The organism is Peteryoungia aggregata LMG 23059 (genome assembly GCF_030814435.1).
Lineage (GTDB): Bacteria > Pseudomonadota > Alphaproteobacteria > Rhizobiales > Rhizobiaceae > Allorhizobium > Allorhizobium aggregatum.
In genome coordinates this window covers 1-227,709 of record NZ_JAUSUW010000005.1, presented here as the reverse complement: position 1 = coordinate 227,709, position 227,709 = coordinate 1, and the positions used below count along the sequence as shown (strand labels likewise).

The window sequence follows — 227,709 nt, the reverse complement described above, 5'->3', positions numbered from 1 at the left end:
AGAGGCAAAACGAACATCCGCCTCTGTGACGCGGGCCGCAGCGCCATGCAGCTCTCCTCCGATGTCCTTCGCAATGCGGCGGCCAAGGGAAGCGGCTGATGCACTCAGAATGACGACGGCGGGTGTGGCCGGGGAGGCAAAGACAGGCGTCATGCGGCTCCGCTTCCAAGTTTCTTGGCGAGAGCCGGATGCCAGCGCTCGTCACCCTTGTAGATCAGGATCATCGAGAAATAGGGGGCGGTGTCCTCTGCCACATCGGCAAGCGGTGTCAGCTTCTGTTCGGCAAGGCTGACGCGCTCCGCGTATCCGGCCTGCGCTGTCAGCCCGAGGCTTTCGATCAGGGCGCGGATGCGGGCGAAGTGTCGACCGAGCTTGATGATGGCGACAGCACCCGACGCCTCAATTCGGGCTGCAAGCTCCTGATCCGAAAGAGGTCCGGGCAGCACCGTCAGCACGTCGTTGCGGGCGGCAAGTGGACGACCGAGACCGGCAGCGGCCGCCATCATCGAGGAGACGCCCGGCACGATTTCGGTCGGATAACGATCGGCGAGCCGCTCAAAGAGATACATGAAGGAGCCGTAGAAGAAGGGGTCCCCCTCGCACAGCACGGCGACATCCGATCCGGCATCGAGATGATGCGACAGCGTCTCGGCGGCCTTGGTGTAAATGTCCTGCGCCGGAAAGCGCTCGACACGCATCGGCACGATGATCGGCACCTCCAGCTGAGCGGCGGTCAGATAGGGAGCCGCGATCTGGCGGGCAAAGCTCGGTCCGGTATCGGGCGCCGGATAGGCAACCACAGGGCAGCTGGTCAGGATGCGATGTGCCTTCAGCGTCAGCAGCTCCGGATCGCCGGGGCCGAGGCCAAGGCCATAGAGTTTTCCGGTCATGTATGCTGCTCCTGGAATGCTAATTGCCCCTCATCCGTCCTTCGGGCACCTTCTCCCCGCAAGCGGGGAGAAGGCCGGTGCGGCCAGCGTTCTGGCGCCTTCTCCCCGTTCACGGGGAGAAGGTCCCGGCAGGGGGATGAGGGGCAAAAATGCACTCTCATGCCCCCTCTCCCTTCACAACCGTCCACATCGTCACCGGCATCAGCGACTTCCAGCCACAATAGCGCCCGACCGGGGCCGCGCGCGCCACCTGAATTCGGCTCAGCTCTCCGCCGTGGCGGCTGCGAAGATCGACGAGTTTGGCCTCGCCTTCGATCGTCACCGCATTGGCGACCAGCCGTCCGCCGGGGGGAAGCGCTGCCCAGCAGGCCTCGAACAGCCCCTCACCGCTGATGCCGCCGCCGATGAAGATCACGTCCGGGGTCTTCAAGCCCGCCAAAACCGCGGGCGCCTCACCTTCGACCACGTCGAGATCTGGCACGCCGAGGATTTCGGCATTGTCGCGGATCATCGCCAGCCGCTCGGGCTTCGCCTCGATCGCGATCGCCCTGGTGCCCATGCCTGCGCGCATCCATTCGATGGCGATCGAGCCGCAGCCGGCGCCGACATCCCAGAGACGGGCATTCGGAAAGGGCGCGAGCTGGGCGAGCGTTGCTGCACGGATCTCGCGCTTGGTCAGCTGCCCGTCATGGCGGAATGCCTCATCGGGCAGGCCCGGTACGGGCGCCAGCAGCGGTCCGTCCCAGGCGCAATCGATGGCCAGCGTGTTGAAATCCGATATGTGAGGGCAGGTCTCGGCCATTTCCAGCGCCGTCATGCGGAGGATACGCTCCTGTGTGCCGCCCATATGTTCGAGCACCTGCAGCACGGAAGCGCCGAAGCCGCGTTCGGCGAGCAGCACGGCAGCGGCCTGCACTGTGGAGGCATCAGAAGTCAGCGCCAGAATGCGGGCGCGCGGCATGACGTGTCGATTGAGGAAAGCGAGCGGGCGGCCATGCAGCGAGATCTGCGTCACCGATTGCAGCGGCCAGCCAAGACGGGCGGCAGCAAGCGAAAAGGCCGACGGGCTCGGAAGGACAAACATCTCGTCCGCCCCTACATAGCGTCTGAGCGTAGCCCCAATGCCGAAATGCATGGGGTCACCGGTGGCGAGCACCGTGACCGGCGTGCCCCGCAGTTTGAGGATTTCGGCCAGCGTCTCGCGAAAACCGGCGCCCCAGGTGAGGATCCGCTTCAACTCGGGGAGGCTCGACCCATCGATCACCGCATCCAGCCGCTCGCCGATAACAAGCGTTTCCGCCTGCCAGACGATGGCCTGGGCCTCAGGCGTCAGGCTTTCGAGCCCGTTGTCTCCGATGCCGATGATGGTCAGCCAGGGGCCCTGTACGCGATCAGACATTGGTGCCGAGCCCTCCCGCCAGGGCGTTGACAGCAGCCGATGCCATGGCCGAGCCGCCACGGCGACCGCGCACGGCGATATAGGGGATGCCTCTGGAATGGGCGATCAGTTCATCCTTGCTTTCAGCGGCACCAACAAAGCCGACGGGAAATCCGAGAATGATCGCTGGCTTCGGCGCGCCGGCATCGATGCGCTCCAGCAGGCGGAAGAGCGCCGTCGGTGCATTGCCGATCGCGACGACTGCGCCTGCGAGATGTTCGTCCCAGAGATCCACCTGGGCGGCCGAGCGGGTGTTGCCGATTTCGTCCGCCTTCGGCCGTACGCGCTCGTCGTTCAGGAGGCAGAGGATCTGGTTTTCGACCGGCAGCAGGCGGCGAATGATGCCGTGGCGGACCATCTCGACATCGACAAGAACAGGCGCCCCTTTTTCAAGCGCTGCGGCACCCGCTTCGAAGGCGCCTTCGGACCACCTGATATCATCGGCGAGATCGACCATGCCACAGGCATGGATGAGGCGGATGACCAGCGGCTGGAGGACCGTGGGGAAACGGTCAAGAGCGGCTTCCTCGCGGATGGTGGCGAAGGACTGGCGATAGATTTCGGCGGGGTCGCGGATGTAGTCGAGCGGTGCATTCATCGGGAATACCCCCCTCTGTCGCTGCGCGACATCTCCCCCACACGGGGGGGAGAGTGGGGTTTGCCGTGCGGCCGCGTCAGTGACAGCCGTTACAGCGCTAGATTGAGCCTGAGACATATTACTTTTGCCAAGAGTGTCAACGGAGGTCTCGGCGGCCACCGCAGTCCGTTCTCCCCCCTTGTGGGGGAGATGGCCGGCAGGCCAGAGGGGGGTGTCTTCGCCCACGACCTCCAGCTCCCGATGCCCGATCCCGAGCACCCAGCCCTCTTCCGCAATAGAGGTTGACACCTCTTCATCGGACAGCACCGCCGGACGATCCAGCAGTATCGCAAGTCGCCCATCCGCATCAAACCGGGCGAAAGCCTCGGCAACGGTCCTGACCTGCGCCTGATCCTTCACCTCGTCCTGAGCGGCCAGCGTAAAGAGCGAGGGATAGATCTCAGCGAAAACGACGGGCTTGTCGAAAACCTTGGCGAAATCTGTCTCGAACGGCCAGACGGCGACGTGTTCAGCGTGGCCGCTCTCGTCAAGAAAACGCGACAGCCTGTTGATGCCGAGCAGGGTCTGGCTGCCGACGGAACCATTGTAGCTCAATTGCCAGACGGATTTCGCCCCCTTGGCGAACTGCTCCGAGCGGCGGAAGGCGAACGGGGCCCCTGTCGGTGCCGGCGGCTTCCTGTCGGAGAGATCGGCATAGACATGCTGATGCGGCCGTCCCCAGAAGCGCGGTTCGCCGGCGAAATGGGTGGCGTTCCAGCGCGAGGCGAGATCGAAGCGGTTGTTGCGGTTGTCAGGCGCATCCTCGATTTCATTGGCGATCTTGCGCCAGAGGGCCCGCCAGTTTGGCTCACCCGTCAGCCGCTCGGCGGTACCCGCCGGATAGCCAAAGGCGAAGTCGAAGCCGCAGAGGAGGCGTTGGCCTTCAGCAATGGCAGTGCCGACCACCGCATCAAGCTTCTGCATAAAGGCATGACGGGTCGAGAAATTCTCGTTCCATTCGATCTCACAGCGATCGCCCTCGCGCCGGGCGAGGCACGCCCAGAGCGAGTTCTTGCCGGTGACCGGTTGCCCGGCCCCCGACCAGTCGACGATCAGGATGCGATCGAAGAGCGGCATTACTTTTTCTTCTGCATCGACTTCGGCCCCAAGGGATGATCGGCATGGGGATAAGGCGCATGGTGGTGATCGTGACCATGCGAATGGCCATGATCGTGTTCGTGATTATGGCCATGATGATGGTGGCCGTGATCATGGTCATCATGGTGGTGATGGTGCCCATGGTCGTGCGCATGGGCATGGTTGTGGTCGTGCCCATGATCATGCTCGTGATGGCCGCAGCCACAGTTCGGTCCATGCTCGTGATGGGCCGCCTTGCCCGAGGACGGTGCATCCATCACGGCCTGCAGATCGGCATCCGGCGTCTTGTCCTTGAGGACTGCATATTTGCCGCCCAAAGTGAAGGACGGCGCGTAGTCGAAGGCCGGCTCGATGGGCACCGGCTTCAGCGGCGCCGGCTCGGCATGGCTGTGCACCGGCGTCCAGGGCAGACCATGCTGGCGACAGAAATCCGGATCGCGGCAGGAGGCATCGCAATCGCCCTTGCAGGGACAGTTCTCCAACCCGCCGCCGATACCCTCGACATGATGGTGGTGGCTTTCTTGGCGCTGGCCGACGTCGGCCTCGAAGCCGAGAACCTGTTCACGGTACTTGCACATCTGGCAGTTCATCACCGCCGCACCTTCGAGGATCTCCTTGACGCGATCCTGGAAGGCATCAAGCACCAGCGGGTGGTCGTTCAAATAGCTCGCCTTGACGAACTGGATCTCCGGATGCCGCGCCGCGACCTCATCCGTGTAGCTGTAGATGCGCTTCACCAGGACGCCGGTGAAAAGGAAATAGGGGAAGACGACGATGCGCTTGTAGCCGAGCTTGGCGGCGTGCGTCAGGCCCGGCTCGACCAGCGGGAAGGTCACGCCAGAATAGCAGGTCTCGCCCCAGCCGAAGCCCATGCCTTCCCAGAGCATGCGCATGACCTTGGTGGCGTTCGAGTTGGCGTCCGGATCGGAGGAGCCGCGACCGACCACCATCAACAGCGTCTCGTGCTTGTCGACGAAACCGAGTGTCTCGTTGGCCTCGTCGACTGCCGTCTGGATGCGGTCGCCGGCGGCACGGATCATCTTCAGGTCGATGCCGAGTTCACGGCCGTAATTGATGACAAAATCCTTGTGCTGCGCCTGGTAGGTGTTGAGCACCGAGGGGATGTCGTTCTTCGCGTGACCGGCGGCAAACAGCATGCCGGGGACCGCCAGCACGCGGGTCACACCCTGTTCGCGCAGGCTGTCCAGACCGGCCGAAATCACCGGATTGCAGAATTCGAGATAGCCGTATTCCACCGGCATGTCGGGGTTGCGGGCGCGCAGCGCTTCCGCGATCACGGCGAATTCCTTCGCCGCGTTCTGATTGCGGCTGCCGTGGCCGCAGACCATGATTCCGAGTTTTTCCGCCATGATACAAGGCCTCCCTGCTTCGTTTTTCTTTCTGTACGAAGCGCCGGACTTATCGCGCCTTTCGGCACGGTCCATGGCCTTTGGGACAGCTCCGGAATTGGCCCCCTGATTGGGTCGGCCGCACCGGACTATTTCCAGCCTGTCGAACAGGCGCCGTCGCACATTACCACGAGCTTTATCGAAGGCTTATCGAACGGTCAAACCGGATTGCGGCGCTTTGTGTGACGGAAGCGCCAGTCCACAGAATGTCCCTTATGCGACCCGCGCGACACGGCGTGCAAGGTTGCGAAGCGGCGACGATTGGTCCACAACAACGCACCTTCCCTGCCCGCGTGCAAAACCTCACTTGAGTCTCTCCGTGGTCGATCTCGCATTTCAAGCCTTGCTGCTGCTGTTCATTGCCGCCTTCATCGCCGCTTTCATCGATTCGATTGCAGGTGGCGGCGGGCTGATCACCATTCCCGCCATGCTGATTGCGGGCATTCCGCCGCTGGAGACGCTCGGGACCAACAAGTTGCAGTCGATGTTTGGCGCGGGGTCCGCCACCATCGCCTATGCGCGGAAGGGCCATGTGGACCTGAAGAAGCAGCTGCCGATGGCAGCCATGGCGGTGATCGGCGGTGCGCTTGGCGCCGTGGTCGCGAGCTTCGTGCCGGCTGCCGTGCTGCGCGCCTTCATGCCCTTCCTGCTGGTCGCGATCGCGCTTTATTTCGCGCTCAAGCCGAACCTCTCTGATATCGACAGCCACCAGCGCATGACACCCTTCATGTTCGGCCTGACTTTCGTGCCAATGATCGGCTTTTATGACGGCGTCTTCGGCCCAGGCACTGGCTCCTTCTACATGCTGGCTTTCGTCTCGCTCGCCGGCTTCGGCATGCTGAAGGCAACCGCGCACACGAAGCTTCTGAACTTCGGCTCGAATGTCGGCGCCTTCCTCGTCTTCGTCGCCGGCGGCGTCGTGCTCTGGAAGATCGGTTTCCTGATGGGCATCGGCCAGTTCCTCGGCGCCCAGACCGGCTCGAGGCTCGCGATGAAAAACGGCGCGCGGCTGATCAAGCCGCTGCTGGTGATCACCTGCGTGGCACTGGCGATCAGACTGCTCGCCGATCCGACCAACCCGATCCGGGTTTGGATCGGGGTCTGATGCATTCTAGCTTTACACCAAAGACCGCGCAGAGTTACATTTTTTGAGTTACACACTACCAAATTGAGACGCTGAGGCTTTTCGGTACTCAAGCTTGCGCATCCATGTCGAGCAGTCGGGCAATTTAAGGAGATGCTATTGGGCCTCGCATTTCTGAAGACTTTCATTCAACAAAACATCTTCGCCGCAGCTGTTATCTTGACGATCTGTGCAATGCTTGGCTTTTTAACAAGTCGCACCGCGGGGATTAACTCGCAGCGGAGGCTCTTTCGCTATTCCGCATTAGTCACCGGATTGATCTTAGTCGCTATGGTGCACTTCGCACTCAACATAACCCCTCTTGGCGAGGGGTCGTCCCGAGGAGCTTTGAACGGCATACTTCTCGCCATTTCGTTTTATGCCACTTTTTTAGGTGGCCTATTCGTCCTTCCAATAAGCTCCTTTTTGTTATTCATGTCATTGTTCTCTTGGTTTTTTTCGACATTCGTACCTCAGCGCGAACCGCCCTCGCCTTCATTTCAGGTAAAGCCAGCAAAACTGGTTGCCCGTCCCGGGAAGAATCAACGCTTTGGAAAGCGACAAGAATAGTAGTTATAATTTGGCCATCATATTCCGCACAATGAAATTTCTCTAGAAATCACATGCTTGCTTGTCCAGTATATCCGACTGGGCAGTATGATGTAGGGGAAATTAAGGTTCAGGTCAGAGCATCTAGTATTCTACCCCAATCTGCGCCTTGATACCCGAGCGGAACGGGTGCTTCACCAGTTCCATTTCCGTCACGAGATCGGCAAGCTCGATCAACTCGTCCTTGGCATTGCGGCCGGTGAGCACGACATGGGTCATCGGTGGCTTTTCGGTCGCCAGGAATTCCAGCACTTCGGCGAGATCGATATAGTCGTAGCGGATGGCGATATTGACCTCGTCGAGCAAGACCATGGAGTTGGCCGGATCGCGGATCAGTTCCTTGGCCTTCTCCCAGGCCGCTTTCGCCATCGCGATGTCGCGCGCCTTGTCCTGGGTCTCCCAGGTGAAGCCCTCACCCATGGTGTGAAATTCGCAGAGATCGGAGAAATGCCTCAGGATCAGATCGCGTTCACCCGTCGACATCGCCCCCTTGATGAACTGCACCACCGCGCATTTCTTGCCATGGGCAATGTGGCGGAAGATCATGCCGAAGGCAGCCGAGGACTTGCCCTTGCCCTTGCCGGTATGAACGATGATCAGGCCCTTCTCGCCCGTCTTGGTGGCCATGATCTTGTCGCGGGCGGCCTTCTTCTTGGCCATCTTTTCCGCGTGGCGGGCAAGATCGCTCTCGGCGGTTTCGATGTTCGGGTCGTCGCTCATATCCGCACTTCCTTCAAATCCCTGGAGCCGACAGCGGCCAGCTCCTCAAGTGTAAATTTTGCCGAATTGCTCTTCGGCGTCCACAGGCCGCGCTCGATCGCCTCGACCAGGCGGTCCGCGAGCTCCCTTTGCGCCGGGGCATTCTTCTCGGCCATGAAGTCGCGCACGCGCTCATCGAGGATGAAAGCCTGGTATGCGGCTTCGAAATGGTGGTCGCGGACCGCACCCGTCGTCGCGGCGAAGGCGAACATATAGTCGACCGTTGCGGTGATCTCGAAGGCACCCTTGTAGCCGTGGCGCATGACGCCTTCGATCCATTTCGGATTGACCACGCGGGCGCGCACGACGCGGCCGATCTCTTCCTCGAGGCTGCGGATGACCGGCTTTTCCGGCCGCGAGTGGTCGTTGTGATAGACCTTCGGCCTGATACCCGCCACATGTTCGATCGCCGCCGTCATGCCGCCCTCGAACTGGTAGTAGTCGTCGCTGTCGAGCAGATCGTGTTCGCGATTGTCCTGGTTCTGCACCACGGCCTGGACCGAGCGCAGGCGCTCCTCGAACAGGCTGCGCGCCGCCTTGCCCTCCTCGCCCGCACCATAGGCGTAGCCACCCCAGACGAGATAACTCTCGGCGAGATCGGCGCGGTCGCTCCAGCCCTTTTCGTCGATCAGGGCCTGCAGGCCTGCGCCATAGGCACCAGGCTTCGAGCCGAAGACACGGTAGCCGGCGCGGCGGGCGGCTTGTTTTTCGTCCAGCCCCTCGGCCTTGAGCTTAATGGTTTCCGTCCGCACACGCGCCGCGATCGGATTATCTCCCTCGTCCTCGTCGAGATGAGCCACCGCCCGCACCGCTTTGTCGAAGAGTGCAATCTGTTCGGGGAAGGCATCGCGGAAAAAGCCGGAGATGCGCAGCGTGACATCGACGCGCGGACGTCCGAGGACCGCCATCGGGATCACCTCGAAGCCGGTGACGCGGCGCGAGGCCATGTCCCAGAGCGGCTTGACGCCGATCAGCGCCAGGGCCTGGGCGATATCATCGCCGCCGGTGCGCATGTTTGACGTGCCCCAGGCGGTGATGCCGAAGGAGGTAGGCCATTCGCCATGATCCTGCACATAACGCTGGATCAGGAGCTCGGCAGATTTCTTGCCGAGTTCATAAGCCGCCGGCGTCGGCACGGCGCGGCTGTCGACGGAGTAGAAGTTTCGGCCCGTCGGCAGAACGTCCGGCCTCCCGCGCGTCGGCGCGCCGGAGGGACCGGGGGGCACGAAATGACCGGCTAAGCCTTTGAGGAGGCCCTCGATTTCGGCGGAGCCGGATCTGACGACGGCCGGTTTCAGGCGGGCTTCGATCTCGGCAAGCACGGCGCGGGTTCGCGGCCAATTCTCCGGGCAGGCGATGTCGCCGGCGACGAGCTTTGCGGCAAGCAGTTCGATGCGCTCGACGGTGTCGCCCGCCGTGCGCCATGGGGCGTCGGTGATGTCCGAGAGGATCTCGAGTTTCTGACCGGTCCACGGGGAGGACATGATGCAGTAGAGGGGGTCGAATGATTTTGGCGGCGTGCCTGGGATACCCCCCTCTGCCCTGCCGGGCATCTCCCCCTCAAGGGGGGAGATCGGGGAGGTTGGCGCTCTGCCATCCTCCACCTTTGCGGATGCGGATGCGGAGATCATCGGCAGCTGAGGCGTTTTTGCCAAGGGTGCGAAATCCGCCGACATTGGCGTTCTGCCGATCTCCCCCCTTGAGGGGGAGATGGCCGGCAGGCCAGAGGGGGGTAACTCATCCCTCAGCACTTGCGGTTTACCCCCCTCTGTCGGCTTCGCCGACATCTCCCCCACAAGGGGGGAGAGCAGGTGGAGATCCCCCGCGATTGCCCGCTGCAGGCTGGCATCCCCGCCCTTGCCCTGGCCGCGTGGCACACGGGCCAGCGCGACAACCAGATCGGTCAGCAGCCGCCCCTCCGGCGCGAGGCCGAAAATGTGCAAGCCGTCGCGGATCTGCATTTCCTTGAGGTCGCAGAGATAGGCGTCGAGCTTTTCGAGCGCCTGATCTTCCGCCTCACCCTTGGCGATGCCGGCATCCTGGTCGAGGCCGATGTCGGCGATAAGCTCCAGGATCTGCTTTTTCAGCAAACTCAAACGGCGCGGATCGCCACCAGAGGCCTCGTAGTACTCGTCGACCAGCGCTTCGAGATCCTTGAGCGGCCCATAACTCTCAGCCCGTGTCAGCGGCGGCGTCAGGTGGTCGATGATGACAGCGGAGCTGCGGCGCTTGGCCTGCGTGCCCTCGCCGGGATCGTTGACGATGAAGGGATAGAGATGCGGGAGCGGGCCGAAGACGGCCTCGGGGAGGCAGGTTTCCGACAGCGCCAGCGCCTTGCCGGGCAGCCATTCGAGATTGCCGTGTTTGCCCATGTGGATGACGGCTTGAGCGCCAAATTCCCGCCTCAGGAAGGCGTAGAAGGCAAGATAGCCATGCGGCGGCACGAGATCAGGGGAATGATAGGTTTCCTTGGGATCGATGTTGTAGCCACGGGCCGGCTGGATGCCGATCATGAGCTTGCCGAAACGCATCAGCGGCAGCGCGAAGGCACCGTCGAGATGGAAGGGATCGGCGTCCGGCGCCCCCCAGCGCGCGGTGACGCGCTCCTGAACTTCTTTGGGAAGATCCTCGAAGAACTTTATGTAATCGCTAACGGAAAGATGTTCACGAATGACCCGTCCATCATTCGCCGCATTGGTCGGGCCTGCCATCAGGGCCTGCATCAGCGCGTCGCCATCGGCGGGCAAATCGGCGACGTCGTAACCGGCGTCGCGCATGGCGCGCATCACTTCGATTGTGCCGGCTGGCGTGTCCAGTCCGACCCCATTGCCGAGACGTCCGTCGCGGTTCGGGTAATTGGCCATAACAAGCGCCACATGGCGGTCGGCGGGTTCGGTTGCGCGCAGCTTCGCCCAATTGGCGGCGAGTTCAGCGACGAAGCGCATGCGACCGGCATCCGGCTCGTGGCTGACGAGATTTGCCTCTACCCGCTCGTCGAAGCGCGCCTTCGACTTGAACGAGATGGCGCGGGTCAGCACCCGGCCATCAACCTCCGGCAGGGCGACGCTCATCGCGAGATCCCGGGCACTCAAGCCCTGGCTCGAACTCTCCCAGGTGGCGCGCGGGGAGGAAGAGAAGATCGCCTGCAGGACCACGGCGCCGGTCTCGTCGAGCACCGTCGACGGCTTTTCTGCGCCCGGTGTGGAGACGGCGAAACCGGTCGTGTTGATGACCACGGATGGCGGGTAGCGGTTGAAGACGGCGCGGAGCGTATCGACCGAGACCTGGTCCTTAAGGCTGGAGACGAAGACCGGCAGAGGGATCAGGCCCTCAGCCTTCAAAGCTTCGACAATGGCTTCGACAGGTGCGGTTTCGCCGCTCTGGACGAGGGCGCGGTAGAAGCAGAGGGGGGCGATATTCCCTCTCCCCGCAGCCAAGGAGAGGGTCAGGGTGAGGGGCTGGTCTTGTTCGGTGCTTTGCCCCTCATCCCCGGCGCAACTTGTTGCGCCTGACCTTCGGGCATCTTCTCCCCGCAGGCGGGGAGAAGGAAGCACGCCGCCGGCCGCAACGCCACTCTCCCCCCGTGCGGGGGAGATGGCCGGCAGGCCAGAGGGAGGTACCGCGACCGCCAGCCGCTCCCACTCCTCAACCCCGATCACGCCCCTGCCCGGCCACCAGATTCCGGCTTTCAGCAGCGGACGTGCAGGCTCCGGTCGGTCGGTGTCATCGAGCAAGGCCTCGGCATAGGCGACGAAAGCCGAGGCATTCCCCGCCCCGCCTTCGGTCAGATAGGTCCAGAGTGCCTGGCGGTCGTCATCCGTGCAGGCCTGGAACGGTGCGAGCCCTTCATCCGGCTTGTCGTCACCGGGCAGCACGACGATGGCCGCGCCGTTGCGGCGGGCTGAGGCATGCAGGGCCTCCAGCGCATAGTGGAAGTAACTCGCGCCACCCAGCGCCCTGACCACGATCAGCCGCGCGTGGCGCGCCGTGCGCTCGATATAGGTATCGACCGACATCGGATGCTTGAGCGTCATCAGGCTGGCCAGCCGCCAGCGCAGCGCCTCTCCGCCCCGCGCCTGCACGGCTGCGGCAATCGCTGCCAGCTCCGTGTCGGCCGCCGAGAGGAACAGCACGTCTCCCGGCGTCTGGCCAAGATCGATGGCCTCGTCGCCGTCGCTGATCGATCCCTTCTGGGCTAGGAGGAGATGCATGACGGCTCCCGGTGGTCGATCTGGAATTTGTCCGATGTCAGAGTTTGGAGTACCCCCCTCTGCCCTGCCGGGCATCTCCCCCACACGGGGGGAGAACGGAAGGCGGAAGCGTCGCGCCCCTCTGGAAAGCCTTCAGCTGCTGCAGCCCTGGATGTCTGGCCGCCACGAGTCGATAACGTGAGCAAAAACCTCGGCAGCCGGGTGCCACCTTGCCCGCGAACCACAAGGCGCGCGGCCTTCCGATCTCCCCCCTTGAGGGGGAGATGGCCGGCAGGCCAGAGGGGGGTAACACCGAGCGCCATCATCAGGCCGTTTCTGAACCCGCCGCCTGCACGTCTTCGACGACAGACGCGAAATCCCACTCATGCAGGCCGATCACCACAAGCCGCGTCTCGCGCTTTTCGGCGCTCGTCCAGGGTCGGTCGAAATAGGTGTCGATGCGGGTGCCGACGGCCTGGATGACGAGGCGCATCGGCTTTCCGGGCACGTCGATGAAGCCCTTCAGGCGCAGGATGTCGTGCTTCTCGATGACAGGCTTCAGGCGGTCGATGAAATCGGAAGCGTCCTTGATGGCGCCGAGCTTCAGCACGAAGCTCTCGAACTCGTCGTGATCGTGGTGATGGCCGTGGTCTTCGCCCGAGGCATGCAGGGCCTCATGCTCCAGTTCGTGATGCGACTTGCGATTGTCGATGTCGTCTTCCGTGCTAGCGCCAATGCCGAGCAGCACCAGCGAAGGCACTTCGCCGTTCTTCGCCTCGATCATCGAGGGCTTGCGGCTGGTGCGGCCGGTCACTTCTGCGCGCACGGCGGCGATGCCGGCGGCGTCAAGCAGGTCGGTCTTGTTGAGGACGATGAGATCGGCGCAGGTCAGCTGGTCCTCGAACAGTTCCTCGATCGGGCTCTCGTGGTCGAGATTGTCGTCCTCGGCGCGCTCGGCGGCAACCGCGTCATGGTCGTCGGCAAAACGACCGGCGGCGACGGCGGCGCTGTCGACGACGGTGACGACACCATCAACGGTCACGCGGGTGCGAATGTCAGGCCAGTTGAAGGCGGCGACCAGCGGCTGCGGCAGGGCCAGGCCAGAGGTTTCGATGACGATATGGTCAGGCTTCACGTCGCGCTCGAGCAGCTTGAGCATGGTCGGCACGAAGTCGTCTGCGACCGTGCAGCAGATGCAGCCATTGGTGAGTTCGATGATGTCGTCTTCGGTGCAGTTGTCGGCGCCGCAGCCCTTCAACACGTCGCCATCGACGCCGAGATCGCCGAATTCATTGATGATCAGCGCAATCTTCTTGCCGCCGGCATTCATCAGCATGTTGCGGATGATGGTGGTCTTGCCGGCCCCCAGGAAGCCGGTGATGACGGTGGCGGGGATCTTCTGCTGCAACATGGTTCAACCCTTCATTTTCAGCGGCAATCCGGCCGCCACGAAATAGACTTCATCCGCCTCTGCGGCGATGGCTTGGTGGAGACGGCCGGCATGGTCGCGGAAGGCGCGGGCCATCTTGTTCTCGGGCACGATGCCGAGGCCGACTTCATTGGAGACCAAGATGACGGTGGCCTGGAGGTCGCTGAGCGCGCCTGAGAGGGATTCGCCTTCGGCATCGACGTCGCAGCCCTCCTCCATCATCAGGTTGGTGACCCAGAGCGTCAGGCAATCCACGAGGATGACCCGTCCTGGCTGGTCGAGTGTCTTCAGAGCGCCGATCAGATCCAGCGGTTCTTCATGGGTGATCCAGCCGTCATCGGCACGGTCCGCCTTGTGGGTGGCAATGCGCGCACGCATCTCGTCGTCCCAGGCGCGGCCGGTGGCCAGGTAGACACGCTCAAGACCGGTCTCGCGTGCCATTGTCTCGGCAAAACGCGACTTGCCGGACCGGGCACCACCGAGAACCAGCACGGATCGGGAGTTGGGTGTGGTCATGGAGTGCCGAGGCCTCCATACCGACGGTCATGTCTGCGACCACGCATGTGCGCGGCGCGGACCAAGTGTTTATAGGGGTCAGGCACGCACGCCATCGTCCCGCTGCGAGACCCCAGGGGTCCGCATCTTTCACGCGTCGCCAAGACAACCTCCGTGTTGGCAACGGGGATTGCTCCCCAATTGGGCTTGATGCCCGTCACGGACGGCAGGTCTCCTGGCTCGCAGGTCGTGGCACGGGTGCCAGCGGGTCTTCCTCACCTTCCCAGGGCGTTTGCGACATGAATGAGCGGACGATTCGTAGACATAGAGGCGTCCTGCCCCGGCTTTTCATGGCGCCACCCCAGTGGCTTTTCCCGCCTCGCAAAACTCCGGCCGATCACACCATGCGATCCGTCGCCCTCGCTTTCACCATGCGGGATGGAAGACCCTCGCTGCAATACAGTCGCGGGGTCGGCTGCGTTCGGCCTGCCTGATAGAGGTCCAAGCCTTCGCATTCCCTTTTGCTCTCCAGGCGGCCTGTCTGCCGTCCGGAAACCATCCGCCACGAGGATTAGGCCGAGGCCGGGCGCAAGTCAATCATGGCTGCGGCGCCGGCATGCGTCATTGCGTCGGCGGACGATCACGGTGTTGCGGGGCAATCCGGCGTCACAGCCGGGTCGCAGTCGGGACGCAAGCGGATCGTCCCGCTCGCGCCGTTCTCGACAGGCGTGCCGGAGCGGACATCCGCTGCCCGACGGGCCGGCTGCGCAGGCGCAGTGGAGCTCGGGGGCTGAGCGACTTCGGCAACAGGGGGCGCAGCCATTTCCGTCGGCGGCGGCGTAACCGAGACAACCGGTGTGGTCGCCGCAGGCGAATTCTGTGGCATGGTCGGCGCCTGCGGCGCAACTGCAGCCGCGCGCGGGGCGGCCGGCGGCGCATCCGGCACGATGACCGGCGGAGGGTCTGTCGTCAGACGGGTCGACATCATACGCGGCGGCTGCGCCTTGCGGATGCGCGGCGTGGCAAGCGAGAAGGCGAAGCGAATACGAGCCGCAATCTCCTCGACCAGCGCTTGCCGTGCCCATTTCGGATCGTCGGTTGGGCTGCTGACCGTGAATGATCCTTGCGCCACGGGCTCGCCCGTCTCGACAGAGGTCGCCGTCACGGTGAACTTCGCCTGGGCGAGGCGACGGCGGGCACCTTCCCCAAAGCCCAGTCGGTCGATCTTGACGAGCAGGACGACGCGCTCCGCCCCCTGCGGCGCACGGGTAGACGCGATGGCCGCCGACACTCGCCGATCGACACCTTCAATCAGGTCGAGCGGGATGCGGGCATCGGCCATGACCGTGACGTTGCGGACGAAATAGACCAGCGGGCGATCGATGTTGCGCCCCTGGAGAAGCGAGCAGGAAGCCAGAAGCATGACCAGACCGAGTGCAGCGGCGATGCGGAGACTGCGAACGGACATGACGACCCCGGGCTGGTGATTCTGGACCAGCCCGAGAATTCGCCACTTATGGTTAGTGGACCGTTAATTTGCGGAATGAAGGGCCGCGAACAGCGATGCCGCCGAGGCGCATTCAGCATAACGGGCCTCGCGACGCGCTTCCGCCTCGGTATCGGTACCCCAATGTTCCAACGTCCAGTCTTCATCGAGATGGGCGAACGACCAGATCTCGTCGAGTTCAAAAGCGCCTTCGGCGAAAGCGAGCGCCAGGACCGCCGAACCGGTCAGCGTCGTCACCACATTGAGGCAGGAGATTCGAAAAGGATCGCGATAGCGCTCAAGTGCCCGGGCAAAGGCAGAAACTGCCTCGCCTGGCTGTTCCTGGTGCATCACACCTTCAACGAGAATGAAACGTGCCGCGTGGGCCGTCGCAGCCCAGGCGAGGACAGGATCCCAGCGGGTCGCCTGGCGATCGGTGAGTTCCTTCGGCCCATCCGCACGGTAGCAGAGAAGATCGGTTCCGGCGAAACGCACGATCTCGTCGAACACGTCCGCAAGGCTGTTCGAGACGGCATCAATCGCGGTGTTGGCAAGCTTTGTGATCGGCATGGTGGCGGGATCGATAAACTCGCCCTGCCCCGCCCATTCCGCCACAACCAGCTCGGCGGCCTCGCGCGTCGGAAGTGTCAGCAGTTTCTTGGCCGGTGTCTTCACCGGCTTGCCGTCGAGGGTGATCGAGAAGCCGTCCTCACGCTCCTCCATGCCGACGTTCTCGTAGAAGCGCTTCGGCAGCGGCCGCTTCATCTGGATTTGCGCCCGGCGCACCGGGTCCTCATGGCTCGGTTCCGGAATGAAGGTCCCGAAAATGTCCTGGCTGAGTTCGTCGCGCATCAAGGGCTCCTAGTGGATATAGGCCAGAAGGTCGGCGGGGCGTTCGACCACGGCATCGGCTCCGGCCTTCCAGAGTTCGTCCGGATTGGCATAACCCCAGGCCACGCCGATCGCGGTCGCGCCCGCAGCCTTCGCCATCTGCATGTCGTAGATCGCGTCGCCGATGACGATCGTTTCACGCGGCGCCATGCCTGCCTCGTCGCAGCATTCCGTCACCATGGCCGGGTGCGGCTTGGAGGGGCATTCGTCGGCCGTGCGGCAAAACAGGAAATGGGGCTTCAACCCATGGCCTTCAAGGATCAATTCCAGCCCGCGGCGCGACTTGCCGGTCACGGCGCCGAGCCAGATATCGTCGCGCGCGATCAAGGCATCCAGAACCTCACGGATGCCGTCGAACATGGTCTCGCCAAAGCCGGAGTCCCGGCGGACATCGGCAAAGATCTTCTTGTAGTGGGCCGCCATGGCGACCGCCTCATCGTCGGCATGCGGCTTGCCGTCCATACGGGCGATCGCGATGTCGAGCGTCAGACCGATGATCGACTTGGTCGTCTCCAAAGCCGGCTCCGGCTTGCCGAAGGCGATGAAGGTGTGGCGCATGACCTCATGGATCAGGCCGGCGCTGTCGACCAGCGTGCCGTCGCAATCGAAAAGAACAAGCTTCATTCGCCGTCCCTGTCACCATCGCGCTGATCGAGGCCGAGCAGGTTCCAGGTCTGGACCATGTGCGGCGGCAGCGGTGCCGTGACCTTCAGGCGCCCCCCATTGGGATGCGGCAGGTCAATATAGCGTGCATGCAGATGCAGGCGCTTCTGGACGCCACCGGGGAAATCCCAGTTGTGGTCGTCGATGAAGTATTTGGGGTCACCGATGATCGGATGGCCGATATGGAGCGCGTGAACGCGCAGCTGGTGGGTACGGCCAGTATAGGGTTCCATTTCCAGCCAGGCGAGGTTCTGGGCTGCCGTATCGATCACACGGTAATAGGTGATGGCGTGGTCCGCCCCGTCCTCGCCGTGTTTGCAGACCCGCATGCGGTCGCCCTCGTCGGTCTGGTCCTTGGTGAGCCAGGTCGAGATCTTGTCCTCGTGCTTGCGCGGCACACCCTTCACCAGCGACCAGTAGATCTTCTTCGTGTCACGCTCGCGGAAGGCAGCCGTCAGCTTCTGGGCAGCGCCACGGGTACGGGCGACAACGAGCACGCCGGAGGTGTCGCGGTCGAGGCGATGGACGAGGCGCGGCTTCTCGCCCTTCCTGCTCGTCCAGGCTTCCAGCATCTTGTCGATGTGGCGGTTGAGACCCGAGCCGCCCTGCACGGCAAGGCCGGCGGGCTTGTTGAGCACGAAGACCTTTTCGTCTTCATGCAGCAGCATGCGCGACAGGAGTTCATGGTCGTCGCCATGCTTCAGGTCGTGGCTTGCGATCGGGCCGGACTTCTTGGCGTCGACATCCATGGGCGGCACACGCACGACCTGGCCGGGCTGGACGCGGGCATCGGTCTTGACGCGACCGCCGTCGACACGGACCTGGCCCGAGCGCAGCAGCTTCTGAAGCGCGCCGAAGCCGAGACCCGGATAGTGGATCTTGAACCAACGGTCGAGCCGCATGCCCGCCTCGTCGGCTTCCACGGTGATGTGTTCGATGCCTGCCATCAGGAATTCTTTCTTGCTCGGGTTCTCCACCCTCTTGTCCCGTGCCTTTAGTAGATTTCGGCCGGAAAGGGAAAGCGGAAATGCAGGCGATGGGCTCAGAACAGGCTGCGACCGAGTGCAAGGCCACCGAAGGCGGCCGCGAGCGAGAGCAGGACGCTTGCGCCGACATAGACGAAAGCCATGAGCCCCTCTCCCTTCTCGAACAGGGACAGTGTGTCCAGCGAAAACGAAGAGAAAGTGGTGAAACCACCGAGGAACCCGACAACCAGCAGCAGCCGCAGCTCCACCGGTGCCGAAAGCTTGCGCGCCACGAGCTCGGCGAGGAGACCGATCGCAAAGGAACCAACGATATTGACGGTGATGGTGCCCCAGGGAAAGGCAGGCCCAAGCAGCCGCGTCATCGCGATCCCGGTCAGATAGCGGGCAACGGATCCGGTGGCGCCGCCGACCGCCACCAGAAGAATATGGAACATGGGGGCCTCCGGCTCAAACTGCGGTGATCAAACCCGTTCAAGCCGGTCCAGACCGTCGCGTCAACCCTTGGCCGACGTCAGGAAGGCGCCGACAAAGTCAGCAAGCGCCTGCCAGTCGGTGAATTCATGGTCACGGCTGACATCGGTTGGTGCCTTCTCGTATTCGGCCATGCGGCGAATGATCCAGCGTTTGAAGAAATCATATTCGGTGTAGCGCAAGGCGCCGGCCGCATGGTGCACATGGCGCGGCTTCCAGCCGGTTTCATCGAAGAGCCCCTGGGGGAAATGTCTGGCTTCGTCACGCTCCTCATCGAACTCACTGCGGATCAGCAGCGAAACCGAGACGAATGCGGTCGGAACACCACGCAGCCAGGGCGCCTCCTGGCGCACAAAGTTGACGAAAGCGGCAGGATAGCGGGCCGCGTGGACCGGAGCGCAGAGAATGACAGCTTCGGGATGGCCGATCGCATATTCACCGCCGGACGAGATGTCGAAAAGAAGCGCCCGGTCGCCAGCCGCCTCGATCGATGCGGCCACTGCTTCGGCAATCTTCCGCGTCTGTCCCTCGATCGTCGCATAACCGACAAGAATAATCATGTCTTCGCTCCTCTCCTTGTGATGCGTCGATATTCATCCGAGCCTCGGACAGCGCCTTGATCTGGCGCAAAACGGGCAGCCGCGACGTCGATTTGGCGCAACACACAACCCATAGAATTTTATTCAATTATCATCATTCGACTTAAAGATGCATAGATAACCGTAGTTTATGCTAATGTCGTTATGTAATATCTGGAAAACGCCCATGACACAGGTTGTCACAGTCTCTGCCCATACTGCGGCCTATGCGATGGAACCGGTGAAGCCGCCTCAACGTGTTTCCCGTGCATCCTACGTAGAAGAGCATACGCGTGTGCTGGCGCAGCAAGCGGCGCAGAGCGAAGACCTGCGGCTCAGAGCGCTGGTCAACGTCGTGCAGCCTCCGGCACTGGCGCTCTACTTCCTCACCTCGACGCAGCAGCAGTTCGAGCAGGCGACGCTGAAGGAAACGATCGAGGCCTACAAGAATTCGGTCGCCTGACACCACTCCCAAGACAGACGAAAAAAGCCGCGACCGATGAACGGTCGCGGCTTTTGTCTGTTTGCAGCTCAGGGGATCAGTTGCCTCTGGCCGGACCGACCGGGAGAACCACATCCACGGCACCGGCCTTTTCAAAGGTCAGCGTCACGTTGACCGTTGCGCCCTCCTTGAAGGGTTCGGCGACCTTGTAGAACATCAGGTGCAGGCCGCCCGGCTTCAACTCGACCGTCTCGCCGGCAGGGATCACGATGCCTTCGGTCAACTGGCGCATCTTCATGACGTCACCTTCCATCGCCATCTCGTGAAGCTGGACCTCACCGGCCTGGGCCGACGTTGCCGACACGAGCTTATCTGCCTCGCCGCCCTTGTTGGTGATGGTGATGAAGCCGCCGCCAACCGGCTGACCGGGGAGCATGGCCTTGGTGAAGCCTGCGGTCAGTTCGAGGTTACCGGCGGTGACATCGTCGAAACCACCGGGATTGGCGGCCGCCATGTGGTCACCATGGCCCGAATGATCGCCATGGGCCCCGTGGCCGCCGGCAGCGGCCTGACCGGCGGGCGCGGCAGCGCCGGCATGCGCACCGTGTGCGCCATGACCGGCATGCGGATCCTGCTCGGCAGCGACCAGTTTCAGAACCGGTGCGGGACCCTCGAGATCATGCGGGTCCTGGCCGGGTGCAGCAATCTGATCCCAGGCCACCTTGCCATCCGTTCCGCAGAGCTGAACGGTCGGGAAGGCAAGGCCCGTTGCAGGGTCGCCGGCGGCAATCTTTCCGTAGACGGTGAAGGTGTCGTAGAAATTGTCGGGCAGCTCGCCATTCTTGAACCGGATCTCGACCGGACCGGACTTCACTTCCTTGCCATGGTTGTCATAGCTCGTCTGATAGTCACCGGTGATCACTTCGACTTCCCAGCCAGGCTTCGGCATCGGCTTGGCGGAGATGAAGCCTTCCGGTAGCTTGATCTGGACTTCGTTGGTCGCCTTGCCGTCGCAGCCATGCGGCACCTGCAAGGTGGCGGCCACGTAAGAACCGATCTTGGCCGGCTGGTTGGCGAAGGTGGCGTGGGCGAACACGGCAGTGGTCGACGCGAGCGTGGCGATCGTGGTCGCAAGAACAAGTTTGGTCTTCATGGGTGTCTCTCCTGGCCGCGGTCCATGCTGGCCGTCGGCATTCGTCTGTCTTCGTCTACGGATGAAAGCGATCAGACGGAGAGCGGCGGGCCACGCAAGCGCGGGCGATCGAGGAGATGGCGGAGGCGATCCGGTGATTGGGGCGGCGCGATCGGATCCAGGCTCGCAAACTGGCTGATGAGCCAAGAGTGATCCGGGGGCGTCGGCAGAAGCACCGAACTGGCAAGACGGCAGGCTTCACAATCCGAGATCGGCGTGGCGTGCTTCTGGCCCTGATCGGCAACACAGAGATCGGCAAAGGTGCCATCCGGCAGCGCATAGGCAACCGACTGTGTGTCGGCTGCAAATGCGGCCGGCATGCGATGACCAAAGCCGATCGACAGGAAGACCATGGCGCAGAAAATGCGCAGGCACATCGTCGCTCTGTTGGCCTTCGGCTTCATCATCGTCCCCGTTCCGATCACTGCTTTAACGCGATGTTCGCCCCAAGCCAAGCGACGAGATGCCGCGCCGGCGAACAAGCGCTCCCCGTTCGCGCCGACGAAAACCCGACGCTCCAGCGACAATTATTTGTTCGAGAGCGACGCAGCCTCTTGCCAAGCTGCCCTGCCGCCGGATAATGCCTGCATGACCTTGTTGGGAGATACCGGTTCAATCCGGAGCCGAAGGAGCAACCGCCCCGGAAACTCTCAGGCAAAAGGACCACAAGGCGTCGACTGCACTCTGGAGAGAGGCCCGTTTCCAAAGCGGGCCGCGCCGAAGGGATAACAATCTCAGGCACAAGGACAGAGGGGGCTCATGAACCGGCACAACCGTGCCCTGACTTGAGCAAGCGCGCGAGCGCGAACCCGGAGGCGACGTCTTGGACGATCAGACCCAACTGAAACGCACCCCCCTTTATGATTTCCATGTGTCGCTTGGCGCCAAGATGGTGCCCTTTGCCGGTTACGACATGCCGGTGCAATATCCGGCCGGCGTGCTGAAGGAACACCTGCACACCCGCGCCGCCGCCGGTCTCTTCGACGTTTCGCATATGGGACAGGTTGAGCTCGTCGCCCCCTCCGGTACTTACGAGGACGCGGCCAAGGCACTGGAAACGCTCGTTCCCGTCGATATCATCGGCTTGAAGGACGGACGCCAGCGCTACGGCTTCTTCACGGATGACAACGGCGGCATCCTCGACGACCTGATGATTTCGCGCCTCGACGAACGCCTGCTGGTGGTGGTCAATGCCGGCTGCAAGGATGCCGACATCGCGCATCTCAGGGCAAAGCTGCCTGATGGCGTTCAGGTTCTCGTGCATGACGACCGGGCGCTTCTCGCCCTCCAGGGACCGAAGGCGGAAGCCGTACTTGCGGCGCTCAATTCCGACGTCGTAACCATGAAATTCATGGATGTGCGTGAACTGTCTCTGAGCGACATCCCTGCCCTTGTCTCGCGCACCGGCTATTCCGGCGAAGACGGTTTCGAGATCTCGGTGCCGGCTGACCGCGCCACCGATCTCGCCAAGGCTTTGCTCGACCAGCCGGACTGTCAGGCAATCGGTCTCGGCGCGCGTGATTCGCTCCGCCTCGAAGCCGGGCTCTGCCTCTATGGCAACGACATCGACACGACGACCTCGCCGGTCGAGGCCTCGATCGAATGGGGCATCCAGAAGGTCCGCCGCACAGGCGGCGCCCGCGAAGGCGGCTTTCCAGGGGCAGCCCGCATCCTCGCCGAACTCAACGATGGCGTCTCCCGCCGCCGCGTCGGGTTGCGGCCCGAGGGCAAGGCGCCGGTGCGCCCGCCGGCAAAGCTGTTTGCCGATGCCGAGGGCAAGACCGAGATCGGTCATGTGTCGTCCGGTGGCTTTGGCCCAAGCGCAGAGAGCCCGGTCGCCATGGGCTATGTGCCCACCGTCATGGCCGAACCCGGCAACCAGGTTTTTGCTGATGTGCGTGGCAAGTATCTGCCCCTCACCGTCACCGCGCTGCCCTTTGTGACGCCAACATACAAACGCTGACATGACCTTGATTGCCCCTCATCCGGCTGCCGCCACCTTCTCCCCGTGAACGGGGAGAAGGTCCCGGCAGGGGGATGAGGGGCACCACCAACGAACAAGCACACGAGAGGAACAAACCATGCTGAAATTCACCCCCGAACACGAATGGCTGAAGATCGAAGGCGATATCGCGACCGTCGGCATAACCACCCATGCCGCCGGCCAGCTCGGCGATCTCGTCTTCGTCGAACTGCCGGAGGAAGGCTCAAGCTTCAAGAAGGATGCGGGTGCAGCGACCGTCGAAAGCGTCAAGGCAGCCTCCGACGTCTACTGCCCGCTCGATGGCGAAATCGTCGAGATCAACCAGGCGATCGTCGATGATCCCTCGCTGGTCAATTCCGATCCGGAAGGTTCCGCCTGGTTCTTCAAGCTCAAGCTCGCCAATCCCGCTGACGCCGACGCCCTGCTCGACGAAGCCGCCTATAAGGAGCTGATTGCGTAATGACAACGGAATTCCAGTTCACGGATTACGATCCCTACGACTTCGCCAATCGGCGCCATATCGGCCCCTCGCCGTCCGAAATGACAGATATGCTGAAGGTAATCGGCTATCACTCGCTCGACGAGATGATCGATGCCACCGTACCCGGCTCGATCCGCCAGAAGGCGCCGCTCACCTGGGGTGCGGCGATGACCGAGCGCGAGGCGCTCGACAAGCTGCGCGAGACGGCGAACAAGAACAAGGTCCTGACCTCGCTCCTCGGTCAGGGCTACTATGGCACCATCACGCCGCCGGTGATCCAGCGCAACATCCTGGAAAACCCTGCCTGGTACACGGCCTACACGCCCTACCAGCCGGAAATCAGCCAGGGGCGCCTTGAGGCACTGCTCAACTACCAGACCATGGTGACGGATCTCACCGGCCTCGACGTCGCGAATGCGTCGCTGCTGGACGAGGCAACCGCTGCCGCCGAAGCCATGGCGCTCTGCCAGCGCAGCGCCAAGACAAAGGCGACCGGCTTCTTCGTCGACAAGAACTGCCACCCGCAGACCATCGCCGTCATCCAGACGCGCGCCGAGCCGCTCGGCTGGACCGTCACCGTCGGCGATCCCTTCACCGACCTCGACCCGACCGAAGTCTTCGGCGCGATCTTCCAGTATCCCGGCACGCATGGGCATATCAGTGACTTCTCCGGCCTGATCGCCCGTCTGCACCAGACCGGCGCGCTTGCCGCCGTCGCAGCCGACATTCTCGCCCTGCTTCTCCTGAAATCACCAGGTGAAATGGGTGCCGATATCGCGATCGGCTCCACCCAACGCTTCGGCGTGCCCATGGGTTATGGCGGCCCGCATGCCGCCTATATGGCGGTCAAGGATGCGATCAAGCGCTCCATGCCCGGCCGTCTCGTCGGCGTCTCCGTCGATGCGCGCGGCAATCGCGCCTATCGCCTGTCGCTCCAGACCCGCGAACAGCATATCCGCCGCGAAAAGGCGACGTCGAACATCTGCACCGCACAGGTGCTGCTCGCCGTCATGGCCTCGATGTATGCCGTCTTCCATGGTCCGAAGGGCCTGAAGGCGATTGCCCAGCAGGTGCATCAGAAGACGGTCATCCTGGCCAAGGGCCTGGAAAAGCTCGGCTACAAGGTTGAGCCTGAAAGCTTCTTCGACACGATCACTGTCGAGGTTGGCCATATGCAGGGGCTGGTGATGCGGGCAGCCGTCGCCGAAGGTGTGAACCTGCGCAAGGTCGGCGAGACCAAGGTCGGCATCGCGCTCGACGAGCGCACCCGCCCCGCCGTGCTAGAAGCCGTCTGGCGCGCTTTTGGCGGCAATTTCAAGGTTGCCGATTTCGAGGCCGACTATCGCCTGCCCAAGGATCTGCTGCGTACCAGCGATTACCTGACGCATCCGATCTTCCACATGAACCGTGCGGAAAGCGAGATGACCCGCTACATCCGCCGGCTCTCCGACCGCGACCTCGCGCTCGACCGGGCGATGATCCCGCTCGGCTCCTGCACGATGAAGCTGAACGCCACGGCCGAAATGCTGCCGATCACCTGGCCGGAATTCTCAGATATCCACCCCTTCGTTCCGGCCGACCAAGCGCTGGGCTACAAGGAAATGATCGACGACCTCTCGGAAAAGCTCTGCGCGGTCACCGGTTATGATGCGATCTCGATGCAGCCGAATTCGGGTGCGCAAGGGGAATATGCCGGGTTGCTGACGATCCGTGCCTATCACCTGTCGCGGGGCGATACGCATCGCACCGTCTGCCTGATCCCGACGTCTGCGCATGGCACCAATCCGGCCTCCGCCCAGATGGTCGGCATGACGGTCGTGCCGGTGAAATCGAAGGACAATGGCGACGTCGATCTCGACGACTTCCGCGCCAAGGCGGAAGAGCATGCAGCAAACCTCTCCTGCTGCATGATCACCTATCCCTCGACGCATGGCGTGTTCGAGGAGACGGTGCGCGAGATCTGCGAGATCACCCATCAGCATGGTGGCCAGGTCTATCTCGACGGTGCCAACATGAACGCCATGGTCGGTGTCTCCCGTCCCGGTGACATCGGCTCTGACGTGTCCCACCTCAACCTGCACAAGACCTTCTGCATCCCGCATGGTGGTGGTGGTCCGGGCATGGGTCCGATCGGCGTCAAGGCGCATCTGGCACCTTTCCTGCCCGGCCATGTCGTCACCGACGGTCGTCCGGGTGCGGTCTCGGCCGGTCCTTATGGCTCGCCGTCGATCCTGCCGATCAGCTGGTCCTACTGCCTGATGATGGGTGGCGAAGGTCTGACGCAGGCGACGAAGGTGGCGATCCTCAACGCCAACTACATCGCGGCACGGCTGAAGGGCGCCTATGACGTGCTTTACACGTCTGCCTCGGGTCGTGTGGCGCATGAATGCATCATCGACACCCGTCCGCTGCAGGCGTCAGCCGGCGTCACCGTCGATGATGTCGCCAAGCGCCTGATCGACTGCGGCTTCCATGCACCGACCATGAGCTGGCCGGTGGCTGGCACGCTGATGATCGAGCCGACGGAATCGGAGACCAAGGCTGAGATCGACCGCTTCTGCGAAGCGATGCTGGCGATCCGCGAGGAAGCCCGCGCCATCGAGGAAGGCCGCATGGACAAGGCCAACAATCCGCTGAAGAACGCGCCGCATACGGTGGAAGACCTGGTCGGTGAGTGGACCCGTCCCTATAGCCGCGAACAGGCCTGCTACCCGCCGGGTGCCTTCCGGGTGGACAAGTACTGGTCCTCGGTCAACCGCGTCGACAATGTCTATGGCGACCGCAACCTGGTCTGCACCTGCCCGCCGATGGAAGCATACGCGGAGGCTGCTGAATAAGCGGTCACGCTTTCTGCCAGCTGGAACGCCGTCCGAGAGGACGGCGTTTCTGTTTTCAACCGACCACCCAATCCGTTTCAATTTGGCACAGGCGTGCAGGCACCTTCAGGACTCCGTCCACCCTCGCTCTTCACCTCGCGCTAATCTTCGACCGCTATTGTCTGGTCTCCAGCGTTTGGGAGACGATCATGAGCATTGCGGCCATCACGGGCATTGCGCTTTCCGGTATGCAGGCGCAGCAGACACGCGTGGCCGCGACCGCCAGCAACATCGCGAACGCGATGACGCCTTCCTATGATCGACGGGAAACCACATTCACCAGCGCTCCATCCGGCGGCGTATCGGCCACGGTCCGCCCGTCCGGCGACGCAGGGCTCGGTGACGGTTCGAATGTGGACCTTGCTGCCGAGATGCTCTCCCTTATCCAAGGTGAAATCGGCTTCAAGGCGAACGCCGCAGCCTGGGAAACCGGTGCCGAACTGTGGGACGTGCTCAAGACGATCGTCAAGGATTGATTCGCAGCTGGCATCCCGCCTGCGACCCTGATGCCACATGCCCCCTGTGACTGGCGACCTCCAACGGGTCACACCGGGCGCCGCAAAACACCGATTTTCGATATAAAATCGCCTTGTATCCGACGGATTATCGGCGCGCGCGCGAAATCATCGCATTCTTCGGTTGCATCGCCTCGAAGGCTCTGGCTACATGTTTCGGTTGCAAGCGGTTGCATCCGGGGGTCTCATGCACAACGAAGCACTCAATCAGTTGCGGATCAAGGTCTCGTCCATGGCCATGGACCAGTCTTCCTGTTTGAAGGCCACGGTGGACGAACTCATCGACAAGGCCATCTATGGCATCAACGGCAACGACTATGTCGAAGACTGTCTGATCCAGATCGATGAAGCGGTGGCACGGCTAAATAGCGAGCCGGAGAATGCGCAGCAGATCAGAGAGTATCTGCTGGGCGCCATCGAGGCTCTCCGCGACGAGCTTCGGCTATGCGATATTGAAACACACGATCAACCGAAAGCCGTCGGCTTCTGACAATCGATGCTAGCGATTGCTGGCCCGCCGCGTGGGTTCCGCCCCCTGGGCGGCGGCGGCAAGCGAGACCATCTGCAGCAAGTGATCGAGAAACAGTGTTTCGTCGCTCAACGGCGCCTTCTGCGACACCCCCTTGATGATCTCCCGCAGGCTACTGACCTGCTCCTGCACGATCGAGCGCACATAGATATCGGAGGATGGGAATTGGCCATCCGTCATGTCATTCTCCTGCAATTCTGGCATAATTGACTGAGCCATGCAGCTCATCGGCAAAGGGAAGCCGGACCAATGGTGCCGGTCCAAACGGATTGCACGGTGCCCGTTCGAGATCGAGCACGCTACCGTTGATGCCGTAAAGCTCATGATGTCTGAGAAGGCCCGCCCGCGAGGGCCTGGCTGTGATGGGCACGATGAGGGAACCGTCCAGCACGCTCGGCGCCGCCAGTGGCATCACCTCCCAGCCTGTGCTGACGAGAAGGTTCACCAGCTTCGGATGGGTCTCGACAACAAGCGTCTCGATCCCGGCTACGAGGCAGTATTCCATCACACCCGTCATCAGGATGTTGGAGATCGGAACAGAGGAAATCCTGCGTTCCGACACCTCAGAAATGCAGCGGGTCCATTCGAAAATTCTTGCGCCACGCGGCCAGTCGGCCCCATCCATGAGATGCGGATAGACATCCGACAAGAGATGCGGACGCGTGGTCGGCAGGAGGCGGCTATAGCCGACGACGGCTCCGTCGACGATCAAAGGCAGATGTATCGCCTCGTCACCATCGAACTGATCGATCTCGCGATCGTCGCTACGTCGGCACGCCTCCCATCCGAGTCTTTCGACAAACTGGTGATGACGGAAGCGCCACACCTGTTCCATGATCAACGCATGGTCGTGCGCATCCGCGCCCAGGATTGTCGCCAGCATGTCTACCCCCAAAAAACCTTAGGCGACAGTGCGACATGCGCGCGAATTTCAATATAGGCCGTTCAGCCTATTTATCTGATTATTCCTAGCCTAATCGATTCGGCAATCAGTTGTGCACGGTTCACGGAGTTCAATTTGCGGCTGGCGGAGGCAATCTCGTGTTGGACAGTTTTCTCAGAAATTCCAAGAATTTGGCCGATCTCCCAATTGGTCTTGCCGGCAGAACACCAGAGGATCACCTCTCGTTCGCGCGGACTGACCTTGACGGCAGCAGCAGCCCTCCTGTCGGTTGCCTCGGCCAAAAATGTGCGCAACCGATTGTGCGCATAGATTGAAATGATGTGAAGCGCCCCGCGCTGCTCGTCCGACAGGTCAACCTTGCGGGCACCGAAGGTGACGATTGCCTGGAAGCCACCGACGGAATGCAACGGAACGCTGTAGCCGTCCATCATGCCGAATTCGGTTGCCTCGTTCATGACCCGCTTCGCCGCTCGGCTCAAAGGCTTGCCGGACAGAGCCTCCGACCAGACAAAGGCCTCGTCCGACATCTTCGTGCGGTGTATCACCGGGTCGACATGGACGTAGTTTTCGCGCACATAGCGCTCGAACCAGCCCTCGGGCCAGGCGTTCAGCATGAAATAGGGGTCTATGCGCTCGTTCGGCAAGGGAATGCCGGAAATGGCGTAACAGTCCATGCCGAAGACCATGGCGGCCTTGCCCAAACTCGCGAGAACCTCTTCATTGTCTCGCGCATGCGACGACTCGGTGATGAAATCGAACATCGCATTGGCCGTGGCTCGCCTATCTGACATTGTCACCCCCGAGACAAACACCCGCCTTCGCGGTTCTCATGTCTAACACAGGCGACACCCGTCCGGCGGAGTAAACATTAGATTTCCAAGGGATTTGTTAGCTTTCCCGCCGCCGCCACAGAGGCGGACATCCCTGGCGCAGCCTCTGCGCGTCAACCACGCAGGAATGCGAGCAAGGCGAGCAGAAGTGCGCCAAGCCCGAAGGCAATCAGGATGCCTGCCGAAACCAACCCGACGAAAGCCGTGAAACGCGCCGGCAGTCTGTCGCGCATCAGGGCGACGACACCGCTCAGAAAGAACCACCAGCCCAGCGAGCCGAGGAAGACGCCCGCCACGAGGAGAGCGGCACTGGCACCACTTTGCCCTGCAGCCAGTCCCAACCCCGCAAAGATCGCCGCGAACGAGAGGATCGTCGCCGGGTTGGCAATCGTCAGAAGGAAAGTTGCAACCGTCGTGGCGATCAGACCGCGGGCCGCGACCGAGGCCGCAGAAGCGGGCGGGCGTGGCTTCAGCCCGTTGATACCGAGATAGATCAGAAAGAGGCCGCCCAACAGTTGCAGAGGCAGCTCAATCCATCCGAGGAGGGATCCGACAGCCGTGAAGCCTGCGGCCGCAAACATGGCATAGACGCCATCGGCCAGTGCCGTGCCGAGACCACCAGCCACGCCGGCCCAAAAACCGCGCTCCAGCGTCCGGTTGATGCAAAGGGCGCCGATCGGCCCGAGCGGCGCGGCAATGGCAACGCCGAGCACCAATCCCTTGCCGAAGAGCAGCGCGTCCACGTCACTCTCCGCCGATGACGTAGCTTCGCTCGCTGGCCGTCGATAGGGCGATCATCGTTTCACTGCGTGCGATCAGGCGTTCGCCCTTGAGATCTGCCAGAAACGTCTCGATGCCGGTGAGGTCGGCGGTGCGGATCTTGAGCATGTAAGACCAGCCTCCCGTTACGTGATGACACTCCAGCACGGAAGGGTGAGCCTCAGCATAGGCTCGAAATGCCGCCTGCTCCGTATCCTGTGGCAAGGTCACCAGCATGAAGGCGGTGATCGGCAGGCCAATCGCCACCGGATCGACTTCCAGAGTGAAACGGCGAATGGCGCCGGCGGCGACAAGCCGCCGGATGCGTTCATTGACGGCAGAGGGAGAAAGCCCTACGACATCCCCGATGCTGGCGAGCGACCGGCGGGCGTCTTCCGCCAGCAGATCGATGATTTTGCGGTCACTGGTATCCATAACTGCAGTTTATGGACCTGGCGGCGGTTTTCGCAAGATATTTTTTTGAATCTCAGCAAAAAACACACGAACCATCTCCTTGATGGTTCGCAGACGTCATTCGAAGATGATGTTTTCACGTGGAGGGCGGCTGAGCCCTTCAGGCAGGGGTCACCTGGCGCTGCCGCGCGAGTTCGGTCAAATCCGCAGCCTTCAGTTCCACCGATTCGCCACAGCCGCAGGCCGAGGTCTGGTTCGGGTTGTGGAAGGTGAAACCGGAGCGAAGCGTCGTCGTTTCGAAGCCCATCTCGGTGCCGAGCAGGTAGAGGACTGCTGCCGGATCTATCCAGACGGTCGCGCCGTCCTTCTCGATGCGGTCATCCTTGGGATTGGGCTCCGTCACCAGATCGATGGTGTATTCCATCCCGGCGCAGCCGCCCTTCTTGATCCCGACCCGGACGCCCTTGGCATCTGGAGCCGAGTTTCCCACGATCGCCTTGACGCGTGCGGCAGCCGCATCGCTCAGCGTCATCACTTGAAAGCCCATCGGCACAGTCTCCACGACAACCGGGTTCAAGGTCCGGCGTTTCTGAACTGCAATGTAAGGGACACGCCTCACACGTTCAATAGCTTAGGCACTGCCGGCGGTGCCCGAAATCGAACGGTTCCAATCGCGTCAACTGACGATGATCAATCCATGGGCAATGCCGGAACATTCTAAAACTTGCCTTTTATCAGGAGGTTGGGTGGTCAACAGCGGCCGAGCCTCCCTTGATCGCGATCAAAAATGACGCAACGCACCGTGGTTGCCGATTTAAACACGGGCAAAAGGTGCGGATTCCCGACGAAATTTTGACCATTCGGTAAATTATTTTCCACCCCTAACCATATCACTATGTTTTTATTTATTTTTTTAGACTGGCACACTGCTTGCTTCATTCTCTGCGAAACGAAACGGTGCTAAGCGCGCCTCCAGAAGCGGAGAACAAATATGGAAATCGGCGTCTTCATTCCGATCGGCAACAATGGCTGGCTCTTGTCGGAGAATGCCCCCCAGTACAAGCCGAGCTTCGAACTGAACAAGGCGATCACGCTGAAGGCCGAAGAATACGGCTTCGATTTCGCGCTTTCGATGATCAAGCTGCGCGGATTCGGCGGCAAGACGGAATTCTGGGACTATAACCTGGAAAGCTTCACGCTGATGGCGGGCCTTGCCGCCGTCACCTCGAAGATCAAGCTCTTCGGCACCGCTGCCACCCTCATCATGCCGCCGGCCATCATTGCGCGCATGGCCACCACGATCGATTCCATCTCCGGCGGCCGTTTTGGCGTCAACCTGATTACCGGCTGGCAGCGCCCGGAATACAGCCAGATGGGCCTGTGGCCCGGCGACGACTATTTCTCCGACCGCTACGAATATCTGACCGAATACACGACGGTCCTGAAAGACCTGCTCACGACAGGCCAGTCCGACCTCAAGGGCAAGCATTTCCAGATGGATGATTGCCGGATGAAACCGATCCCGGAAGGCGAGGTAAAGCTGATCTGCGCCGGCTCGTCGAATGCCGGCATGGATTTCTCGGCCAAGTTCGCCGATTACAGCTTCTGCTTCGGCGTCGGCGTCAATACGCCCAAGGCTTTTGCCCCGACCAACGAACGCCTGCTCGCCGCGACCGCAAAGACAGGTCGCGAGGTGCGTTCCTTCGTGCTCACCATGGTGATCGCCGAAGAGACGGCGGAAGAAGCCTTTGCCAAATGGGAGCACTACAAGGCGGGTGCCGACGAGGAAGCGATCAAGTGGCTCGGCCTGCAAAGTGCCGTCGACACGAAATCCGGTTCCGATACCAATGTCCGCCACATGGCGAACCCGGTTTCCGCCGTCAACATCAACATGGGCACGCTGATCGGCTCCTATGCGGAGGTCGCCGCCATGCTCGACGAGATGAGCGAAGTCCCCGGCACCGGCGGCGTGATGCTGACCTTCGACGACTTCCTCGAAGGCATTGAGAAGTTCGGCAAATACGTGCAGCCGCTGATGAAGAGCCGCGCCCACGTCACCCAGATGCTGGAGGCCGCCGAATGAGCGAGGCCGTTGTTGCGGGCTATCAGCCGCGCCCGGAATTGACCAAGAGCGTCACGCTTCCGGCACGCCCCGAGCCGATCACGCTGAAGCCGTCGGAAACGGCGGTCGTCGTCGTCGACATGCAGAACGCCTATTCGACCGAAGGCGGTTATGTCGATCTCGCCGGCTTTGACATTTCAGGCGCCAAGGGCACGATCTCCAACATCAAGAAGACGCTGGATGCGGCGCGCGAAGCGGGCGTTCTGGTCGTCTATTTCCAGAACGGCTGGGATCCTGACTATGTCGAGGCCGGCGGCCCCGGCTCGCCCAACTGGCACAAGTCGAATGCGCTGAAAACCATGCGCAAACGGCCGGAACTGCAGGGTCAGCTGCTCGCCAAGGGCACCTGGGATTACGCCATCGTCGACGAACTCCAGCCGAAGCCCGGTGACATCCTGGTGCCGAAGAGCCGCTATTCAGGCTTCTTCAACACCAACATGGACAGCGTGCTCAGAGCCCGCGGCATCCGCAACCTCGTCTTCGTCGGCATTGCCACCAATGTCTGCGTCGAAAGCTCGCTGCGCGATGCCTTCCACCTCGAATATTTCGGCGTAATGCTCGAGGACGCGACCCATCACCTCGGCCCCGACTTCATCCAGCAGGCGACTGTCTACAATGTCGAAAAGTTCTTTGGCTGGGTCGCCACCGTCAACGACTTCTGCGGTGCGATCGGACAGGCAGCGCCTGCCGACGCCGCTTGATACCATCACCATTCAATAAACGGAGAGAGTGAGAATGCCCAAAACCATCGTCGTTCCGGAAGGCACCCAGAAGCCGATCGCCCCCTATTCGCCCGGCGCCCTTGCCGATGGCGTGCTCTATGTCTCGGGGACCCTTCCCTTCGACAAGAACAACGACGTCGTGCATGTCGGCGACGCAGCCGCCCAGACGCGCCATGTGCTCGAAACCATCAAGTCCGTGATCGAGACGGCGGGTGGCACGATGGAAGACGTCACCATGAACCACATCTTCGTGACCGACTGGGCCAACTATCAGGCCGTCAACAAGGTCTATGCCGAATACTTTCCGGGCGACAAGCCGGCGCGCTACTGCGTGCAATGCGGGCTGGTGAAGCCGGACGCGCTGGTGGAAATCGCGACCGTCGCGCATATCGGGAAGAAGTGATCAGCGGTTAGGTTGGAGGGCGGGTTACCCCCCTCTGGCCTGCCGGCCATCTCCCCCTCAAGGGGGGAGATCGGCAAGACGCTGATCTCGGCACTCCTCTCAGGACTCGGTGCTCATCGCCTCCCCATCGAGATCTCCAATAATGGCAGGACGCTACCGCTCGTCGATCTCCCCCCTTGAGGGGGAGATGTCCGGCAGGACAGAGGGGGGTACCAACGGCAAAACGCGGAAAGCAAACACGCATGCATTACGACATTCATGGCCTCACCTCCCCCGATGCGCCGACCATCCTGCTCTCGTCCGGCCTTGGCGGCTCGGGCGGCTATTGGGCACCGCAGATCCCTGCCCTGTCACAACGCTTCCGCGTCATCACCTATGACCATCGCGGTTGCGGCAAGACCGGTGGCACGGTGCCGAAAGACGGCGGCATTTCCGCCATGGCCGATGATGTGCTCGAAATCGTGGACACACTGAAGCTCGAGAGATTCCATTTCATGGGCCATGCGCTGGGAGGTCTGATCGGGCTCGATCTGGCGCTCCGCCGGCCGGAGCTGATCGAAAGCCTCGTGCTGATCAATGCCTGGAGCAAGGCCGATCCGCATTCCGGGCGCTGCTTCGACGTGCGCATCGCGCTTCTCGAAAACGCCGGTGTCGAGGCCTTCGTCAAGGCACAGCCGCTCTTCCTCTATCCGGCCATCTACATGGCGGACAATGCGGAGAAGATGGCGGCAGAAGAGGCCCATGCGCTCGCGCATTTCCAGGGTCGCGACAATATCCTGCGCCGGATTGCGGCGCTGCGCGCCCTTGATGTCGACAACCGTCTCGGCGAAATCCAGACGCCGACGCTTGTCATTGCCACCCGCGACGACCTGCTTGTCCCCTATTCCCGTTCCCTGCGCCTCGCCGAAGGGCTGCCGAACGCAAATCTTGTGCTCACCGTCGCCGGCGGACATGCCGTCAACGTCACCTATCCGCAAACATTCAACAGCGCGGTCCTCGACTTCCTGTCGACCCTCGAACACGCCTGAAGGAATTGCCCATGCTGGCCACCAAGACCATCGCACCTGTCGCATCTGCACCGGAAGCCACCTCGCCGGAAAAGAGTGCGACCTATCGCAACGGCATGGCTCGGCTTGCCGCCGCCGTCACCATCGTCACAACCGATGGCCCCGCCGGACGCGCCGGCTTTGCGGCAACCGCCGTCACCAGCGTGTCGGACAATCCGCCGACGCTTTTGGTCTGCCTCAACAAGGGATCGTCCGCCTATCCTGCCGTCAGCACCAACGGGTTTGTCACGGTCAACGCGCTCTCGGCAGAACACGAGCCTGTCAGCCGGCTCTTCGGCGGCAAGACGCCGGTCGATGAACGCTTCGCTGCCGCCACCTGGGAGACGACGGCATCCGGCACGCCGCGCCTCCTTGATGCGCTGGTCTCGTTCGAATGCCGGGTCACGGAAGTGCATGACGGCAGCACCCATGACGTGTTGTTCTGCGAGGTTCTCGACGTCACCACCCGCGAGGGCGGCCAGGCGCTCGTCTATTTCGACCGGGCCTATCGTACCGTCTAAACATCTGTACCGAAACGCAAAACGGCCCGCGAATGGCGGGCCGTTTCGTTGGTTGCCTAATTCTCTCAATACCAGCCGACAGCGACCTGCGCCTCTTCGGACATGCGGTCCGGCGTCCACGGCGGGTCAAAGCTCATTTCAACTTCGACGCCCGACACACCTTCGACCGAACCGACGGCATTTTCGACCCAGCCCGGCATTTCGCCGGCAACCGGGCAACCTGGTGCCGTCAGGGTCATGACGATCTTCACCGTGCGGTCGTCTTCGATGTCGATCTTGTAGATCAGGCCGAGTTCGAAGATGTCGGAAGGAATCTCCGGATCATAGACCGTCTTCAGCGCGGCGATGATATCGTCCGACAGGCGGGCGACTTCGTCCGCCGGGATCGCGGTGTGGATGATGCCGTCGCGGACATCGGGCTTGGTTTCGGTGTCACTCATCGTGTTCATTCCTCAGGCGAAGAAGCTGCGGGCGTAATCCAGCGCGTCCGCCAGCGCATCGACTTCTTCCCTTGTGTTATAGAGACCGAACGACGCCCGGCAAGTGGAAGTCACGCCGAAACGGGCGAGCAGCGGCTGGGCGCAATGGGTTCCGGCGCGAACGGCAACGCCGCGACGGTCGATCATGGTGGAGACATCATGGGCGTGGATGCCGGCGAGTTCAAAGGAGAAGATCGCTCCCTTGCCCGGTGCATTGCCGATGATCCGAAGCGAATTGATCGCCGAGAGGCGCTCATGCGCATAGGCGCGCAGGCTCTCCTCATGGGCGGCAATGTTCTGACGGCCAAGGCTCTCCATATAGTCCAGCGCATAGCCCAGCCCGATCGCCTGGACGATCGGCGGCGTGCCGGCCTCGAAGCGATGCGGCGGCTCGTTATAGGTCACGCGATCTTCGGCCACCTCGATGATCATCTCACCGCCGCCCATGAAGGGGTCCATGTCGCGCAGGCGGTCCATCTTGCCCCAGAGCACGCCGATGCCCGAGGGACCATAGAGCTTGTGGCCGGTCACGGCATACCAGTCGCAACCGAGATCCTGAACGTCGACGGGCATGTGGACGGCGCCTTGGCTGCCATCGACCATGACCGCAATGCCACGCTCATGCGCGATGCGGCAGATCTCCTTGATCGGCACAACGGTGCCGAGCGCGTTGGACATATGGGTGATGGCGATCAGCTTGGTGCGCTCGGTCAGGCAGCCGACAAAGGCCTCCATGTCGAAGGCGCCTTCATCGGTGACCGGTGCCCAGACGAGCTTGGCGCCCTTGCGCTCCCGCAGAAAATGCCAGGGCACGATGTTGGAGTGGTGCTCCATGATCGAGAGCACGATCTCGTCGCCCTCGCCGATATGCTTCATGCCCCAGCCATAGGCGACCGTGTTGATCGCCTCGGTCGAGGACTTGGTGAAGATCACCTCGTCAATCGAGGGGGCATTGAGAAAACGGCGTACCTTTTCGCGCGCCGCTTCATAGGCGTCCGTCGCGGCATTGGACAGGAAATGCAAGCCACGATGCACATTCGCATATTCGTTAGAGTATGCGTGGCTGATCGCGTCAATAACCTGCTTCGGCTTCTGGGCCGAGGCGGCATTGTCGAGATAGACCAGCGGTTTGCCATAGACCTCGCGCGACAGGATCGGGAAATCCCGTCTGACGGCGTCAACGTCGTAACCTGCCCGTGCCCCGATCGTGTCAGCCATGATGCTCCAGCCAGTCGGTGATGATCTCTTCCAGGGCCTCGACGAGCGGCTCGTTTTCAAGCTCCTCGACGATTTCGGCGACGAAGCCGTTGATCAGCAGCGCGCGGGCCTTCTTCTCCGGAATGCCACGCGACATCAGGTAGTAGAGATGGCTCTTGTGGATGTCGGCAACCGTCGCACCATGGGCGCACTGAACGTCGTCGGCGAAGATTTCGAGCTCCGGCTTGACCGAGAATTCACAATCATCCGACATCAGCAGCGTATTGCAGGCCATGCGCGCATCGGTCTTCTGGGCGTCCGGGGCAACCCGGATCATGCCCTGGAAGACGCCCTTGGCGCGATCGAAGACGACGTTGCGGATCACTTCCGTCGAGGTGGTGTTAGGCACGTCATGACCGAGCGTCATGGTGACGTCGGTATGGGTGTCACCGCCGAGCAGGTTGACGGCGCGGAGCGTAAAGTCGGAGCCTTCGCCAGCCGTCTTCACATGCACTTCCTGACGGACCAGCTTGCCACCGGCATTGACCACGAAGAGGCGGAACTTGGCGTCCGTGCCGAGCTCGGCGCGGATCTGCCCAAGATGGGTATCGGCATCGCCTTCACCCTGGAGGATGATCCAGGTGATCTCTGCACCTTCACCAAGCTTCAGGTCGGCGACGACGGAGGCAAGCGCTGCCGAACCGCTCTGGCCGACATGGCGCTCGATGACGGTCGCCTTCGAACCCTTGCCGAAGGTTGCCGGGAAGCGCAAGTGAAGCTGGCCGGCGGCATGCACCGACTGCAGCTCGATCGGCGCTTCGATTTCGGCGTCTGCGGCGACGTCCAGCGTGAAGCCGTCCCGCACGAAAGCGCCGTTCAGGCGGCCGATCGTGTCGTCACCGTTGAAGGCGGTCAGGCCTTCGGCTGCGTCACCTTTCGTCAGCGCATCGCGATAGAGCGAAACGGCAAGGCCTTCCGGCAGCGATGCCGGTACCTCAGCCACGCCCTGCAGCACGTTGAGCACGGTTGAGCTAGACACCAGCGGATTGACCGCCTTGGCCACAGCCTGGGGCTCTTCGGCAGGAAGGGCACGCAGCAGTGCCTTCAGGTCGGTGTAGTGGAAGGTTTCGACGCGGCGCGTCGGCAGGCCCTGGCGCTTCAGCGCGTCGAACAGGCCGTCACGCTTCAAAAGCACGGCGCCATCGCCCGGAAGGCTGCCGATCTGGTTGGTATAGGCGTCGATGAGCTGGGTCTCGGCTGCGGTGAGCCGGTTGGCCGCTTGCAATGTCATCGTTGCAACTCCTTTAAAACTTGAAACGCTTAGGCTGCCTGACCGGTGATATCGGCATAACCGTTGGCTTCGAGTTCAAGCGCCAGGCTCTTGTCGCCCGACTTGATGATCTGGCCCTTGTAGAGGACGTGCACGCTATCCGGCACGATGTAGTCGAGCAGGCGCTGGTAGTGGGTGATCACGACGGTTGCACGATCCGGACGCTTCAGCGCGTTCACGCCGTCGGCAACGATCTTCAGCGCATCGATGTCGAGGCCGGAATCGGTTTCGTCGAGAATGCAGAGCTTCGGCTCAAGCAGCGCCATCTGCAGGATCTCGGCGCGCTTCTTTTCGCCGCCGGAGAAGCCGACATTGAGCGGACGCTTCAGCATATCAGGGTTGATCTTCAGTTCAGCCGAGGCTTCCTTGACGCGGCGGATAAAGTCCGGCGTCGTCAGTTCGGCTTCGCCACGCGCCTTGCGCTGCGAGTTCATCGCGACCTTGAGGAACTGCATGGTGGCCACGCCCGGAATTTCGACCGGGTACTGGAAGGCGAGGAAGATGCCCTTTGCCGCGCGCTCGGCCGGGTCGAGTTCGAGAATGCTCTCGCCGTTATAGAGGATATCGCCTTCGGTGACTTCATAGTCTTCGCGGCCCGACAGGATGTAGGACAGCGTCGACTTGCCGGAGCCGTTCGGGCCCATGATGGCGGCGACTTCGCCGGCCTTCACGGTCAGATTCAGGCCCTTGATGATTTCGGTGCCGTCTTCGGCGATGCGGGCATGGAGATTGCGAATTTCAAGCATGTCTGTGTTCCTGTCCATCGGGCGGTTCAAGGGCCGCCTGTCGTTTCCTGTTGCGCCGCGCGGGCGCCTTCTCATTCCGTCATCCTCGGGCTTGCCCCGAGGATATATGGGCCACCAGCCTTGCGACAGCGCGCACTGGCCTCGTCAGCCCTCGTTCAACTCAAGCCGTTTTTCGATCCGGTCGATACGCAGCTTCAATTCCGCGATCTCGCCGTCCTGCCTCGTCTCGTCGGTCATGAACCCGGCCATGTACTGCTTCACGGCCCGCATCTCTGCACGCATACCGACCATTTCTTCCTTCAAAGAAGAGAGATCGGTGCGCATGATGCGCAGGTGCTCCAGGATGAGATTCTCGACCTTGTCGTTCATCACCCCACGCTACCCTCAAGCGATATGTTGATCAGCTTCTGCGCTTCAACCGCAAATTCCATCGGCAGCTGCTGGATGACGTCGCGGACGAAGCCGTTGACGATCAGGGCGATCGCCTCTTCTTCCGGGATGCCGCGCTGCATGGCATAGAACTTCTGGTCCTCGGAGATCTTCGAGGTCGTCGCCTCGTGCTCTACCTTGGCCGTCGAGTTCTTCACCTCGATGTAAGGCACCGTATGCGCGCCGCAGGTGTCACCGATCAGGAGCGAATCGCAATTGGTGAAGTTGCGGGCGTTTTCCGCCTTGCGATGCATCGAGACCTGACCGCGATAGGTGTTCTGCGACACGCCGGCCGAGATGCCCTTGGAGATGATGCGGCTCTTGGTGTTCTTGCCGAGATGGATCATCTTGGTGCCGCTATCGACCTGCTGGTGGCCGTTCGACACGGCGATCGAGTAGAACTCGCCCTGGCTGTCATCGCCGCGCAGGATGCAGGACGGATATTTCCAGGTGATCGCCGAGCCGGTCTCGACCTGCGTCCAGGAGATCTTGGAACGGTCGCCGCGGCAATCGCCACGCTTGGTGACGAAGTTGTAGATGCCGCCCTTGCCGTCCTTGTCGCCGGGATACCAGTTCTGGACGGTCGAATACTTGATTTCGGCGTCGTCCATGGCAACGAGTTCGACCACGGCTGCATGCAGCTGGTTTTCGTCGCGCTGGGGTGCCGTGCAACCTTCGAGATAGGAGACGTAGGCGCCTTCCTCGGCGATGATCAGCGTGCGCTCGAACTGGCCGGTGTTCTTCTCGTTGATGCGGAAATAGGTCGACAGCTCCATCGGGCAGCGAACGCCCTTCGGAATGTAGACGAAGGAACCGTCGGTGAAGACCGCGCAGTTCAGCGTCGCATAATAATTGTCGGTGACGGGCACGACCGAGCCGAGATACTTCTTCACCAGGTCAGGATATTCGCGGATCGCTTCCGAGATCGACATGAAGATCACGCCGGCCTTCATAAGCTCTTCCTTGAAGGTCGTGACGACCGAAACCGAATCGAAGACGGCGTCAACGGCGATCTTCGAAGTCTGGACGCCGGCCAGCATTTCCTGCTCTTTCAGCGGGATGCCGAGCTTCTCATAGACCTTCAGGAGTTCGGGATCGACTTCGTCTAGCGACTTCGGGCCGGCAGCCGTCTTTGGCGCCGCATAATAGTAGATGTCGTTGAAGTCGATCTTCGGATAGTCGACGCGTGCCCAGGTGGGCTCGACCATCGTCAGCCAGCGACGATAGGCGTCGAGGCGCCATTCAAGCATCCATTCGGGCTCGTTCTTCTTGGCCGAAATGAAGCGGACGATGTCTTCCGACAGGCCCTTCGGGGCCTTGTCGACTTCGATGGTAGTTTCAAAACCATACTTGTACTGATCCACATCGATCTGGCGGACCTGATCGATCGTTTCCTGCACAGCAGCCATGGTCGTTCTCCAATCTTGCCGGGCCAAATTCCGGCAGCTTGTTAACGTTGGGCGGTGACCCGCCATACTTAAGGTTCCCGAGCCATCATTTCACCCCTCTTGGCAAGGGAAAAACGATGTTTGGCCCGGTTTTTCGCCGCCTTAGGCGGCCTGCCCCGCCGGTTTGCGGCGGGCAGCAATCTTCACAAAGGCGTCCAGAAAGCGATCGATGTCGCTCTCCGTCGTATCAGGGCCAATCGACAAGCGAAGCGCCCCGGTCGCGGCATCCTCGCCCATGGCGGTCAGCACATGGCTCGCGCCGACCTTGCCAGACGAGCAGGCGGCTCCGGCCGACAGCGCGATGCCTTCCAGATCGAATGCGATCTGACCGGTTTCCGCCTTCAGCCCCGGCAGATGGAAGAAACTCGTATTGCCGACCCGCGTCTCACTGCGACCGTAGATCACGGTCTCCGGTGCTGCCGAGACGATGCCTGCCTCCGCCCGGTCGCGCAGTGCGGCAATCCCGGCATTCCGGCTCACCAGATCCGCCGACATCCGCTCTGCGGCTGCCCCAAAGCCCGCGATCGCCGCGAGATTCTCGGTACCGGCCCGATGCCCTTTTTCCTGGCCGCCACCGCGCACCAGCGGCTCCGGCATGAAAGTCTCACCCTGCGACACCAGCGCACCCACGCCCTTCGGACCGCCGAGCTTATGGGCCGACAGGATCAGGAAGTCGGCGCCGAGATCTGCGATCGACAGCGGGATGCGGCCAGCAGCCTGCACGGCATCAACCACCAGCAATCCGCCAAACTTCTTTACGATGGTGGAGACCTCGCGGATTGGCTGGATGATCCCCGTTTCATTGTTGACCAGCATCACGGCAACCAGCGGCAGCCCCTCGGACGCGTCATGGCCTGCCAGTGTGCTGGCAAGCGCATCAAGATCGATCAGTCCCGCAGGCGTCACGGCAAGTTCCGTCACGCGCTCTTTGGGGAATCGCCCGCCGGCCCGCACGGCCGGATGCTCGATTGCCGAGACATAGAGGCGTCCAAGGCCGACACGCGACTTGCCCATGCGGTAGACCGGCGACAGAACCTGATTGGCAGCTTCCGTCGCGCTTGCGGTAAAGGTCACATGCGCGGCTTCCGCACCAACAAGCGTTGCGACGGCGCGACGCGCCTTTTCGATTACGGCCCTTGCTGCACGCCCTTCGGCATGCACCGAAGACGGGTTACCGGGCATGGCGAGCGCGTCGAGCATGGCGTCGCGCGCCGCAGCCCTCAGGGGCGCGGTGGCGTTCCAGTCGAGATAGATGCGCTCAATAGCCATCCTCAGTTCGGACTCCCATGCATCATGCGGTGCATTTTCCTTGAAATTTCCGCCGGGCTTGCCTTATGACACCTTCACCCCGGATGCGACGCCATCCAGTTTCGAACGGTTCTAAACTTCGTTCTAGAAAAGCTGACTGACGCCGTCAAGTCAGCTTTCTAATTTGGTGTTGACGAACCGCAAAAATGTCAGGGACCGGAACCTAATGCCCGAAGTGATTTTCAACGGCCCCGCGGGTCGTCTCGAAGGCCGTTATCAACCCTCCAAGGAAAAGAGCGCACCGATCGCGATCATCCTTCATCCGCATCCGCAATTCGGCGGGACGATGAACAACCAGATCGTCTACCAGCTGTTCTACATGTTCCAGAAGCGCGGCTTCACCACGCTTCGCTTCAACTTCCGCGGCATCGGCCGCAGCCAGGGCGAATTCGACCATGGCGCCGGCGAGTTGTCGGATGCAGCATCTGCCCTCGACTGGGTGCAGAGCCTCCATCCGGATTCGAAGAGCTGCTGGGTTGCCGGCTACTCCTTCGGCTCGTGGATCGGCATGCAGCTCCTGATGCGTCGCCCTGAGATCGAAGGCTTCATGTCGATCGCGCCGCAGCCGAACATCTACGACTTCTCCTTCCTCGCCCCCTGTCCGTCATCCGGCCTGATCATCAACGGCGACAGCGACAAGGTGGCTCCCGAGAAGGACGTCATCGGCCTCGTCGACAAGCTGAAGACCCAGAAGGGCATCCTGATCACCCACAAGACGGTGCCAGGCGCCAACCACTTCTTCAACGGCCAGGTGGAAACGCTGATGGCCGAGTGCGAAGACTATCTCGACCGTCGCCTCGAAGGCGAACTGGTTCCGGAACCCGCCGCCAAGCGGATCCGGTAAGATGATCCGGATCGTGGCCGATACAAATGTGCTGGTCAGCGCTTGTATCGGCCAGGGTCCTGCTTCGAAGGTGATCGAGGCTTGCCTGACCGGCAGGCTTGCACCGATGCTGAGTTTGGCGCTTTATCTCGAATACGAAGACGTCGTGAACCGCACGACACACTTTCAGCGTGCGCGTTTCGACCTCCACGACCGCAATGATCTGCTGGATGCATTTTTCTCACGCTGTACACTTGTCGACATTCACTACCGTTGGCGTCCGAATCTCCGTGACGAGGGCGACAATCACCTGATCGAACTGGCGATTGCGGCGAATGCGCGCTATCTTGTGACCAGCAACACCAGGGATTTTTCTGGTGGCGATTTGAGATTTGATCGTGTCGAGGTCATCGAGCCGACACGACTGTTCAGGGAGCTCTCGCTGTGAAATCAATCACTATCACGCTGCCCGAGCCACTGGATGCGCAAATCGAAAGTGTTGCCCAGGAGAATGGCCTGACACTCAACGATTTCTTCGTCGAGGTGACCAAAGACATCATCGAACAGAATGAGGTGCGAAAGCGTTTCACGCAGCGCGCAGAAATCGGCAAAGACAAAGTCGATGCGGTTCTAGCGATGCTTCGACGAGAATAGCTTGCGCAATGTTTTCAACTCGTGATTTTCAATGACCTCACCCATCACATTTGACGCCGTCGGCCTCGCAGGCGGTGGCAACCGATGCTACTGGCAAAGCGGCTTCCTGAAAGCCTACAGCGAACATCAGACGCTCAATCCGCGCTTCTATGTCGCCGTTTCGGCCAGCGCCTATCACGGCGCGATGCATCTTGCCGGTGTCGGCGACCGTGTCAGGGCTTCCGCCTTCGCCTTTGCCGAACAGGGCCATCGCGGTGTTGACTGGCGAGCGCTCCGGCGGCGGGAATCGCCGCTCGTGGCGGGTAAGCTCTTCAGGCAACTGCTCGCAGACGCGTTCGGCGAGCAGGAACTCGCCACGCTCAAGGCGGGGCCGCCGATGTTGATCCAGCTCTCCGGCCTGCCGGACTGGATGCCCGGTGCGCTCGGGGCACTGGGCTCGATCGGCGCCTATCAGATCGAGAAGCTTCTGACCGACGGCACCCATTCAAAGGCTGGTCTGCGGATGAGATTGCGCCCTACCTGGATCTCGACGCATAATTGCGACTATCCCGGCGAACTCGTGGATGCGTTGATGGCGACCTCCTCCGTCCCGCCCTTCATGCCGGTCGGGCGTGTCAGAGGACGTGCCTATCTCGACGGCGGCCTCGTCGACAATCCGCCACTGATGAAGCTCACGGAAGTCGAAGCGAAGGGCTGGCGGACATTGCTTCTGACCACCCGTTTTGGCCGAAAGCCGCCCTCCGCCCCTAATCGCGTGGTGGTGGGCCCGAGCGAAGACCTCCCGGTCGGCAAGTTCTCCGTCGGCGACGCTGCCGGCATCCGCCATGCCTATGAAGTGGGATTGCGGGACGGGCTGGCCTTTGCGAGATCCGCATAATCGGACCGGAGCATCTCAAAGAAGCGGCAGGGCTCCCCTCGGACGGAGCGTATGCCAATTTCCCGGAAGCCTGTCTTTTTGAGGATATGTAACGAGGCCGCGTTGTCGACATGCGCCATGGCCTCCAGCCTTTCCCCGATCTCAGCCTCGAAGAACCACCCCACCAGAGCGCTGGCGATCTCGCTCGCGTAACCCTTACCCCATTCGGACTGGACGATCGAATAGGCAAGTTGATGGACTTGGGCGTCTTCGTACCAACCAATTCCCGCACGCCCGACAAAATCCGAGCCATCAGCGGTCATCAGCTTCAAGGTCGAGATACCGTAGCGCTGAAAACCCGCTCGCCAACCGGCCAGCCGTTGTCGTGCATAGTCCGGTTCCCAAGGTTGGCCATGCCCGACATGTATGCTGGTCTCCGGCGCGCCATGCAAATGGGCGAGTTGCTCTTCGTCACCATCCTGCCACCGCGTCAGCATCAGGCGCTCCGTCCGCAACAACGCCGACGGCTCCAGCACACCGCCGCTGACCGGCTCGCGAACACCTGTCGTTCCGGGAAAGGTCAGCGGAAGCCCCCTCGCCGAGCGCACCGCAAGATAAGCCCAGGCCTCTGCCTCCATGGCGTCGCCGTTGAAGCCGGCCTGCTCGGCAGTGAGCACCGTTGCCCCCTTTTCCCCTGCAAGGGTCACGAGATCGCCCATGATCGAGCGGTTCAGGCGCCCCCCGCCGCAGATCACATAGGTCTTCGGAGAACTGGGCAGATGGCCGGCCGACTTCAGGATAGCGGCTGAGGAGACATAGGCCAACGTGCGCGCGCCATCCGAGAGCTCGGCCTCGTGGCCTTCAGGCGGACGAAAATCGTTGCGGTCCAGCGACCGGCGCTTGCTTGCGGTAAAAAATGGATTGTCCAGATAGCGCTCGGCAAGTCCCATGATGACACCACCTTCAGAGGCGATGCGGCCGCCGTCGTCATAGGGAATGCCGGCATGGGCCTCGACCCATTGATCGATCAGCGTGTTGCCGGGTCCGCTGTCGAAGCCGATGATCGTGCCGTCGCGGTCGAGGAAGGTCAGGTTCGAGATGCCGCCGATATTGACGAAGCAGACGGGCCAGTCCGCAGCTGGAATCTGATGGGCGAGTGCCTGGTGATAGACCGGGACCAGCGGGGCGCCCTGCCCGCCATGCAGCATGTCATTGGCGCGCATGTCGTAGACAACGTCGATGCCGGTTTCGGCTGCCAGCAGCGGCCCGTCGCCCAGCTGCACGGTGAGCGCCTCATCCGGTCGATGCAGCACCGTCTGGCCGTGGAAGCCGATAAGGTCGACATCCTCACGCTTGAGCTTCTCTTGCTGCAAGAAAAGTGCGACCGCTTCTGCATGACGTAGAGTCAGTGCCCTCTCCATACGTGAGAGGTCATCAGGACGTTCGTCGCGGTGCCTGATAGCCTTGGCATCTTCCAGCGCCTGCTTCAGCCTATCGCGGAAGGCCGGCTCGTAGGGGACGGAGAGGAAGGGGCCGCGCTCGACCACCGCCTCGCCATCGGTGCGAACCAGCGCAACATCGATGCCATCCATCGACGTGCCGCTCATCAGGCCGATCGCCGTCTTCATTTCCGCCATATGCCACCCGATTCGAACGCCTGTGTTGCCGGACATTCATGACCGAGACGGGTGCACAATTCAAAAAACAATGCTAAAGCCCGCGCGGATTTTAAAGTGTGCCACCGAAAGACCAGAGAAACCGAAAGCAACAGCGTCATGACGAAGTTCAAGTCCGATTTCCTCCGCATCCTCTCCGAGCGCGGCTTCATTCATCAGATGTCCGATGAAACGGGGCTCGACGACCTGCTCGCCAAGGAAAGCGTGACGGCCTATATCGGCTATGACCCAACGGCATCCAGCCTGCATGTCGGTCATCTGATGCAGATCATGATGCTGCGCTGGTTCCAGCAGACCGGCCACCAGCCGATCTCGCTGATGGGCGGCGGTACCGGCATGGTCGGTGACCCCTCCTTCAAAGAGGAAGCGCGCAAGCTGATGACCATCGAGACGATCGAGGAGAATATCGCCTCGATCAAGCGCTGCTTCTCGCATTATCTCGACTACAACAAGGGTCCGAAGGGCGGCGCCCTGATGATCAACAATGCCGAATGGCTGCGCCCGCTGAACTATCTCGAGTTCCTGCGCGATGTCGGTCGGCATTTCTCGGTCAACCGCATGCTCTCCTTCGACAGCGTCAAGACGCGGCTTGACCGCGAGCAGTCGCTGTCCTTCCTCGAATTCAACTACATGATCCTGCAGGCCTACGACTTCGTCGAGTTGAACCAGCGCTATGGCTGCCGGTTGCAGATGGGCGGCTCCGACCAGTGGGGCAACATCATCAACGGCATCGACCTCGGCCACCGCATGGGCACGCCGCAGCTTTATGCGCTGACGGCACCGCTGCTCACGACCTCTTCCGGTGCCAAGATGGGCAAGTCCGCATCTGGCGCCGTATGGCTCAATGCCGATCTGCTGCCGGTCTATGACTTCTGGCAGTACTGGCGCAATACCGAAGACGCCGATGTGGTGCGGTTCCTCAAGCTCTTCACCATCCTGCCGATGGACGAGATCGCGCGTCTGGCAGCACTTGGTGGATCGGAGATCAACGAAGCCAAGAAGATCCTCGCCACGGAAGTCACGACGCTGCTGCATGGTCGCGACGCCGCTGAACAGGCTGCCGAAACGGCGCGCAAGACCTTCGAGGAAGGGGCGCTCGCCGATACCCTGCCTACGGTCGAAGTCGCGGCGAGCGAATTGGAAGCCGGCATTGGCCTGCTCGGACTGATCGTCAAGGCCGGTCTCGCAGCCTCGAACGGCGAAGCTCGTCGTCATGTCCAGGGTGGAGCCGTCAAGATCAACGATGCTGGCGTCTCCGATGAGCGCATGTCTGTCGGCACTGCAGAGCTCACCGCCGATGGCGTGATCAAGCTTTCGCTGGGAAAAAAGAAGCACATTCTCATCAAGCCGGTCTGATCTGCGATCATCGCCTCCGGACACTATCGAAAAGCCCGCAAATGCGGGCTTTTTTGCTTTCGTCAACAGGCATTAACCCATGGCGCGTTTTTGACCAGTCCACTAGGCTTGCTGCTTATCACGGCAACCCCATGCACAAACGCATAGCAGTCGCATATTATTTGCACTGCACAATCTTGTTTTACGGGCGTATAAGAACGTCAATCGCTGATGCGGAAGAAGCCGCAAGATCAGCCAAGAGATACACCGAGGAAACGACCATGAACCCGATCCGCATTGCCAAGAACTGGATGAGCTACCGCCGCACGATGGCTGAACTGGGCAACCTTTCCAGCCAGACCCTGAGCGATATCGGCATCACCCGCTACGAAATCCGCAACATCGCTTCGCGCTCGTTCCGTTAATTGGATCTTGCAAGAAGCAGCCTGTCGAACGGCACCGCATGGTGCCGTTTTTGATTCCGGCCTCTCGAATGTGATCGACAGCCCTCGTCGGAAGCCCGGCACCCGATGGACCTCGCGCCGCGAGGCGTGATATGGAGCCGCCCATGACAAACAGCTCCTTCTCCCCCATTCACATCATCGGCGGCGGCCTTGCAGGCTCCGAAGCCGCCTGGCAGGTCGCAGAGGCCGGCGTCCCGGTTATCCTGCACGAAATGCGCGGCGTGCGCGGCACGGATGCGCACAAGACCGACGGCCTTGCCGAACTGGTCTGCTCCAACTCCTTCCGCTCTGACGATGCGACATCGAATGCCGTCGGCGTCATCCATGCCGAGATGCGGCTTGCCGGTTCGCTGATCATGGCCTGCGCCGACAAGCACCAGGTGCCTGCCGGTGGCGCGCTCGCCGTCGACCGCGATGGCTTCTCCGATGCGGTCACCGCCGCCATCCACCAGCATCCGCTGATTACTGTCGTGCGCGAGGAAGTGACGGGCCTGCCGCCTGAGGACTGGGATCTCGCCATCATCGCAACGGGTCCCCTCACCTCGCCGGCATTGGCCGAGGCCATCCGCGAGCGGACGGGCAAGGATGCACTGGCCTTCTTCGACGCGATTGCGCCGATCGTGCATACCGACTCGATCAACATGGACATCTGCTGGTATCAGTCGCGCTACGACAAGGTCGGCCCCGGCGGCACGGGCAAGGACTATATCAACTGCCCGCTTGACGAGGCCCAGTACAATGCCTTCGTCAATGCCCTGATCGAGGGCGATGCGGTGGGCTTCAAGGAATGGGAAGGCACGCCCTATTTCGATGGCTGCCTGCCGATCGAGGTCATGGCCGAGCGCGGTCGCGAGACGCTGCGCCACGGGCCGATGAAGCCGATGGGCCTGACCAACGCCCATAACCCGACCGTCAAGGCTTACGCCGTCGTGCAGCTGCGCCAGGACAATGCGCTCGGCACGCTCTACAACATGGTCGGCTTCCAGACGAAGCTGAAATATGGCGCCCAGGCCGAGATCTTCCGGATGATCCCGGGGCTGGAAAACGCGGAATTTGCCCGCCTCGGCGGCCTGCACCGCAACACATATATCCACTCACCGACCCTGCTCGACCAGAGCCTGCAGCTGAAGGCCCGTCCCGGCCTGCGCTTTGCCGGCCAGATCACCGGCTGCGAAGGTTATGTGGAAAGCGCCTCGATCGGCCTGCTTGCCGGCCGCTTTGCGGCTGCCCAGCGCAAGGGCGAGACGATCAGCGTGCCCCCGGCGACCACGGCACTCGGCGCACTGCTCAACCACATCACCGGCGGCCACATCGTCTCCGACGAGGAGCCGGGCAAGCGCTCCTTCCAGCCGATGAACATCAATTTCGGGCTCTTCCCCGAGCTGGAGCCGGGCTCGATCGTCAAGCCTGAGGGCATCAAGCGCTTCCGTGGCAAGGACAAGACGATCATGAAGCGTCAGCTGATTGCGGCGCGTGCGCTCGAACACTGCAAGACCTGGCTTGGCGCCGCCTGAACTGGGCGTCAACCGGTGGTGCTGGACAGCGTATCCGGCTGCCGGTCGGCGTGGCCAACATAGTTGCCGAGCAGCCAGAGCGACACCTCGGCGGCAGTCGTCGGGTTCGAAAAGGTGAATTCGCCATTGTGGAAGGGCGCATCGAGAAATTCGATGGCAAAGCCCTTCCCACCAGGCAGGTCACGGACGCGGACCGTGCCGGGTTCGATCAAATGGCAGGCGAAGTGGTTGCGCATGCTGCGCATGAAGCCTGCCTTGTTGTCATGCAGACGAACGAAGACGGCCTTGCCGTCTGCCGTGGCGTGCAAACTGCGGATTGCTTCCTGGGGAAAGGCTCTGCCGAATTCGAGAATGGCCAAGCCGGCGTCCTGGAAGCCGTCTTCCTCCTCCTGCCGTGCCATCCGCGACGCGAAATAGGCCAATGCGCCAACGAGCGCCAAGACGATACCCCAAGTCACCATGTTCTGCTCTCGCCTCCTTTACACACACTCTAGCGCAAAGGCTGCTAGCAGGCGAGCCTTGCGTGAGCGTGGCGTCCGCCGGGACAAGCCAGTGCGCTCAGAGCCGGCCCGTGAGCAGGAGTCGCATCATCGCCAACTGGCGGCGCCATTGCGATGGGCGAAGATCCGCCGATAGACAGCCGTCTCCTGTCTTTTGGGCCCGCTTGAGCACGGGCTCCGCCAGGGTGACAGGCAGGAAGGCTGCGACAAGAGATTTCGGCAGACGACCCGCCGCACGCGCCTTGCGCAGATGATCGAGCCCAAATCCGGCAAAGGCTTCGATGGCGGCGGATCGCCGCGCATCATCGCCGTTGCCCAGAAAACTCTCTCGATCAAGCCCTGCTGCGGCCAGGATCTCTGTCGGAAGATACAGCTGTCCGCGTGCGCGGTGCGCCGGCAGCAACAGGATGGCACCCGCCACCGATAACGCCACACCTGCATGTCCGACAATCTCGGCGACGTCTTCCGCTGCCTCGGCGTCGAGAACCAGGCAAACGAGCTGGACCAAGGCGGCCGCCGTTTCGCCGGCATACCCCTCGAACATCGCGGTAGTTTCCATGGGATCATCATAGAGGTCGAAAATGCGCGCCTCCGTCATGGCCACGAGCGGCGAAACGGGAAGGCGCCAGGCCTGGATGGCTCGCAGCACTTCGGAAGCCACCGGGTTTGCCGCCGTCTCGCCATGCGCTGCACCTTCAAGCAGGTCGCGCCAATATTGCAGCCGGATCTCGCCCGGCAGGGGTTCTCGCGCGACGTCGCGAACACGGGCCAATTCGGCATTGTAAGCATAGAGAGCGGTGATGGCCGACCGTCGATCGGTCGGGCTCAGCAGGCTCGCAAGGTAGCGATCCCGGTCCATTTCGCGCAAGGCCTGCAGGCAAAGCGCCTCATTGGCCGACAGGGTCTCACTCACAATGCACCTTCCAGTGACTGGTTCACACCGCAATCAAAGCGGCGGCGACCGGGCGCTGCTCGGCCAGCATGATGTTATACGTGCGGATCGCCGCCCCGGTTCCCATCGGATCTGTGGCGATGCCCCTTGCCTTGAGGGCCGCCCTCAGATCCGGATCGACAAGGCGCAGCTGGCGTCCGGTCCCAAGGAGCAGGAATTCGATGCCGGTTTCGGCGAAGACGCGGGCGAGCGAGGCTTGCGTTATCGGCTCCTCTTCCGTCTGCTCCCAGCCATAGACGCCGGAGGGAAGCAAAAGCAGCGAGCCGCGATGCGACATGTCGGCAAAGCGGAAGCCGCCATTGCCGTAGCTGTCGATGCCGGGCCGACCCGGGAAATGGGCATCACGGATTGTGATGCCCTTGTCTCCGAAGCCGAATACCATCGGCTCAGGCCCCGGCCTTGGCCGTCGCCTTCTCACCTTCTGACTCATCGCGCTGGAAATTCTCCGGGCGCAACTTGAAGGCGATCAGCACGGGGCCGGCGATATAGATCGATGAGAAGGTCCCGATCAGAACGCCCGCCAGCATCGCAAAGGTGAAGGATGCGATGACTTCACCCCCGAAAAGATAGAGCGCACCCAGCGCCAGGATCGTACTGCCGGCAGTCAGAACCGTACGCGAGAGCGTCTGGTTGATCGATTCGTCGATCAGCACCTCAAGCGGCATCTTCTTGTAGCGCCTCAAGTTTTCGCGCATTCGGTCATAGACGACGACGGTGTCGTTCAGCGAGTAACCGATGATGGTCAGAATGGCCGCGATACTGGTGAGGTTGAACTCGATCCCCGTCAGCACGAAGAGGCCGAGTGTGAAGATCACGTCATGAAGTGTCGCGATGATCGCTCCCAGCGCGAACTGCCATTCAAAGCGGAACCAGATGTAGATCAGGATGCCGAACAGAGCAGCCGCGACGCCAATGGTCGCCGAATAGGTCAGATCGCTGGACACCGAGGGACCGACCACCTCGACGCGGCGGAAGTCGTATTCGGCCTCCAGCTCCCCGCGCACCTTGCTCAGTGCCGACTGCTCGGCGTTCTCGCCACCGTCCTGCGCCTGAAGACGAATGAGAGCGCTCGATGCATCACCGAAGCCCTGGGCCTGAACTTCACCGAGATTGAGCTGGCTCAGCCGTTCACGGATATCCGACAGATCCGCGCTGCCGTCGCGGGCCTGGACCTCGATGATCGAACCACCCTTGAAGTCGATGCCAAGATTCATACCGACGGTCGCGAAACCGATCAGCGAGGCGATGGAAATCAGGGCTGCTGCCACAAAGTTGAACTTGCGCGCCGCCATGAAGCGGATGTTGCGGTTGTCGAAGAAACCGGTGCGGACACTCTTTGGCAGGTGCTTCGGGCGCTTCCAGCGGTACCAGAAGGCCATCAGCCAGAAGGTCAGCGTGAAGGCCGTGAAAACTGTCGTCACGATACCGATCGACAGCGTCACGGCAAAACCACGCACGGGTCCCGAGCCGAGGAAGAACAGAACGACTGCCGCGATCAGGGTCGTCAGGTTGGCGTCGACAATCGTCGCAAAAGCCTTCTTGAAGCCGATGTCAATTGCCTGGATCAGCGGCCTGCCATTGCGCGCCTCCTCGCGGATACGCTCGTAAATCAGAACGTTCGAGTCGACCGCCATGCCGATGGTCAACACAATGCCGGCAATGCCGGGCAAAGTCAGCGTGGAGCCGATCAGCGACAGCGCCGCCAGGATCATCGCAATATTGGCCGCCAGCGCAATGTTCGCCATCACGCCGAAGGTACCATAGAAGGCAATCATGAATATCACGACCGCGATGCCACCGATGATGCTGGCGGTAACGCCGGCATTGATCGAGTCCTGGCCAAGGCCGGGACCGACGGTGCGCTCCTCGACCACGGTCAAGGTTGCCGGAAGGGCGCCGGCCCGCAACAGAACGGCGAGATCGTTTGCGCCTTCGACGGAGAAATTGCCCGAAATCTGCCCCGAGCCACCGATGATCGGCTCCCGGATGACCGGCGCCGAGATCACCTGCTGGTCAAGCACGATGGCAAAGGGACGGCCAACGTTTTCCTGGGTCGCCTGGGCAAATCGCTGTGCGCCACGGCTGTCGAAGCGGAAGCTGACGACAGGTTCATTGGAACGCTGATCGAAGGAAGCCTGCGCATCGACAAGGTTTTCACCCGAGATCAGGGCGCGCCGCTCGATCAGGTAGGGCACCGCAGGATCGTCGTTCGAATAGAGAATTTCCGACTGCGCCGGCGGACGCGTGTTGATCGCCTCCGTTACCGGCATTGTCGTGTCCACCATGTGGAAGGACAGTTTGGCGGTCTGGTTGAGAAGCGCCTTCAGACGCTGTGGATCGGTCAGGCCCGGAACCTGCACGATGATGCGATCGTCGCCCTGGCGCTGGATCAAGGGTTCTGTCGTGCCGAGTTCGTCGACACGACGACGGACCACTTCCATGGACTGTGTCAGGGCCGACGAGACCCGGTAGTCAATGCCCGAATCCGTAAGTGTCAGACGCAGCAGGCCATCCTCGGCCTGTTCCACTGCGACTTCCGTCACCGTACCGCCCGTGAGGCCGCCAACGCTGACCGGATCGGTCAGCGTGCGCAGGGCCTCGATCGCGGCCGGGATCTTGTCGGCATCGGTGATGCGAACCTGAATCTGCTGACCGACACCCGACAGCCCCGTGTAGCGGATGCCGGCGTCGCGCAATTGCGTGCGCACGTCGCCAACGATCGTCTCCAGGCGCTCCTTGACGATGTCCTGGCGCTCCAGCTTCAGCATGATGTGGGAGCCGCCCTGAAGGTCGAGGCCCAACGTCACCTTGTGGGTCGGGAACCAGGACGGAAAGGCTTCCAGTTCCTCGTCTGTGAAGGCATTGGGCAGGGCAACCAGAACGCTGATCGCCACGACCAACCAGATGAGCAATGTCTTCCAGCGAGAAATGTAAAGCATGGAACTCTCGAATTAAGGCGTCGGAAAAGGCAATGGCCGGCGCGAGGCCGGCCAAGCGGGGATCAGGCGGCGGTCTCGGTCTTGACCGGTTCGCCCTTGACGCGGACTTCCGCCACATACTGGCGCATGGCGCGAACCTTGACGCCGTCGGCGATCTCGACCTCGAGCTCCTTGTCGTCGATGACCTTGGTCACCTTGGCGACAATACCACCACCCATGACGACCTGGTCGCCGCGACGGATCGCGGACAGGGTTTCCTCACGCTTCTTCATCTGCTGGCGCTGCGGGCGGATGAGGAAGAAGTACCAGACCACCATCAGCGGTGCGAAGAGCAGAAGCATCTCCAGTCCGGAACCCATGGCGCTCGGAGCGGCAGCCGCGTCCTGGGCAAAGGCCTGCGTGATAAACATGAAAGACTCCCTATTGAAGCGAATTCGGAGAGCCGCGCGGCCCCCTCGTCAGGTCGCCGGAATATAGTGAGAGAGCCCGTGAATGCAACAGAAACAGCAGCGCGGCGTACCATTTTCCAGCCTCGCACCCTTTATGCCCGCAAATCTGCGTGATACCGCCCAACCAGAGGCTCGAAGGGCCGCAAGCACGGGAGAAGGATGACAATGGCCGATCAGAGCGTGGCAGCACTTCTGGCTGAGGTGAAGCGTCTTGCCGACGCATTGGAAAGGCTGGCAGGTCCGCCACCCGCCGACAACGACTGGCAGGCTGCCGACTGTTTCGTCTGGGCCCCTGCCCGGCTCCATCTGCAGCCGGTGAAGCGACCGAACCGCGTCGAGCTCGGCCTCATCCGCGGTGTCGACCATGTCAGGGACATCCTGCACGAGAACACGCTCCGTTTTGCCGAGGGCTTTCCGGCCAATAACGTGCTCCTCTGGGGCGCACGCGGCATGGGGAAGTCTTCGCTGGTCAAGGCGGTGCATGCCGACATAATCAAGAGTAGCGGAGTCTCGCTGAAGCTGATCGAGGTCCACCGTGAGGACATCGCCACCCTGCCCGCGCTCCTCGATATCCTCAAGGACGCGCCACACCGGATTGTCCTATTCTGCGACGACCTCTCCTTCGACCATGACGACACGGCCTATAAATCGCTCAAGGCCGCGCTTGACGGAGGCGTCGAGGGGCGCCCCGACAACGTGCTTTTCTATGCCACTTCGAACCGGCGCCATCTCCTTCCCCGCCACATGATGGAGAACGAGCAATCGACAGCGATCAATCCCTCCGAGGCGGTCGAGGAAAAGGTTTCGCTGTCCGACCGCTTCGGCTTGTGGCTCGGCTTCCACAAATGCAGCCAGGACGACTACCTGACCATGATCGACGGTTATGCCGCGCATTTCGCCTTGCCGCTGCCGCGCGAGCAACTGCATCACGAGGCACTGGAATGGGCAACAACCCGTGGCGGACGATCCGGTCGCGTCGCCTGGCAGTATATTCAGGATCTCGCGGGACGGCTCCGGATTTCCACGGATCGTCGCTGAGGCAAAGGTCCGACCCGGCTGCATGCAAAAAAGGCCCGGAGCGCGAGCTCCGGGCCTTTTCACTGACCTGGTACGCAATACACCTATTCCAGGTAAGTGATGGGGTTGACCGGGGCTGCATCCTTGCGGACTTCGAAGTGCAACATCGGACGCTTGACGTTTCCGGTCATGCCTGACGTCGCGATGGTCTGGCCGCGCTGCACCTTCTGGCCACGCTGGACCGAAAGGCTGTCGGCATGGCCATAAACGGTGACCTTGCCGTCGTCGTGGCGGACGAGCACCGTATTGCCGAGCTCCTTCAGGCCATTGCCTGCATAGATGACGACACCGTTCTCCGCCGCCTTGATCGGCGTGCCCGGCGGGACCGAAATGGCAATCCCGTCACTGCGCTTGCCGTCGATATTGGCGCCGAAATTGGCGATGACCGCGCCACGAACCGGCCAGCGATACTTGTCGATGCCAGTCATTTCCGGCGCTGCGGTCTCGGGCTTGACCGCAGCGACGTCCGTCACGGACTTCGTGGCGGCGGGCGCCTTGTATTCGGCGGGCTGACCAGCTGCCGGAACGGAAGCTGTCTTGACCGGATCGGCAGCCGGAGCAGCCTGAGCGGTGGCCGCAGATGGGGCGGCAGAAGACTTTGCAGGAATGACCAGGGCCTGACCGATGCGGATGTTGCCGGTGGTCAGGCTGTTCGCCGCCTTGAGGTCGTCGACAGACACACCGTTGGTTTTGGCGATGCGTGCCAGCGAGTCACCCGGCTTGACCACGTAGGAGCCCGCTCCCGTGCCAGCACCGTTCGTCGTCTTGCCCGTTGCAGCAGAGGCTGCAACCTGCTGCTTCTCCCGGGAATTCGGCGCAGTCGGCAGGACAGCGACGTTCTGCTGCTGGTCGCCCGGAAGCACCGGCTTGCGACCATCGGTCGGCAGACCGGATGCGTCGGCGGCTGCACGGGCCGGGTTCGGACCACCGAAGGTCGGAATGATCACCAGCTGGCCAGGCGCCGCATCGGAGACCTGCGTCAGGCCGTTGGCCTTCAGGATTTCCTTTTGCGGCACGCCATAGCGATCGGCGAGCGTCGCAATGGTTTCGCCGGGGCGCAACGTCACGCGGGCGGCACCGGCAGTCGACCAGCCGCCCTGCTTCGGCGTGGTCCCCGTTGTGCGCGGCTCGGCAAGTACCTGGCCGGAATTGGCTGCGGCAACCTCACCGCCCTGCTGCGGCGCTGCCGGGAAGGGCTGCGCCAAGGCGGCGGCCCGTTCGGAATTGTTGTTCGACGGCGACGCGATACCAGATGGAGCAGCCAGTTCGGCGCGCTGAACCGGCGCCGGAGTGCTGGCGGCGCGGGCGGATACCGGCGGCTGATAGGAGGGGCTGGCCGGCATCGGCTGCTGCTGCCCATAGATCGCACCGCCACCAATGTTCTCGGCCGGAATCGGCGGCTGGTTGCGCAGCGCCGACTGGCGCGGGATCGACGCCGTGGTCAGATTGTCGGTGGAGAAGATCGAACTGAAGCGCGAGGCATCCGAACTGCAGCCGGCTGCAGTACCTGCCAGGAGGAGCACACCGCACAAACGGGCGACAGGCAATCCAGCTTTCGGCGATACACTTTTACGCATGACTCGACCCACATATGACACAACTTGATGTGGGTTCATTAAAGCGCGTTAGTATTACCGGGCGGTTAACCCCGTGGATTCGTTATGAACGAATTCGACGATACGCATATAAATCGTGCAGTGGCCGACCGGCTTCGCTCGGCTGAAAGGCAGGTGAGTCAGCGAGAAAGCTGGCACCTCGTCAGAGATGCTGGGCGATTTTTGGCTGCAGCGGCAGAAACGGCACCTCGAACATATCCTCCCGTTCGAAGCGGCTGCCTGTCTTCGTCAGGCGCACCATCACGCAGCGCTCCTCCTCGACCATCAACGGCACCAGCAACATGCCACCGGAGACAAGCTGCTCGGCATAGAAGCGCGGCATCGACGGGTAGGCAGCCGTCGAGAAGATGCGATCGAAGGTCCCTTCGCCCGGCAAGCCGTTCGAGCCATCGACCTGTCTGAGGATGACGTTGCGGATCGACAGTTGCTCCAGTCTGCGCTGGGCGCCGGTGATCAGTGTCTTGTAACGCTCGATCGAGATGACCCGCTCGGCGAGCCGTCCGAGAACGGCGGCGACGAAGCCGCTGCCGGTGCCGATCTCAAGCACGCGATGGCCCGGCTTCACCTGCAGAAGCGAGAGCAGGCGTACAGCGAGGTCCGCGCCCTCCATGAACTGGCCGCACTCGATCGGGATCGAGCGGCTGGAATAGGCGCTGCGGGCATATTCCGGTGGCACGAAGGCCGAACGCGGCGTCTGCTCGACAGCGGTCAGGAGGTCGAGATTGGTAATGCCCTCGGCCCGCAGGCGCAGCACGAGCGCCGCGAAACCCTCGCGCTCGACGAGGGCCGATCTCAAGCGTCTCCTCCCTCGAGAAGCGCCTCGGCAACACGATCCTGGACGGCGTAATCGGTCATGTCGAGCTTCAGCGGCGTGACCGAGATCTTCTTCTCACGCAGCGCATGGATGTCGGTTCCGGCGCGGAAGTTACCCTTGCGGTCGCCGAACCGCAGCCAATAATACGGCAGTCCGCGACCGTCCTGACGCTCCTCCACGGAGAGGCCGAATTCGAGCTTGCCCTGCGACGTCACTTCCACGCCCTGCACCTCAGCCGGTTCGCAATTCGGAAAGTTGAGATTGAGGAAGCTGCCCGGTGGCAGGTCGATCTTGCTCAGTTTCCTGAGCAGGTCGGGCGCCAGCGTTTCCGCCACATGCCACGGAATCGGCGCACCGGCTTCGTAGCTGTAGGCCTGGCTTAGCGCGAAGGAACGCACGCCGTGGACGGTTCCTTCAATCGCACCGGCCACGGTTCCGGAATAGGTCACGTCATCGGCCATATTGGCGCCGGCATTAACGCCGGACAGCACCAGATCCGGCTTGCGGTCGAGCACCTTGCGGATCGCCATGATCACGCAATCGGTCGGGGTCCCGCGCAGTGCGAACTTCTTCTCGTCCAGTTCCCGCAAGCGCAGGGGCTCCGACAAGGTCAGCGAATGCGCGAGACCGCTCTGGTCGGTCTCCGGTGCGACGATCCAGACGTCGTCCGATAGGGTGCGGGCAATTCGCTCCAGGGCGCCGAGCCCCGGAGCGTGAATACCGTCGTCATTCGTCAGCAGGATGCGCATGGTCACTCCGGTCGCGGCGTGATCAGGCCGCCTTCTCGATTCTCTTGATGCCGCCCATGTAGGGCAGAAGCACGTCCGGCACGGTGATCGAACCGTCCTCGTTCAGGTAGTTTTCCATGACCGCGATCAGGCAGCGGCCGACAGCCGTGCCCGAGCCGTTCAGCGTATGCACGAAGGTCGTGCCCTTGCCGTCCTTGTTGCGGTAGCGGGCATTCATGCGACGGCCCTGGAAATCGCCGCAGACCGAGCAGGACGAGATTTCGCGATAGGTGTTCTGACCCGGCAGCCAGACCTCAAGGTCGTAGGTCTTGCGCGCGCCAAAGCCCATGTCGCCGGTGCAGAGCGTCATGGTACGGAAATGCAGGCCGAGGCGCTTCAGCACTTCTTCGGCGCAGGCCGTCATGCGCTCGTGCTCGGCAACCGAGCTTTCGGCATCGGTGATCGAGACGAGCTCACACTTCCAGAACTGATGCTGGCGCAGCATGCCGCGCGTGTCGCGACCGGCAGAGCCGGCCTCCGAACGGAAGGACGGGGTCAGTGCTGTAAAGCGCAGCGGCAGCTTTTCCTGGTCGAGGATTTCGCCCGCGACGAGGTTGGTAAGCGTGACCTCCGCCGTCGGGATCAGCCAGCGACCGTCGGTCGTCTTGAACAGGTCTTCCGCGAATTTCGGCAGCTGGCCGGTGCCATACATGGCGTCGTCGCGCACCATCAGCGGCGAGGACACTTCGGTGTAGCCGTGCTCGCTGGTATGCAGATCGAGCATAAACTGGCCGAGGGCGCGCTCAAGCCGAGCGAGCTGGCTCGTCAGGACCGTGAAGCGGGCGCCCGAGAGTTTCGCGGCGCGCTCGAAATCCATATAGCCGAGGTTCTCGCCAATCTCGTAGTGCTCGAGCGGCTTGTGGTTCCAGGTCGGCTTTTCACCTACGACGCGGGCGACGACGTTGTCGTGCTCGTCCTTGCCGACGGGCACGTCGTCATGGGGAATGTTCGGGATGCGCGACAGGGCATCGGTCAGCTCAGCGGTGAGCTGGCGCTCTTCTTCTTCCGCTGCCGGAAGCGTGTCCTTGAGCGAAGCGACTTCCGCCTTCAGCTTCTCGGCAAGCTCCATGTTCTTGGCAGCCATGGCGGCGCCGATTTCCTTCGACGCGCTGTTGCGGCGCGACTGCATGTCCTGCATCGACTGGGCGACGGACCGGCGCTTCTGGTCGAGTGCGATCAGGGCGGCAGACAGAGGTTCGGCACCGCGCTTGGCAAGCGCCGCATCCAGGGCCTCGGGGTTGTCACGGATCCATTTGATATCGAGCATCGTCGTTCCAGGTCTTGTGCTTAGACCGGGAGCGGAGTGGCCGGCGGCCATGTCCGGCCCCATGTCTTGATGGGTTGGCTGCGGCGGCCCGCCCGGATCGCCTCAGGTCTGCTCTGCCGAGCCGACCTCGGCGAGGTCCGTGGCAGCGCGCTTCTTCTCGATGAGTCGCGCCGCATAGATCGCCACCTCGTAGAGAAGGATCGTCGGCAGTGCAAGACCGATCTGGGAGAGAGGATCGGGCGGCGTGACGATGGCGGCGATCACGAAGGCGACGACGATGAAATACTTGCGCTTGTCGGCCAGCCACTGGCTTTCCAGAATGCCGACCCGCACCAGGAGGCTGGTGACGACCGGAAGCTGGAAGACGAGCCCGAAGGAAAAGATCAGCGTCATGATCAGGCTCAGATATTCTGAGACGCGCGGCAAAAGCGAGATCGCGACACCGCCCTCTTCCGGCGCCTGCTGCATGGCCAGGAAGAACCACATCACCATGGGCGTGAAGATGAAATACACGAGCGAAGCGCCGAGCAGGAAGAGGATCGGCGAAGCGACCAGGAACGGCAGAAAGGCGGCGCGCTCGTTCTTGTAGAGACCGGGGGCCACGAACTTGTAGACCTGCGAAGCGATCACCGGAAAGGCGATGACCATGGCGCAGAAGGCCGCGACCTTGACCTGGGTGAAGAAGAATTCCTGGGGCGCCGTGTAGATCAACTCGGTCTTGGTCACATCCAGACCGGCCCAGGACACCGCCCATTTGTAGGGGATGACCAGCAGGTTGAAGAGCTGCTTGGCGAAATAGAAGCAGACGATGAAAGCGACGAAGAAGGCGCCGAGCGCCCAGATGAGGCGCGAGCGGAGCTCAATCAGGTGCTCGATCAGCGGTTGGGGCTTGTCGTCGATCTCGCCGCTCATGCGCGGTCCTCACTCTTGGTCTTGCGCGGCTTGGCCGGCGCCTTTGTGGCGGTCGAGGGTGTCTGCGCCGAAGGCGCCTTGGCAGCGGCAGGCTTCGAAGGTTTTGCCTTCGCTGTAGCTGCAGCCGTTTTCGGTGCCGCCGTTGGCGCAGCGACCGTCTTCGCGACAGGCGCAGCCTTTGCTGGCTTTATCGGGTTCTTGGCCGGGGCTTCTGTCTTGGCAGAAGGCTTTTGGGTCGCAGTCTTCCTGGCCTTGGCTGGCGCCGGCGCGGCGGGAGACGAGGTCGCAGGTGCAGACGTCGTGGCTTCAGGTACAGCGGAGGCCGATGCAGGCACCGCTACAGCGGGCGCGGGAGCCGGCACTGCCTGTGGAGCCGGTGCTGGCTGCGCCGGCGTCTGTGCCACCGGCTTCAGCTCCTGCGGCGGCTCGTCCAGACCGAACGGCAGATCCGGAAGGATCGAATTCTGCTCAAAATCCTCGTCGGTTGAGGCGGACTTGCTGTCCGGCCGCGTCGAACGCTCCAGATCAGACTTGATCTCCTGGCCCATCTGGCGAAGCGGGTTCAGGGTTTCCCGGATCGTATTTGCCGGATTGAGCGAGCGAAGATCGTTGACGGAGTTCTTGAGATCGTCAAGCTCGGCTTCGCGCAGCGCCTCGTCGAACTGCGCGCGGAATTCGCCCGCAGTCTGGCGAAGTCGCTTCGTCATCTTGCCGAAGGCCCGGATCATCGGCGGCAGGTCCTTGGGGCCCACCACGACGATCAGGATGACGGCGATCACCAACAGCTCGGTCCAGCCAATATCCAGCATGCAAACGGGCTCCTGATGCCACGCCATGGCGCCGCGAACGGGCGCCTGTCTTCCGACAGTTCAACGAATTACGGGCAGCCCGTCGAGCTGCCCGCCAGATCGGCTGAAGCCGATCACTTCACCTCGTCGGCCTTGTGGTCGACCGTCTTCGTCGCCGTGGGCTGGGCGTTGGAGGCCGCCTGGCTCTCGGCGTCGTCCTCGCTAATGCCCTTCTTGAAGCTCTTGATGCCCTTGGCAACGTCACCCATCAGTTCCGGGATCTTGCCACGGCCGAAGAGAAGCAGGACAATCGCCAGAACGATGATCCAGTGCCAAATGCTAAACGAACCCATGCCTGCCACTCCTTAGATTTGCGTTTCCCCGATGTAGGGGCTTTCCGGTGTCTTTTCAAACACCAAAATGTCTTTGGGCTCAACCGCAATCGTGACGTCACGCACACCTGGTGACAAGATGTCGGCACGAATGCGCGCGCGGACAGGTCGCTCGGTCCCCGGAACGGCCAGTTCGAGGAGCTCGACCACGCCCAGAAAGCGGCGGGCAAGTATGCGCGCCGGGATCGGGCCTCCGCTGTTGTGGACAGAAACACCCGAAAGGCGCACCGCCACATCCACTTCGGTCCCGTCGGCAATCGCGCCTGCCGGCGCCTTGCCCAGGGGCGTATCGACCTGCCCAACCACGACTCGGCCCGAAAACTCGTTGATTTCGGAGAAAAAGGCTGCGGCGAAGATGTCCCTGGGACGCCGATAGAGATCATCGGAGGTTCCCACCTGGACCAGCCGGCCATTCTTCAGCAACGCAATGCGGTCGGCCATACGCATGGCCTCCTCGGCATCATGGGTGACGACGACGGCGGTCGCTCGGCTTTCACGCAAAATTGCGAGCGTATCGGCCCGCACCGTGTCCTTCAGCCGGGAATCGAGACCTGAAAACGGCTCATCCATGAGCAGGACGCTCGGGCGGGGCGCAAGTGCCCGGGCCAGTGCCACGCGCTGCTGTTCGCCCCCCGAAAGGGCATGCGGAAACATCTCTGCATAGTGGGCAAGCCCAACCCGCTCCAGAGCAGCCATCGCCTCTGCGACCGCGTCCTTGCGGGGGAGCGCAGTCAGACCGAAGCGGACATTGTCGAGGACGCTCATGTGCGGGAACAGGGCAAAATCCTGGAACATCAGCCCGATGCCACGCTTCTCCGGCGGCAGGAACATCGATGGTCCCGCGACTTCGCGGTCGTTGATGACAACACGGCCCGAGGCCTGCGCCTCAATGCCGGCGGCAATCCTGAGCAGTGTCGTCTTGCCCGACCCCGAGGGGCCGAGCAGGCACAGCACCTCGCCAGGTTCGGCCGTCAGCGAAACACCGCAGATCGTGTCCTTTCCATGGTAGCGGTGACGAATATCCTCGAAGGTCAAGCGGGCGGCAAAGGTCACGCCCGCAGTCCGCTGACCATCTCCATGGTGGGTCTTCGCTGGGTTCATTCTATCGTCCGCACGGTCCGCAGCCGGTCTGTCCGCGCACCGGAATGCCGCAGACGATCCGGGACGGCACCGGTCACCGTTGAAAAAGCTGACCCTATTCCTCTGCTTCACCGCCCGGAGTCAAGAGGCCGAGTTCCTCGAGATCCAGTTGCGTGATCGGATCTTCCTCCTCCGAGAGCTCGTCATGGCCCATCGGAAGGGGAATGTTGAAATTGGCCGGGATACGGCCGGAGAGCAGCCCAGCCCCCTTCAATTCTTCGAGACCTGGAAGATCCCGGAGCTCCTCCAGGCCGAAGTGATCGAGGAAATCGCGGGTGGTGCCGAGCGTTACCGGCCGTCCAGGCGAACGGCGACGACCGCGGAACCGGACCCACCCTGCTTCCATCAGCACGTCAAGCGTACCCTTCGACGTCTGCACACCCCTGATATCCTCGATCTCGGCGCGCGTCACAGGCTGGTGATAGGCAATGATCGCGAGCACCTCGAGGGCGGCACGCGAGAGTTTCTTCACCTCGGCCTCATCGCTGCGGATCGCAAAGGAAAGGTCGGCTGCCGTGCGGAATGCCCAGTGATCATCGACCTGAACGAGGTTGACGCCGCGAGCGGCATAGTCGTCTTTCAACTGGTGCAGGATCTCGCGCGCTGAAACTCCACGCGGGAGGCGCTCCTCGATGAATGCCGTGGAAACCGGCTGGGCGGATGCGAAGACCAGCGCTTCGGCGATCCGCCGCGCCTCGCGGCGGTCGAGTTCCGCACGAAGTGAGGCGGAATGACCGCCCTCCTCCGTCTCGATGCTGCCGTCCGGCTCCAGATCGTCGACATCAGCCATGGTCGTTACTCCACCGATCTCAAGGCTTCGGCCTTCGGGCCACTGCGCATGTAGATCGGCTGGAAAGCCCCTTCCTGGCGAATTTCCAGGCGCCCCTCGCGGACCAGTTCGAGCGAGGCGGCAAAGGCGCTGGCAATCGCCGTCACACGCTCCTCCGGACTCGGCAGATAACGCAGCAGGAAGTGATCGAGCGCGGTCCAGTCGGAAATCTCGCCGATCATCCGGGTCAGGATACCCCTGGCGTCCGACAGCGACCACACACGCCGCCGCTCGATCGTCACCTGGGTGATCGACTGACGCTGGCGCAGTGACGCATAGGCCGTAAGAAGATCATAGAGGGAGGCCTCGTAGGCGCTGACAGCGCGCGAAGGCACATGCTCCGGTGCTCCGCGGGCATGGACGTCACGACCGAGACGATTGCGATTGATCAGCCGGGACGCGGCCTCGCGCATGGCCTCCAGGCGCTTGAGGCGGAAGGCAAGCGTCTGCGCCATCTCCTCACCGGAAGGGCCATCATCTTTCGGCTGCTGCGGGATCAGAAGGCGCGATTTCAGATAGGCGAGCCACGCCGCCATCACCAGATAATCGGCAGCCAGTTCGATCCGGATACGGCGGGCGCTTTCGATGAAGAGCAGATACTGCTCGGCAAGCGCCAGAACCGAGATCCGGGCGAGATCGACCTTCTGGTTGCGGGCGAGGAAGAGGAGAAGGTCAAGCGGCCCTTCGAAGCCAGCCACGTCGATGACAAGCGCTGGATCGCTCGCGGCCCGCTCTTCAGCATTGTCCTGCCAGAGACTGTCCATCGGCGTCGGCGCGAGCGTCTCTCCCTGAGAGGCCCGGGTGACGATCGTCGGCTGGACGGGGCCACGCACCATCAGGCCACCGCCATCAGGTTTGCAAATTCGTCACGCAAGGACAGCTCGTCGGCAGCGTCTGGGCTGACAAATGCCGTTTCGACGGCATCCGCCCGCTCGCGAGCCCTGCCGGAGAGCTCCGAGACGGCAGCGGCGACAGCCTTCATCTCGTCCATGTGACCATGACAATGCAGGACCACGTCGAGGGCCGCGGCAATACGGACCGCGCGTTCGCCGATCGTGCCCTTGAGCGCATTCATCGAGATATCGTCGGACATCAGCAGGCCCTCAAAGCCGATCGCCTTGCGCACGATTTCCTCGGTGACGATGCGCGAGGTCGAAGCCGGGTGATCGGGGTCGATGTCGGTATACACGACATGGCAGCTCATGCCCATCAGCTCGTTGGCCAGCGCCTTGAAGGGCACGAAGTCGTGCCTCTCCAACTCGCCACGCGGCACGGTGACGACAGGCAACTCATGATGGCTGTCGGCCATGCCGCGACCATGGCCCGGCATGTGCTTCATCACGGGCAGCACGCCACCGGCCTTCAATCCGTCCGCTGCCGCCTGGCCCATCCTCGCGACCACATGCGGATCATTCGAATAGGCACGATTGCCGATGACATTGGAGGCGCCCTCGATCGGCACGTCGAGCACGGGCAGGCAGTCAACATTAATGCCCAGGCGATAGAGATCAAAGGCATGCAGGCGTGACATCAACCAGGCGGCCCGCAGGCCCTTGTCCACATCCTGATTGTAGAGCGCACCGAGATCGGCGCCCGAGGGATAACGCGGCGCGATCGGCTCGCGGATCCGCTGGACGCGGCCGCCTTCCTGGTCGATCAGCACGGGCACATGCGATCCGCCACCGACGGTCTCGCGCATCTCCGAAACGAGGTCCTTGACCTGCTCGGCCTCGCCGATATTGCGGCCGAAAAGGATGAAGCCCCAGGGCTGCTCGTCGCGATAGAAGGCCTTCTCGTCAGCGCTCAAGCGCTGGCCGAGGCAACCGAGGATCATGGCTTTGGCGGGACGGGGTTGTGCTGTCATGGGAAGACCATATCGAGGGCAAGGAAAAAGCCGAAGGGAGCGGGGCGCGCGAGTGGCGCTCATACACAAGAAAAGAGGCGGAACACGGGGTCCCGCCTCTCAATCGCCCGACACTCAGGCGATATCTCAGCGCGCGGCCTAGCGCGAAACGAGGCAGCTGCCACCGGCGGCACGATACTGCTCGCAAAGCGCCACTGCATCATCCTTGGAGCCTGCGACCACGCGCACGCGGTAGAAGGTGCCCTTGCCGGGAATGTCGGCCTGGCGGATTTCCCAGGGCTTGCCGCCAAGGACACTGCTGAACTTGCTGGACAGGTTGCGATAGCTCTTCTGAGCATCCGCTTCCGAGGGAAGCGACGCAATCTGGATGCCGAAGCTGCCGGCAGGCGCAGCAGCAGCCGGGGCCGGCGTCGCGGCGGCAGGCGGCGCGGCAGCAACTTCCGTCTGCGCTACCGGTTCGGCGGGTGCCGTTGCGGCGGGCTGGGCCGGACGCAGGTTGCCCTGGTCGGTGACCGTGCCGACGACATTGACGGGCTGGTCGGCCGGACGGCTGGTCGGGATCGGCGCACGCGGTGCTGCGGCATCGGTGCCAGCGGCTGTTGCAGCGGTATCGGTCGTCGCCGCAGCCGCCGCCGGAGCATCAACCGTGGTCGAGACGGGTGCGGGTGCCGCTTCTGTCGGACCACCAGGGGTCACGACGCGGGTCTCGACGGTCTGCACGGTATCGCCCGTGTTTGTTGTCGGGACGCTTGGCGGGGCCAGGACTGGAGGCTCTGCGGCAGCCTGGGAGGCGGTTGCAGCGGTTGTTGCCACAGGCGCGGGTGTTGGCTCGGCAGGCACTTCCTGGGCGACCAGCGTGCCATCCGGACGAACGATCATCGTTCTCACCTTGCGCGGCGTAATCGTGGCCGGATCGTCGGCTGCAGCTTGCTGCGGTTGGCCGTCAGGCAGCAGGCGCGGATCCTCTGTTTCGCCAACAGGCGTCGCCAGGGCCTCGTCTTCGCCTTCCATGGGAAGCGATTCCGGGATCAGGGTGCGCTGAACGACGTCCACAGGCTGCTCTTCGGATGAAATCAGGCTCTGCTGCTTGGGGTCTTCCACGCCATTGCCGGCAACGCGGTCGTAGACCGCCTTGTCCTGGTTCGGGACCGACTTACCGCCCGGATCCTCCGGCACGATCTTGACCGGCGACTTGTCTGCAGCAATCACCTGCGGCTCACCGCCTGTCAGCGTGCCGACTGCACCGCTACCGAGCCAGGCATAGAGACCACCTGCACCCGCAAGGAGAACAATCACTGCAGTGCCGGCGATCAGGTAGGGCTTGATGCGACGGAAGCGGAAGCCCTGGCCTTCACCCGATATGGTGATGTGTCCACGGCTCTCTGGCTCCAGAGCGCCGGTCGAGGTCATGGTGCTGCGGAAATCCTCTTCCAGCGCCTTCTCGAAGGCATCGAAATCATCGAGCGGTGCTGCGGCGGGACGAGCGGTCGATACCGGCATGGCAGCGACGCGGCTGGACGCGACCGGCTTTGCCGGCGGCGGAGCGACGGGCTCTTCAAACAGCGTTGCCAGTTCCGCATCGATGTCAATGTCGTAGTCCGATTGCACCGACTGGGCCGGGCGCACCTCCGCAACCGGCACTTCTGGAACATCCATGCCGCTCAGGGTTTCGAGATGGTCGTCCTGTTCCGAAATCTCCGAAGGATCGAAACTGAAAGTTTCCTCGACAGGCGCGGCCTGTCGATACGATGCGACCGGCGCAACGGGCTCAGACGCGCGGGCATCCGGTGCTGGGCGGGACACTGGTGCGGAATAGGCCGGCATGGAGACCGGTGCCGCAGGCTGCCTGTAGACAGCGACATCTGCAGCTGCCATCGAGGGCACGAATGATGCCGGGGCTGACGGCACCTGACGCGGCGACGCGACCGGCGCGGCGAAGACCGGAGCCACCGCTGCCGCGGCAGCCGGCAAAGGCATGGACACGGGTTCGGCCTTTGCAACGGCAAGGTCGAGATCGGACAGGTCGATCTCGATGTCATCCAGCTGCAGGTCAAACTCGTGATCGGCAAAGGGATCGAAATCCTCTTCAGATGCGGCAGGAGCTGCGGCCCTGGCCGTGGGTGCCACCGCCTGCGGAGGGGCATAACCGTCTTCTTCAGCCGCCAATTCGCTCAAGAAGTCGAAACCGAAGTCCGGCTCTTCGCGGTCGATCCGGGGTGCTGCTTGGCTCATCGAAGATGCGACCGGAGCCGCGCGACGCTCGGCCTCGATCGTAAAGCTGTCGGGCTGCGGCAACACAGCCTCGGCAGTCACCGCAACCGGCGGAACAGCTGCAGGAATAGGCTCCACCGGGCCGGAAGCCCAGTCAAAGGTCGCGCTGCCGAAGTCGAGTTCGACCGGAGCATCGGGAGCTGCGCCAGCCGGCGGCATGGCCGCTGCAAAGCGCGGGGATTCCTCAGCGCGCGCCTCAATGGCAGGTGCATCAAACTCCGCTACATTGCGGGATGTAGGCAAGCCGAGTTCAGGTTCGGCCCGCTTCACCGGTTGCGCGGAAAAATTTGCGAGCGGCAGCCGAAGGCGCGGCGGTTCCGGATGAACCGGGCGCAGCGGCTCGACCTGCAGTTCTGGACGAATATCAGAGTCGGCGACAGCAAACTCAAGCTCATCGGCGAGGTCGAACGTCAACTCTGGCCCTGGCTCTGACTGCTGGACTGCGGCAAAACCCTGACGGCTGACGACCTCGGGGGCAGCAACACCGACATCGTCTGTCGACGCATAGGCGTCGGCATACGACACTCCGGAATCGGCAATATCGATCGCCTCCGGCACATAAGCGGGGGCTGGAGCCCGATAGGCCGGCTCAGAGATCGCGAAGGCAGAAACCTGCGGCTCGAAACTCGGCTCCTCGCGGTAACGAGGCGCATCATGGACGCCAGCCACCGCCGGCCGCGACACGACTGGCTCAGGCGCCGAGATCGGGGGCGCATAGGACACAGGCGCTGGCGCGGCCTCATAGCCCTCGAATTCGCGCATCAATTCGTCTTCGAGATTGAAATCGGCCGAACCCATGTCCGGCGCCTGCGGCAGCGTCACCACAGGCTCGCGCTTCAGGGGCTGATCGAACCCGACAATGCGGGCGAGCTCCGCCAACGGATCATCATCCGCGAAACCATCGCCCTGCGATCGCATGTTTGCAGCCTGCTTCTGTACCATACCCTGTTCCACTCACTCACGCGACTCAACGCCTGCCAGCGCAATGTGGGGAATTGGTGACGATACTATCGCATTTCGACCGGAGCTTCGGTGCCAGTAATGGCCAGTCCCGACTTCAACACGGAGGCGACAGCATGCACCAGCCCAAGCCTGGCGATGGTTAATTCTCTATGTTTATCGTTAACAAAGCGTAATTCGGGCGAATCCTTGCCCTTATTCCAGTGAGCATGCAGCGAGCTTGCCAGATCATGCAGGTAAAATGCAAGACGATGCGGCTCCTGCGACAGTGCTGCCGCCTCGATAATCCGCGGATATTCGGCAAGCTTGGCCACCAGCGACAGTTCCGTCGGGTCTTCGATCTGTCCCATTACGGCACTGGCAAGGTCGAGCTTCTCGATTTCGAGATCCGGGAACGCTTCCTTCGCCTGGCGCATGATCGACATGCAGCGGGCGTGCGCATATTGCACGTAGAAGACCGGGTTATCCTTCGACTGCTCCGTGACCTTGGCAAAGTCGAAGTCGAGCGGCTCGGAATTCTTCCGATAGAGCATCATGAAACGCACCGAATCGCGGCCGACTTCCTCGACCACTTCACGCAGCGTCACGAAGTCGCCCGAGCGCTTCGACATCTTGAAGGGCTCGCCGTCGCGGTAGAGCTTGACCAGCTGGCAGAGCAGAACGGTCAGCTTCGACTTGCCTTCGGAGACGGCACGATTGACGGCTTCCAGCCGCTTCACGTAACCGCCGTGGTCAGCACCGAGAACATAGATCATCTCGGAGAAGCCGCGGTCGAACTTGTCCTTGAAGTAGGCAACGTCGGCAGCGAAATAGGTGTAGGAGCCATCCGACTTCATCAGCGGACGGTCGATATCGTCACCGACCTCGGTCGAGCGGAACAGCGTCTGCTCGCGGTCTTCCCAGTCTTCCGGAAGCTGGCCCTTCGGCGGCGGCAAGGTGCCGCGATAGACATGGCCCTTGAAGGTCAGGTCGTTGATCGCCGTGCGGATCTTCGCGGCATTGTTGGCATGCAGCGTGCGCTCGGAGAAGAAGATGTCGTGATGGACATTGAGCGTGGCGAGATCGTCGCGGATCATGGCCATCATCGCGTCGATGGCCTTTTCCTTGACGATGGCAAGCATGTCCTCTTCCGGCATGCCGTAGAGCTTGGTGCCGTATTCGTCCGCAAGCGCCTTGCCGACCGGCACGAGGTAGTCGCCCGGATAAAGACCCGCCGGGATCTCGCCGATCTCCTCGCCGAGCGCCTCGCGATAGCGCAGGAAGGCCGAGCGGGCGAGCACATCGATCTGCGCGCCAGCGTCGTTGATGTAGTATTCCTTGGTCACCTCATAGCCGGCAAAGCCGAGCAGGTTGGCGAGCGTGTCGCCAACGACGGCGCCACGGCAATGGCCGACATGCATCGGACCTGTCGGGTTGGCCGAGACATATTCGACATTGACCTTGTGACCGGTGCCAACCGTTGAGCGGCCGAAACTCGTTCCCTCGCGGATCATCACCGCCAGCAAACGCTGCCAATAGGCGACCGACAGGCGGATATTGATGAAGCCGGGACCGGCGACGTTGACGTCTGCGATATCGGCATCCTGCTTCAGCTTCTCGCCGATCAGGTCGGCCAGCGCGCGCGGGTTCATGCCCATGCCCTTGGCGAGCACCATTGCGGCATTGGTCGCAGCATCGCCATGGCTTGCATCGCGCGGCGGCTCAACGACGATGCGGCTGAAGTCGAGGCTGTCGCGCTTCTCGCGCACCGCCTCGATCTCGTCGAGCGCTGCTTTGATCCGGATTTCGAAATCGGCGAAAAGGTTCATGGCGTGTCCCTGCGCGCCGGAGCTCAGCCCCGGCGTTCTCTAAAGAATTTCGTCGGGTGCCTATCGCAATTCGGGAGTCCGGTCAAACAGCTCGCGATGCGTTCGCACCGCATAGGTGTCGGTCATGCCGGCCAGATAGTCCCCGACATGGCGGGCCTTCTGGCCGTCATTGAGACCGGAAATATGGTTGACCCAGAAGTGGCTCTTCATCAGTTTCGGGTCGTTCATATAGGCGTTGAAGAGGTCGGTGACGATCTCGGCGGCCGCGGCGCGGATGCGCATGATGTCGGGGTGGCGATAGATGCGGCTGAACAGCAGCTTCTTGATCGCCTTGTCGGTCTCGGCCATCTGGTCCGAGAAGGTGGCGATCGTCATTGAAGCCGCCCTGATGTCCTCGACACTCTGCGGCTCGACCTGCTTCAAGCGGTCCTGCGCGACGCCAATCACATCTTCGACCATGCGGGTGATCTGCCGGCGCATGATCTCGTGAGTGAACCTGTCAGGATCGAGATGCGGATAGCGGTCGCGCACCTCCTTCATCAGACCTGCGAGGAAGGGCACGTCTTCCAGCATCTCGAAGGTGAGGTAACCTGAGCGCAGGCCGTCATCGATGTCATGGGTATTGTAGGCGATGTCATCGGCGATCGCAGCGACCTGGGCTTCGAGACCGGCAAAGCTTGCCAGTTCTAGATCATGAATTTCACAGTAGTCGCGGATCGGCTGCGGAACCGGACCACGTGTCCCCTGCCCGTCCTTCGTCAGCAGCGGCCCATTGTGTTTCACAAGACCCTCAAGCGCTTCCCATGTGAGGTTCAACCCGTCGAAATCAGCGTAACGCCGCTCCAGCTTTGTCACGATGCGCAGCGACTGGGCATTGTGGTCGAAGCCGCCATAGGGCTCCAGCACCTCATGCAGCGCGTCCTCGCCGGTGTGGCCAAAGGGCGTGTGGCCGAAGTCATGGACGAGGGCCACACCTTCCGCCAGATCCTCGTCGAGCTTCAGAGCACGCGCCAGCGCACGGGCAATCTGCGCCACCTCGATCGTGTGCGTCAGACGCGTGCGATAATGATCGCCATCGGGGCCGATGAAGACCTGGGTCTTGTGCTTGAGGCGACGGAAGGCGGTCGTGTGGACGATGCGGTCACGGTCGCGCTGGAAATCGGAGCGCGTCAGGCTGCCGCCTTCGGCAAACAGGCGCCCCCGGCTCTTCCAGGGATTGGTCGCATAGACCGCCCGTTCGCCCGTGCCGAAACCCAGTGCTGATTGATCAATCGTCATGCCTGTGCCGCTTGCTCCCCATTGACGCAACTCTTGTGCCTTCATACCTATAGCGGACAAAGCCGCAAGGCGATGCGGGTTCCGAAGCCGTTTCGGACCACGCCGCCTTATCAAAAATCACGCAATTGCGTGACAATGCGGTGATTTGCTGAGACTAAGACCGTTTTCACCGGGCCTTGAACCCGGCAGGAGGCCAAATGAGCACCGAAACCGTTACCCTTTCCGAAGCCGCCGCGAAGCGAATCGCCGCGATCGTCGCCGCCGATGCCGAGAAGCAGGCGCTGCGTGTCTCCGTCGAAGGCGGCGGCTGTTCCGGCTTCTCCTACAAATTCGACCTCGACGGCCAGCCTGCCGGCGACGACATCGTGATCAGCCGTGACGGCGCAACCGTGCTCATCGACCCGATGTCGCTGATCTACATGGCCGGCTCCGAGATCGACTTCGTCGACAACCTGCTCGGCCAGTCGTTCCAGATCAAGAACCCCAATGCGGTGGCGAGCTGCGGCTGCGGCACCAGCTTCTCCGTGTGAGTGCATGATGAAAATTGCCACCTGGAACATCAACGGCGTCAAGGCGCGCATCGAGAACCTGTGCCAGTGGCTGAAGGATAGCGATCCCGATATCGCCTGCCTGCAGGAGATCAAGTCGGTCGACGAAGGGTTTCCGCGTGGGGAGATCGAGGCGCTCGGCTATCACGTCGAGACCCATGGCCAGAAGGGCTTCAACGGCGTCGCCCTTCTCTCCAAGATCAAGCCCGATGAAGTCAATCGCGGCCTGCCCGGTGACGAGACCGACGAACAGGCCCGTTTCATCGAGGGCGTATTTTCCGTCGAAGGCGGCGTGGTGCGCGTCTGCTCGCTCTATCTGCCGAACGGCAATCCTTCCGACGATCCGATCAAATACCCCTACAAGCTCGCCTGGATGGCAAGGCTCGAAGCCTTCGCCCGCGATCGCATGGCGCTTGAGGAGCCTCTGATCCTGGCGGGTGACTACAATGTCATCCCGGAACCGCATGATGCGAAGGACCCGAGCCAGTGGGTGACCGATGCGCTCTTCCTGCCGCAGACCCGGGCTGCCTTCCGACGCCTGGAAAACCTCGGCTTTGTCGACGCCGTGCGCGCCACCAATGACGAGACACCGCTCTTCTCCTTCTGGGACTATCAGGCGGGCGCCTGGCAGAAGAACAACGGCATCCGCATCGACCACCTGATGCTTTCGCCCGAGGCGTCCGACCGACTGCGCTCGACCGCGATCGAAAAACATGTTCGCGCCTGGGAAAAACCCTCCGACCACGTTCCGGTGGTGGGGCATTTCCACTTCTGAACGAGCGGGCAGCGTCCCGTCGCGCCAACAAGCCCCATGCAAGTCAGGCGTCCTATCAGGGAGCCTGACGATCACACGGGGCTGCGCGGGGCATGACCTCGCCGCATCCCGATCGAGCATGGGAGTTCAGCCATGGTATCCTCCATCGCCTCAACGCAGCTCTTGATGAGCCAGATCTACATGCGCGTCTCCCGGGAGACGGCCGCTCAGAATACGGCTGCGACCGACACCAGTCCCGCCGACTATTTCAATGCGTCGCTCGGCAATCTCATGCGCACCTATGGAGACGCTGCCGAAGGTGGAGACGACGACACCTATGACCAGAGCTGGCTGAGATCCAGCGCAGCGCAGGACGCAGAAGCGGTGCAGGAGGAGATTTCCGACGACATCCGGACTGCCTCGTTCATGACCGGATTGAAGGATCGCCTGCAGGAAATGACGCGCACGGGTGATGCGGTGAAGGCGAAGGAGATGCTGTCGGCGCTGGAGGACGGCACGCTTGAGGTGACCGATGCACCGAGCGGCCGCCAGGTCACGGCCTTCCTGCCAGACGAGGAGAGCGCTGATCGCGACGCCAGGAGCGTTACCGCCAGCGACTGGTCGAACTTCCTCAAGAGCAATCTCAGCCGCGAGCGCACCGGCGGCTATCAGCTCACCGACAGCGGCGCCCATATCGACAGGACAACGGGCAAGAGCGCGAGCTTTATCACTGTCGGCGGCATCTATGTCTACCTGACCTGGCCGGCTCCCGGAGCGGGCGGCTGAGACCCATGAAAAAGGGCGCCTGCTGGGCGCCCTTGCAGCATCTCAAAAAACGGTCCGAAGATCAGTCGCCCTGCTCGTAGACCTGCGGCGCCAATGCCACGGCTACGCGGCGATCATCCTCGGAGGCGAGCGAGAAGGCGCGCTCCTGCAGGTCCTGCATCCAGGGACAATCCTTAGCGCTGCAGCGCTCCAGCGCTGCCGTCAGGAATGCAAGACCGCGCACGGTCTGACCTTCCTCGAAAAGCACATTGCCGAAGATCGACATGGCACCGGCATGGCCACTCTTGCGCGCCATGTTCAGCCACTTCTTCGCCTGCTGGACGTTCACACTGCCGCCCTCGCCCGCCAGGATCATGCGCGCCAGCTGAAACTGCGCTTCCGGCACACCGAAGGTGGATGCCACCTGGAAATAGATCTGCCGCGCCTGGGCGAGATCCGCCTTGACCGGAGTTTCGGGGATTCCCTGGCGATAGTAGCGGGCCAGCGACAGGAGCGCATTGACGAAGAAGCCAGTATCAGCCGAACCCGGCTCGACGCCCTGATTGGCGATCTCGGCATAGATCTTGAAGGCCTCGAAGTCGTTCTCGACGACGCCGTCACCGGCCGCATACATGTTGGCCAGCGCCCAGCGCGAACCGGTATGGCCCTTCTCGGCGGCATAACGATAGGCCTCGACGGCCTCTTCCTTCTGACCCTTCTTGTAGGCGTTGAAGCCGAACTTGAAGAGATCGAAGGGACCGGATTCCTTGCTGACGCCGGCATTCATGTCGAAGGCCCGGGCAGAAGGGCTCCACGACAGCAAAAGAGCTGCCGCCAAAAGCACTGCCGAAGACTTCCAGTCGCGTAGACGCATGGGCCCGCACATTTTCCAAGTCATGATGGACATCAGATGCTCCGCCCCGCAACTGCGGCGAGTTCAACTGCGCCCGAGTTCAAGATTACATCAAACCGATGAATAGACGGTTCATGAGCGATTGCTCGATCGGAGCCTCCGTCACAGCCCTTTGTCGTTCCTTGTTGCATGGACAAGAGAGTAGACTGGATTTCCGGCAAGACCGGGGCGGCCAAACACGCCTGCTCGTTTTGCCCCGTCCAACCTGCCGACCGCTCCCCAAAAGCGACCGAAGTCATTGCTATCAGCACCCTATTTTCGCCCCAGAGGCTCATGTGAAACTCTTAACGCCACCCACCGGACACGGCGCCTGCCGTTCCTTCATCCACCGGTGCTCTTCGTTTGTGGCGGGAAATGGACAAATTCGGCACCCGCGTGACGGCCAGCGAAGGATAGATGCGATGTTGCAGAATCGACACATTCCGGAATGCTGAAAGATGGGCGCGAGGGACCGAAACGAAAGAAGCCCGGACAAGCCGGGCTTCTGGATCTTCAGGTCAGCAAGGCTCAGAAGCGGACCTTGAGGGACGTCGAAACGGCGGCAACAAGGTCGGTGCCGAAGTCATAGGAGACGTCCTCGCCGTAGGTCACGCCATCGACCGTCACTTCACCCGAGCTGCCCGAAGTCAGGAGGCTCAGTGCGCCGGCTACGCGGAACTCGACGTTCTCGCTCGGGGTGTAGGATACCCCCGTGCCGAAGGTCCAGACATCGGTCTGGCTGCCAAAGCCCTGCGCAGTACCACGGTCCCAAGTGACCGAACCTGCAACGCTCCACTGGTCGTTCAACTTGTGGCCGATACCGCCGCTGACTGTCCAGCCGTCACGGTACGCAAGTTCGAGAGCGGTGGCTTCAGTCGTCGTCCCCTCAGCAAAGAAGGGAATACGCTGCAGCTGGCTCCAGTCAGTCCACTTCACAGAGCCGAATGCAAGCCAATCCGGCGCGATGCCAGACTGAAGCTTCAACTCGACCGTATCGGGCATAACTGCCGAGCCGTAGACATCCGTCACCTGGCCAAACAGTGGATTCGTCAGAACGCCGCCCACGAACGGAATTTCGGTCAGATCAAGCGTACCGGTGATATTGTCGAGCTTGACCTCGCTGTTGTAAACGAGGCTTGCACGCAGGGCATACTCGGTGATCTCATAGGCGACACCGAAGCGCCAGCCATAGCCGTCACCTTCAAGATCAAGCCGTCCAACACCAGTCGTGGTCTGTCCGAGTGCAGTCAGCGTCTCGGACGTTACTACCTGGCGCTCCTTGAAGCCGCCAACTTCCTGGTAAAAGGCACCACCGATGACACGCAGCTGGCCAGCACCCGCGTCGAACTTGTACGAGCAGGTCAGCGCATAGTTGTCGCTGTCGACCTTAGTCTCGATGTTTTGTTGAGCACCAACCCAATCAGCGCCCGGATTTGTGTGCACGCCCCAAGGCTGCGAATAGTCGGCAAGGCAGTCGAGACCTTCCGTCAGACCAGCCTTGAAGCCGATGCGCGGAACAAAATAATTCTCGGTCTCGGTCGTGCTGTCCGAGTAACCCTGCGCGGTCGTCATGGTGCTGTCAGAGGCGTCTTCATCCACGACGTTCTCGAGCTTGCGCTGCGGAGCCACGTAAACCACACCGCTTTCGAACGTGTACTGGCCCGGATCGAACAGAAGATCGATGTTGTAGCCGGCCCGTTCAAGACCGCCAGCCTGCGCGCCTCCCACGAATGCGCATGCAGCGATCAGGCCGAGGGCCGTTGTCTTCATCAAGTGGTTCGCCATGTCTCTCCCCAATTCCGGCAAAACTGTGATTTGCATAGTAGACAGGAATGGCGGAATGACAATCCGGTGACAGAGGTCACACAGGCGCAGAATTGCCGAAATTTTTACGTAACCTTTTTGACGTTAACGTCAAATACGACCCATTTTGGATGATATTTCCATCAGGCGCGATCTAAAGCGCCAGATGTGGATTTTTTTTCCACGGACGAGCCCGTGCGTTGCAAGCGCGCCACAGGCCATGTGATGATGTGGATGATGTGATTTTATGCATTCGCCCTTCGCACTTGCAGCAAAATCCCGTACCACATCGAAATATGTCGAAGAATCGTTATAAATGGCATCAATATGGCCGGTCCCATCGTGGCCAAACGCGAAAACGGAAAGGCCGGATCTGAAATCCGGCCCTTAGAAATTCATTCCTGACGCAGCAGAGACCTCATCCTGCCTCGACGACCCGCTTCAGCGCCGTCTCGAGGCTCGCCTTCTGCACCTCAAGCTCTTGATAACGCTCACGTTCAGCCGCGACCACCTCCGGATTGGCATTGGCCACGAACTTTTCGTTGTTCAGCTTGCCGGCGATGCGGGCCATTTCCTGATCAACCTTGCCGATTGCCTTTTCGAGACGGGCCTTTTCAGCGCCGACATCGATCAGGCTGCCAAGCGGCAGGCAGGCGGTGGCTTCGGCAATGACGATCTGGGCTGCACCCTTCGGCGCAACCTCGGCAACCGTGATCGTCTCGACGCGGGCGAGCCGCTTGATCGCCGCATCGTGGCGCAGGAGGCGTTCCTGGGTGACGCCATTGGCGCCGACCACGACGAGCGGGGCTGTGGCGCCCGGCGGCACGTTCATTTCCGAGCGGGCCGAGCGGATACCGGTGACGAGATCGATCAGCCAGTTGATGTCGGCCGCCGAATTCTCGTCCGAGAATTCTGGCTTCGGCCAGTCGGCATGGCAGAGCAGGGTGTCGCGGGTCGTGCCTTCGCTGGCCGTATGGACCCAAAGCTCTTCCGTCATGAAGGGCATGAAGGGATGCAGCAGTTTGTAGGTTTCTTCCAGCACATAGGCCGCACAGGCCTGGGCTTCCTTCTTGGCCGCTTCGTCGTCGCCCATGAAGACCGGCTTCAGGAGCTCCAGATACCAGTCGCAGAACTGATTCCAGACGAAGCGGTAGAGGCTGCTGGCCGCATCGTTGAAACGGTAGCTTTCGATCGCTTCCGTCACTTCCCGTTCGGTGCGGGCCAGCTCGGTCAGGATCCAGCGGTTGATCGCAAGCGATGTCGTCTGCGGCAGGAAGTTCGGATCAGCCTTCACGCCGTTCATTTCGGCAAAACGTGTCGCGTTCCAAAGCTTGGTGCCAAAGTTGCGGTAGCCGGCGATGCGGGCAGGATCCAGCTTCACGTCGCGGCCCTGGGCCGCCATGATCGCCAGCGTAAAGCGCAGGGCGTCCGCGCCATATTCGTCGATCAGTTCCAGCGGGTCGATGACGTTGCCCTTCGACTTCGACATCTTCTGGCCGTTCTTGTCGCGAACCAGCGCATGCACATAGACCGTGTGGAAGGGCTCGACCGGATTGCCCTCCTCGTCCTTCATGAAGTGCAGGCCCATCATCATCATCCGGGCGACCCAGAAGAAGATGATGTCGAAGCCGGTGACGAGAACGTCAGTCTGGTAGTATTTCGCCAGTTCCGGCGTGTTGTCGGGCCAGCCGAGCGTCGAGAAGGGCCAAAGGGCCGAGGAGAACCAGGTGTCGAGCACGTCCTCGTCGCGGGTCAGGATCTCGCCCGGCTTAAAGTTCTCGAGCTTCTCCTCGACCCAGGCCTTCCACGGACCTTCATGGGCGATGTAGTGCTGGATGGCGGCGTGCAGCGCCTCTTCCTCGGTCTTCTCGACGAAGACCTGGCCGTCCGGACCATACCAGGCCGGGATCTGGTGGCCCCACCAGAGCTGGCGCGAGATGCACCAGGGTTCGATGTTTTCCATCCATTCGAAATAGGTCTTTTCCCAGTTCTTCGGAACGAAGTTTGTGCGCCCCTCGCGAACGGAAGCAATCGCCGGTTCGGCGAGCGTCTTGGCGTCGGCGAACCACTGGTCGGTCAGCATCGGCTCGATGACGACGCCAGAACGGTCACCGAAGGGCTGCATGATCTTCTTGTTCTCGACGAAGGGAATGTCATTGCCCTCATCATCCTTGGTGGTGACGGCTAGACCCTCTGCGTTGATCGCATCGACAATCCGCTTGCGGGCATCGTAGCGATCCAGGCCGCGATACTCTTCCGGCACCAGGTTGATATCATCGACCTCCGCCTCGTTCGGCAGCTGGCCGGTTTTCGCGATCTCAAGGGCCCGTGCTGCGTAGACGGCATAGTCCTCGCCGTCGGCGCGCATCTTGGCCTGGGTATCCATCAGGCGGTAAAGCGGGATCTTGTTGCGGCGCGCGACCTGGTAGTCGTTGAAGTCATGCGCACCGGTGATCTTGACCGCGCCCGAGCCGAATTTCGGATCCGGATATTCGTCGGTGATGATCGGGATCAGGCGGCGATGTTCTTTCGGCCCGACCGGGATCTCGCAGAGCTTGCCGACGATCGCGGCATAACGCTCATCCGAGGGATGGACGGCAACCGCGCCGTCGCCGAGCATGGTCTCAGGTCGCGTCGTCGCGATCGAGATGTAGTTGCGCTCCTCCTGGAAGGTGACGTTGCCGTCCTCGTCCTTCTCGACATAGGTATAGGTCGCACCACCGGCGAGCGGATATTTGAAGTGCCACATATGGCCTTCAACTTCCTTGTTCTCGACCTCAAGGTCGGAAATCGCCGTCTCGAACTTCGGGTCCCAGTTGACCAGCCGCTTGCCGCGATAGATCAGGCCTTCCTTGTAGAGCGTAACAAAGACTTCGAGGACAGCCGCCGACAGGCCTTCGTCCATGGTGAAGCGTTCGCGCGACCAGTCGCAGGAGGCGCCAAGACGCTTCAGCTGGTTGAAGATCAGGCCGCCCGATTCTTCCTTCCACTCCCAGACCTTTTCGATGAAGGCCTCGCGGCCCATGTCGCGGCGGGTGAGGTTCTGGCCGTTTTCGGCGAGCTTGCGCTCGACCACCATCTGGGTTGCGATGCCGGCATGGTCCATGCCCGGCTGCCACAGCACATCCTTGCCGCGCATGCGCTCAAAGCGGACCATGATGTCCTGCAGCGTGTTGTTCAGCGCATGGCCCATATGCAGCGAGCCGGTCACGTTCGGCGGCGGGATCACGATGGTGAAGGTGTCCTCGCCGGGCTTGGCATTGGCGCCGGCGCGGAACGCATCGGCGTCTTCCCAGGCTTTGGCAATTTTCGGTTCGACGGCGGCTGAATCATAGGTCTTTTCGAGCATTTTGCGACCGGACTTTTCGAGTTCTGGATGTGGGTTGGTAAACAGGACTGGCCAATTCGAGTCAATAAAAAAGGCCGCTCTCACGAGCGGCCCATGATCCCTGAGGATGCTTCGATCAGCGTCGCGGGCCGCGGGCGACGCGTTCGATTTCTTCCCGCACGAGGCGCTCCACCAGCGTCGGCAGGTTGTCGTCGAGCCAGTCCTTCAGCATCGGGCGGAGCATGTCCTCGGCCATCTCGTCGAGCGAGCGGCGCTCGGTGCCATCGAAGGCGGCGGCGAGATCGGAGAAGGAACGTGACACCTGTTCGACGGTCGCAGCAGACACCAACGCGGTCAGATCACGGCCTTCGCTTTCGGTTTCCCGCTGCAGCTCGACGGACGATGGCGATGCCTGCATTTCCGGTTCAAGCTCTTCATAGGTCGGCTCGAAAGCCGCCTCAACGAACCTTGGCTCCTGGCGCTCGACGCGAACCTCGACCGAGGCGATGCGCGCCATCGGAGCCGGGTCCGCAGGATGCTCCGCTTCGGCTGCGGCACGCTGCATGGCATACGGCGCCGGCTCTGGCGAAAGTGCGGGACGCAATTGCTGGTCGCGCATTTCGGAAAGGCGGGTCGCCATCACAGGGGCTGCCGCACGTGCCTGCTGCTCAGCGGCTTGCGGCATGTCGCGGCGCGGCTGCACCACGGTTGCCTGGATCGGCGTGCTGGAAATGGTCGGGGCGCTCGACTGCACCGGCCGTTCCATGCGCTCGGAGGCAGAGCGAACACGGGCAGCCAGGTCGGCCAGCGACACGCTTTTCGGCGCCTCGGCTGCCGGGTCGCGAGCCGGCTCCTCAGCGGGCATCACCTCGGCGCGCTCGATCTCGCGCTGGAAGACAGGGAAAGCAGAGCCTGCATCATTGGCTGCAACGAAATCGCCGCCATCATAACCGTTGTCTTCTTCGCTCTGCTCGTAGTCGTCGGACAGGGCCGAGACATCCTGGGACAGGCTGCCACCGTTCAGCGGGTCATTGCTTTCGATGATCCGGCGAATCGATGCCAGGATCTCTTCCATGGACGGTTCACGCGCTACGCTTGGCTGAGCCATACTAATCCCCGTTGTCCTCAGAAATTGCCGACCCGGGCGATTGCCCTGGGCCGATTCGCGCTCACCCTAGGATACGCGGTTGCGGAAAAAAATCACGCCCGGATCAGGAATTGCCGTGATGCACAACTTTGTTGCGCGGTCACGAAAAGGCCCGCACGTGGCGGGCCCTGAACGCGCATTTCGGATCGACCTTCAGAAAACGAAGGCCGCGGCCTTGCGGAAGCCCGGCAGCGGCTTCACCGCCGCATTGAAGTATTCGGTGTAGGAAGTGATGCCACCGTTCTTGACATAGAGGCGCGCACGCGCGGCATTGCCATAGCCGACGACCGCCACGAGACGGCCACCTTCGCGCAGCTGCGCCAGGAGAGCCTCCGGCAGCTCCTCGACGGCACCATTGACGAAGATCACGTCATAGGGGGCTTCTGCGGCATAACCGCCTTCCAGCGCGGCGGATACGACTGCGACATTGTCATAGCCAAGCTCGGAGAGTTTTTCGGTCGCCTTCGTCACCAGCGCTTCGTCGCTCTCGGTCGCCACGACCGAACCAGACAGCAGCGACAGCAGGGCTGCGGCATAACCGGCACCACAGCCGATCTCCAGCACCACGTCATCCTTGGTGATGGCGGCGAGCTGCAGCAGCTTGGCGAGCGGCGAAGGCTCCATGATGTAGCGCGGCGGGTTGCCGTTCTGCGCCGGACAGACCTGCATGTCCTCGTCGATATAGGCGAGCGGCTTCAGCTCGGCCGGAACGAAGGCTTCACGCGGCACCGAGAGGAAGGCGTTCAGAACCGAATGGGACGTGACGTCCGTCGTCCTGATCTGGTTGTCCACCATCTTGGTGCGTGCTGCTGCGTAATCCATCATTTCATTCGCGCCCCGTGTCGACCGGCCATAGCGGCTATCCACCCGTCTTTAATTGCAGGCAGAGGCGCTTTCAAGCCGGTCGGGCCTTCGCATCACAGAATCTCGCGACCGCCCGGTGACGCAGCCGCAGGACGGGCGGATCAGTCGGCCAGCGTGTAGGTATCGTTTTCGCAGAAATCGATCTCGTCACGCACATCATAGAAGCTGTCATCCTCGAAGACCGCGCGGATCTTGTAGACGCAGGCGTCACTGCCGTCGGCGATCGTCAGCTTGCGCGATTGCCCGCCATAAAGTCCCTTCTTCTTCAGCAGTTCGGTGCGCGTGCCGCCATCTGCGGGCGTGGCATGGAACTGCACGATCATGTTGGGGGTCTGGTTGTCGAGCGTAAACGAGAGAGTCTCAGCGAGGGTCGGCTGGGCAATAGCAGCAAGACCGGCGGCAAGAAAAAGAGAAAGGGTGACACGCATGGCAATGGCTCCTGTTGGCGCAAGAGCCAGCTCATGCGGGAGTGCGCATGCCGGCGCAATCGGACCGATCGGCCAAGATCGGGCGCAACGACCGGCCGGGGGCGATCGGCACAGTTTTGGCCGATGACAGGCACGAGACCCTGCGGTCGAGGAGAGTATCGACCGCGCACAAGTTCAGCTTTTTGTGAAGGTTCGGATGGAGGCCTCGCCCGGAATTGAACCGGGGTACAAGGATTTGCAGTCCTCTGCGTCACCACTCCGCCACGAGGCCATCCGAGTAGAAAAGTGCGTGTGGTGGGCGGCATTTAGAACGGATCGAGAGTAAGCGCAAGGGGAAATTCAGCGATTTTCGAGCGCATATTGTGGATGGCGCCGATCCCCTCGCCGGCTGCCCTCAGCCACCCTCGCGCCAACGCCGGCGATCAAGCAGCCGGGTCGCGGCCATGGTGCTGGCCGCATCCGCCAGACGGTCCGGATCGGTCATGCCTGCTGTGTAAAGGCGGATCACCGCCCGGCCGACCGCCTCGCGATGCCCATTGTCGGCACCACGCGGATCAACCGATGTCACGACCTGCATGGCCTGCTCAATGATGTGAAAGTCTCTGGGCGTCAGGATCAAGGAACTCTCCGCCAGAATCGAATGGGTCACTTCACCTCGTTTCTCCGGGAACGAAATGATGCGAACCGTCTTGTCGCTCCCGAGTGCGTCCCGGCACCTTAGGGCACGGATCAGGGGCGGTCATTTCACTATGACATGTCGGAGCGCGGAACCAGCGCCTCAGCCCCGGCGATCTGCCTTCGGCGCATCCTTGCGCCGGCTCCACCACACGGCAATGCGACGGCGGCGGCGGCGGACGGCGGGAATGTCGTGCGAGAGAACGATCAGGCCGAGCGGCACCATCCAGAAGCCGAGCACCGGCAGGAAACCGAGGAAACCACCGCCGACCAGCGCCGTGCCGGTGACGATTCGACCAGTCCGCGACCGCGGGACCGGAATTTCGAGCCCGCCGAGCACGAGACGCCCCCGCGCATGATCAAGGCGGTAACGGCGGTCGGGCATGCGAAAAACTCCTCGATTCCAAGGGATTTCGGTCCCCTCTCAGCGCTCCTGCAGATGGTGTGTCCCCATATAAAAACAAGAGGATGACATTTTTTTTGAAAAACCGCTTGGCAAACGGAGCGAGCATCAGTATTACCCCGCTCACACCGCGCCAAGCGGCTGTTCCCTGGTAGCTCAGCGGTAGAGCATTCGACTGTTAATCGACAGGTCGCCGGTTCGAATCCGGCCCGGGGAGCCATCTCATTCCAAGGCCCGCGCCTCAACAGGCTGCGGGCCTTTTGCTTTCTTGTCCGGCCGTACCACTGCAAGATCTGGTGAGATGGTTCCGGCAGCCGCCTCGAAACCCCCTCTTCACCTTTGGCTGCTATCTCCTTGCCTCAACGAAAAGGCATGCAAGGAGGACGGCCGATGTGGCTTGAGCTTCACGACGGGGACGGCTTTCCCTTCTACGTCAACATGGACAATGTGGTGGATTTCCGCTGGTACGAGCGGGAGGGCTATACCTGCCTTTTGACGACCGCCCCGGTCGCCGAAAAGCTGCATCGCCTCTATGTGCGCGAAAACGCCCAGCAGATCATGGCGATGCTGCGCGCCGAACAGGCCCGTCGCGCAGCCCCGGGTCGCTCTGCCGCCTGACGGCCCCTTCTGGGGCCCGCACTCGGCAACGCAGAATCGTGATCGCGGCGTGATCCCCTGACCGTCGTGTTTCGTATGGCTATCAAAGCCAACGAAGAAGACATTGCATGCCCGACACCCGTTCCAAGACGCTCATCCTCTGGTTCCGCAAGGACCTGCGGCTTTCAGACCATGCGGCCCTGGCAACCGCCGCCGCCGAAGGCTTCCGCATCCTGCCGCTCTATATCCGCGAGCCCGAAGCGGTCGGCACCGGCCCGCTCGGGGCGGCCCAAGAATGGTGGCTGCATCATTCCCTCGATGCCTTCGGAGCCTCGCTTCAAGGCCTGGGCTCGCGGCTCATTCTGCGCAGTGGCCCGGCCGAAACCGTATTCGCGGCGCTGCTCGCCGAGACCGGGGCCTCCGCGGTCTTCTGGAACCGCCGCTACGATCCCTGCGGCATTGCCATAGACAAGGCGCTCAAGGCGAAACTGATCGTCGATGGCATCGAGGTGCGCACCTTTGCCGGCCAGATCCTGCACGAGCCGACCAAGCTCAAGACCGGTGCCGGTGGCAATTTCCGCGTCTATACGCCCTTCTGGAAGGCGCTGGACAATTCCGGCGAACCGCCCGAGCCGATCCCCGCGCCGCCGGCCCTGCCCGCTCCCGATCACTGGCCGGACAGTGAGACGCTGACGGACTGGGGTTTGCTGCCGACCAGACCGAACTGGGCCAGGGGCTTCGAGGCCGAATGGCAGCCCGGCGAGGCCGGTGCCCACAAGCGGCTGGCGGCTTTCGTCAAATCGGGCCTCAAGGGCTACCGCACCCGCCGCGACTTTCCCGGCGAAGCGCATATCTCGAAACTGTCGCCGCATCTGGCGCTCGGCGAGATTTCGCCCGCAACGCTGTGGCACGCGACACGTGGCCTCTCGGACGACTATGCCAGCGAAGACTATATCCATTTCCGCAAGGAGGTGGTCTGGCGCGACTTCTCCTATCACCTGCTCTTCCATTTCCCGGATCTGGCAACCAAGAACTGGAACGCCAAGTTCGACGCCTTTCCCTGGCGCGACGCGCCGGACCTGCTTCAAAAATGGCAGCGCGGCCAGACCGGCTATCCGATCGTCGATGCCGGCATGCGCCAGCTCTGGCAGACCGGCTGGATGCACAACCGCGTGCGCATGATCGTCGCCTCCTTCCTGATCAAGGACTTGCTTGTCGACTGGCGCGAAGGCGAGCGCTGGTTCCGCGACACGCTTGTCGATGCCGACCCGGCCTCGAATGCCGCCAGCTGGCAATGGGTCGCCGGCTCCGGCGCCGACGCCGCCCCCTTCTTCCGCATCTTCAACCCGGTGAGCCAGGGCGAGAAATTCGACCCCGAAGGGGCGTATATCCGCCGCTTCGTGCCGGAGCTGAAGGACATGCCTGCTAAGTTCATCCACAAGCCTTCGGAGGCGCCGCTGACGGTGCTGAAGGACGCAGGCGTCAGCCTCGGCAAGACCTATCCCAAGCCGATCGTCGATCACGGCAAGGCCAGGGATGCGGCGATGGCAGCGTTTCAGGGGTTGAAGGCGGAGTGAGGGCGAAAGCGGCGACCCTTTGCGCCATGCCCTGGGAGTTTGCGTGCGGTAGCGTAGAACCTACTCAATCTACCCCTTCTATTTTATCCATCTTAAACTCGTGGAATATACGAACTATGCTCAGTGACGCGTACATAAACATTACAACCATTGCCAAACCAAAAAGGTAATAACTTGGCTTGTAGTCAACATAGAAAGTGGCGCTCCATATCCTTTCGTCACCGAACCCGCCGACAGGATAGACATGATTCACCTTGACGCCAGCCAACACAAAGATGAGCGCCACACTGCCCCCGATGTAGACATCGAATCTGCTAAACTCCTTAAAAATCAAAACTCCTTTCGAGTGCACGGCGGTAAAGATCACGATGTACACAACATGCATCAGGTAAATTTCACCCATAGTTATTGGGTCTGATTCGACAACAGGCATCCTCGGAAAAACAAAAGAGCTCACCCCCCAGACAAAGCACACAAAAAAAATCAACGATGCAGAGAAGAATCTGTATATGTTATGAGTTCGCGAAACAAAGAAGACTGTAAATGTACCGATAAGCCCTCCATAGAGCATACCGTACACGCCAACCAAAAAAATCCTGTACAAAAAGAAATCTTCTTCGTTTGACTGTGAACTGGGCGCAAAGAACAGAATTGAGACGAACGAACTCGCCACTAGCCCAGACAGAATGCCATCCGCCAAACCACCCAAGGTCGAGACACGAAACAAGCGATCTACGGTCGAGATGAATAAAAGGCCAAGTCCAACTATCAGAACAATGAAGCCAGCTATCTGGACAACTCCGCGCTCGGCGACGTCCAGAGGAATTTTTTCAGCAAAGAATACCACAATCGATCCCAATAGAATGAGAATGATGTGTAACTTTGCACCGTCAACCTTATCGCTGGTCAGTAGGTCTATCAGCTTCTCCAGCATTCCCCCCCCAGTTCCCAGAACCTTCCGGCAGACGCATAATTTACAACCTAAATCGTACACCTGAACTCAATAGCTGCAACCCCTCCCCGAACGCATTTTCCCTCCGCTTGGCCCACAGCGAAAAGCCATTCCTTGCCTTTGATGTCCCCGAGGCGGAAAAGACGGGTTCATTCCCGCGCCAGCCGTTTTGCCCGCATAATCTTGTCCAGAAGGACAAATTCATGTGGTTTTCCGGTTTTCTTCCCCGCGCTTTTGGTTCTAGTGTCCGCGTCAGACAAAAAAGGCAGACATCATGGCATTCCACCCTTCCGTGCTCGAGGCGATCGGCAATACGCCTCTCATCCGGCTGAAAGGCGCCTCTCAGGCGACCGGCTGCACCATTCTCGGCAAGGCCGAATTCCTCAATCCCGGCCAGTCGGTGAAGGATCGCGCAGCACTCTTCATCATCCGTGATGCCGAGCGGCGCGGGCTGTTGCGTCCCGGCGGCGTGATCGTCGAGGGCACGGCAGGCAATACCGGGATCGGCCTCACCCTTGTGGCGAAAGCGCTCGGCTATCGCACCGTGATCGTCATCCCGGAGACCCAGAGCCAGGAAAAGAAGGACGCGCTGAAGCTGCTCGGCGCCGAGCTCGTCGAAGTGCCGGCGGTGCCTTACAAGAACCCGAACAACTATGTGAAGATTTCCGGGCGTCTCGCCGCCGAGCTTGCGAAGAGCGAGCCGAACGGGGCGATCTGGGCCAACCAGTTCGACAACACCGTCAACCGCGACGCCCATATCGCAACGACCGCGAAGGAGATCTTCGAGCAGACCGGCGGCGCCGTCGACGGCTTCATCTGCGCCGTCGGCTCGGGCGGCACGCTGGCCGGCACCGGCATGGGCCTTCGCAATAGGAAGCCCTCCGTCAAGATCGGCATTGCCGATCCGGAAGGGGCCGCGCTCTTCGAATACTACAAGAATGGCGAGCTGAAATCCTCCGGCTCCTCGATCACCGAGGGCATCGGCCAGGGCCGCATCACCGCCAATCTCGAAGGCTTCACGCCCGATTTCGCCTATCAGATCCCCGATTCCGAAGCGCTCGACATCGTCTTCGACATCGTCGAAAACGAGGGCATCTGCCTCGGCGGCTCCTCGGGTATCAACATCGCCGGCGCCATGCGTCTGGCCCGGGATCTCGGCCCCGGCCACACGATCGTGACGATCCTCTGCGACTATGGCAACCGCTACCAGTCGAAGCTCTACAACCCGGACTTCCTGCGCTCGAAGGGTCTGCCGGTTCCGGCCTGGCTCGAAAAGCGTCCGACCTTCGACCTGCCCTTCGAGACTGTCTGATATCCATCGAAAGCACTGCCATGACCACCATCGCCCTCTACCGCGACGATTTTTATCTCTCGACGGCGGAGGCGGTGGTCATATCCGTGCATGACGATGGCGCGGTCGAACTCGATCAGACCTGCTTTTATGCCGCCTCCGGCGGCCAGCCGGGTGACACCGGCTTTTTCGAGCGCGAGGATGGCAGCCACATCCAGCTCGGAGAAACCCGCCACGGCGCCACCAAGGACGTGATCCTGCATCGCCCTGTAGACGGCGAGCCCCTGCCTTTGGTCGGTGAAAAGCTTGTGCTGCATGTCGACTGGCCGCGCCGCTACAAGCTCATGCGCATGCACACCGCCTGCCACCTGCTTTCCGTCGTCTGTTCCTATCCGATCACGGGTGCTGCTGTTGGCGAAGAGGAAAGCCGGGTCGATTTCGACATGGGCGAGACCATCGACAAGGATCAGGTGACGGCAGACCTGATGAAACTCGTCGGCGAGAACCATCCCGTTTATCTCCAGTGGATCACCGACGAGGAGCTTGCGGCGAACCCCGGCATCGTCAAGTCGAAGAATGTTCGCCCGCCCGTCGGCCTTGGTCGGGTGTCCTTGGTCTGTATCGGCGAGAACTCCGCCGTTGACAGCCAGCCCTGCGGGGGCACACATGTTTCGGAGACCCAGGAGGTCGGTGCGATTCATATCGCCAAGATCGAAAAGAAGGGCAAGGAGAACCGCCGGTTCCGCATTCGCTTTGGAGCCCCGGAGACCTAAGCCATAGGAACACTACGGGAGAAGTGCATGTCGGGTGAAAGAAGCCGTTTCGTCGTTTCGGCGGATTGGGTCGAAAAGAACCTCGGGGCGCCCGGATTCAAACTTGTCGATGCCTCCTGGTATCTGCCGGCGCATAACCGCAACGGCGCCGTCGAATATGCCTCCGGCCATATCCCCGGCGCCGTCTTCTTCGATCAGGACGTGATCGCCGATACGTCGACGGGCCTGCCCCATTCCCTGCCCTCGCCCTCCTTCTTCGCCCAGGCCGTCGGTCAGCTCGGCATTTCCGCCGAGGATACGATCGTCGTCTATGACGGTCCCGGCTTCTTCTCCGCCCCGCGCGTCTGGTGGATGTTCCGTGTCATGGGCGCGCGCCGCGTCTATGTGCTCGACGGCGGCATCGACGGCTGGAAGGCGGAGGGCCGCAAGCTCGAAACCGACCTGCCGGAACCGGCACCCGTCACCTTCGAAGCACATTTCGACCGGGCCAAACTCACCTCCTTCGACCAGATGTCGGCCATTGCCGACGAGGGCGACAAGCAGATCGCCGATGCTCGCCCCGCCGGACGCTTCACCGGCGAAGAGCCCGAACCCCGCGCCGGCATGCGATCCGGCCATGTTCCGGGTTCGCGCAGCGTACCCGCAGCCTCGCTGTCTGAAAACGGTCGCCTCAAGGATCTCGCGACGCTGCGCTCGATCTTCACCAATGCGGGCATCGACCTCAACAATCCCGTGGTGACCTCTTGCGGCTCGGGCGTGACGGCAGCGGTCGTGACGCTGGCGCTGGAGAGCCTCGGGCATACCGACAATTCGCTCTATGACGGCTCCTGGTCGGAATGGGGCTCGAAGACCGACACCCCCGTCGTGACAGGCCCTGCCGAACCGCTCGCCTCGAAGACATCAGGGCCGCTGACCGCCCATGTCACGCGGCTGGAAATGACCGCACCGCCGAAATCCAGCCTGCCGGTTCCGGTCAATATCCAGACCGCGATCATGCGCACGCATGAGATCCCGCTCCCCTTCTACCGCTTCCTGCATCGCCAGGTCGGCGCCCGCTGGCATTGGTACGAGCGGTTGCGTCTGCCCGACGACCAGCTGAAGGCGATCATCCATCATCAGAAGGTGTCGATCTCGGTTCTCTATGTAAATGGGGCGCCGGCCGGCTTCTACGAGCTGTCGCAGGAAAGCGACGACCTTGTAGAACTCTCCTATTTCGGCCTTTTCGAGCATGCGCTGGGGCTTGGAATCGGCAAGTGGTTCCTGCTGCAGTGTCTCTATGCCGCCTGGGCCACCAATCCGAAGACGGTAACCGTCACCACCAATTCGCTTGACCATCCCCGCGCACTGCAGCTCTACCAGCAATTCGGTTTTTCGCCGGTCGGCACTTACGACGCCCTGGTCGATCCGCTGACCGACCAGGAACTGTTGGCGCTGATGAAGCGGGACGGCTGAGAGCCGTCGCTCAGTCCTTCTTCTTCAGCTTGACGCTTGTGGCTTCGGTTTCTTCTTCGGAGGTCTCGTCAGCCACTTCTTCGCCACTGGCATCCTCTTCGCCGCTGGCATCCTCTCCGCCAGCGGTCTGGTTTTCGAACCAGGTGGAGATCAGCCCGGCATGGAAGGCTGCCATTTCGTAGCAATAGGTGATCTCGCGGCCACCTGCATACCAGAAGGCGTTTTCGGTGCCACAGGTCTTGCCGGTGATCTTGATGCCGTCCTTCAGATTGTAGCCTTCACCGAAGACGTTGGCGATCGTTTCCAGCGCGCCGGCACTCTTCAGCAGATCGGCAAAACCCTGCAGATCCTCATTGCCGGCGGGCTCGTAAGTCACCTCGAATTTGGTCTTGGCGCCCTCCTTCATGTTGGCGGCGAGAAGGCTCATCCAGCTGTCGCGGGCCTTCTGGTATTCGAAGAGACATTCCTCGCGTCGTTCGGCGGGAAATTCGAGCGAGTCGGCGAATTCCTTGAAGAACTCGGCATTCGCACCCGTCATCATGCAGACGATCGCATAGGCGCGCTGGCGATCCAGGCCATGCGTGCCCATGAAGTCATCCTCCTGCGGGCCGTCTTCCTTGGCTTCATCCAGCAGGAACCAGCCATCGGCACTGTCCTGCATGGTGGTGTAGAGGTCCTCGTCCTCGGCGCCGAGCAACAAGACGGAGGAGAGCGCATCCACGGCATCCTCCTCACGGCCGAGCACCGGCAGGTTGAATTCCGAGACCAGCATGTGGCCCGCCTCATGGAAGAGGATGAAGATCGCGTTGTTGACGACGAATCTCTGGCCTTCCTCGACCTGCTCTGCGGTCAGCTCGGCCGCCCGGGCTGCCATGGATGGCTGGAAGAGACATGTGGCGGAGAATGCCAGCACGGCCGCCGCGGCGGACTTGAAAGAAGTCATGGGAGCCCCTTACCCGATCTGTTGTCGCCCCAGTATCTACCGCAGAGGTTAAGCGAGAGAAAAACGCCATTTTTGACAACATCTCACCGCGCAGGAATCGGGTGGCAGCTTTGGAGCGGCTGAGATGAAAATGCGGCATCCAACCTCAGGAGAGATGTCCATGACAGCCGTCCACTTCGTCCCCATGCCGTCCGCAGATGCCGCCGCCTACCGGGAGGGTGCCTCCGATGCCTATGGCCTTGCCCCGGAGCAGCGCATCTCGCCCGGCGGCTATCCCTGCCGCCATTGCCTCGGACCAATCGCGTCGGGAGAGCCTTATCTGACCCTCGCCTACCGCCCCTTCCCGACGCTCCAGCCCTATGCCGAGACAGGTCCGATCTTCCTGCATGCAGAAGCCTGCCCGCGCTACGAGGCGGCAGACGTTCTGCCCACCATGCTCGATAGCCCCGACTACATCGTGCGCGGATATGGCCACGACGACCGCATTGTCTATGGCAGCGGCGGCGTGGTGGAAACGCAGGGGATCACCAAGCGCGCCGAAGAGCTCTTCTCCAATCCGGAGATCGCCTATCTGCATGTCCGCTCGGCCCGCAACAACTGCTATCAGTGCCGGATCGAGCGGAGCTGATAGCACAGACAAAAACGGGCCGGCCAAGGGGAAGGCCGGCCCGGATCAGCGGCGTTACACGAGATAGTCGCGGACCTGACGCAAGGTGAGGCGACCGGAGAATGCGGCCTTACGCTACGTTCAGCACGGATTCCGGCGCATGGGCCGGATAGCCCAGGGCATCGGCCACCGGCTTGTTGGTGATGCGGCCCTTGTGCACGTTCAGGCCGTTGCGCAGATGGCGATCCTCGGCAATCGCGCGCAGACCACGATCGGCAAGAGCCAGACCATGGACCAGCGTCGCATTGTTGAGCGCGTGGGCAGACGTGATCGGAACCGCACCCGGCATGTTGGCCACGCAGTAATGCACGACACCATCGACGACATAGGTCGGGTCGGAATGGGTGGTTGCGTGGGAGGTTTCGAAGCAGCCGCCCTGGTCGATGGCGACGTCGACGACAACAGCGCCCTTCTTCATGCCCGACAGCATTTCGCGGGTCACGAGCTTAGGCGCAGCAGCGCCCGGGATCAGCACGGCACCGATGACGAGGTCGGCGGAGAAGCATTCCTGCTCAAGCGCATCGATGGTGGAGTAGACGGTGTGGACTCGACCGCCGAAGATATCGTCGAGCTGGCGCAGGCGCGGCAGCGAGCGGTCGAGGATGGTGACATCGGCACCAAGGCCAACCGCCATCTTGGCCGCATGCAGGCCGACGACGCCGCCGCCGATCACGGTGACCTTGGCCGGCAATACGCCGGGCACACCGCCGAGCAGGATGCCACGGCCGCCATGGGCCTTCTGCAGAGCCGTCGCACCCGCCTGGATCGCGAGACGGCCCGCCACTTCCGACATCGGGGCCAACAGCGGCAGGCCTCCGCGCTCGTCGGTCACGGTTTCATAGGCAATGGCCGTGACGCCGGACTCGATCAGGCCCTTGGTCTGTTCCGGATCGGGCGCGAGATGCAGATAGGTGTAGAGGATCTGGCCTTCGCGCAGCTGCACCCATTCCGACGGCTGCGGTTCCTTGACCTTGACGATCATGTCGGACTTTTCGAACACGTCCTTGGCTGTGGCTGCGATCTTCGCGCCAGCGGCGACATAGGCGTGGTCGTCGGCGCCGATGCCGGCACCTGCCCCCGTTTCGATCAGGACATCATGGCCATGGGCCACGTATTCGCGGACCGCTCCCGGCGTCAGGCCGACGCGGTATTCGTGGTTCTTGATTTCCTTGGGGCAACCGACGCGCATTCTCGTTCCTCTCATCCGGCGGCTTCGCGCCGCTTGTCGCTTCAGATACGAAAATTGAAACATTGTTGCCGCAAAATGTCCTTGCAAAGTGAGGGCTGCGGCGCGATGCAATTCGCAGCTTCTTGCGTCAGGAGGCCGCAAAACGGAGAAAGCTACGAATGGCGGAACTGGATGCCATCGATCGTGCCATTCTGAAGGCGCTTCAGGAGAATGGCCGGATGACCAATGCGGAGCTTGCCGAGAAGGTGGGCCTGTCGCCATCCGCCTGCTCGCGGCGGCACGACATGCTGGAAAAGGCAGGTGTGATCAGCGGCTACCATGCCCGCCTTTCGCACAAGGCGATCGACTACAAGATGATGGTCATCGTGCATATCTCGCTGTCAGGCCAGTTCGCCAAGACGCTGACCGAGTTCGAATCGGCCGTGAAGCGCTGTCCCAATGTGCTCGTCTGCTACCTGATGTCGGGCGAATACGACTACATCCTGCGGGTCGCGGCGAAGGACCTCGAAGACTACGAGCGGATCCATCGCGACTGGCTCTCGGCGCTTCCGCATGTCGTGAAGATCAATTCCAGCTTTGCGCTGCGCGAGGTGATCGAACGACCCAATGTAGGACTTTGAAGGCGATCCATTGAATTCTAACGAATTGTTTTAGCCGAACCTCACAGATCGGCACTATGCTCCTGCAATGGTTGTTCTTCAGGACGATAAGCATGAGCAATAATCTTGGAATGGATGTCCGCAAATCGCCTCGCAGCCGGTGCCGGCTCGACAGCAAGATCCACTACTTCAAGCAGGTGGCGGACGGACGGGTGATCAACATCTCGCGCACGGGCCTTGCGCTCGAACTCGCGACCAAGCTGACCGCCGCCGCCGGCAGCCAGGTCACCATCGAAAACGACGACATCGGCCACCTCGAAGGCGTCGTCCGTTGGAACTATGGCGGACGCGTTGGCATCATGTTCCGACCCAACAGCAACTCGATCGCCAAGGTCGCGGCCTACTTCCGCCATTTCCATCAGGAGATCCGGCCCGTCCTGCGGGGCTGAAACGGCTGGGGGCCCGCCCCGGTTAACGGTAAATCGCGGGGATAACCGGCCAAATACCTCATTTCTCCTAGGGCCACTGCTCGCATTTTAACGAACTTGGCCAGATGCCGTTAAGGCGCCTGGCCGAGGCTTTCTGCGTTTCATTCAGTCATTTTGACGGAGCGCATAAAGATGCTTGCAGCCAAATTAAGCACGGACGGTCGGCGCAGTCAGAGGATTCGCTGTCACATCAGGGGCACTCTTGAATTCATTGGGCAGAAGCTCACCATGCGCGTTCTCGATATCTCAAAGTCCGGCATGGCCATCCACCTTGAGGGCTGGATCGAAGCCAAACGCGGGGCGACCGTTTCTGTATACTGCGCCGAACTTGGACATATGGAATGCACGGTGCGTTGGTACCGGGCAGGAAAGATGGGGCTAGAGTTTGACCAGACGACGAACACGGTCGCACAGATCACCGCCTATTTCCGCAATTTCCACCGGGACCCGTGCAACCTCGTGTCCATCTAGGCGGCGAAACCGGCAGGGGCCAGTGTCTCACCCCTGTCATTTTACAGGTGCAACCATCTCGAAAGCGACTTAACCTCTGTCGCTTTCAGCACCTGTTTTTCGTGAGGCCTCCATGCCATCCCTGCTCGATCTTCACCCGCTGTCCCGCCGGTCCTTCCTGGGCGGCATCGCCGCATCGGCCGCACTCGTGACCCTGCATCCCTTCGCCGCCCGCGCCTCCGCCAGTCAGGCGCATCTGCGCCTGATGGAAACCACCGACATCCACGTCAACGTGATGCCGTACGACTATTATGCCGACAAGCCGAACGACACGATGGGACTGGCGCGCACCGCAAGCCTGATCGACAGTATCCGTGCGGAAGCCGGAAATTCCATGCTGATCGACAATGGCGACTTCCTGCAGGGCAATCCGATGGGCGATTACATGGCCTATCAGAAGGGCATGAAGCCGGGCGACGTGCATCCGGTGATCAAGGCGATGAACGTGCTCGGCTATGATTGCGGCACGCTCGGCAATCACGAGTTCAATTACGGCCTCGAGTTCATGTTCAACACGCTGGCCGGTGCGCAGTTTCCCTTCGTCTGCGCCAACCTGACCAAGGGCCAGCTCGCCGCCGATCCGAAACAGGATACGCTCTACTTCAAGCCCTATCACATCATCGAAAAACAGATCCGCGACGGCTCGGGGGCAACGAGCCCGATCAGGATAGGCTTCATTGGCTTCGTGCCGCCGCAGATCATGCTCTGGGATGCGAAGAACCTCGAAGGCAAGGCACAGGCTCGCGACATCCTGCAGGCGGCACGCGCCTGGGTGCCGCAGATGAAGGAGGAAGGCGCCGATATCGTGATTGCCCTTTCCCATTCCGGCATCGACGGGCACGGCGAGACGGAAGGCATGGAAAACGCCTCGCTCTATCTCGCCGGTGTCGAGGGGATCGACGCGATCTTCACCGGCCACCAGCATCTCGTCTTTCCCGGCCCGAAGGACTTCGAAAACGTGCCGGGGGCTGATGCCGTCAAGGGCACCCTTCTCGGCAAGCCGGCCGTCATGGCCGGCTTCTGGGGTTCGCATATGGGCCTCATCGACCTTCTGCTGGAAAAGGACGGCGCGAGCTGGAAGATCGTCGATTTCACCTGCGAGGCGCGGCCGATCTATCATCGTGACGACAACCGCAAGATCGTTGCCGACGTGAAGGACAAACCTGAAGTCGTCGCCTCGGTTGCCGCCGAACACCAGGCGACGCTCGATTACGTGCGCACGCCCGTCGGCAAGACCTCGGCGCCGCTCTATTCCTATTTCGCACTCGTCGCCGACGATCCCTCGATCCAGATCGTCTCGATTGCGCAGTCCTGGTACATCAGGCAAATGCTGAAGGACGGTCCGCACAAGGATCTGCCAGTGCTGTCGGCTGCGGCCCCGTTCAAGGCGGGTGGCCGCGGCGGCGCCGACTATTTCACCGATGTGCCGGCCGGCGACATCGCGATCAGGAACGTCGCCGACCTCTATCTCTATCCGAATACGATCCAGGCGGTGGCGATCACCGGCGAGCAGGTGAAGAACTGGCTCGAAATGTCGGCCGGCATCTTCAACCAGATCGAGAAGGGCGCGAAGGATGTGGCCCTCATCAATCCGGATTTCCCGTCCTACAATTACGACGTCATCGATGGCGTCACCTACCAGATCGACCTCACCAAACCTGCCCGCTACGACAAGGACGGCGTCGTCGTTCATCCGGAATCAAGCCGCATCGTCAACCTCCAGTACGATGGCAAGCCGATCGATCCGGCGCAGACCTTCGTCGTGGCGACCAACAACTACCGGGCCGGCGGCGGCGGCAAGTTCCCGGAGATCGCCTCCGACAAGGTCATCTTCGTCGGGCCGGATACGAACCGCGACATCATCGTTCGCTACATCGTCGACCAGGGCACGATCAATCCCACTGCCGACGGCAACTGGTCCTTCGCCCCGATCGGCGACACGACCGTTACCTTCGCGACAGGGCCGAAGGCGCGCGAGCACCTCGCCGGTTTCACGGGCGCCACGATCGAGGATGCAGGCGACGGAGCAGACGGCTTTGCGACGTTCCGACTGGCGCTTTGAAGCGATGCCTTCCCCAGGGGCATGAATGAAAACTCTGGAGTCGATTCAAGCCTTTGAATCGATTCCTTAAACTGATTTCGCAACAGGCGCGGCTCCCGCGTCGCCCGGGCAGTTTGACAGGACATCCTCGAAGGTACGGATGAGCCAGGACCCCGCCGGTCCCGGCGGGCTCGACGTGCGGCGGATCGCGTAAAGGGTATAGGACCCCTGTTCGTAGGCCGGCAGATCGAGAGCGACGAGGCGACCGGCGGCAAGGTCGGCACGGATCACGGAAGCCGGCAGCCCACCCCAACCCAGGCCACCGAGGATCAGCTGATGCTTGGTGGCCATGTCACTCACCCGCCATGTCTTGTAGGACAGGACATTGAAGTCGCGTCCGGATGTCAGGTCGGAGGCATCGCTGACCACGATCTGGGTCTCCTCCAGGACGTCCTGCACGGCAAGCGGTCCGGGCAGGCTGGCCAGTGCATGGCCTGAGGCTGCAGCCGGCACCAGAAAATTGTGACCGATGCGCTCAACCGTCAGGGCGTCGTCGTGGCGGTCCAGTGCGCCGCCAATGCCGATCGATGCCCGGCCTGTGGTTACAAGCTCCAACAGGCGACCGAGCTCGCCCACCTCGAGACGCAGGGAAACCAACGGAAAGCGCTGCTGGAAGCCGCGCAGTACCGCCAGCATGGCATCGGTCGGCACCATCACGCTGATCGCCAGTGACAGCTCCGCTTCCAGCCCCTGGTGCATGCCCGCAGCCTTCGCCCGCATCACCTGCAGGTCGGCGACAATCCGCCTGGCATCGGTCAGCATGGCCCTGCCCTCCTCGGTCAACCGGGGCTGGCGGGCGCCATTGCGCTCGAAGAGGCTGATGCCGAGCTGTGCCTCCAGATTGCCGATCGTGTAGCTGACGACCGACTGGGCCCGGTTCAACTGCCGGGCGGCAGCAGAAAAGCTGCCAACATCGGCCACAGCGAGAAAGACCTGCAGCTGATCAAGGGTGGGATTGGCGTCCATCATCCATCCATTTCATCGATACAATTGATCTATATTATCACGGTTTCATCGATGACAAGTTCTTCCTACATCGCGGGTTGCGGGTCGCCTCACGGATCCGCATGACCGTCAGTCAAGGAATCTGTCATGTCCTCCATTCTCCTCGTCACCTCGAGCCCGCGCGGCTCGGAATCCCTCTCGAACGCCCTGGCACTGGAACTCGCCGAAAAATTCAAGGCCCAGACCGGCGCCACCATCGTGCATCGCGATCTCTCGCAGAGCCTTCTGTCGCATGTCGACGGCACCTTCACGGCCGCCATCCGCAAGCCGGCGGAGGACCGTACAGCCGACGAGAGCCAGGCAGCCGCCGTGTCCGACGCGCTGGTCGCCGAACTTATGGCCGCCGATACGATCGTCATCGGCACCGGCCTCATCAACTTCAACATCTACTCCTCGCTGAAGAGCTGGATCGACCACGTCGCGCGTGCGGGTCTGACGTTCAAGTACACGGAAAACGGCCCGGTTGGGCTGGCGACAGGCAAGAAGGCCTATCTCGTGCTCGCCGCCGGCGGTGTCTACTCGTCGGGGCCGGCAGCCCCGCTGAACCATGCCGCTCCGTATCTCAAGACGGTTCTCGGCTTCCTCGGCATCGAACTGGTCGAGACGGTCTATGTCGAGGGCGTGGCCTTCGGTCCCGAAGCGGCCGAGAAGGCGATTGCATCGGCCAAGGCGAAGGTCGAGGAACTGGCACGCGCTGCATGACCATGACGGCAGCCGGAGTGCGCGCGGTATTGTCGCGCGCTGCGGCTGCATCGGCACCTGACCTCTTGTCAGGCGCCTTGCGCGATCGGCACGTCCGCGATGGGCGTGCCGACAAGGGCCAGTTGCCCCCCCTGGCGGAACGAACGCCCGGCGATTGACCTCAGTTCGCTGACCAGGCTGGCATTGATTGCCGTGATTGCCGCATCGACAGGCTGCGGCCGGCCCAGAAGATAGCCCTGCAGTTCGTCGCAGCCGGCCTCTGTCAGATAGCGAGCCTGCTCCACCGTCTCAACACCCTCTGCGACGACCCGCATGCCGAGCCCGCTGCCAAGGTCGATGATGGTGCGGATGATGGCATTCGCGGTCTCCTCCTCGCCAAGTGCGGAGACGAAACTGCGGTCGATCTTGATGACATCAAAAGGGTAGCGCCGGAGATAGCTGAGCGAGGAGTAACCCGTTCCAAAGTCGTCGAGCGCGATCCTCAGGCCCAGAGACTTGAGATGACCGAGAAGGACCAGCGCCCGCTGGTCGTCGTCGATCAGCACGCTCTCGGTGATCTCGAGCTCCAACTTGCGCGGCAGGACACCGGAGGCGGAAAGAATATCCTCGACGTTCTTCAAGAAGTCGGGGTGGCGGAACTGGACCGGCGAGACGTTGATGCTCAGATGGAGATGATCGGGGAAGTCCGCCGCCAGCCGGCAGGCTTCGCGCAGCACCCACTCGCCGAGATCTATGATCTTGCCGGACACCTCCGCTACCGGAATGAAGTCGCCCGGCTGCACCATACCCCGTTCGGGATGGGACCAGCGCAGCAGCGCTTCGTAGCCGACGATCGCGCCGTCCCGCGCGGCCACGCGGGGCTGCAGGTAGAGCTCGAATTCGTCCCGCTCCAGGCCCCGCTCGATGTCGGCTTCCAGCGCCCGTCGCTTCTCGATCAGTTCGTCCATGCCGCGACGATAGGCCCGGAAGGTGCTCCGGCCCGATTTCTTCGCGTGATAGAGCGCCACATCCGCGCGGCCGATCAGCTCATCGAAATCCTGGGCGTGCTCGGGGCAAAGCGCCCCGCCGATGCTGATGCCACATTTTATGCGCTCGCCCTGACCCGTGTCGAAGGGCTGGCGGAAGGCCTCGATCAGGCGACGACTCAAGTCCTCGATCTGTGCTTCAAAATGACAGTTTCCGAGAATGACCGCGAATTCATCACCGCCGAGACGCGCCGCCATGTCGGATGGGCCGAGCACAGCCGTCAGACGCCGCGCCGTCTCGCGGATGACCTCGTCGCCAGCCGGATGACCATAGAGATCGTTGACATCCTTGAAGTGGTCGAGGTCAACCAGCAGCACTCCACAACCCCAGTCGCGGTTCGCACGACCGACATGGGCGGCCAGGGTCTCGGTGAAGAGGGCGCGATTGGCAAGGCCGGTCAGAGGATCATGCTGGGCCAGATGGCGCATGCGTCCCTCGGCTGCCTTGCGCTCGCTGAGATCCACGAGGCAGCTGATGCGAATGTGGCGTCCACGATACTCGATGTTGCGGCCGCGTGCCTCGATCGGAACCAGGGTCCCGTCTTCCCGGACCACCTGGAATTCACGCGAGACGTCAGGTGCGGGATTCGGTTCATCGATCAGCATGCGACGGCCGGTGCCGTCCACGAGATCGAGAATCGAGGTGCCAATCAGTTCGGACAGCCCCCGCCCCGTCAGCACCTCGAACTGCTCGTTGCCGTCGATGATCACGCCACCCTCGTGCATCACGATGGCCTCGAAGGTGGCGTTGGCCAGTGCAGCCACCCGCTCTGATTCTTCCTGGTCGCGGACTTGCGCTTCCAACTCGTGGCGACCGCGTTCCTCCTGCTGGATGTTGTCCATCAGGCTGTTGAACAAGCGTGTCAGCTTTTCCGCCTCGTCGCCCGGATCGACCGGGAGGCGGTCACCGAGATCGGCATTGCCGGAGACGAGCTTGGACAGGGCATGTTCGACATGGCCGACACCGAGGCGGGTGCCGTGCTCGGCGACATTCAGGCCGAGGTCTTCCACATCGGCGGAGACCCTGATGGGAGCCAGCCGGTCGAGGCACCAGAAGAAGGCGAAACCGAGCCCGAAAGCCCAATAGAAATTCAGCGCAGAGCCGAAGACCTGGATATAGAGCTGGTCGAAACGCCCCCCCGCCGGCAAACGGTCGACGGGCGCGAGCAATGCCAGCGCTATCGTGCCGGCCACGCCGGCGAAGGCGTGAACGCCAATCGCGCCCACGGCATCGTCCACCTTCAGCTTCTCTTCGAGATACTGTGTGCCAATGACGGCGACGCCAGCCCCCAGCGCACCGGTCAGCAAGGCTCCACCCGTTTCCAGGAGATGGCAGCCGGCGGTGACCGCCACAAGGCCGCCGAGCATACCGGACAGCGCCTTTTCCGGGAGAACGATGCCATCCTGCTTGATGCCAAGCGCGTAGCCGACGCAGGTGCCCATGCCGCCAGCAAGAACGGTGTTGAGAATGATCGGCGCGACATCGGCGGAGGCCGTCAGCGTCGAGCCGCCGTTGAATCCGATCCAGCCGAAAAACAGAATGAGACCGCCTGTCGTGGCCAGAACGGGATTATGTCCCGCCATGCGGATCGGCCTGCCGGCCGCATCAAAGCGCCCGAGCCGCGGGCCAATCACCAGGCAGGCCGCCAGTGCCACCCATCCGCCGGTCGCATGGACGACGGTCGAGCCTGCAAAGTCCACAAAACCGAGATTGCCAAGAAACGCCCCGGAGTTCGGTCCGATTGCGCCGCCCCAGACCCAGTGCGCGAAGATCGGATAAATCAGCGTCGACAACACGATCGAGCCGAAGACATAGGCGGAAAGCTTCATGCGTTCTGCCACGGCACCGGACACGATCGTGGCTGCCGTGCCGCAGAACATCACCTGGAAAACGAAAAATCCGGCCAGCCAGGTGTCGAGATCGCGAAGGAAGAAGAGATCCGCATCCAGACCTATCGGCAGCCAACCCGAAGAACCGAAAGCCAGCATGAAACCGACGGCCGCAAAACCGACGACCCCGAAGACGAAGTCGAGCAAGTTTTTCTGGGCGACATTGATCGAGTTCTTGGAGCGGACCATGCCGGCTTCCAGAAGCAGGAACCCCACCTGCATCATCATCACCATGCCGGCGGCGGCCATCATCCAGGCCAGATCTGCAGAAGCCTTGGCTTCCGATGCCGAAACCGCCTCGCCGGCGGCAAAGGACGTCGTCGCCGTGCCTATGAACAGGCCCGAGGTCAGCGATCCAAGACGATGGGGGAGGCAGAAGCGAAACGCGAAGGACACGTGATGAAAACCCAGGCAATATACCAGGCTTCAGTGTTGCGGCGCATCATTAACATTCAGTGACCGCAAGGCCCCATGAATTCGCGAGAAGTCGCCCACCGGTCAGACGATGCGGCGGTCCTCACCATCGGCAAAGAGTGCCGGACCATTCTGGTCGATGATCTGTTGCGCCTTGCGGAACGTGCAGTCGAGCGCATCGTCCTGGGACGTGAACACGTCGGCACGGATGAAGGTCCGCTCCAGGACCCGACCATCCACCGTCTGCACGATACGGCCAGCCAGGCGGAACTGGCTGCCTTCGCGAATCGGCTCGGCATGGATCACACAGTCCTTGTAGGTCTGCGGTTCGGCCATGGGCTTGGCAGCGCTCTCGGACGAGGAGCCACCGGTGAAAATCGAAAGAATGCTGGACAGGATCGACATAGCCTCCCCTAGCACAGCCGCGCGCCAGGAGGAAGTGTGGCGAAGGCGGCTTTCCGTCGCCGAACGGCATGCTAAGCTCGCCCCGGTCGGGAGGGACGACCGGGGGGAAAGGGATGCGGACCATCATGGGCTTGTCGCTTGCAGTCGTCGCGGTCGCGATCGTGGCGCTCGTCGCGCTTTACCGTATGCCGCCGGAGCTTGCGCTGGACCGGGAGGCTAAGATCGCCGCCGACACGTCGCCGGAGGCAGTAGAGATCCTCATAGCCGAAGAGGAGCAGAAGGTCGGGGCCATTCGAAAGGGCCTCTCGCGGCAGATCGTCTGGGCGGACCCCGGCCTGCGGCAAAAGACGCCGTTTTCCGTCATTTATGTGCATGGCTTTTCCGCGTCTGCGGCCGAAGTGCGCCCCTTGCCGGACCTCGTGGCCAAGGCACTGGGCGCCAATCTCTTTTTCACGCGTCTGACGGGCCACGGGCTGGAGGACCCACAAGCGATGGGGCTTGCGACCATCGAGGACTGGGCCGGCGATGTTGCCGAAGCGCTGACGGTGGGGAGGCTGATCGGCGATCGGGTGGTGGTGATCTCCACCTCCACCGGTGCCTCGCTCGTCACATGGGCGCTCGCCCGCCCGGCGCTGGCCGAGAAGGTCGCCGCCGCAGTCTTCCTTTCGCCAAACTACGGTGTGCAGGCTTCCGGCAGCTTCCTGCTGACCGGCCCCTTCGCGCCGCAGATTGCCCGCCTGATCATCGGAGAACGCACCGGCTTTACGCCGATCAGCCAGCTCAATGCCCACAACTGGACGACCAGCTATCCGGTCGAGGCGCTGATCCCGATGGCCCAGTCCGTCCGGCTTGCGACCCACACACCCGTCGAGAAAATCCGGATCCCGGCCCTGTTCATCCAGTCGGCCAATGACAAGGTTGTGCGGCCTGAGCTCACGGCGGCCGTCGCCGCACGCTGGGGCGGGCCGCATCAATTGCTCGATCCCGGCCCCACGGGCGATGCCAACAATCACGTCATCGCCGGTGACACCTATTCGCCGCAAACCACGGAACCGATCGCAGGACAGATCCGCGACTGGCTCGACGGCCTCGGGATTAGATGACCAGATTAGCGAGGATCTCGTTTTCGGTGATGTCCTCGAAACCAAGTCCCGCCTGATCGAAACGGTCGAACAGCTCGGCAAAGTTTTCACGCTTTCCGGTCTCGATGCCGATCAGGATGGAGCCGAAATTGCGGGCCGACTTCTTCAGATATTCGAAGCGCGCGATGTCGTCCTCGGGGCCAAGCAGGTTGAGGAAGTCGCGCAGGGCTCCCGGTCGCTGCGGCAGGCGCAGGATGAAGTATTTCTTCAGGCCCGCATGGCGCATGGCGCGTTCCTTGACGTCGGGCAGCCGCTCGAAATCGAAATTGCCACCGGAGACGACCGCGACGATGGTGCGGCCGCTCAAGGCCACGCGCGGCAGAAGATCGAGGGCTGCAAGCGCCAGCGCGCCTGCCGGTTCCAGCACCACGCCCTCGACATTCAGCATGTCGGTCATGGTCACGCAGATCGCGTTCTCGGGAACAATCAGCACCTGGTCCGGGCGAAACGACTTCAACGCCTCGAAATTGTGGTCGCCGATGCGGGCAACGGCCGCACCGTCGACGAAGTTGTCGACCTTCGGCAGCGTCACGACCTTGCCGGCTTCCAGGCTCTTCTTCAGGCTCGGAGCGCCTGCCGGCTCGCAGAAGATCATCGCCTCGGGCGAGACCTTGCCGGCCATGTAGCCGGTCATGCCTGACGAGAGCCCGCCGCCACCGACCGGCATCACGACGAGATCGGGCGTTATCCCGTCCGGCAACTGCTGCATGACTTCGGCTGCCACCGTCGCCTGGCCCTCGATGATATCAGGATGGTCGAAAGGTGGCACCATATAGCCGCCGATCGCCTCGACATGCTCGCGGGCCGCAGCATAGCACTGGTCGAAGATGTCGCCGAACAGGCGGATTGTGATGAACTCCCCACCGAAGGTGCGGGTCTTGTCGATCTTCTGCTGTGGCGTGGTGACCGGCATGAAGACGACCCCCTGCACGCCGAAATGGCGGCAGACATAGGCAAAACCCTGGGCGTGATTGCCGGCGGAAGCGCAGACGAAGGTGGTGCCGGAGGGGCTGTCGCCGACGATCTTGCGGAAGAAATTGAAGGCGCCGCGAATCTTGTAGGAACGGACAGGTGTCAGATCCTCACGCTTCAGATAGACATTGGCGCCATACCGCGCGCTTAGATGTTCATTGAGCTGCAGAGGCGTCTCGGGAAAGAGGCCGCGCATGGCCTCCAGCGCTTCATCGACTTGACTGGGGCTCACGTCCGCCCTCCGTTGAATTTTGGACCAAGCCCCGCTATGGCATACACATCGGGCAGAGACAAAGCCTCTTTGCGCTGCAACAGACGGAAGGCATTCCTTGAATACCAATCTGCTCCGCTCCGTCGTCTATATCGCTGCTCTCTGCGGGCTTTATCTGTCCACCGCGATGCTCATCCCGGCGATGGTCAGCCTTTACTATGGCGACGAGGCCTGGTCGGTGTTTACCGTTTCGGCCGCCATGGTCGGCGGTCTGTCGCTCACGGCTGCCATGGCAACGCGCGGCCCGCCACCCGCCTTCACCAAACGCATGGGCTTCCTGCTCGTGAACGTGCTCTGGGCCGTTTTTTCGGTGGTCGGCGCGATCCCGTTCTACTTCTCCGATCTCGACCTCACCTTTGCCCAGTCGCTTTTCGAGGCGATTTCCGGCATCACCACGACCGGCTCGACCGTCATCTCGAACCTGCACCAGGTCTCGCCCGGCATTCTGATGTGGCGCGCCCTGCTCGCCTGGCTCGGCGGTATCGGGATCGTCGCGCTCGGCCTCTTCGTGCTGCCGTTCCTGCGGGTCGGCGGTGTCTCATTCTTCAAGATGGAATCGTCTGACATCGCCGACAAGCCCTTCGCGCGGATCGCCACCTTCACCCGCGCCTTCATTGCCGTCTATCTCGGCATCACGCTCACCTGCATCGTCGCCTATGATGTGACGGCCATGGGCCATTTCGATGCGATCGTGCACGCCTTCACCACCGTCGCGACCGCCGGCTTCGGCAATTACGACAATTCCTTTGCCGCCTTCGACAGCCTGCCCCTGCTGTGGGTTTCCACCTTCTTCATGACGCTGTGCAGCCTGCCCTTCTCGATCCTGATCGTGCTTCTCGTGCGCGGACGTCTGGATGCCCTCAGGGACCCTCAGATCTTCATCTTCCTCGGCTATCTCATCGCCTTTGCCGTTCTCGGTGGTCTTTACAATCACCTGCGCAACGGCGTGGATCTGCCCATTGCGCTCACCCATTCCTTCTTCAACTTCGCCTCGATCCTGTCGACAACAGGTTATGCGAGCGAGGATTACACGCTCTGGGGGCCGTTTGCGGTCGCTGCCGCCTTCTTCGCCACCTTCATGGGCGGCTGCTCCGGCTCGACCGCCGGCGGCATCAAGGCCTATCGCTTCGTTATCCTGTTCAACATCATCGTCACGGGCCTGAAGAAGCTCATCTATCCCAATGCCGTCTATTCCGTGCGCTATGGCAGCCAGACGGTCGATGCCGATGCGCAGCGCGCCGTCTTCCTGTTCTTCAGCGCCTATGTCTTCATCTGGGCGATCGGCTCGATGGCGATGGCGCTCGCCGGCTATGAATTCGCCACCGCGACCTCCTCGGTGATCACTGCACTTTCGAATGTCGGCCCTGGCATCGGCCCGCTGATCGGACCAGTCGGCAATTTCGCCATGATGAATGATCCGGAACTCTACATCCTGTCGCTCGCCATGCTGCTTGGACGTCTCGAAGTCCTGACCGTGATCGTGCTCTTGGTGCCAATGTTCTGGCGGTCCTAAACCTCCGCCCTTCGTGATGCAGGTTTCCCGCGCCGCCGCTTGACGCGCCCTGTCGCTTCTTCCCACACTCCCGTCATCAAACACGGGAGAATCACGTGACGCTGAAAGACACCGGACCTTCCCGTCACTTCGCCGCTGTCCTGCTCGGATGCTTCCTCACCGCGGCACCGGCCACGTCAGGGCCGCTTCTCGATGCGGCGATCGAGGCGGAAAAGCTGGCCGCACAGAATGACGCGCGCGGTGCCTTCGAGGCGATCCGCTCGGGGCTCGCCGCCTTCTCCCAGTCGCTGCCGCTCACAGTCCCCCGAGCGATCTTCGTCACCGAGGTGCCCAAGGCCTACCGCGCCTATGCCGCAAAGGCGGAGCCGGTTTTCACCGTTGGCGAAAAGCTGATCACCTATGTCGAGGTGACCGGTCTCAAATGGCAACCGGCAGCGGACAACCAGCGTCAGTCGCACTTCACCGTCGATCTCGAACTCACCGACGATGAAGGCAAGACGCTGGCGCTGCAGAAGGAATTCGGCAATTTCACCTTCACCGCCCACTCGGATGCGGTCGAGGTCTATACGCACCTCACCCTCGACGTGGCTGGCGCCAAGCCGGGCGGCTATGTGCTGCGCTATACGGTCAACGACGTGATCGCCGAGCGGTCGACGCCGTTCGAGCTGCCGTTCACGCTGAAGGAGAAGAGCTGAACGCTGCGGGCCAGCGTCCAGCTCCGTCTATCAGTTGGCCATGGTCGAGCGATGCGCCCAGCCGGTCATGCGCTTTTCGAGCCAGGCCATCAGCGCATACATGGCGATGCCTTCAACCGCGAGCGCCAGAAGGCCGGCAAAGACCAGCGGCACGTTGAACTGGCTCTGGGCCGAACTCATCATATTGCCGAGGCCATAATTCGACGCCACGGTCTCCGACACGACCGAGCCGACAAAGGCAAGCGTGATCGCGATCTTCAGCGAGCCGAAGAAATAGGGCATCGAGCGGGGAATGCCGACCTTGAGCATGATGTCCATCTTGCGCGCCCCAAGCGCCCTCAGCACATCCTCGGTCTCCGGTTCAATCGTGGCCAGCCCCGTCGCCACGTTGACGACGATCGGAAAGAAGGAAATCAGGAAGGCGGTCAGCACCGCAGGCACCGTGCCGATGCCGAACCAGATGACGAGGATCGGCACCAGCGCCACCTTGGGGATGGCGTTGAAGCCGATCATCAGGGGGTAGAGCCCGGCATAGATGGTCTTCGACCAGCCGATGAAAAGGCCGAGGCCGAGGCCCGCCACGACAGCGATCATAAAGCCGAGCGTCGTCGTATAAAGCGTTTGCAGCGAATTCTTCCAGATCGGCGACCAGTATTGTACGATCGCCTCGAACACCCGTGATGGTGCCGGCAGGATGGTCGGCGGCATGTCGAGTGCCATGACCGCGAGTTCCCAGATGGCGAAAAGCCCGAGCGTGTAGAGAAAGGGAGCCGCCCGGACCCAGTTGATCCGCTGCATCAAGGGCTTGGTCGCGGGCTTCGGGGACTTGGCGGCTGCGGTTTGCATCGTCATGGTCATGCCACCACCCTCGCCTTTGCGATCTCGCCATGCAGGACATGCACCATGTCGTTGAAGGCATTGTCATAGGTCAGCTCGATGTCGCGCGGTCGCGCAAAGGGCACCCTATGCTCCTTCACGACCTTGCCGGGGCGCGCACTCATCACGAAGATCCGGTCGGCGAGGAAAACCGCCTCGCGCAGGTCGTGCGTCACGAGCACGATCGTCACGCCTTGGGCTGCATGCAGGTCGCGGATGACGCACCACAGCTCCTCGCGGGTAAAGGCATCGAGCGCACCGAAGGGTTCGTCGAGCATCAGGAGTTCCGGCTCGTGGATCAGGGCCCGGCAGAGATTGGCGCGCTGCTGCATGCCACCCGAAAGCTGCCAGGGGAATTTCGACCCGACGCCTTTCAACCCGACGATCTCGAGCAGGTTTTCCGCCTTCTCGATGTATTCCTTTTTATTCGCCCGCAGCCGGTGACGATGGCGCTCGACGATCTCGAGAGGCAGGAGGATATTCTCGAGCGTCGTGCGCCAGGGCAGCATGGTCGGGTTCTGGAAGGCCATACCGACAATCGAGACCGGCTTGGTCACCTGCTGGCCGGCAACGATGACGACGCCCGATTGCGGGATATGCAGCCCCGTCACCAGCTTCATCAGGGTCGACTTGCCGCAGCCGGATGGACCGACCACGGCTGAAAACTCACCCTTGTCGACGCGCATGGTGAGGCCGGACACGGCCAGCGTACCGTCCGCGCCGCCATAGCGCATGTCGACATTGTCGATGGAAACGAGGTGGGACATGGGGGCTCCGGTCAAAATTGGATTTCCCAACCTCCCCTTGAGGGGGAGGTCGCTGCGAAGCAGCGGGTGGGGTGATCTCGCGAAAGGTCACCCCACCCCGAACCTGCGATTCGACCCTCCCCCTCAAGGGGAGGGTGAGACCATTACGGCAACATCCGCTCTTCCTTGGCCGGCAGGAAGCTTGCATCAAAGACCTGCTCGGCCTTGACATTGCCCTTAAGCCCCATCGAGACCTTCAGCGTCTCGATCGAGGCTGACAGACGCGCCATGTCGACGGTGCCCATGCCGTTTTCGACCACGTAAGGCGTCTTGATGTTCATGGCATTGGCCATGCCAAGGCGTTCCTTCTCGATGTCTGGATTGAGCGTCTCGTTGCGCTTCAAGACGGCGGCGACACCCTCGTCCGGATTGGCGACGGCGTCAGCAAAGCCCTTGGCAAGCGCCTTGAGGAAGCCCTTGACGGCCTCGGGGTTCTCGGCGGCAAAGTCGGAATTCACCAGCACGCTGTTGCCGTAAAGGTTCAAGCCATTGTCGGCCATCAGGATGGTGGCGATGTCGTCCGCCGGAATGCCCTGTGCCTTGAGGTTCAGGATGACGGAGAAGGCAAAGCCGAAGACGGCATCGACATCACCCTTGGCGAGCATCGGCTCACGCACGGGAAAGCCGATCGATTCGATGGTGATCTTGCTGTCATCGATGCCGGCGACCTGCTTGAAAGCCTTCCACTGGGCAAAGGCGCCATCCGGCGGCGGCGCGCCGAGCTTCTTGCCTTCCAGCGACTTCGGATCTTCCGTCACGCCCAGCGACTTGCGGCCGACGACCGAGAAGACCGGCTTGTCATAGACCATCATCACGGCCTTGATCTTCTGCGTCGGATCCTCATCGAGGAACTTGATGACCGAATTGATGTCGCCAAAGCCCATCTGATAGGCGCCGGTCGCCACGCGCGGGATCGCCTCGACCGAGCCATTGCCCGAATCGATGGTCACATCCAGGCCTTCCGCCTTGAAATATCCCTTGTCCAGCGCCAGCAGGAAGCCGGCCGCCGGCCCCTCGAACTTCCAGTCGAGCGTGAACTTGATGGCGGTTTCGGCATGCGCCTGGGTGACCGGCAACGTCACGCCGGCCATCAGGCCGGCAGCGAGAACGGCCGCCGAAAAGAGACGTCTTGATATCATGGATTTAGCTCCCCTTGTTTTTGATGGAGGCCATCAAAGCAGGAAACGACGAGGCCGCAAAGCGGAAAATGCTCAAACTTTCGTCAAAAAAAGATCTGCACAAATTTGGCGCATCTCAATCTGATCTGCAGCGGAGCGCAATGGATCCAGAGCTGGACAAACACCGTCTCCTGTCCTTTCGACGCCTGAAGCAGGAACGCCCGGGATGCCGGGGCGTTAAACGGATCTGCAGAACCGGGTCATTGACCGATGCTTCAAGCCTTTCCCTGGAAATTCATGGCGCGGAAGGATATGTGGTCGAGGCCTATGCAGCGCTGTTCCAGAGCGATGCCGGCCATGCCGTTTGGAGATGATGGGCCCACGGATTGGGCCGCACCGCCTCTTGGCAAGACTGGACAGACATCGATATTCCAACCGACCGAACAGATTGGGAAACTTATGGCAACCGGACTTCTTGCACTCCTCGACGACGTTGCAGCCATCGCCAAACTGGCGGCCACGTCATTGGATGATGTTGCCGCACAAACCGCGAAAGCAGGAACGAAGGCCGCCGGCGTGGTGATCGACGATGCGGCCGTAACGCCGACCTATGTGGTCGGGCTGTCGCCGGCGCGGGAACTGCCCATCATCGGCAAGATCGCACTTGGATCGCTGCGCAACAAGCTCCTGTTCCTGCTCCCCGCAGCCCTGTTTCTTGGCTATTTCGCGCCTTGGTCCATCACGCCGCTGCTCATGCTTGGTGGTCTTTATCTCTGCTACGAAGGGGCGGAAAAGCTTTTTGAGGTGGTGATGCCACATGGCGCCCATGAACATGAGGCGGCCGTTTCGGGCACCCTGGACCCCATTGCCCTGGAGGATCAGAAAGTGTCCGGCGCGATCCGAACTGACTTTATCCTGTCAGCCGAGATCATGGCTCTGACGCTCGCCAGCGTCGCCTTGTCCAACATCTATACGCAGGCTGCCGTCCTGGCATCCGTCGGGATCCTCATTACCGTCCTGGTCTACGGTGTCGTCGCCTTGATCGTGAAGGCGGATGATGCAGGCCTCGCACTTGCTAAATCCTCGCTCGGCATCCTGAAACTGATCGGTCATGGTCTCGTGGTTGGCGTCCCCTACTTGCTCAAGGGTCTGGCGATGGTCGGAACCGCCGCCATGCTCTGGGTTGGAGGCAGCATTCTGGTCCATGGGATCGCAGAGTTCGGCCTGCACGGCCCCGAACACCTGATCGAGGCCCTGGCAACCCGTGTCGCGGCCGCCTCCAGTTCTCTGGCGGGCGTTTTGCATTGGCTCGCAACATCCGCCGCCCAGGCCGTGCTCGGCATCCTCGCCGGCGCCGCGACAATCATTGTGGCCCAGATCGCCGCCCCTCTGATCCGCCGCCTGCGCGCAAGGGCTTGATGGCCACGCCGTGCGAAACCCGGCTCTCGCCTGATATCGTCAGGACACTGCGAAATCGCAGGGGCCGGGACTGAACTCATTTTCGGCCCAAAGTCTCAGCCGGGATTGCGACTTGGCAGGGGATCATGGTGCGGACGGCGGGGGACCGAAAGGTGTCGCCCTAGATGCTGATATCATTGAGCTATTTCGAACGCCTTGATGGCTCTTTGTAGCGGCTTTTGTAGCGGCGGGCAAGTCATCCTGCCCCATTGAACTCTTCCCGCCTTCAGACTATTCCTGCACCAAATACGGGGGTAGACATGTTCGGACACATGCAAAAATGGTGGATGGGACTGCCAACTTGGGCAAAATGGGTAACTGGCATCAGTGCAGTCTTCGCCCTGTCGTCGATTGGTCCGGCCATTCGAGAACGTGACCCACTCGCGTTCGTTGAGAACTTTTTGGCTTTGACCTTTCACTACGGTCTCATCATCGGCTCATTCGCAACAGCGATCTGGGGTGGAGTTAAAATCGCGGAAGCTACGCGAAGAAATTGGGCCGGATGGGTGTCTGGTATCGCGATCTTCGTGGCATTCGCATTTGTTTCGCTGACCTTTCAGCGGCTCCCCGGCATAGGTTCGCGCATGAAGGGGTTCTCAAACTCCGACTGCCATATCGAATGGGATGGTCGATCAAATCCTACGGTTTGCGACTGACGTAAGTATTTTTTCGGTCTCAGTTTCAAACGTGCGGGAGTTGTAAAATGCTGAAATGGTTGGCCGAAAAGTCTTTGAAGGCGCGTGTGGCGATGTGCATCAAAGAAGTAAAATGGGACTTGCAATCTAGCAGCCGGCTAGCCCGGTCCAGTATATTGTTGCGAGCGCAGATATTCCGTCATCAGGTTCTGCAGCCACACCCCTTTGCTGCGGCGGTACTGGACCGGCCCGCAGACTTCTCGAAGGCCGAAGTCAGTGAGCTTTATTCGAAGCTCGAAGGCATGCGGAACGAAGCTTCCATAGGTCGAGATCGTGCATTGAAGCAGTTGAAGGCACTTGGGGCAGACACCTCGCTCGTTAAAGGGAACATGAACACTGTTATCCGGGGCATCGAACTGTGGATGTGTACTTTGGGCATCGGGATCAACCTTGATAATCGCGACGAAGTGGCTCTGCTGTGGGAGTAAGCCTCATTCGACGCGGAGTTCTTTTTCAAAGCCCTTGAACAAGAGGCCGCAGAGGCGGAAATCGTTGGCGGCAGCCCAGACCTGCTTCTTATCCATGAACTGGGGGAAGCAGGGGTGATGGAATTGATGACCTATGTTCCCAGCGCTGTCCAATTTCTGCGTTCCTAAAAGCGGTAAAGGGAGCCAGCGAACGCAATGAAAACGCCCGCAGCATCGTACCGCCTAGCGATAGCTGTTCGCTATTGGCATGCCGCTCGTATAATCATTGAGAACCAAATCAGGCCCATCGAGTTTATGGAGCCGACTGGGCACCTTCTCGGCATGTGTGCTGAGTTGTCACTGAAAGCTTTCCTTACGGATAGAGGCGTTTCCGATAAAGAACTGAGTTCCCGACAGCTAGGCCACGATCTCGGAAGCTGTCTGAGGTGGGCGATAGAGCGTGGACTTGAGGTCTCTGAACTTGAAGCGAAGTGTGTCCTGAATATGCGTGAGGGTCACCAGATGCACTTCAACAGGTACGGACCCAAAGCACGTGACGGACTGCTCCAATTAGGCGCATTCCCTGCGGTTGACGAAGCACTTTCCCTTGCGCGACTGGCTATGCTGATTGACAGGGTGTCAGGGGACCCGCTGAAGCTTCGGGAGCGGTGGCAGCACCCAAGCAATTTGGATTGGCCCCAAACGCTCCCCCTCCTTGCCTACGTCGATCTTGGAAAGCTGCAGGAGTTGGAACGCCAGCGAAACGGTGAAATGCGGCGTCTTGAAGATTTGAACAAGCAATTCACTGCGCAAGGTATTCGCTTCTCGGATTGAAAACACATTATCGCCCCATGAGAAACGACCGCTCTCTATTCGCTCCGAAGCACCCTGAACACACTTGACCGGCTGATTCCTAAATCCACAACTATTTGCTCAACAGTTCTTCCTTCAGCCTTCAGCCGCCTCACCTCATCGGCTTTTCGCTGCGCGGTTGGTGCCCTGCCCTTGTACTTACCTTCCTCCTTCGCCTTCGCGATCCCTTCCCTCTGACGCTCCAGCATGATGTCCCTCTCGAACTCAGCGATGGAGCCGAGGAGGTTCATCATCAGCTTGCCTGTCGGAGTGGAGGTATCAATTCCAAGTGCCAGGACTTTAAGTGTCACGCCCTTAGATTGGAGCGCATCCCGCAACCTGACCAGATCGGCCATCGATCGCGCCAAACGGTCGAGCTTGGTGACGACGAAGACATCCCCCTCGCGAACGTAATCAAGCGCCCTCTCCAGTTCGGGTCTGGACTTGTCGACCGAGGACACCTGCTCCTGAAATATCTTCTCGCAGCCGGCAGCGGTCAGGTCTCTGAGCTGGGCGTCGAGACCATAGGTTTGATCGAGGGTGGAGGTGCGGGCGTAGCCGATAACGGTGGAAGGCACATTGATCTCCTGAGGGTCAAAAGGCTCTTAGACCTTGTGACACCATCAGTGCCAAAACGCAATACCCACTTGTGTGACACTGTCAGGAGACGTTTTCAGGTGAGTCACTAGAGCCTGCCCTTGTGGGACTGGATCAAAGACCGAACAAGCCGCGTAACCAGTTCCATGAAACACGGAAGTAGGGTCGAAGGTCTATCCACGGCCCCTCATTTTGCTCCTGCTTCAGGGTGATGCTAACGATCTCTCCGTTCATCAGCAGGGTAATGTCCCGGACATTTTCCCACTGGAGAAACGTCGCCTCAGAGAAGCGGGCGATTACTTTTGCATCCCGACAACTGTTTTCAAGGCAGACTATCTCACGGACAATCTTCCGCTCTGCGAGAATACCGTTGGACGTGCTGAGATATGCGACGCTGGCGACGTAAGCGCAAAGGATGGCCATGTTCGCCGCTAATCGTGTCGCAGCATCAATAGTGCCCTCCTTGAACGTGTCGTTCACGTAGTCCCACAAGGCAAAAGCCATCGCCAGCGTAAGAGGGGCAGCAACGCCATTGAACAACCGCGCACTCAGGAACAGGTACGCGAGAAACAAGAGGAGAAGCGCATAAACGAATTGAAACCGGAGGAAGCTGAGTTGACCACGCGCCCCATCACGGCGTGGCATTGGAGACAGCAAATCTAGCGCCGGGACCAGAATGCGAAGCAATTGTGCAGTAGCGAACGCAAGGACCAACCAAGGGCTTACCTTAAGTGCGCTCCGTGCAATGTCCGTCGCAGTCAGATAGCCGAAGGTGTGCCAGCCGATGGCAGCGCAGGTTCCAGTCAGGAAGCTGACGCCCAGCAAAAGGCTTGCGGATACCCCCACTGTGGAAACGTCCCTCGCCATCCCCAACCAGCTTGTAGTCGCCGTGTCTGTGTGCGTTTCCATTGTTGCCCTCACGCGCATTCTACGACTGAGACCATCGGATACCAGCCCGATCCAGCGCAAGAGCGAGCTTGACGCTATCACACAATTAAATGGAGGCATGGCAAGGATATCGAAAGGATCGCCGCCGGGCCGGGCCACGGGGGAAACCGCGCGCTTCTGATCAGAGATATCCCCTCGAATATGTGCTACCCAAAAAACATCCGGGGGTGATCCTACCGCAGCCCCTCCAGCCCCTCGTAACGCATTGCGCAACGCCTTCCGTTCTGGGTCGGTGCAATGTTGAGGTGACAGCCAAGACCCACGGCAATCCTGGTCAGCACTTCGGATGTCCGTCGCCTACGTCAAGGCCAAGGCGAAGGCATGGGCGGCAACACCGCGTCTGCCCATGTCGCAGAACAGCAGCGGCAAGGAGCACCGTCCATCGCCAACGCCAAGGATCGCGCGGCGGCTGCGGGTGCGAACTACGCGACGGCGGGGAAACACACCCAGATCACAGCGCAGAACGATATCGCCCGACAGCAGGTTTCTCCGCTGACACACCTAACGAACATCGCAACGTCGGGGATTAACAACGACGGGGCCTTGGGCTCCTTCGGGAAGACCGGCGGCACCGCGACGAAGGCAACGGGGCACTACGGGTGAACCTTGAGGGGGCGGGTGGAAACACTCGCTCCTACTTTTGATTTCATTCGAAGGCCGAGATGGCTGCAAGATGGCGCAAGCTACAACGTGTCTCCGGCGCGGTCTGGGCGCCGCCAGTAAACCAGGACGCGATTTATGCGGTTTATGGCCCGAGCGGCTATCCATAAGCCGATAATTAGCACAACGACCGTTGATAGACGAATAGTGAAAAGACCGGAGGCATTTATTAAAAGTACTTCTCTTTGAAGTTCTGATGAATAAATCAATAATTCACCGAAATTCCAGAAAGCTGAATCAGCAAAAAACAGAACATTCATCAGAACAATGTCGCGCAATGTGACAAGATATAGAAGCGAAACATTTTCATAATAACTTTTTATCTCTATGATGCTTTTATTTTGATTCCTGATGTACCTTTCTGCCGAAAATAAATTCCGAAAAATTAAAATTATTATCGCAGCGATTGCTGTTGCGAGCAGCGATCCGGCAATGCCAATGGTAAGATTTTTCCAGACTTCTGCCATTCACATCCACCCCCAATGAACACGCAATAATCCTCCTTAGTATAGAGGTGAGATGTGTGCAACTTTCGGGTAGCTGATCATTTTGGACGCGCGCATTGGGTGGTTAGGAAGTTGTCTTCAAACGCACCGGAAGTGGCTTTGTCGGATCGTCCGCGGGTACGGGTAGGCTTCACTTTTTCGCCCGACTTCTTCTGGTCGCTGCCGCTGGCACCCGACGTGGTTTTCTTTGTCACCCCCTATGCGGTGGTCGCGGAGAAGATTCGCCGCATTGGCGAGAAGGCGCTTGTCCATGAAGTCAATGCTGCCGGTGTGGGACAAGCGGGCCGATATGTCTTTTCGACGGTAGAACACAGCGCAGATGGGTGGCTCTCGAAGAGAATGGGCAGCGCGCGGCAAGCAAGGAGCGCGGCGATTGAGGCCGTCCGTCCTCGCCTACCTAACTCATGTACAAGGCCCTAGACAGCCTCCCTCAAAAAGGCTAGAAATCCGGCTTTCTGGAGGCCTACGGTCAGGTTCAAATCTCTCTAGTTCTTCCTCTTTGACACTGGCACCGCTTCGACCGGCAGATTAAGATGCTCGCTATGCAGGCAGCCAACAAGCATCACTACCTCCCCGTCTTTTACTTGAAGCAGTGGGCACTTCAGCCCGGAGGAAGGGTCGTCGAGTTCAGCCGGCCATTCGGGCCAGAGGTCAAACCGCGTCGTGTGCATCCAAGTGGTACGGGCTATGTGAATCGGCTTTACGCTTCAGAGGTTGCGGAGGTGGGCGCATGGGAAATGGAAAGGGATTTCTTCTCTCCAGTTGATAGCCGTGCTGCTGACGCGATGCGCCGGCTGATCTCTGGAGCAGTTCTCTCGGACGCTGAGCGTCAGGCGTGGGCGACGTTCGTGGTCTCGCTGCTTTGCAGAATGCCCGAGGACGTTCCCTTGGTTAAGGAAATGCGGAAGCAAGTGATCCTCATGTTCGCGCCAGCCTTTCGGAGGGCGTACGACGCTTCCAGACCTGCAGAGGAAACCCGCACTTTCGATCAGTTGACGTCCGAAGTAATGGAGACCGCACCTGACAGGGCACTCCGCACCCTCGAAAAGATTATCACCAACGAGCGACTGATCGACATCCTCTGCAGGATGAAATGGGCAGTGACGCCGCTTTCAAGCGGGAACGAGCTGCTCACTTCTGATCGCCCAGCTACCTACACGAAGGTGCTGAATGCCGACGAGAGTCACTTCGTGCTGCCGATCGGTCCAGAGCATCTTTTCATAGCTGCCAACAATTCCGGCATGCTGAAGCGAATTGCAGCCATGCCGAAGCTCGGCACTATGGCTAACCAGAAGGCCGTGGAGCAGGCCAGCAAGCTGGTCTATGGCTCCTCTGAGCGACAACTACGTTTCGTGCAGAACCGCATGGGCAGAGACAAGGAACCGCAACTCATGCGGCGGCTCCTCGCACTGCAAGCTGCACAAGCCCCGGCGTATCTTGAGGTCATGGAAAGCATCCCACTGGATAGCTTCCTAGAAGATCAGCTCGACGCTAAAGCAGCCTTATCACGAAGTGCTGCGAGCAGCTTTCCGACGAAGGCATGCCCCTCGTCTGTGAGGAACAGCTGGGTGTAACGGGCGTCCATGGGATTTCGCCGCTGAACAACGAAGTTAAGCCCCGGCTTGCCGTGCCTGTCGATAGCCGTGAGTGCTGTCACATTTCGCGAGACCCCTCCTTGGCTGATGTCCATCAAGCGACGGAGTTCGTGCTGCCCGATCCCCTGCCTCATGGCGATGAGCATGAACAAGGATGCCAATTGCAATTCCATATCAGGCTTCATGTCTCGCAGTACCTCGACAAATCGGAAGATGCGGAACAGCTCCGACGTCAGGCGGCTCGTGGATTTGTCTTGGTAGTGCAATGCGTTTTTCTCCAGTTTCCTCATCGTTTTCAGCAACTTATCCGATCGTCAAGAGTCCCTGACGAGGTGCTTTTCGTTGTGATGGGGGGCACCGGGGGATTGTGGGTTTCGTTATATCTGATCTGCCCTCTCGGATTTTTTCCCCGAATATTTCGGGCAGCCGTATGCCTTTCGACACGGTCCATTGGACGGTCTCCTTCAGTGTGTGTGGTGTTGGTTGGATAGTGAGACCCCCAGCGGAGGCTGGGAGCCTATGGCGTGGTTCAGTTCAGTCCTTCAGTTCCCTTTGGGGGAGACCGGAAGCCAGTCAGTTGAAGAACTATTGGGCAGCGAGAACGCGCTGTCCGGATAGAACCTGGGTCAGGCTTCTGAAGCCAGACGCTGAGCAATCATCACCACTGATCGCCGTGGTGAGCGGCATCGCTGATGATGGTCTTGATATCCATCGCGGGTTTTCCTGCCGTGTTGTGGTGATGAGGGTTGATGGGGACGGGACGAAAAACCCTCCCGTCGATCTTGCGAAAGACGAGAGGGCTTCAGGGTCACCACACCCACGAGGAGCGAGGCCGTCCCTTGAACAGGACAGCCAGAACCGCACTCTCAGCAGTGGAGTGTCTAAGTCAGACTGTGCGGGGATTGGGTGGTGGGGATGGTCGCGAGAAGGACCATGGGGCGACCATTAAGGTTTAACCTGAAGGTCTGGTTATGGGAGACATAGAGGTTTGGCCTGCTGCCGGTTTTTCGGACACCGAGTTAGGCTAATCCCACCTTGTTTTCAAATTCCATAGGGCTGAGGTAGCCCAGTGTCGAATGGCGACGCTTTGGATTGTAGAAGCGCTCGATGTAATCGAACACGTCCGCCTTTGCATCGTCCCGGGTCCTGTAGACCTGGCGAGCTGTCCTTTCCGTTTTGAGTGATGAGAAGAAGCTTTCCATCGCGGCATTGTCCCAGACATTGCCGGATCGGCTCATCGAGCATGTGATGCCGTGATCGGCCATGAGACGCTGGAACTGCTCGCTTGTGTATTGGCTACCCTGGTCAGAATGGTGGAGGAGCGCATCCGGCTTGCCTCTGCGCCAGATGGCCATGATCAACGCATCTGTAACGAGCTGGGCTGTCATGTTGGTGTTCATCGACCAGCCAACAACACGTCGCGAGAACAGGTCGATGACGACGGCCACATAGAGCCAGCCCTCAGCCGTCCATAGATAGGTAAAATCGGCCACCCACTTCTGGTTCGGTCTTGCTGCCGCGAACTGTCGGTCTAGCACATTCGGCATGATGACCGGGCGCTCACCGTCGTCTTTCGGCAAGCCACGCCGTCTCGGCCTTGCTCTCAATGCATTGTCGCGCATGAGACGCTCGACGCGATGCAGACCACAGGAGAGGCCTTCGGCGAGGAGGTCGTGCCAGACACGCCGTGCGCCGTAGGTGCGGTCGCTATCCTTGAAGCTGTCCTTGATCTTGTCGAGCAGAGCCTCGTCATACCGGGCATGCTGGCTCGGAGAGCGGTTTAACCAGGCATGAAAGCCGGAACGCGATACACCCAGCGCTTCGCAGAGCCATGCCACCGGCCAGATCGAACGGTGCTTTGCAATGAACGCGAACTTCATATCACGTCCTTCGCAAAGTAGGCGGCGGCCTTTTTTAAGATGTCACGCTCCGCCTTCAGCTTGGCCACTTCTTTCCGAAGCCTCTCGATCTCAAGCTGCTCAGGCTTCATCTGTCCCTGACCAGGAAACGCCTGTGCTGGGTCCGAACCATATTCCCTGACCCACTTGCGCAGGACATTCTCATGAACATCCAGATCGCGGGATGCCTGCGCAACGCCGACCCCACGCTCTCGAACCAATCTCACCGCCTCAAGCTTGTACTCGCGGCTGAACTTCCTTCGTTGCATTCATGCACTCCAGTTTCATTGGAAGCACCTTAACTCGGTGTCCAAGAAACCGGCAGCAGGCCACACAACCCAAAGCCTCCCCCTCGGTTTTCTGTCTTAAATGGGCCACTACGATACAGACTGTGCCTCTCATAACTTGCTGCTTTAGTTCCTTCAGACCAACTGAACAGGCAGTACGGACATGATGGCGGCCGCTCTCAACTCAGCGTCATTCATGGAGGAATTGCCCCGCTTCAATTCAACTTTACGCTTGCGGTAAGCTCGATAAATTCGCCGCGCTTCCGGCGTGTCAGTGGATTTTGCCAACGCTATTACGGCGTCAGCATTGAGAACTGTTGTCGTCTCACCCACGAGATCAATTACTCTCGCTTCTGGGCGCAAGTTCATATCGGCAGCAAGGGAAATTACGTTTTCTCGGTACGCGGTCATGGTTTATCCTTTGCGCCCATCCGGCGCACTGAGTTGAGGTTCTAGGTTGATGCAGTTGCGTGTTGCCTCCGGTCAAATGACGGGATGCGAACTGTGTTTGCTTAAGTGGGGGGTAATTGAACCTGCAGAGTTCCGGACTGAACAGTTTGCGAATTGACGCAGTTTAACGGACACCGGAACGAGCCAAACCGTCCGGTATCAACTCATCCCCGCACAATAGGGATGTCAGGAGAGCCCCGTACATCTCGTCCGTTTTAATCGGGCGCGATATCAATCGTGGGAAATGCCGTATGCCAGTTCCAGCATGATGACAATCGCATCCTTTCCGGCCTCAGCACGGCTCATCTGACGGCCATATGCGAGGAGGTCGCCCTGAATTTTGAGGTAGTCCTCAAGTACGCGGTTTGCGTTTGGATGCCCCGTGGACACAATAGAATTGATAACCTCGTCCGCATTGAAGAGGCGAGTTTCCTCGTCATGATCGCGGCGGTGAAATTCGACGTATTCTGGACGAAGCGTTACGAGTGTGTCGTTGACGGCGTAGGTGTTTGACATGCGTGGTGAACCTATGAAGTTTGGGTGACGGTGCCGGCATTCGCAGTGAGCGAGCCGATGGGTTTGCTTAAGTGAGTGGTAATTATCTAGAGTTGCAGCTCAGCGCCACCACACCCATAAATCCGGCGACTTCGGTCGCGTCCAGCGATCCACGATCCGGGCTCGGTGGACAGAGGGGGTGTCGATGGTTTGTTTCAATGCCCGTCGCGCACCCCTCAGGGTGGCCGCAAAGCTCTGTCGGTCAACAACAGGGCAGAGAGCATCCCAAAGCGCGAAGCCCCTCTACGGTCGTCTGTGAGTCGAAGAGGGGCTATCCAGCATCACACGGTGGGTTGCTTCTCCAGCACCCAGCTCCCCCACGAGCCATCGGCCCGTTCAAAGCTGAAGTTGCGGTCATACACGAACTGGTACGAACCAGCGTTGACATAAATTGCCCTGGGGAGGCGTGAAGCGATTTCTAAGGTGAAGCCGCGAACGGCGAATGAGAACTGCATTGCTGTTTCCTGAAGCGTGTCTGCGAACCGTTCTGGCCCGAACAGCACCCTTAGACTCCAACTGGCTTCCGACGGTCAACGGATTTTTATCAGCAAAATCAGATATTTGTACTTACGCGTGAATTCCTCGTTGGTTCTCAGGCCGTGTGGAGGGCTGCGCTTGCGGCTGAAATTTCAGCATCAAGCCGATCCCTCACCTCCCGCTGGAGGATTTCCATGGCACGGAGGACGACCGAGTAGCCATCCACGAGAATCGTGGTCTCGCGCTTGGGGAGATTGAAGCACTCGCGCTCCTCACCTTGGCGTCGATGTAACGGGCTGAAAACTCAGCCGGTTGGGTATCGAGGCCGACGAGCATCTGCCGAACATCAGCGAGTACGATCTCGTCTTCCTTCTCGTCAGCTATGCGATTTGGCGGCTGGACATGGTGAGGACGGAGGGGGGCGGTGATGGTGGTGATGAGTTCATTCCAATGTTCCTGACAAGCGCCCAATCGGGCCGCGTTTGTGGTTTGCTTAAGTGAGGGGTAATCCCCCTTCCGAGCAGTTGACGCAGGACCAGCACTGGGCAACCATACACCAATAACGTGAGGCGAGCCTGATGAGCACACTAGAAGAGAGTCTTCGCGCCATATCGGAGCGCGTAAAATCCCATTCCAGCACCATGGCGACCGAAGAAGCGGTGAAGACCGCAGTGGTCCTGCCGTTCTTACGCTCGTTGGGCTACGACGTATTCGACCCTTCGGAGGTCGTCCCTGAGTTTACCGCTGATGCGGTCGGTAAGAAGGGGGAGAAAGTCGATTATGCGATCAAGATTGACGGGGAGATTCGCATCCTGATCGAGTGCAAACCGATCTCGGTGACACTGGAGAAGAAGCACCTCGACCAGCTCTATCGCTACTTCAGCGTCACGAATGCCAAGTTTGCGATCCTGACGAACGGGCGCACATTCAATTTCTACACGGACCTCGACGCGCCAAACAAACTGGACACGCGCCCATTCTTCATCTTCGACATAGCTGACTTCAACACGGGCATCCTCAGCGAGCTGAAGAAATTTGAGAAGGCCGCGTTCGATGTGAATGCGATATTGGCGACAGCGGAGCGGCTGAAGTACACGTCTGGCGTGAAGCAGGTCATTTCCAAACTCGTGGAGGAGCCGACAGAGGACTTCGTGCGCCTCGTCTCGGCAAGCGTCTACGAAGGCCGAATGACCGCGCAAGTGCGTGAGATGTTCACCGGGGTGGTCAGAGCGGCTTTCCGAGAGGTCATTATGGACACCGTGAAGAGCCGGCTATCCAGCGCGTTGGCTGACACCGAGGAAGTCATCGAGAAGATAGATGTCCCGGTTGAAGAGGAACCAGATGTCGTCACGACCGAGGAAGAGCGTGAAGGCTACATGATCGTGAAGGCCATCGTGCGGGACACAATCGCTCCCAAGCGTGTCGTGATGAGGGACCAGAAGTCCTATTGCGGCATCCTCATTGACAACAACAATCGCAAGCCCCTCGCCCGTCTTTGGTTCAACCGATCGGTCAAATACATCGGACTTTTCGATGGCGAGAACGAGGAGCGCGTTATCGTTGACAGCCTCGACCAGATTTATGACTTCACTGATCGGTTGAGGGCGACAGCGAAGAAGTACGCGGACTGACGGCAAGGTTGGCTGTCAGGCCGTTTCATCTGCATGAGGGTCAACACTGTCTCTGTCGAGAACATAGCGGGGGAACTTCTTCAGCTCTTCCGACATGTCCTCCAGCGTGGGAGTTTCATAGATGTCGCCCACGTCATCCGACTCGTGCCCACAGAACGCGAACCTGAAGCGCTTCTCCATCCCGTGTCGTGCCGCCATTCGCTTGAAGGTGTGACGCCATGCGTGGTTAGGGCTGATGTCCCGATCGTCAATTTTCACGCTGTTGCGCACCCATTCAGCCAACTTGTTGCGAGCGATGACATACGGCTCACGTACTGGCTTTGTCGGGTCGTCGCTCGCAGCCCTCTTTTCCTTGGGATCGTAGAAAAGCGGCCCCTCGCCGGCGGATCGAGCGAACTCAAGGAAACCCATTTCGATCAGATGCTCATGGATCGGCACCTTCCGGTAGGACGCACCCTTTACCGTGCCGTCTTCGGGCGTGATGTCGATAATCCAGATCGCTCCCTCGCGACGGACACTGGTCCCTCTGAGCTGCGTCATCTCTCCCGGTCGCGATCCTGTATAGGCACACAACCACGGCACCCAGCGACGTGCAGCGGCTTTTTGCGCCTTCAGACGTCCGGTTGCAGGCTCAAGTGATGCCGCCAAAATCTTCTTCCACTCTTCATCGGTGAAGGCCCTCTCCCGACGTTTCACCTTCTTGGCGGTGGCTACACGAACGCCAGCAAACGGGTTCTCGCTGATCTTCCGGTTCTCCTTGAGCCAATTGAAGATGGTGACCGCTGCCGTGATCCAGATGTCATTGGCCACCTGTCCAGACCGCTTCTCGGTGACCAAAGTGTCCTTCCACTTCACCGCATCGTCAGCGGTGATAGTGGCAACATCGCGCCTGTCGAAATGGGTATTCAGTCCGAGGAAGACGCTTCTCCAGCGGTCCACCGTTGCCGGTGCCGGCTGACGCTCCTTCACCCACGCTTCAAACGCCTGCCAGCAATCCAGACCAGCTAGCTTCTGCCCTCTGGTTGGCGTGTGGGCCGATGCCAGGGCGAAACGTGGCAGCCTCTCGTCAGGCGAAAAGTCTCCTCCAGCGCGACGACGAAGCAGACCGAAGGCAGCCGGCAATTCCAGTTCAAGGACATCAAGGAAGGTACTGCGTGTGTCGCTGTCCAGTTTTTGAGTATGCTCTGCGAGGAACGTCTCCACCTTCCCCATCTCGACGAGCTTCGCGTGAATGTGTCGTTTCGCTGCGGCACCGAGCGTCTCGCGATCATCGCCGGGAAGGCCGATGTTGAAGCGGTCATAGACAGCCGTCAGCATCTCGTCACGGGAGTCCCAGTTCTCCGGTTCACCCGGTTCGTCACTGTGCTGGTCAATGAACCACGCATACCACTGCCCTGCGAGTGCGCTGATTTGCCGTGGTGTCAGACGGATTTCGCTGTCAGCCGCCTTCGCCCTGAGCGCTTCGATCCTGCTGGTGATGTCAGCATCCCAATCCCTGAAGTCGGCCTTGGCATGTCCCTGAGGCAGAGATGACGATCGACGGAAGCGCTCCTCTTGTCGAACTCCATAGGCTGCCTGATAGGCGTCACGGACATCAGCGGGAATCGCTTTTCTGGCGAACCAATCCCCGTTTGTGGCTTTACTCAACGTCGTCATCTGAACCATGCTTTGTAGCGCCCTTTGTAGCGATGGGCGTCTGAAAAGCTCTGATATCAATCAACAATCTGAAACTACAAGAGATTTCTTTGTAGTGGTGCGGACGGCGGGGATCGAACCCGCATGACCTAAGGCCGAGAGATTTTAAGTCTCTTGCGTCTACCAGTTTCGCCACGTCCGCGCGGGCTCTGTTTCGGTCAGTTCGGCGGACGCGTCAAGGGCGGGGGGCTCACCATATGGCCTGCCCCGTGTCATCGATCACTCAACTTGCCAGTGCGTCGAGGAATTCCACGCCGATCTCGCGGGGGTTACGCCATTTGACGGCGCAGTCATGCGTCGTGCCGTCCTCGAAGCGCAGGCGGAACTCAGGGGGAATGTCGGCAGTCGATTCGAAGGTCACCTTGGCGCCGACGGGCGACAGGTTGCGAACCATGCAATCGAAGGTGGACTTGCCGCCAGGCAAAATGACCCGGCCGGCTTTCAGTGCCCGCAGACGGGGCTGGCGACGGCGTTCTGGCTGGTTCATGTCATCCACTCGGTTATACTGCACAACCAAAAGCATGCATCACAGCATTGAACAGACCATTGCGGAACCCATTCGCATTTTAACGATCACGCCCCCATTGCGGCGTATCGCGCCGAAAAAAGGCGGAGCTTCAAGCCCCGCCTCTCGTTTTCTGTCTTTTCTGCGCCGGGATCAGGCGAGCTTGGCAGCGAGCTTTGCCACATGGGCGCCCTGGAACTTCGCGGCTTCCAGCTCGATTTCCGAAGGCTGGCGCGAGCCGTCGCCATCGGTGATCGTGGAGGCGCCGTAGGGCGAGCCGCCCTTGACCTGCTCGACACCCATCTGGCCCTGGAAGGCGTAAGGCAGGCCGGCATAGACCATGCCGTGATGCAAGAAGGTCGGGATGAAGCCCATGATCGTGGTTTCCTGGCCGCCATGCTGGGTCGCGGTCGAGGTGAACATCGAGCCGAGCTTGCCGGTCAGCTTGCCCTGCGCCCAGAGGCCGCCGGTCTGATCCCAGAAGTTGCGCATCTGCGAGGCGACCGTGCCGTAACGGGTGCCGGCGCCGACGATGATCGCGTCATACTGGTCGAGTTCCGACGGAGAAGCGATCTCGGCCTTCTGGTCCATCTTGTAGTAGGATGCCTTGGCGACATCGTCGGGAACCAGTTCGGGCACGCGCTTGACGGTGACGTCGGCGCCAGCCGACTTTGCGCCTTCGGCCACGGCATAGGCCATGGTCTCGATGTGACCGTAAGCCGAATAATAGAGAACCAGAACCTTGGCCATGACGTATCTCCTTCAGGGGTGCGGACAGGCCGCGTTGATCGATGGGCGAGATGTATCTCAAAACCGCTTCCAGCATTAGTCATACCGAAAAGAACGCAGTGTTCAATCATTCGACCCCTTGGCTTCTCATAGGCGTCACGATTCGCTAGATCGATGCGCGCCATCTCCTTCCTCTCCGACAGCCACCCGACACACAGGACAGTCCCATGACCACCACGATCAAGACGGCCGCCATGCTCGCCATCGGCGACGAACTCCTGTCGGGCCGCACCAAGGACAAGAATATCGGCCACCTCGCCGATCTGATGACGGTTGCCGGCATCGACCTCAAGGAAGTGCGCATCGTCGCCGACGAGGAGGATGCGATCGTCGAGGCGCTGAACGCGCTGCGCCGCCGCTACGACTATGTCTTCACCTCCGGGGGGATAGGGCCGACCCATGATGACATCACCGCCGACGCCATCTCCAAGGCTTTCGGCGTGCCCTGCCTGCATGATACCGCCGCCATGAAGCTGCTTGGCGACATGTATGCCGGCCGCGGGCTCGAATTCACCGAGGCGCGCCAGCGGATGGCCCGCATGCCCGAAGGCAGCCGCCACATCCCCAATCCGGTCTCCACCGCACCCGGCTTCATCATCGGCAATGTGCATGTGATGGCCGGCGTCCCGCAGGTTTTCCAGGCGATGATGGCGCATGTGGTCTCGACCCTGCCGGCCGGCCAGCGCGTGCTGTCGCGCTCCATCGCCTGCCCCTTCGGCGAAGGCGATATCGGCACGGCGCTCGGTGCGATCCAGAAGGCCCATCCTCTGACCTCGATCGGCTCCTATCCGCACTTCGACGGCACCCGCTTCTCGACCGAACTGATCGTCCGGGCCCGTGACCAGGCGGTGGTCGATGCTGCGGCGGCCGATGTCGAGGCGATGATCGAGACGATCCGCACGGAAAAGAATGCCGCCCTCACCCGCGATCTCGGCACCGGGGAAGTCGCCTGAGTTCCGGTGGTTCCGATTTGACCGAGGTCAAGGCGGAACCCGGATATGGGTCCCATAGTTAACCTCAGCGGACGATGGATAAGGGCCGCAAGAGGAGACGACCATGGGCTACAGGACACTTCTTGCCATATTGGACACACCGAAGACCACGCGCCAGGTGACGGATTTCGCCGTCGCGCTCGCCAACCAGTATCAGGCGCATGTGATCGGCGCCCATGCCGAGGCGATCGCCATGGTGCCGATCGTCGCGCCGATGGAGATCCCCGACCCCGCGACCGTGCAGGCATTGCAGGACATGGCGCACCAGGAGACCGAAAGCGTGGAGAAGATCTTCCGCGAGATCGGAACCCGCGAGGGCCTGTCGCATGAGTGGCGCAGTTTCGTCACCTCGAGCGGCTTCAACTCGGCCGCCCTGATCGACAGCGCCCGCTGCAGCGATCTCGTCATTGCTGCACAGGGCGAGAGCGGCTTTCTCTCCGAGACCAAGGCCGAGCTGGAAAGCTTCCTGTTCGAAAGCGGTCGCCCCGTGCTCATTATCCCCCATGTTTTGACCGCGCCCAGGCCAATCCGCCGGGTGCTGATCGCATGGAACGGCTCCCGGGAGGCGGCGCGCGCCACCTTCGACGCGCTTCCCTTCCTGAAGGCGGCCGAGGAGGTCGAGGTCTTTTCGGTGGATCCGGAGAATACGCCGACGCAGTCGCCCGAAACTGCGGGGGCCGAGATTGCGGCCGCCCTTGCCCGGCACGGCATCAAGGTCACGGTCACCTCCTCGCAGAAGACCGGACTTGACCCGGCCATGGCGATCGAAAACCGCCTGTCGGACAGTTCCATCGATCTCCTGGTCATGGGCGCCTATGGCAACAAGCGCTGGTGGGAAATGCTGTTCGGCGGCGTCACCCGCACCCTGCTCGATTCCATGACGGCACTGACGCTTCTGTCGCGCTGAACCGGCGGGCAACCGGGTGGAAACACGGGCCTTGCCAGAGCCTTCGGATTCCCGCTAATAGCAACGGCCAAAGACTGGAGCCCTTCGGGGACGGGTTTCGCGCGGTATCTGCCGCGCGAAACGCGTTTGAGGACCGCAGAACGGCGGCCCGCCTCGGAAGATCCGGTCGACGGCGCCGCAATCCGGCGCGGACAATATCATCCAGCCAGCGGAGCCCTCTTCCCATGTCTCTTCCCGATAAAGCCTTTCCCGTCTCCTGGGATCAGTTCCACCGCGACGCACGGGCGCTGGCCTGGCGCCTTGCCGGTCTCGGCCAGGACTTCCGCGCCATTGTCTGCATCACCCGCGGCGGTCTCGTACCGGCTGCAATCATCTCGCGTGAGCTCAACATCCGCCTGATCGAGACGGTCTGCATCGCCTCCTACCATGACTACGTGAACCAGGGCGAAATGAACCTGTTGAAGGGGATCACGCCCGAACTGATGGTCAATGGCGGCGAAGGCGTGCTCGTGGTCGACGACCTGACCGACACCGGCAAGACCGCGCTTGAAGTCCGCCAGATGATGCCGAAGGCGCATTTCGCCTGCGTCTATGCCAAGCCGAAGGGCGTTCCGACCATCGACACTTTCGTGACCGAGGTCTCACAGGACACCTGGATCTACTTCCCCTGGGACATGGGCTTCACCTATCAGGAGCCAATCGCCAAGGGCTCGAAGGGCTGACAGCCAATCATCGCCGAACATTTGCAGCCCGCCTCTTCGCCGAGGCGGGTTTTTTCGTTGGGCAGGCACCCTCGCGCCCAGGGTTGGCACAAAAGCGTGCACTCCCGTCGATTTAGATATCCAAACTTTAGCATGCATTAATTTTCGAGTATTAAAAATAACCACTGACGCTCGGGAATCGCCCGATGTCGCGGAGGTTTCCCCACCGGGAGATGACTCCATTGCTTTGAATGCCGCGATGGGAGGTCGCATAGCTTATGTTGCGTTTGCTCAATTCTTTCTCCCTTACCATGAAGCTGGCGACGCTGATCGTCGGCATCAACCTCCTGGGTATCATCGGCCTGTCCAGCTATAGCTGGATCAGCCAGCGCGACACGATGCTCACGCTCGCCGAGGCCAGTTGGGGCAAGGATTCCACCCAGTTCGCCAGCCTCGCCGCCGGCGGCGTGAAATGGGGCAAGGCAGAAGCGGTCGCCGAAACCTACAAGCTCTATCGTGACGACCCTGCCCTCGACCTCGTCCAGTTCGCAGCGCTCAACGCCGATCTGAAGGTTGTCGACACCTGGCGACGCGAGGGCATTCAAGGTCTGGCCGGCGACGAGGCGATCCTGGCGGCTCTTAGGGCGGCGCCATCGAACCAGGTGCTCGACATCAGCCAGCTCTCGTCAGGGGTCGTGTCCTTCGTGACCCCACTCCCGCTCGACAAGAACGGCAAGGCCCAGGGCTATGTCTTCACCACGTGGTCGGCCCAACAGGTGCTCGCCACGGCACGCAACAATGCACTTGTGTCCCTTGCCATCCAGGGCGCGGTCATCGCCTTCGCCGTCACCGCCTTCCTGATCGCCATGCGCCGGATGGTGGGGCGTCCACTCGGCCTGATCAGCGGCCGCATCAGCGCCCTGCAGAAGGGCGACATGGATACGCCGGTGCTGTTCCAGGACAAGGGCGACGAAGTTGGCTTCCTGGCCCGCGCGCTCGAACAGTTCCGCCTCGACGCCATCGAAACGACCGCGCAGCGCCAGCGTGCCGAACAGCAGCAGCTCAGCCTGGACCAGGAACGCGCCCGCAATGCAGCGATGAGCGAGGAGGCGGCCGAAACGCAACGACGCATCATCGACCGTGTCGGCGCGGCCCTTTCGCTGCTCGCCGGCGGCCAGCTCGCCACACGGCTCAACGACCTCGGTCCGGATTTCGAGCAGTTGCGCGTCGATTTCAATGCGATGGTCGACAGCGTCTCCGACGCGATCAGCTCGATCAAGACCGCCTCCGTTGCCGTTGAGAACGGAGCGGGCGAACTGGCCGGCCAGGCCGAGCAACTCGCCAAGCGCACCGAACAGCAGGCGGCGTCGCTTGAGGAGACCGCCGCCGCGCTCGACCAGGTGGCCGCCACGGTCAAGACCTCCTCCAACAGCGCCGATCACGCCGGTCGCATGGTCGGCGAAGCGAAGACGGAAGCCCGCGAATCCGCCGAGGTTGTCCGCCGTGCAATCGGCGCCATGGACCGCATCCAGTCCTCGTCGTCGCAGATCGGCCAGATCATCACGGTGATCGACGAAATCGCCTTCCAGACCAACCTGCTCGCACTGAATGCGGGTGTCGAGGCGGCTCGCGCCGGTGAAGCCGGCAAGGGCTTTGCCGTCGTTGCCCAGGAGGTGCGCGAGCTCGCCCAGCGCTCGGCCAATGCGGCCAAGGAGATCAAGCAGCTTGTCGCCACCTCGAATGCTGAGGTCGCCGGCGGGGTCAACCTCGTCAACGAGACCGGCGCCGCCCTGCTGAAGATCGAGGATCGCATCGGCAATATTGCCGAGACCATCGTGGCGATCGCCGCCTCCTACCGCGAACAGTCGTCCGGCCTGCAGGAGATCAACCACGCGATCAACGACATGGACCAGGCGACCCAGCGCAATGCGGCGATGGTCGAGGAGACCTCCGCCGCCTGCCACGACCTGCTCGGCCAAAGCCGCCTGCTGCAGGAGGCCGCCGGCCGGTTCACGCTTGCCGCCTCCGACCCGCGCGGCTCGAAGGCGGCCTGAGACACCATCACCTCCCAAGGGGACCCGGGGGAGTTCTGGGGGCCCGACTTCATCAACACGAGAGGAGACATTTCGATGAAGAGCATTTTGAAAAGCATTCTCGTCCTCGGCAGCCTGACGGCCACGGCAGGTTTCGCCGCAGCCGAGGAAGCCCATGTCGCACCGGTCACAGCCTTCGTGCAGGAAAAGGTCATTCCCTGGCTCAGCGATCCCGTCGTCATCGCCGCGATCAAGGCGCAGAACGAAAAGAACGCCGGGCTGTCCCAGGCCGATGTCGACGCGCTCGACCAGACCTGGCGGGCCGAGGTGGAATCTGCCGACAAGCCGATGATCGATGCAGTTCTCGGCAACGAGCTGTCGAAATTCCTGCAGCAGAAGCAGGGCGAAGCGGAGGGAACGATCGCCGAGGTCTTCGTGATGGATGCCAAGGGGCTCAATGTCGGCCAGAGCGACGTCACCTCCGACTACTGGCAGGGTGACGAGGACAAGTTCAGCAAGAGCTTCGGCGTTGGCAAGGACGCCATCTTCGTCGACGAAGCGGAAAAGGATGAATCCACCCAGGCCCTGCAATCGCAGGCCTCAGTCACGATCAGTGACGAGAGCGGCGCACCGATCGGCGCCATCACCATCGGGGTCAATCTGGACGCCCTTTAAGCAGCATGGTTAGACTGACCGCATGGCAGGCAGGCCGCCCCTCGGGGCGGCCTTTTTGCATCGAACATCCTTGAACCGGGCAGGACGTCAGACCGGAAGGCGGCCGTGGGTGACGGTCAACAGCACCTCGTTGCCGTCCGACCGCAGATCGGAGCACATTTTAGCGCTCTCGGCACTGATCGCGACATCGGCCGTCACCTTCCGCGCAGCCGCAACAATGGAAACCCAGGCCGGCGTTGCCGGTGCCTTCCGCTACATCAGGTCCTGCGACGGCACCACAGTCACGCCCGGCGCCGCAGAGATTGCGGCCTCAAGCATGGCGCGGGCGATAGCCGCCGGTGGGTTCGCCTGTAGCGACAGCGGCAGGATCGGCTTCAACACCGAAAGCACCCTGCCCGCCCATTGCTCCATGGGGCGGGGCTCGGGACGCGGCCCATCGATCAGGCCAGGTCGAACCAGCACGGTGCGCTCGAAACCGAGTGCCAGGATATCCCGCTCCGTCTCCCCCTTCACCCGGCTGTAGAAGAAGAGCGAGTTCACATCTGCCCCCTTCGCCGAGTTGAGAACAAAGGTCTTTGCACCGGCAGCCTTCGCAAGTCTGGCGATCTCGAGCGGATAGTCGTGGTCGACGCGATGGAAGCGGTCGCGCGATCCGGCCGCTCTCAGCGTTGTGCCGAGTGCGCAGATCACCGCATCGGCGATCCACATCGACGGATCCTCGGGAAGCTGGTCGAAATCCAAGATCGGCGCTGACAGGCCCGGTCGTGACGGCAGCGGGCGACGGGTTGGAGCAATCACCGCAGTCACACGGGGATCGGCGAGCGCCAGGTCAAGGACACGACTGCCGACAAGTCCGGTGGCGCCCAACAACAACAGATGCATGATCCCGTGCTCCTTAATCTGAACGGCTGGCTCCCATCGGCCGGCTCCCGCGCAATGCGACGTCAATGTCCGGCCACACTGCCCGTTCCCTGTCGCAAACGCAAAAGGCGCCGCATCGCTGCGGCGCCCTGTCTGTTGACCGGTTTCCCGGATCCTTTTGGTTCAGGCTGCGGTGCGATAGCGTGCAGAACCCGTCGTCGAGGCTCCACCTTCCAGCTTGAAGCGGGCGAGCTGCGCCTGCAGCTGGCGAGCCTCGCCGGCGAGTACCTGGCTGGCTGCCGTCGTCTCCTCCACCATGGCGGCGTTCTGCTGGGTCATCTGGTCCATGTGGTTGACCGAGGTGTTGATCTCGCCAAGCGCTGCCGACTGTTCTTCGGCGGCACGGGCAATCGTCACGACGTGGTCGTTGACGCGGTTGACCAGCGATTCGATCTCCTTCAGCGCCTCGCCGGTCGACAGAACCAGCGACACGCCACCCTTCACCTCGTCGGCCGAGGTATTGATCAGGGTCTTGATCTCCTTGGCGGCATTTGCCGAACGCTGGGCCAGTTCACGCACTTCCTGGGCGACGACGGCGAAGCCACGACCGGCTTCACCGGCACGCGCTGCCTCGACACCGGCGTTCAGTGCGAGAAGGTTGGTCTGGAAGGCGATTTCGTCGATGACCGAGATGATCTGGCTGATCTTCTGCGAGGACTGCTCGATGCGGCCCATGGCGTCGATCGCGTTGCGAACGATGTCGCCCGACTTGCCGGCGCTCGACTTGGTCTCGTCGACCATGTGCGAGGCTTCCTTGGCGCGCTGGGTCGAGGTCTTCACCGTGGTGGTGATTTCCTCGAGCGCTGCTGCGGTCTCTTCCAGCGAAGCGGCCTGCTGCTCGGTGCGGCGGGCGAGCTGATTGGCAGCCGACGACAGTTCGCCGGAATTGCCGGTGATGGTGCCGGCGGCAGTCAGGATGTTCTGCATGGTCTGGCGCAGAACGGCCATGGTCTGGTTGACGTTGCCCTGGAGTTCGGCAAACGCGCCCTGGAACTGACCCTGCATCTCGTGGGTCAGGTCGGCATCGGCAAGAGCCGCGATCACGCGACGGACTTCGGTCACGCCGCGATCGACGCTTTCGACCAGTTCGTTGACCGAGGCTGCGAAGCGCTGCAGGTCGGCGTCGTCATAGGTCTTGGAGATACGCTTGGAGAAGTCACCGGCAGCAGCGGCCGCAACAATGCCGCTGATCGAGGTCTGCAGGTCGCGGCTCTGGGCATGCAGAGCGGCCTCCTGGGCCTCCATGGCACGCATCTGCTCTTCATTGGTGCGGAAGACTTCCAGCGCACGGGCCATCTCGCCGATTTCGTCCTTGCGGTCGGTGCCGGGGATGGCGCTGCCGAGCTTGCCGGATGCCATTTCGGACATGATCGAGGTGAGGCTGCGGATCGGGTTGACGATGCCGCGGCGGGCCAGCAGGAAGCTTATGGCCACACCGGCGAGAATGCACACGGCGGCAGTCACGACCTGGACCAGCATGGTGAAGCCGGACGCGGCCAGCGCGTGTTCACGCGAGCCCTTGAGGCTCTCGGCCGACGAGGTCGAGTATTCCTTGACGACCGAGGTCACGACCTTCTGGGCTTCGAGCGCCTTGGCGAGCTCGGCCTTCATCACGGCCAGGTCCTGGCCCGCTGGGGTCGCGGCCACAGCCACCATGGCACGGATCTGGTTGAAATAGGCGTCGAGCGCGGTCTTGGTGCGGTCCAGGATCTGCGCTTCGGCCGGGCTCGCAGTGGTCGCGATCTTCGGCAGACGTGCCAGCATTTCGGCCGCGCGCTTGTCTGTCTCGGCAGCGAAGTCGGCCGCCTTTTCCGGTGCCAGCGCCAGCTGGTAAGTCATGCGGGAAATCGCGATGATGTCGACGCGCAGGTCCATGGCCTCGCGGGCGACCTCTTCACGCGCACCGGTGTCCTTCAGCGCTGCGCCAAGTGACGAGAGGCCGTTGGCACCGACTGCGGCAATTGCGGCAGCCGCAACGCCCATCAGAACGACGACGAGGCTGACCTTCTTCAATATCGAGAGATTGGCAATATTCATGAGAGGATACTCCATACGACCCACCGTCCTGGCGGGCGGCCGAGGCTGGCCGGGCATGGAGTTCATTCCACACAGATACCCAATAGTTATACGTCACAGGTTTCTATTTCGTTGATGCGAAATAGAGGAAAAAGACATGTCCGATCGGCGCATCGCCCCCTTGCCGCGGCCGCCTGTCAAGCCCCGATCCGCTGCCGTCGTCCCCAGCTTTTTGACCGTGCGATGCAGGATGGTCACACGCCCGTCGAAAACCGGGAGGATACTGGGGTTTTCGCGCCATTCCGGCACGAAGTTTTTTTGCTGCGGGCGCGGATGCCTTGTGCCATTGACCGTGGCTGACGTCACGTTGTCCGAGAAAGTCCTTTGGTTCCCGTGACTTCGCTCTTTTGCCCGTTATCCACAACCGGCAGCCACAACATATAGCGTTAACATTTCCTTCACAGACCACCCCTTGACGGAATCAGTGGGGACGATGTTAATGGACCCTGTTGCGGCGGCGACTGGACCGGGCATTAACGAGGCCGGGTTTCATCAAACATTGTAGCGGCTTTCTTCGAGGTGGAACGGCGTTCTGAGGACGCCCTCCGCGCCAGGAAATTTGTGCGATTTTTGACCGCCGGGCGGGGGTTTCAGATCTGGCGGCAATAAACTGTTAGTACTATATTTAGTGTTTGCAGCCACCATCTCTACCATATACAGGGTGCCCATCTCCGGATGAATCACCTGACGGACGAACAAGTGGGCGGCTGCGCGGTTGGACGCATAGCCGAACGAAATTTTTTGCGCCGGTTTTCGGCGCCCTAGATCGAGGGACACAGGCAGATGCGCATTGAACGTCGCTTCACCAAACCGGGACAGTCCGCTTATGCGGAAATCGAGTTCCGCAAGGCCATCAGCGAGATCAAGAACCCCGACGGCTCAATCGTATTTCGTCTTGCCGACATCGACGTGCCCGCTCAGTTCAGCCAGGTGGCGGCGGACATTCTCGCCCAGAAGTATTTCCGCAAGGCCGGCGTGCCGAAGGTGCTGAAGAAGGTTGAGGAGAACGATGTTCCTTCCTTCCTCTGGCGCTCGGTTGCCGACGAGAAGGCACTTGCCTCGCTTCCTGAAAACGAGCGCTACGGCTCGGAAACCGATGCTCGCCAGGTCTTCGATCGCCTGGCCGGCACCTGGGCCTATTGGGGCTGGAAGGGCAAGTATTTCTCCTCCGAAGAAGACGCTGCCGCCTTCAAGGACGAGCTTGCCTACATGCTCGCCACCCAGCGCGTCGCACCGAATTCCCCGCAGTGGTTCAACACCGGCCTGCATTGGGCCTATGGCATCGATGGCCCCGGCCAGGGCCATTTCTATGTCGACCCCTTCACCGGCAAGCTCGTCAAGTCCAAGTCGGCCTATGAGCACCCGCAGCCGCATGCCTGCTTCATCCAGTCCGTCGAAGACGATCTCGTCAACGAAGGCGGCATCATGGACCTCTGGGTCCGCGAAGCCCGTCTCTTCAAGTATGGCTCCGGCACCGGCTCCAACTTCTCCTATCTGCGCGGCGAAGGCGAAAAGCTTTCCGGCGGCGGTCGCTCGTCCGGCCTCATGTCCTTCCTGAAGATCGGTGACCGCGCAGCCGGCGCCATCAAGTCCGGTGGTACCACCCGTCGCGCGGCCAAGATGGTCGTCGTCGACATCGACCATCCAGATATCGAAGCCTATATCGACTGGAAGGTGAAGGAAGAGCAGAAGGTTGCCGCTCTCGTCACCGGCTCCAAGATCGTCGCCAAGCACCTGAAGGCGATCATGAAGGCCTGCGTCAACTGCGAGGCTGACAACGGCGCCTGCTTCGACCCGAACGAGAACCCTGCCCTCAAGCGCGAAATCAAGGCCGCGAAGAAGGACCAGGTTCCGGAAAACTACATCAAGCGCGTCATCCAGTTCGCTCAGCAGGGCTACAAGGATCTTGATTTCAAGACCTATGACACCGACTGGGATTCGGAAGCCTATCTGACCGTCTCCGGCCAGAACTCCAACAACTCGGTCTCGCTGAAGGACGACTTCCTGCGCGCCGTCGAGAATGATGGCGACTGGAACCTCACCGCCCGCAAGGACGGCAAGGTCATGAAGACGCTGAAGGCTCGCGACCTCTGGGACAAGATCTCCTATGCCGCCTGGGCATCGGCAGATCCTGGCCTGCACTTCAACACGACGATGAACGACTGGCACACGTCGCCGGCAGCCGGCCCGATCCGCGCGTCGAACCCGTGCTCGGAATACATGTTCCTCGACGACACGGCCTGCAACCTGGCATCGCTCAACCTGCTCCGCTTCAAGGATCAGAAGACCAAGAACATCGACATCGCCGACTACGAACATGCCGTTCGTCTGTGGACGGTCGTGCTCGAAGTCTCGGTCATGATGGCGCAGTTCCCGTCGCGCCAGATTGCCGAACGCTCGTACGAATACCGCACGCTCGGCCTCGGCTATGCCAATATCGGCGGCCTCTTGATGTCCTCGGGCATCCCGTATGATAGCGCCGAAGGCCGTGCCATCGCCGGTGCGCTCACCGCCATCATGACCGGCGTCTCCTATGCGACGTCAGCCGAAATCGCCTCGGAACTCGGCCCCTTCCCGGGCTTTGCGCCGAACCGCGACAACATGCTGCGCGTCATCCGCAACCATCGCCGCGCAGCGCTCGGCCTGTCGGACGGTTATGAAGGCCTCTCCGTCAATCCCGTGCCGCTCGTCCATGCCGAATGCACGGATCCGGCGCTGATCGCCCATGCGACGGCTGCCTGGGACAAGGCGCTGGAACTCGGCGAAAAGCATGGCTACCGCAATGCTCAGGTCTCGGTCATCGCTCCAACAGGCACGATCGGTCTTGTCATGGACTGCGACACGACCGGCATCGAGCCCGACTTCGCACTCGTGAAGTTCAAGAAGCTTGCCGGTGGCGGTTACTTCAAGATCATCAATGCTGCCGTTCCGGAAGCGCTGCGCACGCTCGGCTATTCGGAAAGCCAGATCGCCGAGATCGACGCCTATGCCGTCGGCCATGGCAACCTGAATCAGGCGCCGGGCATCAATCCCTCGACGCTCAAGGCCAAGGGCTTCACCGACGAGAAGATCGAAGCCGTCAACGGCGCGCTGAAGGCTGCCTTCGACATCAAGTTCGTCTTCAACCAGTGGACGCTCGGCGCCGACTTCCTGAAGGACACCCTCAAGGTCTCCGACGAGCAGCTCGCCGACATGAGCTTCAACCTGCTCGACCACATGGGCTTCTCGAAGAAGGACATCGAGGCCGCCAACATCCACGTTTGCGGTGCAATGACGCTCGAAGGCGCCCCCTTCCTGAAGGCGGAACATCTGCCCGTCTTCGATTGCGCCAACCCGTGCGGCAAGATCGGCAAGCGTTATCTCTCGGTCGAATCCCACATCCGCATGATGGCGGCTGCCCAGCCGTTCATCTCAGGCGCGATCTCCAAGACGATCAACATGCCGAACGAAGCCACCGTCGAAGATTGCGGCTCCGCCTACATGCTGTCCTGGAAGCTGGCGCTGAAGGCGAATGCGCTTTACCGCGACGGCTCGAAGCTCTCCCAGCCGCTCAATGCCTCGCTGATCGAAGACGAGGATGACGAGGACGGCGTCGAGGAACTGCTGCAGCAGCCGATGGCTGCCCAGGCGGTCACCATCACGGAACGCATCGTCGAGCGCATCGTCGATCGTGTCGTGCGCGAGCAGGAAAAGCTGCCGACCCGCCGCAAGGGTTACACCCAGAAGGCCAAGATCGGTGGTCACACCATCTTCCTGCGCACCGGCGAATATGACGACGGCCGTCTCGGCGAAATCTTCCTTGACATGAACAAGGAAGGGTCTGCCCTTCGCGCCTTCATCAACAACTTCGCCATCTCCGTCTCGCTCGGCCTGCAATATGGCGTGCCGCTCGAGGAATATGTCGACGCCTTCACCTTCACCAAGTTCGAGCCGGCCGGCATGGTCACCGGCAACGACGCGATCAAGAATGCAACGTCGATCCTCGACTACGTCTTCCGCGAACTCGCGATCTCCTATCTCGGTCGCCACGACCTCGCGCATGTCGACACGTCGGACTTCTCGACCACGGCCCTCGGCCGCGGCATGAAGGAAGGCAAGGCCGACGTCGTCTCCAAGGGCCTGACCCGCGGTTACAAGCCGACGCTCGTCTCCAGCCACATGCCGGCAGCCACCAGCGCGGAGCCCAAGGGTGCTGCAACAGCCGCCCCCGCCAAGGCCTCCGCCACCGTCACCGCCTTCTCGTCTTCGGGCGCCACTGCCCGCAAGCTCGAAGTGACGACCGCAATCGCAACCTCTGAAGTCGTGTCCTTCAAGCGCGACTACGAGGAACGCGCCGTGGAACTGGCCGAGGAAATCGCCTCCGAAAGCGTCTTCACCGACGCTGCGGCGGAAGAGGCAGCTAGCGCCAAGGCCGACGCCAAGAAGCTCGAGGCGACCCGCCGCATGCGCTCGATTGCTCAGGGCTATACGGGCAACATGTGCTCGGAATGCCAGAACTTCACCATGGTGCGGAATGGCACTTGCGAGAAGTGCGATACGTGTGGCGCGACGAGCGGGTGCAGCTGAGGACCACAGGGATAAGTGGAGATTTCGATGTCCACTCGCCTGAGACTGTCGCGTCCAACCAAACGTGAGCGACCGCTCAACTAAAGCGGATTTTCCAGCCTAGTTGAGCGGCTCCTCTCGGGGCCAGTCGATCCCAACTCTCATCTCCTGAGAAACTAATCCAAGTATTGGCCAATTGAACTGAAAATTGGCCATTCTGGAAGCTGAAACTGACCAACGCTAAATGGACGTATTTCCGGGCACTAAAAAGTGCCCGGAATATGCCCAGCAGAACAAACAGTGAAACAATCGCGTGAGTTGGACACCGTCCGAAACACACGGAAATCCTGGAGTTGACTAGCAATGGCAAATAGCTGGAAGCACGACCGCGCCAAAACCGCAATCGATGCGCGCATCAAGGATGTCGAAAACGTAACGGTGGTCGACTACACGCGAACCACCTCACTTCAGTCGATTCCAACGAACAAGGCCTATCGCCTGGACGGCGTTCATCTCTATATCGACATCGTCAACTTCGAAGAGATGCTCTGGTCGACGGATACCGAAGGAGAAACCTCCCACAAGCGCGCGCTCCGGTTCCTGAATCTCCACTACCGAGCAGTGCACCGGATCCTGGCCGACGCAGATGCCATCCGGGTGGACTTCCATAACCAGCGTCTGCACGCCGTCATCGCCAAGCCTTACGGCACGGATTCAGCGGGTGACCGCGTGGACCGCGCGGTGGCTATAGCCAAGCTAATCGTGGATGTTCTTGCCGAAACTGGCGACGATGACGAGAATATCCCTAACGCAAAGGTGCGCGTCGGCATCGACACTGGAAAGGCGCTGGTCGTAAACAACGGGCGCAATGGCTACCGCGAGCCGCTTTTTCTCGGTCGCCCGGCAAACATCGCCGCAAAGCTCGCATCGAACAACAAGGCGATCGGAATCTATCTGAGCAACGACGCCCGCGGTGCGATCGATCTCGAAACGGTAGATTTGCCTGCAAAGACGAAGCTCACGGACGATGAAATCGCACGCTGCGAAGAAAATGCCCAGCTCGGCCTGAGCAAGGACTCGATCGTAAGGGAGTGGAGAAAGGACAACGAGAACAACCCCATCGGGTCCTTCTCCTTCTCTCGAGCGACCCCTCCCTTGAAGAACCTGGATATCACCGTTCTTACGCCGGGTAACTCTCGCCGTATGGACATGGTTTCGGTATACGCCGATGTGGATAATTTCACCGCTTATGTCGACGCCCACATCGATGATGACGCGGAAGATGTCGTCCGCTGCCTCCATGTGATTCGCGCAGAACTTGATCGTGTTCTCACCTCGGATTTCTCTGGACGCCGGATTCGTTTCATCGGCGACTGCGTCCATGGTCACATTCTTGAGGGCTCCGCCTACACCACCGACACCGATGCCGCCATCTCAACTGCAGTACTTTGCGCTGGCGGACTTCGCAGCAGTTTCGACCTTGCTCTCGAACGCCTTCAGGATAACGGTGTGGACACAGACGATCTGGGCCTTGCCATCGGCTTTGACTTCGGTCCGGGTTCGATCACACGCCTTGGAATGCAGGGGAGCCGCGTTCGGTGCTCCACCGGCCGTTCGGTGCTGCTGTCCGAGGCCGAACAGAAGCGGTGCGATGGGACGCAATCGGCAATCGGCCAGTCGGCCTACGATGAGGGACCGCCCTCGGTACGGAAGCTCTTCGGGTTGTCCCGTCGGGTCGCTAACCTGACCTACGATGTCGCACTCGAAGCACTTGCCGCCGAGGATGATTCCACAGCAAAGGCGGCGCGGGCCGTGCTCTATGCGGCGGCGAGTCCTGCCATTGCTCGAGCGGCAGAGACGCCTTTCCGCCCGCATGCGAAGATCGATTGAGGCCACAGCGTTGTCGCCTATCGAACATCTTCACAGCGTGGCGCATAAGAACCACGCCCGGCTCATCTCTGGTAATGAACAACGAGCGATATACGGTGTCCGTCCACCCAACGCATCCGGCGCTCCCTCATCCGAGTTCATCCTAGAAATCTCACGGGAGGGAGAGACGGTGTCTGTAAGAGAGGCGGAGGTGACCCTCCTGCCGTCTTTCTGCGCAGAGCGGCACATCAATCGAGGCGGCACGTTCTGCCTCTACTGGGGTGAAGTTGAACCAACGCAGATCGAGGACCAGGAGGATGCGGAGGCTTGGTGGGGAAAGCTTCTAACCTTTCTGCTCCGCCAACGTTCAGCAGCCGTGCTACGGCGCTGGCCGGGCAAGGCTGACGCTCGCGCGCATGGTTCGGAGGCTGCGCGTTTCCAGGCGATGGCCGAGGAGAATGCCGCGGCACTTGGTCCCAAGTTCGTGGCCTTGCTGAGAGACGATCGCCTTCGTTTGGGGCGCGGGCGCCGCCGGGACCGTATCGCACTTCTCCAGGACGGCCGACGCGTGGTCACCGTCGTGCCCACCGTGCGACGTGTGATGGCGCTGCGTCAAAGATGCAAATGCGAACATGCTGATGTTCGTCGTCTCCCGCTGGCCTCATGTGATGACCATGCGCGGCTGCTTGCCGAACTCGTCCTCAACATGGACCGCTGGCAAAAAGCAGAAGCCGACTTCTACACGTATTTGCGCGCCGCCAGTCAGGTCTGCTGCGGCACAATGGACGATTGCCCGCTTGCACGGATTCCCGGCTGAGGAAAAGAGGATGGCTAAGAACGACCAACAGGAAGCATATGAGAAGCTGCTCTCGGCCAACCACGGCAGGATGATCGACTTCGCCAAATTTGCCGAGGCTAAGAATGCTGCCCTCCTCACCTTCTGCTCCGTCTGGATGGGAGCTATCATTACACTTCTAAGAGCTCAAGGGGAGCTTCCTTTCGGTTACGACTACGCGTTTACAGCGGCCTTGCCGCTTCTATTCATCGCCGCCGTGATCAGCCTGAAATCCTTGATGCCGAAGTTTCTTGACCAAATGCACAAGCGGGAGGACGACTATAAGAACCTTCTCTATTTCGGAGACATCGACAGGGCAGGAACCGCTGCTTATCCACATATGGCGGCCGAGCTCTACATGCCGACCGGAAACGACTCCGCTACAGAGACCTACTTGCGCGATCTGGCCGTGCAGACAGCGATCCATGCCAAGATTGCACACCGGAAGTTTCGTTCCTTCAACTGGGCTGGGTCTTTTGTCCTGGCAGCATTCGGCTGCATGGCTATTCCTCCGCTGGTAGCCTGCGTCCATTGGGCGATCACTCAGTTGCATTGTTGAGGGCATAAAATTGGCCATCGCCGACGAGATTCGCTCGAATTTCAGCACGACGTAGACTACTCGCAACGGAACTATTGTTCCTGATCCAGAGGACCTGAAGCTCTCGAACGAGGCAGCGCTACTTTCACTAGGCCTTGCTTGTCGAATTGCGGGCTGCTGATAGATGTAAGCTTGGTTTTTCGCGAGTAGAGAAGGCGGATACAGGGTCGGGCTAGCGATCCAACGCAAATAATCTGATCGAGGAAGACCCCACACATGCTCGTAGATGAATTTGACTTGCAACAACGAGAGAAGGCACCCATCGTCCCGTCGCCAGGGAAGTGCATCTACTGCTACGAAATTCTGTCGCCGGAGGAGCTGACCGACGAACACGTGATCCCATATGCTTTGGCAGCCGACACTCTGATCTTCGAGGACTCCTGCTGCACGGTCTGCCAAAAGAAGATCACACGCTACGAACAGAATGTTCTGCGGCATCAGCTTGGCGCCTTCCGCGCGCAGGTGGATGCACCGACCCGCAACAAGAAGGATCGCGTCAAGGACGTCGTCATCCACTTCGTTGAGGTCGATGACGATGCCAACACCGTTCGGGATCTCGGGGAGCGGACGATCCCAATCGACGAAGCACCGCTGATAATCAACCTGTGGCAGTCGCCGCCCGCGCGGATCCTTGGGGAGACCGTTAGTCGACCCGATCAGCCTTGGACGTATTTTATCGAGAGCGAAGTCAATGCTCTAATCAGAAAGATCCGAGAAGAGACAGGAGCCAACCACGTGGCCATGAGGCTCGGCAAAATCAACAAGGTGCAGTACCAGCGGTTCCTTGCTAAGACTGCGCATGCATTTGTGTCGGCCAAGATCGGCCCCGATGCCTTCCAGCCTTACCTGACCGACATCATTCTGAACCGATCCGATGACGTAGGCCTGTATGTCGGGGACATGTCGGGCGTTCATGAGTTCACTGAAAACCCTGAGAACACCCTGCAGATATCCATGGGTAGATTAACTACGGGACCGGCTGCGGGTTCGATAGCGGTCTACTTTCAGCTCTATCCCAGTATCAAGAGTCCAGAACACCTGATCATTGTCGGCAAGCCGCTAGTTGATCTCGATTTGGTGTTCTAACAAGATAGCCTCGTTCGTCCAAAAACCTTCGAACCGTCGCAACCTCATCTTGAGGACGAGCGCGCGCGCTGTAATACATGAAGGGGTCGTCGTGACAGTTCGAAACTGTCGATCGCGATGTAATGCCGATCCAGCCCCAAGGAACCCAATAGACGTTCCGCGTCCCATAGGGGATGGATGACCACGCCCCAGAGATTGTTACGCTCATCGAGGGAGAAGACCGGGATGTCCGGCCTCCCCTTCACGCTCGAGATCGTATTGCCGGGAATGAAGGTCTTCGTTTGGAGAGCAAGCTCCTTGGCGGTCGCCGGCCAGTCACTCAGTTCGAAGTGGCCGTAGTTCCCGTCGATCCCGCACTCGTAGCAGGGGTCGACCATCGCACGCAGGTAGGAGAGCCCGAGCCGCCAGTCGAGCAGACCGTGGAAGTTCCGGTTGTTGTACCTCTGCAGGCACCTGTAGCAGGATGCACCGCACCGCTTCATATGCTCTGCGTCGGCGACGTCTGTTCTCGGCCATGCGTCCTCCTCGTTGAGGATGCTGCTGATCAGGGTGGAGACCGGAATGGTGCTGTTGCCAAGCAGATGTCGGCAGAAGCCGGAGCCGTTCGGCAGCGCGTCCGATATTTGGAGATACGGCAGCCGCTCACCGCTCGGAGAGTGCATAATGTTGGGCGCAAGCGCGTCGAACTCCTCCGGCGCGATGTCGAGATCGAGGGCGGCGCGCTGGACGATGATCTCGGTCGCTGAGATTGCCGCAGCGCGGACGCTTGTGCGGGACGGTTCGCGGCGCCCCATGGAGAGGCCGATGTCCATGTCGAGCAGGCGGAGATTGGGATTGAGCTTGACGGGCCCGATCTGCAGAGAGTTGGTCACCTTGGTGGAGGCGAGCCAGGCGCTAACTGGCGGCTCATCGACAGCCCTGTAGCGGCCGTTCTGATCATCGCTGAGGACATCAGTCGCGATGGCCTGTCCAGAAAGCCTCAGAAGCGGCTTGTCCGCCCACCACCATATGCGCTGGGCGTTGTTGTCGAGCACCTCCTGAACTTCGAAGCCCGTGAAGTCCGTATCGTCCCTGAAACCGGGGTTTACGAGGAAGATCTCGGACTGCTCCGCGAAGTTGACGCTGAGATTTGCATCGGTCTTCTGCTCGTCGGGCTTGCCGAGGCTCGCAAGCGTCATGCGCTGGCCGATCTTGGAGGCAATGTTCTCGTCCGTGGGGATGAGTTCCGTACGATAGGCCGCGGGCGTGATGCACCTCCTCCCGGTGTCGGCTAGAGGCGCGTCGCAGGCATGGCACGATACCGTGTGTTCGGTGCCCCTGCTCCACGCGCCGCACTGCCCGCAGAAGCGGAGATGGAAGTCGTCCTTCCTCCAATCGGAGATCGGGTCCACGGGCCCGTCGAAGTTCGTTGCGTGCTGGTCGGGATCGAGCAGAACGCCAGTGAAGCCTATGCATCGGTGGCGCAGCTTTTCCCGCGTGCGCACGCTCCCCGGCGCGAAGTCGAAGATCGCCATATCCTGGTCGCGGTCGATGGTGTCCCACTCGGCCTCGAAGTTCCCCCTCCCGTTCGCCTTCTTCAGCTCGACGTAGAGGTTCCGAGACCGTGTTGGCATGCCGTATAGCGGCAGCAACCCGCGTTCGGCGAGCGCCGCGGCGATGCCCACCGCCTGCATCCCGAACTCCTCCTCGAGACCGTCGATCTGGGCAAGGACGGCCTCGGCCGTAACCTTATCGATGATCGTCTGTAGATCGCAGCCGGACACAGCGGCGAGGATCGTCGCGAGACGGATGCGCCGATGGTCTGTTCGCGCCAGCGAATCAGCCAGCCTGTTTCGCCAGTCCATGTCTTCGCGGAAGTATTCTCTACAGTAGAGGAACTCGCCGTGAATGTCGCCGGGAATGACATCGTCGCCCGCCCATGCGCCGCCGGATTCCTCGCGCAGGATGCGGAAGGCTTCCACCAGCCAGAACTTGCGCAGCAGCCGCGACGGAATATCCGTCAGCCCCGTGGTGATGAAAGGCGGCGGCGGAGCAGAACCCGTGATCTCGATCGGGTTGTGGAAGTAGTGGATGTCATGACTCTTGCTGCGGCAGACGGTCAAAACGGTCGAAAACGCCTGCCCGCGGCGACCGGCACGGCCAACGCGCTGCTGGTAGTTGAACCGCTGCGGGGGCATGTTGCCCTGATAGACAGCCTGCAGGGAGCCGATGTCGACGCCCACTTCCATGGTCGTCGTGACAGAGAGCAGATCGGCAGTGTCGAAAAGCCTCCGCCAGCGGAAGTCCTCGTCGGTCTCGTTGTCCTCCTTAACGAACACGCCTTTGAACTGCTGCAGCCGCGTGGCTGGATCGTTCGTCTGGCCTGTAAGCTCCTCGCACTTTAGCCTGAAAAGCGGCTCGTCGCTCGAAATTGCGCGCATCACCCTGCGCCCAAGGAAGTTCTCTCCGGATATCCGCGAAGCCGTGAGATCCTCGGGCCGGGTGAGCGTCTCCCCGCATCGCGTGCAGCGTCCGAACCCGGAATGGAGATGGACGCGGCCGCAGCGTTTACACCGCCAGGCAGCGCCGGACGGATCGGCGGCGCGGAAGTAGAGCATGCTGATGTCTATCGATCCATCGCCTCGGGTCTGTCCGAGTGTGGTGCGGAGCTTGTCGAGGAAGTCGTTGCACTCCTGCTCCGGGTGCTGGAGTATCTTCTCCATCAGGCGGCGGAACTTGTTGTCGCCTCTCCCGAGCATATCGAACGCATTGCTCCAGGCATTGCGGGTCACGTCCTGGAACTGGTTGGGCGTGATCCGATAGGCGTCTGCAAAGATGCGCAGCATCGCATCGTCGCGCGATTTCTCAGGGGTATACTCCTCGGGGCCATAGAAGCTCGGCCATCCAAGTCCGGTCTCCTCGAGCGCGAAGTATGTCTTGCTGAACAGTAGATCCGTCGCGTCCAGCGGCTGATCGTCCTGCACCCTCTCGCGCGCCTTGCGGATGAGCTTGAGCTGTTCCTCCGGGATATCGTGCTTCCACGATATCTGATCGCTGCCATCCCTTTCGAAGAACTCGTACCAGGCGTGGCGCTTGTTGATGCGATTGAGCTTCGTGTCGGCGCCCTCGACCGGAGTGGAGCCAAGCTTCATAAGTTCCGTCAGGATTGGACGCGTAAGGTTGCCCACCTTGTCGCGTTCGAACTCGAAAAGCTCTTTAAGCGGAATACTCGGAGGCATTCCCGCTGCATCCTTCCGCTTCTTGAGTGCGTTGAGGTGTGGCCGGAGATGCTCGGCATCCTTGTCATCCACCGTCAGATCGATAATCTCTTTCTTGATGCGCTGGTACTCAGCCTCGTCTTCAGGACTGTACGCGTACGCGAGTGCAATGCGCGTTGCCGCCGAGATGAGGATTTCGCGGCGCAAGTCGCGCTGGTGCTGGACCTCGACCTCAAGAGCCAGATTTGCCGCATCTTCGCGGCTGTCGGAGAATGCGACCAGCTTTCCATCGCCGCCCTGTGCCTTCAGCGAGGCGACCAGTTCGGTGGCGAGGAGCTGGGACGTCTTTCCAAAACCTGTCCTGAAGCTTCGGATGGGCGACAGGCGGCCTTCTCGCCTCTTGGAGTTGGCCTGACGGTATCGACCGGAATAGTCGGTTCCGCACTTGGCGCAGCAGAAGGGAACCGCGGTGCCGTCGTCTTCGACTGTGCGGCTCTGGAACCCGTCGGCGCCTGACCAGCGAAGCAGGTGGCCGGGCACGTCGCCCTTCTCTTCCCTGTCGCTCACGACGCCCGTTCGCGGATTGAGATATCCTGGTGTCCAGCGATATGGTGTCCTGCCTGTCCGAATTTCGACTTCGGGCCGCACCTGACTCGGCCAGAAGAGGGCGAATTCGCGGAAGCTGGCATCCTCGAACCGTATGGAGGACGCGCTCTCGGGAAGCTTCTCAAGCTCCTGCGGAGCAGGGAGAAGTGAGACCCTGCGTGACGAACCGGGATCCGTCTCCCCGCGCTTTCCGCCCAGATAGAGATCGCCGCAGGCCTCGCAGTAAAGCATCTCGAAGAGCCGCTTGCGGCCTTCCTGATCGCTCTCCCCGTCATAGTTCTGGCCGCGCTCGATGCTGGGAGCGCCCCATACGACGGCTCCGCCCTCATCTCGATGAATGGACGCGAACAGGCCTTCGATGTTGCGGACGAAGCAGTGCATCCTGAAGCCGGGCAGCGCCGCGACGCTGGCACGCTTCGGCGCGAGTTCGCCTGGCAGGACGGTGTCGGGTAGATCGGGGATCGCGCGCAGCGCAAGCAGGCCGCGGACAGCTAGCCTGTCGTCGGCTTCGAACAGGGCATTCCCGATGTCCGCGACAGTGCGCGGGAGCTTGGCACCGGGTTTTTCGGGGTTCTGAAGTGCGAAGTCGAGCATCGCCGCCGCAGTAGCCGTGGCCTCCTCCAGCAAGGTGGCCGGGGTCTTTCCGGCAGCGCCGGGGATGCTCGCAGCCGCCGCGAGGAAGCAGTCGAAGAGTTCGCGAGGGCTCCTTCGATGATCGAGTTCCTCTAGCGCACGTGCGAGATCAGCGAGGGTTTCGCGGGACGGCATTGCCTCGGGGCGCTGGACTTCGATCGGGCGGCCTGAAACAACGCTCTTTCTCCAAGCTTCATCGATGTCTTCGGCCCCGGCTGTTCCAGCGTCGCCGAACATGTTCTTCAGGTAGTCGATGCTCGCAGGAGCGTTTTCCTCGTCCATCGGCAGCGACGCTGAGGAAGCGAGAATGCGCAGCTTGTGGGCGTGGGCCGGATCGGTGAGACCGAGACGCTCGAGTAGTACCTTGAGCAATCCGGCCATTTCTGCACCCGCGGATCCGCGGATGAGGTGGAGCTCATCGAGCACGAGGAAGAAGCGCGCATCCTTGTTCTCCATGAGCCATGCGCGTGTCTGCGACAGGATCGGGTCATCCACCTCGCGCACCAGCATCGCATTCAGAATCGACTGGTTGGTAACGAGGATGTCCGGCGGGGTCGCCTGCATGTCCCAGCGCGAGATCAGTTCGGCGCCGTCGGTCGTCGGAAAGATGTACCGCAGGTCGGGATCATTTTCGGCCGCGAGCCGCCGCTGGATCGACTGGTAGTGCTGCAGCTCCGTCTTCAACTCCTTGCGTGCGCGCGCGTTCCGCTTCTTCCATGCCTCGTCCTTGCTCTTGCGCGGATGGCTCAGGAAGCCCGTGACAGGGGACTTGCCCGTGTATCGCCCGAAAAAGATGCGGTTCCCGTTGAAGTGGCGGGCCATGACCTCCTGCGCGTCGTCAGAATCAAGCGCCTTGCGCAGGCGCACCATCTGATCCTCGACGAGTGCGTTAAGCGGGTAGAGAATGAGGGCGCGGACCGCCTTGGGCCTGTCGGGGTGCTCGTTCCTGCGGTGGTGCTGGAATCGGGCACGGTCTTCGAGCCAGTCGTCATCGAGAGGCTGCAGGGGCGCAGGCCACGACGTGGCTTCCCGCGCAAGCTGGGCGAGGATCGGCAGCATGAACGCTTCCGTCTTACCTGAACCCGTGCCCGAGGTGACGATGCCTGGCGTTCCGTCGCGCGCGCCCTTCTCCAGCATCTCGACCTGATGGAGGTAGGGCGAGTAGGCTCCCTTGATCGCCTGACTGGACCTATCCCGGTCGAAGAGGCCGGAAAGCGCGAGTTCCACGAAGGCCTGCCGTTCAGGCCGCGAAAAATTGGGGAGCCGCTCTTCCGGGTCGTCGATCAGCCCCTCAAGTCCGTATCCGATGGGTTCGTACCGAGGAACCGTCTCGAAGATCGGGTCGAGCGCAAGCTGTCCGGGCGCGGTAAGGAGCTTCCGCCTCATCGCCGACACGCGCGGGTCATCGATCCGGTAGGCCGTGTCCAGGTACGCGAGGAATTGGTCGATCATGCGGTTGAAGCCGCCAATCGGATCAAACATGTTCTTCAGCCCTCAATATTTATGAAATATTCGTCGTATTCGTGCTCGTTGCCTTCGGCCATCGCTTCAAGCCACTTCGCCTGATTCATGAAGACTTCGACTACCTCGGGAACCTTCGTCCACGACGGGGCGCGTGCGACCGCCTTTGCAGTTCTCTGCATTGCGGAACCTTCCATCTTGCGGTCAACGAGAACCTCTACCGCCTCGCGGACTCTCTCCGGATCCAGGTTCGACGTAGGCCAGAACCCTTCGAACTTCGTCGATCCGGGACGCGGGCTCTTGGACGGCTTCAGCGGGAACAGGTGTCGCAATGTGGATTCCGGGATCGGAACCCTCAGGCCGTCCGCGCCAGCGCTTGCGACGAGCGCGAGGTTGCGCGGAAGACGCCCAACCCTCCTCATCTCGATCATCTGGGGAATCCAGTATTCGCAAGGGCCGCTTGTGATGCTGCACAAGGCTGCGGCGAAAAGCACATCGGGCCACTGCTTCGCCTTGTCGATTGTTATTCTAAGACCGGAATGCTCGTCGTTTAGGAGGTCGGTCAGGGAGATCTTGGTGGGATCGCAGAAGACGATGGCGGCATCGTCCCCGGCTAGCGCCGTGGCGATATCGACTGCACCCGACGAGGAATCAGGTCCGAGAAGCACCGGAATGATGTGTGTGAATGTCGCGACGACGGCGGCAACGTCTGGAAGCGTCAGGCCGGTCGCGACAGCCAGCTCGTAGAGGGTCTCCTTCCTTTGCTCGTCCGAAGCGACCAGCGGCGCCTGCGTGGCCGCTGTGATCTCCCTGGCCTGTTCCTCCACGGATGGCGCCAAAACGGCGGGCGCGGCGGCGGCGATCTGGGCCATGTCATCACGGAGGCGGGCGACCTCGTCGCGTATGGCCGCAGTTTCGCGGGAGGATTCGCTCCTTAACCCTTCCGCTGCGCTTACAATCTTGCTGCGCAGATTATCCTCGTGCTTCTCGGTCTCGCTTCTCACGAGCATCTCCCGGTGGGAGAAAGTCGCCAGCTTCGTTTCCGCGTCCGAGACTTCGATCCGAAGCGCAGCAAGCCTCGCGCTTTCCACCTCCGACTCCCGACGGATCCGCTCTTCCAGCTCGGATCGCAGGCGTGCCTTCTCCGTTTCCTCGAAGCTCGCGAGCCTTTCCCTGAACGAGGGGTCGCGTGCCAGAATCTCCGGCAGGATGTCGGCAAGCTCACTGCGCTTTGACAGGTGTCCCGCTATGGATGCGAGGTCAGCCTTGTCATCCTCGCTAACTGTTCTGTCTTCCAGCATTCGCAGCAGTTCCACCGGCTCCAGTGAACCAGCGTCGCTTGGAAGTCTAAGCGCCGCCTTCGATCTCGAGAGCCACCGCTCCACCGACTGGCGGATCTCCTCCTCCGACCGCAGATCCGTGCTCTTTGGCTCCGACCATTTGGCCGGAGAGACGAACACGACAAGGCCATTGCCCAGCTTGATGGTGTCGGGGCGGTTCTCAAGCGCAGCCGTGGCAATCGACCGAAGGGATTGCTGGCGCAATCCGTATCGCCCTCCCGGGAGATGTTCGAAACCCGATGTCATCCAATGACCGGACCGGACCTCGATCGCCGCGATGGTCGCCTCAACGGGAATGTGCAGCGTGCCCTCCGAAAGGGCGTAAACAAGTTCCTCGTAGCCGCCGTCCTGCGGGCTGTAGCCGACATTCAGTTTTGTCGCAGTAGTGAAAGATACGGCATCGAACTTTCCGGGGCCTGCGTTCTCGTTGACGATCTTCGGGAGCTCGAAGACGGAGCTGGCGCGGATACGGGAGGCCACGCTCGAGACGGTGGATGCGAACGCGGGAACTGAAGCGTCATCCTTGAGAACGACCAGCTTCTGCTCCTTCTTCTCGCCGCCAACCAGCCAAAAGGAATCGGTGCCGCCAAGCGCTATCCTGCTATCGCGGGTCTCCTTGACCTTGCCGCCGTGGGCCTCGCCGTTCTTCACTTCAGCAATGATCGCCACATCGTGCGCGACCAACTGTCTCACTCTGTAAACCGTCTTGCCTGATACTGACATCTTCTATCTCTTTTCGGACATGACGCGGGCGATCCGCGTCGTCCGTAATCTCGTGTTATAGATCGCCCGGCCCCGGTTCGAGGCCGATGCGAGAAACCTGTCTATCCACTGCGGGCTTCCTGCTTCGTCTCCCTCCTTGTCCGTGACGGACACGAGGCCTGAAATGGCCGTGAGGGAGGAAGCGCCAACGGCGTATTGGTACTGCCACCCATCTTCGGAAGCGCTAGGCGCGGCATTGCAGAGAACCCTGTCGGATGCCCATCTCGCCCAGCTCGACGGAAGGAGGACGCGAGAGCGCAGTGGCTTGAGAATGCCGCCTGAATGGAGGAATACCGGGCCACCAGCGCGCAGATGGTGGGAGAGAATCGCCACGGAAGGAGAGACGAACGTCCTCACAGGCTTTCCATCGACTACCGAGCGGTAGAGGAAGGGATTGCGAGATTCCTTCCTTTCGAGTCTGTAGAGACCGTCGGCAATTTTGTCGTCGTAGCGGACTGCGAAGAATCCACGCTCCTCATCGAGCCTGCCAATCACCTGGTAGCCGTGCACGCCGTCGGGATCGCCGACATCGGCGCGCGCCTGCTTCGACGTGGGCTTTTCGGCGATGGCCATCCTTTCCATGAAGTCGCGGCGCACGCGCTCGTCCGGACACCTGACGGCGTATCTGGGCAGCGCCCATTTCGACAAGCCATTCCATATCTCAATCCTGGCTCCGGCGGCTCCCGCCGCGGCATAAAGGCGTTCGAGCACCGCGATCGGCGTCGGGCCGCTGATCCTAACAAGATCGGTGCCGACACGCTCGGCCATCAGATGATTCTGAAGTATCCGGCGGACCGGGAAATGGCGCAGCAACGTCATCTCCAGCCAGCCAGCATCGGAGAAGGATCGAAGCAGATCCCACTCGGATGGGCGGTCGTTCTCGGGCATGCCTCTCTGGATGATCTCGATCGCCTGGGAGAACGAAAGCCCCCGCGCCGTCCGTTCGTAGAGCGCCTCGCCAATCGTTACCAACTCATCGCAGGGAGGTACGCGGTCTCCGGCCCAGTCTTCGAGTGTGGTAACAAGCGATGGCACAGTGTCGTGGTGGAACTCATCCTCCGAAATCTCTCTTCCGAAGTCGAAGGAAAGCCGACGCAGCTCTCCGACCTCGTTCGCCCGCGGGACAAGCAGGATCTCGCGGATCTCCCGGTTGCTGCGAGCGACGAACGCTCCTGAATAGATTCCATTCGGAAACGATAGACCCTCTTCGTTGCGAACCATGTCGACTGGCTTGCCGTTCTTCTCGACGCGGATGGCGGCCGGCATTGGGCCTGCAATCATCGGAGCCAGCGGCGTGCGGCCAAGGTACGCCCCACCAACCTTAATGCCGTCCCGCCACCTGAATTCCCTCGGGGCCCCTGCCGTTTGGGCACCGCCTCCGACCTGGTTTCGAAAGTGGGCCACCACCCAGTTGGCGTTCAGTGCGGCAACAGATCGGATAGCGTCAGCCTCGCATAAGGCGAGCTTGGAGCTTGTCATCAGGAGGATGTTGGAGGGCGATGTTCCTGCCCGGTATTTGCCCCAGCCGCTGTTTTCGAGAAACACGATCCCGTTCCGAACCAGCTTTCCAAGAGCCTTGGGAATGAATCTGAGCGCCTCCTCGGGGGTCGCAATCGGCACCCGGTCGCCGAGCGGAGAAACCCGAAACAGCTCGTGTTCGCCGAAATCGCCCTCCGCGACCTCGACCTCTTCGAGCGCAGCCTGTTCCGCCACGAGCGAATACCATGCCTGCCAGAAGGGTGTCTCCATGTATTCGCGCGCGCCGCGTTTCCGCGCGATGTCGAATTTTTCGAAGTTGTACACGAACGACTGCATCGTCTGGCCGCTCATGTTGGCCGTCGTGATTTTATTAGCGACGGTAAGCGGATCAAGAAGTCGTTCCGGAGGAATGGAATCCCGTACCTTTCGCAGTTCCACCTTGTGGCGCCAGGTCGGAAAAGCCATTTGTAGCGTGCGGCCGATGCGGCTGATATTGTTCGGAATGTTCTCGGGCAGCACCAGATCTATCTGATGTTCCCGCCAAAGAAACTCCTTCAGATGCCGCCACATTAGGTCGAGACCGTTCATCGGGAACCCGGTGAAATACTCGTTGAGCTGCTTTCCTAGAAGATCGTCGCGGAAGTCTCGATCCCCGCGTTGTCTTGTCTCGGTCGTCTGCATCCAGCAGAGGAACACAAGGATCCTCACGTAGTCAGGGTCGTTCCCCTTCCTCGGTGCCATGTCGCCGGAAAAACGAGCCTTGAGGATGTCGATGTGCGGAAGGGTCTTGATGAGCTGCTTGCGAGCCTCTTCCAAATCGGTGACCCCAAAGATGTCGAGGAGATCGTCATCGGCGACGTAGACACTGCCGACCGGACCGGTGCTGCCCGGAGCCAGAAAATACCTTTCGATGCATTCCGCCTCGAAGTTTCTCAATTTTCCTTCGCCTCCCCCCTTAAATCCCCAACCGAAGCCTGACCCGATCCCCTATCGGTAGCGGAGTTCCTCGGACTTGGCCCTGCCCTGCTGGCGCGGCGGCTCAAGGTGAAGCACAAGATGCGGAGCCTTAAGCGATGCATCCGGTGACATGTTCGTGTCCTCGAAGGTCAGCCGCGCGAGACGAAAGATTCCCTCGTGGCTTCCAAGCAGGACGGCGTTTCCATCCTCCGGCACCGCCAATTGAGGAAGGTCCGAGACGCGCCGCTCCGAAAGCTGGTCGTGCAGCAGTCTCAGGCGTGCGCGGAGATAGCGGACGGGGATGCCGAGCTCGATCTGCCCCGGCTTCGATCCGACGATGGCGAGAAGCTGGACGATCGCCCGGTCGATCGCGTCGACGTCGCCTTCCTTCGTCAGAGGCAGCGCAATCATACCTGCGCCATCGGTCTCGCGGCGCTGCTGCTCCTCGTAGACGGCGACGAGATCCTGATCGGCGAACGTGTCGCGCGAGGTGCGCCACTCGTCCCGTCGACGGTACCGAAGCTTCACATTACTCAAGCGATATCCGTTCGCGGCCACTGCGTCGGCGGGGATCGGCTCGCCCCACCCGGCGGGCCAGTAGGTTCCACTCCCGTAGCCGTCTCCCGACCGCTCAGAGTCGTTTCTCTTGTTCATGTACCGCTTCACCATCGGGGGAAGTTTGCGGCCGCTGGCGATCACCTCGGAGGTCATCCGCGCAGGAACGCCCTCGGCTGCTCCGGCGAGAAGATGGCGCACGAGCTTCATCATGAAGAACGGAGGAACGGCGTTTCCAACCTGCCGATACTGCGCTTCGCGGGCGCCTAGGAACTCGAAAGAATCCTTGAAGCCCTGCAGACGGGCACCTTCCCGCACCGTGAGGGCGCGGTCATGCATAGGATGAGTGAAGCATCCCGAGGTGACGTTGCCGAAGCCAGCCGAGATCGTGTAGGCAGGAGTGGCCTCGTGGAGGCGGCCGTAAAGAGTGGCGTAGTCCGTGAGCCGCACCCGGCGGAAGCGGTCTGGCAGAAGCTCGGGCGGTATATCCTTCCAGCATCCGCCCTGCGGCACCTTGGACACCCGCTTCCTGTTCAGATCGGAAAGCTTGTTCGAATGGTGGTTCGGAGCCGTGCCAGCGGTGTCGCGCACGAAACTCTGAAATGCGGTGGGCAAGCCAATGGACCCGAGAGTGGCGACCGCCGCCGCGTCCGTGGAGCAGTCGGAAAGGTCGGAGATTGCTTCGCTGACACTGACATATTCAGGAAGCTCTCCCGACCCATCGGATGCGTGGGTGTGCAGTGGGAAGTTTGCGGGAATGGGATCCAGCGTGGCGACAAGGAAGAAGCGATTGCGGAGCTGTGGCAGACCGTAGTCAGCCATATTCACGACATCGGCGAAAACGTTGTATCCTCTGTCCTCAAAGAGCTTGAACAGCTCCTTCACGATGACGAGGTTTTTTCCGTAGACCACGCCGGGGACATTCTCCATGATGACGCGACGCGGCTTGCGTCCGACGGCTGTGAACCCATCTAACAATCTGATGAAGTGAACGAACAGCGCGTTGCGGGGGTCATCGAGGTGGAACACGCCCATCGTGCTGACCGCCTGGCACGTCGGCCCGGCGAAGAACCAGTCGATCTGGTCGATCCCGGCGCGCTCAACGACGTCGGCGGCGGAGACAAGCGATACGTCGCAGCAGTCGACCAGTGCTTCGGGATGGCTTTTGCGGAAGGTCCGCGTTGCATCGGTGTCGATGTCCAGAGCCCATTTAACTTCGAGATCAGGTATCGCCGCGCAGGCACCGGCCGACATGCCGCCGCAGCCGGAATAAAGGTCGATTGCTGTCTGGCCCATGATTCCCCCAAGAATTTCACGTAATAGTAGCAAAACGAACTCAGATCATCGACAGGATTTGCAGCAATAAGCCATTTTTTATGATCGCAGTCAGTGACTTGAGCTTGTATTGGGATCGCCGGCTAATTCCTACAACAGCGCTGGGTCTCGGTTCTGCCGCCGCGCGAACTGGAGGCGACAAGGCACCATCCCCTAGGCCTCGTCGCGAAAACCCGCAACTTACACGTCATAACGGCCGCCGGACTGGAAGCACATCGCTGACATCTGTGGCGCGTGCACAGGCACTGGCGATGGGGTCACGTGGTCGCGCTTGCCGTAACGGCGATTACCGGATGCACGTGTACCGTGACCTTCCTGCTGATCCGCCGGATTGCGCAATCGCCTTAGTTCTTCAACGAGAGGGATTTGATGATCCTGCTGTGGAAAACAATGCCACTCAAGGTCGAACGGCACCGAAAGTGCCGTTCCATTTCCGAGGCCATCAAGCAGCCGTGTGATCTCCCGGAGGTGGCCGATGATAGCGGCCACAGTCTGCTGCATATTGTACGAACATGGCCGAGGTCGAAGCGCGCTACGTTGCTGACGAGCATCGCAAACACCTTAAAAACTAGTCAGCAAGAGGAAGCAGGACCATGCCTGCCGCTGGAAGCGGTCGTTGTAGTTTGAGTGCCTCGTCCCACGGTGCTGTCATCCAGGTCTCGCGCTCTTCTTCGGTCGTGAGAATGACTGGCATGGCTTTCGGATGAATGGGGGCGATAACTTCATTCGGTTCGCATGTCAGGAACCCGAAGAGCTCATGGGTGCCGGGCCGCTGCGTTTTCTGTGAACCGCGGACACCATTCCAGGTCGTCCAGATACCGGCGAAGAAGGCCAGTGGCTTCTCCTCGTTGATCGCGAACCAGCGCTTTGTCTTCCTGGGCTTCGTGTCTTCCCATTCGCAAAACGTCGTCCAGGGAACGAGGCAGCGGTGCTCGACGCTTCGCCATGGCTGCCAGTGCCTGGATTCGATATTGCGGATATTGGTCACACCCGTGTCCGGATTTCCCTTGGTCACGAAACTTGGTGACGGCATTCCCCAAGTTAGCGGTGCCAGCTCACGGTCGCCGTCGGGCGTGTTGCGAACCACGGGTGCTGGGCGGTCCGGATAGACATCGATCGATGGCTCGAGATTGCCGAGGATATCGTTCGCAACCTTGCCCAGCGCGCGCATGGCCTCCTGATTGGTACTGATGTTGTACAGATTGCACATGCCGTCCTCCGCTGGCCTCCACCATCCCAGGTGATCGATTTCAGATAGTTCGATCATTTCGCCCCGATGACAAGCACGGAAGCGAAGAGCGATGTCACGGTCGGCGAAGCTGTGCAGCAGCCAGGTCGCATCCGCTTCATAGGAAATGAGCCGCGAGTGTCCCACGCCCAACGCACTGGCTTCGTAAATGATCGGCAGTCGTTCCTGAACGCTGCGGCTTTCAGGCCAAGGAATGATGACGTGGTGGGGAAAACGTGCGTTCAGAAGGGTCTTTGTCCAACGTTGTTTGCGGCTTGCCATGCAACTCTCGTTCGGGCCCCCGCCGAGGGCCAAAGGATTTGATTTTTCACCGTCGAAGGAGCCGCTCCCCTGCAACGATGAATAGTTGACACTACGTCAGGAGAATGAGAACATAAAGAGAACACTTGAGGTGAAACATGACTACTGCGAGCACGAATGATGTCGTTGCAAATGCTCTAGCCGAGGTTGCCAAGGCGCGAGCATGGAGGGAGAGAAATGAAGACCAGAGGCGCCGTACCTTCGGCGGCATGGCTACTCGCCAGTCGGTCTATGTGCTCGCTCGGAAGAAGCCGAAAGAGGAAGAGGCATGCAAGCAGTGACCCAGTGTATGGAACAGCAGTCTGACGAGGTCGAAGAAATTCTCGCGCTATTCGGCGGAGACGCGCGGAAAGCGCTGCACGCGGTTCTGAGCGATTGCCATCATTTGCATGAGCAACTGAGGCTGACATCCGGTGCCATGAGTGTCGGCTTCACAAGAGGTTGGCTGCCTAGAGATCGAATATTTGATGACTGAACTCAATGGGCTCGCGGCGTCCATTGCTCGCTAGTGCTCTAGGTTTCACCGCGGAGAGGTCAAATGCGTCTCCCACGCACGGACTAATTTGGAATAGCATTTTTACGGAACTACGAGATATTGTGGCGATGAAGCGATGCTGGTGTCGTCGCCGTAGTTCACCAAATAAGGCTTGATCCAAATTTTTTTGCGCTCCTGCCAGCCAGGCCCCACAGCCTGATTTTTATAGTGACCAGCGCGGATATGTGGTTTGACGTGACCTCGGCCTTCCTCATACGCGTGATCCATGCCCTGCCTATCAGTGCTGTAGCCAATATGTACAGTTACATAGTCTTTCGTGATCGGCGGCTTGCCCTTTTTGATGCGTGCCGCGTCTAGCTTAGGGCTGATCTGAGCGGGTTCTCGTGTGACGATCCCACGTACGTGAAGCGTCATTGCAAGACAGAGGGATATGGCTGCGGAGGGAGCATAGCTATCAATGAATTGTCTTGTAATTGGCGATGGAACCCAGCCTTGGTATGGTTGGACTATTGCGCTTCCATCTGATGCAAACGAAGCCGAAAAATGGTCCCCAAAGATTATGCTGCGCTTGGCGCGTGGGTAGTGAAATGCTGGCCAGATTTGGTAACTGTTCGGTCCAACGGCATCGACAAGCCAGAAGACTAGCTCATCGGGATCGTGACCCCACTCTACAAGCATCGTCTCATACGGAAGCTCCGTACGGCCCGCATTAATGGCAACGGCAACAGCATGATCGTAGTCCGCCGCATGCTCTTTTAGCCACTCGATTATGTCACGCGAGAATACGAATTTCGGTGCTGCTTGCATGCGTTTGTAAAGATCTGCAGCTCCCGGAAAATTGGGATGCTCAACGAGACGTAAGTCGTGAAAACGGCTGACTGACAAACGCCCCTCCTTTTTCGGCATGCCGAATGGTCAATGGCGAGACCTAACCGCTTTGTGGATTTGAGTTCAAGGCCTGCCGATCTCCGACCAGAGCGTGCCGTCCTGTATCACGCATGCGGGAGCGGAATTGATTTCCGCAAGGGGGCCGGTTCCTGACGGTCGGCTTCTGGCAACGCAGTGTCGAGTAGCTGTCCTTCGCGGCGACCGATCTCGACTGCGGCCTTCGGCTTTCCGATACACGGTGTACCTATGGCAAAGTAAAGAGACCACTAAACTTGAACTAGAGTTCTTTGTGGCTGCCGCCGACCCTGTATTTTGATCAAGTGCACCGGCCGGGATTGCTGCCGAGGCCGCATCCAGCTTGGCTCCGAGATTCTCCCAATCCACCCATCGGGGCAAAGTCAGAGCTAACAACAACTGCTGGAAAGATTCACACTCTCCCGTTGCAAATGCGCAAAGCTTATGTAATGTTGATTGGGAGCAATTGTTGAGCGAGCAGTCGGGGATATAAATCCACGAATAATAGCTATGTTTTCAAGTACAGTCCATTTAGTTGATTGACTTTTTGCTATGCAAGATAATTTATTGCACCAAATTGATAGGTTTTTAAAATACATTAGACAGCGCTCTGCTTCGATTTTCATGCCTCTGACAGCTACCGGGAGTGAGACATGCCGATGCGCTTGCGTTCCGGGGATTTGTTGAATTTAATTGCACTTACATCTGCCTCGCTTCTGACTTTTGACTTGTTGCCGGCACACTCTCAACAGGCAGAGAAGCTAGGTGATCAAAATTTCGGCTACTACTTTTCTAATAGTCGCTGGCCCGCAGATGCCGACGGGGTGACGCGCATCCCCGTCTGCTGGATGGGCGACGCGCTAGCTAGTTACCCGTCTGAAACGGCCGCAGTTAGACAGGCCATTGAAAATAGCTGGCAAAAACATGCACGTTTGTCATTCCGCGGATGGCAAGAATGTACGCCTCGAAATTTTGGGATCAAGATCGTTGTGGAGGATGTTGGCGCTAGAGTTACCGCGTTCGGCAAGAATATGAGGAAAGCCTCCGAACGGATGTATTTGAATTTCACGTTCCAAAACTGGAATTCCGGCTGTGCAGACGTCAACATGCGCGCGAATTGTATCACTTCGATAGCCGTCCACGAATTCGGGCACGCCATTGGCTTTGCTCACGAACAAGATCGGGGTGACGCACCGGGAGAGTGTGCGAACTCCTACGGCACTGGCACCACGGGAAAAGATCTGGCTGCCCTAACGCCCTACGATCCTTCTTCAGCCATGAATTATTGCAACCCGGAATACAACAACAACGGCATCTTGAGTGACGGCGATACGATCTCGGTGCAGAAAATCTACGGAGCACCTCGGGAATGAGGCTGGACACCGTCTGTGGCGCTAAGCTTTGGTTAAGCGCATGTCCTAGCTTCGTTGCAGGATTCCTGCTTTCGGCCCCCGTAGTGGTCCTCGCGCAGGATCCACTCGCAGAACGGTCGCGGCAAAGTGTCGTGTTCCTGAAATACGACGAAATGAATCCCGATACCGGCGAGGTGAAGTCTAAGTCCGGAACTGGTGTTATCGTTAGTGAGACGGGTATCGTCGTTACGGCGGATCACGTCGTGCGGCAGTGGGTCAAGCAAGCCGCGATGAAAGCAGATCCGCAGACGGAAAAGGATACCAACCCGCTGCTCGCCTTTATAGGATCAATCGACGCTCGCAATCCTATAAAGGTCGACTTTCTCGACGGCAACGAGGTGAGCGATCTTGCCCTCCTGAAGCTGAAAAGCCCAGAAAAGTATGAATTCAGTGGCGTTTGCTTTCTCTCGTCGATCAAGTCGGGACAAACGGTCCTTGCGCTCGGTTACCCGCTGGGCAAGGACTACACGCCGCTTCCTGGCGTACTCTCAAATGACAATGCGCCCGATGGGCGATGGAACGCAAATATCGATTTTGTCGAAGGGGTTAGCGGCGGTCCCGTTTTCGACGAAAAGTCAGAGAAGGTGATCGGCATCGCCAAGGGCGGACTGGCCCAGTTTTACGGGGACGTTCCTATCCCTGTAACCTCCGTCCGCTATGTGACACCGATTGTGCGAATGCGCACGATGTTGACCGACCTTGGTGTTAATGAGGATTGTCACGGTCACAACAACGACGCGTCCAATCCATCTCCGCCGCTGGACGACAAATCTATCCGACAGGAAGAACTTCTGCGTCAGCAGGAAGAACTCTTCTCCCGCTTGCAATTGCTTTTGAAGCTCGATCAAAAGCCCGCGAAACCGTTCACCATCGATACCCTCGCCCGCAGATATGAAGGCCAGACCGCATCGAATGTCGGGATCGATGCTGCGGGAACGGCTTACTACGGCGCGTTCCGCATACAGGCAGGGCCGAACTTGGCGACCTTCCTAAATTTCCTCAAGTTTGAAAAGCCCGATTACGCCGAACGGCTGATGCGGGCCGGTGGGCTTGACGCTGCCAAACAACGGAGCGAGATCTTCGTACGAGAGTGGCAAGCGTTGGCGCAGAATCCCGTCTTCGATCGGCTGCAGGTCGAGTTCATCGTACTGGCCGACTATGCGCGGTTGATCGCGCGTCTGAAACGTCCGATCGACCCCGCCGATGGTACAAAACGCGGCCTTGGCCTCGATGTATCCAAACGATCCGTTGCCTTGCAGGCGGTCCTCTTTTCCATTGCAAATCAACACGGGGCAGGAACCTCGTTGCCGTTCGATGCGCTCGGGGACCTCGGCAATCTGGACGGTCAACCCGACGAGGCGATCATCAAACAACTATACAAGGTCCGATCGAACGTGTCCTTCTACTATCCGGACATCACCAGCGACAAATTCAAATATCTTTTGACAGAAAGAAATCGAAGGGAGCTAGAGGATGCGCTCTATATGCTGGATCAGTAGATGGGCAGGTGGATGTAGCTTTGTGATCGCGTCAGTTGTGGGCATGTACAACAGTGCGGCGGCGCAAGACAACCAGCCGTTCTGTGAGCTTTCGAATCCGGCCTTCGTCGCCAGCGACAGCAACGCCACGTTTTCGATTGATATGACATGCGATGGAGCCGTTGCCGGCGATGCTGCAGATTCCCTGCAACGCGATGTTTTGTTGGGCCTCACGCTTTATGCGCTTGACGAGAGACGACCAGACAGTCCTGATACGACTGTTGATCAACTCTTAGCCAAGGCGCCGCAAGGAAAAAGCGACTTTTCGGTCGACGAGACACATTATTCTGTCGACCAAAAGCCGTTTCAGCCTTCCAAGCCACCTCGCCGCATCATCTCGGATGAGCCGTTCCGGGAGGATGCGCAGGTCAAAAGCCCGTTTGACGTCCCGGCCCAGGCTATCTCGATCGAAACTGAAATGTCCACCCATCGCTACAGCTTCGAAGTCAGTAGTGGCGCGATCCGCGACTATAACTATTTTTTGTTCGCTCTCTGGCGCGCTTCGTCAAAGACCCCATGCGACAAATCTGAGAGTTATGCCCGTAGTGGCTGCAAGCTCTACGGTTATGTGATTGGAGACCTCGCCGACGTGGAGCCGCTCGATTACTATCCCGGCATGGCAAGTTTTGACAGTGCACAGGTCGATAAGGCGGAAAGATGGATCGTCGAAAAATTCCGATGAATTGCGATCTTAGATGATTAGCCTCTTCATCGATGTCACGCTCGTCTTGCTCTGGCTGAAGATGACGCTTGCGACACTCCTGGGCATTGTTTTTCTCTGCCGCATCAGGTTCGAAAGAGATGGGGAGGAAAGCGACGGAAGCCTGGATATTTCTGCCATCGTGCCGGCCTTCAACGAGGAAATACACATTGCAGATACTCTGGCCGCTCTCCTCGCACTGTCGCCGCCTCTTCGGCAGATCATTGTGGTCGATGATGGCTCTCGAGATCGGACAAGGCAGATTGCTGAGGAAATATGCGCTTCCAGTTCGAGTGCGCAGGTCATTGCGCATCCCGCAAATTCCGGCAAAGCCAGTGCTCTAAACACTGGCCTTACCGCGGTTTCCTGCGAACACGTATTGATGATAGATGCCGATACGATTGTAACCTCAAACGCCCTACTAGCAGCTCTGGCTGACCTGCGAGAAAACGCTTGGCATGGCGCTTCATTCAGGATCAATGTCATGCCCGGTTCGGGCCTGTGGCGCGATGTCCAAGCTCAGGAATATCGACTGGGGCATAATTTCGATCGCGCCGGTCAAAGCATCCTCGGTGCCATCTCGGTGATGCCAGGTGCAGCAACGCTTTTCGTCCGACAAGCGCTCGTGGATGGTTTCTCCGATCGCACCTGCACTGAGGATGCAGATCTAACCCTCAATCTCAATCGAGCAGGCTATCGGCTCGGACTGTCCCATCGGGCGAGCGTTGTGACGGTGGCGCCATCTAGCTTGCGCTCACTCTGGAGACAGCGCCGACGCTGGACATTGGGGCATCTTCAGTGCATTTTCCTCTACGCGCCGGAACTAGGTGGGTCGCTACGCTTTGCATGTCTGACGTTCCCCTATTTTCTGGTCGCAACGCTAGCACCCCTGTTTTCCGTGCTAACATTCGCAGGCCTGCTCGCTGTCGGGAAAAGCGATTATCTCGGGATAACGATCTCGAGCTGCACATTTATTTCTATTGGGCTTTTTATAATACAACGAATTGTTGCCGAGTGTACCACGCCTGATCGAGCGTACAGATTCTCTATTTATGTGACAATACTTGAGATTCTGATGCTTGGAATGATCCAGATTCTCGCGGCCATTGGTGCGATGTGGTCGTTTGCAGTCTGGATTACCAACAGACAGAAATTCACGATGCGAAATGTGTGGCTGAATTAACCTAGCCCCGTGAGGACCACAGGATGATAAAGATTGCGGTAGTTTTGATATGCATGTGCATCTCCGGTGCAGCATTTCCGGCACTAGCCGACAGCAACCACAGTTTAACGGTGACGTCGAGCGCTATCGCCAAATTCTCTCCACGGGCAAGGTTGGACATCGTCAATGCAATTCTTGCCAAATGGGATCTGGCCGAGCGGGCTGAGATCAACACACCTCTTCGTCTGCAGCATTTCTTTGCCCAGATCGCGACGGAAACGGGTGGCCTGCGCTTGTTGGAGGAAAATCTCAACTACAGTGAGGCACGAATGCTTGTGGTCTTTAAAAGACGTGTGACCCCGGCCGATGCCAAACGCTTGGCCGGTGATCCGGTCGCGCTAGCCAATCACGTCTACAATAACCGGCTCGGAAATCGGCTACCAATGGATGGTTGGAACTATCGAGGCTCCGGACTCATGCAGTTGACTGGACGCGAAAATTTCTCCAAGCGCGGCAAAGAGCTGTCGCTACCTCTCGAGGAAAAACCAGATCTTGCGCGATCTACGGATATGGCACTCGACGCGGCGGTTGCCTATTGGACGTTTAGCAAGATAAACGCCGCGGCCGATGCTGATGATTTGCAGACTGTCCGGCTGCTCGTCAACGGCGGTCAAAACGGCCTACCTGAGGCGCGGATCTGGCTGGCGCGTGCGAAGCGAGTATTTTCGGCGCCCGGATCGGCGGCGGCGTCTGCTGCATCGAGTGAAGAAAGCATGGCCGTTAAAGAGGTTCTGCGAGAACTCGACTTTCTGAAGACAAGCCCTGACGCTGCACCCCAATTGAACCAGGTGGCCGACGCACTAAAGGCCTTTCAGGCAAGTCGAGGCCTCGAGCAGACAGGTTTTGTCGATGACAGCACTCTTTATGAACTGACTGACCCCGACAATTTCAAAGAATTTCAGTAATCGTAGTGAGGCGCGGTGACTTCAGTGTCCTCGCGTCGAGTGTGAGTCCGCGAAGCAGCCGTGGAGAGCAGAGATGTTTGAGTGCGCCGCTCTGGAATGAGAATACGGTGTGGACAAAACTGCGGTCCCCTAAGACCGAAGTCTCCTACGAGCGTGAGCGACAGCCATTGCCGAGTACAGGGCGTTGGAAAGTAGAAATCGAGCGCTTCCTGGCTGCGGACGAACGCAAGCTCGTTCGTGAATAGCTTAGAGCTTTGGGCGCTGGGTTATGATGACTGCTACGATGCGATCCAGCGCTATGCGAAGGGATCTGGATTCTAGATCAGCTTCGACCGGCGCCTTGACCGTACAATCACTTCTTGAATCGCACGACATACCTTGAGTGAGCATAGTACTGAAACGTGCAATGCTTACGTGCGGCGGTGTTGAGTAGTTATCGCCTAGAACATCTCGCCGTTGAGGGCAATCGGCGGGGTTGGTGGGCCGAGCGGGGTTCGATGGAGTTACCCTGAAGTATTCAGCCGACGCTCGGTGACGCCATAACCTATGTCAGCTTTTGGGAAGTCGTAGACATCCTTCGAATGACCAGAATGAAGGCGCAAAGTGGACATCATCTCCAGAATAGGGCCGAAGCAGTCGTTAGAGGGCTGATTTGGGCTTGTCCGAGATGGGATGGGAAGCCGTCAGGAAGCTTTCGGAATTTGGGACAAGAAAGCAGAAGCCCTCGATTTGCAAATTGCTCCCAGCAAGATCCGGTTGCTCGGGACCGGGCGGCGAACGTGCCGGAGTTGGAGGCTGAAGCCTGTAGGACGGCAGCCACTTTCCATCACCCAGCGAAACAAGTCGGCTGATGAAGTTCGGAACTGCCAAAATGGTGGACAGCGGCCTATTTTCGCAGATCGGTGGTCTTGCCGGCGCCAATCGGCGAGTTCGCTCATGGAGCACTATCTGGAATAACCGCAGAAGCTAACCGCGGTCATTGGAGCTGTCACCTGTCAGCGGTACTTCGACTCAATCAGCCACGAAGCAGACGGCTTATGACCATTCCGGATAGCGTCCCTATAATAGTCGACTATGCTATCGATGGCACGGTGCATGGCATAGGCCGCATCGTCATCGAAATCGCGACTTGGCCAATAGGGACCGGCTTGTCCTGGGGCATGAATCGCGTGAGATCGGATGAACCGGGTGTAGCCATTGCCCATGTCCTCGAGATGGATCTCGATCACGGTGGCTATGCCTTTTAAACAAAAGCGCACCCGCATCACATGAAGATCGAGAATGTCTAACGCCGGATCGTCAAACAACGCCGGGATGTAGCGGGCCGAATGGTGGAGGTCTGGGAAATCAAGCGCGTCGGGCGCTGAGTTGCCTGAAAGCTCAACGAGACGATGAGAGAAGGCTGCCTCGTTGAAACGGATGAATATCCCCTCCCCGCCGGCTTTGATTCTGGCCAGCAGCGCCGCATGTGTGCGGGCGCCGCAACCGCGAGCGATAGCCTCGGTCAGGTGCACTGAACCAGCGTTGCACTGCTCACGTAACGAGCGCTTCAGGGCTTGGAGATAGGTGTTAGTTAGCTGGACGACACTCATGGCCGATCCTTTTCATCATGCGGCCGAAGTTCGTCGCTTATGCATCGACCCCGGATGAAGAGGACGACAGTGGAAGTCCATAACGAAATCCCTTTTGACTCGACGAAAAGTCTGGCGGGATGGCCAGGCACTGTTAATACCATGATGACGTGCTCTTCGCAAGCGGAGCCCATCATGTGAAGTTTGGTTCGACCAGCATCTGGTTTATATGCGTGCAACCCGGCAAACCTTCGGAGAACACGGTTCCTTGATCCGAATGTAGAAATCGGATCGTCCGGCCTGAATGGGTAAGCAAAGCTTGTTGTTTATGACTGGCGTTATGTGCTTAGTGGGTCGCGTACTGGAGTTGCCATGTCACAAACAACACCACCGCCTTGGCAGGCGCATTCAGCTTCTGACTATGACATCAAGATGCGGTCTAGATGTGGTATCTTGTTAGATGAAATCATGCTAAGCGGGACCCGTCGCCAAAGTATCTTGGCCGACCCCCGCGGTGTACACCGTGAGCTGTTCGCAGACTTCACTCCGACCGGTTATGAAGAATACGCTGGGACCTACCGAGGTGAACCCGGCACGACGCTCGAGGGCCGTATTGCATTTTCGAACAGTCAGCTCGGTCAAGACGGCTATCGGTTCGTCTCGGCGGGGGATGTCGCCAAGCACATGCAGGACCTCAGAGCAAATATCACGTCGGCCTTGGCCACTCGAGGCACCCACGCAGATAACCTCCTCCGCGCCGCGATGGTATTCGGGTACTTTGGGACGATTCATCCTTTTCTGGACGGGAACGGCCACGTGCAGCGCGCGATATTCGCAGCCATGATCACGGAGTTCGGCTACCCGCTGAACTCTCGTTTCGCGCTGCACCCCAGGCCATTCGATGCGCTGCTCGCAATCGCTTTGGAATTGTTTGCAAGGAGAGGTCAGAAGCAGGCCGAAGGTGCGTTGATCGCTGAATATCTAGGCTATTGGGTCGATGGGCCCTTCGCCAATGCTGGCGGCACTCTGGCGCCAAGTGATCTGTACTAGGACAGTAACGCCTGCGCTGCTGCGCAATTTTTCGCATTGACAGGCAGATTCTATCGCGAGGCCTATGTCAACTTACTAACCCTCGCGAGGTTTTCCTTTATGACCGCAAATGAGATCGGATCAAGACGTTCGTGATTGCTCAGGGAAAGACCGCTTTTGGCGCAAAGTGGACATCATCTCCGGAATGGGGCCGTGATCGGGCGGTCCGCCTCCAACCCTTCGAAAGCGATAGCAGCCGCTAGATCTAGCGCAGCCACGCTAGCTCAGCCCTCGTTGGCGGAGGCTTTCCGTTACCCACAGGTCCGGTTTGCATGGTCCGGCTCATATGGGACTCCAACAAAGCTGCCTTGCGTTTCCTATATGCCGAATGAGTTGGTCAGGGTTTGCGCTCATTTGCGTACCTGGCACTCAGGATGCCTCTACACGCTAACAGAGTTCCACCTCCTTAACCGGATAGCCGTACGAACACTTGATCAGCTCACAGTCCTGAAGAATCTCGAATGTCCATTTTTCCGAACGCTACAATGATCCCGGTAATCGACCACCTCAAGCAGATGGAGGAATGGTTCAACGCGAACGCTCGCGATAGCGGACTCGATATCACACTAGATGTCGGGCAATGCCTGCCACAGCTCCGTAATCCGGGAATGTTCCTAGCCGCTGACATGATGCGTGCCTACGAGCATTGCCGGGTATCTGAAGGACAGGTCTCCGTCGCGGTTCGGGCAATCGCCCAAATCATCTCGCAAACTCAAGGCCTGGGGCTCATCGACAGCAAGCACCTCGAGGTATCAACAGGCACGGCGATCATGATGATGTTCGCTTGTCCGGTGGTCTTTCTGATTTCAGGAATCCGATACGTGCCGCTGTACATGACCGCGAATGAGCACCGGAAGTTAGCCGAGGCCCATGCAAGGATTCGAGGCTTCCTCAAGCTCTATGGCGAAATCGGGATCAAGCGGACCACTCTGTTGGCAGTAGCTGACTTGCAGCGACAGGACGACGAACTGGACCTGGTGACCTACCTCGACGGGCTTCTCGATGCAGATCGCTACCCCTGCGGCCAAGACTTCCTCACAGAGATCGCGTCGGCATCCACCACAAGGCGCAAGCCAGGTGGGCTGGCGCAGAACCTTGATCATTTTGGACGATGGGCCACTGAGAACGAGCATGAACCGATGATCATTCTTGAACACATGCTCTGCACATCAGGAAGATCTTTGGGCGCTAAGGGATCGGGTCCAAGTCCGGTGGCTCGGGCGTTGAAAGAAATTGGCACCGATACCCGAAATGGAGACAGACGCAGCCTAATACTCGGCGTCTATCCAGGCGCCGCAGCGCAACCTTCGTTGAGCTCTGCCTGGATGGCGTAGCCTAACTGTCAGGTTGGAACTTGGACATGAGAGTTACGGCTCAAGCCTTGGATGCTCTGCAAGGCCGTGCGACATTCGTTGCAGCACTCGAACGGATGCCACAAGTATCCAGCAGTTGAACCGAAGACTATTCGCCATCCTTGAATGTGCTTTCAAAACGGCAGCCACAGCCTGCAGCAGATCATCAACTACGATGATTCCCAGGCTCTCACAATGCGGCAACGAAAAGTTCTGGGTATCCATTCTAGTGGTCCGCATATCAGGTCGATTTCGTTCTATTCTGATTCAAGAATGTCATCCATCATCATGAAATCATTGGTCGATCGCATTTGATGTAATCCTTTACCTTGGGCTTAAGGCGTGTACCGTTATCGGTCCCTGATCGATTTTGGCACAGTAGGTAGTGGCATGAATCCTAAGGCAGAAGCACTGGCGGCGGCGAAGGGGCGCATCATGGAGTTGCAGTCCCAAGTGCTGGAGCGAATCCTCAAGATGGCCGCTGAAGTTGAGAAGCTTACAGCGATCGTTACCGAGCGCGAGGCACGTGAATTTCTCCGGGTCACCTGCAATATGCCATACTCCGAGCTGTCAACGTATGCGAACTTCGCCAGCTCGCTTAAGGGCTGCGAGGATACGCTGAGAAAGGGGCGCGCATCCTTTCCGGTCGTAAAGGCGCTTGTATCTGCGGAGGAAGAATCCCGTACCGAAATACTGGAGAGAATGGAGATCGGCTCCCGGATCTCGACCAAGGACATCACAGCCATCCGTAAGCGGCTTAAGGAAGCCAAACTCACCCCTGACGAAGTTATGGCCAACCGGAACGGCAAGCTGACGGCTGCGGCTGCCCGTCGGCAAGGTGCTGTTGCCGCAGCGGACTTCCAGGAGCGCCTTTACGAGTTCGTCCGAGAAATCCTTCCAATCAAGAAGGCGACCGACCTTGGCTCCGACGAAATCAAGTCAGCGGCCGGAGCTTTGCGGGCTGAATTCGAAGGCCTATTCGGCGTCGACCACCGTTCACCCGGAGAGTTGAAGCCACGTTCCCGCGAGCGGGATATTGCGAGTGCCCACTTTGCCTTGGTCCAACTGAATGAGGGTTCGCTCCCATGGGCGACTGACGTTGGCGACTGGGAAGAAGGCGGCCATCATCCTTGGTTAGTTTCGCTCCTCTCTTTCACAGGACGCGCGCCGAACGCTCCTTCCCTCGGATGGACGGCTCCGAAACCGGTGGCCGAGGCTCCCGAGAGGCTTACAGTCGTGGAGCTGTGTGCTGGAGCCGGAGGGATGTCTATTGGCCTAGAGCGTGCAGGCTTTGAACACGTTGGGCTGTTCGAATTCGACCGCGATGCTGCGTCCACATTGCGGACTAACAGACCCGACTGGACGGTAATCGAGGGCGACATCAAAGCCCTCGACTTCACCCCATACCAGACACTAGGGGTCGACTTGGTTGCAGGAGGCCTACCGTGCCAGCCGTATTCTTCCGAAGGATACGGATATGGAAAGGAGGACCCCCGTGACCTATTCCCGGACGCTGTCAGGATCGTGAGGGAAGTTAAACCGAAGGCGTTCCTCTTCGAGAATGTTGAGGGGCTACTGCATGGAAAGCACAGCGACCACATCGCCGACGTCCTGAAGGGATTTCGAAAGGCTGGGTACCAGACCGAAATCCACCGAATCCAGGCGGGTGACTTCGCGATTGCACAGGTCCGTCGCCGCGTGCTGGTCGTCGGTTTACGTGACGATATCGCTGACGCGTTCCGGATGCCCCCTGCGTTTCCGGCCCGACGCCTGAACATCGGTGATGCCCTCGTTGATTTGATGGCAGCGAATGGATGGGACGGCGCCCAAGATTGGGCACGCCAGCGAAGAGAGCAGCCTGTTGTGGATCGGAATGGCGCACTGGTTGCATATGGAGCCCAGGCATCGACGGTCGTCACTGGCAGCGGCAAACGCCGCCGGAACGAAAAGGCTGTGCAGAAGGCCATGGGTTACGACACAACTGGATCTCCGGACCAAGCTCCGACTTCCGAGGAAGCATCAAATCCTGGGTTCATGCCGTCTCTGACACTGGGCATGAGAGCGCGGCTTCAAAACTTCGATGACGACTGGCGCTTCGAAGGCGGGAAACAGGCTAAGGCGCGTCAGATCGGGAATGCGGTGCCTCCTCGATTGGCACAGGCAGTCGGCATGTCGCTGTATTCCGCAATCAAAGGAGTGCAATGGGACTGGGAGGCTGCACTTTGGCCGGAGCGCGATGAGCGCGTTGTAATGGAGGCGCCCCCGCTGAAGATGCGAGAGGACGGATCCGAGCACTTATCGGCGCCAGTTTTTGAGAAGACCTGACCACTACCCGGTTGTTGGTTGAAGCGCCGGAACCTGTTCCCGGCGCTTCGGTCGCTGTTGGCGAGACCTACATCGAGGCTTTGGCTTTCGCTGCGCCTGGACACAACACGCCGCTTCTTCTCATCCCGCTGACGATTTTCCACGCTTGTCGCGGAAGAGCTGTGACACCTCCCGACCAAGCATCACTTCTCGCTCCATCAAGATGGCGACAATCGCTTTAATGACCCCATCCTGCTCCTGGATGATCTCTTCAGCCCGCACCAACTGCTCTTCAAGTAAGCGCTCCACACGCCGTCGCAGAATGGAGTCGGATCGGCGCAGTTGGTCGAGTTCTGCGGAGGTCGAGACATCGTGGAACTGCAGAGCTTCCAGCCCGAGATTAGCGAACATCAGCGTCGCCAGATCAACCGCCCGCTGCAAATCTGAACCCAACTGCCCTCCTGCTCCATCATACTCGGTGCCTAGGTAGACGCGCTCTGCAGCCATGCCGCCCATCAACATCGCAATCTCGTCCAGGTAGGACTCTCGAGTCCGGTTATGGACCGTCGGTCGATACCACTGCACCTGTCCGCAGGAGTCATCTCGGTGTCCGAATTCTTTCGCCACCACAATGTTCTCGACAATGCCGATTTCGAGGACGAGGCCGACCACCGCATGACCTGCTTCGTGCAAGCAGGTGGAGTATCTGTCCGTTCCCTGAAGCGGCATGATTGGGGGTACCAAGTTCATGAGGTCGGCAATGTCCACCTCCCTGCCCGCCCGCCTGGCCTTTCGCCTGGCATCGCGAACAAGCTGCTCGATGTGGGAACCGGAGTAGCCGCCGATGGCCGCGACGATTTCTTTAAGCTGATCCTTTGAAATTGCTTCTGCCAGATGATGGCACAGGATCTGCTCCCGCGCCGCCCGGTCCGGCAGGTCGATAGCGAAGTGGCGGTCCAGGCGGCCAGGCCTGCGAAGGGCAGGATCAACGTTTCCGGGATAGTTGCTTGCGGCGACGACCACTACGCCCTCGCGCCGATCCGAACCGTCGAGCAACTCGAGCAGTGCGTTGACGACCTGCACCGAGTAGTCGGCATTTGGCCCCCTAAACGTCATGCGATTTCCAATCGAGTCGATTTCATCAATGAGCAGCACTGTTGGGGCCTGCTCGCTCGCAGACCTAAAGGTCGCTCGCATGGCACCAAGCATGTCGCCTAGATGCCCCTTCGCCTGCCACTGAGCACTCGAAGCAGGGATGAAAGTTGCCCCGCATGACTCAGCGAGCGCGCTGGCAAATAGTGTTTTCCCCGTGCCAGGTGGACCGGACAACAGAACCCCAGCGTCGACATCACGCCACGGAATGCTGCCCTTTCGCCATGCCGCGAGATCCTGCACAAGATCGAGTGCCCATGCCTTGGCCACCCCATACCCTTCCAGATCTTCGATCCGCGGCTTTGATTTCTGGCTGGGAGCATTTTCGACCTGACCCAGCTTTTGGCGCACGACTTCCAATGGTCGGCCCCGCCTCATTGCCATGAACAGCCGTCTGGTCGGATAGGCGCACAGCAACTGAGCATCGACAAACGTCATGTCCATGCCCCACGTCTCCTTTGCGGCAGCCAGGAGGTGACTCGGCTTAACGGGGCCCACGTCGACCACACGATCGACTGCAAGCAGAATGCCCTGAGGTAAGACAGCACCATGTTCAACGAGAACGATGACGCATTCCCCACGGGATACTGCAATCATTGCCTCCGCTGACTGAGTTCGGTTCTGCCTGTCCAGGAAAACCCGTGTGATCGAGTACTTCTTTGCGAGTTCAAGCTGAGTAAGTAGCTTACCAAGCGCGACCTCATAGCTCTCGAAGTCGGTGTCCGGAGGAAACACGAGAGCCACGGTACGATCGCGATCTGGTCCCTTTAGAAAGAAGCCGCATTTTCTCAGCGCGACTTTGATTGCGTGAGTATAAGTGATGGTTTCGAGCGTCGCAGGACGCTGGACTGCCGTTCGAGACATGATGGCCTCCTTACTTATCGGAGCGGCGGAGAACACTGTCCGGCCCTAGAAGGGCCTCAGACAGATCGACATCAAGGGTGCCTGAGAGGATCAGTGCCGCGATCGAGTGCATAGGCTTGCTCTCACGGATCACTGAAAGGCCTTCTGCAAGGGTCAGCGTACCGTACTCCTCAAGGGCCGCTAGGACGCGCACCCGGTCACCAAGCGGCACCTCCGAACCCGCATATCGCATCAAGTCTTTTGCATTCTTGAGGAAGACCGGATCCAGGTCGCGCAGCGATAGGTTTTTGAGCCGATTGCCCGTGCGCTCGGCAACTTTGAGCACCCACGTCGGCGTGGGTTTTGGTTTAGGCTCGACAGTCACGAGGAATGCTTCGGATTCCGTTTCGACAAAAAAGTCCAAAGGCCAATAGCGCGGCCGGACGGCATCGCTATCGTTAACGATGGCCATCGCCAGGCACTTCCAGGAGGTTACTTCACGGTCGAGGTCCAGCATGCAAGCGTAGTCACGCGCTTGCTGGCTACGAAACAGAGGCTGCCCCAGGCATTTCAGGGTGACATGCGGGAAAATGGGACGGTAGTCATCGCGGGAATTGGTATGTGCACGTTTGGCACGAGCAGACGAGGTCGTCATGACCATATCTCCAACCAGAAACAGAATAGGGATAACAGCGGGATCGGTCCCGTAATCCGTCAGCGTATTCGTTTCGTGTGGTTGAAGATTGTGCTCATACATGAACATATAGAGAACAAAATTATTGGCGTCAACGGTACCGCACCGCCTTCGATTGGAGGCAGGGGCGAAATCCATCCTAGGGGAGCTCGGTATCGAGCAATCAGCAGGTGGCAATGAATCCTCTTGCCTCGTTCCGTCGGATGTTCGCCCAATATCAAAACTGTGATATGGTAACGCTCGAGGTTCGGAGGATTCAGTGCTTACGATCGGTGATCTTGCGAAGGCTACGGGTGCCAACATTTCGACAATCCGACACTATGAGCGTGTTGGGTTACTGTCGCCTCCTCAGCGCACGGACGGCAATCAGCGACGGTACCACGAAGACGACATGGCGAGGCTTTCCTTCATCACCCGGTCGAGAGACTTAGGTCTCTCAATGGACGCGATCCGTGACATGCTCCAGCTTGCGAGCCACAATCCGGACTCAGGCGCGGATGCCGATCGCATCATCGGGGCGCAGCTTGCAACGATCAGGACGAAGATCCGCCGCCTGAAGAAACTCCAGATAGAGCTTGAGCGGCTATCTGAAGTCGCGACCGGGAACGAGGGTTCAAGGTGTCGCGTGCTTGACGCGTTGTCAGACGACGATCTGCCAGCGCTTTCAGGCTGACATCTGGCCCAACCGAGCGCGGAAGCTCGCTCAAATCCGCACTTTCACCTTCATATTGGCATGGCCGACGGCGATATGTCGCTGTATCAGCAAAAATAAATGCGAGTTGAGTCAATCCTATAACTATAACAGTTATAGATTTTGTGCTCTGACCTATTGGCGGGCTTTAGTGTTGCCGGTTATGGTCCCTGCATGAAAATCTGAGTAGCAGTCAGATTTAGGATCATTAATCCTTGATCGGACCCGCCTGGGAAAACAGGTCTTCCAATGACTGTTTTTCGGGGTGGAACACGATGCCGAAGCGGCCGTCGATATCGAAAATCACTTGCGGCCCGGATGCCTTAGCACTGTCAAGAACCTCGCGGATGCGGGCTTCTGCCTCCGTCCTGTGCCACGTATTGCCTTTCATGCCGAACTTCCAACCGGGGAACGAAGCGATACCGCATGCCCAGAAATTAGCCCCGCAACACCCTTGCCACTGGACCGTGCCATGCCAGAACGAGTGCTGCTTATCGACACTGATATCGTAAGTCTGGCGGGACGCCAGCGTCCGCCGCCCGGATTGTGCCCGTGGCTCCTTGATGTAGGCACCGGACGCCTGGCGATTTGCTTTCCAGTCATTACGGAACTCATGCGTGGCGTATATCTGCTCCGAGACCGTGCTCCCGATCGCGCGGCGGCGCTCAGAAGATGGATCGCGAATATCATGGCAACAGATTTCGTTTTCCCAGCGATGGGGCCCGAAGTGGCGGAAGTCTACGCGCAGATGACCTCGCTGCCGTGCCTTCGGGACATGTGGACGGCGAACGGCACGGGCAAGAAGAACAGGCTCGGCCACGATCTGATGATATCCGCTGTCTCAATAGTCCACGACGCACCGATTATCACGGCGAACCCCAAGGACTACGTTCGGATAAACACTTGGTTCTCGCTGCCGGGTGTCTACCAGCCACTGGAAGAGCGTTGGTACGTGGAGCCCGATCGCCCCGTATGGCTTCCAGCCCTCAACGCCCGTGAGAAAACTCCGACATCGATCGGGCGGCGGCGCTCTATCAGGGAATGCAGCGAGCAGGCCATAACGATGTGAGAGGGGTGCCTGCAAATTCTCCGACACCTGCTGGTCGAAGAGTGTTTATAATGCCGGTGAAGCGCAAACAAAGTCGGTAAAGTTTTAATCGATCCGTTTCCGGGACAGAAGGTTCCTGCTGCTACATCCCAGTTATTGGGGAGTTGGCGGTGTCGGAAAACCTAACAGAAGAGCGCGACAAGACGAACGTGAACCTGCAAAACAGGATCCAGAAGAATCGTGCCGCCATTGCCAAGGCGCAGTTTGATCTCATTTCCAATGTCGAGACCCTCCGGGCGACGATGCCTGAGCAAGATCTCAAGGTCTTCCTCGTCGTCGAGTGCGGCATATCGAAGTCAGAACTCGCACCCATTCTCTCGTTCAAAGAAACCCTTGGTGGGCACGAAGCGATCCTGAGAAAGCGGTCAATTCCCTTCGCAGTCGTCCGGGCGCTGATCGCAACCGACGTCGAGACACGCAAGGTCGCCCTTGATAGTCTGGCGGCCGGTAACGATGTGGATGTCCATCGGATTGCGAGCCTTCGCCGGAAACTGACGCGACAGAAGATCGGCCCCCGGGTCATGGCCGAACGCGCGCGCAGGAACGCACTGGCGAAGTCTGCCGTCGCGCATGCCCGCGAGACCATCGATCCCTTCAGTCGCTCGGTTGCGGATCTTCTTGATGAGATCGACAGGTTCGTTGATGAGTTCATCCCCTACCCTTCCGGTGACGAGGAGGACTACATCCCTCTAACATCGGATCGCTTCGTCGCAGCTAAGAAGAGCATCGAAGCCCGCGCAAAATCAACGCAATCGGAATTCCGAAGGATATATGGCGAAGTCCGTCCCGTGCCAGGAACCTTTACGATGTGGCGGACCGGATCCCACGCGCAACGCCTCGCGGCAGCCGCAGGAGCCCTCGATCTTTTTGCAAGGGGGAAGTTTGCTTGGGACGGAGGCTTCGCCTTCAAGAACGACTTCTTGTTTAGCACCGAGATCCAGGACGCGCTTGCATACCTGCTACCTTGCGATCCGCCTTCAGAAGCCGAAGTCGTTGATGATGAGAAGCCTAGGAAGCAGCTTCAGTTCCTTGAAATCTGTGCTGGTGCCGGGGGACAGGCAATCGGCCTGATGCAGGCTGGCTTCGCTCCGGTCGGCCTTATCGAGAGGAACATCAACGCCTGCAGGACTCTTCGCAAGAACTACTCGTGGCCTGTCATACGGACAAGCCTCCAACGGCTCTCCTCCGAAGAGTTGCGAAAGCGATATCAAGGGATAGATCTGCTCGCGGGCGGTGTCGAATGCCGTGCGTTCTCCCGGGCGGGAAAGCAAAGGGGTCCGGCCGATCCCAGAAACCTTTTCGACGAAGCCGTCCGATTTGTTAAGGCGATCGAGCCTCGCGCGTTCCTGTTCGAAAATGTCTCCGGTTTCAAAGACCAGAAGTTCCTCGGATATCGGGCGAGCGTCTATCGCCAGCTCGAGGAAGCCGGCTATCACGTGTCGAAGCTCCACACATTGGTCGGCACCGATTTCGGGCTCGCCCAGAAGCGCGAGCGCGTCGTGGTCATGGGCATCCGAAGGTCTGAAGCCGACGGGTTGCATGCGCCTGTTCCCTCCGAAGGCGGCATCACGATGGGCCGTGCATTGAAAGATGTCCTGTTTCCGCACCTGAACCAGGGGAACTCGGCCTATGACAGGTGGGCGAATGGCTGGTTGACGGAACATGGCGCCAAGTCCTCCCACACTGTGCTGGCGAAACTGTATGACCCGAGCACTAAGTTGGCCGAGCACTGGGAAGAGATCGGCTTCAGGATTGATTCCGAGCGTATAGCGGATGGCCCTGCCGAACCGGACCGCGAAGATCTAGCCGGAGTGCTTCCCTATCTAACTATCGAGGTCATCAGAGTTCTGCAGGGCTTCCCGCCCGAGTGGAAATTTGAAGGTAAACTGCCAAGCACCCGGTTCGAACAGATCGGCAATGCGTTCCCTCCGTCGATGGCGAAAGCGGCGGGTCTTTCGATCGCGCGCTCCCTGTCGGGAGACGACTGGCGCGCAAACAAGGAACCGCTATCGCTCTTCAGCGAGGAACGCATCGGGAAGCCTCCGATACGAAAGTCCGGGCCGCTTCTAACTACTCCCGACGTTGACTTTTACCGAAAGGTCGAGGACGACCTTCGCATCGAACTGGACCGCTACAAGCTCGCGAAGAACAAAGTGAAGATTGCCGAATTCAAAGAGTACCTGAAGGCTGCCAAATCCGAGACCAAGGCCGCAATCAAACGGCGCGAGGCGGTTGTCCGCATGTGGAGAAAACGGGCGGAGGAACGGGCCACGGCGCAGGCACTCACTACTGCAGCCGACGCCGTCATCGGTGCTTGAAATTTTGGGCAGTGGTGAAGTGATCCGCGATGACTTCCTCGACTTTCCATTGCGCGGGCTCGCACAGCTTGCTGACGACTTTACCGTTGACTGAAATTTCCAGCTCGCACGAAGTGCTGGCGAAGGTCAGAACCTTTCCTGCCAAGTCCGTGATGGTCAGAAGTTCTGTCTTGCCCCTCCTCTCGATGCTGAAAGGGGGAGCCCCAGGCTCGAAAATGTCGGCGAGCGCCAGGTAGGTCAGAGCGATCGCGTCGTTGACGGCGAAGTCGTCTTTGGCGAAATTCACGATGACGCATTCCTGGATATGGGCACCCACTTCTGCGGCGAACTCCTCCTCCGTATCGAATTCCATCGAATCGACATTGTGGTCCTCGCGATAGAGGTGGCAATAGTAGCCGGTATCTCCCAGCGTCACGTCTTCATGGATCTGGGCGCTCAGGGATGCATGCTCCCATGTCGCAACCTCCGCGCCCGTGTCAGACGGTCCATCGATGTCCAGCCTGATTGGCAGCTTTCGGTTCCCGTATTCGGATCGGAATTCAAGGGTAAGAGAATCGTCACCCGCCTGCCCCCGCATGACGAGCCCCCTCTCCTTCAGGATGTGGCCGAAGCGGTTCTTGATATCGACCATGAGCGGGGCATAATACATCTTCTTATTCTCCTGTTGTCTCGTCGGAAGCTTTCGTCACGCGTGCGCAAGCCACAACGGACGGCCAGGAAGGATTCATTTTGCATCCCGCCACAATTGTTGACATGCGCCCCAACCCGGAGGACTTGCGGGCTGTTGCATACGATAAGTTATTCTGTAGACGCCCGCCCCGATATGTGAGTTAATCTCCATTAACCATGATCGGCGGAGGCACCGATGATACGAATACCAGTCACACCCGTCGGCGAGATCTGAGCCCTCGAATTGCAGAAGCGTGGCGCGATTGTGCGCTGAAAGCGGATTTTGCAACCTGTGCCTGCTGAAAAAATTCGTATTCCAGACTTGTTCAGCCTGAAGTCGCCTGCGCCACTTTTCCATATGTTCTATGACCATTTCATCGTTGGCCATCCGACAAGGAGACCTCAATGAAAGCCATGTTCATACCGGCGACGGACCGCATCTCCGACTGCGGATCCGCGATCAAACTCTGATTCAAACCTGAACATTCTCAAGTTTTTTCCAGCCGTGCACCACGTGCTCGGACGCGCCTTTGCGCGCTCAAGAAAGAATTGCCGATGACTAGAACTGAACCTGCTTCAGCCCGCGCACCGCCCTTCTGATCCATCCGCGCAGAGCGGCACTTTCGAATTCAGATCCAGCCCGATCTCCGGAGTTTCCGGGGAAAGGGAGACGCTTGCCCAAATGTCAGCAGTCGAGGACAAGAGATGAAGACTACCGAACCGACACCCGTCAGCGCCCCTTTCACCGCAAAAGAGGCGAAGATCCACACGTACTTTGCCGTTCGCGCCGCGCGCAAAGAAGGCTGGGCGAACACGTCTGCGCAGTTCCGTGCCATGAAGTGCGAATGCCTGCGTCATGGCCTGCGCGCCTGCGACTTCCAATATTTCAGGAAGCGCATTCGCGCGATGCGCGGATATCACCTTTTCTGGACCACCCGCCGCACCTCGACCGACTTGTCACAGAAAATCGTCGAACGCACGCCTCGCGCAGAGACGGTTGCGTCTCTTCTTCGCGCGCTTGATCGCATCTCGATCGTTGGATGGTGAGTATGTCCGAAACGAAAAAGAACGCAGTCCGACCCGCCCTCGCCGTCTCGATCGGATCGAGCGGCCGCCGCTTCGTAGACAAGAATGCGCTCCAGAGGCTCGGGCTGGCGAGCGACGAGTTTTCAGTCGATCTCGGCTTCATCCTTCGCGCTGCAGGGCTCTGGGAATGCCTATCCCGCGCTCAGAAACTGCGAATAAAGCGCATGCCAATGATGCGAGTGACGACCGAGACACAGGGGGCCACGCGTCGCGGCCAGCAGCGCAAACGCTGACTGCGATCCGCGCGCTGCCTTCCTCCCGGCTGAGGCGGCGCGCCTTTACCCATACCTTTCATACAGAGGCTGCTGCGGCGCCAAGTCAGTGACTGGCTGCCCCTGGCAAGCGAGGAGTGAATAATGCGCGACACCAGAATTCTTGAGGCCTTGATCCGCCGTGAGCGCGGCCTCTCCCCCCTGTGCAGGCCAGACAGCCCGATCATCGGCTGGAGTGACCGACCGGTTTCGGGCCGCTTTGTTATTCCCGGCATCACTCCGGACGGCGACCCCGGCCTCACGGAGGCGGAGGCATGGGGGCGGGCCGACGTAGTATGGGAGGCCCCAATGCCATCTACAGCAAGCCGCCACCCTTCGAAGCGATCTATGCGGTCAGTCCGCGGCAGCCTGGTCGACATCAGCCGTAACCGCGTTCTTGTATTCGAAAGCGTGCTGGAGGCATTCCTGCTGCAAATGCTCATCAGCCGCCGAAACATTGCGCTGATCGAGGATCAGCCGCCTGCAATTCCCTTCCGACTGGACGGCATTTGGCACGAGCACACCGTGGATGCGCGTGTCACCTATAGCGACGGCTATCGCGAAGGCCTTGTCGTCAAGCCTGCCTCTCAGCTTGAGGAGGACAGGACGCCTGAAAAAGTTGCGTCCTTGAAGGCCGAGAACCTCCCGACGTTCGCGGACAACATCATCTACCTAACCGAGTTCAACATCACCCGGGCGAAGGGCATGAACGCGACGGAGATCAATTCCTCCCGCAAGGCTCGGAATCAGGGAGAATGTAACGAAGTGCTGGCCGCACTACAGAGCCTGAGGCGACCTGTCCCGCTGTGGGAGCTGGTCGCCTCGATGCCCAACCCGGCATCTGTGATGGATGCCGCCCGATGCCTGATCTACGACGGCAGCGTCAGGCTCCATCATCCGGGCCGCCGTATGACCGACGCATCCATCGTCTCTGCCTACTGGAAAAACTAGAGGTCGCCGCAATGCCCGATGAACCCCATCAGCGCGCGCCGGTCTCCGGCAATTCTGATCTAGCACCGTTGCTGGTCGACACAACCGTTTCCGCCCATCCCTGCCAGGTATTCTAATGATGGACTTCCCACCCTTCTCCATTCCGCCGTATTCCCGCATCGTGATCGACGGGGTTGAGATGAACCTCATCGAGGACGGCGCGAATGGCAAGGTTTTCGAGCCGGTGGACAAGTCCCGCCTGCCGGAATTTTTGTCGAACAAGGACATCATCGCCCTGCTCCATCACGGATCAATGGAGATTGTGAAGGGCCGCTACGACCCGAGGAAACTCGAGCTGGCGGACCGCTTCCCCTACCTTCGCGATCTCCCGGAAAAGAAGCAGAAACAGATCCATTTTCGGTTGGAATGGATCATGCGCTTCCGTGGAAAAGGAGCCCGCGAGGGCAACATCGATGACAACCGGATGCAGCAGATCCTTACGGAGATCCGCTCGGAATACGCCCGAGACATGGTGCTTGCACGCAAGAATTCGCATGCCAAGTCGAAGTACAGCTACGAGGACGGCGAATTCAATCTGCGACTGATTGGCGCGAGCACACTTCGGCGGTGGTACCGCGACTACTCGCTCTCCGGAGACGATTGGCGCTCTCTGGTCGATGGTCGCGGATCCGGCGAAAAGAAGAGCAAGTTCACCGACGAATCCCGCGAACTCGAGGGCCGTATGCTTAAGAGGTATCTTTCAAGCACGCGGCCGAATGCAGCTTACCTCTTCAGAGTCATGAAGGCGATGGAGCGGCGTATTAACCGAAATCGCCGGGCGAAAGGCCTCACCAACTTTATCAAGGTCTGCGAACGCAGCACCTTCTACAACCGCATCGAAGATCTGCCGGATGACATGAAGTTCATCGCCCGCGAAGGCGAGAAGCTCGCCCGCATGCGATACCTAATCGTCGCGGGCCGGGAAAGAGGTCTTCCACTCGATCTAGTCGAGGGCGATGAGTGGAAGGTTGATCTCGTTGTCCTTCTCAATAAAGCCAAGGTCTGGGATTGTCTGGACAAGGTCGAGCAAGCAGCCTTTCGGAAGGCGTCCAAGCGGGTGTGGATCAGCGTCGCCATCGACTATGCCACCAACTGCTTCCTCGCCTTCCGGCTTCACGAGCGCGCCCCCTCGGTAGAAACAGCGCTGGCGACATTCATCCAGACCAACATGGACAAGACCCGCTTTGCAAAAGCGGCCGGATGCAAGACCCCGTGGAACATGTACGGCGGCCTGAAGGACGTGCGCGTTGACAGCGCTGCTTGGTACGAAGCGGAGGGCTTTGCCGCTAGCATCACTGATGCTGGCGCGCGGATTGCCTATCCTCCAGCAGCGCTGCCGCCGCTGAGGGGAACCGTAGAAAGGATGTTCGGAATCCTTGGATCGCTGGCACTGCAAAACTTGAGCGGGCGAACTTTCAGCAATGTGGTGAAACGTGGTGATCGCGATCCCCGCAAGGAGGCAAGCGTCGATATAGACGCTCTGTCACAGATCTTTGTCCGGGTCATTGTCGATATCCATCACAACACCCGCAGCACCGGAAAACTTGGGGGCCTGACTCCGCGGGAGGCCTGGAACCAGCTAAGTCACCATAAGCAGAAAATTCCTGCTCCGCTGTCCGGCAGTCTCATCCGGCATGTGTTCGGTGTGAACTACACACGCATCATCCAGCGAGCGGGGATCAAGTTGTTCGGGATCCGCTATCAGTCGCTACAGATCCAAGAATTGAGACGCGACGATACCGATCGGGAGGTCGTCGTCCGAGTGAACATCTACGATCTTGGCGCGATCACCGTCATTTGCGGGGCCTACGCCTACACGGTACCCGCCGTGCTCGAAGGCATGAAGGGCCGAGACTACTGGACTTGGACCGCGGTCGCGCGCGAGCTGGATCTCGAAGACACGCAGAATGCCGAGCGGACACAGGAGCAGCTTGATGACGCATTTTTGGCAGTTGACGCGGCTGGAGACGCCGCGCGCGCCGCCACCAATCTCGGATCGCCAATCCCGACCGCGAAGCAATTCGCCGCCGTCGACAGGAGGATCACGCAGACCCTCCAGATCGTTGCGGAGAGCAAATACACGCAGGAGGCTCGCGAGCAGGATTTCAATCGGTCAAGCTTCCTGAGCGAGGTTTGGGGCTTGGATGACGAACCAGAACCCGACGACCTCGACGTACCAGCAGGAGATATCGTCAAGGCCGAGGCCGAGGAGGCCGCTAGGGCAGCACGTCGTAGGTCATCGCGGAACTCAGCTAAAGCCACTCCCGAATCCGAACAGGGCGGCTCAACGGATGACGATTTCTATAACCAGTTCTGAACCAAGGAGTGCGAACAACATGGATATCCAGCCTTCCCGCGCCCGCCTCGAGGCAATCGCACGTCTCCGAGCAAACATGAGCGAGGACGAAATCCGGTCGGCAGGCCGCACCGCCGAACTATTCAACCGACACTGTGCGATGGCGCGCGACGAGATGGTGAGAGGCCATATGAAAATCATGATGGCCAGCCTCATCTCCCCCCATTCCGACCAGTACAAGGAGCATCGGATCCTCTTCCTTGTTGGAGAATCCGACAGCGGAAAGTCTCAGACACTTAAGCACGTGATGCCGTCGTTCGGACTCACTCCCTACGCAGACGAGGATGGAGAGGCCCAACCGCTTCTCAGACTGAAGATGCCAACCCCCTGCACCTTGCGCAACATCGCGGTTGAATGCCTTCGTGTTCTCGGGATGCCGGTCCGCGGCGACATCCGCGAAGGTGTCGTCTGGCCGATCTTCCGCAAGCAGATCGTTGCCCGCCGCATCGTCTTGATCGTATTTGATGAGGCACAACGCATGATGAGGATGGACAACGAGAACGAGCTCCAGAAGGTATCCGACACCCTCATCACATTGGTGGAGATGGAGGACTGGCCGATGCGCATGGTTCTCTGCGGAATTTCGATCCTTGAGACGCTACGAGATCGCGACGATCAGATGCGCAACCGTTCGCAGATCGTACGGTTTGATTCGGTATCCGAAAAGAATGCTGGAAAGGTCGGCGAGTGGCTTACGGAAATTGTGACCGATCATGCGTCTCTCGGGCTGGGGGACATCCCAGTCGAGGACTATTCGATGCGCCTCATCAAAGCCTGCGAGGGTAACGTCGGCTCGATCATCAAGATGATTCGGTCTGCGGCTGGCATCGCGATCACCGACGGTCGATCCGTGATCGAGAGAAGCGATTTCGCCAAGGCCTATCACCGCAAGACCGCTTGTACTCCACAAACAAATCTGTTCGAGGTGGCAAAATGGACCACGCTCGAGGGAGGCCTCGCAAAGTCCCGCGCCGGTTCTGATCCTGTTGATGCCACCACAGTTCCTGCCCCCAAGATGAAGCCTGGCGAGCGACCACGATGACATCGAACGGAACGCGGGTGACCTACTACGACGACGAAAGCTTGAAAAGCTTTGTTAGTCGTCTTGCCTCATCGAACTTCTTCTCCAGCATACGCGAATTTGAGAAATTGACGAATTTCTCGCGCTACGGGGCAGTCATGGGTGACACGACAGCTTTGGATCAATTGGCGGACATGGCGGGAGTTAACCGCCGACTGGTCCAGGATCGAGCTGCGGGATACAGCCGACTAGGTGATGGAACCCAACTGAGCGGAAATACGTTCGGTCGCGCTCGATACTGCCCCTGCTGCATCAGCGACGACCTCCATAATGGGAAGGGGCGGCTAGAATCTCGCCCATACGTTCGGACGCTTTGGGAGCTTTCCTTTATCCGTTCCTGTGCCGCGCATGGAGTGCTGCTTCGCTCGCTCACCAATCACGGACAGGATCCTTGGGACTACTCCAATCGGCTCCAGCGCGAACGTTCGGAGCCGCAATTTAGCGAGGCCGCGGTAGCCGTCGAACACAGCGCGTTCGAACTTTATGCCGCCGAGCGTCTTTGGGGTCGAAGCGAGCCCGGACGTTGGCTTGACGAGCTTCCCTTCTACGTGGCTGGACAACTGTGCGAATGGGTTGGAGCAATCATCCTATTTGGGAGGGAGTTCAAGTCCAACGACTTGGACGAGTTGGAATGGCACCGCGCGGCCGCGACGGGCTACGAAATTGTTATCGAAGGACGTGACGCCTTTGTCGATTTCCTTAAGTCGTTGCACGGCATCTTCTTCGAAGGCAAGCACCATTGCGGAACGCGCAAGGTTTACGGGCGTCTCTACGAGCGGTTGGCCCGCGAACAGGAGGACAGCAGCTTTGACGTAGTAAGGGAAATCGTCGCAGACACGGCGGTTAATCATCTACCTTTTGGTCACAGCTACGAACTCTTTGGTCTACAAGTGAGGCGCAAGCTCCACTCTCTCTACACGCTCTCCCGTTCAACCTCCATGCATGAAACGACTCTGCGGAAGCTACTGCAGGGGGCCGGTTGGCTGGCGCAGGACGTAACCCAGTTGAGCGCGCATCGCATTATCTTTGACGCAGACGAGGCAACCAGGTTCGTCAAGGAGATTCAAGAGCATTTGAAGCCTGCCGAAGCTCGGAGCTACCTTGATGTCACAAGGACACTTTGGGACACCTTGCTTCAGGAAAATCTTATCGCCAAACGGGCACTGATCGATGACGGCGCCCGCAAGCTCACGCCCCTGTATCTCCGCGCGGATCTCGATCAACTCCTCGAAAGGCTGCACGCTGGAGCCCGTGCCCCGAACGATGACTGCACCGCCCGCGTGACGATCCCGGTGGCCATCAAGAAAGCGAACTGCAGCTTCTGCGAGATCCTTCGACTCCTTCTCGACGGAAAACTAAGGAATGCGACGGTCGATCCCGGAGCTGCAGGGATTGGGGCTATTCTTATTGACGTAGCGGAGGTACGGGAACTGACCCGGCTCGGCGACCATGGGGGCCTTGGAGTTGCGGAAGCAAGCGAGAAACTGGAGCTTCGGCCCAAGGTTCTAGAACAGCTCACAAAGGCCGGGTTTCTAAACGCGGAGGTTGCCGTGAACCCCGTCAACCGATGCCCGCAGACGATCTACCGCCAAGGGGAACTCGATAGGTTTTCGGATGAATTTGTGTCACTGTTCGGATACGCGGCGCGCCTAGGCGTGCACTTCAAAAAGGCCAAGAAGGATCTGGAGAGTGCCGGCGTGCCGGTGGCGATCTCGACTGATGCCGTTAGTGCGACCTTTTATCGGTGGAAAGACATTCGGGCTGCCGGGCCGAGGTTCGCGAAGCTTGGTGTCGCGTTTGCGTTTCAGTGAAGGCGGGACCGGATCACACCGCGGAACTCGCGCGGTGTAATCCGCATCGGCCCACGTATCCTATGTTTTTTTAGTAGTCGAGGCCACGCGGCCTTCTTTGATCTCCTCGATATAGTCATTCAGCGCAGTTCCTCCGGTGATCGTCCTGCAGGTAGCACCATGCGATGTGGCCTTCTGCTGAAAATCGTTGAATATCACGATCGCCTCCTCCCAAATATGTGCGGCGCTAATGAAACGTGTTCGGCGCTCGGACACACTCCGTCGATCCTTTTCCTCTTTTACTTCTTCGCTCAAGTAAACTTCAGTGATCCTCTCATTGATGGCAAAAATGTTGCTACGGAAACGGATTAGGTCTGAGATGACCTCCGCAGGGAGTCGCGTGGTGTCAAACTCTCGCAAGGCATAGACCATCTCGGTCGTCCGGTTACCCTGCAACCTACGTCTTCGTTCTGCCTTTTCTAAAGTGACCGCATTATCAAGCCTTTCGGTAACCGCGGCTATCGCATGGAATGAAAGCGTATGAGCTGCCCGCACAGCGGCACTCCGTTCTTCCGAGGAAGCCGCACTCTGGCTGCGTGTTTGATAAGCAGCAATTCCAAAACCTGTAACGATTGCTATTACAGCGCCGACTGCCTGGACCCAGTCTGCAGTTCCATTTGTTGGAAAAATCGAGTTTAAACACGAAGCGCTCCATACTGAGGCGATGAGTATAGCCACGACGATGATGGCAGAGACGGTGAAATACTTGATGAGTGACATTGGGCAATCCTAGGAGGGCGTGTGCAAACACGTGACATGGCTGAATTAATTTCTCGACAACATGATTAGCGAGACTTCGCAGCCAACATCACGTCGAAACCAACTCTCAGCGTGGTGATTGCCACGCTTGTCCGAGAAGTAGGACCCAAGCTTGCAACGGTCGGCATGCCGGTCAAGTTTCAATGAAGGTGGGGCCAGATCACGCCGCGAAGTTACTGTACGGGAGATGATATAGGGACGCCGCTGAACGTCGAGCGCGGAAGGCAGTCTCCGAAAAAATATGGCTGCGAACGCCATCAGTTACAGAGCTTTCTCACTCCTGCGAGATGCTTCGGATCCACGTGCTCCATCATCTCGATCAGCGCGTTGGCGGCTGCTCGCGTTTCCTCCAGGGTCATCGACGAGAACGATAGAAGGTCATCGAGATTGTCCGAGTGAGACTCGATTTGGGAGAGGCGTTCGAGGGCTCTCAGTCTGTCGCGATCGAGTTCCGGGTAGTCTCCGTAGAGTTTGTCCATCTGCCCAATCAGTCCCGAACTGCCTGGGCACTTGAAGGCAAGAAACACATCGAGCACGCGGCGCATCACGTTCGGCAGCATGTAGCCATGGTCATCGTGCGCGTCCGGTGCTTTGATGAACTTCAGAATGTGGCTGAATAGGAAGTGATATTCGGAGTCGTATTCCCTCAGCAGCTTTGACATCTCGACGATCGTGGACGTCCGCTTTGTCTGTCCTTCCAGCATTGCAACGTCAATGAAGAGGAATGTCGCGGTCGGATCCTTGCCAACAGGTGGCCGAGCTTTCCCTTTCCACGCCTTCCGAAATTCGTTCATGCATTGGAGATTGTGGGTCAGGATGATTACTTGGCCAGCCTTTTCGAGCCTTCCGCGAACAAGCGAGCATGCAAAATTGAGAGCCTTGGTGTCCAGGCTTGAGACGGGATCGTCGACGACTACGATGACATCCTTCAGCTTGCGATTTTCGGCTTCGATCGAAGACAGGAAATAAGAGATGGCGATTGCCGTCTTCTCTCCTTCGCTGGGGATGCCGGTGATAGGTGTTCCATGGCGTTGGAGCTGATAGCCTTCCGCCATCGGGTGGATCGTCAGCTCTCCGTGTCCGAGGTAGGATGCAACTAGTTTGTTGATCATCGCCGCCGCCGGACCGTGCGCCCGGATTTTCTGCCGCAGCTCGGTTGCTCCCTGCTTCAGTCGATCCAGCTTGTCTCCTTTGTTTCCCACCTCGAGCGTCGCGTCGCACAGATCCTTCTGATACTGGGCAAACTCACTGCGGGCTTCCAAAAGAAAGTGGCGCCGGATAGCAATTTCGGCGTTGTTCTTGTGCCTGTTGAAGTCACCCGCAGCGGTGTTGTGTGAGCCGATCAGCACGTTCAGCGAGGCAATCGCTTCACCGAGCGTGGTCGCTGCATCGATGACCTCGGCTTCAGAGGCAAGTGCTGAAAGGTCCGCCGGCGATGCCGGCCGAGCTTGCTTTGCCTCGAGGACCACCTGAAGGCTCTGCAATTTCTTGAGCGTCCTTTCAACACCCTGCTCGACATCCCTTCTTGCCGCCCCACCCCGCTCGCGAAGCTCCGAAACGTATGTGTCACTCAGAGGTAGGCTGTTGACGATCCCGGAAAGAGATGCGAGCAACTCGCTCAAGCGCTCGGCTGTCCTTCCAAGGCGGGAAATGAACTCATCAACGCGATTATCGAGCGCTGAATTTAGTTGAGCACGCCTCTCACTCGTTACGACATTGCCGCAATACAGGCAGTTCTCGATCTCGTTGACACTATGGAATTCGTGCCCATGCTTCACCCACATTAGCATGGAAGGGTGGCGCTCAATCTCATCCAATGCAATCGTCGCAAGTGACTGGGCGCAGATCTCGACAATGAACCGATAGGCGTTGCCGATGCTTGCTTCATCAAAAACGATCGGCTCGATAGTCGGCATCGGCTCGGCAAGTCTCCGCGTCTCTTCGGCGGCACGGAATTCGGCATCGGTCAGCCCGGTGCCGGTATCGTCTTTCCAGGAATCATAGTCATTGGAGAAAGCTGGCGCCTCATATTTGCGGCTGCCGAGATGCAGGTGCGCGGCGATCGACTTCGCGCGCTCCCGCTTGAAGGTTCCGAAGGCTTTCTCGGCAGTCTTCTCGGTCGCCACAGCGAGCAGTCTGGCCGTTTCGGTCTGAACGATCTCGCTCTCGATCTTGGTCAGTTCGGCGGCAGCTTCAGTTTGCTCGGCACCGATATAGAACACCGGATTGGCAAACCCTGCACTCCACTGGAGGTTCTGCTCGATGTAATCGGCGTTGAAAACCAAGACGCGTTTTTCGAGGCCCGCCGGGTTCGATGGGTGTCCGTAGACGGACCCGTCGTCAAGGGAGACTTCGAATGAGCATCCTTCAGGTAGGCGCGAATGCGGTACCCCCGCTTGTAAACTCGCGAAGAGCCGCGACAGCGTGCTCTTTCCCGAGCCATTGAAGCCGTAGATTAGATTGAACTGTCGAAGCTCAAGTGAGGCAGACTTCGCGTTACGATCGGCATGGATACCCATGCCCCTCATAGATCGGATATTTGTGATAATCCCCATGGAGGAAGCTCACAGTACAACCGAATTCTTGTCAACAAGTTGCATAGCCGCTCTTACGCAAATTTATCGTGTGAGCGGCCAAAATCCACGGCTCTCAAATCGGAAAATGGCGCTCTTGCCTCTCGATCTCAAATTGATTGGACCCCCAGTAGAAAAGCCCAGTTGAATCAATGCCGCCAAGCGCAGTTTCGATCTCGTTTGGTTGGACGCGACAGAGATGAGGTAAAGTAAACCCCGCGTCGATTGAGTTCGGCGCGGGGTTTTATTCACTTGTGTACACATTAGAGACGCCGCACATGACAGAGAAAACAACTAGTCGAAAACCATGGCGCATAAACTGGCTGTTTACCGCAGGATTTTTTACAGCTGTGTATCTCCTAGCCCTAGCAATATATCTAATTCCAGAGACAGCCCTGTGCGGGGCTGATGGCAACTTAGTCCAACGACTTTTGGCTTGCAGAAGCTTCAATGAGCTTGGAGACTTCTTGTCTCGGGCGTTTGCCCCCGTAGCATTTCTTTGGCTAGTCGCAGCCGTTTTCATCCAAGCACAAGAACTACGCGCTCAACGCGAAGAATTGGTTATGACGCGACAAGAGCTCGCAAATAGCCGAGAAGTGATGAAAGAGCAGGCCGAACAAGCTCGCAATCAAGCACTCCAGGCGCAGAGACAGGCAGACTTCATCGGGGAGCAAACCGAAAATTTGAGGAGGCAGAGCGAAGATGCTCATCGCGAACGGCAGGATCGTGTATTCGAGGAACTTCTACAGGCCACGCATCGGGAGTCTTTGTCTAAGCTGAGCGGATCTGAGCATAATGTACAGACGAACGCAGGATTGAACCTGTCGAGATTCTCGGATTTTCGAGCGCAAAGCTCTGAAAAAGCGTTCTCCGATCTTTCTAGCCATCTTGAACATCTGAAAATTATGTTACGCGCCCTTAGTCCCACGGCAAACTGGCGACTACATATGCCTCCGCTTGTAGAATTGTGTAATTCACTAAACATCATTGTAGCTATGGAGAGAAACCTATCCCCTGCGGGCCAGGTGAAAATGAATTCCCTCGGCTTGAAAAGCATTCAGAATTCCATCAAAGAAATAATTGATATTGAAAGTGAATTTAACTCGAAACAACTAACAAAGTAACAGGCGACATGAGTTACGTGCGAGCGGGGGAGGACGGAAAATCGAAGGCTTGAGGTCCGCGCAAGCCGCCTAAACTTCAGAGTTTCCCGGAGAGGGGCACAGTTCCCTTGGCACTCTCCTCACCGAGCCCCCCTCTTGCGAAATCTGAGGTTTGGCCCTGATCGGGCCAATTCCTCGATTTCGCTTTCTCCCCCGCAAGGGGGGAGATAGGCCCGCGAACGTCTTGCCCTCGCAATCAAACCCACCGGTGCACTGGACATAGCCACGATATTCGCGGGGTCGAAGTCCCGGCCGCGGCCCCACCTCCCCCAAGCGGGGGAGGACGGAAAATCGAAGGCTTAGGCGAGCGCAAGCCGCCTAAACTTCAGATTTTCCTGGAGAGGGGCACGGTTCCGTGGGCGAACACCTTACCGAGCCCCCCTCTTGCGAAATCTGAGGTTTCGCCCTGATCGGGCCAATTCCTCGATTTCGCTTTCTCCCCCACCAAGGGGGAGATGGGCGTCGCGCTTGCGGCCTTTGCCCCTCATCCCAATCACTTCAGCCCCTCATCCGCCCTTCGGGCACCTTCTCCCCGCAAGCGGGGAGAAGGCCGATACATCAACCGCTTGCGCCTCCCTCTCCCCGCCTGCGGGGAGAGGGCAGGGTGAGGGGCAAAACCACAGATTCGGCGCATACGGCCGAAAAAAGGGGGATGAGTTTGAGAAAATCCCGAGCAAAATCAAACCCCGACATGTTTTTTCATCCCCCACCATTTCCACCCTCGTAGACTCAGCTCTGTCCCGCCCTCGGATACACCTGACGATGCGATGTCAGGCGAGGCGGGGCCGGCGCCGGAGGCGAGCACTCTCGCAGGTGCAGACCCCCGGCCCGCTGCAACGGTCTCCCTCCGGACGTGGGGCTGGTAACCAAGGTGACAGGGTCGGATGCTCTTCACCGGATACCTCGATCGGAAGGACGTGCCTCGGAGGCACACAGACAAGGCGCCCACGCCGTCGCGAACATCACCAGACGGCGGGGCGACAAAAACGGCGGGGATGATGGGCGGTCGCAAATGATCCAACCCCCATCCCCGGGGCGAGGGTCCAGGTCGGAATGGTGCACCATCCGGCGGGAACCTCCCGGGCCACCGGCCAGGCTGAAGCAGACCACTCTTCGGAGGAGACTGCCGCAGCCGGACCCGCGCCCGGTCACTCTTTGGGGAAACCCGAAGACCGTCGCCGCCTTGCCAGAGAGACGCATGCAGCGGGAAAAGACGCCGAACGAGGCGCCGGAAGGAGCCACATACTACTACTTAGACAGGTTGCTTCTGGCGCCTCGTCCGAGACAAATTTCAGCCCAGCCGGAGGATGAAGAGTCCGACCGGCGGCGAAGCTTGGGGTTTTTGACATCGACAGATCACCCCTCATCCTGAGGTGCCCGACCTCGTCGGGCCTCGAAGGGCGAGGCCCCCTACCCCTCATGCTGAGGTGCCGGGCAACGCCCGGCCTTGAAGCACGATGCCACTGGTGGATCAAAGCGGAAGGATGCTTCGAGGCCCGCGCTTCACGCGGGCACCTCAGCATGAGGGCCGAGCGGAATGCGCGACACCCCTTCCCTCCATGTGGGAGATGGGGCCGTGCCCCTATCCCGAGGCCCCCCTCTTTCATTCCGATGAACCCCGCGTCCCAAAAAAGTCCGCCCTGCCCGACCCCGTCAGCCGGTTCGGCCAACGCTTCCTTAACGGCCTTGCGGTAAATTATGATCTATTAAAAGACTGAACGGAGACCCGAGCGAAATGTCCAAACCGACCTTCCGCTTCACCCATTATGACCTGAAAGAACAGCGCGCCGGAACGATCATCGAGGTGACGCTGTCGGCCGTGAACAATGTGCGGCTGATGACGCCGACGAATTTCCAGCGGTTCAAGGAAACGCTGGACTTCAAGTTCCTCGGTGGCGTGGCGAAGAAATCACCGATCAACATCGTCATCCCCGAGAGCGGCCACTGGCACATGATTGTCGACATGGAGGGCCATCACGGACTGGCCGAATCCAAGGTCAAGATGATTGCAGCCCCCGCCGTGGCACCAAAGCAGAAGGCCTCGTAAGGCTTTCATCCCCTTCCGCAAGACCTGAACCGCAAGACCTGAACCGTCAGCCCCTGCTGCGTTTGAGGACGGCAGCGGCGGCGCGTTGGCCGCTTTCCAGCGCGCCATGCACCGTGCCGAAATGGTCGCGGCTGGTGTGCTCGCCGGCAAGCAACAGCCGGTCTGAAGCCGGCCCCGCCAGCACATCGTGATCCCCAGGCCTCGCCCCGACGGCAGGATAGGAATAGGTCCCCAGCGCCAGAGGGTCGGTCGACCAGGCGTGGCGGGTGATGGCTTTCGGTGCCGGCGCCGCCTGCCCGAACATGTCGCGCAGCACCGCCGTCACATCGGCGTTAAGGGCCGCCTCGTCCATGGCGTCGACCCTGGCGGCATAATCGCCGCTCGCCATCAGCGTCAGCACCGGCGCATCGTGGATCGGCACCAGGTTGAGCATGTCGGCGAAGCGACCACGTTCCTTGCCGGCATAACCGAGATAATGCAGATCATCCGGCCAGAAGGCTGCATCGAAGAGCACGGAGACCTTGGCGAGATTGCCGAAGCCGATGGCCGCAATCGCGGCCTGATGTTCCGGCGGCAGCGGCGGATCGAAACTAATGGTGCCGGCCTTCAATACGCCGAGCGGCACCGCAACCACACTGTGATCCGCCTCGAACCGTGCCGTTGCAGTCTCCACGGTCACGGCGTCACCCGCATGGCGGATGTGGCGAACCGCCTCGCCCAGCCTGATATCGAGACCGTCGGCAAGGTGGCGCGGCAGGAGGTCATAGCCCTGGAGCAACACGGCGTCCGGCCCCGGATAGACCTCGCCGGCATCGAAATGCAGCGCCGAAATCGCCTTGAGCGGCGCGCCGAGCTCGTTCTCCCACATATCGGTGAGGCCCCAATTGCCGATCGGCTCCTGCAGCAAGGCGGGGTCGAGCAGTTCGATGATGTCGAGGAGCGAGAGTGTGGCATCACCATCGGCCTCCTCGGCTGCCTTTTCCTCGATGCGCTCGATCTCCTCCCAGAGATCATCGATCTCGAAATCCTCGGGCTCCTCGCCGCCCGAAAGCAGGACAGTCGACTGCTCCTCGTCAACGAAGAAGGGCATGCCACCTGCCTTGGAGGCGAGCGCCGCGACGGGGTTGCCGTTGAAACCGTGGATGAAATTCGCCCCCTGCTCGACCGGCACGCCGAGGCTGCGGTCGGTGAAAATGCGGCCACCGATCCGGTCGCGGGCTTCGAGAATGATGACCTCGGCCCCGGCTTCGACAAGCGCGACGGCGGCCTGAAGGCCCGCCATACCGGCGCCGACCACCACGACCTTGAGCCCCTTGCCGGCACCGGACACCGCTGCCTGGGTTTCACTCAGTGCGGGCCGCGCAGCCTCGGCGCGCGCCCGGCGTGCAAGCGGTGCGGCAGACAGCGTTGAGGCCGCGAGCAACAGCAACAGGCGGCGTCGATGCAGGTCAGGCCGCATGGACCGCCTCCCCGGTCGCCGGGGTCTCGCCCTCGGGGGGCAAGTCCTCGGCAAAGAAGGCGCGGCCACGACCGCCCTGCTTGGAGGCATAGAGGGCGCGATCGGCGTTCGACATGATGGCACGGGCCGAAGCGCCGTCTTCCGGCGCTGTGGCAATGCCAAGGCTGATGCCGACATCGACGATGGCCCCGTTCGACAGCGTCATGGGCTGCGAGATGAGCTGAATGATCGAGTGAGCGAGCAGCGACAGCCGTGACCTGTCGCGAAAGGCGTTGACGAGAATGACGAATTCGTCGCCGCCCATGCGTCCGACCAGGCCGCTCTCTCCCACCGCCTCGTTCAGGCGCTGGGCGACGATGCGGATCACCTCATCGCCGGCGCCATGACCATGGATGTCGTTGACCGCCTTGAACCGGTCGAGGTCACCGGCGATTACCGCAAATGGCGCATGCGCCAGCCGATCGGAGGCCTCGTTCAAGGCCTGATCGAAGCACAGCCGGTTGGCCAGACCCGACAGCGCATCGCGATGGGCGAGCTCGCGGTTACGGCGCTCGCTCTCCTCCAGCCGGACGGAGAGCTTGGCGATGGAGCGAGCGAGCACGAAGGTGGCCGCGAGAAGCAGGCCGCAGAGCAGGACGACGGTGGGGACGACCACCGGCCAGATCTCGGCGCCGGGCTTGTAGAGCGACCAGTTGAAACTGCCGAGGACCTGGCCGTCGACACTCATGACCGGCAGATGGCCGCTGGCATTTCGGGTAAAGCTGAGATCGGCGAATTCAAGCTGCCGATTGAGATCGGTGACGAAATCCTGATCGACCGGGCGGGCGGAGATGAGGATGACGGGATCGCCCTCCGGCAGCGCCACTTCGCCGTCATCCGGAACGATGGCCATAGCGGTGGCCAGCATCACCTCGCCTTCGATCTCGGCAAAGCCGAAGGCGGCGATGGTGTGGACGTCCGCCGCCTGAACGGGCTTCTGGCCAAAACCACCCTCGATCGTCGTGCGATGCACATGGTGGCGGGCGATGGCGCGATCGGCGATCGCCTTCAGGTCTTCGTTGGCGCGCAGGTCGCGGCCGGTCAGATCCACCTTATCCTGCCAGGCCGACATCATCAGCCGACCGCCGGGGCCGACCAGGAAGCTGCGCTCGTGACCGAAGTCGTACCAGATCGAGGAGACGAATTCCTCGATGACATAGGAGGCGCGGAATTTCAGGGTGATGTACTTGACCGAACGGTCCCAACGCGCGAGCCCCAGCTGGTCGCGGGCGAGCAGGCTCTGGCGGTCCCGGATGACGTTTTCCAGCAGGACAAACTGCTTGTCGACGGCAATATCGTCAGCCTTGCGGGAGGCGACGTAGCCAAGGAACAACAAGGACAGCGCCGACAGCGTGATCAACACGAGAGCGAAGGCCCGCACGAGCGTCAGCAAGCCGAAGCGCTGCGGCGGCAGCTCGGCCCGGATCAAGTGTGGAAGACCGTCATCGCGTTTCATGCCGTTTCCCTTTGTTCGCCGGGGAAGACTAGGGCACAGCGCTTAAAAGCAGCTTAAGCTGAAATGACGATAGACAAGACGTCTCAGCCGCCGCGCTCACGGCGCAGCTTGGCCCACCAGTCAAGGCGCTTCCTGATCTCGCGCTCGAAACCGCGCTCCGGCGGATCGTAGAAGGTCTGGCGACCCATCTTTTCGGGGAAATAATCCTGACCGGAAAAGGCATCCGGCTGGTCGTGGTCATAGCGGTAGCCGTCGCCGTAACCCTCGCCCTTCATCAGCTTGGTCGGGGCGTTGAGAATGTGCTTGGGCGGCAGCAGCGAGCCGTGCTCCTTGGCGGCGCGCATGGCGGCCTTGTAGGCGACATAGACGCCGTTCGATTTCGGCGCCGTTGCCAGATAGACGCAGGCCTCAGCCAGCGCCAGTTCGCCTTCCGGCGAGCCCAGATAGTCGTAGGCATCCTTGGCGGCATTGCAGATGACCAGCGCCTGCGGGTCGGCAAGACCGATATCCTCGACCGCCATGCGCACCAGCCGCCGTCCGAGATAAAGCGGATCCTCACCGGCATCGAACATGCGGCAGAGATAGTAGAGGGCAGCATCCGGATCGGAACCGCGCACGGCCTTGTGCAGCGCCGAGATCAAATTGTAGTGACCATCCTGGCCCTTGTCGTAGACCGGCGCGCGGCGCTGGACGATGCGGCCCAGCCCCTCGGTGTCGAAGACCTCGTCCGGACGTGCCGCACGCCAGACTTCTTCAGCAAGCGTGAGCGAGGCACGGCCGTCGCCATCGGCCATGCGGATCAGAGCCTGGCGGGCGTCGCCATCCAGCGGCAGCGGCTTGCCCTCGGTTTCCTCGGCTCGCTTCAAAAGCGTCTCGATGCTTTCGGCATCATGGCTCTTGAAGGTCAGAACCCGGGCCCGGGAGAGAAGAGCGGCGTTCAGTTCGAAGCTCGGATTTTCCGTGGTCGCCCCCACGAGGATGACGGTGCCATCCTCCATCACGGGGAGAAAACTGTCCTGCTGGGCGCGGTTGAAGCGATGGATCTCGTCGACGAAGAGCAGGGTCTGCCGACCCTCCATACGGCGCAGCCTGGCGCTTTCGAAAACTTTCTTCAGGTCGGCGACACCGGAGAAGATTGCCGAGATCTGCTCGAAGGCAAGGCCCGCCTCGCCGGACAGAAGACGGGCGACGGTGGTCTTGCCGGTGCCCGGCGGGCCCCAGAAGATCATCGAGCCGAGCGAGCCCGCAGCAATCATCCGGGCAAGCACGCCGTCCTCACCGGTGAGGTGTTCCTGGCCTGTCACTTCCGACAGGCTTTTCGGCCGTAGGCGATCGGCGAGCGGGCGGCGCTCGGCGACTTCCTTCGGGACCTGCGGCGCGAAAAGATCACTCATCGGAAGATCTGCCGGATGCGCTGGCCATCGCGCTCGATCTCGACACGCCAGAAGCCCGGATCGCTCTGGGCGATCTTCTGCAGGTCCTCCACGGAGGCGATAGTCTCGCCGTTGACGGCCAGGACGATGTCGCGGGGCTGGAAACCGAGGCGGGCGGCTGGCGATCCCCGGACCACCTCGGTCACGACGACGCCGGTGACTTCGGAGGCCATCTTCAGCTCATAGGCGAGACGCGGCGAGAGGTTGCCGGCGCGGATGCCGGCAAAGGGCGTGCGGCCTTCAATCAACTGGATATCGCGCGGACGGGTCTCGGGGGCTGTCGCGAGCGTCAGGGGAATGGTTTCCTCGCTCCCGTCCTGCTGGACCGTCAATTCAGCCCTCTTGCCCAGACCTGCCGTGGTCAGTCGGTAGCCCAGGGCATCCGGATGCTCGACCGGCACACCATTCACTGCGGTCACGACCTGGCCAGGCTTCAACCCAGCCTTTTCCGCCGGACCGCCCTCGACCACGCTGACCACGAGCGCGCCGCGCACGGTCTTGAGCCCGAGCGCTTCGGCAACATCCGACGTCACCGGCTCGAAGCTCGCGCCGACATAGGGCCGCTCGAAGGAGGCGTTGCCGCGATCGGCAGCATCAAGGAAGACGCGCACGAGATTGGCAGGAATGGCGAAGCCGACGCCATTCGAGCCGCCGCCGCGCGAGAAGATTGCCGTGTTGATGCCGATCAGTTCGCCCTTCATGTTGACCAGCGCACCACCGGAATTGCCGGGATTGATCGCGGCATCGGTCTGGATGAAGAAGCCGAAATCGCCTTCCGTCACCTGGTTGCGGGCAAGCGCCGAGACAATGCCTGAGGTCACGGTCTGACCGACACCGAAGGGGTTGCCGATAGCAAGCACGAGATCACCGACTTCGGTCGCATCGGAATTGCCGATGGGCAGCGTCGGCATGACCTCATCGGTCTCGAACTTGAGCACTGCAAGATCCAGCCGGTCGTCCTTCAAGATGACCTTGACCGGGAATTCGCGACCATCGGCGAGCGCCACCTTGATGTCGTCGGCGCCGTCGATCACGTGGTTGTTGGTGACAACCACACCATCGGCCTCAACGATCACGCCTGAGCCCAGCGAGGACTGTTTTTCGGTGCGGTTTGGCATGCGCTGACCAAAGAACTGCTCGAAGAAGGGATCGCCGGCAAACAGGCTGGACCGGGTCTGCACCAGGCGCTCTGCATAGACGTTGACGACTGCGCCACGCGCCTGTTTGACGAGCGGCGCGAACGAGAGCTGCATCTCGATCTGGCTCGTGGGCACCGCCTTGTCCTGAGCCATGGCAGGACTGGACAGCGGCATCATCAGCAGGGCGGCGATCATGGCAATAGGTGTGAAACGGTCGAAGCGCGGCATGCGAAAATCCTTCATGCGATCATGGACGTTCTAGACCCGGTTCCTGCGCCGGCAAATAGGCAGAACCAAGGAAGGCGCATCGCAGATGGGGATAATGCCTCTCAGGCTCAAGTGCGCACGGTTTCGACGATGCGGGTCAAGAGACCGTGGAGCTCGTCGCGATAGCCGGTGCGGGCCGATGGCGCACTTTCGTCGGAGGTCATCGTCACCGTCAGGCCGAGGCTGGGGACAATATAAAGCATTTGACCGCCATACCCCCAGGCATAGTTGACCTGCGCGCCGCCCATTTCCTTGAGGAACCATGCATAACCATAGCCATCACCGTTGAAGACGGAATTGGTGCGGCGGATCCAGCTCTCGCGGATCCAGTTGTGCGAGATGAGCCGTGTGCCGTCTTCGGTTATCCCGCCGCGGCGATAGAGTTCGCCAAAGGCGTGCAGCGAACGCGGCGTCATGGCCATCTGATTGCCGCCAAGATAGTAGCCTTGCGGGTCGCGGTGCCAGGAGCCGATGCGGAAGCCATCGAGCGGCTCCAGCCACTCCCTGGCAAGCGCCAGCGTCGGCTTGCCCGAAACCTTGGTGAGGATCACCGAGAGGAGATGGGTGGAGGCGGTGGAATAGAGCATGCCGCCGCCGGGTTCGTCGACGAAATCGGCGGCGAGCGCGAAACGTGTCCAGTTGCGGCTTGCGACCCAGCGACCGTAATTCGGGCCAGACATCCGCTCAAGGCCGGAGCGCATCGACAGGAGATGGCCGATGGTGATGTGTGACAGGCGCGGATCGGGATCCCTGGGAAACTCGGAACGCAGGACAGTCTCGATGCGCTGATCCACCCCCTCAAGCAGGCCCTTGTCGATGGCAATGCCGACCAGCGCCGAGACGATGCATTTGGACGCGGACTTGATATTGGCCGATCCGGTCAGGGAACTGTCGCCATAGGCCCTCTCGCCAAGCGCTTCGCCGTTGCGGGTCACGATCACCGTCTCCAGCGTGTCGAGGCGGCGTGCGTCATCAAGCAGCGTGGCGATGCGGGGGCGGAGCACTTGAAGATCCACCGAACCCGAAAGCTCCGAGCTGCCGGGCGGGACCGGGGGCGGGACAGATGTCGGTATGGATGTGGACTGGGCCCGGACAAGCGAAAAGGGGAAAAGCGGAATGACGGCGGCAGCGCCGAGGAATGGCAGGAAATTTCGTCTCTTCATGACTGCTAGGTAGTCTCCATGACGGTCGGTGAAAGACCATGAACCTGCCACATCACCGCATCGTGAAGGCTGTGAGGCATGCCTGTCGGCGGAACGTTAGAGCGGCACATCCGTTCCGACTTCAACACGGCGTCGGGAAGGTTCTGACCCTGATCGACGGGACCGCCGCAGCAAAGGACGGAAATTAGCGCATTCGCTAATTTCCAAAATAGAAAACCGTCAGAGCCGCAACCAGAAGCGCTGCAAGGCCGGCAAAGGCCAGGCTGCGCAGCCGATCCTGGCGTGAGGAGGCGCCTCCGGCATAATCGAAGCGCTCATAGACGACGTTCTTCATCGGCAGGCCGAGATCGAGCAGCGCATCGGAGACGGCAGAGACCATGCCGCCAGGGCCGCACATCAGGGCAACACAGCCTTTGGGGTCGAGCCCGTCAAGCAAGTCCCGCAGGCGCGCCGGATCGAGGCGGCCGACGGCTCCCTGCCAGTCGGGCGGGCACTCCTCGCTGATCAGCAGGACCTTGAGGTCGAGAACGGTGCCTGCGGCGGCGATCTCCTCCAGGCAGGCGAAATTGCTCGGCGCACCCACGGCATAGGCGAGCCGAACGGGCCGCCTGTCGCGACGCGCGACCAGATCGCGCAGAATGCCGATGATCGGAGCGATGCCGACACCGCCGGCAACCAGTAGAACAGCATCCCCGGGATGGGCTTCGAGGGAGAATTCACCATAGGGGCCATCAATGCCGATGGGCGTGCCGGGCTCAAGGCTGCCGACGCGACGGGTGAAATCGCCGACCTCCTTGATGATCAGGCTGAGGCCCGGACGTGTCGGGCTGTCGGCGATCGAGAATGGATGATCAAGGAGGGGAAAGCGCCTGCCGCCCTCTGTCATCCAGACGAATTGTCCGGCGTGATAATCGAGCGACGGGGCCCCCGGGGCCGGCTGGATGTCGAGTTCCCAAAGACGATCGGCCCGGCGCGTGACGGCATGGAGCCGCCATGGCCGGCGATGCAATGACAGCCAGCGGTAGCCATAAAGGATGGAAAGGACAGTGAGGATGCCGGCTCCGACGAGATACCAATAGATCTCTACCGGCCCGATCGCCGCAAAACGACCCGTGCCGATGGCATGCTGCAGCCCGGCCGCGATGGCTACGGTGCCAAGAACGAGATGGGTTGCCCGCCAGACTTCGTAGCGCCAGGGAAGACGGTTCCGCAGCGCAGATGACAGGACCAGCAGCACGAGGGCTGCCCAGGCGATGACGCCGGAGCGATAATGCGGCAGCGTCAGGTAGGCGACCAGGCGCTCCCGGCCAAGACCGGGATCCTCAAGCCAGGTCGGCGCGACATAGGCGATGGGGTGCAGGACGATGGCGACGAGGATCCACCAGGCGGCCAGCTTGTGAAAGGCCATGATCTTGTCGATACCCAGCCGTCCGGAGACGATCTCGAAACGGCCCGAGGTGACGAATTGCACCGCCATGGCGGCCAGTCCGGCCATGCCGAGACCGGCGGCCAGGCGCTCCAGCGGATCGTGTGGAGAAACATCCGTCATCCCTGACAGGACGAGCGGCAGGGTGCAGAGGCCGAGATAAAGGGCCGCGAGAAGGCCGGCCGGCAGACGGGGCAGGCGCCGGGCGGAGCGTTGCGGCATGGCGACCATGCCTGGCGTCACGGTATCGGTCATGGGGGCCTCCTTTCTTTCCTTCTAGCAGTACGGTTTCGGTCCGGAATTGATCTCGGTCATATGCGGGAGTGGTATTGCGGTTCATCATCCTCCCATCGCCACGACATGCACGACCGAGGAGGATCCCATGACGCCGCGAAGACCAGCCCGCTCTCTCACTGCTCTTGCCAGCCTGACGGCTTTCGCCGCCCTGCTGTTCACCGCCGTTCCGGTCGGGGCGAGCGATGGCTCCCCGATCACCAAACTGGTCGAGGCCTGGCTCTCGTCACCGCACGGCAACTACCATTCCCCTTCCTTCACCTACTGGAACAAGGAGGGCGAGGTGCCGAAGACTTGCGCCACCTGTCACTCCGAGACGGGTTTCCTCGATTTTCTCGGCGCCGATGGCAGTGCGCCAGGCAGCATCGAGCAACCCGGCGTGATCAATGCGCCGATCGGCTGTGCCACCTGCCATACCGACGAGGCCCACGCGCTGAACGCCGTCCGCTTTCCCTCCGGTGTCGAGGTTGGCGGGCTTGAGAGCTCCGCCACCTGCACCGTCTGTCACCAGGGACGCCAGTCTGGTGCGGCGGTCATCAAGGCGGTGGGCACCATCGGCGAAGACGAGATTTCGGCCGATCTCGCCTTTATCAACATCCACTATGCCGTGGCTGCCGCCACGATGCATGGCGCGGACACGGCCAGCGGCTATCACTATCCCGACAAGACCTATGCCGGACGCTTCCAGCATGTTCCGAGCGCCAACAGCTGTGTCGCCTGTCATGATCCGCACACGACGAAGGTGGCGGAAGACAGCTGCATGACCTGTCACCGCGGCGTGGACACTCTTCGCGACATCCGCATGCGGCATAGCGATTATGACGGGGACGGAAACGTGCGGGAAGGCGTGCATGGCGAGATCGGCACCCTGCATGAGCGGCTCCATGCGGCGATCCAGGCCTATGCCGGTGCCGTGCCGGGCACGCCCATCGGCTATCACAAGGGGCGTCATCCCTATTTCTTCGGGGACGCGAACGGTGACGGGGTGATCAGCGACGACGAGGCGGTGCGCGACAATGCCTACAAGGCCTGGACCCCTCGCCTGCTGAAGGCCGCCTATAACTACCAGGTCGTGGCGAAGGACCCGGCGGGTTATGTCCACAATCCGGCCTATCTCCTGCAATTGCTGCATGACAGCCTGGAAAGCCTATCAGCCACGGTGGAGATCGACATGAGCAACCTGTCTCGCCCCTAAGGCGGGACACAAAGCGGCCGCCGGCATGATGTCGGCGGCCCGTAACAATAGAAGCCTGCACGGCAGGCTTCTCGCTGTGAGGTGGCATCCCCTGAACTTGTCATGGGGAGGACAGCTATGGAAGATGGCCCGGGTTCAACACTATCAACCGGACAGCTCCCCATGGCACTTCCTCTGCTCTATGGCGCGAATTACAGCGTGTATGTGCGGATCGCCCGCATCGTCTTTGCCGAAAAGGAGGTCGCCTACGAACAGGAACAGGTGGACATATTTTCAGACAGCGAAAGCAACTCCCGCTACAGGATGATACATCCGTTCGGAAAGATACCCGCACTCGATCACGACGGGTTTCTGCTCTTCGAGACAAGCGCGATAACACGCTACATCGATGAAGGCTTTTCCGGCCCTTGCCTGCAACCGACCGATGCCAAGCGCCGCGCAAGGATGAATCAGATCATCGGGATCGCCGACAATTACCTATACCAAGAACTGGTATGGGGCATCTACGTGGAAGGGGTCGAGAAGCCTGCCCGCGGTGAAGCCCGGGATCACGGGCGCTTTTCCAAGGCCCTTTCGCTTGCACCCCGCTATCTTGAGGTGATGGATGCCTTTGCGGCCCAGGCCCCCTGGATGGCGGGTGCCGATATCAGCCTTGCCGATCTACATCTCGTGCCAATCTTTGCCTACTTCCTCAAGGCGGAGCAAGGACAGCAGATTCTCCAACAACGCCCTGCCCTTTCGGCATGGTGGGACCGCGTGTCCAGCCGGCCGAGCGTGAAGTCGACCGATCAAGTGAGCTGAAACAAAAGGAGCCGGGCACTGGCGTGCCCGGCTCCCTGCTAGGTCTCTTCTGGCTGTCCCAGTTATTCCGGCAGCTGGCGTACGGCGCCCTTGTCGGCGGACGAGGCGAAGGCGGCGTAGGCCTTGAGTGCGGTCGTGACGTTGCGCTTGCGCTTTTCTTCGGGGAACCAGCCCTTGGCATCCTGTTCGGCGCGGCGGCGGTCCAGCTCTGCCGGGTCGACGACGAGGTTGATCGTGCGGTTCGGGATGTCGATGTCGATCAGGTCGCCTTCGCGCACCAGGCCGATCGCGCCGCCCTGGGCGGCTTCCGGCGAGGCGTGACCGATCGAGAGGCCCGAGGTGCCACCGGAGAAGCGGCCGTCGGTGACGAGTGCGCAGGCCTTGCCGAGGCCCTTCGACTTCAGATAGCTCGTCGGATAGAGCATTTCCTGCATGCCCGGGCCACCCTTTGGGCCTTCGTAGCGGATGACCACGACGTCGCCTGCGACGACCTGGTTCGACAGGATCGCCTTGACGGCTGCGTCCTGGCTTTCGAAGACGCGCGCCGGGCCCTTGAACTTCAGGATGCTCTCGTCAACGCCGGCGGTCTTCACGATGCAGCCGTCGAGCGCGATATTGCCCTTGAGGACGGCGAGACCGCCATCCTTGGAGAAGGGATGGTCGACCGAGCGGATGACGCCCTTTTCGCCGTCAGTGTCGAGATCGTCCCAGCGCGAGGCCTGCGAGAAGGCCTGGGTGGTCCGAACGCCGCCGGGGGCCGCCTTGAAGAAGTCGCGGACGGTTTCGGAATTGGTGCGGGTGATGTCCCAGCGGTCGATGGCATGGCCAAGGGTTTCGGCATGCACGGTCGGGCAGTCGCGGTTGATCAGACCGCCGCGGTCGAGTTCGCCGAGGATGCGCATGATGCCGCCGGCGCGGTGAACGTCTTCCATGTGCACGTCCTGCTTGGCCGGTGCGACCTTCGACAGGCAGGGAACCTTGCGCGACAGGCGATCTATATCGTCCATGGTGAAGTCGATGCCGCCTTCATGGGCAGCCGCCAGGATGTGCAGAACCGTGTTGGTCGAGCCGCCCATGGCGATGTCGAGCGCCATGGCGTTTTCAAAGGCGGCCTTGGAGGCGACGTTGCGCGGCAGAACGCTTTCGTCATTCTGCTCGTAGTAGCGGCGGGTGATGTCGACGATCAGGTGGCCGGCCTCGATGAAGAGGCGCTTGCGGTCGGCATGCGTTGCGAGCGTCGAGCCGTTGCCGGGCAGCGAGAGGCCGAGCGCTTCGGTCAGGCAGTTCATCGAATTGGCGGTGAACATGCCCGAGCACGAGCCGCAGGTCGGACAGGCGGCCTTTTCGATTTCGTCGACATCGGCGTCGGAGATCTTGTCGTCGGCAGCGGCGACCATGGCGTCAACGAGGTCGAGGGCCACCTTGCGGCCCTGCAGGATCGCCTTGCCGGCTTCCATCGGGCCACCGGAGACGAAGACCGAGGGGATGTTGAGGCGCATGGCAGCCGACAGCATGCCGGGCGTGATCTTGTCGCAGTTGGAGATGCAAACCATGGCGTCGGCGCAATGGGCGTTGACCATGTATTCGACCGAGTCGGAAATGATCTCGCGCGACGGCAGCGAATAGAGCATGCCGTCATGGCCCATGGCGATCCCGTCATCGACGGCAATCGTGTTGAACTCCTTCGCCACGCCGCCGGCTGCTTCGATTTCGCGGGCGACGAGCTGGCCGAGGTCCTTCAGGTGGACGTGGCCGGGCACGAACTGGGTAAACGAGTTGACGACGGCGATGATCGGCTTGCCGAAATCGCCGTCCTTCATGCCGGTGGCGCGCCAGAGGCCGCGGGCACCGGCCATGTTGCGGCCGTGGGTGGTGGTTCTCGAACGATAGACGGGCATGGGTGTCACCTCGATGGCTTGTTCGCCGCCATGCCTGCACCCTGGGCGCCAAGGCAAGGCAGCCATTTTGGAACTGATCTAAGCCATGCGCCCTCACCTGTCACTAGCATCGAAGGGCAAATCGGTACGCTTGGCACTCACGGAGGGTGCGTCTTCGTTCGCATTTTAGTGATCGGGTTAAGCCTGCGGCAAGACGTGTTTACTAGAGTTTACCGCGCAAGGAGGCGTCATGATGACCCGGAAACCTGCCCGCGTGATCCTGCTGAAAGATGCACGTCAGAAGCTCAATCCGCCGCCTGCGCCGCGCTGGCGCCCGTTTGCTGCACTCTACAGGATGCGGCGGATCGTGGTTTATGCCAGCCTCGGTGTGCTCGTCGTCATTCATTTCGACAAACTTCCCTATTCCTACCTGGTCGTCCCAGCATCGAACAAGTTGATCGACTACGCCATCACGGGTGCCGTTGCCCCGCGTCCGGAACCGATCGAGGGGCATTTCATCACCTGTGCGGGATCAACGAGGACCAATTGCGTCGTCGATGGCGACACCTTCTGGTACCGGGCAGTGAAATACCGGATCTCCGACATCAACACGCCTGAAATCGGGCGTCCGGCCTGCGACAGAGAGCGGCAACTCGGGCTCGAGGCGCAGGTGGCGCTGCTTGATACCCTGAACGGCGGCGGGCTGATCATGGAGCGCCGGGAGCGGCGCGATGTCGACCAGTATGGCGGCAAGCTCCGGGTGGTCCTCCAGGACGGGCGCTCCGTCGGCGAAAATCTGATCGCACGCGGGCTCGCACACCGCTGGGAAGGGCACAAGCTCGATTGGTGTGGTTGAGGCTTGTCGGAAAAAGAAGCCGTTTCTTACAGCCCCCGGCCGACCTTGCCCTACACAAAATTGTTCCTGCCTTGCTTCTTTTCGAAGCGGTGAAACTCTGTTCTCTTTCATAGCGTCTTCTATCTAGAGAGACAGAGAAAGCCCGACGAGGTCTGCCATGCCCCACTACCATCCGCCGAAGATCGCCAGTTCCGAGATCACGCCGAAGTCGCTCTACATGCGGCGACGGGAGTTCATGGGGGTCGCGGCGGGCGGGGTTGCCGCCGTCAGCCTTGGATCGCAGGCATTCGCGGCACCGCTTGCCGCCAAGCCGAGCATCTACAAGCTCGAAGAAAAGCTGACCTCGAAAGAGGACGTGACCACCTACAACAATTTCTATGAGTTCGGTACCGGCAAGGAGGATCCAGCCCGCAATGCCGGCTCGTTGACGACGCGCCCCTGGACGATCGAGGTTGGAGGACTGGTGGCCAAGCCGCAGGTGATCGACATCGAGACCGTGATGAAAGACTTCGAGATGGAGGAGCGCGTCTACCGGATGCGCTGTGTGGAAGCCTGGTCGATGGTGATCCCGTGGATCGGCTTTCCGATCTCGGCCCTGCTCGATCGGGTGGAGCCTTTGGGCTCGGCGAAGTATGTCGCCTTCGAAACGCTTGTGCGGCCCGAAGAGATGCAGGGGCAGGCCGGCATCTTCCAGGCGCTGGAATGGCCCTATCGCGAAGGCCTGCGCCTCGATGAGGCTCGCCATCCGCTGGCCATCCTCGCGACCGGTCTTTACGGCGAGACGCTGCCAAACCAGAACGGAGCACCGATCCGGCTCGTCGTGCCTTGGAAATACGGCTTCAAGGGCATCAAGTCGATCGTCAAGATCACGCTGACGGAAGAGGAGCCGGCATCGACCTGGAACAAGCTGCAGCCGTCAGAGTATGGCTTCTACGCCAACGTCAATCCTGAGGTCGACCATCCACGCTGGAGCCAGGCCACGGAGCGGCGGATCGGCGAGGCGGAGGGGCTGTTCGGCGGCGCGCGGATCAATACGCTGCCGTTCAACGGCTATGCCGACGAAGTCGCCAGCCTCTATGCCGGCATGGACCTGACGAAGTTCTACTGATGGTATCGCTCGCCTTGCCCGCCCTGCCCGCCCGCTACAAGCCAGCGTCGATCTGGGCGCTTTACGCGCTGGGACTGATGCCAGGGCTGTATGCCTTCTATCTCGGGATCTTCGGCGGGCTGGGCGCCGATCCTGTGCGCGCCTTCGAACATCTGCTGGGGCTCTGGGCGCTGCGCTTCCTGTGTCTCGGGCTTGCCGTGACGCCGCTGCGCGACCTCTTCGGCATTAATCTAATTGGCTATCGACGCGCGCTTGGGCTGGTCGCCTTCTACTATGTGCTGGCGCATTTTGCCGTTTATCTGACGCTCGATCGAGGTCTGATCCTGTCGTCGATCGCCGGCGACATCCTGAAGCGGCCGTATATCATGCTCGGCATGGCGGGGCTTCTGATGCTGATCCCCCTGGCGCTGACCTCGAACCAGTGGTCGATCCGAAGGCTCGGGCCGAAGTGGAACAGGCTGCACAAGCTGACCTATCCGATCCTGCTGGTGGCGGTGCTGCATTATGCGCTGTCGCTGAAAGTCATCGATCCAGAGGCCGCCTTCTACATTGTCGTGACGATCGTGCTGCTCGGCTACCGGGTGGTACGTCCGAAGATCATGGAGCGGCGACGGGCAAAGCGGATGGCGGGTGCTGCCCGCTAGCCTTGTGCTGCCTGGGATCGGGCAAGACGCCGGGTTTCGCCCAGTGCTGCGAGGGCGATGCCGAGGCCGTAAGCCAGAATGTTCCACCAGGAGAAAATGCGTCCGAGCAGCAACGCGCCTGAGAGCGTCAGGCGGAATGCGTCGAGCCAGGGTGTGTGGTAGAGGCGGCTGAACTCGGTGATGGCTGCGACGACGAAGGCAAGGAGTGCCAGACGTCCGAGCGGCTGTCGCGGCAGGAGGACAGCCAGCAGGAAGAAGACCATCGCGCCCCAGAGGGTCGAGCCGCCGTATTTCACCAGGACATATGGCAGGCCGATCTCGTAACCGCCGAGCCTCAGCGTCAGACCGCAGGCGATGATGCCGAGGGCAATCCCCAGCCGGTGGATGCAAAGTGACGTCGATGCCTTGATTTCGTCCATGGCCGCTTAGTAGTGAGGTTGCAACGGAATGCAACTGGGAAGGCGGTCGGCGATGACACTTGTGGCAGACGAGCGAGGCGACCTCCTAAGTGCGCTCGACCGCAGGCTCATCGATCACCAACCGCATCCCCACCTCACCGGTATCAGGCGCTTCATCGTCGAATTCCTGCTGTTCGGCATCAAGGAGGCACGCGCCTGCCTGTTTGCCGGCTTGTTTTTCGTCTCGATCTTCGTCGTGCCACGCGAGGGCGTGTTCGGCATTCCCCGCTATGACGTCCTGCTGATCATCGCGCTTGCCATCCAGATCTGGATGGTGTGGACGAAGCTCGAAACCCGAGATGAGCTGAAGGCAATATGCCTGTTCCACATCGTCGGCTTCGCTCTGGAGGTATTCAAGACGTCGGGCGCCATCCAGTCGTGGTCCTATCCGGACTTCGCCTATACAAAGGTGTTCGGCGTGCCGCTGTTTTCCGGCTTCATGTATGCCGCCGTCGGCAGCTACATCATCCAGGCCTGGCGGCTTTTCGACCTCAGGATCCGCCATCATCCGCCCTACTGGATGGCGATCGGGGTGGCACTTGCGATCTATCTCAACTTCTTCGCCCACCACTATATCGGCGACTATCGCTGGTATCTGGCGGCGCTTGCCATCGGCCTCTATGCCCGCACCACCGTGATCTTCCGGCCGTTCGATCGCGACCGGCAGATGCCGATGCTGCTCGCCTTCATCCTCATCGGCTTCTTCATCTGGGTGGCGGAGAACATCTCGACCTTCTTTGCGATCTGGCATTACCCCAACCAGCTCGGCGCCTGGTCGACAGTGCATTTGGGCAAATGGAGTTCCTGGACGCTGCTGGTCATGATGACGTTTACGATCGTTGCCTCGCTCAAGCATATCCGGGCGACGATCCACATTCCGAAGTGAGTGTTGCCGCTTCAGTCCGTTTTTTTTCGCATGCCGTGTCGAAATGGGTTTACCTCGTTCGTTGGGTAGGCAGGATCGCATCTGGCGGTCCTGAACAACGAGAGGAAACAAGACATGCGCGTCATGGTGATGGTGAAGGCGACGGAAGACAGCGAAGAGGGCATCATGCCACCGCCAAAGCTGTTCGAGGATATGGGCAAGTTCAACGAGGAACTGGTGCAGGCCGGCATCATGCTCTCGGGCGACGGGCTTAAGCCATCGAAGATGGGCAAGCGCATCGCCTTTGACGGGTCGGACCGCCGGGTGATCGACGGGCCCTTTGCCGAGACCCGGGAACTGGTCGCCGGCTACTGGATCTGGGAGGTCAAGGATATGGACGAGGCGGTCGCTTGGGTCAAACGCTGCCCCAATCCGATGATGACGCCAAGTGAGATCGAGATCCGGCCATTCTACGAAATGGAGGATTTTGCCGAGGTTGCCTCACCCGAGGGCCAGGCGAGTCATGAGCGCGCGGCGGAAGGGCTTGCCGCGCAGCAAAAAGGCTGAGCCTGACCAAGGACGCAGCGCATGCATCCGGTTGACCGCGCCGAGCCGACGTCCATACTCAGGCTCATGACACGGGACGGACACGCGATCGCGGCTCATTCCAACAAGGGAGCAGAGGGCGTGCAGGCTGCGGCACGGGATATCGAGGCGATCTACCGCATGGAGCGGGTCCGGCTGATCGCCGGGCTCGCGAAACATCTGGGCGATATCAGCCTCGCAGAGGAGCTGGCGCAGGAGGCGCTTGTCACGGCGCTCTCGACCTGGCCTGCCACGGGCACGCCGCCCAACCCCGGCGCCTGGCTGATGACGACCGCCAAGCGTCGCGCCATCGACCTCTGGCGGCGGCGGCGAATGATGGCGCGGCATGAGGCAGCCCTTTCCCATGACATCGAGACCGGTCGCGTGGATGATCATGCGGCTGTGGAGGCATCGATCGACGATGCGATCGGCGACGAGAGGCTAGCGCTGATCTTCACCGCCTGCCATCCCCTGCTCTCGCTTGACCAGCGAACAGCACTGACCTTGAAGATCATCGGCGGGCTGACGACGGAGGAGATTGCGCGTGCCTTCCTCACCCAGGAGACGACCATGGCGCAGCGAATCGTCCGGGCAAAGAAGATTCTGCGGGAAAGCGATGTGGCCTTCGAGGTTCCACTTGAGGAAGAACGCAACGCCCGCCTCGCCTCGGTGCTGGAGGTGCTCTACCTCATCTTCAACGAGGGTTATGCCGCAAGCCGCGGCGAGGACCTGATCCGGCCACAGCTCTGCCATGAGGCGATGAGACTCGGACGTATCCTGGTGGGGCTCGCGCCGCAGGAATCGGAGGCGCATGGCCTACTGGCTCTGATGGAGCTGCAGGCCTCGCGCTTCAAGGCTCGTGTCGCACCCAATGGCAGCGCGCTGACGCTCGACATGCAGGACCGGAGCCTCTGGGACCGACTGCTGATCCAGCGCGGATTGGCGGGGCTCGCCACGGTCAAACAACTTGGCGGTGAGAATGGAGTCTATGCGCTGCAGGCGGCGCTGGCCGCAGTACATGCCGGGGCCCGGCGGTATGCGGATACCGACTGGGCGCTGAGTGCGGCGCTCTACGACCGGCTGCTGGCGCAGGTCCCCTCGCCTGTCGTGGCGCTCAACCGGGCGGTGGCGCATGCCATGGCATTCGGACCCGAAACGGGGCTGGCATTGCTGGAGGAGATCGAGGGAGCGCCGACTCTGTCGGGCTATGCCCCGCTGCATGCGGCGAAGGGCGATTTTCTCTTTCGCCTGGGGCGCAACGAGCATGCCCGATCGGCATTAGAGAGAGCCGCTGCGCTGAGCGGCAATGACAGCGAACGCACCTTCCTCCTAGACCGTGTCCGGCAATGTGGGCATACGGGTAGCTGACCAAAAAATGGGACACCCGGCCTTTCGGCCGGGTGTCCCCGAATTGGGCGAGGATCAGAACTGCTTCCGGAACAGCAGGCGATCGAGCGACAGGTAGCCGCCGCCGAAGGCTGCGAACAGGAAGGCGCCGCCGGTCCAGAAGAGCGAGGCGAGTTCTGCCTTGGACTGGACCTGATGCAGGAAGGTGTGGCCACCATCGGCGAGCCGTGCCACCGCCTGCGGCGTGAAGAATTCGCTGCCGGCCTTCAGCGCGTCGATGCCGGCCTGGGTGAGGAAGGCATCGCCATAGGGGTTGGCCATGTGGAAGTAGAGCGTGATGGCCAGCATGACACCATTGGCGAGTGCTGCGGGCCTCGTGAAGAGACCGAGCGCGATCAGGAGACCGCCGAAGACCTGCATGACGGCCAGTGTCGGGGACCAGAGCCAGCCGGGATAAAAGCCTAGCTTCTCAACGAAGCCAACCTGGGCGAAGGGCGCCATGATCTTCGGCCAGCCCTCGATCACCAGCATGCCGCCAACGGCAAGCCGGAAGATCGTCCAGGCCATGGGCTGGGCCAGCTTGTCATAGAAGGTCGAGAGCGGCGGGATGATCAGTCTGTCTTTGTCATTGCTGAAAATGGATGCGTCAACCATTGGGAGAACCTCACTAACATCGATAATTCGATGGGTTCAGGTTAGCGCTGACAGGGGAAATGGAATTGACGCAGATCAACCGAAGGGCGCCGATGCAAGCAAGGTCGCTCAACTTTTTGTGTACCCGCTCCCGGCACTCAGTCGGGCGATGCGGGACGGCGCCTGTACCTCTGTCGAAACTGGCCATCCACGTCGACAACTCCCGTCGGAACGAAGCCGCAGCTTTCATACAGATGCGAGGCTTCCACCGCCCCGGGATTGCCCTTCGCAAAGGTATCGACGTTCAGGAAAGACCGTGCGGGGATGGCGGAAATGACCGCCTCGGTTAACAGCCGGCCTATTCCGAGCCTGCGGTGCGCGGAGCAGACGGCCAACCATCTTATCCAGTGCTCTTGCCCGGTGCCACCGATCAGGACGCCACCGAGAAACGGCAAGCCCTGCCCGCTTGCGCGGGCGCAATAGGCCTGGCTCTGTGCGATCTTTCGCGTGAGAACGCCATCGAAGCCGGGCATCGGGCCGAACAGTGGGAGCAAGTCGTCGGCAAGCGAGATCCAATGCGACATGTCGTCAGGCCCTGCGAGCTCGATCTCAATCTGCATATCGTGATCCTTGCTGCCGCGCTATCTCGGGGCATGATAGGCAAGCTCCCTGATCGACGAAAATAACCGAATCGCCGCTGACCGAATTTTGCTCAGCGGATATCGGCGATATCCTGAAACGAGTCATTTTCCCTGGAGCCTCGCGATGCTTTTTATCGGATCGGCAGACGAAGATGCGAACCGCACTATACGCCGCGCGGCTGCGGAACGCAGGCTCTCGTCTCATATGGATGATACCAAATGGCGAGCCCTCTGCCTTGCGGTGGCCGAAGAACTTCCGTTTCCGCCGGCCTATCAGACAAAGCTGGTTCTGTCCGAACAACTCGATCCTGAAGAACTTCCACTGAGTTCCACGCATGTGGGAGATTGGGCGAGGACGCCAGAGGCGTCGATGGGCATTTTCATCGAATGGCTAAAGATCACGCCGCGGCTGAGCATTCGCGAAGGACGGCGGCTCAAGCCCCGCATAGAGGATTGCTCAGATGCACTTCGCCAGATTTTTATCCGACTGCAGATTCCATTCAGCGAAGAAGATGGCTTCTTCTTTATCTTTGGGCATTCGGCCGGGACCGTGTTCTCCCCGATGGCGGAACAATTGGACCACAGTTAAACCTCGCCAAGAGGGGCGCTGGAACGCCCGCAAACCCTAGTCAGCCAGCAGGCAGCTGTGGCCTGCACAATCAAATCCGCACCCGGCGATTTAGAACCTAAACGCAAAAAAGCCGAGTGATCGCTCACCCGGCTTTCTTCATCCTTCCCTTACGGGAGGAAACTTACGCTGCTTCAGCTTCGGCTTCAGCGGCGACGCGGGCCTTGTCGGCTGCGCCCTTGGCGTCAACGTCGCGCTCGACGAATTCGATGACGGCCATGGCGGCGTTGTCGCCCTGGCGGAAACCGGCCTTCATGATGCGCAGGTAGCCGCCGTTGCGGGTGGCGTAGCGCGTTGCGATGGCGTCGAACAGCTTGGCAACGACGGATACGTCGCGGATCTGCGAAATCGCCTGACGGCGAGCATGCAGGTCGCCGCGCTTGCCAAGGGTGACGAGCTTTTCAACGATCGGGCGAATTTCCTTCGCCTTCGGCAGGGTGGTGACGATCTGCTCATGCAGGATGAGCGAAGCAGCCATGTTGGCGAACATCGCCTTACGGTGGCTGGCGGTACGGTTCAGCTTGCGGCCGGCTTTCTGGTGGCGCATTGCTATTCTCCTTTAAGTGCAGGCTCTATCTCAGAGGCTGCCGTTTCCTGACACATACGGGCATTCGCCCGCAGTTTGACGGGGAAAGGCAGGTTTAGAGGCTGCCTTCACTGTTATTAATACTGGTCTTCGTAGCGCTTCGCGAGATCTTCGATGTTCTCGGGCGGCCATGCCGGTACTTCCATACCGAGGTGCAGGCCCATGGAAGCGAGAACTTCCTTGATTTCGTTCAGCGACTTGCGACCGAAGTTCGGCGTACGCAGCATTTCTGCTTCGGTCTTCTGGATCAGATCGCCGATGTAAACGATGTTGTCGTTCTTCAGGCAGTTTGCCGAGCGGACAGACAATTCGAGTTCATCGACCTTCTTGAGCAGAGCCGGGTTGAAGGCGAGTTCGGTGACCGACTCTTCTTCGACTTCCTTCTGCGGCTCGTCGAAGTTGACGAAGACGCCGAGCTGGTCCTGGAGAATGCGGGCCGCGAAAGCGACTGCATCTTCACCGGTGACCGAGCCATCGGTTTCGATGGTCATCAGCAGCTTGTCGTAGTCGAGAACCTGTCCTTCGCGGGTGTTTTCCACCTTGTAGGACACCTTCTTGACCGGCGAGTAGAGGCTGTCGACCGGGATGAGGCCGATCGGAGCATCTTCTGCGCGGTTACGCTCAGCCGGGACATAGCCCTTGCCGTTGTTGACCGTGAACTCCATGCGGATCTCGGCGCCCTCGTCGAGGGTGCAGATCACATGGTTGGGGTTCAGGATCTCGATGTCGCCAACCGTCTGGATGTCACCGGCGGTTACAACGCCCGGACCCTGCTTGCGGACAACCATGCGCTTGGCATCGTCGCCGTCCATCTTGATGGCGATTTCCTTGATGTTCAGGACGATGTCGGTGACATCTTCGCGAACGCCGGGGATAGACGAGAACTCGTGCAGAACGCCGTCGATCTGGACAGCCGTAACAGCTGCACCACGAAGCGACGACAGGAGAACGCGACGCAGAGCGTTACCGAGCGTCAGGCCGAAACCACGCTCAAGCGGCTCGGCGACGAGGGTCGCCTTGGTGCGGCCGGAGGAGGAAAATTCCACCTTGTTCGGCTTGATCAGTTCCTGCCAATTCTTCTGAATCATGATTTTACCTTCCGTTCGCCATCACCATTCAATCGTGACGGCCGAATATGAGAAGCACCGGGAAGGCGAACCGCCTGCCCGGCAAGACGAAGAATGATTAGACGCGACGCTTCTTGCGCGGACGGCAGCCATTGTGCGGGATCGGGGTCACGTCACGGATCGACGTGATCATGAAGCCGGCAGCCTGGAGGGCGCGCAGAGCGGACTCACGACCCGAACCCGGACCGCAAACTTCCACTTCAAGAGACTTCATGCCGTGTTCCTGGGCCTTCTTGGCGCAGTCTTCAGCAGCGATCTGGGCAGCGAACGGGGTCGACTTACGCGAACCCTTGAAGCCCTTCGCACCAGCAGACGACCAGGCAATTGCGTTGCCCTGTGCGTCGGTGATGGTGATCATCGTGTTGTTGAAGGTCGAGTTTACGTGGGCAACACCCGACGAGATATTCTTGCGTTCGCGACGGCGGACGCGTGTGGCTTCCTTGGCCATGGTCTTCCTTTCAGTTGATCTAAACACCGCCGTAATGCCAGCGGCTACACCAATCGAGGCAATAGGATTTAGGCAGTAGCCAGTAGTATCCCTACTGCCCACTGCCTATTGCCAACTGCCTCGAAAAAATTACTTCTTCTTACCAGCGATCGCCTTCGCCGGACCCTTACGGGTGCGGGCGTTGGTGTGCGTGCGCTGACCGCGAACCGGCAGACCACGACGATGGCGCAGGCCACGGTAGCAGCCGAGGTCCATCAGACGCTTGATGTTCATCGCGGTATCGCGACGCAGGTCACCTTCGACCTGGTAATCGCGGTCGATGGTTTCGCGGATCTGGAGGACTTCTGCGTCGGTCAGCTGGTGAACGCGCTTCTCAGCCGGAAGACCGACCTTCTCCATGATTTCCGATGCGAACTTCGGTCCAATCCCGTGAATATAGGTCAGCGCGATAACAACGCGCTTCGCAGTCGGGATGTTGACGCCAGCGATACGTGCCACGCCTATTCTCCTTGCTTCCAGTTGCCATCCGGCAAGTGGTGTCTCGTTACACGGCCCGAACAGACCGCAATTACAAATCGGGTTCTCAACAAGCCAAAACGACCGAACCCGGTCTTCCAACGTTTTGGAAGAACGCGCCGATCGCAGTCATGTCGCGAGTTGGCGCGGTCTTTAACGGAATCGGTCGACAAAAGCAACCGGCCCCGCGAAGATTCTTGGATCTACCGGGCTTCAGAGCCCGGTCAGGATGGCCTCGATCTCGCCGGTGACGGCATCGATCTCACCCATGCCGTCGACCGAATGCAGCTTACCCTTGGCGTGGTAATAGCCGATCAGCGGCGAGGTTTCCTTGTAGTAGGCCTGCAGACGGGTGCGGACCGTGTCCCTGTTGTCGTCGGGGCGGCGCTTGAAGTGGGTCGAGCCGCACTTGTCGCAGACGCCGTCCACCTTCGGCTTCAGGTTCTCATCGTGATAACCGGCCCCACAGTTGGCGCAGGTGTAACGACCGGCGATTCGATCGGCCAGGATCTCGTCGTCGACGCGGATCTCGATCACCGCCGAAAGGTCGAGGTTCTTGCCGTTCAGCATCGCTTCGGTGGCATCCGCCTGGACGAGCGTCCGCGGGAAGCCATCGAGGATGAAGCCTTTGGCACAATCGGGCGCATCGATGCGCTCGGCGACGATGGCGATGACGATGTCGTCGGAGACGAGCTTGCCGGCGTCCATGACTGCCTTGGCGCGCTTTCCGACTTCCGTGCCAGCAGCAACGGCGGCACGGAGCATATCACCGGTGGAGAGCTGCGGAATGCCGTGCTTCTCCACGATCCGCTGGGCCTGGGTCCCCTTGCCCGCGCCCGGCGGTCCTAACAGAATCAGTCTCATCGTCCCCTCTTTCCTCCACGCAACTTCGACTTCTTGATCAGACCCTCATATTGCTGAGCGATCAGATGTCCCTGGACCTGTGCTACAGTATCAAGGGTGACGCTGACAACAATCAAAAGCGAAGTACCACCAAGGGCTAATGGGATGCCCGTGCGTGCGATGAGGATTTCAGGCAGAACGCAGACGAAGACGAGGTAGACGGCGCCGACCACGGTGATGCGGGTCAGGACGTAGTCGATGTATTCGGCCGTGCGGTCACCGGGGCGTATGCCCGGGATAAAGCCGCCATGCTTCTTCAGATTGTCGGCAGTATCCTTCGGGTTGAAGACGATGGCCGTATAGAAGAAGGCGAAGAAGGCAATCAGCGCACCGTAGAGCAGCATATAGATCGGGTGACCATGCTGCAGAGAAGCGATGATGGTCGTCGCCCAGCCGGGCAGCGCCTGGTTGCCGGAGAAGCCGGCAGCCGTTGCAGGCAGCAGAAGCAGCGACGACGCGAAGATTGCCGGGATAACGCCTGCGGTGTTGAGCTTCAGCGGCAGGTGCGAGGTATCGCCCTGGAACATGCGATTGCCGACCTGGCGCTTCGGATACTGGATCAGAAGGCGGCGCTGGGCACGCTCGACGAAGACGATGAGCGCGATGACGCCGATCGCCACGACGATGACGGTGAGAATCAGCAGTGTGGACAGGGCACCAGTGCGGCCGAGTTCCAGCGTGTGAGCAATGGCCGTCGGAAGGCCGGCGGCGATGCCGGCGAAGATGATCAGCGAAATGCCGTTGCCGATGCCGCGCGAGGTGATCTGCTCACCGAGCCACATCAGGAACATGGTGCCGCCGAGCAGCGTCAGCACGGTGGAAATGCGGAAGAACCAGCCCGGATCGGCGACGATGCCCTGGCCCGATTCGAGGCCGACCGCGATACCGTAAGCCTGGAGCGTGCCGAGCAGCACGGTGCCGTAGCGGGTGTACTGGTTGATGATCTTGCGGCCCTGCTCGCCTTCCTTCTTCAGGTTCTCGAGCGCCGGTACGACAGATGTCATCAGCTGCACGATGATCGACGCGGAGATATAGGGCATGATGCCCAGCGCGAAGATCGCCATGCGCTCGACGGCACCGCCGGCAAACATGTTGAAAAGACCGAGGATACCACCGGACTGGCCCTGGAAGGCGGCGGCATAGGCCTCCGGGTTGAGGCCGGGCAGCGGAATATGCGTGCCGAGGCGATAGACCAGCAATGCGGCCAGGGTGAACCACAGTCGCTTCTTCAGATCTTCCGCCTTGGCGAAAGTCGAGAAGTTCAGGTTCGAGGCCAGTTGTTCCGCTGCAGAAGCCATAGAATTCTCCGCCAACCTAAACCGGCGACGGTGACCGTCAGAACCGGAGGCTATTCGTTCAAACTGTTTTCAGAAAACAGGGCGCGGGGAGAAGTTGCCAAGCAACCGCATGCCTCACACCCTTGTTTTCCAGATGACCCGGAAGACGAAACGACGTCCATTCCGTCCTGGGATCGTGAGGCTCACATATGGGAGCAAAATCGCCCGGTGTGAAGCACCCCGGGCGATTGTCTTTCACTTATTCAGCGGCTTCCTTGGCTGCTTCGAGCAGCTTGATGGAACCGCCAGCCTTTTCGATCTTCTCGACGGCGGCCTTGGAGGCGCCGGCAACTTCGATCGTCAGCTTTGCCTTCAGCTCACCGCCGGACAGGACGCGAACGCCGTCCTTGGCACGACGGATCACGCCAGCTGCCTTGAGCGAAGCGGCATCAACCGTTGCCTTGGCGTCCAGCTTGCCAGCATCGATCGCGGTCTGGATACGGCCGAGCGAAACGGTGACGTATTCAGAAGCGAAGATGTTGTTGAAGCCGCGCTTCGGCAGGCGACGATAGATCGGCATCTGGCCGCCTTCGAAGCCGTTGATGGCAACGCCCGAACGAGCCTTCTGACCCTTTACACCGCGACCACCGGTCTTGCCCTTGCCGGAACCGATACCGCGACCTACGCGGATACGTTCCTTAGAAGCGCCTTCGTTGTCTTTGATTTCATTCAGTTTCATGATGACTTCCCCCGTCTCACTTCTCGTCGACGACGCGAACGAGATGCTGGACAGCACGGATCATGCCTCGAACGGAAGGGGTATCTTCCAGGGTGCGGACCCGGTGCATCTTGTTGAGGCCCAAACCGACCAGCGTTGCGCGCTGGACTGCAGGACGGCGAATAGGCGAACCGATCTGCTCGACCGTGATCGTCTTTGCTTCAGTCTTCTTCGTAGCCTTGGCCATGGTTCAGACTCCTCTTATTCTTCAGCAGCGTTGCCAGAAGCAGCGCGGCGAGCCTGGAGGGTAGCATACTTCAGGCCACGCTGAGCAGCGACGTCCTTCGGATGCACCTGGTGCTTCAGGGCGTCGAACGTAGCGCGAACCATGTTGTAGGGGTTCGACGAACCGGTCGACTTGGCGACGACGTCGTGCATGCCGAGCGTTTCGAAGACGGCGCGCATCGGGCCACCGGCGATGATACCGGTACCGGCCTTGGCGGAACGCAGCAGAACCTTGCCGGCGCCATGACGGCCGTTGACGTCGTGATGCAGCGTACGACCGTCACGAAGCGGAACGAAAATCATGTCGCGCTTGGCAGCTTCCGTTGCCTTGCGGATGGCTTCCGGCACTTCACGTGCCTTGCCATGGCCGAAGCCTACGCGACCCTTCTGGTCGCCGACGACGACGAGGGCTGCGAAGCCGAAACGACGGCCGCCCTTGACGACCTTAGCGACGCGGTTGATCGCGACCAGCTTGTCGACGAACTCGCTATCGCGCTCTTCACGGTTCTGGCGATCATCGCGCGAACCACGCTTTTCTTGTGCCATTGTCCTTTTCCTTTTTCTTTTCCGGGTGCAATCGGCAGATTACGCAAAGTTCCACCCTGCCCTGTTGGGTCAAGGTGGAATCCGGTGTGACCGGCTTAAAGCCGGAAATCCACCCGAACGCAAGTCCGGGTGGAAATTCTTGATCAGAAGGTCAGACCACCTTCACGAGCCGCTTCGGCGAGAGCCTTGATGCGGCCATGATAGATGAAGGCGCCACGATCGAAGACAACTTCGTTCACGCCAGCCTTGACGGCGCGCTCGGCAACCAGCTTGCCAACGGCAGCAGCTGCTGCGATGTCGGCGCCGGTCTTGAGCTCGGCCTTCAGGCCGCCATCGAGGGTCGAAGCTGCGGCAAGGGTCTTGCCAGCGACGTCGTCGATGATCTGAGCGTAGATGTTCTTCGAAGAGCGATGTACCGACAGACGCGGACGGCCATTTGCCACCGCCTTGATCTGACGCCGTACGCGGTTCGCACGGCGAACAAGTGCTTCTTTTCTGCTTGCCATTTCGCGCGATCCTTACTTCTTCTTGCCTTCTTTGCGGACGATCCGCTCTTCGGCATACTTGACGCCCTTGCCCTTATAGGGCTCCGGACCGCGATATTCGCGGATCTCGGCGGCGACCTGACCGACCTGCTGCTTGTTGATGCCGGACACGATGATTTCGGTCGGCTTCGGAACAGCAATGGTGATGCCAACCGGCGGCTCATAAACAACGTCATGGCTGAAGCCGAGTGCCAGCTGCAGGTTCTTGCCCTGCAGCGACGCGCGGTAACCGACGCCGTTGATTTCGAGCTTGCGCTCGTAGCCGTCCTTCACACCCTTCAGGATGTTCTCGACCATGGTGCGGGACATGCCCCACTTGGAACGAGCGTCCTTGGAGTCGTTGATCGGCTGTACGACAACAGCGTTGTCTTCGAGCTTCACGGAGATTTCGTCATTTGCGACGAAGAAAAGTTCACCCTTCGGGCCCTTGACGGAGACCTTCTGGCCTTCGACAGAGGCGGTCACGCCAGCCGGAACCGGAACGGGCTTCTTACCGATACGAGACATAGTTTTTATCCTGTCTGTTCGCTATGGAGATCCCCTGCCCGTCTTAGAAGACGGAGCAGAGTACCTCACCACCAACGTTCTGTTCGCGAGCCTGGTGATCGGCCATCACACCCTTCGGAGTCGAAAGGATGGTGATGCCGAGGCCGTTCGCGACCTGCGGGATGGACTTAACCGAGACATAGACTCGGCGGCCCGGCTTGGATACGCGACCGATTTCGCGAATGACCGAAGAACCTTCGTAGTACTTCAGTTCGATCGTGAGTTCGGACTTGCCATTGCCGTAATCGACCTGGCTGTAGCCACGGATGTAACCTTCGGCCTGCAGAACGTCGAGAACGCGGGCGCGGAGATTGGAAGCCGGAGTGGAGACGGAGCTCTTGCGGCGAGCGGCGCCATTCCGGATACGGGTGAGCATATCGCCCAACGGATCAGTCATCGTCATATTGCCGTCTCCTTACCAGCTCGACTTCACAACGCCCGGCACCTTGCCGGTGTTGCCAAGCTCGCGAAGCGCGATACGCGACATTCCAAGCTTGCGATAGAATGCACGCGGACGACCGGTGACTTCGCAACGGTTGCGAATACGGGTCTTGGAGCCATCGCGCGGCAGTTCTGCCAGCTTCAGGGTGGCCTTGAACCGCTCTTCAATCGAAAGAGACTGGTTCATGATGATCGCCTTCAGACCGGCACGCTTGGCGGCCTGGCTTGCGACGATCTTGCGGCGGCGCTTGTTCTTTTCAACTGCGCTTGTCTTCGCCATATGGAAGTTCCTCTTCTACGCTCGTCGTTACGGTTACTGACGGAACGGGAAGTTGAACTCTTTCAGAAGAGCCCGAGCTTCGTCGTCGTTGGTCGCCGTCGTGCAAACGATGATGTCCATGCCCCACATCTGATCAACCTTGTCGTAGTTGATCTCCGGGAACACAATGTGCTCCTTGATGCCCATGGCGAAGTTGCCACGGCCGTCGAAGGACTTCGGGTTCAGGCCGCGGAAGTCGCGAACGCGCGGAAGCGCGATGTTGACCAGGCGGTCCAGGAACTCATACATGCGGGCGCCGCGCAGGGTGACCTTTGCGCCGATCGGCATGTTTTCGCGGACCTTGAAGCCTGCGATCGAGTTGCGAGCCTTGGTGATGACCGGCTTCTGGCCGGCGATCGCTGCAAGGTCGGCAGCCGCAACAGTGGGCTTCTTGGAGTCGGCAGTTGCCTCGCCCACGCCCATGTTGATGACGATCTTGTCGAGCTTCGGGATCTGCATTTCGTTGGCGAAGGAGAACTGCTCCTGCATCGCCTTGCGAATGCGATTTACGTATTCAGCCTTGAGCCGCGGCTCATACTTTGCCTCAGCCATCGATCACTTCTCCCGAACGCTTGGCCACACGAACCTTCTTGCCGTCAACGACCTTGAAACCGACGCGGGTCGGCTTGCCGTCCTTGTCGGCGATCGCGATGTTCGACAGATGGATCGAGGCTTCCTTGCTGATGATGCCGGCTTCCGTGGTCTGCGTCTGGCGCTGATGGCGCTTGACAACATTGATGCCACGGACGACCGCACGGTCTTCCTTCGGCATGACCTGGAGGACTTCGCCCGAACGGCCCTTGTCCTTGCCAGCGAGTACGACGACCTTGTCGCCCTTGCGGATCTTATTCATCGCTTCCCGCTCCCTTACAGTACTTCTGGAGCCAGCGAGATGATCTTCATGTGGTTCTTGGCGCGAAGTTCGCGCGGAACCGGTCCGAAGATACGGGTGCCGATCGGCTCTTTCTTGTTGTCGATAAGAACAGCTGCGTTGTTATCGAATCGAATGACGCTGCCGTCAGCGCGACGGATGTCCTTGGCGGTGCGAACGACAACCGCCTTCATCACGTCACCCTTCTTCACGCGGCCGCGCGGGATAGCTTCCTTGATCGAAACGACGATGATGTCGCCGATGGAAGCGTACTTGCGCTTGGAACCGCCCAGCACCTTGATGCACATGACACGACGTGCGCCGGAATTATCCGCGACGTCGAGGTTAGTCTGCATCTGAATCATGTCAGGTCGCCTTCTTGTTGTAACCCGAGCGGTTGGGCCGAGGCCCCCTATTCGGGCTTATGATAAATTTCTGATGTGCGCGGGAAGACAAATACAGGGTGGTTTCCCATAGGGACCTTCCGTGCGCTCAAAGCAAAAGAACGCCCGATTCCGAGCGTTCTCTGCCAGTGGTCTGCTTCATACAGATTTCTGCGCAAGGTGCAAGCCCTTGCGCAGGAAGTCCGTAAATTAAGCCTGGGCGGCAATCACCGTCCAGCACTTGTCCTTGGAGATCGGTGCACATTCCTGGATGGAAACGACGTCACCGGTCTTGTACTGGTTGTTCTCGTCATGTGCCTTGTACTTCTTGGACCGGCGAACGGTCTTCTGAAGCAGCGGGTGGGCGAATCGACGCTCAACGCGAACGACGATGGTCTTGTCGTTCTTATCGCTGACAACTACGCCCTGCAGAATGCGTTTCGGCATATTTCTCGGTCCTTAGGCCTTGGCTTCTGCCGCCTTCTGGCGGGCAATGGTTTTCACGCGTGCGATATCACGACGGACTTCCTGAATACGGGAAGACTTCTCGAGCTGGCCAGTGGCCTTCTGGAAGCGCAGGTTGAACTGCTCCTTCTTCAGCTTTGCAAGCTCGTCGTTCAGCTGGTCAGCGCTCATGGCGCGTACATCTACGGCTTTCATCGACTTGATCCTCACTCTGCAATGCGCTGTACGAAGCGCGTCGTGACAGAGAGCTTGGCGGAACCGAGGCGAAGAGCCTCGCGCGCGATCTCTTCCGATACGCCGTCGATCTCGAACATGATACGACCAGGCTTGACCTTGCATGCCCAGTATTCGACCGAACCCTTACCCTTACCCATACGAACTTCGGTCGGCTTTGCCGTGACCGGAACGTCAGGGAATACGCGGATCCACACGCGACCAGCACGCTTCATATAGCGGGTGATCGCACGACGGGCTGCTTCAATTTCGCGAGCGTTCACGCGGTTCGGTTCCAGAGCCTTAAGGCCGAATTCACCGAATGCCAGATCAAAACCGCCCTTGGCGACGCCCTTGATGCGGCCCTTGAACTGCTTGCGGTACTTTGTACGCTTTGGCTGCAACATTTTCTTACTTCTCCGAGCTTATCTTTCGCCAGCGTTCAATCAAGCGTTCTCGCGGCGACGGTCGCCACGATCACCGCGTTCACGGCTTGCGGGACCCTGGGCATCGCCCTCCATCGCACGACGTTCCGATGCCATCGGATCGTGCTCGAGGATTTCGCCCTTGAAGATCCAGACCTTTACGCCGCAGATGCCGTATGCGGTTTCGGCTTCAGCCGTACCGTAATCGATGTCTGCACGCAGGGTGTGGAGCGGAACGCGACCTTCGCGGTACCATTCGGTACGAGCGATTTCGGCACCACCGAGACGGCCGGCGCAGGTGATCTTGATGCCTTCGGCACCCAGACGCATGGCCGACTGAACGGCGCGCTTCATGGCGCGACGGAATGCGATACGACGCTCGAGCTGCTGGGTGATCGACTGAGCAACGAGCGTTGCGTCGATTTCCGGCTTACGCACTTCAACGATGTTGAGGTGCGTTTCCGAGTTCGTCATCGACGAGATCTTCTTGCGAAGCTTCTCGATGTCTGCACCCTTCTTGCCGATGATCAGACCCGGACGAGCCGAGTGGATCGTGACGCGGCACTTCTTGTGCGGACGCTCGATGACGACCTTGGCGATGCCGGCCTGCTTGAGCTCTTCCATGAGGTAGGCGCGGATCTTCAGGTCTTCGTGCAGAAGCTTGCCGTATTCGGCGTTGTCTGCAAACCAGCGGCTATCCCAGGTGCGATTGATCCCGAGACGGAAGCCAATCGGATTGATTTTCTGACCCATTATGCGGCCTCCCCTTTGGCTTCGACTTCACGCACCACGATGGTGAGGTGCGAGAACGGCTTTTCGATGCGCGAAGCGCGGCCGCGGCCACGAGCGTGGAAACGCTTCATGGTGATCGACTTGCCAACATAGGCCTCGGCGACGATCAGCTGATCGACGTCGAGATCATGGTTGTTCTCGGCGTTGGCGATTGCGGACTCAAGGGTCTTGCGGACCGTGCCTGCAATGCGCTTGCGGGAGAATTCCAGGTCAGCGAGAGCGCGCTCGACCTTCTTGCCGCGGATGAGCGCGGCAACCAGGTTGAGCTTCTGGGGGCTGACGCGGATCGTGCGGGCGACTGCCTGCGCTTCGTTGTCCTTCAGCCGGCGTTCGGCTTTTGCCTTGCCCATCGTTACTTCCTCTTCGCCTTCTTGTCCGCACCGTGACCGTAATAGGTCCGGGTGGGAGCGAATTCACCGAACTTGTGACCGACCATGTCTTCGTTGACAGAGACGGGCACATGCTTGCTGCCGTTGTAGACGCCGAAGGTGAGACCGACGAACTGCGGCAGGATGGTGGAGCGACGGCTCCACATCTTGATCACTTCATTGCGACCTGTCTCGCGAACCTTCTCAGCCTTCTTGAGAAGATAGCCGTCGACGAACGGGCCTTTCCATACTGAACGAGCCATTTCTGACTACCTCTCTTACTTCTTCTTCAGGTGGCGCGAGCGCATGATGAACTTGTCGGTCGACTTGTTCGAGCGAGTCCGCTTGCCCTTGGTGGGCTTGCCCCACGGGGAAACCGGGTGACGACCACCGGAGGTGCGGCCTTCACCACCACCGTGCGGGTGGTCGACCGGGTTCATGACGACACCGCGGTTGTGCGGGGTCTTGCCGCGCCAGCGGGTGCGACCGGCCTTGCCGTCGTTGGTGTTGCCGTGGTCCGGGTTGGAAACGGCGCCGATGGTGGCCAGGCAGGAGCCCGGAACCAGACGCTGCTCACCCGAGTTCAGGCGCAGAATCGCCATGCCGGCATCGCGGCCGACGAGCTGGACGTAGGTGCCGGCAGAACGAGCGATCTGACCGCCCTTGGCGGGCTTCATTTCGACGTTGTGCACAATCGAGCCGACCGGAATGAACTGGAGCGGCATGGTGTTGCCCGGCTTGACGTCAACAGCCTTCTGGGAAGCGATGACCTTGTCGCCCGCTGCAAGACGCTGCGGAGCCAGGATGTAGGCCTGCTCGCCGTCCGTGTAGGTCACGAGAGCGATGAAGGCCGAACGGTTCGGGTCGTATTCCAGGCGCTCGACGGTGCCTTCGACGTCGAACTTGCGACGCTTGAAGTCAACCAGACGATAGGTGCGCTTGTGACCGCCACCGATGAAGCGAGCGGTGATGCGACCGTAGTTGTTACGGCCACCACTCTTGGAGAGACCTTCCGTCAGCGCCTTGACCGGCTTGCCCTTCCAGAGGCCAGAACGGTCGACGATGACCAGCTGACGCTGGCTCGGGGTCGTCGGATTGTAGCTTTTCAATGCCATTGTTCTTGTTCCCTACCTCAGACGCCCGTCGACACGTCGATGGACTGACCTTCGGCGAGCGTCACGACGGCCTTCTTGACGTCCTTCTGCTTGCCGGCGAAGCCGCGGAAACGCTTGGTCTTGCCCTTGCGGACGAGCGTATTGACGGCGGTGACCTTGACGCCGAAGAGAGCCTCGACAGCAGCCTTGATTTCCGGCTTGCTGGCACCCTTGGCGACGTTGAAGACGACCTGGTTGAACTCAGACACCATGGTCGACTTTTCCGTGATCGACGGAGATACGATCACGTCGTAGTGGCGAAGATCCGTCATTTGAACCGCTCCTCCAGAGCTTCCACAGCAGCCTTCGACAGGACGAGCTTGCCGCGGCGCAGGATGTCATAAACGTTGATGCCCTGAACCGGCAGAACATCGATGTTCGGGATGTTCGAAGCGGCGAGCTTGAAGTTGCTGTCGATTTCGGCACCGCCGATGACGAGAGCGTTGGTGAGGCCGAGCGAGGCGAAGTTACCGACGAGCAGCTTGGTCTTGGCTTCAGCAGCCACCAGGTTGTCGACGATGATCACGTCTTCCGACTTCATCTTTGCAGAGAGGGCGTGGCGCAGAGCGAGCGCACGAACCTTCTTCGGCAGGTCATGGGCGTGGCTGCGAACAACCGGGCCATGAGCCTTACCACCGCCGCGGAACTGCGGAGCGCGGGCCGAATGGTGACGAGCACGACCGGTGCCCTTCTGCTTGTACATCTTGGAACCGGTGCGGGAAACTTCCGAACGGCCCTTGGTCTTGTGCGTACCCTGGCGCTTCTTGGCCAGCTGGTAGCGGATCATGCGCGCGATCAGATCTTCGCGGGGATCCAGACCGAAGATTTCGTCCGACAGAGAAACCTTGCCGGCGTCCTTGCCCTCGAGGGTCTTGACGTTGAATTCCATGTGCTTGGCTCCCTTACTTCGCCGACTTGACGGCGTCGCGGACGATGATCCAGGAACCCTTGGAACCGGGAACAGCGCCCTTCACAAGGATGAGACCACGATCTTCATCGGTCGAAACGACTTCGAGGTTCTGGGTGGTGACGCGCGTCTGGCCCATGTGACCAGCCATGCGCTTGCCCTTCCAGACCTTGCCCGGATCCTGGTTCGAACCGGTCGAACCGTGCGAACGGTGCGAAACGGAAACACCGTGGGTAGCGCGCAGACCGCCGAAGTTGTGGCGCTTCATGGCACCAGCAAAACCCTTACCGATCGTCGTGCCCGTGACGTCGACCAGCTGGCCGGCTTCAAAATGGCTCGCGGTCAGCTGTGCGCCGACATCGATGAGGTTGTCTTCGGAAACGCGGAATTCGACGAGCTTGGCCTTGGGCTCAACGCTCGCAGCTGCGAAGTGACCACGAAGGCCCTTCGACGTGTTCTTCACCTTCGACGTACCGGCACCGAGCTGAAGCGCGACATAGCCGTTCTTGTCGGCCGTGCGCTGAGCTACGACCTGTACGTTATCCAGACGCAGAACTGTTACCGGGATATGTTCGCCGGCGTCGTTATAGACGCGGGTCATTCCCACTTTCTGTGCAATCACACCTGAACGCATTGGTTCATTCCTCTTGAGAGTCGCGGCCGGGACAAGTGATCCAGGCCTTTCCTCTTTGTTTAAGGATTCCACTCAGGCCCTTCCGAACCATCGGGTTTCCCGTTTCGAGAAGTCGTTGGCAGGTCTTGCCACGTACCTTCCTTGTTATTACGGCTCTCGCCGGAATCTCTTCTTAGAGCTTGATCTCGACGTCTACGCCGGCAGCCAGGTCGAGCTTCATCAGCGCGTCCACGGTCTGCGGAGTCGGGTCTACGATGTCGAGAAGACGCTTGTGCGTGCGCATTTCGAACTGTTCGCGGCTCTTCTTGTCGACGTGCGGCGAACGGTTGACGGTAAATTTTTCGATGCGTGTCGGGAGCGGTACCGGGCCGCGAACGCTTGCACCGGTGCGCTTGGCGGTCGAGACGATCTCGCGCGTAGAGGCATCGAGAACCCGGTGATCAAACGCCTTGAGGCGGATGCGGATATTCTGGCCGTTCATTCGACTTGTCCTTGTTTCTTTTCTTGCGTCCCGCATACGCAGAGACAGTGAATTACCATGACTGGCCGGCCCCAAATTTTCAAAAATCACAGCGGACACGCTTGGCGCCGCTGTCACTCTTTGTCGTCATGAGGAGCCCTGCCGAACTCGACCCGTCACCAGGTCTTGAAATCTGCAGCGCTAAGAACTGACGGTGCAAATCACCGTGCGATTCTGATCGTGGCCGGCGACATACACCGCAATCGGCCTTTCGTCAATGCGCCCTACGGGACGAAATGGCGACATGCGTGCTATCTGCATGTCTGGCTTGCGCCAGGCAGCAGACGGAAACGAAAAGCGGCCTCGGACGCGAAGCCCGAGGCCGCTTGTTCAATCGATTACTCGATGATCGAGGCGACGATGCCGGCGCCGACGGTACGACCGCCTTCGCGGATCGCGAAGCGCAGCTTTTCTTCCATCGCGATCGGAACGATCAGCTCAACCTGAACCGTGACGTTGTCGCCCGGCATGACCATTTCCGTGCCTTCCGGAAGCGAGACGATACCCGTCACGTCCGTCGTGCGGAAGTAGAACTGCGGACGATAGTTGGTGAAGAACGGCGTATGACGGCCGCCTTCTTCCTTCGTCAGGATGTAGGCTTCTGCCATGAACTTCTTGTGCGGCTTGACCGAACCCGGCTTGCACAGAACCTGACCACGCTCGACGTCGTCACGCTGGATACCACGAACCAGTGCACCGATGTTGTCGCCGGCCTGGCCCTGGTCGAGCAGCTTGCGGAACATTTCAACGCCGGTAACCGTCGTCTTCTTGGTGTCGCGGATGCCGACGAA

General features: G+C 60.5%; 215 protein-coding genes, 3 tRNA genes, 1 pseudogene and 2 riboswitches (1 of these 221 only partly in view). Of the genes and pseudogenes, 84 read left to right on the top strand and 135 right to left on the bottom strand.

Annotation, left to right across the window (positions count from 1 at the left end):
* The 5 genes from cobJ to J2045_RS10410 form a co-directional block, all read right to left on the bottom strand.
* On the bottom strand, positions 1 to 153 hold the 5' end (the start) of the coding sequence (cobJ, locus tag J2045_RS10430; protein ID WP_307372409.1) for a precorrin-3B C(17)-methyltransferase. The gene continues 1,848 nt to the left of window position 1, outside the view; 153 of the gene's 2,001 nt are visible here — the first part of the coding sequence; its start codon is at positions 151 to 153; its stop codon lies off the left edge, out of view.
* Positions 150 to 890, bottom strand: coding sequence for a precorrin-2 C(20)-methyltransferase (gene cobI, locus J2045_RS10425; RefSeq protein WP_307372406.1), 741 nt, complete (start codon positions 888 to 890; stop codon positions 150 to 152). The genes cobJ and cobI overlap by 4 nt, the downstream gene beginning before the upstream one ends.
* A 157-nt stretch (positions 891 to 1,047) precedes the next feature.
* A complete protein-coding gene (cbiE, locus tag J2045_RS10420) occupies positions 1,048 to 2,289 on the bottom strand; it encodes a precorrin-6y C5,15-methyltransferase (decarboxylating) subunit CbiE (RefSeq protein ID WP_307372404.1) in 1,242 nt (413 codons plus the stop codon).
* Positions 2,282 to 2,926 (bottom strand): precorrin-8X methylmutase, encoded by a 645-nt coding sequence (locus J2045_RS10415; protein WP_307372770.1) that lies wholly within the window; start codon positions 2,924 to 2,926, stop codon positions 2,282 to 2,284. The genes cbiE and J2045_RS10415 overlap by 8 nt, the downstream gene beginning before the upstream one ends.
* Before the next feature lie 1,115 nt (positions 2,927 to 4,041).
* Positions 4,042 to 5,433, bottom strand: coding sequence for a sirohydrochlorin chelatase (locus tag J2045_RS10410; protein WP_307372402.1), 1,392 nt, complete (start codon positions 5,431 to 5,433; stop codon positions 4,042 to 4,044).
* 358 nt (positions 5,434 to 5,791) lie between these two features.
* On the opposite strand from J2045_RS10410, the gene J2045_RS10405 reads away from it, so the two are divergent.
* Positions 5,792 to 6,577, top strand: a complete 786-nt coding sequence (locus tag J2045_RS10405; RefSeq protein WP_307372768.1) for a TSUP family transporter — start codon at positions 5,792 to 5,794, stop codon at positions 6,575 to 6,577.
* Between the two features lie 711 nt (positions 6,578 to 7,288).
* Here the strand turns inward: J2045_RS10405 and cobO are convergent.
* The 10 genes from cobO to J2045_RS10355 all read right to left on the bottom strand — a co-directional run bounded on the left by cobO (position 7,289) and on the right by J2045_RS10355 (position 19,134).
* Positions 7,289 to 7,924, bottom strand: a complete 636-nt coding sequence (gene cobO, locus J2045_RS10400) for a cob(I)yrinic acid a,c-diamide adenosyltransferase (protein ID WP_298465054.1) — start codon at positions 7,922 to 7,924, stop codon at positions 7,289 to 7,291.
* Positions 7,921 to 12,174, bottom strand: coding sequence for a cobaltochelatase subunit CobN (cobN, locus tag J2045_RS10395; RefSeq protein WP_307372399.1), 4,254 nt, complete (start codon positions 12,172 to 12,174; stop codon positions 7,921 to 7,923). The genes cobO and cobN overlap by 4 nt, the downstream gene beginning before the upstream one ends.
* A gap of 304 nt (positions 12,175 to 12,478) precedes the next feature.
* Positions 12,479 to 13,564: a cobalamin biosynthesis protein CobW gene (gene cobW / locus J2045_RS10390; RefSeq protein WP_307372397.1), complete on the bottom strand. Its 1,086-nt coding sequence runs from the start codon at positions 13,562 to 13,564 to the stop codon at positions 12,479 to 12,481.
* Between the two features lie 3 nt (positions 13,565 to 13,567).
* A complete protein-coding gene (gene cobU / locus J2045_RS10385; protein WP_307372394.1) occupies positions 13,568 to 14,098 on the bottom strand; it encodes a bifunctional adenosylcobinamide kinase/adenosylcobinamide-phosphate guanylyltransferase in 531 nt (176 codons plus the stop codon).
* 187 nt (positions 14,099 to 14,285) lie between these two features.
* A riboswitch (cobalamin riboswitch) is annotated at positions 14,286 to 14,652 on the bottom strand.
* A gap of 65 nt (positions 14,653 to 14,717) precedes the next feature.
* Positions 14,718 to 15,545 carry a hypothetical protein gene (locus J2045_RS10380; RefSeq protein WP_307372391.1) on the bottom strand — a complete coding sequence of 276 codons (828 nt, stop codon included), beginning with the start codon at positions 15,543 to 15,545 and terminating at the stop codon, positions 14,718 to 14,720.
* 63 nt (positions 15,546 to 15,608) lie between these two features.
* Complete coding sequence (locus J2045_RS10375) at positions 15,609 to 16,415, bottom strand: ATP12 family chaperone protein (RefSeq protein ID WP_307372389.1); 807 nt, start codon at positions 16,413 to 16,415, stop codon at positions 15,609 to 15,611.
* 9 nt (positions 16,416 to 16,424) lie between these two features.
* Positions 16,425 to 17,078, bottom strand: a complete 654-nt coding sequence (locus J2045_RS10370; protein WP_307372386.1) for an HAD-IA family hydrolase — start codon at positions 17,076 to 17,078, stop codon at positions 16,425 to 16,427.
* A complete protein-coding gene (locus J2045_RS10365) occupies positions 17,075 to 18,064 on the bottom strand; it encodes an RluA family pseudouridine synthase (protein WP_307372383.1) in 990 nt (329 codons plus the stop codon). The genes J2045_RS10370 and J2045_RS10365 overlap by 4 nt, the downstream gene beginning before the upstream one ends.
* A gap of 95 nt (positions 18,065 to 18,159) precedes the next feature.
* A complete protein-coding gene (gene crcB / locus J2045_RS10360; protein ID WP_166599439.1) occupies positions 18,160 to 18,537 on the bottom strand; it encodes a fluoride efflux transporter CrcB in 378 nt (125 codons plus the stop codon).
* A 60-nt stretch (positions 18,538 to 18,597) separates the two neighbouring features.
* A complete protein-coding gene (locus J2045_RS10355) occupies positions 18,598 to 19,134 on the bottom strand; it encodes a flavodoxin domain-containing protein (RefSeq protein WP_307372381.1) in 537 nt (178 codons plus the stop codon).
* Between the two features lie 205 nt (positions 19,135 to 19,339).
* On the opposite strand from J2045_RS10355, the gene J2045_RS10350 reads away from it, so the two are divergent.
* Positions 19,340 to 19,615 (top strand): hypothetical protein, encoded by a 276-nt coding sequence (locus J2045_RS10350; protein WP_166599441.1) that lies wholly within the window; start codon positions 19,340 to 19,342, stop codon positions 19,613 to 19,615.
* 76 nt (positions 19,616 to 19,691) lie between these two features.
* On the opposite strand, the gene J2045_RS10345 is transcribed toward J2045_RS10350, so the two are convergent.
* Both J2045_RS10345 and J2045_RS10340 read right to left on the bottom strand, forming a co-directional pair.
* Entirely contained in the window at positions 19,692 to 20,747 is a 1,056-nt protein-coding gene (locus tag J2045_RS10345; RefSeq protein ID WP_307372379.1) for a DUF1775 domain-containing protein, read from the bottom strand.
* Between the two features lie 71 nt (positions 20,748 to 20,818).
* Entirely contained in the window at positions 20,819 to 21,193 is a 375-nt protein-coding gene (locus tag J2045_RS10340; protein WP_307372377.1) for a hypothetical protein, read from the bottom strand.
* Positions 21,194 to 21,374: 181 nt separating this feature from the next.
* Positions 21,375 to 21,462: riboswitch (glycine riboswitch) on the top strand.
* A 147-nt stretch (positions 21,463 to 21,609) separates the two neighbouring features.
* Here J2045_RS10340 and gcvT point away from each other — a divergent pair.
* From gcvT to J2045_RS10315, 5 genes are all read left to right on the top strand, one after another.
* Complete coding sequence (gene gcvT, locus J2045_RS10335; RefSeq protein WP_307372375.1) at positions 21,610 to 22,749, top strand: glycine cleavage system aminomethyltransferase GcvT; 1,140 nt, start codon at positions 21,610 to 21,612, stop codon at positions 22,747 to 22,749.
* A gap of 118 nt (positions 22,750 to 22,867) precedes the next feature.
* A complete protein-coding gene (gene gcvH, locus J2045_RS10330) occupies positions 22,868 to 23,230 on the top strand; it encodes a glycine cleavage system protein GcvH (protein WP_307372373.1) in 363 nt (120 codons plus the stop codon).
* Complete coding sequence (gene gcvP / locus J2045_RS10325; RefSeq protein WP_307372370.1) at positions 23,230 to 26,088, top strand: aminomethyl-transferring glycine dehydrogenase; 2,859 nt, start codon at positions 23,230 to 23,232, stop codon at positions 26,086 to 26,088. The genes gcvH and gcvP overlap by 1 nt, the downstream gene beginning before the upstream one ends.
* 188 nt (positions 26,089 to 26,276) lie before the next feature.
* Complete coding sequence (locus J2045_RS10320) at positions 26,277 to 26,603, top strand: flagellar basal body protein (RefSeq protein ID WP_307372366.1); 327 nt, start codon at positions 26,277 to 26,279, stop codon at positions 26,601 to 26,603.
* A gap of 226 nt (positions 26,604 to 26,829) precedes the next feature.
* Positions 26,830 to 27,132, top strand: a complete 303-nt coding sequence (locus J2045_RS10315) for a hypothetical protein (protein WP_307372363.1) — start codon at positions 26,830 to 26,832, stop codon at positions 27,130 to 27,132.
* Between the two features lie 9 nt (positions 27,133 to 27,141).
* Here the strand turns inward: J2045_RS10315 and J2045_RS10310 are convergent, their stop codons facing one another.
* The 6 genes from J2045_RS10310 to sufA form a co-directional block, all read right to left on the bottom strand.
* Positions 27,142 to 27,351, bottom strand: a complete 210-nt coding sequence (locus J2045_RS10310) for a hypothetical protein (protein WP_166599449.1) — start codon at positions 27,349 to 27,351, stop codon at positions 27,142 to 27,144.
* Position 27,352: 1 nt separating this feature from the next.
* Positions 27,353 to 28,054: an acyl-homoserine-lactone synthase gene (locus J2045_RS10305; protein WP_307372360.1), complete on the bottom strand. Its 702-nt coding sequence runs from the start codon at positions 28,052 to 28,054 to the stop codon at positions 27,353 to 27,355.
* Between the two features lie 71 nt (positions 28,055 to 28,125).
* On the bottom strand, positions 28,126 to 28,866 hold the full coding sequence (locus J2045_RS10300) for a helix-turn-helix transcriptional regulator (protein WP_166599451.1): 741 nt from the start codon (positions 28,864 to 28,866) through the stop codon (positions 28,126 to 28,128).
* Positions 28,867 to 29,018: 152 nt separating this feature from the next.
* Positions 29,019 to 29,648, bottom strand: coding sequence for a LysE family translocator (locus J2045_RS10295; RefSeq protein WP_307372355.1), 630 nt, complete (start codon positions 29,646 to 29,648; stop codon positions 29,019 to 29,021).
* Position 29,649: 1 nt separating this feature from the next.
* Positions 29,650 to 30,099 carry an Lrp/AsnC family transcriptional regulator gene (locus J2045_RS10290; RefSeq protein ID WP_166599453.1) on the bottom strand — a complete coding sequence of 150 codons (450 nt, stop codon included), beginning with the start codon at positions 30,097 to 30,099 and terminating at the stop codon, positions 29,650 to 29,652.
* Positions 30,100 to 30,238: 139 nt separating this feature from the next.
* A complete protein-coding gene (sufA, locus tag J2045_RS10285; RefSeq protein ID WP_307372352.1) occupies positions 30,239 to 30,625 on the bottom strand; it encodes a Fe-S cluster assembly scaffold SufA in 387 nt (128 codons plus the stop codon).
* Between the two features lie 444 nt (positions 30,626 to 31,069).
* Here sufA and rutA point away from each other — a divergent pair, with 444 nt between their 5' ends.
* The 5 genes from rutA to J2045_RS10260 all read left to right on the top strand — a co-directional run bounded on the left by rutA (position 31,070) and on the right by J2045_RS10260 (position 34,892).
* Positions 31,070 to 32,161: a pyrimidine utilization protein A gene (gene rutA / locus J2045_RS10280; protein ID WP_307372350.1), complete on the top strand. Its 1,092-nt coding sequence runs from the start codon at positions 31,070 to 31,072 to the stop codon at positions 32,159 to 32,161.
* Positions 32,158 to 32,901: a pyrimidine utilization protein B gene (gene rutB / locus J2045_RS10275; protein ID WP_307372347.1), complete on the top strand. Its 744-nt coding sequence runs from the start codon at positions 32,158 to 32,160 to the stop codon at positions 32,899 to 32,901. Before rutA ends, rutB begins: the two co-directional genes overlap by 4 nt.
* 34 nt (positions 32,902 to 32,935) lie before the next feature.
* A complete protein-coding gene (gene rutC / locus J2045_RS10270) occupies positions 32,936 to 33,325 on the top strand; it encodes a pyrimidine utilization protein C (RefSeq protein ID WP_302075007.1) in 390 nt (129 codons plus the stop codon).
* Between the two features lie 242 nt (positions 33,326 to 33,567).
* Positions 33,568 to 34,353 (top strand): pyrimidine utilization protein D, encoded by a 786-nt coding sequence (gene rutD / locus J2045_RS10265; RefSeq protein WP_307372344.1) that lies wholly within the window; start codon positions 33,568 to 33,570, stop codon positions 34,351 to 34,353.
* A gap of 14 nt (positions 34,354 to 34,367) precedes the next feature.
* The gene (locus J2045_RS10260; protein WP_370873088.1) at positions 34,368 to 34,892 is read left to right on the top strand and encodes a flavin reductase; all 525 of its coding nucleotides are present in this window, start codon (positions 34,368 to 34,370) and stop codon (positions 34,890 to 34,892) included.
* Between the two features lie 65 nt (positions 34,893 to 34,957).
* Here the strand turns inward: J2045_RS10260 and J2045_RS10255 are convergent, their stop codons facing one another.
* The 7 genes from J2045_RS10255 to J2045_RS10225 all read right to left on the bottom strand — a co-directional run bounded on the left by J2045_RS10255 (position 34,958) and on the right by J2045_RS10225 (position 41,790).
* On the bottom strand, positions 34,958 to 35,332 hold the full coding sequence (locus J2045_RS10255; RefSeq protein ID WP_006728551.1) for an SUF system Fe-S cluster assembly protein: 375 nt from the start codon (positions 35,330 to 35,332) through the stop codon (positions 34,958 to 34,960).
* 12 nt (positions 35,333 to 35,344) lie between these two features.
* Positions 35,345 to 36,589, bottom strand: coding sequence for a cysteine desulfurase (locus J2045_RS10250; RefSeq protein ID WP_307372338.1), 1,245 nt, complete (start codon positions 36,587 to 36,589; stop codon positions 35,345 to 35,347).
* Positions 36,582 to 37,859 (bottom strand): Fe-S cluster assembly protein SufD, encoded by a 1,278-nt coding sequence (sufD, locus tag J2045_RS10245; RefSeq protein WP_307372336.1) that lies wholly within the window; start codon positions 37,857 to 37,859, stop codon positions 36,582 to 36,584. The genes J2045_RS10250 and sufD overlap by 8 nt, the downstream gene beginning before the upstream one ends.
* Before the next feature lie 29 nt (positions 37,860 to 37,888).
* Positions 37,889 to 38,644, bottom strand: coding sequence for a Fe-S cluster assembly ATPase SufC (sufC, locus tag J2045_RS10240; RefSeq protein ID WP_102019889.1), 756 nt, complete (start codon positions 38,642 to 38,644; stop codon positions 37,889 to 37,891).
* 144 nt (positions 38,645 to 38,788) lie between these two features.
* Entirely contained in the window at positions 38,789 to 39,013 is a 225-nt protein-coding gene (locus tag J2045_RS10235) for a hypothetical protein (RefSeq protein ID WP_307372332.1), read from the bottom strand.
* Positions 39,013 to 40,482 (bottom strand): Fe-S cluster assembly protein SufB, encoded by a 1,470-nt coding sequence (gene sufB / locus J2045_RS10230; RefSeq protein ID WP_307372329.1) that lies wholly within the window; start codon positions 40,480 to 40,482, stop codon positions 39,013 to 39,015. Before sufB ends, J2045_RS10235 begins: the two co-directional genes overlap by 1 nt.
* Positions 40,483 to 40,623: 141 nt before the next feature.
* On the bottom strand, positions 40,624 to 41,790 hold the full coding sequence (locus J2045_RS10225; RefSeq protein ID WP_307372326.1) for a cysteine desulfurase family protein: 1,167 nt from the start codon (positions 41,788 to 41,790) through the stop codon (positions 40,624 to 40,626).
* Positions 41,791 to 41,995: 205 nt separating this feature from the next.
* On the opposite strand from J2045_RS10225, the gene J2045_RS10220 reads away from it, so the two are divergent.
* The 4 genes from J2045_RS10220 to J2045_RS10205 are packed head-to-tail and all read left to right on the top strand — an operon-like array spanning position 41,996 to position 44,183.
* Complete coding sequence (locus J2045_RS10220; RefSeq protein ID WP_102019886.1) at positions 41,996 to 42,673, top strand: alpha/beta hydrolase; 678 nt, start codon at positions 41,996 to 41,998, stop codon at positions 42,671 to 42,673.
* A 1-nt stretch (position 42,674) separates the two neighbouring features.
* Positions 42,675 to 43,100, top strand: coding sequence for a putative toxin-antitoxin system toxin component, PIN family (locus J2045_RS10215; protein ID WP_307372323.1), 426 nt, complete (start codon positions 42,675 to 42,677; stop codon positions 43,098 to 43,100).
* Complete coding sequence (locus J2045_RS10210) at positions 43,097 to 43,306, top strand: hypothetical protein (protein WP_076396105.1); 210 nt, start codon at positions 43,097 to 43,099, stop codon at positions 43,304 to 43,306. Before J2045_RS10215 ends, J2045_RS10210 begins: the two co-directional genes overlap by 4 nt.
* 31 nt (positions 43,307 to 43,337) lie before the next feature.
* The gene (locus J2045_RS10205; RefSeq protein ID WP_307372320.1) at positions 43,338 to 44,183 is read left to right on the top strand and encodes a patatin-like phospholipase family protein; all 846 of its coding nucleotides are present in this window, start codon (positions 43,338 to 43,340) and stop codon (positions 44,181 to 44,183) included.
* Here J2045_RS10205 and J2045_RS10200 read toward each other — a convergent pair.
* Positions 44,135 to 44,659 (bottom strand): GNAT family N-acetyltransferase, encoded by a 525-nt coding sequence (locus J2045_RS10200; protein WP_307372766.1) that lies wholly within the window; start codon positions 44,657 to 44,659, stop codon positions 44,135 to 44,137. The genes J2045_RS10205 and J2045_RS10200 overlap by 49 nt on opposite strands.
* 33 nt (positions 44,660 to 44,692) lie before the next feature.
* Positions 44,693 to 45,799: pseudogene (locus tag J2045_RS10195) on the bottom strand (anhydro-N-acetylmuramic acid kinase); the annotation flags it as partial.
* Positions 45,800 to 45,937: 138 nt separating this feature from the next.
* Here J2045_RS10195 and tyrS point away from each other — a divergent pair.
* The 3 genes from tyrS to trmFO all read left to right on the top strand — a co-directional run bounded on the left by tyrS (position 45,938) and on the right by trmFO (position 49,151).
* Positions 45,938 to 47,194, top strand: coding sequence for a tyrosine--tRNA ligase (tyrS, locus tag J2045_RS10190; protein ID WP_307372317.1), 1,257 nt, complete (start codon positions 45,938 to 45,940; stop codon positions 47,192 to 47,194).
* Between the two features lie 260 nt (positions 47,195 to 47,454).
* Entirely contained in the window at positions 47,455 to 47,598 is a 144-nt protein-coding gene (locus J2045_RS23175) for a DUF1127 domain-containing protein (RefSeq protein WP_166599470.1), read from the top strand.
* Between the two features lie 143 nt (positions 47,599 to 47,741).
* Complete coding sequence (gene trmFO / locus J2045_RS10180) at positions 47,742 to 49,151, top strand: methylenetetrahydrofolate--tRNA-(uracil(54)-C(5))-methyltransferase (FADH(2)-oxidizing) TrmFO (protein ID WP_307372314.1); 1,410 nt, start codon at positions 47,742 to 47,744, stop codon at positions 49,149 to 49,151.
* Positions 49,152 to 49,159: 8 nt separating this feature from the next.
* Here the strand turns inward: trmFO and J2045_RS10175 are convergent, their stop codons facing one another.
* The 5 genes from J2045_RS10175 to yajC all read right to left on the bottom strand — a co-directional run bounded on the left by J2045_RS10175 (position 49,160) and on the right by yajC (position 53,952).
* Entirely contained in the window at positions 49,160 to 49,612 is a 453-nt protein-coding gene (locus tag J2045_RS10175; protein WP_307372312.1) for a hypothetical protein, read from the bottom strand.
* Between the two features lie 97 nt (positions 49,613 to 49,709).
* Positions 49,710 to 50,564 carry a phytoene/squalene synthase family protein gene (locus J2045_RS10170; RefSeq protein ID WP_370873070.1) on the bottom strand — a complete coding sequence of 285 codons (855 nt, stop codon included), beginning with the start codon at positions 50,562 to 50,564 and terminating at the stop codon, positions 49,710 to 49,712.
* Between the two features lie 22 nt (positions 50,565 to 50,586).
* Complete coding sequence (locus J2045_RS10165; protein ID WP_307372309.1) at positions 50,587 to 50,985, bottom strand: Mth938-like domain-containing protein; 399 nt, start codon at positions 50,983 to 50,985, stop codon at positions 50,587 to 50,589.
* A 4-nt stretch (positions 50,986 to 50,989) separates the two neighbouring features.
* Entirely contained in the window at positions 50,990 to 53,542 is a 2,553-nt protein-coding gene (secDF, locus tag J2045_RS10160) for a protein translocase subunit SecDF (RefSeq protein ID WP_307372305.1), read from the bottom strand.
* 62 nt (positions 53,543 to 53,604) lie between these two features.
* Entirely contained in the window at positions 53,605 to 53,952 is a 348-nt protein-coding gene (yajC, locus tag J2045_RS10155; protein WP_166599475.1) for a preprotein translocase subunit YajC, read from the bottom strand.
* A gap of 204 nt (positions 53,953 to 54,156) precedes the next feature.
* On the opposite strand from yajC, the gene J2045_RS10150 reads away from it, so the two are divergent.
* Positions 54,157 to 55,029: an ATP-binding protein gene (locus J2045_RS10150; RefSeq protein WP_307372302.1), complete on the top strand. Its 873-nt coding sequence runs from the start codon at positions 54,157 to 54,159 to the stop codon at positions 55,027 to 55,029.
* An 83-nt stretch (positions 55,030 to 55,112) separates the two neighbouring features.
* Here the strand turns inward: J2045_RS10150 and J2045_RS10145 are convergent, their stop codons facing one another.
* From J2045_RS10145 to J2045_RS10080, 14 genes are all read right to left on the bottom strand, one after another.
* Positions 55,113 to 56,645, bottom strand: coding sequence for a peptidoglycan DD-metalloendopeptidase family protein (locus J2045_RS10145; RefSeq protein ID WP_307372299.1), 1,533 nt, complete (start codon positions 56,643 to 56,645; stop codon positions 55,113 to 55,115).
* A 181-nt stretch (positions 56,646 to 56,826) separates the two neighbouring features.
* Positions 56,827 to 57,480 carry a protein-L-isoaspartate(D-aspartate) O-methyltransferase gene (locus J2045_RS10140; RefSeq protein WP_166599478.1) on the bottom strand — a complete coding sequence of 218 codons (654 nt, stop codon included), beginning with the start codon at positions 57,478 to 57,480 and terminating at the stop codon, positions 56,827 to 56,829.
* The gene (surE, locus tag J2045_RS10135) at positions 57,477 to 58,247 is read right to left on the bottom strand and encodes a 5'/3'-nucleotidase SurE (RefSeq protein ID WP_307372295.1); all 771 of its coding nucleotides are present in this window, start codon (positions 58,245 to 58,247) and stop codon (positions 57,477 to 57,479) included. Before surE ends, J2045_RS10140 begins: the two co-directional genes overlap by 4 nt.
* 22 nt (positions 58,248 to 58,269) lie before the next feature.
* Positions 58,270 to 59,553: a serine--tRNA ligase gene (serS, locus tag J2045_RS10130; protein WP_307372293.1), complete on the bottom strand. Its 1,284-nt coding sequence runs from the start codon at positions 59,551 to 59,553 to the stop codon at positions 58,270 to 58,272.
* 102 nt (positions 59,554 to 59,655) lie between these two features.
* Complete coding sequence (gene tatC / locus J2045_RS10125; protein ID WP_307372291.1) at positions 59,656 to 60,465, bottom strand: twin-arginine translocase subunit TatC; 810 nt, start codon at positions 60,463 to 60,465, stop codon at positions 59,656 to 59,658.
* Positions 60,462 to 61,274: a Sec-independent protein translocase protein TatB gene (tatB, locus tag J2045_RS10120; RefSeq protein ID WP_307372288.1), complete on the bottom strand. Its 813-nt coding sequence runs from the start codon at positions 61,272 to 61,274 to the stop codon at positions 60,462 to 60,464. Before tatB ends, tatC begins: the two co-directional genes overlap by 4 nt.
* 113 nt (positions 61,275 to 61,387) lie before the next feature.
* Positions 61,388 to 61,606, bottom strand: a complete 219-nt coding sequence (locus tag J2045_RS10115; RefSeq protein WP_307372285.1) for a twin-arginine translocase TatA/TatE family subunit — start codon at positions 61,604 to 61,606, stop codon at positions 61,388 to 61,390.
* A 12-nt stretch (positions 61,607 to 61,618) separates the two neighbouring features.
* A complete protein-coding gene (locus J2045_RS10110) occupies positions 61,619 to 62,746 on the bottom strand; it encodes an ABC transporter ATP-binding protein (RefSeq protein ID WP_307372282.1) in 1,128 nt (375 codons plus the stop codon).
* Between the two features lie 94 nt (positions 62,747 to 62,840).
* Positions 62,841 to 63,575, bottom strand: coding sequence for an SMC-Scp complex subunit ScpB (gene scpB, locus J2045_RS10105; protein WP_307372280.1), 735 nt, complete (start codon positions 63,573 to 63,575; stop codon positions 62,841 to 62,843).
* Positions 63,576 to 63,580: 5 nt separating this feature from the next.
* Positions 63,581 to 64,450 (bottom strand): segregation and condensation protein A, encoded by an 870-nt coding sequence (locus J2045_RS10100; RefSeq protein WP_370873068.1) that lies wholly within the window; start codon positions 64,448 to 64,450, stop codon positions 63,581 to 63,583.
* Positions 64,450 to 65,478, bottom strand: a complete 1,029-nt coding sequence (gene nagZ / locus J2045_RS10095) for a beta-N-acetylhexosaminidase (RefSeq protein WP_307372278.1) — start codon at positions 65,476 to 65,478, stop codon at positions 64,450 to 64,452. Before nagZ ends, J2045_RS10100 begins: the two co-directional genes overlap by 1 nt.
* Positions 65,479 to 65,616: 138 nt before the next feature.
* Positions 65,617 to 68,691, bottom strand: coding sequence for an SPOR domain-containing protein (locus J2045_RS10090; RefSeq protein ID WP_307372275.1), 3,075 nt, complete (start codon positions 68,689 to 68,691; stop codon positions 65,617 to 65,619).
* A gap of 65 nt (positions 68,692 to 68,756) precedes the next feature.
* Entirely contained in the window at positions 68,757 to 70,517 is a 1,761-nt protein-coding gene (gene argS / locus J2045_RS10085) for an arginine--tRNA ligase (RefSeq protein WP_307372273.1), read from the bottom strand.
* Positions 70,518 to 70,577: 60 nt separating this feature from the next.
* Entirely contained in the window at positions 70,578 to 71,795 is a 1,218-nt protein-coding gene (locus J2045_RS10080) for a deoxyguanosinetriphosphate triphosphohydrolase (RefSeq protein WP_307372270.1), read from the bottom strand.
* Positions 71,796 to 71,992: 197 nt separating this feature from the next.
* On the opposite strand from J2045_RS10080, the gene erpA reads away from it, so the two are divergent.
* The 3 genes from erpA to J2045_RS10065 all read left to right on the top strand — a co-directional run bounded on the left by erpA (position 71,993) and on the right by J2045_RS10065 (position 73,883).
* A complete protein-coding gene (gene erpA, locus J2045_RS10075; RefSeq protein ID WP_229576384.1) occupies positions 71,993 to 72,325 on the top strand; it encodes an iron-sulfur cluster insertion protein ErpA in 333 nt (110 codons plus the stop codon).
* A 7-nt stretch (positions 72,326 to 72,332) separates the two neighbouring features.
* Positions 72,333 to 73,118 (top strand): exodeoxyribonuclease III, encoded by a 786-nt coding sequence (gene xth / locus J2045_RS10070; RefSeq protein WP_307372761.1) that lies wholly within the window; start codon positions 72,333 to 72,335, stop codon positions 73,116 to 73,118.
* A gap of 132 nt (positions 73,119 to 73,250) precedes the next feature.
* Positions 73,251 to 73,883 (top strand): hypothetical protein, encoded by a 633-nt coding sequence (locus J2045_RS10065; RefSeq protein WP_307372265.1) that lies wholly within the window; start codon positions 73,251 to 73,253, stop codon positions 73,881 to 73,883.
* A gap of 61 nt (positions 73,884 to 73,944) precedes the next feature.
* Here J2045_RS10065 and exoR read toward each other — a convergent pair whose 3' ends face one another.
* From exoR to J2045_RS10020, 9 genes are all read right to left on the bottom strand, one after another.
* Complete coding sequence (exoR, locus tag J2045_RS10060; RefSeq protein WP_166599605.1) at positions 73,945 to 74,736, bottom strand: exopolysaccharide production regulator ExoR; 792 nt, start codon at positions 74,734 to 74,736, stop codon at positions 73,945 to 73,947.
* A 546-nt stretch (positions 74,737 to 75,282) separates the two neighbouring features.
* On the bottom strand, positions 75,283 to 76,539 hold the full coding sequence (locus J2045_RS10055) for an OmpP1/FadL family transporter (RefSeq protein ID WP_370873067.1): 1,257 nt from the start codon (positions 76,537 to 76,539) through the stop codon (positions 75,283 to 75,285).
* A gap of 436 nt (positions 76,540 to 76,975) precedes the next feature.
* Complete coding sequence (locus tag J2045_RS10050; protein ID WP_307372262.1) at positions 76,976 to 79,906, bottom strand: valine--tRNA ligase; 2,931 nt, start codon at positions 79,904 to 79,906, stop codon at positions 76,976 to 76,978.
* A gap of 115 nt (positions 79,907 to 80,021) precedes the next feature.
* Positions 80,022 to 80,993, bottom strand: coding sequence for a PopZ family protein (locus tag J2045_RS10045; protein WP_307372260.1), 972 nt, complete (start codon positions 80,991 to 80,993; stop codon positions 80,022 to 80,024).
* A 192-nt stretch (positions 80,994 to 81,185) separates the two neighbouring features.
* Positions 81,186 to 81,857 (bottom strand): protein-L-isoaspartate O-methyltransferase family protein, encoded by a 672-nt coding sequence (locus tag J2045_RS10040; RefSeq protein WP_307372258.1) that lies wholly within the window; start codon positions 81,855 to 81,857, stop codon positions 81,186 to 81,188.
* A 140-nt stretch (positions 81,858 to 81,997) separates the two neighbouring features.
* The gene (locus J2045_RS10035) at positions 81,998 to 82,324 is read right to left on the bottom strand and encodes a hypothetical protein (protein ID WP_166599495.1); all 327 of its coding nucleotides are present in this window, start codon (positions 82,322 to 82,324) and stop codon (positions 81,998 to 82,000) included.
* A 197-nt stretch (positions 82,325 to 82,521) separates the two neighbouring features.
* Positions 82,522 to 82,595 (bottom strand) — tRNA-Cys (locus J2045_RS10030).
* A 123-nt stretch (positions 82,596 to 82,718) separates the two neighbouring features.
* A complete protein-coding gene (locus J2045_RS10025) occupies positions 82,719 to 82,943 on the bottom strand; it encodes a hypothetical protein (protein ID WP_307372256.1) in 225 nt (74 codons plus the stop codon).
* Positions 82,944 to 83,102: 159 nt separating this feature from the next.
* Positions 83,103 to 83,384, bottom strand: coding sequence for a hypothetical protein (locus tag J2045_RS10020; protein WP_307372254.1), 282 nt, complete (start codon positions 83,382 to 83,384; stop codon positions 83,103 to 83,105).
* 163 nt (positions 83,385 to 83,547) lie between these two features.
* Here J2045_RS10020 and J2045_RS10015 point away from each other — a divergent pair.
* The 3 genes from J2045_RS10015 (at position 83,548) to J2045_RS10005 (ending at position 85,576) form a co-directional block, all read left to right on the top strand.
* A tRNA-Asn gene (locus J2045_RS10015) sits at positions 83,548 to 83,622 on the top strand.
* 170 nt (positions 83,623 to 83,792) lie between these two features.
* Entirely contained in the window at positions 83,793 to 84,020 is a 228-nt protein-coding gene (locus tag J2045_RS10010) for a hypothetical protein (RefSeq protein ID WP_166599499.1), read from the top strand.
* A gap of 107 nt (positions 84,021 to 84,127) precedes the next feature.
* Positions 84,128 to 85,576: a cryptochrome/photolyase family protein gene (locus J2045_RS10005; RefSeq protein WP_307372250.1), complete on the top strand. Its 1,449-nt coding sequence runs from the start codon at positions 84,128 to 84,130 to the stop codon at positions 85,574 to 85,576.
* Positions 85,577 to 85,640: 64 nt separating this feature from the next.
* Here the strand turns inward: J2045_RS10005 and J2045_RS10000 are convergent, their stop codons facing one another.
* Entirely contained in the window at positions 85,641 to 86,510 is an 870-nt protein-coding gene (locus J2045_RS10000; protein WP_307372247.1) for a hypothetical protein, read from the bottom strand.
* Between the two features lie 292 nt (positions 86,511 to 86,802).
* Here J2045_RS10000 and J2045_RS09995 point away from each other — a divergent pair, with 292 nt between their 5' ends.
* From J2045_RS09995 to sseA, 3 genes are read left to right on the top strand one after another with little or no spacing between them, the layout of a single operon-like run.
* Complete coding sequence (locus tag J2045_RS09995; protein ID WP_307372244.1) at positions 86,803 to 87,840, top strand: cysteine synthase A; 1,038 nt, start codon at positions 86,803 to 86,805, stop codon at positions 87,838 to 87,840.
* Positions 87,841 to 87,860: 20 nt separating this feature from the next.
* Positions 87,861 to 88,592 carry an alanyl-tRNA editing protein gene (locus J2045_RS09990; protein WP_307372242.1) on the top strand — a complete coding sequence of 244 codons (732 nt, stop codon included), beginning with the start codon at positions 87,861 to 87,863 and terminating at the stop codon, positions 88,590 to 88,592.
* A gap of 27 nt (positions 88,593 to 88,619) precedes the next feature.
* A complete protein-coding gene (gene sseA / locus J2045_RS09985) occupies positions 88,620 to 90,044 on the top strand; it encodes a 3-mercaptopyruvate sulfurtransferase (RefSeq protein WP_307372239.1) in 1,425 nt (474 codons plus the stop codon).
* Between the two features lie 10 nt (positions 90,045 to 90,054).
* Here sseA and J2045_RS09980 read toward each other — a convergent pair whose 3' ends face one another.
* Positions 90,055 to 90,987: a DUF4344 domain-containing metallopeptidase gene (locus tag J2045_RS09980; protein WP_307372236.1), complete on the bottom strand. Its 933-nt coding sequence runs from the start codon at positions 90,985 to 90,987 to the stop codon at positions 90,055 to 90,057.
* Between the two features lie 160 nt (positions 90,988 to 91,147).
* Here J2045_RS09980 and J2045_RS09975 point away from each other — a divergent pair, with 160 nt between their 5' ends.
* On the top strand, positions 91,148 to 91,615 hold the full coding sequence (locus tag J2045_RS09975) for a DUF1203 domain-containing protein (RefSeq protein ID WP_307372233.1): 468 nt from the start codon (positions 91,148 to 91,150) through the stop codon (positions 91,613 to 91,615).
* A 109-nt stretch (positions 91,616 to 91,724) separates the two neighbouring features.
* On the opposite strand, the gene ald is transcribed toward J2045_RS09975, so the two are convergent.
* Positions 91,725 to 92,843 (bottom strand): alanine dehydrogenase, encoded by a 1,119-nt coding sequence (gene ald, locus J2045_RS09970; protein WP_307372231.1) that lies wholly within the window; start codon positions 92,841 to 92,843, stop codon positions 91,725 to 91,727.
* Positions 92,844 to 93,001: 158 nt separating this feature from the next.
* Between ald and J2045_RS09965 the strand changes: the two genes are divergently transcribed.
* The 4 genes from J2045_RS09965 (at position 93,002) to J2045_RS09950 (ending at position 96,502) form a co-directional block, all read left to right on the top strand.
* The gene (locus tag J2045_RS09965) at positions 93,002 to 93,463 is read left to right on the top strand and encodes an Lrp/AsnC family transcriptional regulator (protein ID WP_307372230.1); all 462 of its coding nucleotides are present in this window, start codon (positions 93,002 to 93,004) and stop codon (positions 93,461 to 93,463) included.
* 92 nt (positions 93,464 to 93,555) lie between these two features.
* Positions 93,556 to 93,891 (top strand): PilZ domain-containing protein, encoded by a 336-nt coding sequence (locus tag J2045_RS09960; RefSeq protein ID WP_166599510.1) that lies wholly within the window; start codon positions 93,556 to 93,558, stop codon positions 93,889 to 93,891.
* A 171-nt stretch (positions 93,892 to 94,062) separates the two neighbouring features.
* Positions 94,063 to 94,401 (top strand): PilZ domain-containing protein, encoded by a 339-nt coding sequence (locus J2045_RS09955; protein ID WP_307372227.1) that lies wholly within the window; start codon positions 94,063 to 94,065, stop codon positions 94,399 to 94,401.
* A 112-nt stretch (positions 94,402 to 94,513) separates the two neighbouring features.
* Positions 94,514 to 96,502, top strand: coding sequence for a bifunctional 2',3'-cyclic-nucleotide 2'-phosphodiesterase/3'-nucleotidase (locus J2045_RS09950; RefSeq protein ID WP_307372225.1), 1,989 nt, complete (start codon positions 94,514 to 94,516; stop codon positions 96,500 to 96,502).
* A 66-nt stretch (positions 96,503 to 96,568) separates the two neighbouring features.
* Here J2045_RS09950 and J2045_RS09945 read toward each other — a convergent pair whose 3' ends face one another.
* Entirely contained in the window at positions 96,569 to 97,507 is a 939-nt protein-coding gene (locus J2045_RS09945; RefSeq protein ID WP_307372756.1) for a LysR family transcriptional regulator, read from the bottom strand.
* Positions 97,508 to 97,633: 126 nt separating this feature from the next.
* Between J2045_RS09945 and J2045_RS09940 the strand changes: the two genes are divergently transcribed.
* Positions 97,634 to 98,248 (top strand): FMN-dependent NADH-azoreductase, encoded by a 615-nt coding sequence (locus J2045_RS09940; RefSeq protein WP_307372222.1) that lies wholly within the window; start codon positions 97,634 to 97,636, stop codon positions 98,246 to 98,248.
* A gap of 68 nt (positions 98,249 to 98,316) precedes the next feature.
* Here J2045_RS09940 and amt read toward each other — a convergent pair whose 3' ends face one another.
* Complete coding sequence (amt, locus tag J2045_RS09935) at positions 98,317 to 101,559, bottom strand: ammonium transporter (RefSeq protein ID WP_307372220.1); 3,243 nt, start codon at positions 101,557 to 101,559, stop codon at positions 98,317 to 98,319.
* A 102-nt stretch (positions 101,560 to 101,661) separates the two neighbouring features.
* The gene (locus J2045_RS09930) at positions 101,662 to 101,982 is read right to left on the bottom strand and encodes an HlyU family transcriptional regulator (RefSeq protein ID WP_307372218.1); all 321 of its coding nucleotides are present in this window, start codon (positions 101,980 to 101,982) and stop codon (positions 101,662 to 101,664) included.
* Positions 101,983 to 102,095: 113 nt separating this feature from the next.
* On the opposite strand from J2045_RS09930, the gene J2045_RS09925 reads away from it, so the two are divergent.
* Positions 102,096 to 103,085 (top strand): alpha/beta hydrolase, encoded by a 990-nt coding sequence (locus J2045_RS09925; RefSeq protein ID WP_307372215.1) that lies wholly within the window; start codon positions 102,096 to 102,098, stop codon positions 103,083 to 103,085.
* On the opposite strand, the gene ilvA is transcribed toward J2045_RS09925, so the two are convergent.
* Positions 103,078 to 104,292, bottom strand: coding sequence for a threonine ammonia-lyase (ilvA, locus tag J2045_RS09920; RefSeq protein WP_370873087.1), 1,215 nt, complete (start codon positions 104,290 to 104,292; stop codon positions 103,078 to 103,080). The two genes, J2045_RS09925 and ilvA, sit on opposite strands and share 8 nt — an antisense overlap.
* A gap of 133 nt (positions 104,293 to 104,425) precedes the next feature.
* On the opposite strand from ilvA, the gene J2045_RS09915 reads away from it, so the two are divergent.
* Both J2045_RS09915 and J2045_RS09910 read left to right on the top strand, forming a co-directional pair.
* The gene (locus J2045_RS09915; RefSeq protein ID WP_307372208.1) at positions 104,426 to 105,880 is read left to right on the top strand and encodes a TrkH family potassium uptake protein; all 1,455 of its coding nucleotides are present in this window, start codon (positions 104,426 to 104,428) and stop codon (positions 105,878 to 105,880) included.
* A 95-nt stretch (positions 105,881 to 105,975) separates the two neighbouring features.
* Positions 105,976 to 106,575, top strand: a complete 600-nt coding sequence (locus J2045_RS09910) for a hypothetical protein (RefSeq protein ID WP_307372205.1) — start codon at positions 105,976 to 105,978, stop codon at positions 106,573 to 106,575.
* A 30-nt stretch (positions 106,576 to 106,605) separates the two neighbouring features.
* On the opposite strand, the gene J2045_RS09905 is transcribed toward J2045_RS09910, so the two are convergent.
* The 3 genes from J2045_RS09905 to J2045_RS09895 form a co-directional block, all read right to left on the bottom strand.
* Complete coding sequence (locus tag J2045_RS09905; RefSeq protein WP_307372203.1) at positions 106,606 to 107,433, bottom strand: ABC transporter permease; 828 nt, start codon at positions 107,431 to 107,433, stop codon at positions 106,606 to 106,608.
* Complete coding sequence (locus J2045_RS09900) at positions 107,430 to 108,218, bottom strand: ABC transporter ATP-binding protein (RefSeq protein WP_307372199.1); 789 nt, start codon at positions 108,216 to 108,218, stop codon at positions 107,430 to 107,432. Before J2045_RS09900 ends, J2045_RS09905 begins: the two co-directional genes overlap by 4 nt.
* A 143-nt stretch (positions 108,219 to 108,361) precedes the next feature.
* Entirely contained in the window at positions 108,362 to 109,396 is a 1,035-nt protein-coding gene (locus J2045_RS09895; RefSeq protein ID WP_307372197.1) for an ABC transporter substrate-binding protein, read from the bottom strand.
* A gap of 14 nt (positions 109,397 to 109,410) precedes the next feature.
* On the opposite strand from J2045_RS09895, the gene J2045_RS09890 reads away from it, so the two are divergent.
* From J2045_RS09890 to J2045_RS09875, 4 genes are all read left to right on the top strand, one after another.
* Positions 109,411 to 109,749, top strand: coding sequence for a hypothetical protein (locus J2045_RS09890; protein ID WP_307372194.1), 339 nt, complete (start codon positions 109,411 to 109,413; stop codon positions 109,747 to 109,749).
* Between the two features lie 85 nt (positions 109,750 to 109,834).
* Positions 109,835 to 110,794, top strand: a complete 960-nt coding sequence (locus tag J2045_RS09885; protein WP_307372192.1) for a DUF808 domain-containing protein — start codon at positions 109,835 to 109,837, stop codon at positions 110,792 to 110,794.
* Between the two features lie 299 nt (positions 110,795 to 111,093).
* Complete coding sequence (locus J2045_RS09880) at positions 111,094 to 111,489, top strand: hypothetical protein (RefSeq protein ID WP_307372189.1); 396 nt, start codon at positions 111,094 to 111,096, stop codon at positions 111,487 to 111,489.
* Between the two features lie 47 nt (positions 111,490 to 111,536).
* A complete protein-coding gene (locus J2045_RS09875; RefSeq protein ID WP_307372186.1) occupies positions 111,537 to 111,956 on the top strand; it encodes a hypothetical protein in 420 nt (139 codons plus the stop codon).
* An 848-nt stretch (positions 111,957 to 112,804) separates the two neighbouring features.
* Here the strand turns inward: J2045_RS09875 and J2045_RS09870 are convergent.
* Together J2045_RS09870 and J2045_RS09865 are read right to left on the bottom strand one after the other, a co-directional pair.
* On the bottom strand, positions 112,805 to 113,365 hold the full coding sequence (locus J2045_RS09870) for a recombinase family protein (RefSeq protein WP_307372183.1): 561 nt from the start codon (positions 113,363 to 113,365) through the stop codon (positions 112,805 to 112,807).
* A gap of 133 nt (positions 113,366 to 113,498) precedes the next feature.
* Positions 113,499 to 114,293 (bottom strand): hypothetical protein, encoded by a 795-nt coding sequence (locus tag J2045_RS09865; protein WP_307372181.1) that lies wholly within the window; start codon positions 114,291 to 114,293, stop codon positions 113,499 to 113,501.
* Between the two features lie 360 nt (positions 114,294 to 114,653).
* On the opposite strand from J2045_RS09865, the gene J2045_RS09860 reads away from it, so the two are divergent.
* On the top strand, positions 114,654 to 114,935 hold the full coding sequence (locus tag J2045_RS09860; protein ID WP_307372178.1) for a hypothetical protein: 282 nt from the start codon (positions 114,654 to 114,656) through the stop codon (positions 114,933 to 114,935).
* A gap of 80 nt (positions 114,936 to 115,015) precedes the next feature.
* On the opposite strand, the gene J2045_RS09855 is transcribed toward J2045_RS09860, so the two are convergent.
* Positions 115,016 to 115,459: a hypothetical protein gene (locus J2045_RS09855; RefSeq protein WP_307372174.1), complete on the bottom strand. Its 444-nt coding sequence runs from the start codon at positions 115,457 to 115,459 to the stop codon at positions 115,016 to 115,018.
* Positions 115,460 to 116,040: 581 nt separating this feature from the next.
* On the opposite strand from J2045_RS09855, the gene J2045_RS09850 reads away from it, so the two are divergent.
* Positions 116,041 to 117,072 carry a DUF4238 domain-containing protein gene (locus tag J2045_RS09850; protein ID WP_307372173.1) on the top strand — a complete coding sequence of 344 codons (1,032 nt, stop codon included), beginning with the start codon at positions 116,041 to 116,043 and terminating at the stop codon, positions 117,070 to 117,072.
* Between the two features lie 1,040 nt (positions 117,073 to 118,112).
* Here the strand turns inward: J2045_RS09850 and J2045_RS09845 are convergent.
* From J2045_RS09845 to J2045_RS09830, 4 genes are all read right to left on the bottom strand, one after another.
* Positions 118,113 to 119,260 (bottom strand): IS3 family transposase gene (locus J2045_RS09845; RefSeq protein WP_307372171.1). Its coding sequence is split into 2 segments (ribosomal slippage): positions 118,113 to 119,014 and positions 119,014 to 119,260, totalling 1,149 coding nucleotides; the frame shifts between segments, so codons are not numbered across the junction.
* A gap of 153 nt (positions 119,261 to 119,413) precedes the next feature.
* Positions 119,414 to 119,689 (bottom strand): hypothetical protein, encoded by a 276-nt coding sequence (locus J2045_RS09840; RefSeq protein ID WP_307372169.1) that lies wholly within the window; start codon positions 119,687 to 119,689, stop codon positions 119,414 to 119,416.
* 270 nt (positions 119,690 to 119,959) lie between these two features.
* On the bottom strand, positions 119,960 to 120,244 hold the full coding sequence (locus J2045_RS09835; protein WP_307372167.1) for a hypothetical protein: 285 nt from the start codon (positions 120,242 to 120,244) through the stop codon (positions 119,960 to 119,962).
* A 320-nt stretch (positions 120,245 to 120,564) separates the two neighbouring features.
* Positions 120,565 to 120,738 carry a hypothetical protein gene (locus J2045_RS09830; protein ID WP_307372164.1) on the bottom strand — a complete coding sequence of 58 codons (174 nt, stop codon included), beginning with the start codon at positions 120,736 to 120,738 and terminating at the stop codon, positions 120,565 to 120,567.
* A gap of 334 nt (positions 120,739 to 121,072) precedes the next feature.
* Between J2045_RS09830 and J2045_RS09825 the strand changes: the two genes are divergently transcribed.
* Together J2045_RS09825 and J2045_RS09820 are read left to right on the top strand one after the other, a co-directional pair.
* Complete coding sequence (locus tag J2045_RS09825; protein ID WP_307372162.1) at positions 121,073 to 121,261, top strand: hypothetical protein; 189 nt, start codon at positions 121,073 to 121,075, stop codon at positions 121,259 to 121,261.
* 77 nt (positions 121,262 to 121,338) lie between these two features.
* Positions 121,339 to 122,391: a type I restriction endonuclease gene (locus tag J2045_RS09820; RefSeq protein WP_268161412.1), complete on the top strand. Its 1,053-nt coding sequence runs from the start codon at positions 121,339 to 121,341 to the stop codon at positions 122,389 to 122,391.
* A 15-nt stretch (positions 122,392 to 122,406) separates the two neighbouring features.
* Here J2045_RS09820 and J2045_RS09815 read toward each other — a convergent pair whose 3' ends face one another.
* The 4 genes from J2045_RS09815 to wrbA form a co-directional block, all read right to left on the bottom strand.
* On the bottom strand, positions 122,407 to 124,047 hold the full coding sequence (locus J2045_RS09815) for a site-specific integrase (RefSeq protein WP_307372158.1): 1,641 nt from the start codon (positions 124,045 to 124,047) through the stop codon (positions 122,407 to 122,409).
* Positions 124,048 to 124,142: 95 nt separating this feature from the next.
* A tRNA-Leu gene (locus J2045_RS09810) sits at positions 124,143 to 124,228 on the bottom strand.
* An 81-nt stretch (positions 124,229 to 124,309) separates the two neighbouring features.
* Positions 124,310 to 124,573 (bottom strand): PilZ domain-containing protein, encoded by a 264-nt coding sequence (locus tag J2045_RS09805; RefSeq protein WP_166599523.1) that lies wholly within the window; start codon positions 124,571 to 124,573, stop codon positions 124,310 to 124,312.
* 171 nt (positions 124,574 to 124,744) lie between these two features.
* Positions 124,745 to 125,341, bottom strand: coding sequence for an NAD(P)H:quinone oxidoreductase (wrbA, locus tag J2045_RS09800; protein ID WP_307372157.1), 597 nt, complete (start codon positions 125,339 to 125,341; stop codon positions 124,745 to 124,747).
* Between the two features lie 206 nt (positions 125,342 to 125,547).
* Here wrbA and J2045_RS09795 point away from each other — a divergent pair, with 206 nt between their 5' ends.
* From J2045_RS09795 to J2045_RS09775, 5 genes are all read left to right on the top strand, one after another.
* On the top strand, positions 125,548 to 126,333 hold the full coding sequence (locus J2045_RS09795) for a competence/damage-inducible protein A (RefSeq protein WP_307372155.1): 786 nt from the start codon (positions 125,548 to 125,550) through the stop codon (positions 126,331 to 126,333).
* A gap of 103 nt (positions 126,334 to 126,436) precedes the next feature.
* The gene (locus J2045_RS09790) at positions 126,437 to 127,279 is read left to right on the top strand and encodes a universal stress protein (RefSeq protein WP_307372153.1); all 843 of its coding nucleotides are present in this window, start codon (positions 126,437 to 126,439) and stop codon (positions 127,277 to 127,279) included.
* 224 nt (positions 127,280 to 127,503) lie between these two features.
* Complete coding sequence (gene gpt / locus J2045_RS09785; RefSeq protein WP_166599527.1) at positions 127,504 to 128,001, top strand: xanthine phosphoribosyltransferase; 498 nt, start codon at positions 127,504 to 127,506, stop codon at positions 127,999 to 128,001.
* A gap of 257 nt (positions 128,002 to 128,258) precedes the next feature.
* Positions 128,259 to 130,034, top strand: a complete 1,776-nt coding sequence (locus J2045_RS09780) for a methyl-accepting chemotaxis protein (RefSeq protein ID WP_307372151.1) — start codon at positions 128,259 to 128,261, stop codon at positions 130,032 to 130,034.
* A 75-nt stretch (positions 130,035 to 130,109) separates the two neighbouring features.
* Entirely contained in the window at positions 130,110 to 130,688 is a 579-nt protein-coding gene (locus J2045_RS09775) for a hypothetical protein (RefSeq protein WP_166599529.1), read from the top strand.
* Positions 130,689 to 130,940: 252 nt separating this feature from the next.
* Here the strand turns inward: J2045_RS09775 and J2045_RS09770 are convergent, their stop codons facing one another.
* From J2045_RS09770 to J2045_RS09760, 3 genes are all read right to left on the bottom strand, one after another.
* Entirely contained in the window at positions 130,941 to 131,570 is a 630-nt protein-coding gene (locus J2045_RS09770; protein ID WP_307372148.1) for an NAD-dependent epimerase/dehydratase family protein, read from the bottom strand.
* Positions 131,571 to 131,732: 162 nt separating this feature from the next.
* On the bottom strand, positions 131,733 to 133,646 hold the full coding sequence (locus J2045_RS09765) for a methyl-accepting chemotaxis protein (protein ID WP_307372146.1): 1,914 nt from the start codon (positions 133,644 to 133,646) through the stop codon (positions 131,733 to 131,735).
* A gap of 93 nt (positions 133,647 to 133,739) precedes the next feature.
* On the bottom strand, positions 133,740 to 133,991 hold the full coding sequence (locus J2045_RS09760; RefSeq protein WP_166599532.1) for a hypothetical protein: 252 nt from the start codon (positions 133,989 to 133,991) through the stop codon (positions 133,740 to 133,742).
* 477 nt (positions 133,992 to 134,468) lie between these two features.
* On the opposite strand from J2045_RS09760, the gene J2045_RS09755 reads away from it, so the two are divergent.
* The 5 genes from J2045_RS09755 to J2045_RS09735 all read left to right on the top strand — a co-directional run bounded on the left by J2045_RS09755 (position 134,469) and on the right by J2045_RS09735 (position 142,618).
* Entirely contained in the window at positions 134,469 to 138,251 is a 3,783-nt protein-coding gene (locus tag J2045_RS09755) for a vitamin B12-dependent ribonucleotide reductase (protein WP_307372142.1), read from the top strand.
* Positions 138,252 to 138,593: 342 nt separating this feature from the next.
* On the top strand, positions 138,594 to 140,120 hold the full coding sequence (locus J2045_RS09750; RefSeq protein ID WP_307372139.1) for a nucleotidyl cyclase domain-containing protein: 1,527 nt from the start codon (positions 138,594 to 138,596) through the stop codon (positions 140,118 to 140,120).
* Positions 140,014 to 140,916, top strand: coding sequence for an E2 domain-associated cysteine-rich protein (locus tag J2045_RS09745; RefSeq protein WP_307372137.1), 903 nt, complete (start codon positions 140,014 to 140,016; stop codon positions 140,914 to 140,916). Before J2045_RS09750 ends, J2045_RS09745 begins: the two co-directional genes overlap by 107 nt.
* 10 nt (positions 140,917 to 140,926) lie before the next feature.
* Positions 140,927 to 141,493: a Pycsar system effector family protein gene (locus J2045_RS09740; RefSeq protein WP_307372134.1), complete on the top strand. Its 567-nt coding sequence runs from the start codon at positions 140,927 to 140,929 to the stop codon at positions 141,491 to 141,493.
* Positions 141,494 to 141,748: 255 nt separating this feature from the next.
* A complete protein-coding gene (locus J2045_RS09735) occupies positions 141,749 to 142,618 on the top strand; it encodes a hypothetical protein (RefSeq protein ID WP_307372131.1) in 870 nt (289 codons plus the stop codon).
* Positions 142,619 to 142,662: 44 nt separating this feature from the next.
* Here J2045_RS09735 and J2045_RS09730 read toward each other — a convergent pair whose 3' ends face one another.
* The 5 genes from J2045_RS09730 to J2045_RS09710 form a co-directional block, all read right to left on the bottom strand.
* Complete coding sequence (locus tag J2045_RS09730) at positions 142,663 to 148,536, bottom strand: DEAD/DEAH box helicase (RefSeq protein ID WP_307372128.1); 5,874 nt, start codon at positions 148,534 to 148,536, stop codon at positions 142,663 to 142,665.
* 5 nt (positions 148,537 to 148,541) lie between these two features.
* Positions 148,542 to 150,578 carry a hypothetical protein gene (locus J2045_RS09725; protein WP_307372127.1) on the bottom strand — a complete coding sequence of 679 codons (2,037 nt, stop codon included), beginning with the start codon at positions 150,576 to 150,578 and terminating at the stop codon, positions 148,542 to 148,544.
* Positions 150,579 to 150,581: 3 nt separating this feature from the next.
* A complete protein-coding gene (locus J2045_RS09720) occupies positions 150,582 to 153,032 on the bottom strand; it encodes a hypothetical protein (RefSeq protein ID WP_307372125.1) in 2,451 nt (816 codons plus the stop codon).
* A 51-nt stretch (positions 153,033 to 153,083) separates the two neighbouring features.
* A complete protein-coding gene (locus J2045_RS09715) occupies positions 153,084 to 154,862 on the bottom strand; it encodes a DNA cytosine methyltransferase (protein WP_370873066.1) in 1,779 nt (592 codons plus the stop codon).
* A 649-nt stretch (positions 154,863 to 155,511) separates the two neighbouring features.
* Positions 155,512 to 156,153 carry an SOS response-associated peptidase gene (locus tag J2045_RS09710; RefSeq protein WP_307372754.1) on the bottom strand — a complete coding sequence of 214 codons (642 nt, stop codon included), beginning with the start codon at positions 156,151 to 156,153 and terminating at the stop codon, positions 155,512 to 155,514.
* Between the two features lie 607 nt (positions 156,154 to 156,760).
* Between J2045_RS09710 and J2045_RS09705 the strand changes: the two genes are divergently transcribed.
* Entirely contained in the window at positions 156,761 to 156,967 is a 207-nt protein-coding gene (locus J2045_RS09705; protein ID WP_307372119.1) for a hypothetical protein, read from the top strand.
* A 102-nt stretch (positions 156,968 to 157,069) separates the two neighbouring features.
* Here J2045_RS09705 and J2045_RS09700 read toward each other — a convergent pair whose 3' ends face one another.
* On the bottom strand, positions 157,070 to 157,873 hold the full coding sequence (locus J2045_RS09700; RefSeq protein WP_307372118.1) for an AcrVA2 family anti-CRISPR protein: 804 nt from the start codon (positions 157,871 to 157,873) through the stop codon (positions 157,070 to 157,072).
* Positions 157,874 to 158,544: 671 nt separating this feature from the next.
* Here J2045_RS09700 and J2045_RS09695 point away from each other — a divergent pair.
* Genes J2045_RS09695 through J2045_RS09675 form a run of 5 tightly spaced genes read left to right on the top strand, consistent with a single transcriptional unit; the run spans position 158,545 to position 163,668 of the window.
* Positions 158,545 to 159,264, top strand: coding sequence for a M57 family metalloprotease (locus tag J2045_RS09695; RefSeq protein ID WP_307372114.1), 720 nt, complete (start codon positions 158,545 to 158,547; stop codon positions 159,262 to 159,264).
* Entirely contained in the window at positions 159,261 to 160,802 is a 1,542-nt protein-coding gene (locus J2045_RS09690) for a S1 family peptidase (protein WP_307372112.1), read from the top strand. The genes J2045_RS09695 and J2045_RS09690 overlap by 4 nt, the downstream gene beginning before the upstream one ends.
* 22 nt (positions 160,803 to 160,824) lie before the next feature.
* Complete coding sequence (locus J2045_RS09685; protein ID WP_307372110.1) at positions 160,825 to 161,523, top strand: hypothetical protein; 699 nt, start codon at positions 160,825 to 160,827, stop codon at positions 161,521 to 161,523.
* A 13-nt stretch (positions 161,524 to 161,536) separates the two neighbouring features.
* The gene (locus J2045_RS09680) at positions 161,537 to 162,724 is read left to right on the top strand and encodes a glycosyltransferase family 2 protein (RefSeq protein ID WP_307372107.1); all 1,188 of its coding nucleotides are present in this window, start codon (positions 161,537 to 161,539) and stop codon (positions 162,722 to 162,724) included.
* A 23-nt stretch (positions 162,725 to 162,747) separates the two neighbouring features.
* A complete protein-coding gene (locus J2045_RS09675) occupies positions 162,748 to 163,668 on the top strand; it encodes a peptidoglycan-binding protein (RefSeq protein WP_307372104.1) in 921 nt (306 codons plus the stop codon).
* Positions 163,669 to 164,663: 995 nt separating this feature from the next.
* On the opposite strand, the gene J2045_RS09670 is transcribed toward J2045_RS09675, so the two are convergent.
* Entirely contained in the window at positions 164,664 to 165,260 is a 597-nt protein-coding gene (locus tag J2045_RS09670) for a hypothetical protein (RefSeq protein ID WP_307372101.1), read from the bottom strand.
* A gap of 351 nt (positions 165,261 to 165,611) precedes the next feature.
* Here J2045_RS09670 and J2045_RS09665 point away from each other — a divergent pair, with 351 nt between their 5' ends.
* The 3 genes from J2045_RS09665 to J2045_RS09655 all read left to right on the top strand — a co-directional run bounded on the left by J2045_RS09665 (position 165,612) and on the right by J2045_RS09655 (position 170,005).
* Positions 165,612 to 166,289, top strand: a complete 678-nt coding sequence (locus J2045_RS09665; RefSeq protein ID WP_307372099.1) for a Fic family protein — start codon at positions 165,612 to 165,614, stop codon at positions 166,287 to 166,289.
* Positions 166,290 to 166,789: 500 nt separating this feature from the next.
* Positions 166,790 to 167,662 carry a hypothetical protein gene (locus J2045_RS09660; RefSeq protein ID WP_307372097.1) on the top strand — a complete coding sequence of 291 codons (873 nt, stop codon included), beginning with the start codon at positions 166,790 to 166,792 and terminating at the stop codon, positions 167,660 to 167,662.
* A gap of 408 nt (positions 167,663 to 168,070) precedes the next feature.
* Positions 168,071 to 170,005, top strand: coding sequence for a DNA cytosine methyltransferase (locus tag J2045_RS09655; RefSeq protein WP_307372095.1), 1,935 nt, complete (start codon positions 168,071 to 168,073; stop codon positions 170,003 to 170,005).
* A gap of 120 nt (positions 170,006 to 170,125) precedes the next feature.
* Here J2045_RS09655 and J2045_RS09650 read toward each other — a convergent pair whose 3' ends face one another.
* The gene (locus J2045_RS09650) at positions 170,126 to 172,000 is read right to left on the bottom strand and encodes an AAA family ATPase (RefSeq protein ID WP_307372093.1); all 1,875 of its coding nucleotides are present in this window, start codon (positions 171,998 to 172,000) and stop codon (positions 170,126 to 170,128) included.
* Between the two features lie 10 nt (positions 172,001 to 172,010).
* Positions 172,011 to 172,811, bottom strand: a complete 801-nt coding sequence (locus J2045_RS09645) for a hypothetical protein (RefSeq protein ID WP_307372091.1) — start codon at positions 172,809 to 172,811, stop codon at positions 172,011 to 172,013.
* A 121-nt stretch (positions 172,812 to 172,932) separates the two neighbouring features.
* On the opposite strand from J2045_RS09645, the gene J2045_RS09640 reads away from it, so the two are divergent.
* The gene (locus J2045_RS09640) at positions 172,933 to 173,346 is read left to right on the top strand and encodes a MerR family transcriptional regulator (protein WP_307372088.1); all 414 of its coding nucleotides are present in this window, start codon (positions 172,933 to 172,935) and stop codon (positions 173,344 to 173,346) included.
* Positions 173,347 to 173,572: 226 nt separating this feature from the next.
* On the opposite strand, the gene J2045_RS09635 is transcribed toward J2045_RS09640, so the two are convergent.
* Positions 173,573 to 174,184: a hypothetical protein gene (locus J2045_RS09635; protein ID WP_307372086.1), complete on the bottom strand. Its 612-nt coding sequence runs from the start codon at positions 174,182 to 174,184 to the stop codon at positions 173,573 to 173,575.
* Between the two features lie 398 nt (positions 174,185 to 174,582).
* Between J2045_RS09635 and J2045_RS09630 the strand changes: the two genes are divergently transcribed.
* On the top strand, positions 174,583 to 176,790 hold the full coding sequence (locus tag J2045_RS09630) for a DNA cytosine methyltransferase (protein WP_307372084.1): 2,208 nt from the start codon (positions 174,583 to 174,585) through the stop codon (positions 176,788 to 176,790).
* Here J2045_RS09630 and J2045_RS09625 read toward each other — a convergent pair.
* On the bottom strand, positions 176,777 to 177,421 hold the full coding sequence (locus tag J2045_RS09625) for a hypothetical protein (RefSeq protein WP_307372082.1): 645 nt from the start codon (positions 177,419 to 177,421) through the stop codon (positions 176,777 to 176,779). The genes J2045_RS09630 and J2045_RS09625 overlap by 14 nt on opposite strands.
* 743 nt (positions 177,422 to 178,164) lie before the next feature.
* Between J2045_RS09625 and J2045_RS09620 the strand changes: the two genes are divergently transcribed.
* The 6 genes from J2045_RS09620 to J2045_RS09595 all read left to right on the top strand — a co-directional run bounded on the left by J2045_RS09620 (position 178,165) and on the right by J2045_RS09595 (position 185,034).
* Entirely contained in the window at positions 178,165 to 178,506 is a 342-nt protein-coding gene (locus J2045_RS09620) for a hypothetical protein (RefSeq protein WP_307372081.1), read from the top strand.
* 2 nt (positions 178,507 to 178,508) lie between these two features.
* Positions 178,509 to 178,778: a hypothetical protein gene (locus tag J2045_RS09615; RefSeq protein ID WP_307372080.1), complete on the top strand. Its 270-nt coding sequence runs from the start codon at positions 178,509 to 178,511 to the stop codon at positions 178,776 to 178,778.
* Between the two features lie 123 nt (positions 178,779 to 178,901).
* Positions 178,902 to 179,747, top strand: coding sequence for a hypothetical protein (locus J2045_RS09610; protein ID WP_307372077.1), 846 nt, complete (start codon positions 178,902 to 178,904; stop codon positions 179,745 to 179,747).
* 115 nt (positions 179,748 to 179,862) lie between these two features.
* Positions 179,863 to 182,103 carry a TnsB C-terminal domain-containing protein gene (locus J2045_RS09605; protein ID WP_307372076.1) on the top strand — a complete coding sequence of 747 codons (2,241 nt, stop codon included), beginning with the start codon at positions 179,863 to 179,865 and terminating at the stop codon, positions 182,101 to 182,103.
* A gap of 76 nt (positions 182,104 to 182,179) precedes the next feature.
* Complete coding sequence (locus J2045_RS09600) at positions 182,180 to 183,184, top strand: AAA family ATPase (RefSeq protein WP_307372073.1); 1,005 nt, start codon at positions 182,180 to 182,182, stop codon at positions 183,182 to 183,184.
* 17 nt (positions 183,185 to 183,201) lie between these two features.
* Positions 183,202 to 185,034, top strand: a complete 1,833-nt coding sequence (locus tag J2045_RS09595) for a TniQ family protein (protein WP_307372070.1) — start codon at positions 183,202 to 183,204, stop codon at positions 185,032 to 185,034.
* A gap of 60 nt (positions 185,035 to 185,094) precedes the next feature.
* Here the strand turns inward: J2045_RS09595 and J2045_RS09590 are convergent, their stop codons facing one another.
* Entirely contained in the window at positions 185,095 to 185,793 is a 699-nt protein-coding gene (locus J2045_RS09590; protein ID WP_307372068.1) for a hypothetical protein, read from the bottom strand.
* Between the two features lie 296 nt (positions 185,794 to 186,089).
* Entirely contained in the window at positions 186,090 to 188,351 is a 2,262-nt protein-coding gene (locus J2045_RS09585) for an AAA family ATPase (RefSeq protein WP_307372066.1), read from the bottom strand.
* 332 nt (positions 188,352 to 188,683) lie between these two features.
* Between J2045_RS09585 and J2045_RS09580 the strand changes: the two genes are divergently transcribed.
* Both J2045_RS09580 and J2045_RS09575 read left to right on the top strand, forming a co-directional pair.
* Entirely contained in the window at positions 188,684 to 189,529 is an 846-nt protein-coding gene (locus J2045_RS09580) for a hypothetical protein (RefSeq protein WP_307372063.1), read from the top strand.
* A gap of 1,774 nt (positions 189,530 to 191,303) precedes the next feature.
* Entirely contained in the window at positions 191,304 to 191,615 is a 312-nt protein-coding gene (locus tag J2045_RS09575) for a DUF1883 domain-containing protein (protein WP_307372061.1), read from the top strand.
* Between the two features lie 46 nt (positions 191,616 to 191,661).
* On the opposite strand, the gene J2045_RS09570 is transcribed toward J2045_RS09575, so the two are convergent.
* The 6 genes from J2045_RS09570 to J2045_RS09545 form a co-directional block, all read right to left on the bottom strand.
* Positions 191,662 to 193,074, bottom strand: coding sequence for a flavin monoamine oxidase family protein (locus tag J2045_RS09570; protein ID WP_307372059.1), 1,413 nt, complete (start codon positions 193,072 to 193,074; stop codon positions 191,662 to 191,664).
* The gene (locus tag J2045_RS09565) at positions 193,064 to 194,569 is read right to left on the bottom strand and encodes a diguanylate cyclase domain-containing protein (RefSeq protein ID WP_307372057.1); all 1,506 of its coding nucleotides are present in this window, start codon (positions 194,567 to 194,569) and stop codon (positions 193,064 to 193,066) included. Before J2045_RS09565 ends, J2045_RS09570 begins: the two co-directional genes overlap by 11 nt.
* A gap of 83 nt (positions 194,570 to 194,652) precedes the next feature.
* Positions 194,653 to 195,963, bottom strand: coding sequence for a replication-associated recombination protein A (locus J2045_RS09560; RefSeq protein ID WP_307372055.1), 1,311 nt, complete (start codon positions 195,961 to 195,963; stop codon positions 194,653 to 194,655).
* On the bottom strand, positions 195,960 to 197,336 hold the full coding sequence (locus tag J2045_RS09555; protein WP_370873085.1) for a DegQ family serine endoprotease: 1,377 nt from the start codon (positions 197,334 to 197,336) through the stop codon (positions 195,960 to 195,962). The genes J2045_RS09560 and J2045_RS09555 overlap by 4 nt, the downstream gene beginning before the upstream one ends.
* 140 nt (positions 197,337 to 197,476) lie before the next feature.
* Complete coding sequence (locus J2045_RS09550; RefSeq protein WP_307372051.1) at positions 197,477 to 198,571, bottom strand: serine hydrolase domain-containing protein; 1,095 nt, start codon at positions 198,569 to 198,571, stop codon at positions 197,477 to 197,479.
* A gap of 196 nt (positions 198,572 to 198,767) precedes the next feature.
* A complete protein-coding gene (locus tag J2045_RS09545) occupies positions 198,768 to 200,252 on the bottom strand; it encodes a ferredoxin reductase family protein (protein WP_307372050.1) in 1,485 nt (494 codons plus the stop codon).
* Between the two features lie 127 nt (positions 200,253 to 200,379).
* Here J2045_RS09545 and J2045_RS09540 point away from each other — a divergent pair, with 127 nt between their 5' ends.
* On the top strand, positions 200,380 to 201,486 hold the full coding sequence (locus tag J2045_RS09540) for a cytochrome c3 family protein (protein ID WP_307372047.1): 1,107 nt from the start codon (positions 200,380 to 200,382) through the stop codon (positions 201,484 to 201,486).
* 117 nt (positions 201,487 to 201,603) lie between these two features.
* Positions 201,604 to 202,287, top strand: coding sequence for a glutathione S-transferase family protein (locus tag J2045_RS09535; RefSeq protein ID WP_307372045.1), 684 nt, complete (start codon positions 201,604 to 201,606; stop codon positions 202,285 to 202,287).
* 62 nt (positions 202,288 to 202,349) lie between these two features.
* Here J2045_RS09535 and ilvD read toward each other — a convergent pair whose 3' ends face one another.
* Positions 202,350 to 204,185, bottom strand: a complete 1,836-nt coding sequence (ilvD, locus tag J2045_RS09530; protein ID WP_307372042.1) for a dihydroxy-acid dehydratase — start codon at positions 204,183 to 204,185, stop codon at positions 202,350 to 202,352.
* A gap of 229 nt (positions 204,186 to 204,414) precedes the next feature.
* Here ilvD and J2045_RS09525 point away from each other — a divergent pair, with 229 nt between their 5' ends.
* The 3 genes from J2045_RS09525 (at position 204,415) to msrQ (ending at position 206,772) form a co-directional block, all read left to right on the top strand.
* The gene (locus tag J2045_RS09525) at positions 204,415 to 205,020 is read left to right on the top strand and encodes a thermonuclease family protein (protein WP_307372040.1); all 606 of its coding nucleotides are present in this window, start codon (positions 204,415 to 204,417) and stop codon (positions 205,018 to 205,020) included.
* 157 nt (positions 205,021 to 205,177) lie between these two features.
* Positions 205,178 to 206,128: a protein-methionine-sulfoxide reductase catalytic subunit MsrP gene (gene msrP / locus J2045_RS09520; RefSeq protein WP_307372037.1), complete on the top strand. Its 951-nt coding sequence runs from the start codon at positions 205,178 to 205,180 to the stop codon at positions 206,126 to 206,128.
* Complete coding sequence (gene msrQ, locus J2045_RS09515; RefSeq protein ID WP_370873063.1) at positions 206,128 to 206,772, top strand: protein-methionine-sulfoxide reductase heme-binding subunit MsrQ; 645 nt, start codon at positions 206,128 to 206,130, stop codon at positions 206,770 to 206,772. The genes msrP and msrQ overlap by 1 nt, the downstream gene beginning before the upstream one ends.
* Here msrQ and J2045_RS09510 read toward each other — a convergent pair.
* Positions 206,769 to 207,191 (bottom strand): ribosomal maturation YjgA family protein, encoded by a 423-nt coding sequence (locus J2045_RS09510; RefSeq protein ID WP_307372035.1) that lies wholly within the window; start codon positions 207,189 to 207,191, stop codon positions 206,769 to 206,771. The genes msrQ and J2045_RS09510 overlap by 4 nt on opposite strands.
* 52 nt (positions 207,192 to 207,243) lie before the next feature.
* On the opposite strand from J2045_RS09510, the gene J2045_RS09505 reads away from it, so the two are divergent.
* The 3 genes from J2045_RS09505 (at position 207,244) to J2045_RS09495 (ending at position 210,048) form a co-directional block, all read left to right on the top strand.
* A complete protein-coding gene (locus tag J2045_RS09505) occupies positions 207,244 to 208,116 on the top strand; it encodes a DUF817 domain-containing protein (protein WP_307372033.1) in 873 nt (290 codons plus the stop codon).
* A 114-nt stretch (positions 208,117 to 208,230) separates the two neighbouring features.
* Positions 208,231 to 208,662 (top strand): YciI family protein, encoded by a 432-nt coding sequence (locus J2045_RS09500; RefSeq protein ID WP_166599547.1) that lies wholly within the window; start codon positions 208,231 to 208,233, stop codon positions 208,660 to 208,662.
* Positions 208,663 to 208,683: 21 nt separating this feature from the next.
* Positions 208,684 to 210,048, top strand: a complete 1,365-nt coding sequence (locus J2045_RS09495; protein ID WP_307372031.1) for an RNA polymerase sigma factor — start codon at positions 208,684 to 208,686, stop codon at positions 210,046 to 210,048.
* A 54-nt stretch (positions 210,049 to 210,102) separates the two neighbouring features.
* Here the strand turns inward: J2045_RS09495 and J2045_RS09490 are convergent, their stop codons facing one another.
* Positions 210,103 to 210,681, bottom strand: coding sequence for a DoxX family protein (locus J2045_RS09490; RefSeq protein ID WP_166599548.1), 579 nt, complete (start codon positions 210,679 to 210,681; stop codon positions 210,103 to 210,105).
* A 137-nt stretch (positions 210,682 to 210,818) separates the two neighbouring features.
* Positions 210,819 to 211,280 carry a GNAT family N-acetyltransferase gene (locus J2045_RS09485; protein WP_307372028.1) on the bottom strand — a complete coding sequence of 154 codons (462 nt, stop codon included), beginning with the start codon at positions 211,278 to 211,280 and terminating at the stop codon, positions 210,819 to 210,821.
* Positions 211,281 to 211,425: 145 nt separating this feature from the next.
* Between J2045_RS09485 and J2045_RS09480 the strand changes: the two genes are divergently transcribed.
* Entirely contained in the window at positions 211,426 to 211,890 is a 465-nt protein-coding gene (locus J2045_RS09480; protein ID WP_307372026.1) for a DUF6678 family protein, read from the top strand.
* A 163-nt stretch (positions 211,891 to 212,053) separates the two neighbouring features.
* On the opposite strand, the gene rplQ is transcribed toward J2045_RS09480, so the two are convergent.
* From rplQ to J2045_RS09340, 28 genes are all read right to left on the bottom strand, one after another.
* Positions 212,054 to 212,476: a 50S ribosomal protein L17 gene (gene rplQ, locus J2045_RS09475; protein WP_062282936.1), complete on the bottom strand. Its 423-nt coding sequence runs from the start codon at positions 212,474 to 212,476 to the stop codon at positions 212,054 to 212,056.
* 116 nt (positions 212,477 to 212,592) lie between these two features.
* Positions 212,593 to 213,603, bottom strand: coding sequence for a DNA-directed RNA polymerase subunit alpha (locus tag J2045_RS09470; protein ID WP_062282933.1), 1,011 nt, complete (start codon positions 213,601 to 213,603; stop codon positions 212,593 to 212,595).
* Between the two features lie 97 nt (positions 213,604 to 213,700).
* Positions 213,701 to 214,090: a 30S ribosomal protein S11 gene (gene rpsK, locus J2045_RS09465; RefSeq protein WP_015915761.1), complete on the bottom strand. Its 390-nt coding sequence runs from the start codon at positions 214,088 to 214,090 to the stop codon at positions 213,701 to 213,703.
* A 129-nt stretch (positions 214,091 to 214,219) separates the two neighbouring features.
* Entirely contained in the window at positions 214,220 to 214,588 is a 369-nt protein-coding gene (rpsM, locus tag J2045_RS09460) for a 30S ribosomal protein S13 (protein WP_006728664.1), read from the bottom strand.
* A gap of 231 nt (positions 214,589 to 214,819) precedes the next feature.
* Positions 214,820 to 215,470 carry an adenylate kinase gene (locus tag J2045_RS09455; protein WP_307372018.1) on the bottom strand — a complete coding sequence of 217 codons (651 nt, stop codon included), beginning with the start codon at positions 215,468 to 215,470 and terminating at the stop codon, positions 214,820 to 214,822.
* On the bottom strand, positions 215,467 to 216,807 hold the full coding sequence (secY, locus tag J2045_RS09450) for a preprotein translocase subunit SecY (protein ID WP_307372016.1): 1,341 nt from the start codon (positions 216,805 to 216,807) through the stop codon (positions 215,467 to 215,469). The genes J2045_RS09455 and secY overlap by 4 nt, the downstream gene beginning before the upstream one ends.
* A 238-nt stretch (positions 216,808 to 217,045) precedes the next feature.
* Entirely contained in the window at positions 217,046 to 217,525 is a 480-nt protein-coding gene (rplO, locus tag J2045_RS09445; protein ID WP_166599553.1) for a 50S ribosomal protein L15, read from the bottom strand.
* 16 nt (positions 217,526 to 217,541) lie between these two features.
* Complete coding sequence (gene rpmD, locus J2045_RS09440; RefSeq protein WP_006728669.1) at positions 217,542 to 217,751, bottom strand: 50S ribosomal protein L30; 210 nt, start codon at positions 217,749 to 217,751, stop codon at positions 217,542 to 217,544.
* Between the two features lie 14 nt (positions 217,752 to 217,765).
* Positions 217,766 to 218,335: a 30S ribosomal protein S5 gene (rpsE, locus tag J2045_RS09435; RefSeq protein WP_102019775.1), complete on the bottom strand. Its 570-nt coding sequence runs from the start codon at positions 218,333 to 218,335 to the stop codon at positions 217,766 to 217,768.
* A 143-nt stretch (positions 218,336 to 218,478) separates the two neighbouring features.
* Positions 218,479 to 218,841: a 50S ribosomal protein L18 gene (gene rplR, locus J2045_RS09430; protein WP_054150972.1), complete on the bottom strand. Its 363-nt coding sequence runs from the start codon at positions 218,839 to 218,841 to the stop codon at positions 218,479 to 218,481.
* Between the two features lie 12 nt (positions 218,842 to 218,853).
* Positions 218,854 to 219,387 carry a 50S ribosomal protein L6 gene (rplF, locus tag J2045_RS09425; protein WP_166599554.1) on the bottom strand — a complete coding sequence of 178 codons (534 nt, stop codon included), beginning with the start codon at positions 219,385 to 219,387 and terminating at the stop codon, positions 218,854 to 218,856.
* A 43-nt stretch (positions 219,388 to 219,430) separates the two neighbouring features.
* On the bottom strand, positions 219,431 to 219,829 hold the full coding sequence (gene rpsH / locus J2045_RS09420; RefSeq protein ID WP_102019773.1) for a 30S ribosomal protein S8: 399 nt from the start codon (positions 219,827 to 219,829) through the stop codon (positions 219,431 to 219,433).
* A gap of 12 nt (positions 219,830 to 219,841) precedes the next feature.
* Positions 219,842 to 220,147 carry a 30S ribosomal protein S14 gene (rpsN, locus tag J2045_RS09415; protein WP_112247648.1) on the bottom strand — a complete coding sequence of 102 codons (306 nt, stop codon included), beginning with the start codon at positions 220,145 to 220,147 and terminating at the stop codon, positions 219,842 to 219,844.
* 33 nt (positions 220,148 to 220,180) lie between these two features.
* The gene (gene rplE / locus J2045_RS09410; protein ID WP_307372009.1) at positions 220,181 to 220,738 is read right to left on the bottom strand and encodes a 50S ribosomal protein L5; all 558 of its coding nucleotides are present in this window, start codon (positions 220,736 to 220,738) and stop codon (positions 220,181 to 220,183) included.
* Positions 220,731 to 221,039: a 50S ribosomal protein L24 gene (gene rplX, locus J2045_RS09405; protein WP_102019770.1), complete on the bottom strand. Its 309-nt coding sequence runs from the start codon at positions 221,037 to 221,039 to the stop codon at positions 220,731 to 220,733. Before rplX ends, rplE begins: the two co-directional genes overlap by 8 nt.
* A 14-nt stretch (positions 221,040 to 221,053) precedes the next feature.
* Positions 221,054 to 221,422 carry a 50S ribosomal protein L14 gene (rplN, locus tag J2045_RS09400; protein WP_006728677.1) on the bottom strand — a complete coding sequence of 123 codons (369 nt, stop codon included), beginning with the start codon at positions 221,420 to 221,422 and terminating at the stop codon, positions 221,054 to 221,056.
* A 228-nt stretch (positions 221,423 to 221,650) separates the two neighbouring features.
* On the bottom strand, positions 221,651 to 221,887 hold the full coding sequence (gene rpsQ / locus J2045_RS09395) for a 30S ribosomal protein S17 (protein ID WP_102019769.1): 237 nt from the start codon (positions 221,885 to 221,887) through the stop codon (positions 221,651 to 221,653).
* Between the two features lie 12 nt (positions 221,888 to 221,899).
* Positions 221,900 to 222,100, bottom strand: coding sequence for a 50S ribosomal protein L29 (rpmC, locus tag J2045_RS09390; protein ID WP_006728679.1), 201 nt, complete (start codon positions 222,098 to 222,100; stop codon positions 221,900 to 221,902).
* Positions 222,101 to 222,111: 11 nt separating this feature from the next.
* Complete coding sequence (rplP, locus tag J2045_RS09385) at positions 222,112 to 222,525, bottom strand: 50S ribosomal protein L16 (RefSeq protein ID WP_006728680.1); 414 nt, start codon at positions 222,523 to 222,525, stop codon at positions 222,112 to 222,114.
* A gap of 39 nt (positions 222,526 to 222,564) precedes the next feature.
* Positions 222,565 to 223,296, bottom strand: coding sequence for a 30S ribosomal protein S3 (rpsC, locus tag J2045_RS09380; protein WP_166599555.1), 732 nt, complete (start codon positions 223,294 to 223,296; stop codon positions 222,565 to 222,567).
* Positions 223,296 to 223,685, bottom strand: a complete 390-nt coding sequence (rplV, locus tag J2045_RS09375; protein ID WP_113462302.1) for a 50S ribosomal protein L22 — start codon at positions 223,683 to 223,685, stop codon at positions 223,296 to 223,298. Before rplV ends, rpsC begins: the two co-directional genes overlap by 1 nt.
* Before the next feature lie 2 nt (positions 223,686 to 223,687).
* Positions 223,688 to 223,966 carry a 30S ribosomal protein S19 gene (gene rpsS / locus J2045_RS09370; protein WP_102019766.1) on the bottom strand — a complete coding sequence of 93 codons (279 nt, stop codon included), beginning with the start codon at positions 223,964 to 223,966 and terminating at the stop codon, positions 223,688 to 223,690.
* Positions 223,967 to 223,981: 15 nt separating this feature from the next.
* Positions 223,982 to 224,818 carry a 50S ribosomal protein L2 gene (gene rplB / locus J2045_RS09365; protein WP_166599556.1) on the bottom strand — a complete coding sequence of 279 codons (837 nt, stop codon included), beginning with the start codon at positions 224,816 to 224,818 and terminating at the stop codon, positions 223,982 to 223,984.
* 17 nt (positions 224,819 to 224,835) lie between these two features.
* Positions 224,836 to 225,129 (bottom strand): 50S ribosomal protein L23, encoded by a 294-nt coding sequence (locus J2045_RS09360; RefSeq protein WP_006728685.1) that lies wholly within the window; start codon positions 225,127 to 225,129, stop codon positions 224,836 to 224,838.
* The gene (gene rplD, locus J2045_RS09355; protein ID WP_307371999.1) at positions 225,126 to 225,746 is read right to left on the bottom strand and encodes a 50S ribosomal protein L4; all 621 of its coding nucleotides are present in this window, start codon (positions 225,744 to 225,746) and stop codon (positions 225,126 to 225,128) included. The genes J2045_RS09360 and rplD overlap by 4 nt, the downstream gene beginning before the upstream one ends.
* A gap of 13 nt (positions 225,747 to 225,759) precedes the next feature.
* Positions 225,760 to 226,398, bottom strand: coding sequence for a 50S ribosomal protein L3 (rplC, locus tag J2045_RS09350; protein WP_006728687.1), 639 nt, complete (start codon positions 226,396 to 226,398; stop codon positions 225,760 to 225,762).
* Positions 226,399 to 226,570: 172 nt separating this feature from the next.
* A complete protein-coding gene (rpsJ, locus tag J2045_RS09345) occupies positions 226,571 to 226,879 on the bottom strand; it encodes a 30S ribosomal protein S10 (protein WP_006728688.1) in 309 nt (102 codons plus the stop codon).
* Positions 226,880 to 227,256: 377 nt separating this feature from the next.
* Positions 227,257 to 227,709, bottom strand: a 453-nt coding sequence (locus J2045_RS09340) for an EF-Tu C-terminal domain-related protein (RefSeq protein ID WP_307371996.1), incomplete at its 5' end; no start/stop codon positions are given.

What these genes read in the sequence shown, in the direction of transcription:
- J2045_RS09610 (WP_307372077.1), top strand. Translation starts at nt 178,902, where the DNA reads ATGCGCGACACCAGAATTCTTGAGGCCTTGATCCGCCGTGAGCGCGGC.
- msrQ (WP_370873063.1), top strand. Translation starts at nt 206,128, where the DNA reads ATGGTATCGCTCGCCTTGCCCGCCCTGCCCGCCCGCTACAAGCCAGCG.
- J2045_RS09695 (WP_307372114.1), top strand. Translation starts at nt 158,545, where the DNA reads ATGCCGATGCGCTTGCGTTCCGGGGATTTGTTGAATTTAATTGCACTT.
- ilvA (WP_370873087.1), bottom strand. Translation starts at nt 104,292, where the DNA reads ATGCGCGGCCTCTTTCCCGAGACGCCTCTGCAGCTCAATGAACATCTA.
- J2045_RS09815 (WP_307372158.1), bottom strand. Translation starts at nt 124,047, where the DNA reads ATGACGACGTTGAGTAAAGCCACAAACGGGGATTGGTTCGCCAGAAAA.
- J2045_RS09860 (WP_307372178.1), top strand. Translation starts at nt 114,654, where the DNA reads ATGGGCGGCAACACCGCGTCTGCCCATGTCGCAGAACAGCAGCGGCAA.
- J2045_RS10055 (WP_370873067.1), bottom strand. Translation starts at nt 76,539, where the DNA reads ATGGCGAACCACTTGATGAAGACAACGGCCCTCGGCCTGATCGCTGCA.
- J2045_RS10005 (WP_307372250.1), top strand. Translation starts at nt 84,128, where the DNA reads ATGCCCGACACCCGTTCCAAGACGCTCATCCTCTGGTTCCGCAAGGAC.
- J2045_RS09540 (WP_307372047.1), top strand. Translation starts at nt 200,380, where the DNA reads ATGACGCCGCGAAGACCAGCCCGCTCTCTCACTGCTCTTGCCAGCCTG.
- cbiE (WP_307372404.1), bottom strand. Translation starts at nt 2,289, where the DNA reads ATGTCTGATCGCGTACAGGGCCCCTGGCTGACCATCATCGGCATCGGA.
- J2045_RS09875 (WP_307372186.1), top strand. Translation starts at nt 111,537, where the DNA reads ATGCTGAAATGGTTGGCCGAAAAGTCTTTGAAGGCGCGTGTGGCGATG.
- J2045_RS10010 (WP_166599499.1), top strand. Translation starts at nt 83,793, where the DNA reads ATGTGGCTTGAGCTTCACGACGGGGACGGCTTTCCCTTCTACGTCAAC.
- J2045_RS09655 (WP_307372095.1), top strand. Translation starts at nt 168,071, where the DNA reads ATGAATCCTAAGGCAGAAGCACTGGCGGCGGCGAAGGGGCGCATCATG.
- J2045_RS09675 (WP_307372104.1), top strand. Translation starts at nt 162,748, where the DNA reads ATGATAAAGATTGCGGTAGTTTTGATATGCATGTGCATCTCCGGTGCA.
- J2045_RS09850 (WP_307372173.1), top strand. Translation starts at nt 116,041, where the DNA reads ATGCAGGCAGCCAACAAGCATCACTACCTCCCCGTCTTTTACTTGAAG.
- tatB (WP_307372288.1), bottom strand. Translation starts at nt 61,274, where the DNA reads ATGCTGGATATTGGCTGGACCGAGCTGTTGGTGATCGCCGTCATCCTG.
- sseA (WP_307372239.1), top strand. Translation starts at nt 88,620, where the DNA reads ATGTCGGGTGAAAGAAGCCGTTTCGTCGTTTCGGCGGATTGGGTCGAA.
- serS (WP_307372293.1), bottom strand. Translation starts at nt 59,553, where the DNA reads ATGCTCGATATCAAATGGATCCGTGACAACCCCGAGGCCCTGGATGCG.
- J2045_RS09575 (WP_307372061.1), top strand. Translation starts at nt 191,304, where the DNA reads ATGTCCAAACCGACCTTCCGCTTCACCCATTATGACCTGAAAGAACAG.
- J2045_RS10020 (WP_307372254.1), bottom strand. Translation starts at nt 83,384, where the DNA reads ATGCCCGACCGCCGTTACCGCCTTGATCATGCGCGGGGGCGTCTCGTG.
- J2045_RS09795 (WP_307372155.1), top strand. Translation starts at nt 125,548, where the DNA reads ATGACCACCACGATCAAGACGGCCGCCATGCTCGCCATCGGCGACGAA.
- J2045_RS10145 (WP_307372299.1), bottom strand. Translation starts at nt 56,645, where the DNA reads ATGCGTAAAAGTGTATCGCCGAAAGCTGGATTGCCTGTCGCCCGTTTG.
- J2045_RS09590 (WP_307372068.1), bottom strand. Translation starts at nt 185,793, where the DNA reads ATGTCACTCATCAAGTATTTCACCGTCTCTGCCATCATCGTCGTGGCT.
- J2045_RS10310 (WP_166599449.1), bottom strand. Translation starts at nt 27,351, where the DNA reads ATGACGGATGGCCAATTCCCATCCTCCGATATCTATGTGCGCTCGATC.
- rplV (WP_113462302.1), bottom strand. Translation starts at nt 223,685, where the DNA reads ATGGGCAAGGCAAAAGCCGAACGCCGGCTGAAGGACAACGAAGCGCAG.
- J2045_RS09660 (WP_307372097.1), top strand. Translation starts at nt 166,790, where the DNA reads ATGTCCATTTTTCCGAACGCTACAATGATCCCGGTAATCGACCACCTC.
- J2045_RS10110 (WP_307372282.1), bottom strand. Translation starts at nt 62,746, where the DNA reads ATGAACCCAGCGAAGACCCACCATGGAGATGGTCAGCGGACTGCGGGC.
- J2045_RS09680 (WP_307372107.1), top strand. Translation starts at nt 161,537, where the DNA reads ATGATTAGCCTCTTCATCGATGTCACGCTCGTCTTGCTCTGGCTGAAG.
- gcvH (WP_307372373.1), top strand. Translation starts at nt 22,868, where the DNA reads ATGCTGAAATTCACCCCCGAACACGAATGGCTGAAGATCGAAGGCGAT.
- J2045_RS09545 (WP_307372050.1), bottom strand. Translation starts at nt 200,252, where the DNA reads ATGACCGATACCGTGACGCCAGGCATGGTCGCCATGCCGCAACGCTCC.
- J2045_RS10215 (WP_307372323.1), top strand. Translation starts at nt 42,675, where the DNA reads ATGATCCGGATCGTGGCCGATACAAATGTGCTGGTCAGCGCTTGTATC.
- rplP (WP_006728680.1), bottom strand. Translation starts at nt 222,525, where the DNA reads ATGTTGCAGCCAAAGCGTACAAAGTACCGCAAGCAGTTCAAGGGCCGC.
- sufB (WP_307372329.1), bottom strand. Translation starts at nt 40,482, where the DNA reads ATGGCTGCTGTGCAGGAAACGATCGATCAGGTCCGCCAGATCGATGTG.
- rutB (WP_307372347.1), top strand. Translation starts at nt 32,158, where the DNA reads ATGAGCGAGGCCGTTGTTGCGGGCTATCAGCCGCGCCCGGAATTGACC.
- J2045_RS09615 (WP_307372080.1), top strand. Translation starts at nt 178,509, where the DNA reads ATGTCCGAAACGAAAAAGAACGCAGTCCGACCCGCCCTCGCCGTCTCG.
- rplB (WP_166599556.1), bottom strand. Translation starts at nt 224,818, where the DNA reads ATGGCATTGAAAAGCTACAATCCGACGACCCCGAGCCAGCGTCAGCTG.
- J2045_RS10175 (WP_307372312.1), bottom strand. Translation starts at nt 49,612, where the DNA reads ATGGTGACTTGGGGTATCGTCTTGGCGCTCGTTGGCGCATTGGCCTAT.
- J2045_RS10370 (WP_307372386.1), bottom strand. Translation starts at nt 17,078, where the DNA reads ATGAAGCTTGTTCTTTTCGATTGCGACGGCACGCTGGTCGACAGCGCC.
- rpsJ (WP_006728688.1), bottom strand. Translation starts at nt 226,879, where the DNA reads ATGAACGGCCAGAATATCCGCATCCGCCTCAAGGCGTTTGATCACCGG.
- msrP (WP_307372037.1), top strand. Translation starts at nt 205,178, where the DNA reads ATGCCCCACTACCATCCGCCGAAGATCGCCAGTTCCGAGATCACGCCG.
- J2045_RS09790 (WP_307372153.1), top strand. Translation starts at nt 126,437, where the DNA reads ATGGGCTACAGGACACTTCTTGCCATATTGGACACACCGAAGACCACG.
- tatC (WP_307372291.1), bottom strand. Translation starts at nt 60,465, where the DNA reads ATGAGCGGCGAGATCGACGACAAGCCCCAACCGCTGATCGAGCACCTG.
- J2045_RS09780 (WP_307372151.1), top strand. Translation starts at nt 128,259, where the DNA reads ATGTTGCGTTTGCTCAATTCTTTCTCCCTTACCATGAAGCTGGCGACG.
- sufC (WP_102019889.1), bottom strand. Translation starts at nt 38,644, where the DNA reads ATGCTTGAAATTCGCAATCTCCATGCCCGCATCGCCGAAGACGGCACC.
- rplF (WP_166599554.1), bottom strand. Translation starts at nt 219,387, where the DNA reads ATGTCTCGTATCGGTAAGAAGCCCGTTCCGGTTCCGGCTGGCGTGACC.
- gcvP (WP_307372370.1), top strand. Translation starts at nt 23,230, where the DNA reads ATGACAACGGAATTCCAGTTCACGGATTACGATCCCTACGACTTCGCC.
- J2045_RS10355 (WP_307372381.1), bottom strand. Translation starts at nt 19,134, where the DNA reads ATGATTATTCTTGTCGGTTATGCGACGATCGAGGGACAGACGCGGAAG.
- J2045_RS09620 (WP_307372081.1), top strand. Translation starts at nt 178,165, where the DNA reads ATGAAGACTACCGAACCGACACCCGTCAGCGCCCCTTTCACCGCAAAA.
- J2045_RS10080 (WP_307372270.1), bottom strand. Translation starts at nt 71,795, where the DNA reads ATGACGATTGATCAATCAGCACTGGGTTTCGGCACGGGCGAACGGGCG.
- ilvD (WP_307372042.1), bottom strand. Translation starts at nt 204,185, where the DNA reads ATGCCCGTCTATCGTTCGAGAACCACCACCCACGGCCGCAACATGGCC.
- J2045_RS09950 (WP_307372225.1), top strand. Translation starts at nt 94,514, where the DNA reads ATGCCATCCCTGCTCGATCTTCACCCGCTGTCCCGCCGGTCCTTCCTG.
- rpsC (WP_166599555.1), bottom strand. Translation starts at nt 223,296, where the DNA reads ATGGGTCAGAAAATCAATCCGATTGGCTTCCGTCTCGGGATCAATCGC.
- nagZ (WP_307372278.1), bottom strand. Translation starts at nt 65,478, where the DNA reads ATGACAGCACAACCCCGTCCCGCCAAAGCCATGATCCTCGGTTGCCTC.
- J2045_RS09990 (WP_307372242.1), top strand. Translation starts at nt 87,861, where the DNA reads ATGACCACCATCGCCCTCTACCGCGACGATTTTTATCTCTCGACGGCG.
- cobU (WP_307372394.1), bottom strand. Translation starts at nt 14,098, where the DNA reads ATGACCACACCCAACTCCCGATCCGTGCTGGTTCTCGGTGGTGCCCGG.
- erpA (WP_229576384.1), top strand. Translation starts at nt 71,993, where the DNA reads ATGAGCACCGAAACCGTTACCCTTTCCGAAGCCGCCGCGAAGCGAATC.
- yajC (WP_166599475.1), bottom strand. Translation starts at nt 53,952, where the DNA reads ATGTTTATCACGCAGGCCTTTGCCCAGGACGCGGCTGCCGCTCCGAGC.
- J2045_RS09865 (WP_307372181.1), bottom strand. Translation starts at nt 114,293, where the DNA reads ATGGAAACGCACACAGACACGGCGACTACAAGCTGGTTGGGGATGGCG.
- J2045_RS09560 (WP_307372055.1), bottom strand. Translation starts at nt 195,963, where the DNA reads ATGAGTGATCTTTTCGCGCCGCAGGTCCCGAAGGAAGTCGCCGAGCGC.
- J2045_RS09550 (WP_307372051.1), bottom strand. Translation starts at nt 198,571, where the DNA reads ATGAAGAGACGAAATTTCCTGCCATTCCTCGGCGCTGCCGCCGTCATT.
- J2045_RS09805 (WP_166599523.1), bottom strand. Translation starts at nt 124,573, where the DNA reads ATGAACCAGCCAGAACGCCGTCGCCAGCCCCGTCTGCGGGCACTGAAA.
- J2045_RS09580 (WP_307372063.1), top strand. Translation starts at nt 188,684, where the DNA reads ATGACAGAGAAAACAACTAGTCGAAAACCATGGCGCATAAACTGGCTG.
- J2045_RS09600 (WP_307372073.1), top strand. Translation starts at nt 182,180, where the DNA reads ATGAGCGAGGACGAAATCCGGTCGGCAGGCCGCACCGCCGAACTATTC.
- cobO (WP_298465054.1), bottom strand. Translation starts at nt 7,924, where the DNA reads ATGAGCGACGACCCGAACATCGAAACCGCCGAGAGCGATCTTGCCCGC.
- J2045_RS09705 (WP_307372119.1), top strand. Translation starts at nt 156,761, where the DNA reads ATGCAAGCAGTGACCCAGTGTATGGAACAGCAGTCTGACGAGGTCGAA.
- rplR (WP_054150972.1), bottom strand. Translation starts at nt 218,841, where the DNA reads ATGGCAAGCAGAAAAGAAGCACTTGTTCGCCGTGCGAACCGCGTACGG.
- J2045_RS09940 (WP_307372222.1), top strand. Translation starts at nt 97,634, where the DNA reads ATGTCCTCCATTCTCCTCGTCACCTCGAGCCCGCGCGGCTCGGAATCC.
- ald (WP_307372231.1), bottom strand. Translation starts at nt 92,843, where the DNA reads ATGCGCGTCGGTTGCCCCAAGGAAATCAAGAACCACGAATACCGCGTC.
- J2045_RS09995 (WP_307372244.1), top strand. Translation starts at nt 86,803, where the DNA reads ATGGCATTCCACCCTTCCGTGCTCGAGGCGATCGGCAATACGCCTCTC.
- J2045_RS10290 (WP_166599453.1), bottom strand. Translation starts at nt 30,099, where the DNA reads ATGGATACCAGTGACCGCAAAATCATCGATCTGCTGGCGGAAGACGCC.
- rpsS (WP_102019766.1), bottom strand. Translation starts at nt 223,966, where the DNA reads ATGGCTCGTTCAGTATGGAAAGGCCCGTTCGTCGACGGCTATCTTCTC.
- rpsH (WP_102019773.1), bottom strand. Translation starts at nt 219,829, where the DNA reads ATGACGATGACTGATCCGTTGGGCGATATGCTCACCCGTATCCGGAAT.
- rplE (WP_307372009.1), bottom strand. Translation starts at nt 220,738, where the DNA reads ATGGCTGAGGCAAAGTATGAGCCGCGGCTCAAGGCTGAATACGTAAAT.
- J2045_RS09495 (WP_307372031.1), top strand. Translation starts at nt 208,684, where the DNA reads ATGCATCCGGTTGACCGCGCCGAGCCGACGTCCATACTCAGGCTCATG.
- J2045_RS09455 (WP_307372018.1), bottom strand. Translation starts at nt 215,470, where the DNA reads ATGAGACTGATTCTGTTAGGACCGCCGGGCGCGGGCAAGGGGACCCAG.
- J2045_RS10065 (WP_307372265.1), top strand. Translation starts at nt 73,251, where the DNA reads ATGGTATCCTCCATCGCCTCAACGCAGCTCTTGATGAGCCAGATCTAC.
- J2045_RS09690 (WP_307372112.1), top strand. Translation starts at nt 159,261, where the DNA reads ATGAGGCTGGACACCGTCTGTGGCGCTAAGCTTTGGTTAAGCGCATGT.
- J2045_RS10255 (WP_006728551.1), bottom strand. Translation starts at nt 35,332, where the DNA reads ATGAGTGACACCGAAACCAAGCCCGATGTCCGCGACGGCATCATCCAC.
- J2045_RS10035 (WP_166599495.1), bottom strand. Translation starts at nt 82,324, where the DNA reads ATGCGTGTCACCCTTTCTCTTTTTCTTGCCGCCGGTCTTGCTGCTATT.
- J2045_RS09555 (WP_370873085.1), bottom strand. Translation starts at nt 197,336, where the DNA reads ATGATCGCCGCCCTGCTGATGATGCCGCTGTCCAGTCCTGCCATGGCT.
- gpt (WP_166599527.1), top strand. Translation starts at nt 127,504, where the DNA reads ATGTCTCTTCCCGATAAAGCCTTTCCCGTCTCCTGGGATCAGTTCCAC.
- scpB (WP_307372280.1), bottom strand. Translation starts at nt 63,575, where the DNA reads ATGGCTGATGTCGACGATCTGGAGCCGGACGGCAGCATCGAGACGGAG.
- J2045_RS09895 (WP_307372197.1), bottom strand. Translation starts at nt 109,396, where the DNA reads ATGATATCAAGACGTCTCTTTTCGGCGGCCGTTCTCGCTGCCGGCCTG.
- J2045_RS10300 (WP_166599451.1), bottom strand. Translation starts at nt 28,866, where the DNA reads ATGTCAGATAGGCGAGCCACGGCCAATGCGATGTTCGATTTCATCACC.
- J2045_RS09360 (WP_006728685.1), bottom strand. Translation starts at nt 225,129, where the DNA reads ATGACGGATCTTCGCCACTACGACGTGATCGTATCTCCGTCGATCACG.
- rplD (WP_307371999.1), bottom strand. Translation starts at nt 225,746, where the DNA reads ATGGAATTCAACGTCAAGACCCTCGAGGGCAAGGACGCCGGCAAGGTT.
- J2045_RS09715 (WP_370873066.1), bottom strand. Translation starts at nt 154,862, where the DNA reads ATGTCGGCCGGTGCCTGCGCGGCGATACCTGATCTCGAAGTTAAATGG.
- J2045_RS10150 (WP_307372302.1), top strand. Translation starts at nt 54,157, where the DNA reads ATGGCCGATCAGAGCGTGGCAGCACTTCTGGCTGAGGTGAAGCGTCTT.
- rpsQ (WP_102019769.1), bottom strand. Translation starts at nt 221,887, where the DNA reads ATGCCGAAACGCATTCTGCAGGGCGTAGTTGTCAGCGATAAGAACGAC.
- xth (WP_307372761.1), top strand. Translation starts at nt 72,333, where the DNA reads ATGAAAATTGCCACCTGGAACATCAACGGCGTCAAGGCGCGCATCGAG.
- rplX (WP_102019770.1), bottom strand. Translation starts at nt 221,039, where the DNA reads ATGAATAAGATCCGCAAGGGCGACAAGGTCGTCGTACTCGCTGGCAAG.
- J2045_RS09955 (WP_307372227.1), top strand. Translation starts at nt 94,063, where the DNA reads ATGCTTGCAGCCAAATTAAGCACGGACGGTCGGCGCAGTCAGAGGATT.
- J2045_RS10380 (WP_307372391.1), bottom strand. Translation starts at nt 15,545, where the DNA reads ATGTCCGTTCGCAGTCTCCGCATCGCCGCTGCACTCGGTCTGGTCATG.
- J2045_RS09725 (WP_307372127.1), bottom strand. Translation starts at nt 150,578, where the DNA reads ATGTCAGTATCAGGCAAGACGGTTTACAGAGTGAGACAGTTGGTCGCG.
- J2045_RS09975 (WP_307372233.1), top strand. Translation starts at nt 91,148, where the DNA reads ATGACAGCCGTCCACTTCGTCCCCATGCCGTCCGCAGATGCCGCCGCC.
- J2045_RS10415 (WP_307372770.1), bottom strand. Translation starts at nt 2,926, where the DNA reads ATGAATGCACCGCTCGACTACATCCGCGACCCCGCCGAAATCTATCGC.
- J2045_RS09500 (WP_166599547.1), top strand. Translation starts at nt 208,231, where the DNA reads ATGCGCGTCATGGTGATGGTGAAGGCGACGGAAGACAGCGAAGAGGGC.
- rpmC (WP_006728679.1), bottom strand. Translation starts at nt 222,100, where the DNA reads ATGAAAGCCGTAGATGTACGCGCCATGAGCGCTGACCAGCTGAACGAC.
- rplQ (WP_062282936.1), bottom strand. Translation starts at nt 212,476, where the DNA reads ATGCGCCACCAGAAAGCCGGCCGCAAGCTGAACCGTACCGCCAGCCAC.
- sufD (WP_307372336.1), bottom strand. Translation starts at nt 37,859, where the DNA reads ATGACATTGCAAGCGGCCAACCGGCTCACCGCAGCCGAGACCCAGCTC.
- J2045_RS09905 (WP_307372203.1), bottom strand. Translation starts at nt 107,433, where the DNA reads ATGACCATGACGATGCAAACCGCAGCCGCCAAGTCCCCGAAGCCCGCG.
- J2045_RS09930 (WP_307372218.1), bottom strand. Translation starts at nt 101,982, where the DNA reads ATGTCGATCCTGTCCAGCATTCTTTCGATTTTCACCGGTGGCTCCTCG.
- J2045_RS09485 (WP_307372028.1), bottom strand. Translation starts at nt 211,280, where the DNA reads ATGCAGATTGAGATCGAGCTCGCAGGGCCTGACGACATGTCGCATTGG.
- argS (WP_307372273.1), bottom strand. Translation starts at nt 70,517, where the DNA reads ATGAACCTTTTCGCCGATTTCGAAATCCGGATCAAAGCAGCGCTCGAC.
- crcB (WP_166599439.1), bottom strand. Translation starts at nt 18,537, where the DNA reads ATGTTCCATATTCTTCTGGTGGCGGTCGGCGGCGCCACCGGATCCGTT.
- secDF (WP_307372305.1), bottom strand. Translation starts at nt 53,542, where the DNA reads ATGCTTTACATTTCTCGCTGGAAGACATTGCTCATCTGGTTGGTCGTG.
- rutC (WP_302075007.1), top strand. Translation starts at nt 32,936, where the DNA reads ATGCCCAAAACCATCGTCGTTCCGGAAGGCACCCAGAAGCCGATCGCC.
- J2045_RS10225 (WP_307372326.1), bottom strand. Translation starts at nt 41,790, where the DNA reads ATGGCTATTGAGCGCATCTATCTCGACTGGAACGCCACCGCGCCCCTG.
- J2045_RS10100 (WP_370873068.1), bottom strand. Translation starts at nt 64,450, where the DNA reads ATGGTGCGTGGCCCCGTCCAGCCGACGATCGTCACCCGGGCCTCTCAG.
- J2045_RS10350 (WP_166599441.1), top strand. Translation starts at nt 19,340, where the DNA reads ATGACACAGGTTGTCACAGTCTCTGCCCATACTGCGGCCTATGCGATG.
- J2045_RS10410 (WP_307372402.1), bottom strand. Translation starts at nt 5,433, where the DNA reads ATGGCGGAAAAACTCGGAATCATGGTCTGCGGCCACGGCAGCCGCAAT.
- J2045_RS09745 (WP_307372137.1), top strand. Translation starts at nt 140,014, where the DNA reads ATGATTCCACAGCAAAGGCGGCGCGGGCCGTGCTCTATGCGGCGGCGA.
- trmFO (WP_307372314.1), top strand. Translation starts at nt 47,742, where the DNA reads ATGACAAACAGCTCCTTCTCCCCCATTCACATCATCGGCGGCGGCCTT.
- J2045_RS09570 (WP_307372059.1), bottom strand. Translation starts at nt 193,074, where the DNA reads ATGCGGCCTGACCTGCATCGACGCCGCCTGTTGCTGTTGCTCGCGGCC.
- J2045_RS10045 (WP_307372260.1), bottom strand. Translation starts at nt 80,993, where the DNA reads ATGGCTCAGCCAAGCGTAGCGCGTGAACCGTCCATGGAAGAGATCCTG.
- J2045_RS09740 (WP_307372134.1), top strand. Translation starts at nt 140,927, where the DNA reads ATGGCTAAGAACGACCAACAGGAAGCATATGAGAAGCTGCTCTCGGCC.
- J2045_RS09650 (WP_307372093.1), bottom strand. Translation starts at nt 172,000, where the DNA reads ATGTCTCGAACGGCAGTCCAGCGTCCTGCGACGCTCGAAACCATCACT.
- J2045_RS10315 (WP_307372363.1), top strand. Translation starts at nt 26,830, where the DNA reads ATGCACAACGAAGCACTCAATCAGTTGCGGATCAAGGTCTCGTCCATG.
- rplC (WP_006728687.1), bottom strand. Translation starts at nt 226,398, where the DNA reads ATGCGTTCAGGTGTGATTGCACAGAAAGTGGGAATGACCCGCGTCTAT.
- J2045_RS09835 (WP_307372167.1), bottom strand. Translation starts at nt 120,244, where the DNA reads ATGTCAAACACCTACGCCGTCAACGACACACTCGTAACGCTTCGTCCA.
- J2045_RS09750 (WP_307372139.1), top strand. Translation starts at nt 138,594, where the DNA reads ATGGCAAATAGCTGGAAGCACGACCGCGCCAAAACCGCAATCGATGCG.
- J2045_RS09770 (WP_307372148.1), bottom strand. Translation starts at nt 131,570, where the DNA reads ATGCATCTGTTGTTGTTGGGCGCCACCGGACTTGTCGGCAGTCGTGTC.
- J2045_RS09880 (WP_307372189.1), top strand. Translation starts at nt 111,094, where the DNA reads ATGTTCGGACACATGCAAAAATGGTGGATGGGACTGCCAACTTGGGCA.
- J2045_RS09535 (WP_307372045.1), top strand. Translation starts at nt 201,604, where the DNA reads ATGGAAGATGGCCCGGGTTCAACACTATCAACCGGACAGCTCCCCATG.
- J2045_RS09490 (WP_166599548.1), bottom strand. Translation starts at nt 210,681, where the DNA reads ATGGTTGACGCATCCATTTTCAGCAATGACAAAGACAGACTGATCATC.
- J2045_RS09775 (WP_166599529.1), top strand. Translation starts at nt 130,110, where the DNA reads ATGAAGAGCATTTTGAAAAGCATTCTCGTCCTCGGCAGCCTGACGGCC.
- J2045_RS10200 (WP_307372766.1), bottom strand. Translation starts at nt 44,659, where the DNA reads ATGCTGACGCGGTGGCAGGATGGTGACGAAGAGCAACTCGCCCATTTG.
- wrbA (WP_307372157.1), bottom strand. Translation starts at nt 125,341, where the DNA reads ATGGCCAAGGTTCTGGTTCTCTATTATTCGGCTTACGGTCACATCGAG.
- J2045_RS09605 (WP_307372076.1), top strand. Translation starts at nt 179,863, where the DNA reads ATGATGGACTTCCCACCCTTCTCCATTCCGCCGTATTCCCGCATCGTG.
- J2045_RS10340 (WP_307372377.1), bottom strand. Translation starts at nt 21,193, where the DNA reads ATGATGAAGCCGAAGGCCAACAGAGCGACGATGTGCCTGCGCATTTTC.
- J2045_RS10000 (WP_307372247.1), bottom strand. Translation starts at nt 86,510, where the DNA reads ATGCTGGAGAAGCTGATAGACCTACTGACCAGCGATAAGGTTGACGGT.
- J2045_RS09925 (WP_307372215.1), top strand. Translation starts at nt 102,096, where the DNA reads ATGCGGACCATCATGGGCTTGTCGCTTGCAGTCGTCGCGGTCGCGATC.
- J2045_RS09670 (WP_307372101.1), bottom strand. Translation starts at nt 165,260, where the DNA reads ATGAGTGTCGTCCAGCTAACTAACACCTATCTCCAAGCCCTGAAGCGC.
- J2045_RS09565 (WP_307372057.1), bottom strand. Translation starts at nt 194,569, where the DNA reads ATGAAACGCGATGACGGTCTTCCACACTTGATCCGGGCCGAGCTGCCG.
- tyrS (WP_307372317.1), top strand. Translation starts at nt 45,938, where the DNA reads ATGACGAAGTTCAAGTCCGATTTCCTCCGCATCCTCTCCGAGCGCGGC.
- rpmD (WP_006728669.1), bottom strand. Translation starts at nt 217,751, where the DNA reads ATGGCCAAGGCTACGAAGAAGACTGAAGCAAAGACGATCACGGTCGAG.
- J2045_RS10345 (WP_307372379.1), bottom strand. Translation starts at nt 20,747, where the DNA reads ATGAAGACCAAACTTGTTCTTGCGACCACGATCGCCACGCTCGCGTCG.
- J2045_RS09480 (WP_307372026.1), top strand. Translation starts at nt 211,426, where the DNA reads ATGCTTTTTATCGGATCGGCAGACGAAGATGCGAACCGCACTATACGC.
- J2045_RS09510 (WP_307372035.1), bottom strand. Translation starts at nt 207,191, where the DNA reads ATGGACGAAATCAAGGCATCGACGTCACTTTGCATCCACCGGCTGGGG.
- rutD (WP_307372344.1), top strand. Translation starts at nt 33,568, where the DNA reads ATGCATTACGACATTCATGGCCTCACCTCCCCCGATGCGCCGACCATC.
- J2045_RS10050 (WP_307372262.1), bottom strand. Translation starts at nt 79,906, where the DNA reads ATGCTCGAAAAGACCTATGATTCAGCCGCCGTCGAACCGAAAATTGCC.
- J2045_RS09735 (WP_307372131.1), top strand. Translation starts at nt 141,749, where the DNA reads ATGCTCGTAGATGAATTTGACTTGCAACAACGAGAGAAGGCACCCATC.
- J2045_RS09855 (WP_307372174.1), bottom strand. Translation starts at nt 115,459, where the DNA reads ATGGCAGAAGTCTGGAAAAATCTTACCATTGGCATTGCCGGATCGCTG.
- rplN (WP_006728677.1), bottom strand. Translation starts at nt 221,422, where the DNA reads ATGATTCAGATGCAGACTAACCTCGACGTCGCGGATAATTCCGGCGCA.
- sufA (WP_307372352.1), bottom strand. Translation starts at nt 30,625, where the DNA reads ATGGGCTTTCAAGTGATGACGCTGAGCGATGCGGCTGCCGCACGCGTC.
- rutA (WP_307372350.1), top strand. Translation starts at nt 31,070, where the DNA reads ATGGAAATCGGCGTCTTCATTCCGATCGGCAACAATGGCTGGCTCTTG.
- J2045_RS09840 (WP_307372169.1), bottom strand. Translation starts at nt 119,689, where the DNA reads ATGACCGCGTACCGAGAAAACGTAATTTCCCTTGCTGCCGATATGAAC.
- secY (WP_307372016.1), bottom strand. Translation starts at nt 216,807, where the DNA reads ATGGCTTCTGCAGCGGAACAACTGGCCTCGAACCTGAACTTCTCGACT.
- rpsE (WP_102019775.1), bottom strand. Translation starts at nt 218,335, where the DNA reads ATGGCACAAGAAAAGCGTGGTTCGCGCGATGATCGCCAGAACCGTGAA.
- J2045_RS09665 (WP_307372099.1), top strand. Translation starts at nt 165,612, where the DNA reads ATGTCACAAACAACACCACCGCCTTGGCAGGCGCATTCAGCTTCTGAC.
- J2045_RS09505 (WP_307372033.1), top strand. Translation starts at nt 207,244, where the DNA reads ATGACACTTGTGGCAGACGAGCGAGGCGACCTCCTAAGTGCGCTCGAC.
- cobW (WP_307372397.1), bottom strand. Translation starts at nt 13,564, where the DNA reads ATGTTGCAGCAGAAGATCCCCGCCACCGTCATCACCGGCTTCCTGGGG.
- J2045_RS09525 (WP_307372040.1), top strand. Translation starts at nt 204,415, where the DNA reads ATGATGACCCGGAAACCTGCCCGCGTGATCCTGCTGAAAGATGCACGT.
- J2045_RS23175 (WP_166599470.1), top strand. Translation starts at nt 47,455, where the DNA reads ATGAACCCGATCCGCATTGCCAAGAACTGGATGAGCTACCGCCGCACG.
- J2045_RS10165 (WP_307372309.1), bottom strand. Translation starts at nt 50,985, where the DNA reads ATGGTATTCGGCTTCGGAGACAAGGGCATCACAATCCGTGATGCCCAT.
- surE (WP_307372295.1), bottom strand. Translation starts at nt 58,247, where the DNA reads ATGCGCATCCTGCTGACGAATGACGACGGTATTCACGCTCCGGGGCTC.
- J2045_RS10250 (WP_307372338.1), bottom strand. Translation starts at nt 36,589, where the DNA reads ATGGCTGACACGATCGGGGCACGGGCAGGTTACGACGTTGACGCCGTC.
- J2045_RS09965 (WP_307372230.1), top strand. Translation starts at nt 93,002, where the DNA reads ATGGCGGAACTGGATGCCATCGATCGTGCCATTCTGAAGGCGCTTCAG.
- J2045_RS09820 (WP_268161412.1), top strand. Translation starts at nt 121,339, where the DNA reads ATGAGCACACTAGAAGAGAGTCTTCGCGCCATATCGGAGCGCGTAAAA.
- exoR (WP_166599605.1), bottom strand. Translation starts at nt 74,736, where the DNA reads ATGCGTCTACGCGACTGGAAGTCTTCGGCAGTGCTTTTGGCGGCAGCT.
- J2045_RS09980 (WP_307372236.1), bottom strand. Translation starts at nt 90,987, where the DNA reads ATGACTTCTTTCAAGTCCGCCGCGGCGGCCGTGCTGGCATTCTCCGCC.
- J2045_RS09830 (WP_307372164.1), bottom strand. Translation starts at nt 120,738, where the DNA reads ATGCAGTTCTCATTCGCCGTTCGCGGCTTCACCTTAGAAATCGCTTCA.
- J2045_RS09645 (WP_307372091.1), bottom strand. Translation starts at nt 172,811, where the DNA reads ATGGATTTCGCCCCTGCCTCCAATCGAAGGCGGTGCGGTACCGTTGAC.
- J2045_RS10305 (WP_307372360.1), bottom strand. Translation starts at nt 28,054, where the DNA reads ATGCTGGCGACAATCCTGGGCGCGGATGCGCACGACCATGCGTTGATC.
- J2045_RS09960 (WP_166599510.1), top strand. Translation starts at nt 93,556, where the DNA reads ATGAGCAATAATCTTGGAATGGATGTCCGCAAATCGCCTCGCAGCCGG.
- J2045_RS09755 (WP_307372142.1), top strand. Translation starts at nt 134,469, where the DNA reads ATGCGCATTGAACGTCGCTTCACCAAACCGGGACAGTCCGCTTATGCG.
- J2045_RS09885 (WP_307372192.1), top strand. Translation starts at nt 109,835, where the DNA reads ATGGCAACCGGACTTCTTGCACTCCTCGACGACGTTGCAGCCATCGCC.
- cobI (WP_307372406.1), bottom strand. Translation starts at nt 890, where the DNA reads ATGACCGGAAAACTCTATGGCCTTGGCCTCGGCCCCGGCGATCCGGAG.
- J2045_RS09710 (WP_307372754.1), bottom strand. Translation starts at nt 156,153, where the DNA reads ATGTGCAATCTGTACAACATCAGTACCAATCAGGAGGCCATGCGCGCG.
- J2045_RS10205 (WP_307372320.1), top strand. Translation starts at nt 43,338, where the DNA reads ATGACCTCACCCATCACATTTGACGCCGTCGGCCTCGCAGGCGGTGGC.
- J2045_RS10040 (WP_307372258.1), bottom strand. Translation starts at nt 81,857, where the DNA reads ATGATGGATTACGCAGCAGCACGCACCAAGATGGTGGACAACCAGATC.
- J2045_RS09900 (WP_307372199.1), bottom strand. Translation starts at nt 108,218, where the DNA reads ATGTCCCACCTCGTTTCCATCGACAATGTCGACATGCGCTATGGCGGC.
- J2045_RS10365 (WP_307372383.1), bottom strand. Translation starts at nt 18,064, where the DNA reads ATGGCAGGCATCGAACACATCACCGTGGAAGCCGACGAGGCGGGCATG.
- J2045_RS09625 (WP_307372082.1), bottom strand. Translation starts at nt 177,421, where the DNA reads ATGGTCGATATCAAGAACCGCTTCGGCCACATCCTGAAGGAGAGGGGG.
- J2045_RS09765 (WP_307372146.1), bottom strand. Translation starts at nt 133,646, where the DNA reads ATGAATATTGCCAATCTCTCGATATTGAAGAAGGTCAGCCTCGTCGTC.
- J2045_RS09585 (WP_307372066.1), bottom strand. Translation starts at nt 188,351, where the DNA reads ATGGGTATCCATGCCGATCGTAACGCGAAGTCTGCCTCACTTGAGCTT.
- rplO (WP_166599553.1), bottom strand. Translation starts at nt 217,525, where the DNA reads ATGAAACTGAATGAAATCAAAGACAACGAAGGCGCTTCTAAGGAACGT.
- J2045_RS10220 (WP_102019886.1), top strand. Translation starts at nt 41,996, where the DNA reads ATGCCCGAAGTGATTTTCAACGGCCCCGCGGGTCGTCTCGAAGGCCGT.
- J2045_RS10375 (WP_307372389.1), bottom strand. Translation starts at nt 16,415, where the DNA reads ATGCGCGACGAACTCAGCCAGGACATTTTCGGGACCTTCATTCCGGAA.
- J2045_RS09470 (WP_062282933.1), bottom strand. Translation starts at nt 213,603, where the DNA reads ATGATTCAGAAGAATTGGCAGGAACTGATCAAGCCGAACAAGGTGGAA.
- J2045_RS10320 (WP_307372366.1), top strand. Translation starts at nt 26,277, where the DNA reads ATGAGCATTGCGGCCATCACGGGCATTGCGCTTTCCGGTATGCAGGCG.
- J2045_RS09945 (WP_307372756.1), bottom strand. Translation starts at nt 97,507, where the DNA reads ATGGACGCCAATCCCACCCTTGATCAGCTGCAGGTCTTTCTCGCTGTG.
- J2045_RS10090 (WP_307372275.1), bottom strand. Translation starts at nt 68,691, where the DNA reads ATGGTACAGAAGCAGGCTGCAAACATGCGATCGCAGGGCGATGGTTTC.
- cobN (WP_307372399.1), bottom strand. Translation starts at nt 12,174, where the DNA reads ATGCATCTCCTCCTAGCCCAGAAGGGATCGATCAGCGACGGCGACGAG.
- rpsN (WP_112247648.1), bottom strand. Translation starts at nt 220,147, where the DNA reads ATGGCGAAGACAAGCGCAGTTGAAAAGAACAAGCGCCGCCGCAAGATC.
- J2045_RS09730 (WP_307372128.1), bottom strand. Translation starts at nt 148,536, where the DNA reads ATGTTTGATCCGATTGGCGGCTTCAACCGCATGATCGACCAATTCCTC.
- J2045_RS10115 (WP_307372285.1), bottom strand. Translation starts at nt 61,606, where the DNA reads ATGGGTTCGTTTAGCATTTGGCACTGGATCATCGTTCTGGCGATTGTC.
- J2045_RS10235 (WP_307372332.1), bottom strand. Translation starts at nt 39,013, where the DNA reads ATGAACGACAAGGTCGAGAATCTCATCCTGGAGCACCTGCGCATCATG.
- rpsK (WP_015915761.1), bottom strand. Translation starts at nt 214,090, where the DNA reads ATGGCCAAGGAAGCCACACGCGTCCGCCGTCGCGAACGCAAGAATATC.